This window comes from Flavobacterium sp. GSP27, from assembly GCF_003970395.1.
In the GTDB taxonomy this organism is placed as follows: Bacteria; Bacteroidota; Bacteroidia; order Flavobacteriales; family Flavobacteriaceae; genus Flavobacterium.
In genome coordinates this window covers 1-201,391 of the sequence record NZ_RYDP01000006.1, presented here as the reverse complement: position 1 = coordinate 201,391, position 201,391 = coordinate 1, and the positions used below count along the sequence as shown (strand labels likewise).

Annotated in this window: 170 protein-coding genes, 3 tRNA genes, 5 pseudogenes and 1 CRISPR repeat array; of the genes and pseudogenes, 99 read left to right on the top strand and 79 right to left on the bottom strand. The window is 34.6% G+C overall.

The window, feature by feature from the left end:
- Positions 1-158 precede the first annotated feature (158 nt).
- Positions 159-1,199, bottom strand: a complete 1,041-nt coding sequence (locus EKM05_RS07665) for an RluA family pseudouridine synthase (protein ID WP_126554455.1) — start codon at positions 1,197-1,199, stop codon at positions 159-161.
- Complete coding sequence (locus tag EKM05_RS07660) at positions 1,189-1,809, bottom strand: PASTA domain-containing protein (protein ID WP_126460585.1); 621 nt, start codon at positions 1,807-1,809, stop codon at positions 1,189-1,191. Before EKM05_RS07660 ends, EKM05_RS07665 begins: the two co-directional genes overlap by 11 nt.
- Before the next feature lie 119 nt (positions 1,810-1,928).
- Between EKM05_RS07660 and EKM05_RS07655 the strand changes: the two genes are divergently transcribed.
- The 3 genes from EKM05_RS07655 (at position 1,929) to EKM05_RS07645 (ending at position 4,185) form a co-directional block, all read left to right on the top strand.
- Entirely contained in the window at positions 1,929-2,897 is a 969-nt protein-coding gene (locus tag EKM05_RS07655; protein WP_126554453.1) for a D-alanine--D-alanine ligase, read from the top strand.
- 107 nt (positions 2,898-3,004) lie between these two features.
- On the top strand, positions 3,005-3,460 hold the full coding sequence (gene coaD, locus EKM05_RS07650; RefSeq protein ID WP_126554451.1) for a pantetheine-phosphate adenylyltransferase: 456 nt from the start codon (positions 3,005-3,007) through the stop codon (positions 3,458-3,460).
- Between the two features lie 146 nt (positions 3,461-3,606).
- Positions 3,607-4,185 carry an alkylphosphonate utilization protein gene (locus tag EKM05_RS07645; RefSeq protein WP_126460579.1) on the top strand — a complete coding sequence of 193 codons (579 nt, stop codon included), beginning with the start codon at positions 3,607-3,609 and terminating at the stop codon, positions 4,183-4,185.
- 219 nt (positions 4,186-4,404) lie between these two features.
- Here the strand turns inward: EKM05_RS07645 and EKM05_RS07640 are convergent, their stop codons facing one another.
- A complete protein-coding gene (locus EKM05_RS07640; RefSeq protein WP_126460577.1) occupies positions 4,405-5,751 on the bottom strand; it encodes a DEAD/DEAH box helicase in 1,347 nt (448 codons plus the stop codon).
- A gap of 150 nt (positions 5,752-5,901) precedes the next feature.
- On the opposite strand from EKM05_RS07640, the gene EKM05_RS07635 reads away from it, so the two are divergent.
- Positions 5,902-7,632: a M14 family metallopeptidase gene (locus EKM05_RS07635; protein ID WP_126460575.1), complete on the top strand. Its 1,731-nt coding sequence runs from the start codon at positions 5,902-5,904 to the stop codon at positions 7,630-7,632.
- A gap of 155 nt (positions 7,633-7,787) precedes the next feature.
- Here EKM05_RS07635 and EKM05_RS07630 read toward each other — a convergent pair whose 3' ends face one another.
- Positions 7,788-8,390, bottom strand: a complete 603-nt coding sequence (locus EKM05_RS07630; RefSeq protein WP_126460572.1) for an NUDIX hydrolase — start codon at positions 8,388-8,390, stop codon at positions 7,788-7,790.
- A gap of 7 nt (positions 8,391-8,397) precedes the next feature.
- On the opposite strand from EKM05_RS07630, the gene pyrE reads away from it, so the two are divergent.
- Together pyrE and EKM05_RS07620 are read left to right on the top strand one after the other, a co-directional pair.
- Entirely contained in the window at positions 8,398-9,039 is a 642-nt protein-coding gene (gene pyrE, locus EKM05_RS07625; RefSeq protein WP_126460569.1) for an orotate phosphoribosyltransferase, read from the top strand.
- Between the two features lie 33 nt (positions 9,040-9,072).
- On the top strand, positions 9,073-9,465 hold the full coding sequence (locus tag EKM05_RS07620; protein WP_126460566.1) for an SRPBCC family protein: 393 nt from the start codon (positions 9,073-9,075) through the stop codon (positions 9,463-9,465).
- Positions 9,466-10,314: 849 nt separating this feature from the next.
- Here the strand turns inward: EKM05_RS07620 and EKM05_RS07615 are convergent.
- Positions 10,315-11,064 carry a biotin--[acetyl-CoA-carboxylase] ligase gene (locus EKM05_RS07615; protein ID WP_126554449.1) on the bottom strand — a complete coding sequence of 250 codons (750 nt, stop codon included), beginning with the start codon at positions 11,062-11,064 and terminating at the stop codon, positions 10,315-10,317.
- Positions 11,065-11,139: 75 nt separating this feature from the next.
- On the opposite strand from EKM05_RS07615, the gene rsfS reads away from it, so the two are divergent.
- From rsfS to EKM05_RS07580, 7 genes are all read left to right on the top strand, one after another.
- The gene (gene rsfS / locus EKM05_RS07610; RefSeq protein ID WP_126455820.1) at positions 11,140-11,511 is read left to right on the top strand and encodes a ribosome silencing factor; all 372 of its coding nucleotides are present in this window, start codon (positions 11,140-11,142) and stop codon (positions 11,509-11,511) included.
- Between the two features lie 19 nt (positions 11,512-11,530).
- Positions 11,531-13,456: an ATP-dependent zinc metalloprotease FtsH gene (gene ftsH / locus EKM05_RS07605; protein ID WP_126455818.1), complete on the top strand. Its 1,926-nt coding sequence runs from the start codon at positions 11,531-11,533 to the stop codon at positions 13,454-13,456.
- A 114-nt stretch (positions 13,457-13,570) separates the two neighbouring features.
- Entirely contained in the window at positions 13,571-14,173 is a 603-nt protein-coding gene (locus EKM05_RS07600) for an LUD domain-containing protein (protein ID WP_126460560.1), read from the top strand.
- A gap of 1 nt (position 14,174) precedes the next feature.
- Complete coding sequence (locus EKM05_RS07595; protein WP_126554447.1) at positions 14,175-15,065, top strand: phosphatidate cytidylyltransferase; 891 nt, start codon at positions 14,175-14,177, stop codon at positions 15,063-15,065.
- Complete coding sequence (locus EKM05_RS07590; protein ID WP_126460552.1) at positions 15,055-15,708, top strand: phosphatidylserine decarboxylase family protein; 654 nt, start codon at positions 15,055-15,057, stop codon at positions 15,706-15,708. Before EKM05_RS07595 ends, EKM05_RS07590 begins: the two co-directional genes overlap by 11 nt.
- Complete coding sequence (locus EKM05_RS07585; RefSeq protein ID WP_126460549.1) at positions 15,708-15,977, top strand: acyl-CoA-binding protein; 270 nt, start codon at positions 15,708-15,710, stop codon at positions 15,975-15,977. Before EKM05_RS07590 ends, EKM05_RS07585 begins: the two co-directional genes overlap by 1 nt.
- A 7-nt stretch (positions 15,978-15,984) precedes the next feature.
- Positions 15,985-16,755 carry a superoxide dismutase gene (locus EKM05_RS07580; RefSeq protein WP_126460546.1) on the top strand — a complete coding sequence of 257 codons (771 nt, stop codon included), beginning with the start codon at positions 15,985-15,987 and terminating at the stop codon, positions 16,753-16,755.
- 76 nt (positions 16,756-16,831) lie between these two features.
- On the opposite strand, the gene EKM05_RS07575 is transcribed toward EKM05_RS07580, so the two are convergent.
- Positions 16,832-18,700 carry an alpha-amylase family protein gene (locus EKM05_RS07575; protein ID WP_126554445.1) on the bottom strand — a complete coding sequence of 623 codons (1,869 nt, stop codon included), beginning with the start codon at positions 18,698-18,700 and terminating at the stop codon, positions 16,832-16,834.
- A 276-nt stretch (positions 18,701-18,976) separates the two neighbouring features.
- On the opposite strand from EKM05_RS07575, the gene EKM05_RS07570 reads away from it, so the two are divergent.
- The 6 genes from EKM05_RS07570 to cas2 all read left to right on the top strand — a co-directional run bounded on the left by EKM05_RS07570 (position 18,977) and on the right by cas2 (position 25,788).
- Positions 18,977-20,611 (top strand): OstA-like protein, encoded by a 1,635-nt coding sequence (locus tag EKM05_RS07570; RefSeq protein ID WP_126554443.1) that lies wholly within the window; start codon positions 18,977-18,979, stop codon positions 20,609-20,611.
- Positions 20,612-20,698: 87 nt separating this feature from the next.
- Complete coding sequence (locus tag EKM05_RS07565) at positions 20,699-21,889, top strand: aspartate aminotransferase family protein (protein ID WP_126460537.1); 1,191 nt, start codon at positions 20,699-20,701, stop codon at positions 21,887-21,889.
- A 277-nt stretch (positions 21,890-22,166) separates the two neighbouring features.
- Complete coding sequence (locus EKM05_RS07560; RefSeq protein ID WP_126460534.1) at positions 22,167-23,564, top strand: tetratricopeptide repeat protein; 1,398 nt, start codon at positions 22,167-22,169, stop codon at positions 23,562-23,564.
- Positions 23,564-24,313, top strand: a complete 750-nt coding sequence (locus tag EKM05_RS07555; RefSeq protein WP_126554441.1) for a shikimate dehydrogenase — start codon at positions 23,564-23,566, stop codon at positions 24,311-24,313. The genes EKM05_RS07560 and EKM05_RS07555 overlap by 1 nt, the downstream gene beginning before the upstream one ends.
- Positions 24,314-24,568: 255 nt before the next feature.
- Entirely contained in the window at positions 24,569-25,483 is a 915-nt protein-coding gene (cas1, locus tag EKM05_RS07550; protein ID WP_126460527.1) for a type II CRISPR-associated endonuclease Cas1, read from the top strand.
- Entirely contained in the window at positions 25,459-25,788 is a 330-nt protein-coding gene (cas2, locus tag EKM05_RS07545; RefSeq protein ID WP_126455227.1) for a CRISPR-associated endonuclease Cas2, read from the top strand. The genes cas1 and cas2 overlap by 25 nt, the downstream gene beginning before the upstream one ends.
- A gap of 9 nt (positions 25,789-25,797) precedes the next feature.
- Here the strand turns inward: cas2 and EKM05_RS14630 are convergent, their stop codons facing one another.
- From EKM05_RS14630 to EKM05_RS14390, 4 genes are all read right to left on the bottom strand, one after another.
- On the bottom strand, positions 25,798-26,109 hold the full coding sequence (locus tag EKM05_RS14630; protein WP_233590890.1) for a transposase: 312 nt from the start codon (positions 26,107-26,109) through the stop codon (positions 25,798-25,800).
- A gap of 619 nt (positions 26,110-26,728) precedes the next feature.
- Positions 26,729-30,786: a CRISPR direct-repeat array (repeat unit 36 nt; unit sequence AATATCGTGTTTTCTAATCTTTAATCAAACCACAAC).
- A 359-nt stretch (positions 30,787-31,145) separates the two neighbouring features.
- Positions 31,146-31,385, bottom strand: coding sequence for a CopG family transcriptional regulator (locus tag EKM05_RS07535; RefSeq protein ID WP_126460518.1), 240 nt, complete (start codon positions 31,383-31,385; stop codon positions 31,146-31,148).
- A 48-nt stretch (positions 31,386-31,433) separates the two neighbouring features.
- Entirely contained in the window at positions 31,434-35,798 is a 4,365-nt protein-coding gene (gene cas9, locus EKM05_RS07530) for a type II CRISPR RNA-guided endonuclease Cas9 (RefSeq protein ID WP_126554438.1), read from the bottom strand.
- Positions 35,799-36,012: 214 nt separating this feature from the next.
- The gene (locus EKM05_RS14390) at positions 36,013-36,186 is read right to left on the bottom strand and encodes a hypothetical protein (protein ID WP_158614850.1); all 174 of its coding nucleotides are present in this window, start codon (positions 36,184-36,186) and stop codon (positions 36,013-36,015) included.
- A gap of 55 nt (positions 36,187-36,241) precedes the next feature.
- Here EKM05_RS14390 and EKM05_RS07525 point away from each other — a divergent pair, with 55 nt between their 5' ends.
- The 3 genes and pseudogenes from EKM05_RS07525 to EKM05_RS07515 all read left to right on the top strand — a co-directional run bounded on the left by EKM05_RS07525 (position 36,242) and on the right by EKM05_RS07515 (position 39,436).
- Entirely contained in the window at positions 36,242-38,230 is a 1,989-nt protein-coding gene (locus EKM05_RS07525) for a DUF349 domain-containing protein (RefSeq protein WP_126554436.1), read from the top strand.
- 148 nt (positions 38,231-38,378) lie between these two features.
- Positions 38,379-38,585, top strand: a complete 207-nt coding sequence (locus EKM05_RS07520) for a hypothetical protein (protein ID WP_126554434.1) — start codon at positions 38,379-38,381, stop codon at positions 38,583-38,585.
- Positions 38,586-38,898: 313 nt separating this feature from the next.
- A pseudogene (locus tag EKM05_RS07515) lies at positions 38,899-39,436 on the top strand (Crp/Fnr family transcriptional regulator).
- Between the two features lie 11 nt (positions 39,437-39,447).
- Here the strand turns inward: EKM05_RS07515 and EKM05_RS07510 are convergent.
- The 4 genes from EKM05_RS07510 to def all read right to left on the bottom strand — a co-directional run bounded on the left by EKM05_RS07510 (position 39,448) and on the right by def (position 43,024).
- Positions 39,448-40,896 (bottom strand): APC family permease, encoded by a 1,449-nt coding sequence (locus EKM05_RS07510; protein ID WP_126554432.1) that lies wholly within the window; start codon positions 40,894-40,896, stop codon positions 39,448-39,450.
- Positions 40,897-41,003: 107 nt separating this feature from the next.
- Positions 41,004-41,786, bottom strand: a complete 783-nt coding sequence (gene mazG / locus EKM05_RS07505; RefSeq protein ID WP_126515521.1) for a nucleoside triphosphate pyrophosphohydrolase — start codon at positions 41,784-41,786, stop codon at positions 41,004-41,006.
- An 81-nt stretch (positions 41,787-41,867) separates the two neighbouring features.
- Positions 41,868-42,350, bottom strand: coding sequence for a DUF5606 domain-containing protein (locus EKM05_RS07500; RefSeq protein WP_126460497.1), 483 nt, complete (start codon positions 42,348-42,350; stop codon positions 41,868-41,870).
- Positions 42,351-42,436: 86 nt separating this feature from the next.
- Positions 42,437-43,024, bottom strand: coding sequence for a peptide deformylase (gene def / locus EKM05_RS07495; RefSeq protein WP_126554430.1), 588 nt, complete (start codon positions 43,022-43,024; stop codon positions 42,437-42,439).
- A gap of 195 nt (positions 43,025-43,219) precedes the next feature.
- Between def and EKM05_RS07490 the strand changes: the two genes are divergently transcribed.
- Positions 43,220-45,433 (top strand): FUSC family membrane protein, encoded by a 2,214-nt coding sequence (locus EKM05_RS07490; RefSeq protein ID WP_126554428.1) that lies wholly within the window; start codon positions 43,220-43,222, stop codon positions 45,431-45,433.
- Between the two features lie 64 nt (positions 45,434-45,497).
- On the opposite strand, the gene EKM05_RS07485 is transcribed toward EKM05_RS07490, so the two are convergent.
- The 4 genes from EKM05_RS07485 to EKM05_RS07465 form a co-directional block, all read right to left on the bottom strand.
- Complete coding sequence (locus tag EKM05_RS07485) at positions 45,498-46,994, bottom strand: malate:quinone oxidoreductase (protein ID WP_126515525.1); 1,497 nt, start codon at positions 46,992-46,994, stop codon at positions 45,498-45,500.
- 118 nt (positions 46,995-47,112) lie between these two features.
- A complete protein-coding gene (gene ruvX, locus EKM05_RS07480; protein ID WP_126460485.1) occupies positions 47,113-47,529 on the bottom strand; it encodes a Holliday junction resolvase RuvX in 417 nt (138 codons plus the stop codon).
- A gap of 316 nt (positions 47,530-47,845) precedes the next feature.
- Complete coding sequence (locus EKM05_RS07470; RefSeq protein ID WP_126460482.1) at positions 47,846-48,127, bottom strand: type II toxin-antitoxin system RelE/ParE family toxin; 282 nt, start codon at positions 48,125-48,127, stop codon at positions 47,846-47,848.
- Positions 48,117-48,350 carry a hypothetical protein gene (locus EKM05_RS07465; protein WP_126460479.1) on the bottom strand — a complete coding sequence of 78 codons (234 nt, stop codon included), beginning with the start codon at positions 48,348-48,350 and terminating at the stop codon, positions 48,117-48,119. The genes EKM05_RS07470 and EKM05_RS07465 overlap by 11 nt, the downstream gene beginning before the upstream one ends.
- Positions 48,351-48,449: 99 nt before the next feature.
- On the opposite strand from EKM05_RS07465, the gene EKM05_RS07460 reads away from it, so the two are divergent.
- From EKM05_RS07460 to EKM05_RS07445, 4 genes are read left to right on the top strand one after another with little or no spacing between them, the layout of a single operon-like run.
- Positions 48,450-49,265, top strand: coding sequence for a 2,3,4,5-tetrahydropyridine-2,6-dicarboxylate N-succinyltransferase (locus EKM05_RS07460; protein WP_126460476.1), 816 nt, complete (start codon positions 48,450-48,452; stop codon positions 49,263-49,265).
- A 36-nt stretch (positions 49,266-49,301) separates the two neighbouring features.
- Positions 49,302-50,282, top strand: coding sequence for a glycosyltransferase (locus tag EKM05_RS07455; RefSeq protein WP_126460473.1), 981 nt, complete (start codon positions 49,302-49,304; stop codon positions 50,280-50,282).
- A gap of 19 nt (positions 50,283-50,301) precedes the next feature.
- On the top strand, positions 50,302-51,366 hold the full coding sequence (locus tag EKM05_RS07450) for a glycosyltransferase family 9 protein (protein WP_233579278.1): 1,065 nt from the start codon (positions 50,302-50,304) through the stop codon (positions 51,364-51,366).
- A 31-nt stretch (positions 51,367-51,397) separates the two neighbouring features.
- Positions 51,398-52,189, top strand: a complete 792-nt coding sequence (locus EKM05_RS07445) for a glycosyltransferase family 2 protein (RefSeq protein ID WP_126554426.1) — start codon at positions 51,398-51,400, stop codon at positions 52,187-52,189.
- On the opposite strand, the gene EKM05_RS07440 is transcribed toward EKM05_RS07445, so the two are convergent.
- Positions 52,172-52,909 (bottom strand): lipopolysaccharide kinase InaA family protein, encoded by a 738-nt coding sequence (locus EKM05_RS07440; protein WP_370275742.1) that lies wholly within the window; start codon positions 52,907-52,909, stop codon positions 52,172-52,174. The two genes, EKM05_RS07445 and EKM05_RS07440, sit on opposite strands and share 18 nt — an antisense overlap.
- Before the next feature lie 77 nt (positions 52,910-52,986).
- A complete protein-coding gene (locus EKM05_RS07435; protein WP_233584054.1) occupies positions 52,987-53,853 on the bottom strand; it encodes a hypothetical protein in 867 nt (288 codons plus the stop codon).
- A gap of 54 nt (positions 53,854-53,907) precedes the next feature.
- Between EKM05_RS07435 and glf the strand changes: the two genes are divergently transcribed.
- The 7 genes from glf to EKM05_RS07400 all read left to right on the top strand — a co-directional run bounded on the left by glf (position 53,908) and on the right by EKM05_RS07400 (position 60,177).
- Complete coding sequence (gene glf / locus EKM05_RS07430) at positions 53,908-55,020, top strand: UDP-galactopyranose mutase (protein ID WP_126554425.1); 1,113 nt, start codon at positions 53,908-53,910, stop codon at positions 55,018-55,020.
- Positions 55,013-55,777 carry a DUF4422 domain-containing protein gene (locus tag EKM05_RS07425; RefSeq protein WP_126460464.1) on the top strand — a complete coding sequence of 255 codons (765 nt, stop codon included), beginning with the start codon at positions 55,013-55,015 and terminating at the stop codon, positions 55,775-55,777. Before glf ends, EKM05_RS07425 begins: the two co-directional genes overlap by 8 nt.
- A 2-nt stretch (positions 55,778-55,779) precedes the next feature.
- A complete protein-coding gene (locus tag EKM05_RS07420) occupies positions 55,780-56,373 on the top strand; it encodes an L-threonylcarbamoyladenylate synthase (protein ID WP_126554423.1) in 594 nt (197 codons plus the stop codon).
- Between the two features lie 39 nt (positions 56,374-56,412).
- A complete protein-coding gene (locus tag EKM05_RS07415; protein WP_126554421.1) occupies positions 56,413-56,796 on the top strand; it encodes a GxxExxY protein in 384 nt (127 codons plus the stop codon).
- Positions 56,797-56,820: 24 nt separating this feature from the next.
- Positions 56,821-58,242 carry a CCA tRNA nucleotidyltransferase gene (locus EKM05_RS07410; RefSeq protein WP_126554419.1) on the top strand — a complete coding sequence of 474 codons (1,422 nt, stop codon included), beginning with the start codon at positions 56,821-56,823 and terminating at the stop codon, positions 58,240-58,242.
- A gap of 51 nt (positions 58,243-58,293) precedes the next feature.
- Positions 58,294-59,316, top strand: coding sequence for a COX15/CtaA family protein (locus tag EKM05_RS07405; protein WP_126554417.1), 1,023 nt, complete (start codon positions 58,294-58,296; stop codon positions 59,314-59,316).
- Between the two features lie 87 nt (positions 59,317-59,403).
- A complete protein-coding gene (locus EKM05_RS07400) occupies positions 59,404-60,177 on the top strand; it encodes a CDP-alcohol phosphatidyltransferase family protein (protein ID WP_126554415.1) in 774 nt (257 codons plus the stop codon).
- A gap of 93 nt (positions 60,178-60,270) precedes the next feature.
- Here EKM05_RS07400 and EKM05_RS07395 read toward each other — a convergent pair whose 3' ends face one another.
- The 6 genes from EKM05_RS07395 to EKM05_RS07370 form a co-directional block, all read right to left on the bottom strand.
- A complete protein-coding gene (locus tag EKM05_RS07395) occupies positions 60,271-61,026 on the bottom strand; it encodes a LytTR family DNA-binding domain-containing protein (RefSeq protein WP_126554413.1) in 756 nt (251 codons plus the stop codon).
- An 85-nt stretch (positions 61,027-61,111) separates the two neighbouring features.
- On the bottom strand, positions 61,112-61,426 hold the full coding sequence (locus EKM05_RS07390; protein ID WP_126554411.1) for a 2TM domain-containing protein: 315 nt from the start codon (positions 61,424-61,426) through the stop codon (positions 61,112-61,114).
- A 4-nt stretch (positions 61,427-61,430) separates the two neighbouring features.
- Complete coding sequence (locus EKM05_RS07385) at positions 61,431-61,715, bottom strand: 2TM domain-containing protein (RefSeq protein WP_126554409.1); 285 nt, start codon at positions 61,713-61,715, stop codon at positions 61,431-61,433.
- Positions 61,716-61,747: 32 nt separating this feature from the next.
- Positions 61,748-63,082: a histidine kinase gene (locus EKM05_RS07380; RefSeq protein WP_126554407.1), complete on the bottom strand. Its 1,335-nt coding sequence runs from the start codon at positions 63,080-63,082 to the stop codon at positions 61,748-61,750.
- A gap of 74 nt (positions 63,083-63,156) precedes the next feature.
- Entirely contained in the window at positions 63,157-63,777 is a 621-nt protein-coding gene (locus tag EKM05_RS07375; protein ID WP_126554405.1) for a hypothetical protein, read from the bottom strand.
- Between the two features lie 220 nt (positions 63,778-63,997).
- Complete coding sequence (locus tag EKM05_RS07370; RefSeq protein ID WP_126554403.1) at positions 63,998-66,202, bottom strand: TonB-dependent receptor; 2,205 nt, start codon at positions 66,200-66,202, stop codon at positions 63,998-64,000.
- Positions 66,203-66,483: 281 nt separating this feature from the next.
- Here EKM05_RS07370 and EKM05_RS07365 point away from each other — a divergent pair, with 281 nt between their 5' ends.
- From EKM05_RS07365 to EKM05_RS14385, 7 genes are all read left to right on the top strand, one after another.
- Positions 66,484-67,044, top strand: a complete 561-nt coding sequence (locus tag EKM05_RS07365; protein ID WP_126554457.1) for a sugar O-acetyltransferase — start codon at positions 66,484-66,486, stop codon at positions 67,042-67,044.
- A gap of 1 nt (position 67,045) precedes the next feature.
- Complete coding sequence (locus EKM05_RS07360) at positions 67,046-67,435, top strand: VOC family protein (RefSeq protein WP_126554401.1); 390 nt, start codon at positions 67,046-67,048, stop codon at positions 67,433-67,435.
- Positions 67,436-67,593: 158 nt separating this feature from the next.
- The gene (locus EKM05_RS07355; protein ID WP_126554399.1) at positions 67,594-68,874 is read left to right on the top strand and encodes a chloride channel protein; all 1,281 of its coding nucleotides are present in this window, start codon (positions 67,594-67,596) and stop codon (positions 68,872-68,874) included.
- Positions 68,875-68,880: 6 nt separating this feature from the next.
- Positions 68,881-69,486: an HPP family protein gene (locus EKM05_RS07350; protein WP_126460409.1), complete on the top strand. Its 606-nt coding sequence runs from the start codon at positions 68,881-68,883 to the stop codon at positions 69,484-69,486.
- 181 nt (positions 69,487-69,667) lie between these two features.
- The gene (locus EKM05_RS07345; protein WP_126554398.1) at positions 69,668-70,207 is read left to right on the top strand and encodes a hypothetical protein; all 540 of its coding nucleotides are present in this window, start codon (positions 69,668-69,670) and stop codon (positions 70,205-70,207) included.
- Positions 70,208-70,419: 212 nt separating this feature from the next.
- Positions 70,420-71,478, top strand: coding sequence for a nucleoid-associated protein (locus EKM05_RS07340; RefSeq protein WP_126460403.1), 1,059 nt, complete (start codon positions 70,420-70,422; stop codon positions 71,476-71,478).
- A 143-nt stretch (positions 71,479-71,621) separates the two neighbouring features.
- A complete protein-coding gene (locus EKM05_RS14385) occupies positions 71,622-71,777 on the top strand; it encodes a hypothetical protein (protein ID WP_158614916.1) in 156 nt (51 codons plus the stop codon).
- 58 nt (positions 71,778-71,835) lie between these two features.
- Here the strand turns inward: EKM05_RS14385 and EKM05_RS07335 are convergent, their stop codons facing one another.
- Complete coding sequence (locus tag EKM05_RS07335; RefSeq protein WP_126460400.1) at positions 71,836-72,900, bottom strand: hypothetical protein; 1,065 nt, start codon at positions 72,898-72,900, stop codon at positions 71,836-71,838.
- 233 nt (positions 72,901-73,133) lie between these two features.
- Between EKM05_RS07335 and EKM05_RS07330 the strand changes: the two genes are divergently transcribed.
- From EKM05_RS07330 to EKM05_RS07315, 4 genes and pseudogenes are all read left to right on the top strand, one after another.
- On the top strand, positions 73,134-74,963 hold the full coding sequence (locus EKM05_RS07330) for a PAS domain-containing sensor histidine kinase (protein WP_126554397.1): 1,830 nt from the start codon (positions 73,134-73,136) through the stop codon (positions 74,961-74,963).
- A complete protein-coding gene (locus EKM05_RS07325; RefSeq protein ID WP_126554396.1) occupies positions 74,953-75,354 on the top strand; it encodes a response regulator in 402 nt (133 codons plus the stop codon). Before EKM05_RS07330 ends, EKM05_RS07325 begins: the two co-directional genes overlap by 11 nt.
- Before the next feature lie 65 nt (positions 75,355-75,419).
- Positions 75,420-75,765: pseudogene (locus EKM05_RS07320) on the top strand (ATP-binding cassette domain-containing protein); the annotation flags it as partial.
- A gap of 72 nt (positions 75,766-75,837) precedes the next feature.
- Positions 75,838-80,775, top strand: coding sequence for a T9SS type B sorting domain-containing protein (locus EKM05_RS07315; RefSeq protein WP_126554395.1), 4,938 nt, complete (start codon positions 75,838-75,840; stop codon positions 80,773-80,775).
- A gap of 351 nt (positions 80,776-81,126) precedes the next feature.
- On the opposite strand, the gene typA is transcribed toward EKM05_RS07315, so the two are convergent.
- Complete coding sequence (gene typA / locus EKM05_RS07310; protein WP_126456299.1) at positions 81,127-82,923, bottom strand: translational GTPase TypA; 1,797 nt, start codon at positions 82,921-82,923, stop codon at positions 81,127-81,129.
- Positions 82,924-83,095: 172 nt separating this feature from the next.
- On the opposite strand from typA, the gene EKM05_RS07305 reads away from it, so the two are divergent.
- A complete protein-coding gene (locus EKM05_RS07305; RefSeq protein ID WP_126554394.1) occupies positions 83,096-84,808 on the top strand; it encodes a PAS domain S-box protein in 1,713 nt (570 codons plus the stop codon).
- A 1-nt stretch (position 84,809) separates the two neighbouring features.
- The gene (locus tag EKM05_RS07300) at positions 84,810-85,214 is read left to right on the top strand and encodes a response regulator (RefSeq protein ID WP_126460385.1); all 405 of its coding nucleotides are present in this window, start codon (positions 84,810-84,812) and stop codon (positions 85,212-85,214) included.
- A gap of 70 nt (positions 85,215-85,284) precedes the next feature.
- On the opposite strand, the gene rpsT is transcribed toward EKM05_RS07300, so the two are convergent.
- From rpsT to proS, 5 genes are all read right to left on the bottom strand, one after another.
- Positions 85,285-85,536, bottom strand: a complete 252-nt coding sequence (rpsT, locus tag EKM05_RS07295; RefSeq protein ID WP_091166799.1) for a 30S ribosomal protein S20 — start codon at positions 85,534-85,536, stop codon at positions 85,285-85,287.
- Between the two features lie 33 nt (positions 85,537-85,569).
- Positions 85,570-85,641: transfer RNA gene (locus EKM05_RS07290), tRNA-Glu, on the bottom strand.
- A 41-nt stretch (positions 85,642-85,682) separates the two neighbouring features.
- Positions 85,683-85,754, bottom strand: a tRNA-Glu gene (locus tag EKM05_RS07285).
- A gap of 46 nt (positions 85,755-85,800) precedes the next feature.
- Positions 85,801-85,872 (bottom strand) — tRNA-Glu (locus tag EKM05_RS07280).
- 78 nt (positions 85,873-85,950) lie between these two features.
- Complete coding sequence (proS, locus tag EKM05_RS07275) at positions 85,951-87,429, bottom strand: proline--tRNA ligase (protein ID WP_126554393.1); 1,479 nt, start codon at positions 87,427-87,429, stop codon at positions 85,951-85,953.
- 100 nt (positions 87,430-87,529) lie between these two features.
- Between proS and EKM05_RS07270 the strand changes: the two genes are divergently transcribed.
- The 5 genes from EKM05_RS07270 (at position 87,530) to EKM05_RS07250 (ending at position 93,246) form a co-directional block, all read left to right on the top strand.
- The gene (locus EKM05_RS07270; RefSeq protein WP_126554392.1) at positions 87,530-88,582 is read left to right on the top strand and encodes a hypothetical protein; all 1,053 of its coding nucleotides are present in this window, start codon (positions 87,530-87,532) and stop codon (positions 88,580-88,582) included.
- A 52-nt stretch (positions 88,583-88,634) separates the two neighbouring features.
- Positions 88,635-90,215 carry an OmpP1/FadL family transporter gene (locus EKM05_RS07265; protein ID WP_126460377.1) on the top strand — a complete coding sequence of 527 codons (1,581 nt, stop codon included), beginning with the start codon at positions 88,635-88,637 and terminating at the stop codon, positions 90,213-90,215.
- Positions 90,216-90,477: 262 nt separating this feature from the next.
- Positions 90,478-91,791 (top strand): 30S ribosomal protein S12 methylthiotransferase RimO, encoded by a 1,314-nt coding sequence (gene rimO / locus EKM05_RS07260; protein WP_126460374.1) that lies wholly within the window; start codon positions 90,478-90,480, stop codon positions 91,789-91,791.
- A gap of 37 nt (positions 91,792-91,828) precedes the next feature.
- On the top strand, positions 91,829-92,308 hold the full coding sequence (locus EKM05_RS07255; protein WP_126460371.1) for a hypothetical protein: 480 nt from the start codon (positions 91,829-91,831) through the stop codon (positions 92,306-92,308).
- 35 nt (positions 92,309-92,343) lie between these two features.
- Positions 92,344-93,246, top strand: coding sequence for an N-acetylmuramoyl-L-alanine amidase (locus tag EKM05_RS07250; protein ID WP_126554391.1), 903 nt, complete (start codon positions 92,344-92,346; stop codon positions 93,244-93,246).
- Between the two features lie 455 nt (positions 93,247-93,701).
- On the opposite strand, the gene EKM05_RS07245 is transcribed toward EKM05_RS07250, so the two are convergent.
- The gene (locus EKM05_RS07245) at positions 93,702-94,751 is read right to left on the bottom strand and encodes a porin (RefSeq protein ID WP_126554390.1); all 1,050 of its coding nucleotides are present in this window, start codon (positions 94,749-94,751) and stop codon (positions 93,702-93,704) included.
- A 608-nt stretch (positions 94,752-95,359) separates the two neighbouring features.
- Between EKM05_RS07245 and EKM05_RS07240 the strand changes: the two genes are divergently transcribed.
- Complete coding sequence (locus tag EKM05_RS07240; RefSeq protein ID WP_126554389.1) at positions 95,360-95,668, top strand: hypothetical protein; 309 nt, start codon at positions 95,360-95,362, stop codon at positions 95,666-95,668.
- Positions 95,669-95,867: 199 nt separating this feature from the next.
- Positions 95,868-96,347: a hypothetical protein gene (locus EKM05_RS07235; RefSeq protein ID WP_126554388.1), complete on the top strand. Its 480-nt coding sequence runs from the start codon at positions 95,868-95,870 to the stop codon at positions 96,345-96,347.
- Positions 96,348-96,486: 139 nt separating this feature from the next.
- Here the strand turns inward: EKM05_RS07235 and EKM05_RS07230 are convergent, their stop codons facing one another.
- From EKM05_RS07230 to EKM05_RS07200, 7 genes and pseudogenes are all read right to left on the bottom strand, one after another.
- A complete protein-coding gene (locus EKM05_RS07230; RefSeq protein ID WP_126554386.1) occupies positions 96,487-97,839 on the bottom strand; it encodes an NAD-dependent succinate-semialdehyde dehydrogenase in 1,353 nt (450 codons plus the stop codon).
- A gap of 231 nt (positions 97,840-98,070) precedes the next feature.
- Positions 98,071-100,182 (bottom strand): ATP-binding protein, encoded by a 2,112-nt coding sequence (locus EKM05_RS07225; RefSeq protein ID WP_126554384.1) that lies wholly within the window; start codon positions 100,180-100,182, stop codon positions 98,071-98,073.
- A 252-nt stretch (positions 100,183-100,434) separates the two neighbouring features.
- A pseudogene (locus tag EKM05_RS07220) lies at positions 100,435-100,761 on the bottom strand (aldo/keto reductase); the annotation flags it as partial.
- Positions 100,762-100,974: 213 nt separating this feature from the next.
- Positions 100,975-102,516 carry an acyl-CoA carboxylase subunit beta gene (locus EKM05_RS07215; protein WP_126554380.1) on the bottom strand — a complete coding sequence of 514 codons (1,542 nt, stop codon included), beginning with the start codon at positions 102,514-102,516 and terminating at the stop codon, positions 100,975-100,977.
- A 177-nt stretch (positions 102,517-102,693) separates the two neighbouring features.
- Positions 102,694-104,136, bottom strand: a complete 1,443-nt coding sequence (accC, locus tag EKM05_RS07210) for an acetyl-CoA carboxylase biotin carboxylase subunit (RefSeq protein WP_126460343.1) — start codon at positions 104,134-104,136, stop codon at positions 102,694-102,696.
- A gap of 93 nt (positions 104,137-104,229) precedes the next feature.
- Positions 104,230-104,715 carry an acetyl-CoA carboxylase biotin carboxyl carrier protein subunit gene (locus tag EKM05_RS07205; protein WP_126460338.1) on the bottom strand — a complete coding sequence of 162 codons (486 nt, stop codon included), beginning with the start codon at positions 104,713-104,715 and terminating at the stop codon, positions 104,230-104,232.
- A 101-nt stretch (positions 104,716-104,816) separates the two neighbouring features.
- Positions 104,817-107,021, bottom strand: a complete 2,205-nt coding sequence (locus tag EKM05_RS07200; protein ID WP_126554378.1) for a radical SAM protein — start codon at positions 107,019-107,021, stop codon at positions 104,817-104,819.
- A gap of 337 nt (positions 107,022-107,358) precedes the next feature.
- On the opposite strand from EKM05_RS07200, the pseudogene EKM05_RS14760 reads away from it, so the two are divergent.
- A pseudogene (locus tag EKM05_RS14760) lies at positions 107,359-107,463 on the top strand (T9SS type B sorting domain-containing protein); the annotation flags it as partial.
- Positions 107,464-107,470: 7 nt separating this feature from the next.
- On the opposite strand, the gene EKM05_RS07190 reads toward EKM05_RS14760, so the two are convergent.
- Positions 107,471-108,754, bottom strand: a complete 1,284-nt coding sequence (locus EKM05_RS07190; protein WP_126460332.1) for an MFS transporter — start codon at positions 108,752-108,754, stop codon at positions 107,471-107,473.
- A 103-nt stretch (positions 108,755-108,857) separates the two neighbouring features.
- Here EKM05_RS07190 and bshC point away from each other — a divergent pair, with 103 nt between their 5' ends.
- Together bshC and EKM05_RS07180 are read left to right on the top strand one after the other, a co-directional pair.
- A complete protein-coding gene (bshC, locus tag EKM05_RS07185; protein WP_126554376.1) occupies positions 108,858-110,501 on the top strand; it encodes a bacillithiol biosynthesis cysteine-adding enzyme BshC in 1,644 nt (547 codons plus the stop codon).
- Positions 110,502-110,586: 85 nt separating this feature from the next.
- Positions 110,587-111,006, top strand: a complete 420-nt coding sequence (locus tag EKM05_RS07180; protein WP_126554374.1) for a nucleoside-diphosphate kinase — start codon at positions 110,587-110,589, stop codon at positions 111,004-111,006.
- A 129-nt stretch (positions 111,007-111,135) separates the two neighbouring features.
- On the opposite strand, the gene EKM05_RS07175 is transcribed toward EKM05_RS07180, so the two are convergent.
- The 14 genes from EKM05_RS07175 to EKM05_RS07105 form a co-directional block, all read right to left on the bottom strand.
- Positions 111,136-111,432, bottom strand: coding sequence for a DUF721 domain-containing protein (locus EKM05_RS07175; RefSeq protein ID WP_126460325.1), 297 nt, complete (start codon positions 111,430-111,432; stop codon positions 111,136-111,138).
- A complete protein-coding gene (locus EKM05_RS07170; protein ID WP_126455073.1) occupies positions 111,413-111,856 on the bottom strand; it encodes a hypothetical protein in 444 nt (147 codons plus the stop codon). The genes EKM05_RS07175 and EKM05_RS07170 overlap by 20 nt, the downstream gene beginning before the upstream one ends.
- Before the next feature lie 833 nt (positions 111,857-112,689).
- Positions 112,690-113,670: a signal recognition particle-docking protein FtsY gene (gene ftsY, locus EKM05_RS07160; protein WP_126460322.1), complete on the bottom strand. Its 981-nt coding sequence runs from the start codon at positions 113,668-113,670 to the stop codon at positions 112,690-112,692.
- 127 nt (positions 113,671-113,797) lie between these two features.
- On the bottom strand, positions 113,798-113,950 hold the full coding sequence (locus tag EKM05_RS07155) for a DUF4295 domain-containing protein (protein WP_091205215.1): 153 nt from the start codon (positions 113,948-113,950) through the stop codon (positions 113,798-113,800).
- Positions 113,951-114,026: 76 nt separating this feature from the next.
- The gene (rpmG, locus tag EKM05_RS07150) at positions 114,027-114,209 is read right to left on the bottom strand and encodes a 50S ribosomal protein L33 (protein ID WP_017495179.1); all 183 of its coding nucleotides are present in this window, start codon (positions 114,207-114,209) and stop codon (positions 114,027-114,029) included.
- A 27-nt stretch (positions 114,210-114,236) separates the two neighbouring features.
- The gene (gene rpmB / locus EKM05_RS07145; RefSeq protein ID WP_126455077.1) at positions 114,237-114,473 is read right to left on the bottom strand and encodes a 50S ribosomal protein L28; all 237 of its coding nucleotides are present in this window, start codon (positions 114,471-114,473) and stop codon (positions 114,237-114,239) included.
- A gap of 72 nt (positions 114,474-114,545) precedes the next feature.
- Positions 114,546-115,799, bottom strand: a complete 1,254-nt coding sequence (locus tag EKM05_RS07140) for a CinA family nicotinamide mononucleotide deamidase-related protein (protein ID WP_126554372.1) — start codon at positions 115,797-115,799, stop codon at positions 114,546-114,548.
- A 222-nt stretch (positions 115,800-116,021) separates the two neighbouring features.
- A complete protein-coding gene (locus EKM05_RS07135) occupies positions 116,022-116,366 on the bottom strand; it encodes an Hpt domain-containing protein (RefSeq protein ID WP_126455081.1) in 345 nt (114 codons plus the stop codon).
- Positions 116,366-116,977 (bottom strand): fumarylacetoacetate hydrolase family protein, encoded by a 612-nt coding sequence (locus tag EKM05_RS07130; protein WP_126460317.1) that lies wholly within the window; start codon positions 116,975-116,977, stop codon positions 116,366-116,368. The genes EKM05_RS07135 and EKM05_RS07130 overlap by 1 nt, the downstream gene beginning before the upstream one ends.
- A gap of 42 nt (positions 116,978-117,019) precedes the next feature.
- A complete protein-coding gene (locus EKM05_RS07125) occupies positions 117,020-117,796 on the bottom strand; it encodes a 3'-5' exonuclease (protein ID WP_126554370.1) in 777 nt (258 codons plus the stop codon).
- A gap of 145 nt (positions 117,797-117,941) precedes the next feature.
- Complete coding sequence (locus tag EKM05_RS07120) at positions 117,942-119,267, bottom strand: dihydrolipoamide acetyltransferase family protein (RefSeq protein WP_126554368.1); 1,326 nt, start codon at positions 119,265-119,267, stop codon at positions 117,942-117,944.
- Positions 119,268-119,351: 84 nt separating this feature from the next.
- Positions 119,352-120,509 (bottom strand): glycosyltransferase family 2 protein, encoded by a 1,158-nt coding sequence (locus tag EKM05_RS07115; RefSeq protein WP_126554366.1) that lies wholly within the window; start codon positions 120,507-120,509, stop codon positions 119,352-119,354.
- Positions 120,510-120,512: 3 nt separating this feature from the next.
- Entirely contained in the window at positions 120,513-120,803 is a 291-nt protein-coding gene (locus EKM05_RS07110; protein WP_126455091.1) for a type II toxin-antitoxin system RelE/ParE family toxin, read from the bottom strand.
- Positions 120,803-121,045: a hypothetical protein gene (locus EKM05_RS07105; RefSeq protein WP_126455093.1), complete on the bottom strand. Its 243-nt coding sequence runs from the start codon at positions 121,043-121,045 to the stop codon at positions 120,803-120,805. The genes EKM05_RS07110 and EKM05_RS07105 overlap by 1 nt, the downstream gene beginning before the upstream one ends.
- Positions 121,046-121,407: 362 nt before the next feature.
- On the opposite strand from EKM05_RS07105, the gene EKM05_RS07100 reads away from it, so the two are divergent.
- Positions 121,408-123,270, top strand: coding sequence for an ABC-F family ATP-binding cassette domain-containing protein (locus EKM05_RS07100; protein WP_126554363.1), 1,863 nt, complete (start codon positions 121,408-121,410; stop codon positions 123,268-123,270).
- Between the two features lie 483 nt (positions 123,271-123,753).
- Here EKM05_RS07100 and EKM05_RS07095 read toward each other — a convergent pair whose 3' ends face one another.
- Positions 123,754-125,304 carry an SDR family NAD(P)-dependent oxidoreductase gene (locus EKM05_RS07095; RefSeq protein ID WP_126554361.1) on the bottom strand — a complete coding sequence of 517 codons (1,551 nt, stop codon included), beginning with the start codon at positions 125,302-125,304 and terminating at the stop codon, positions 123,754-123,756.
- A gap of 271 nt (positions 125,305-125,575) precedes the next feature.
- On the opposite strand from EKM05_RS07095, the gene EKM05_RS07090 reads away from it, so the two are divergent.
- On the top strand, positions 125,576-126,355 hold the full coding sequence (locus EKM05_RS07090; protein ID WP_126554359.1) for an O-methyltransferase: 780 nt from the start codon (positions 125,576-125,578) through the stop codon (positions 126,353-126,355).
- A 52-nt stretch (positions 126,356-126,407) separates the two neighbouring features.
- On the opposite strand, the gene EKM05_RS07085 is transcribed toward EKM05_RS07090, so the two are convergent.
- Entirely contained in the window at positions 126,408-127,082 is a 675-nt protein-coding gene (locus EKM05_RS07085) for a DUF6565 domain-containing protein (RefSeq protein WP_126554357.1), read from the bottom strand.
- A gap of 379 nt (positions 127,083-127,461) precedes the next feature.
- On the opposite strand from EKM05_RS07085, the gene EKM05_RS07080 reads away from it, so the two are divergent.
- The 5 genes from EKM05_RS07080 to secA all read left to right on the top strand — a co-directional run bounded on the left by EKM05_RS07080 (position 127,462) and on the right by secA (position 133,594).
- Positions 127,462-128,148 (top strand): ABC transporter ATP-binding protein, encoded by a 687-nt coding sequence (locus EKM05_RS07080; RefSeq protein ID WP_126455103.1) that lies wholly within the window; start codon positions 127,462-127,464, stop codon positions 128,146-128,148.
- A gap of 145 nt (positions 128,149-128,293) precedes the next feature.
- Complete coding sequence (locus EKM05_RS07075) at positions 128,294-129,151, top strand: RimK family alpha-L-glutamate ligase (protein WP_126554355.1); 858 nt, start codon at positions 128,294-128,296, stop codon at positions 129,149-129,151.
- Positions 129,152-129,194: 43 nt separating this feature from the next.
- Positions 129,195-129,764, top strand: coding sequence for a cob(I)yrinic acid a,c-diamide adenosyltransferase (locus tag EKM05_RS07070; RefSeq protein WP_126455107.1), 570 nt, complete (start codon positions 129,195-129,197; stop codon positions 129,762-129,764).
- Between the two features lie 173 nt (positions 129,765-129,937).
- On the top strand, positions 129,938-130,159 hold the full coding sequence (locus EKM05_RS07065) for a DUF2795 domain-containing protein (protein WP_007138072.1): 222 nt from the start codon (positions 129,938-129,940) through the stop codon (positions 130,157-130,159).
- Positions 130,160-130,243: 84 nt separating this feature from the next.
- Positions 130,244-133,594, top strand: a complete 3,351-nt coding sequence (gene secA, locus EKM05_RS07060) for a preprotein translocase subunit SecA (protein WP_126554353.1) — start codon at positions 130,244-130,246, stop codon at positions 133,592-133,594.
- 434 nt (positions 133,595-134,028) lie between these two features.
- Here secA and EKM05_RS07055 read toward each other — a convergent pair whose 3' ends face one another.
- The 3 genes from EKM05_RS07055 to EKM05_RS07045 are packed head-to-tail and all read right to left on the bottom strand — an operon-like array spanning position 134,029 to position 135,959.
- Positions 134,029-134,757 (bottom strand): hypothetical protein, encoded by a 729-nt coding sequence (locus tag EKM05_RS07055; RefSeq protein ID WP_126554351.1) that lies wholly within the window; start codon positions 134,755-134,757, stop codon positions 134,029-134,031.
- Positions 134,758-135,321, bottom strand: coding sequence for a hypothetical protein (locus EKM05_RS07050; RefSeq protein ID WP_126554349.1), 564 nt, complete (start codon positions 135,319-135,321; stop codon positions 134,758-134,760). It abuts the gene before it with no gap.
- A complete protein-coding gene (locus tag EKM05_RS07045; protein WP_126554347.1) occupies positions 135,318-135,959 on the bottom strand; it encodes a hypothetical protein in 642 nt (213 codons plus the stop codon). Before EKM05_RS07045 ends, EKM05_RS07050 begins: the two co-directional genes overlap by 4 nt.
- Positions 135,960-136,647: 688 nt before the next feature.
- Between EKM05_RS07045 and EKM05_RS07040 the strand changes: the two genes are divergently transcribed.
- Complete coding sequence (locus EKM05_RS07040) at positions 136,648-137,139, top strand: hypothetical protein (protein ID WP_126456316.1); 492 nt, start codon at positions 136,648-136,650, stop codon at positions 137,137-137,139.
- Positions 137,140-137,142: 3 nt separating this feature from the next.
- A complete protein-coding gene (locus EKM05_RS07035; RefSeq protein WP_126554345.1) occupies positions 137,143-137,871 on the top strand; it encodes a hypothetical protein in 729 nt (242 codons plus the stop codon).
- On the opposite strand, the gene EKM05_RS07030 is transcribed toward EKM05_RS07035, so the two are convergent.
- A complete protein-coding gene (locus EKM05_RS07030) occupies positions 137,868-138,524 on the bottom strand; it encodes an RNA methyltransferase (protein WP_126456320.1) in 657 nt (218 codons plus the stop codon). The genes EKM05_RS07035 and EKM05_RS07030 overlap by 4 nt on opposite strands.
- 217 nt (positions 138,525-138,741) lie before the next feature.
- Here EKM05_RS07030 and EKM05_RS07025 point away from each other — a divergent pair, with 217 nt between their 5' ends.
- The 5 genes from EKM05_RS07025 (at position 138,742) to EKM05_RS07005 (ending at position 146,030) form a co-directional block, all read left to right on the top strand.
- Positions 138,742-139,434: an NAD-dependent deacylase gene (locus EKM05_RS07025; RefSeq protein ID WP_126554343.1), complete on the top strand. Its 693-nt coding sequence runs from the start codon at positions 138,742-138,744 to the stop codon at positions 139,432-139,434.
- Positions 139,435-139,501: 67 nt separating this feature from the next.
- On the top strand, positions 139,502-140,851 hold the full coding sequence (purB, locus tag EKM05_RS07020) for an adenylosuccinate lyase (RefSeq protein WP_126456324.1): 1,350 nt from the start codon (positions 139,502-139,504) through the stop codon (positions 140,849-140,851).
- Between the two features lie 193 nt (positions 140,852-141,044).
- Entirely contained in the window at positions 141,045-143,285 is a 2,241-nt protein-coding gene (locus tag EKM05_RS07015; protein ID WP_126554341.1) for a cation:proton antiporter, read from the top strand.
- Between the two features lie 254 nt (positions 143,286-143,539).
- Entirely contained in the window at positions 143,540-144,145 is a 606-nt protein-coding gene (locus tag EKM05_RS07010) for an NAD(P)H-dependent oxidoreductase (RefSeq protein ID WP_126456328.1), read from the top strand.
- Between the two features lies 1 nt (position 144,146).
- Positions 144,147-146,030, top strand: coding sequence for a monovalent cation:proton antiporter-2 (CPA2) family protein (locus EKM05_RS07005; RefSeq protein WP_126460265.1), 1,884 nt, complete (start codon positions 144,147-144,149; stop codon positions 146,028-146,030).
- 87 nt (positions 146,031-146,117) lie between these two features.
- Here EKM05_RS07005 and guaB read toward each other — a convergent pair whose 3' ends face one another.
- Entirely contained in the window at positions 146,118-147,590 is a 1,473-nt protein-coding gene (guaB, locus tag EKM05_RS07000; RefSeq protein WP_126454571.1) for an IMP dehydrogenase, read from the bottom strand.
- Between the two features lie 85 nt (positions 147,591-147,675).
- On the opposite strand from guaB, the gene EKM05_RS06995 reads away from it, so the two are divergent.
- Positions 147,676-147,957, top strand: coding sequence for a cation-transporting P-type ATPase (locus EKM05_RS06995; protein WP_158614925.1), 282 nt, complete (start codon positions 147,676-147,678; stop codon positions 147,955-147,957).
- Between the two features lie 6 nt (positions 147,958-147,963).
- Positions 147,964-148,086 carry a hypothetical protein gene (locus tag EKM05_RS14755; protein WP_255416411.1) on the top strand — a complete coding sequence of 41 codons (123 nt, stop codon included), beginning with the start codon at positions 147,964-147,966 and terminating at the stop codon, positions 148,084-148,086.
- 139 nt (positions 148,087-148,225) lie between these two features.
- Here the strand turns inward: EKM05_RS14755 and EKM05_RS06990 are convergent, their stop codons facing one another.
- From EKM05_RS06990 to EKM05_RS06980, 3 genes are read right to left on the bottom strand one after another with little or no spacing between them, the layout of a single operon-like run.
- Complete coding sequence (locus EKM05_RS06990; protein WP_126554339.1) at positions 148,226-149,620, bottom strand: DUF5723 family protein; 1,395 nt, start codon at positions 149,618-149,620, stop codon at positions 148,226-148,228.
- Positions 149,617-150,312 (bottom strand): hypothetical protein, encoded by a 696-nt coding sequence (locus tag EKM05_RS06985; RefSeq protein WP_233579276.1) that lies wholly within the window; start codon positions 150,310-150,312, stop codon positions 149,617-149,619. Before EKM05_RS06985 ends, EKM05_RS06990 begins: the two co-directional genes overlap by 4 nt.
- The gene (locus tag EKM05_RS06980; protein WP_126460253.1) at positions 150,278-151,141 is read right to left on the bottom strand and encodes a hydroxymethylglutaryl-CoA lyase; all 864 of its coding nucleotides are present in this window, start codon (positions 151,139-151,141) and stop codon (positions 150,278-150,280) included. The genes EKM05_RS06985 and EKM05_RS06980 overlap by 35 nt, the downstream gene beginning before the upstream one ends.
- A gap of 198 nt (positions 151,142-151,339) precedes the next feature.
- Between EKM05_RS06980 and EKM05_RS06975 the strand changes: the two genes are divergently transcribed.
- The gene (locus EKM05_RS06975) at positions 151,340-151,951 is read left to right on the top strand and encodes a hypothetical protein (RefSeq protein WP_126460249.1); all 612 of its coding nucleotides are present in this window, start codon (positions 151,340-151,342) and stop codon (positions 151,949-151,951) included.
- Positions 151,948-152,658: pseudogene (locus EKM05_RS06970) on the top strand (DUF3307 domain-containing protein). The gene EKM05_RS06975 and the pseudogene EKM05_RS06970 overlap by 4 nt, the downstream one beginning before the upstream one ends.
- Here the strand turns inward: EKM05_RS06970 and EKM05_RS06965 are convergent.
- Entirely contained in the window at positions 152,644-153,663 is a 1,020-nt protein-coding gene (locus EKM05_RS06965; protein WP_126460246.1) for a quinone-dependent dihydroorotate dehydrogenase, read from the bottom strand. The pseudogene EKM05_RS06970 and the gene EKM05_RS06965 sit on opposite strands and share 15 nt — an antisense overlap.
- A 531-nt stretch (positions 153,664-154,194) precedes the next feature.
- On the opposite strand from EKM05_RS06965, the gene pepT reads away from it, so the two are divergent.
- The 3 genes from pepT to EKM05_RS06950 all read left to right on the top strand — a co-directional run bounded on the left by pepT (position 154,195) and on the right by EKM05_RS06950 (position 156,484).
- Entirely contained in the window at positions 154,195-155,448 is a 1,254-nt protein-coding gene (gene pepT / locus EKM05_RS06960; RefSeq protein WP_126460243.1) for a peptidase T, read from the top strand.
- A gap of 85 nt (positions 155,449-155,533) precedes the next feature.
- Positions 155,534-155,707, top strand: coding sequence for a YdeI/OmpD-associated family protein (locus tag EKM05_RS14830; protein ID WP_126460868.1), 174 nt, complete (start codon positions 155,534-155,536; stop codon positions 155,705-155,707).
- A 309-nt stretch (positions 155,708-156,016) separates the two neighbouring features.
- Positions 156,017-156,484, top strand: a complete 468-nt coding sequence (locus EKM05_RS06950) for a hypothetical protein (protein ID WP_126554337.1) — start codon at positions 156,017-156,019, stop codon at positions 156,482-156,484.
- A 73-nt stretch (positions 156,485-156,557) separates the two neighbouring features.
- On the opposite strand, the gene yajC is transcribed toward EKM05_RS06950, so the two are convergent.
- The 3 genes from yajC to EKM05_RS06935 form a co-directional block, all read right to left on the bottom strand.
- Complete coding sequence (gene yajC / locus EKM05_RS06945) at positions 156,558-156,830, bottom strand: preprotein translocase subunit YajC (RefSeq protein ID WP_126454584.1); 273 nt, start codon at positions 156,828-156,830, stop codon at positions 156,558-156,560.
- Between the two features lie 30 nt (positions 156,831-156,860).
- Complete coding sequence (gene nusB, locus EKM05_RS06940) at positions 156,861-157,772, bottom strand: transcription antitermination factor NusB (protein WP_126460862.1); 912 nt, start codon at positions 157,770-157,772, stop codon at positions 156,861-156,863.
- Positions 157,773-157,957: 185 nt separating this feature from the next.
- Positions 157,958-159,064 carry a Glu/Leu/Phe/Val dehydrogenase gene (locus tag EKM05_RS06935; protein ID WP_126460240.1) on the bottom strand — a complete coding sequence of 369 codons (1,107 nt, stop codon included), beginning with the start codon at positions 159,062-159,064 and terminating at the stop codon, positions 157,958-157,960.
- A 201-nt stretch (positions 159,065-159,265) separates the two neighbouring features.
- Between EKM05_RS06935 and EKM05_RS06930 the strand changes: the two genes are divergently transcribed.
- The gene (locus EKM05_RS06930) at positions 159,266-161,026 is read left to right on the top strand and encodes an ABC transporter ATP-binding protein (RefSeq protein WP_126454588.1); all 1,761 of its coding nucleotides are present in this window, start codon (positions 159,266-159,268) and stop codon (positions 161,024-161,026) included.
- Positions 161,027-161,097: 71 nt separating this feature from the next.
- Positions 161,098-161,478 (top strand): PUR family DNA/RNA-binding protein, encoded by a 381-nt coding sequence (locus EKM05_RS06925; protein ID WP_126460233.1) that lies wholly within the window; start codon positions 161,098-161,100, stop codon positions 161,476-161,478.
- 109 nt (positions 161,479-161,587) lie between these two features.
- On the opposite strand, the gene EKM05_RS06920 is transcribed toward EKM05_RS06925, so the two are convergent.
- Complete coding sequence (locus EKM05_RS06920; protein WP_126554335.1) at positions 161,588-161,923, bottom strand: tRNA-binding protein; 336 nt, start codon at positions 161,921-161,923, stop codon at positions 161,588-161,590.
- A gap of 279 nt (positions 161,924-162,202) precedes the next feature.
- On the opposite strand from EKM05_RS06920, the gene EKM05_RS06915 reads away from it, so the two are divergent.
- Positions 162,203-163,321, top strand: a complete 1,119-nt coding sequence (locus tag EKM05_RS06915) for a GTP cyclohydrolase (protein WP_126460228.1) — start codon at positions 162,203-162,205, stop codon at positions 163,319-163,321.
- Positions 163,322-163,419: 98 nt separating this feature from the next.
- Here the strand turns inward: EKM05_RS06915 and EKM05_RS06910 are convergent, their stop codons facing one another.
- Both EKM05_RS06910 and EKM05_RS06905 read right to left on the bottom strand, forming a co-directional pair.
- Positions 163,420-163,896 carry a hypothetical protein gene (locus EKM05_RS06910; protein ID WP_126554333.1) on the bottom strand — a complete coding sequence of 159 codons (477 nt, stop codon included), beginning with the start codon at positions 163,894-163,896 and terminating at the stop codon, positions 163,420-163,422.
- Positions 163,897-164,002: 106 nt separating this feature from the next.
- Positions 164,003-165,265 carry a pyridoxal phosphate-dependent aminotransferase family protein gene (locus EKM05_RS06905; RefSeq protein WP_126554331.1) on the bottom strand — a complete coding sequence of 421 codons (1,263 nt, stop codon included), beginning with the start codon at positions 165,263-165,265 and terminating at the stop codon, positions 164,003-164,005.
- A gap of 283 nt (positions 165,266-165,548) precedes the next feature.
- Here EKM05_RS06905 and EKM05_RS06900 point away from each other — a divergent pair, with 283 nt between their 5' ends.
- A complete protein-coding gene (locus tag EKM05_RS06900) occupies positions 165,549-166,313 on the top strand; it encodes an NYN domain-containing protein (protein WP_126454595.1) in 765 nt (254 codons plus the stop codon).
- Here the strand turns inward: EKM05_RS06900 and EKM05_RS06895 are convergent.
- The gene (locus tag EKM05_RS06895) at positions 166,306-168,681 is read right to left on the bottom strand and encodes a hybrid sensor histidine kinase/response regulator (RefSeq protein ID WP_126554329.1); all 2,376 of its coding nucleotides are present in this window, start codon (positions 168,679-168,681) and stop codon (positions 166,306-166,308) included. The two genes, EKM05_RS06900 and EKM05_RS06895, sit on opposite strands and share 8 nt — an antisense overlap.
- A gap of 479 nt (positions 168,682-169,160) precedes the next feature.
- Here EKM05_RS06895 and trmD point away from each other — a divergent pair, with 479 nt between their 5' ends.
- From trmD to EKM05_RS06865, 6 genes are all read left to right on the top strand, one after another.
- Entirely contained in the window at positions 169,161-169,838 is a 678-nt protein-coding gene (trmD, locus tag EKM05_RS06890) for a tRNA (guanosine(37)-N1)-methyltransferase TrmD (RefSeq protein WP_126460215.1), read from the top strand.
- A gap of 169 nt (positions 169,839-170,007) precedes the next feature.
- Positions 170,008-170,358 carry a 50S ribosomal protein L19 gene (rplS, locus tag EKM05_RS06885; RefSeq protein WP_126454599.1) on the top strand — a complete coding sequence of 117 codons (351 nt, stop codon included), beginning with the start codon at positions 170,008-170,010 and terminating at the stop codon, positions 170,356-170,358.
- Between the two features lie 290 nt (positions 170,359-170,648).
- Positions 170,649-171,872 carry an isocitrate dehydrogenase (NADP(+)) gene (locus EKM05_RS06880; RefSeq protein ID WP_126460212.1) on the top strand — a complete coding sequence of 408 codons (1,224 nt, stop codon included), beginning with the start codon at positions 170,649-170,651 and terminating at the stop codon, positions 171,870-171,872.
- A gap of 142 nt (positions 171,873-172,014) precedes the next feature.
- Entirely contained in the window at positions 172,015-174,396 is a 2,382-nt protein-coding gene (locus EKM05_RS06875; RefSeq protein ID WP_126554327.1) for a TonB-dependent receptor, read from the top strand.
- A 40-nt stretch (positions 174,397-174,436) separates the two neighbouring features.
- Positions 174,437-175,258 (top strand): DUF4249 domain-containing protein, encoded by an 822-nt coding sequence (locus EKM05_RS06870; RefSeq protein WP_126554325.1) that lies wholly within the window; start codon positions 174,437-174,439, stop codon positions 175,256-175,258.
- A gap of 214 nt (positions 175,259-175,472) precedes the next feature.
- On the top strand, positions 175,473-176,135 hold the full coding sequence (locus tag EKM05_RS06865) for a thiamine diphosphokinase (RefSeq protein ID WP_126460203.1): 663 nt from the start codon (positions 175,473-175,475) through the stop codon (positions 176,133-176,135).
- A gap of 5 nt (positions 176,136-176,140) precedes the next feature.
- On the opposite strand, the gene EKM05_RS06860 is transcribed toward EKM05_RS06865, so the two are convergent.
- The gene (locus EKM05_RS06860) at positions 176,141-177,004 is read right to left on the bottom strand and encodes an alpha/beta fold hydrolase (protein ID WP_126554323.1); all 864 of its coding nucleotides are present in this window, start codon (positions 177,002-177,004) and stop codon (positions 176,141-176,143) included.
- A 387-nt stretch (positions 177,005-177,391) separates the two neighbouring features.
- On the opposite strand from EKM05_RS06860, the gene rlmF reads away from it, so the two are divergent.
- From rlmF to uvrB, 3 genes are all read left to right on the top strand, one after another.
- Positions 177,392-178,378 carry a 23S rRNA (adenine(1618)-N(6))-methyltransferase RlmF gene (gene rlmF, locus EKM05_RS06855; RefSeq protein WP_126460196.1) on the top strand — a complete coding sequence of 329 codons (987 nt, stop codon included), beginning with the start codon at positions 177,392-177,394 and terminating at the stop codon, positions 178,376-178,378.
- Between the two features lie 215 nt (positions 178,379-178,593).
- On the top strand, positions 178,594-181,650 hold the full coding sequence (locus tag EKM05_RS06850; protein ID WP_126460193.1) for a TonB-dependent receptor domain-containing protein: 3,057 nt from the start codon (positions 178,594-178,596) through the stop codon (positions 181,648-181,650).
- A 125-nt stretch (positions 181,651-181,775) separates the two neighbouring features.
- Complete coding sequence (gene uvrB, locus EKM05_RS06845) at positions 181,776-183,767, top strand: excinuclease ABC subunit UvrB (RefSeq protein ID WP_126460190.1); 1,992 nt, start codon at positions 181,776-181,778, stop codon at positions 183,765-183,767.
- On the opposite strand, the gene EKM05_RS06840 is transcribed toward uvrB, so the two are convergent.
- Positions 183,764-184,165, bottom strand: coding sequence for an excinuclease ABC subunit B (locus EKM05_RS06840; RefSeq protein ID WP_126454617.1), 402 nt, complete (start codon positions 184,163-184,165; stop codon positions 183,764-183,766). The two genes, uvrB and EKM05_RS06840, sit on opposite strands and share 4 nt — an antisense overlap.
- Positions 184,166-184,221: 56 nt before the next feature.
- On the opposite strand from EKM05_RS06840, the gene EKM05_RS06835 reads away from it, so the two are divergent.
- From EKM05_RS06835 to EKM05_RS06815, 5 genes are all read left to right on the top strand, one after another.
- Positions 184,222-185,055: an alpha/beta hydrolase gene (locus EKM05_RS06835; protein ID WP_126454619.1), complete on the top strand. Its 834-nt coding sequence runs from the start codon at positions 184,222-184,224 to the stop codon at positions 185,053-185,055.
- Between the two features lie 48 nt (positions 185,056-185,103).
- A complete protein-coding gene (locus EKM05_RS06830; RefSeq protein WP_126554321.1) occupies positions 185,104-186,114 on the top strand; it encodes a dipeptide epimerase in 1,011 nt (336 codons plus the stop codon).
- Between the two features lie 6 nt (positions 186,115-186,120).
- The gene (locus EKM05_RS06825; RefSeq protein ID WP_126554319.1) at positions 186,121-187,152 is read left to right on the top strand and encodes an aminotransferase class I/II-fold pyridoxal phosphate-dependent enzyme; all 1,032 of its coding nucleotides are present in this window, start codon (positions 186,121-186,123) and stop codon (positions 187,150-187,152) included.
- A 58-nt stretch (positions 187,153-187,210) separates the two neighbouring features.
- A complete protein-coding gene (locus tag EKM05_RS06820) occupies positions 187,211-187,678 on the top strand; it encodes a DUF1456 family protein (RefSeq protein WP_126454659.1) in 468 nt (155 codons plus the stop codon).
- Between the two features lie 105 nt (positions 187,679-187,783).
- Positions 187,784-188,305: a hypothetical protein gene (locus EKM05_RS06815; protein WP_126554317.1), complete on the top strand. Its 522-nt coding sequence runs from the start codon at positions 187,784-187,786 to the stop codon at positions 188,303-188,305.
- 120 nt (positions 188,306-188,425) lie between these two features.
- Here the strand turns inward: EKM05_RS06815 and EKM05_RS06810 are convergent, their stop codons facing one another.
- Together EKM05_RS06810 and sucC are read right to left on the bottom strand one after the other, a co-directional pair.
- On the bottom strand, positions 188,426-189,994 hold the full coding sequence (locus EKM05_RS06810; protein WP_199749580.1) for a YdiU family protein: 1,569 nt from the start codon (positions 189,992-189,994) through the stop codon (positions 188,426-188,428).
- A gap of 160 nt (positions 189,995-190,154) precedes the next feature.
- Entirely contained in the window at positions 190,155-191,348 is a 1,194-nt protein-coding gene (gene sucC, locus EKM05_RS06805) for an ADP-forming succinate--CoA ligase subunit beta (RefSeq protein ID WP_126460171.1), read from the bottom strand.
- A 406-nt stretch (positions 191,349-191,754) separates the two neighbouring features.
- On the opposite strand from sucC, the gene gltB reads away from it, so the two are divergent.
- The 3 genes from gltB to lysA all read left to right on the top strand — a co-directional run bounded on the left by gltB (position 191,755) and on the right by lysA (position 199,116).
- A complete protein-coding gene (gltB, locus tag EKM05_RS06800) occupies positions 191,755-196,272 on the top strand; it encodes a glutamate synthase large subunit (RefSeq protein WP_126554313.1) in 4,518 nt (1,505 codons plus the stop codon).
- Between the two features lie 2 nt (positions 196,273-196,274).
- On the top strand, positions 196,275-197,729 hold the full coding sequence (locus EKM05_RS06795; RefSeq protein WP_126554311.1) for a glutamate synthase subunit beta: 1,455 nt from the start codon (positions 196,275-196,277) through the stop codon (positions 197,727-197,729).
- A gap of 169 nt (positions 197,730-197,898) precedes the next feature.
- Positions 197,899-199,116: a diaminopimelate decarboxylase gene (gene lysA, locus EKM05_RS06790; protein WP_126460160.1), complete on the top strand. Its 1,218-nt coding sequence runs from the start codon at positions 197,899-197,901 to the stop codon at positions 199,114-199,116.
- A gap of 339 nt (positions 199,117-199,455) precedes the next feature.
- On the opposite strand, the gene pafA is transcribed toward lysA, so the two are convergent.
- Entirely contained in the window at positions 199,456-201,075 is a 1,620-nt protein-coding gene (pafA, locus tag EKM05_RS06785; protein ID WP_126554309.1) for an alkaline phosphatase PafA, read from the bottom strand.
- Positions 201,076-201,391: the final 316 nt, after the last annotated feature.

The following is a 201,391-nucleotide window of genomic DNA, read 5'->3' as shown; positions in this document are numbered from 1 at the left end:
ATTACTTGTCAAAATTTCTTTTAACAGGATTCAAATCTTTGGAAAACAATCTGTTTTGCTTTTTGTCATGTACTTAAAATTAACTTATACAATTACTCTAAGTCCAGACTTTCAGACTAGAAACAAAAAAAGCCCCAATCTCTGGGGCTTTTCCTGTTTTATTCCTCTTCCTCCGTACTATGTGACTTTGAATAGCCTCTCCATTTCTCGATGCAGTCCTGCAAATCCTGCGGAAGTTCCGTATCAAAACGCAGCATCTCACCGGTTGTAGGATGAACAAAACCCAATGTTTTAGCGTGCAAAGCCTGTCTTGGCAATGCTTTGAAACAGTTGTCAATAAACTGTTTGTATTTTGTAAACGTAGTACCTTTTAAAATCAAATGACCGCCATACCGCTCATCATTAAATAAAGGATGTCCTATGTGCTTCAAGTGTGCCCGAATTTGGTGCGTTCTCCCGGTTTCCAGTTGGCATGAAATTAAAGTAACATAACCAAAACGCTCCAACACTTTGTAATGCGTCACGGCTGGCTTCCCTATTTCCGGATCAGCAAAAACCGCCATCTGCATGCGGTCTTTAAGGTGACGTGCCAAGTTTCCTTCAATCGTTCCTTTTTCTTCGACTACATTTCCCCAAACCAAAGCCACATACTCTCTTTCGGAAGTTTTAGCTTCAAATTGCTTGGCAAGATGTGTCATAGCCGCTTCGGTTTTAGCAATCACTAATAAACCAGAAGTGTCTTTGTCAATTCGATGCACTAATCCGGGACGTTCGCTGCTGTTCATTGGCAAATTATCAAAATGATACGCCAAAGCATGTACTAAAGTTCCGGTGTAATTCCCATGACCGGGATGCACTACCATTCCTGGCAATTTGTTGATCAATAACAAAGTATCGTCTTCATACACAATATCAAGCGGAATATTCTCCGGAATAATATGGTTTTCATAAGGAGGATGCGTAAGCATCACCCGAACTACATCATGGGCTTTTACCTTGTAATTCGACTTTACGGTGGCATCGTTTACAAAAATATTGCCATCGGTCGCCGCAATTTGTATTTTATTGCGAGTTGCATTTTGAATCAAACTCATCAAATATTTATCAATCCGCAAAGACGTTTGTCCTTTAGGAACTTCAAATCTAAAATGTTCAAATAACTCGTCTTCTAAATCTATTGTATCACTATTATTGTTCATCAACTGGTATTTCTTCTATTGGTGTTGCCAGTGTATCTGCAGCACTGGTCTCTTCATAACTCATTTTTCCGTCTCCTAAAACCAAGTCGATTTTGGAGGATTTTAAGACTCTGTCCCCTGCTTTCAGGTTTCTGCCTTTGAAACGCATTTCCAGCACCATGTCTTTTCCAAGATTGGGAACGTAGGTAATTTCTCCTTCTTCAAGTCCTAAAGCTTTCAATGTAGGTACTGCTTCGCGATACGTTTTATTGACTAAATCCGGAATACGAACCGATGAAAATCCCGAAGTATTTATTTTAATATATATTTTTCGTCCTACTTTTACTTTCGTACCGGGCGTTGGATCTTGCTTAACTACACTAAATTGCGGAAAATCACTTCTATAATCTACGCTGTCTAAAAGTACATAATCTAAATCCAGCTCATTCAGTTTTTCCTCGACTTGTTCTTCTGTCAACTTACGCAAATCCGGCACGGTAATTTCATGTCCATGATCTGTTGTAAAAGTCAACCAATGCATAAATAAATAACCCAAAGCGACAATAATGGCAAGTGCAATTAGTATTTGAACAAAGAAAACACGGCTGGTAAGATACTTACGTAAACTCATAAATTTATTTTTATATCTGGCAAAGATAAAGCTATTTCGTTTCAAAAAAAATGATAATTTTGTTTAGAATTCGTTTAGTCGGTCAATCGATTAAACGTTTAACCGATTAAACGTATATAATGAAAAACATTGCCATCATCATGGGCGGATATTCCAGCGAGTATAAAATCTCTCTTATCAGCGGAAACGTCGTATATCAATTTCTGGACAAAACAAAATACAACGGATTCCGAATCCATATTTTCAAAGAAAAATGGGTTTATGTTGATGCTGATGATGCCGAATTCACTATCGATAAAAATGATTTTTCAGTAACTGTTGATGGTAAAAAAATCACTTTTGACTGTGTGTTCAACGCCATCCATGGAACACCAGGCGAAGACGGATTAATGCAGGCCTATTTTGAATTATTGCATATTCCGCAAACTTCCTGCGATTATTACCAAGCAGCATTAACGTTCAACAAACGCGATTTATTATCAGTTTTAAAACCATACGGCATAAAAACAGCCACTTCCTATTACTTAAACAAAGGTGACCGTATCAATACGGACGAAATTGTAGCTAAAGTAGGTTTGCCCTGTTTTGTAAAACCCAACAAAGCCGGTTCTAGTTTTGGCATTTCCAAAGTAAAAACTGCTGCCGAATTGCCCATTGCAATAGAAGTTGCTTACAAAGAAGACAACGAAATTATCATAGAAAGCTTCTTGGATGGCACCGAAGTTTCTGTAGGAGTAATCAATTATAAAGGAAAAGTAACCGTATTACCAATAACTGAAATTGTTTCAGACAATGATTTCTTCGATTATGAAGCCAAATATTTGGGTAAATCACAGGAAATCACTCCAGCGAGAATCTCGGATGAAATGACTCAAAAAGTGAGTGAAATTGCTAAACGTGCATATGAAGTCCTGAAAATGAAAGGTTTTTCCCGAAGCGAATTTATATTGGTAAACGGAGAGCCACACATGTTGGAAATGAACACCATTCCGGGATTAACAACGGAAAGTTTGATTCCGCAACAAGCCAAAGCCGCCGGAATTTCATTGGAAGATTTGTTTACAAATACGATAGAACTGGCTTTGTAATAAATCACTTAATTCTTAAATACTAAACAAACGTGTCATTTAAACAAAGGAATACATTCAAATAATGTCATTCCTCCGCTGTCAGAATGACAAAACAGAAAAAATAAATGAGAAAAGCAATATTTCCAGGTTCATTTGACCCCATCACTTTAGGACATGAAGACATCATCAAAAGAAGCATTTCCTTATTTGATGAAATCGTTATTGCCATTGGTATCAATGCCGAAAAAAAATATATGTTTTCCCTCGAAGAAAGAAAACAATTCATTGAGGAAACCTTCAAAAACGAACCAAAAGTTTCCGTGATTACCTATGAAGGTTTGACGATTGATCTGTGCCACAAAATAAACGCTAATTTTATCCTTCGCGGTTTGCGCAATCCTGCTGATTTCGAATTTGAAAAAGCAATTGCGCACACGAATCGTCGGTTATCAAAAATTGAAACTGTGTTTTTATTGACCGCTGCAAAAACGTCGTACATCAGCTCCAGTATTGTACGAGATGTAATTCGCAACAACGGGCAATATGAAATGCTTGTTCCCGATGCAGTCCGAGTAAAATAATTTTAAAGCGATTTTGTCAAGTCGAGCGCAGTCGATACTAATGGATAGGTCTCGACTGCGCTCGACTTGACAAATAAACAGTCCCAATATAACTTGTAAAACGAGGCAATAATCCGTAATTTTGCCAAAAATAAAAGCCGTTAAACATGAGTATAGAAAGAGAATTAAGCAAACGCAGCGGGTCAAAATGTGAACTTTGTGGCGCAACTGAGAACCTGAAAGTGTACCAGGTATTGCCTACCAAAAAAGGAGGGATTGAGGAAAACATCATGGCTTGTAGCACCTGTATTGACCAAATTGAAAATCCGGATACCGTAGATTTAAATCATTGGAGATGTCTAAATGATAGCATGTGGAGTGAACATACTGCCGTACAAGTTGTCGCGTGGAGAATGTTAAGCCGTTTGCGTGGTTCTGGATGGCCTCAAGAATTATTAGACCAAATGTATTTAGACGAAGATACTTTGGCTTGGGCACAAGCAACAGGTGAAGGCGAAGAAGAGGAGAACAAAGTCATTCACCGTGACAGTAACGGCGTGATTCTTGAAATTGGAGATTCAGTAGTTTTAATCAAAGATTTGAAAGTAAAAGGTTCAAGCATGGTAGCTAAACAAGGAACTGCAGTGCGTAACATCAGACTGGATCATGAAAATGCCGAATATATTGAGGGTAAAGTAGACGGCCAGACTATTGTCATTATTACACAATACGTTAAGAAAATATAATGGTCAGTTGACAGTTTTTAATGATCAGTACCTGAGTTGATAAAAAAATTCAGTGGTCAGAAATAAGTGTAATCAGATACTTCATTAAAGCAAAAAATCGTTAACAGTAAATTTAATTTACCTTTAACGATTTTTTTATTGTCAATTATTTTACGGATAACTAACCCAGAAGCTTCAGGACTGAACACTGAACACTTTTCAAAACTGAACACTAAAAAACTACTCCTCTTCTTTCTTAATCACTTTTCGAGCGACTTCGATTTTGAATTTCTTGCCTTTCATTTTTTCGTCTTTGATGGCGTGAAGTAAATCTTTCACTTTATTGAATTTCACCGCTGCAAATGAGATAAAATCTTTCACTTCAATTAATCCTAAATCGTCTTTTTCTAATTTCCCTTTTTGGGAAAAGAAACCTACGATATCAATTTTATTCAATTTATTTTTCTTTCCACCACTGATGTAAATCGTTTGAAATTCAGGTGGTTTTGGCAATGAAGTGGAATTCTCCACTTTCAAAGCTTCCATTCCGTAATCGATGTAATCCATTTTTTTCTCACTTTCATGAGCAATAATATACGCCGTACCAGAAGCTAGCATACGTGCTGTACGCCCGTTTCTATGGGTAAATTCGTCTTCTTTAGATGGCAAATGATAATGAATAACATGATTCATTTCAGGGATATCGAGTCCACGAGCAGCCAAGTCAGTTGTGATTAGATAACTTACACTTCCGTTTCTAAACTGGATTAAGGCGCGTTCTCTTTCGTCCTGATCCATTCCGCCATGATAATACGTGGCATAAATTCCTTTTTCGTTCAACGTATCGCTGATGCGCTCTGCAGCATCACGATGATTACAAAAAACAATTGCCGATTGTGATTTCAACGAACAAATCAAGTTGAATAAACTTCCTATTTTATCTTTTTCTTTCGAAACGACCATTTTCATCGAAAGATTCGTTTCGGCCACGTTTTCTGGAATAAAGTCCAAAATAGTCGGGTTTACGACTCTTGTATATCGTGGAATTTCAATATCGGAAGTGGCCGAAACCAAAACGCGTTTATTGAGTTTCGTTAATTTTCCAATTATAAAAGACATTTGTTCATGGAAACCCAATTGCAACGATTTATCAAACTCATCCAAAATCAAGGTTTGAATTTTATCCACACGGAAAGTGCCTCTGTCGATATGATCCGCGATTCTTCCCGGAGTTCCTATTAAAACTGCTGGAGGATTACTTAAGTTTTTAATTTCGGTATCGATGGAGTGTCCGCCATAGCACACATTTACTTTATAATCGGTTCCCATTTTTTTCCAAACCTGCTCAATCTGCAATCCTAATTCGCGTGAAGGAACCAAAATTAAACATTGAACCGATTGAATTTCGGGTTGTAACATTTCTAAAATCGGCAACAAAAAAGCCAAAGTTTTTCCGGAACCTGTTGGCGAAAGTAATAAAATATTATTATCATTCAAGATTGCATCTTGTGCTACTTCCTGCATTTTGTTCAGGCTTTCGATGCCTAAATTCGAAAGTATATTATTGGAATGGTGTTTCTTATTCATTTTTTTTATTTGGACAAAGGTAATTTTTAATTCTCAGTTATGAATTTTGTATTTTCATTCTTTTTCAATCGGGTATTTCCTTTTCTTACATTCATATCTACAGCTGTCTAAAAAAAGCTACATTTGATATTCCATTTAAAAAACCGAAAAATGAGACTTTTCACATTCCTTTTTTTACTATTCTCCATCAGTGCTTTTGCACAAAAAAACAATAAATACGATACTTTTTTCGAAAAAGGTAATGGAAATCAATCGGCATCTTACCAAGAAACAATTGCGTACTTCAAACTTCTGGCGGATGATTTCCCTACTATCGAAATTCAAAAAATGGGTTTAACGGATAGTGGTGAGCCTTTGCACATGGTTATTTTTAATCCGGAACAGCAATTTGACTTTGGAACCATCCAAAAAAACAAAGCGGTAATTCTGCTTAATAACGGAATTCACGCGGGGGAACCGGACGGAATTGACGCTTCCATGCAACTGTTTAGAGATTTAGCGTTAGGCAAAATAAAAGTGCCAAAAAACACCATTATCGTTTGTATTCCGGTGTACAATATTGGCGGCGCTTTAAACAGAAACTCCACTTCAAGAGCCAATCAGGACGGACCTGAAATCTATGGTTTTCGTGGCAATGCCAGAAACTACGATTTGAATCGAGATTTTATCAAATCAGACACCCGTAACACGAAAAGCTTTGTAGAAATATTCCATAAAGTAAATGCAGATGTTTTTATTGACAATCACGTCAGCAATGGCGCGGATTACCAATACAAACTGACGTATATTATGACCCAACATAATAAACTAGGAACTATTTTAGGGAATTTTTTAAATACTGAAATGATGCCTGCTTTGGTCGAAGATTTACAAAAAAAGAATATCGAAACTACGCCTTATGTCAATGCTTTTCAGGACACACCAGACAAAGGTTTTGGTCAGTTTTTTGAGAGTCCACGATTTGCAACCGGTTATACTTCATTGTTCAACACCATTGGGTTTGTGGTAGAAACGCACATGCTAAAAAATTATGTGGATCGGGTGAAAGTAACTTACGAATACATGCGTTCCGCAATTGATTTTACAGATGCTAATTACAAAAAAATCAAACAACTGCGATTAAAAAATGAAGAGCAGTATAAACCACAACAATCGTACACGATAAAATGGGAAATTGACAGTACAAAAACGATTCCTTTTTCGTTTTTAGGCTATGAAGCCAGTTACAAAAAAAGCGACGTCACCTCCGGAAACCGTTTGTTTTATGACCAAACAAAACCGTACAAAAAAGATATTCCGTACAATAAGGAATTTAAATCGGTAAAAGAGATAATAATACCAGAAGCGTATATAATTCCGAGAGGATTTTGGCCTGTAATTGAATTATTAAAGAGCAATACGATCTCCTATCGCCAATTAAAAAAGGACACAATAATTGAAGTTGAAAGCTACAGGATTGCGGATTTCAAAACGGCAAGTTCCGCATACGAAGGTCATTATTTACACCGAAACACTTCGGTAACCGCTAAAATGGAGAAAGTGGCTTTCGCCAAAGGGGATTACGTTATTCCTACACAACAAAAGGGAATCAAATACCTATTGGAAACATTGGAACCAGAGGCCGTCGATTCTTTTTTCAATTGGAATTTTTTCGACACGCTGCTACAACAAAAAGAAGGGTATTCCGATTATGTTTTTGAAGATTCTGCAACACAAATTTTGAAAGATAATCCAAAATTAAAAGCCGAATTTGATTTAAAAAAACAAAGTGACGTTACCTTTATCAATAATCCGGAAGCGCAACTGGACTGGATCTACAAACATTCCGTTTATTATGAAAAGGCACATTTACGCTATCCTGTGTATCGTGTTTTAAAATAAAAAAACGCTCGTTAAAATGTTTATTACACACAAATTTCACGAATTCCCACAGATTAATTCGTGGAAATTAGTGAAATTAGTGTTTAACTTACTATGCCAATTTAAAAATCAGTTCAAAACTGTTCAATCAGCTTATCTTTTGACAAAATGAAGTACTATCTCAAGTGCTTTTCTTCTTCAAATAATAATTTTATATTTTCATAGGAATTTTTCAAAGCTTCCTTAATTTGCTCCGGATTCATCCAGGCTACTTTATCAATTCCTTCTTCTAATTGTCCATGAGGTGTTCCTTCAAAATCAGATTGCATTTCGAACCAATGTGTAATTTTTAGTTTGTACTTGCCGTTACGTCTAAAAACATGATACGTTTTTTGAAGTTTATGGGAAATTGTCAAGCCATTTACTCCGGTTTCCTCCTCTACTTCTCGCATAGCAGTATCCCCAATTTCCTCTCCTTTTTCGATTCCTCCTTTGGGTAAATCCCATTTTCCGTTTCTAAAAATGAATAAGACTTCTCCTTTTTTATTGTACACCAAGCCACCTCCTGCTTTAGTAACCGGGATTTTTGCTTTCAAAGTCTTCATAATCAAGCTTTCATCCGGATGGTATAAATAGGCTTTATTAATTTTATTTTGAAAGATTTTTACTATAAGTTGCTCTATATCAATGCTTTCTAGCAAAAATAATTGAAAATCGGTCTCCTTGGAGATATGATTTGTTAAAAAAAGTGGTTTGTCGTTAACAAAAACTTTATACATTTGTACTATGATTTTTAATAAAGATACAGCCGAAAAAACAGCCGAATTTCTTTTGCAAATAAATGCAATTAAATTGAATCCAAGAAATCCTTTTACATGGGCTTCTGGATGGAAATCGCCTATTTATTGTGACAACCGATTAATACTCTCATTTCCAGCGGTACGAAATTATGTCCGGGATGAATTTTCTAAGAATATTCAGAAACAATTTGGTAAACCAGATGTTATTGCCGGTGTAGCCACTGGAGCAATAGGAATTGGTATGCTGGTTGCTGAAAGTTTAGGAGTCCCGTTTGTATATGTGCGTCCGGAACCTAAAAAACACGGGAGACTAAATCAAGTCGAAGGTTTTTTACAAAAAGGGCAAAATGTAATAGTGGTGGAAGATTTGATCAGTACCGGAAACAGTAGTTTACTTGCTGTGGAAGCGTTGCGCGAAGCAGGAGCCAATGTCAAGGGCATGGCCGCGATATTTACGTATGGTTTTGATGTAGCTGAAACTAATTTCAAGAGCGCACATGTGGATTTATACACTTTAAGCAATTATCAAAATTTATTAAATTTGGCTGTAGCCAAAAGATACATTACTGAAGAAGAAGAACAAACTTTAAGAGAATGGAATGTAAATCCGTCTACCTGGAACATTTAAGTTTAAAAAAATAAAAACAAAATCCTACAAAACATGAACTTAGAAAGTCCAAAAGTTACTGTACCCAAATCCGCTCAAGAATTATTTGGTTTATTAAGCGATGTAAAAAATTTTGAAAAACTAATGCCTGAAAACATTGCTAAATTTGAGGTTATTGGTGATGATGCATTTATTTTTGGATTAAAAGGCATGCCCGAAATCAAACTTAAAATGAAAGAAAAAGTAGCGCCTGTAAAAATTGTTTTGGGAGCTGCAAGTGACAAACTTCCATTTACTCTTATAGCAAATATTGAGGCTATAACAGAGCAATCCAGTGCTGTAAAACTTGATTTTGAAGGAGAATTTAACCCTATGATGGCCATGATGATAAAAGGACCAATTGGAAAATTTATAGAAACTTTAGCAGCCAATATGAATAAATTGTAAAAACTGTTTAAGTAGTAACAATATAATAATATTTTAAAAGTCTTTCAGTATACACTAAGAGACTTTTTTTTTAATAAGAAATTGTCATTTTATCAAGTTTTTTTAGTTTGTTATGGGCGGAAAATATTAATATTAACATATATAAACTACTGATTATCATAACGTTATTTGTGTGTTTTAAATTTATATTATCGTTAACCAAAGACAAAAACCAACTGCCATGCCAATTACTGACCCCAATTAAAGAGTAACGATTGAGTCATTAGCGCAATTAAAACCATTTAAAATATTTACCGGAAAATATTTCTTGAAAATATATCGAGCAGTATATTTCATTAGAAGAAAAAGGATTACAATTTTCAGATCTTAGAATTTGAAAAAGGAAAAAAACAATTACCTTTTGATTCTCGTTGTAGAAGAGGAGGAAAAAAAGAATAAATCTAATAAGGTTATCTACAAAAGGAAACCAGCAGTTTGTATTGTCCATTATTCTATCAATTGGAGAGTATAAAAAACCTATGGTACATTTATATTTTTGCAGTTTCACTTTGCAGCAACCGCACAAATTGCCGTTTTTACAAATCAGATTATGATTGATAACGTGTTATCCTCCTATAATTTGAACATGCTTGTTCTGTTTGCAATTGGACTGAGAATTTATAAAGTTTTTGACATTTTTACCACGGTTCATAAAAATTTTGTCGGTATTCATGTCGGCAATGCCCTGGAGAAATATTTTTTATTTTCTTTCGATAAAAAAAGTAACTCATCTCTTTCCTACATTCATTCCTATAAAAAAGGAAATCTAAAGGAACGCTTCAGTAATTAATTGAAACTAAAATTACCCATTTAATACAACATTTGAATTTCTTTGATGTCAAATTCAACGACACGATCATCTTCCAGAAGAACCAGAAGTTTCCCAGATACCGAAACGCCCTGAATAATTCCCATAAAGTTACCGTTATTATGAGCTGAAAAGGCCATGGGAATACCTTTTTTGTATAATGTGTTTGTGTATTTGTTCCAAGAAGTACTGGATTGCTGATTCCATAATGCTCTATTTTTTTCTAAGGATGTAACAATAGAAGAAAGAAGTGCTTCTTTATCAAATTCAGTTGCACAAATCACGGCCAAAGAAGAAGCTTTTGCTAAATTTTCGAAATTAGTTTGATTTACATTGAGTCCCAAACCTACAATAGAAACAATTGTTCCGTCGCTTTTGATGCTATTCTCTATCAAAATGCCACCTATTTTTTTATTGTATGACATAATGTCGTTAGGCCATTTGATACTAAGATCAGGAATCCTAAGCGATTCTAAAACCTCAATTACAGTAAGTGAAACCAAAATATTTAAGCTGAAAATCTGACAAATATCTGCTAAAAAATCCTTGACCAAAATACTCATTATTAAGTTTTTACTTGGTTCAGAAACCCAAACAGCTCCCATTTGTCCTTTTCCTTTTGTTTGACTCTCAGCGGTAACAACAGTAAAGTTTTCGAGCTCTTGTTTGTTCGATAACCCTTTAAGGAATTCGTTTGTAGAATCTATGGCATCGAGTTTGATTACCTTACTATACGTTTTTTTGTGAAACATAATTTAATATTGTGTTAAGGTTCAAAAATAATCACAAAAAATGGTAACTTTACAAACTTATATTAAAAATAATTCATGGCGAAAAAGACTATAAATAATGACGTTCTATTAGCGAACATCATTAAAGGGATAGAAGAAGTAAAAGGGAATGATATCACTATCCTTGATTTAAGAGAAATAGACACTGCAGTTTGCGACTATTTTGTAATCTGTAATGGAAATTCAAACACGCAGGTAAATGCAATAGTCAACTCTATCCAAAAAACAGTTTCAAAAGAATTAAAAGACAAGCCTTGGCATGTTGAGGGAACTGATAATGCAGAATGGGTATTAATGGATTATGTGAATATAGTGGTTCATGTATTTCAAAAACATATTAGAGAGTACTACAACATCGAAAGTTTATGGGGCGATGCTAAAATAACAACTATAGAAAACAAATACTAAAGACACATAATCCGTAGTAATGGCTAAAGAAAATAATCCAAATCCGAATAAGTTTAAAGTAAGCCCTTGGCTAATTTACGCTGCAATATTATTAATTTTCTTATTTATAAGTTTTATAACTAATGGCTCCAGTCTTAATGAACCCGGACAATTAACCTCGTCTAAGTTTAACGACTACTTAGAGAAAGGTCAGATCGATAAAGTTGTTGTAAACAACAAAACCGAAGCTGAAGTTTTTCTGAATGCGGCAGCAATGAAAGATGCAGCACACAAAAAAGTTTCGAAAGATGTTTTTGACAGACCTAATAAAGGACCACATTACGTTTTTAACATTGGTAATGATCAAATATTTCAAAAAAAGCTGGAAGAAGCAGTTGCCAAAGGTAAATTAAACGATTTTAATTTCTTGGCAAAAAGTAATTGGTCAGATATCCTAATCAGTTTATTGCCAATTATAATTATTATAGCCGTTTGGATCTTTATCATGAGAAAAATGTCTGGTGGAGCCGGTGGTGGTGGTGGCCAAATTTTTAATATTGGAAAATCCAAAGCAAAACTATTTGACGAAAAAACAGATATTAAAACTACTTTCAAAGATGTTGCTGGTTTAGAAGGAGCGAAAGAAGAGATTCAAGAAATTGTTGAATTTTTGAAAAATCCTGAAAAATACACCAACCTGGGAGGAAAAATACCAAAAGGAGCTTTACTCGTAGGACCTCCAGGCACCGGTAAAACATTATTGGCTAAAGCCGTAGCTGGTGAAGCTCAAGTACCGTTCTTCTCTTTATCCGGTTCTGATTTTGTAGAAATGTTTGTAGGTGTGGGCGCATCACGTGTGCGTGATTTGTTCAAACAAGCCAAAGAAAAATCTCCTGCAATCATTTTCATTGATGAAATTGATGCCGTAGGTAGAGCCAGAGGAAAAAGCAACATGTCCGGAGGAAATGACGAACGTGAAAATACATTAAACCAATTACTGACAGAGATGGATGGTTTTGGAACAAATTCAAATGTAATAGTTCTAGCCGCTACAAACAGAGCAGATGTACTGGATAAAGCTTTAATGCGTGCCGGACGTTTTGACAGACAAATTTTTGTTGACTTACCCGATATTCGTGAACGTGCAGAAATATTCAAAGTACACCTACAGCCATTGAAAAAAGTGGAAGGACTAGACACTGACTTCTTAGCCAAACAAACTCCAGGATTTTCAGGCGCAGACATTGCTAATGTGTGCAATGAAGCCGCTTTGATTGCAGCGAGACATAACAAAACAGCAGTTGACAAACAAGATTTCCTTGATGCAGTTGATCGAATTGTAGGAGGTCTGGAAAAGAAAAATAAAATTGTAACACCTGATGAAAAAAGAGCAATCGCTATTCATGAAGCAGGTCACGCTACAGTTAGTTGGATGCTTGAGCACGCAGCACCACTAATAAAAGTAACAATTGTTCCTAGAGGACAAAGCTTAGGTGCCGCTTGGTATTTGCCGGAAGAACGCTTAATTGTACGTCCTGACCAAATGCTTGACGAAATGTGCGCTACTATGGGTGGAAGAGCTGCTGAAAAAGTAACTTTCAATAGAATTTCGACAGGAGCGCTAAGTGATTTAGAAAAAGTAACCAAACAAGCTCGTGCTATGGTAACGGTTTATGGTTTGAATGAAAAAATAGGAAATGTTACCTATTATGATTCAACTGGACAAAGCGAATATAATTTATCTAAACCGTATTCTGAAGAAACGGCTAAAGTTATTGATGAAGAAATATCATTACTAATTGAAGGCCAATACCAAAGAGCCATTCAGATTTTAGAGGATAACAAAGACAAACTGAATCAGCTCGCAAATATTTTGATCGAAAAAGAAGTTATTTTTAAAGATGATTTAGAAGCTATATTCGGAAAAAGAACATTTGATAAAAATCTTGAAGAAGTAGTGTCTTAGAAACATCTAAATATTTAATTATTTTTAAAATCTTAATTCAAAAACTACTTTTGAATTAAGATTTTTTTATCTTTGAACGTTTTCAAGTAATAAATTAAAGCAGTTGACAGCGATATGAGTCTTTTTAGAAAAATTTTTGGTTCAATTAATCCGGCTTCTGAGGAAGATAAAGAAAGTGAATTTAGTAAAACCAATGCTGATAGCACGATCTCTATAGATGAAAAATTTATCAGTAATTTTAAAAAAAATGGAGGTAAGTTTTTATACTGTGAAAATCCAGAGGAAGTAAAAGAACACTTTGAAAATATTCTTGAAGAGAATGACTGGTTCGAAAGTGAAGTTTTATGCTATGAACCAGAACTTTTCAGTATGCTTGAGGATAATAAATTAAGTTTCTCTAAACCAAAAAATCCTTCATTTTTACTGGCCAGTTGTGAAAATTTAATTTCTGAAGAAGGATCTATATTGTTTTCTTCAAAACAAATTAAGCAAGACAAACCAAACGAATTACCCACAAACATTATAATTTTAGCAAATACAAGTCAAATTCTTGAAGCCAAAAGCGATGGACTTAGCGCTATAAAAAAGAAATATGAAAGGGACTACCCTACTAATATTACTACTATAAAATATTTCGAAAAAGCCAAAGAAGAAGACTTCACGCAATACGGAAGTTCTGCAAAAAATCTTTATTTATTGCTTTTAGAAGATCTGTAAGATGAATGAAACTCTAAAACGAGGTATATCGGGAGCTGTTTATATCCTATTATTACTTGCTTCTATTTTATACTCTACTGAAAGCTTTTTTATTCTTTTTGGTATTTTTCTACTTATTGCCATTTATGAATTTTGTAATTTAATTCAAATACATAAAATTTTACCGGTTCTTTTTGGTGCAACCTTGTATACAGCTGTTACTTTAGTAAGCCATTATAATAAAATCACTACGGATACCCTCAATCAGCTATTTAATTCTAATTTAGAAATTTCAATAAACATACAGCAACTAGATGTTGTTTTATTGGTTATAGCGTTAGTTGTATCTATAAAATGTATCCTTTTCTTATTTTATGATAACATTCAAAAAATAAGCACTTCATCAAAATACTTGTATTTACTAGGTTACATCATATTACCTTTTGTATTTATTACTAAAATTTCATTTGGAATAAATGACTATAATCCCAAAATTATAATTGGATTATTCATCTTAATATGGACTAATGATACCTTTGCTTATATTGTTGGTAAATCAATAGGCCGAACCAAATTATTTGAAAAAATATCGCCCAAAAAAACAATTGAAGGGTTCTTAGGCGGAATCATTTTTGCTGTTTTAGCCGGTTATTTGATCTCAAAGTACTACATAAAAGCCAACCCTGAATTTAGTGAACGATCCATACTAATCTGGACTTCAATAGCTGTTATTGTTGGAATTGCAGGTACTATAGGAGACTTAATTGAATCTAAATTCAAACGAATTGCCGATGTCAAAGACAGCGGAAAAATAATGCCTGGTCACGGAGGCATCCTAGATCGACTAGATAGTGTTATATTTGTAGCACCAATTATATTTTTATTTTATCAAATTTTAAACTATGTTTCATAAAGAAGGAACCCAATCTATTTTATTAGGCACTATTTTTACTGCCGTTGTGCTCTTATTGTCTGATAATTTCATAGACACCATCTGGCTCAAAATGGCCATACAAATAGCAGCGCTGTTGCTTTTGATCATCATACTGCAATTTTTCAGAAATCCAAAAAGAACCGTAATCATCACTGAAAACCAAATTCTTGCGCCAGTAGACGGTAAAGTTGTGGTTATTGAAGAAGTGTATGAAAGCGAATATTTTAAAGACAAACGTTTACAAATATCCATCTTCATGTCGCCCATTAATGTGCATGTCACCCGTTATGGATTGAGCGGAATTGTAAAATTCAGCAAATACCATCCTGGGAAATTTTTAGTAGCATGGCACCCAAAAGCAAGCGAGGAAAACGAAAGAACTACAATTGTCATCGAAAATAAAACCTTTGGTGAAGTACTATACCGTCAAATTGCCGGAGCCTTAGCCCGAAGAATCGTAAATTACGCTGAAGAAGGAATGCAGGTTATTCAGGGAACTGATGCCGGTTTTATCAAATTTGGCTCACGAGTAGATCTCTTTTTACCATTAGGAACAGAAGTTAATGTTGAATTGAATCAAAAGGCAATTGGAGGTAAAACTATTATTGCTACCAAAAGATAATGAATGAAAAAGAATTAGAGCTACAATTTCTGGAAGCTGTAAAAATAGCTTCATCGATGACACAGGCATCTTTACCGCAAGATGTTCAATTGCGACTTTATGCCTTTTACAAACAAGCTACTTTTGGAACTTTAGATCTAAAACAAACTTCTACTTACCATTTGAGAGATGCTTTTAAAACCAATGCATGGATGCAAATCAGCCACCTTACCTCAGATGAGGCCAAAAAACAATACATAGAAACTATTTATTCTTTGTTAAAAAAATAGTATTATTATGAAAAAATTATATTTTTTAATTCCAGTTATACTGCTACTGATTGGCATAATTTCTTGTAATAAAAAAAAATTTACCGAAGTCGTTGAAGTTCCCTTACCTACGACCGAAGAGAAAGTGTTAACCGGAATTCCGGAGGACGTAAAGGCTAATGAAGGTTCTTTTCAACTGGAAAAACTTCCTTACGGGTACAATGCATTAGCCCCAAACATATCAGCTACTACCTTAGAAATCCATTATTCCAAACATTATTTGACTTACACTAACAATTTGAACAAGGCTATTTTAGGAACTCCACTTGAAAATCTGACAATTGAGGAAGTATTAAGTAAATTAGATCCAAATGACCCCACACTTCGCAACAATGCAGGAGGTTTTTACAATCATTCTTTGTATTGGAAATGCATGACGCCAAAAGGAGGAGGTCAACCATCAAATGCATTGGCTGAAGCAATTACCAGAGATTTTGGTTCATTTGAAAACTTTACCACAGCGTTCAAAGTTGAAGCGACAAAACAATTTGGCTCCGGTTGGGCATGGTTGATTCTAGATAAATCTGGAAAATTACAAGTAACCAGCACACCTAATCAGGATAATCCCTTGATGCGTAATGCAGTTGTTCCCGGAACTCCAATATTAGCTTTAGATGTATGGGAACACGCTTATTATTTAGACTACCAATACCGAAGAAAAAATTATATTGATGCTTTTTTTAATGTAATTAATTGGAAAAAAATAGAAGAAAATTATGATGCTGTAACAAAAAAATAGTATTCGTTTGAGCTAAAAAAAAGCTGATATAAATTTATATCAGCTTTTTTTTATCCTTTTGCTAACTAAAAATCCTTTACAATTGATAAATAAACGATTCTGAAGGTGCTATTGTAATTTTCGCGTTTCCTTCACCATTGAATACTTTCAGCTCAACATAACTTTTATGGTATAATTGATCCGTAAGTGTATAATTTCCGTCTTTCAAATTCCATTTTTGGATTACATCTGAAGGGATTTTTAACTCAAAATTGCTAGTAGTAAGCCAGGAAAAATTAGTGATAACGATTAATTTTTGCGTATCAGACCAGCGTGTGAATGCATAAATTCCAGAATCGTATCCTTGAGTCATATGGCGATTCACCGTTTGTATTTCTTGGTATTTCCCCATTAAAGCAGTACTATTCAAAGAGAAATTCAATAATTTTTTATAAAAATCTCGCAAGTCCTTTTCATCCTGCGTTAACTGACCACCATCAAATTTTCCTCCGTTCATCCAGCGTTGGTGATTGGGAACACCTATATAATCAAAGATTGACGTTCTGGAATGGGTACCAAATCCAGCATTTTCATTTCCAGCCTCTCCTACTTCCTGTCCAAAATAAACCATCGTAGGCGACGTACTTATGGTTGTAGAAACCACCATCAAAGGCTTCCCTTTTTGTGGCGTTCCCGCAAATTCCGGACTTGCTAAACGTTGTTCATCATGATTGTCCAGAAAATGCAACAGGTGATGCTCAATATCTGAAATTCCGTTTTGGATGTCAGATAATCCATCAGGCAATGCTTTTCCTTGAATGATATCTTTCAATTTATCATACGTTTCTACTTTATCATACAAATAATCCATTTTACCCAGATGAATATAATTTCTATATTCTTTAGGATTGTAGACTTCGGCTAATAAAAAAGCATTCGGATTATTTACTTTAATGGCTGAATTCATATAACTCCAAAATTCATACGGCACCATTTCGGCCATGTCAAATCGAAAACCATCGACTCCTTTTGCCGTCCAATACAAGGCAATGTCTTTGAATTTATCCCAAGAGTTTGGAACATCTTTTCCTTTCCAAAAATCGAAATGTTCCTGATAGGATTTGGAATCAAAACCAGTAGGAAGTTCCGGAAAATCTTTGGAACCATCCGGACGAATACCGTAATTTACTTTGATGGTTTCATACCAGTCATTTCGATCTGGTTTTGCCATACGAGAACCATTACCAGTCCATTTTGCTGGACTTTCTACAAATTTTCCATCAATTAACAGATTCTTTTCTCCATTTAATGGCTTGTCTGTGTCAGGGATTTCAAAGTGTGTATTTGGAATATAATAAAAATTATTGTCTCTTTTGTATTCAACGGTCGTGTCATCATCTGCACCAAAATCTTTGACACCAACCGGATTACTTTTTCCTTCATACTTTCGCGCAATGTGATTGGGAACAATATCGATAATCACCTTTAATCCAGCTTGGTGAGTTCGCACAACTAAAGCTTCAAATTCCTGCAAACGATTTTCAGGATTTACAGCCAAATCTGGATTCACATTGTAGTAATCTTTTACGGCATAAGGAGAACCGGCTCGTCCTTTGACCACTTCCGGATCATCATTAGAAATTCCAATAGCGGAATAATCCCGAATCACAGCATGATGCGGAACTCCGGTGTACCAAATATAAGTAACTCCCAAATCCTTTATTTCCTTTAAGGCCGTATTTGTAAAATCGTTGAACTTTCCTACTCCATTTTCTTCAATGGTTCCCCAAGGCTTGTTGTTCGTATTTTTATTCCCAAATAATCGGGTAAAAACCTGATACACCACTTCTTTTTTATGGGAAACTGACTCCTTTTGTTCCGTATTCATTTTTAACTCTTTCGTTTTACAGGCTGTCGCCAAAAGCACTACGCTTATACCGGCAACAATAGTTGTTTTTTTCATCATATAAAATTATTTATGCTGATTTTAATTCTTTTGATACTAAAATGAATATCAATTTTTAAATTTAATATTTTTTAAATATAAAGAACTCTATATTATTTGAAATTATATAATCATCTCTCCATTAGAACAAACTACAACGAAGGAGTTGCCGCATTTGTTGATAACTTTAAAAAGGAAAAATCATCGTTTATCATGCACTTTTGACTAATTATAAATAAATCCTAATATGGATTAGGATTGTATCCTTTTTCATAAATTTGACAAAAATTAAATCCATTGAAAAAATCGTTTTTTTTCCTTCGTTATTGTTTCATACTGTTCACTGCTAATTTAGTTTTGGCGCAAGCTCCAAAAAAAATTATTGTAGAAAACTCAGATTTTGCCGATGTAAATCAGGTAGAAATACCGGATGCATTATTGCTGATTGGGAACGTACGTGTCAATCATGATGGCGTGATAATGACTTGTAATAAAGCGTATTATTTTCAAAAAGAAAACTACATCAAGGCTTTTGGCAATGTTCAAATGGTGCAAGGTGACACTTTATTCCTAAACAGTAAATATGCGGAATACAATGGAAATGTAAAAAAAGCCTATGCTTCCGGAGATGCCGTAATGAGTTCCCCTGATGCGACTTTGGTAACAGAGATTATTAATTTTGACCGAAACACTCAAGAAGTATTTTACGATACGCCAGGAACAATTACCAATAAAGACAATACGCTAAAAAGCAATTCAGGAAGATATTATGTGAAACAAAAGAAATTCCAATTCCTTACAGCTGTTACTATTACTAATCCAACCTATGTAATTAAATCAAATCACTTGGATTATTTCAGTAATTCCGGGCATTCGTATCTTTTTGGACCATCCACAATTACCAGTAAAGCCAATTATATATATACCGAAAAAGGATTTTATGATACCAAAAAAAATCTGGCTCATTTCCTGAATAAATCGTACATCAAATACGATGATCGGGTGATTAAAGGCGACAGTTTGTACTATGATCGAAACCGGGAATTTGCATCGGCAACGCGAAACGTAAAAATAACGGATTCCATCAATCGCGGAATTATAAAAGGGCATTATGCTGAAGTGTATAAAAAACTGGATTCTATGTACGTAACCAAAAGAGCTGTTGCCGTGAATTTTGTCGAAAATGACTCGGTTTACATCCATGGAAAAAAATTAATGGTTACTGGAAAAGAAGGAAACCGAATTATCAGAGCGTTTAACAATGTCCGGTTTTTCAAAACTGATATGAGCGGAAAATGTGATTCGATTCATTCAAGTTCTAAAACAGCGTTGACCAAAATGATTGGAAATCCGATACTTTGGAACGCAGAAAACCAAATCACAGGAGATGTCATGCATCTCATAGGAGACAACAATACCCAAAAACTAGATTCGCTCAAAGTACTCAACAACACATTTATAGTCTCCAAAGACACGATCGGAACTGGATATAATCAAGTCAAGGGTCAAAATCTCTATGGGAAATTTAAAGACGGAAAACTCCATGATGTTGATATTATAAAGAATGCCGAAGTCATTTATTACATGCGCAACGAAGCTCAGGAACTCATTGGTATCAATAAGAATGTAAGCAGCAAAATCAATCTTATTTTAGAAGAAAATGCGATAGAAACTATTACGTTTTTCCAGCAGGTGGATGGCGATATTTATCCAGAGAAAGAGTTGCCAGAAAATGCACGTATTCTAAGAGGACTGCTTTGGCGAGGAGAGGAACGAATAAAATCCAAGGACGATATTTTTCCTGCCGAAGAAAATGAAGACAACGATAAAATAGATAAAGCAACTAAAGCGGCAGAGGCCAAAGAGGATATTCCTATGAAAATCCGAAAAGAAACCCTGAATTACGATAAGAAGAAGAAGAAGAAGAAGTAAGTCAGCAGTGAGCAGTCCCGACACTTCGGGAGCAGTATTCAATCACCGTTCTGTCAATTTAACAAATAAAAGATTAAACAAATAACCGTGAATCCAGATTTCTTAAAATACCAAGCGCAAACCTCACCATATCCATTGGGCATGGAAGTCTCACATGCTATAGGTTCTTATATTTACGATACGAACGCTAAGAAATACTTGGATTTTGTGGCGGGAGTTTCCGCATGCACATTGGGACACCAACATCCTAGAGTCAATCAAGCCATAAAGGATCAGTTAGACAAATATTCTCATGTTATGGTCTATGGCGAATATTCACAAAGTCCGGCGGTTCAGTATTGCAAATTGTTAGCCTCGCTCCTGCCCGCACCTTTAGATAAAACTTATTTGGTCAATTCAGGAACCGAAGCCATTGAAGGTGCTTTAAAACTAGCTAGAAGAACTACCGGAAGAAGCCAATTGATTTCGTGTCATAACGCATACCATGGCAATACAATGGGTGCTATGAGCGTCATGGGATTTGAAGAACGCAAACAAATTTTTCGTCCATTGATACCTGATGTTGATTTTATTACCTTCAACAACGAAGCCGATTTACAAAAAATAACCACTAAAACGGCTGGAATTATTCTGGAAACCATTCAAGGTGGTGCCGGATTTATTCAGCCAAACGATGATTATCTCAAAAAAGTACGCGAGCGTTGCACAGAAGTGGGCGCAATGATGATTCTCGATGAAATCCAACCAGGCTTTGGGAGAACCGGAAAACTCTTTGGATTCCAAAATTATGATGTTGTTCCTGATATCGTAGTTATGGGAAAAGGAATGGGAGGTGGCATGCCTGTAGGTGCTTTTACGGCTTCATCAGCAATGATGGATTTGTTGAGCGATAATCCAAAACTGGGTCATATCACGACTTTTGGAGGCCACCCTGTCATTGCGTCAGCCTGCTTGGCTACTTTGCAGGAAATTACCGAGACCAATCTCATGGATGAGGCGATGGAGAAAGAAAAGCTATTCAGATCACTTTTGGTACATCCTTTGATACAGGATATAAGAGGAAAAGGATTGATGCTGGCTGCAATGACCCAAAGTGCCGATATAACAAACGAAGTGATTCTTAAATGTCAAGACAAAGGACTCATTTTATTCTGGTTATTATTTGAAGATTGCGCCATAAGAATTACGCCACCGCTTACCATTTCTGAACAAGAGATACGAGAAGGTTGCAGCATCATATTAGAAGTAATGGATGGAATAATGATTGAAGAAAAATGATTAACGATTTTTGATAGCAGAAGTTGTACTATTGGATACATATTGAAATACCTATTCAAAACAATTAAAAAAATTGGGAGCTATTCCTGCTATCCGTTTTAATCTTTTACTTTTTGTCAGCAAAAAGCAAAAGGATTTCCACTCTTATCAGGGCTAGGGCATACGTTTAAACTACCCCTTTTTTTGTTAATTAAATTGTTCACAACAATTCCAACTTTCCCTCGCAGTACACGCACGATTCCCTAAATTTATTTAGGCCAAATTAAAAACACACAGTATGCAATTAAGCAACGAAGAAGAAGACTATAACTTATCATTGTCTAAATTTGAGTCCATGTTGAAAACCAACAAAGTACTCTTTTTTGACTCCGAAGAATTTGAAGAAATTATTCTTCATTACCTCGATATGGGTAAGGCCGCTTTAGCAAAAAAAGCACTCAAACTGGCATTAGAACAGCACCCAAAATCTACCGGACTAAAATTAGTTCAGGTGGAAATGCTAGTTTATGACGACAAACTCGAACTAGCCGAAAAGCTATTGAACGAGTTGTATGCCATTGAACCAACCAATGAAGAAATTTACATTCAAAAAGCCAATATCTGCTCCAAAAGAGACCAACACGAAAAGGCGGTTGAATTATTACAAACCGCGTTAAAATACACAGATGATTATGCTGATGTCTATAATTTAATAGGCATGGAATATCTTTTTATGGACAATCTTGAACTGGCAAAAGAAAGCTTCATCAAGTGTTTAGAAGAAGATCTGGAAGACCAATCCGCTTTGTATAACGTAGTGTATTGTTTTGAATTTTTAGATCAAAACCAAGAAGCGATTACTTATTTAAATAAATACATTGACAAAAATCCATACAGCGAAATTGCCTGGCACCAACTGGGCCGTTTGCATTATGGTGTAAAAGAATATGAAAATGCGATTCGTGCCTTTGATTACGCTACTTTAATTGATGATGAATTCCTTGGTGCTTTCATGGAAAAAGCAAAAGCTTTTGAACGATTAAAAAAATACGAGAAAGCCATAGAAAGTTATAGCAGAACTATTGAATTAGATGATGCAACTTCGTATGCGTTACTTCGAATGGGAAAATGTTATGAAAGATTAGGAAACAAAGCTTTAGCCTTAAAATATTTCAATCAAACAGTGCATGAAGATCCACTCTTAGATAAAGGTTGGATTGCCATCACGGATTTTTATGTACGTCAAAAAAATTACCAAAAAGCATTGTTTTATGTCAATAAAGCATTAGCGATTGACAACCAAAATCGCTTGTATTGGAAACGCTTTGCGACTATCAATAAGCAAATGAACTTCTTTGAAGAAGCTGAATTTGGATACAGGAAAGCAGTTGAATTTGGCGATACTGAACTTGACACCTGGTTATTCTGGGTGGATATTCTACAATTTTTAGGAGAATTCGAAAGTGCCATTCAAACCTTATTACAAGCTTCAGAATATTTTCCGGAAGAAAATGAAGTTGAATACCGCTTAGCAGGATTGTATTTTATGCTAACAGATAATACAAAAGCAAAATTCCATTTAAGCAATGCCTTACGATTAAATTTTGATAATTACATCCTTTTAGAAGATTTATTTCCAGTAGTTTGGGCCAAAAAAATGGTGCAAAACTACATTGCAAAACATAAAAAAAAATAATGACAGAAACAGTTAGAAAACGTTTTGGGTTACTGGGTCGCAATATTAGTTATTCTTTTTCTAAAGGATATTTTACCGATAAATTTAACAATGAAAATTTTACTGGTTGCACCTATGAAAATTTTGATATTCCAGAAATAACAGCACTTCCAGAGATACTAAAAAACACTTTAAATTTAAAAGGGTTAAGTATAACTATTCCATACAAGGAGACCGTCATTCCGTTTCTGGATAAATTATCTAAAAAAGCGGAATTAATTGGCGCTGTAAATACCATCAAAATTACCAAAAAAGGAACGTTGAAAGGGTATAATACCGATTATTATGGTTTCAAAAAATCATTAGAACCCCTGTTGCAACCGCACCACAAAAAAGCCTTGATTTTAGGCACAGGAGGAGCATCTAAAGGAGTCGCTTTTGCTTTGGATGAACTGGACATTCCTTATACTTTTGTGTCGAGAGAAGCTAAAGAAAATGCGATTGAGTATAACCGAATCAACGCAACAACATTCGACAATTACCAAATCATCATCAACTCGACTCCAGTAGGAACAAGTCCAAATGTGGATGCGTTTCCATTGATCCCGTATGAATTTTTCACAGAAAAGCACATTGCATTTGACTTGATTTACAATCCTGCAGAAACACAATTCCTAAAAAAAGCCAAACAGCAAGGAGCACAAATCAAAAATGGTTTGGATATGCTTATTTTTCAAGCAGAGAAAGCGTGGAAAATCTGGAATAAATAACTAAGAAGTTTATTTCTTGTCAAATCGAGCGTAATCAAGATTATTGTATTAGCTCTCGCTTAAATTAATTAATTAATTAAAATTTCTATCGGTCGTCTCGTTTTAAAACAGCCATTTTACTGTTTTAAAACGAGACGATTTTTTTATATCAGCAATTTAAAAGGCAGATTGAGGTTTCCCGTAAAATAACTGATTATTAAATATGTTAATTTGATTGATAATCAAATATTTGCAATTAATTTAACGGCTTAAATTATGATCAAAAGAACAATTCTTATCGAAAATAAATCCTCAATCACGACAAAAAACCAACAGCTAATACTAAAATCAGAAATAAGAGAAAGTACCATTCCAATAGAAGACATTGGTTTTCTGGTACTCGATCATGCTGAAATTTATCTGAGTATTCCTGCTATGAACTTAATTGTAGAAAATAATACTGCTATTATTATTTGTGGTAGCAACCACTTACCCAATGGAATGTTACTCAACCTCAACAGCCATCACATTCAGCAGGAAATATTCAAAAATCAAATCGAAGCTTCAATTCCTCTGAAAAAACAACTATGGCAACAAACTATTATTGAAAAAATTAAAAATCAAGGGGAATTGTTAGCAAAAATAACTGAAAATAAAAATACGTTTGAGTTTCTGGCTAGCAAAGTATTAAGCGGTGACACCACAAATATGGAAGGAGTTGCTGCACAACAATATTGGAAAAATTTTCCGTTACCTAATCATGAAAAAAATGGCATAAAAAGAGAACGTTATGGTGATTATCCCAACAATTTTTTAAACTACGGGTATGCTATTTTAAGAGCCGCTACAGCTAGAGCACTTTCCGGAAGCGGATTATTGAATACACTTGGTATTCATCATAAAAGTAAATACAATGCTTTTGCACTTGCTGATGATATTATGGAACCTTTTCGTCCCATTGTTGACGAAAAAGTTTTTGATATTATGAACCGGTATCAAGAACAAGAACTAAACACCGCAATAAAAGCGGAACTATTACAAATGCTGACACAAACTGTTTATTTCAAAGAAGAAAAAAGCCCTTTAATGGTAGGATTGCAAAAAACGGCTAGTTCGCTCCAGCACTGTTTTACAGGTCACCGAAAAAAAATTAAATATCCTAAATTATGGAACTTAACGGATACCGAATAATGTGGCTGTTCGTGTTTTTCGATTTGCCTACAGAAACTAAAAAAGACAAAAGGAATGCCTCTCAGTTTCGAGGAAATCTCTTAAAAGATGGCTTTAGCATGATGCAATTTTCAGTTTATATTAGGCATTGTGCGAGTGGAGAAAGTGCTGATGTTCATGAAAAACGCATTAACCGACTCGTTCCTTCGTTAGGAAAAGTTAGTGTTTTACGTATTACCGACAAACAATTTGGAATGATTATCAACTATTTAGGAAAAGCCAAACAGGAAAATAGTAATGCCCCAACACAGTTGGAATTGTTTTAAACAATAATTTTATTTTTCAAAAAGCGCATCTGTATTCCACCTCTCAGGATTTGTTTCGATATAATTATAAATTCTTTCATAAGACCCATCGTTTCTAATTATATGATCATGAAAAGAACGCTGCCAGGCAAAATCAGACAAACCGGCTAAATGAATTTGTTTTGATGAGGTCGTTTTATAAGCACCAATTAGTTCCGATACTGATTTTATTTTTATTTCACAATCAGATATCAAATTACTATCAATTTCCAAAATTGCGTGGACATGATTCGGCATTACTATAAAAGAATGTAAAATAACATACGCATACTGATTATCCAACCAATTCCATTGTTTTTGTGCAATAGAACCATATTCATTCCATATACGGATTCATTGGCTCGTGTACGGACAGGTCGCGACCTGTTCCTGCCGTATTAACATTCCCAAAACAACATTTTCTATCTTGCACACAAATCGTAACGAAATATAAATTATTTTGCGAATAATCTCTAACGTACGGACAGGTCGCGACCTGTCCCTGCCCTATTCCTGCCCTAAACAACATTTCCTATCCTACACACAAATCGTAAAAAAATATAAATTATTTCGCGACTAATCTCTAACGTACGGACAGGTCGCGACCTGTCCCTGCCCTATTCCTGCCCTATTCACATTCCCTAAACAACATTTCCTATCTTGCGCACAAATCGTAAAAAATATAAATTATTTTGCGACTAATCTCTAACGTACGGACAGGTCGCGACCTGTCCCTGCAGATTGCACTAAAAATTAATCATTGAATCTTGCCTCTTACTATGATTCTACTACCATTTATCGAATTTTTATTGATAGAAATAAAAAAATGCCTCAATATTGGGATATCAATCCAAAAAAGAGGCATTTTTTTATACGACATTCACCCATATTCCTTTGATAATTAGAAGGTAACAAGCCAACTAATATCGTGTTTTCTAATCTTTAATCAAACCACAACGCTCACGGCCACGATGATGAAAACAGGAAGAATATCGTGTTTTCTAATCTTTAATCAAACCACAACGTTACTTCCGAAGCTGATAGGGCAGCCGATAATATCGTGTTTTCTAATCTTTAATCAAACCACAACTCTAAAGACGCTTCGTAAACGTTTTGTTCTAATATCGTGTTTTCTAATCTTTAATCAAACCACAACTTATGGTCTGCTAAATCAAATTGGCTTAGTAATATCGTGTTTTCTAATCTTTAATCAAACCACAACTACCGCTTCATAAACTCTGAGCAGGTATCTAATATCGTGTTTTCTAATCTTTAATCAAACCACAACCGATCAATGTCTTTACTTCTTTTTTCTGCAAATATCGTGTTTTCTAATCTTTAATCAAACCACAACCTTTTTGAAATTGTTTATATTTATCAATCCAATATCGTGTTTTCTAATCTTTAATCAAACCACAACCCCTCTTCGTCCTCTGTGCAATATTGATAAAATATCGTGTTTTCTAATCTTTAATCAAACCACAACTTACTTTTCTTAAGTGAATGTGTTTGTAGAAATATCGTGTTTTCTAATCTTTAATCAAACCACAACAATACACAGTCAACAGGCTCTGATTTAAAAATATCGTGTTTTCTAATCTTTAATCAAACCACAACTACATGGAAAGAATTTATCACAGATACGAAAATATCGTGTTTTCTAATCTTTAATCAAACCACAACATATTTAGATTTTCAATCAACAACATTTCAAATATCGTGTTTTCTAATCTTTAATCAAACCACAACTATAAGGATTAGTTATAATGTTTTTTTTGCAATATCGTGTTTTCTAATCTTTAATCAAACCACAACCATTACTTTACGAGCCTTATCAACTGTAAAAATATCGTGTTTTCTAATCTTTAATCAAACCACAACATCACGTTGGTTCACTACTTCAATACCTAAAATATCGTGTTTTCTAATCTTTAATCAAACCACAACTACTAGGTCTTTTAAATTCAATATTACAAAATATCGTGTTTTCTAATCTTTAATCAAACCACAACCTTAATTAAATAATCATTAGCATCTTTACAAATATCGTGTTTTCTAATCTTTAATCAAACCACAACCATTCGTAATTAACAACCGCATTGGTTAAGAATATCGTGTTTTCTAATCTTTAATCAAACCACAACCCTAGCGGGGCTCGGACTTGTTTAGCGTTCAATATCGTGTTTTCTAATCTTTAATCAAACCACAACGCCGAGATGTTAAAAGTCAAAACAAACACTAATATCGTGTTTTCTAATCTTTAATCAAACCACAACCGTCGTATCAATATTTGATGCAATGCCTTTAATATCGTGTTTTCTAATCTTTAATCAAACCACAACAGTATTCCTTTGCACACAAAGATTCTAAATAATATCGTGTTTTCTAATCTTTAATCAAACCACAACAATGCCGCTAATATAAAAAACAAACAAAGAAATATCGTGTTTTCTAATCTTTAATCAAACCACAACACGGCCAGTTGGTAAGTAGAAAAAGATTAGAATATCGTGTTTTCTAATCTTTAATCAAACCACAACGTGCTTTAGCGTTATTCCTAATATCATAAAATATCGTGTTTTCTAATCTTTAATCAAACCACAACTTTAAATCTACACCTTCGCAAAAAACTTCAAAATATCGTGTTTTCTAATCTTTAATCAAACCACAACCTGAGGCGTTACGTCTTCGGATTTCTCAACAATATCGTGTTTTCTAATCTTTAATCAAACCACAACAGCGCAAGTAGAATGGGATTTACACGAAAAAATATCGTGTTTTCTAATCTTTAATCAAACCACAACACTTAATTCTCTTTGTTCTTTTTTTAATTTAATATCGTGTTTTCTAATCTTTAATCAAACCACAACTCTAGTCCAAAAGTTTCCGGATTGATTTCCAATATCGTGTTTTCTAATCTTTAATCAAACCACAACCCGAATTCCGTTAACGGCGGTGGTGAACAAATATCGTGTTTTCTAATCTTTAATCAAACCACAACACCTCTTTCATGTATAGTTCTGTTAGTTCAAATATCGTGTTTTCTAATCTTTAATCAAACCACAACCATTACTTTACGAGCCTTATCAACTGTAAAAATATCGTGTTTTCTAATCTTTAATCAAACCACAACAAGTGGTTCATTATCGACATATAATTTATGAATATCGTGTTTTCTAATCTTTAATCAAACCACAACCCTAAATAAAGTGAATCGGTTGCGGTTGCGAAATATCGTGTTTTCTAATCTTTAATCAAACCACAACTAATTCGTTGGCTTCTTCAACAACTCTTTGAATATCGTGTTTTCTAATCTTTAATCAAACCACAACTATCAGTGATACGGTTTTTAATCTGAATCTAATATCGTGTTTTCTAATCTTTAATCAAACCACAACCGCTAATGCAACACAAGGCGAGAGCAATATAATATCGTGTTTTCTAATCTTTAATCAAACCACAACTGCCTTTTCATTAATAGCATCGTTTGCACTAATATCGTGTTTTCTAATCTTTAATCAAACCACAACTATTATAACAGGTATTTGGATTGATAAATAATATCGTGTTTTCTAATCTTTAATCAAACCACAACCTGAGGCGTGACGTCTTCGGATTTCTCAAAATATCGTGTTTTCTAATCTTTAATCAAACCACAACTAGATTCTATTCAACATGAAAAAGAATGCAATATCGTGTTTTCTAATCTTTAATCAAACCACAACGAAGGTCCGCTGGAAGAATCAAATTTATATAAATATCGTGTTTTCTAATCTTTAATCAAACCACAACTCAGAGTGAGGTTTGCGCTTTTTACAAAGTAAATATCGTGTTTTCTAATCTTTAATCAAACCACAACCTTCTTCTTCAAATTTTGCATTATCAAAAGAAATATCGTGTTTTCTAATCTTTAATCAAACCACAACTTAAAATAGGATATATTACATATATGTAATAATATCGTGTTTTCTAATCTTTAATCAAACCACAACCAATACATTTTTATATTGATATTCTAATTCAATATCGTGTTTTCTAATCTTTAATCAAACCACAACGTATTGTTTAAAATACCCAATGGTTGTCCTAATATCGTGTTTTCTAATCTTTAATCAAACCACAACTCAAAACCCGTTACGGTAATTCCTAAACTAAATATCGTGTTTTCTAATCTTTAATCAAACCACAACACTTATCAGTTCCATTTCGTACGGACAAGCAATATCGTGTTTTCTAATCTTTAATCAAACCACAACTATACTTTTCCGGCAGGATCAAATATAACAAATATCGTGTTTTCTAATCTTTAATCAAACCACAACCTTATTGTCTCGCTCAAACGCTACACGTTCAATATCGTGTTTTCTAATCTTTAATCAAACCACAACGGGCATTGGTGTACAGCCAGCGTGTTTACAATATCGTGTTTTCTAATCTTTAATCAAACCACAACGTTAACTACACTGACAATGAAGCGTGCCCGAATATCGTGTTTTCTAATCTTTAATCAAACCACAACCTAATCCAGTATCTTTTGCTAATTGCTTATAATATCGTGTTTTCTAATCTTTAATCAAACCACAACTTATCTCTTTTCTTACAATCATTAGAAAACAATATCGTGTTTTCTAATCTTTAATCAAACCACAACTATTCCAATGCTTTTATTGTGGTCAATACAATATCGTGTTTTCTAATCTTTAATCAAACCACAACGTAATCGTAATTTCATTATAAGGCGGTATAAATATCGTGTTTTCTAATCTTTAATCAAACCACAACTTAAATTTTAGATTAAATTAAGTATCTCTGAATATCGTGTTTTCTAATCTTTAATCAAACCACAACATATGGACAGCCAGTATTACTATCCACTATAATATCGTGTTTTCTAATCTTTAATCAAACCACAACGTGATGGTTTCGGGCCCTGCTAAATGCACAAATATCGTGTTTTCTAATCTTTAATCAAACCACAACTGAAAGCTACTGCATCCCTGCTGGGCGGATGCCATACCTTTCAGTTGTGGTTTGGCTGTTTAAGACAATGAAAAACTGTATGTCAAAGAACCTTTAAAAATCTTGTCTTCCTATAATTGCCATTATTTCTATTTCATTGGCATTAATTTTATAAAAATAGTATCCACTCCACAAATACAATATCTATAACCTTGACGAAAACGAATAGCTTCAGGAAATAGATATGGATTTGATCCGATTTTTGAAAAGCAATCAAAAAACATTTCATAATATTTATTAACTTGAAGAAATCCGAAACGACCAATTCCATATTCAAAAATTCGAGTCAAATCTTCCCTGCTTGTATATTAAGTTTATAACTAAACATTTAGTTTTTTCTTAATTTCTGCTAATAATTCCTCTTTTGTTTTGGTGCTAAATCCGCTTTTTTCAGCTCTATCTAACTTCATTCGAACAAATTCAACATACTCATCTCGATCACGAGCTTGCTTGATTAAATAATTTACCGCTTCACTTTTGCTGGTAAATTCTTCGTTGGCAACTTGTTGTTTTAACCATTCATCGTTTTGATTGGCTAATGTGATACTTTGTCTTGACATAATAAAAACATTTAGTGGTATAAATTCACACCGAACTTTTAAATAAAACTATATCTTTTCAATTTTACCAGATGACATTACTTTAAAATCAATTCCTTCAACAAAAGCATTAAACTGATTGTGATTCATTTTTCTGGTTGGCTTTGTTTCTTCCAATTTAAAAACACCATCTGGTTTGTATTTATCATTCTTTAAATCCTCTAATTTTCTTGCCTCTTTAAAATATCGAAACATAATTACCCCAAAATCGTACTGCTTACCTGATGAATTAATCCTTTGAATAGACAATCCTTCTATGATATAAATTCTTCCTTTTAAATCAACTAAGTCATATACATCATTAGGATTTTCAACTTCTTTATCATAAAAAATCACCTGTTGCCCTCTCTTTAAAACCAAATCACGTTTGTTTCTTTTGGCGATAGGTATTTGTACTGTTTTACCATTAACATTTTTTTCTTTAAACAAAGGATAATATCCTTCTCCTTGTTTTTGTAACTTGGCTAAATTAAAATTATTAATTAATTCAAAATCTCTCTTTCCATCTATTTCATAAATTGCCATGCAAAAATTCTCGTCATTTTGAGCATAAACCTTTTGTTTGTGCTTATGGCGTGATTGCGACAGCACGGCATGATCTTTTATTTCCAAAGGATTTTTGACAGAGTTGGCATACAAACGAACTTTATTAATGGCTACTCCTTTTTCCTCGTTCATCCAAACCTTTTGATTTTCAGCAAGTTTGTTTTTTTGTTGTGGATTTGAAGATAGCAGTAAAACCTTAGCGGCAATTGCTTGTTTTACCTTTTCTTTTACAACCTCATCCACAATATTTTCCACATCAGAAGCTTTAATACTTTCTAAATCTTTCCGGATTACATAGCGTATTTCTTCTTGATGCAATGGGTTTTTAATTGCCCCATAAATACTGTCTTGATGCAAAGAACCTCGAATAGTGTCACCTTGGTGAAACCTCGCCATTTTCTCTCCGTTGCTATCTTTCTTAAAAATTATTTTGTTATTGATGTCCGTTCTCGGAACATTTTTTCCGTTTGTATCAATTTCCATTTCGGCAACAAATTGTTTTTTCCCTCGTATTCTGATAATTTTTTTAGATTGTTTCTTTACATTATCTGGTGTATGATGGGAAACCAAAATTTCGTCCTCAATCTTTTTTAAATCTTCTGTAAAGGTTTTCCAAGGTTTTGATTGTTCTAAAACGGATTTCATCAATTTGTATTGATTTTTTTCCAAGTCATCTTCTAAATCCCAAGCATGCGCCATTACATCATATTTGTCTTTGGTCATACAGGCAATTGTAATCGCATCAATACAATGGTGTGTGTGCTTGCTGCGGTCTTTAATTTTATAATATTTCTTGCCGTCTTTAATATAACTTTCCTGAATTCCCCAGGCTTTTCTAAATTCAGCAACCATTCCGCCTTTTACGGCTTCTACTCTACCAAAATATGATTTTAAATACGCACTGGCATATTTGGTTATAATTCCCGTATCTGGAATTTGGCTGTTTTTGAAACCTACTTTCGGTTCTTTATAAGTAAACCGTTCGTATTTTCCTTTGAAATATTCCTTCTGTAAATTCAATTTATGGCGCAATCTGATTTTTCGGTCTTTTTGTTCCTTTGTGGTTGCCGCTTTAATTGCTCTTGAAATCCCAATTATATCATATTCCAATGCCAAATATTTTTTTTGCCAAGGCGCAACTCGATCTAAAATATCGCTATGATTACTCAACTCAATAGGCATTTTATTTTTTTTAATCTCCCGATTATATCGCTTGCTGCACAGCGTTTTATTCATTTGTGAATTGTCCTGTGACCTGCTTCTTGGAATAGTATGTTCTATATCATAATCAGGGTCACTACCTATAATTTGGCATATACTAATATTAGTATATTGTTCTTCATAAATTGTTTTTCTGTCTTGCTCAATCCATAACTGATAGCGTAAAATATCGTCTTCTGTTGGTTCAATGTCTATTCCAGTTTCCGCTTTATAGTCTTTTTTAATCTCCTCAATGTATGCTTTTCTGCTGTTTTCTATATCTCTTTGATAATCCTGAATTCCTTTTCGTTTATTGGCATCGTTTAATTCTCTGGCCATTTCAATATGAATTCTAGTTTTTTCATCAATTAGACCTTCAATAATTAAAGCATTCAACACTTTCCGTAATTGGTGCAAGGCTCGCATCGCCATCGGATTTTTTATTGAAGAAATTAACGGACTTCCTAAAACTAATTTTTCGTTTCCATTTCCATCTTTTAAAATTTGCTTTCTAAAAACATCAATATCCGATGGATGATATAGTTTATTAAGTTTATTCTTGGCGTTACAAAAAACCTGTCCGTCATCATTTTGACCATCTAAAAAATCAAATACTTTTTCGTCTAATCGTTTTATTGTTAAAAATTCGTATTTTTTTAATTGCTCAATGTAAATAGGAAATAACTTTTTTACAATAACCTCATTCTGGTCATCAATTTTATTTGATTTCACAAAATAACTTACCTTTTTTTCTAAATCTGATTTATAGGTTCCTTCGGCTTCTTTTGAATAATAAAAACCTCCAACTTTACATTCTTTAATGAGCCCGTTTACAATTTCCAATAAATTATTATCAAAAGTGTTTGTAGCTATTAATTCGGCAATTTTAGTTTGGATGTGTTTTCTATCCTCAAGATTTTTCCAAATGTCGACATCTACAATATTTTTAATATTGGCCATAAAAACAGCGTGAGAATACAACAATCCTTCTCTCAAAAAAAGATTTATTTTATTAATTGCTGTTACACTCAAACTGGCAAAGTCTTTCTTTAGCTTTATTTTACTGAATAAAATAGCTTTTTTATCATCCAATTTCAATTTATATTTTGCAAATTCCTGTAAGTACAAATCAGAAGTAGATACGGAAATCAAATGCCATAAATCATTATAATCTACATTTCGTGTTACTATTTCACCGCTTTTATTAAGAGTTTCATAGCTATAGATTTTAGTCTTCCAATCTTCACCCAAAGCATTTTTTAATGAAGTAGATACTACACATCCACTCACAGAAGAATTCATATTATAATTAAACAGGTAATTAACATTTGGAGCAGCAGATGATTTATAAAAAGCATATTTACCGCCACTTGGAACCAATTCTTTGGCTAAATCCTCAAAATTAAAATTGTCCTTTTTTCGCAAAAACTTGGGAGTGATTTTCAATCTTTCTTCGTTAGTAAGAAATCTTAGAGTTTCATCATCGGGAGTTTTTATCTTTATGGTATTAATAAAACACAACATTCTGTATTCCTCAAAATTGGGATGTGAAATGGCACATCTTGACTTACTTTTTTCAAAAGTACATTTGCCTATTAAGCCTTTTTGAGATTTTAAAGGTCTTTGAAAAAAGATAGCTTTATACAATTCTTTAGCTAGTCCAAAATATCTTTTTTCAGGCAATTTTTCAGTTGCTATTATTCCGTCTATTCCTTGAACCAAACAAATGACTTCAAATTCAGAAAGATAGTGTTCTTCCCGTGCCGTATATTGATTTCTAATTTTACCTATATTGTATAAACTGAAAAAATATTGTCCTAAAGTTGCATAATTGCCTAATTTCATTGCTTGAGAAATCTCTCCAATCTTTTGTTTGACAGCGCCTAAGTCTTCTTTTTTATTCAACCGTTCAAGAAGTATGGTTTTAGTTCTCTCAAAGTCTTTTGGATTATCTTTAATCGTTTTAAAGAATGAATTATATAAGGTTTTCAGTTTCTTTTCTCCATCGTCTAAATCCGTTGCTTTGCGTTCAATTAAATCACGATTTTGAAAATAGTCCGTTAATTCCATTTGAAGTTCCGTAATAGTTGCTACGTTTTCAAGAATATCTTCTAGATCGGGTTTATGTTGCTCGATAACACCTTCCGCAGAAGGATCTAATCTATTGCTCAAAAAACCTCTTCGTTGTGCAATATGATAGAAAGCCCTTCCTAACGATAACAATGAAGTCTTTTGTTTACTTGATTTATCTCTAAAATAATAAGGATTTAAGTTTTTGTCATCATCGGTACGTAACCAAGCAATGAATTCCGGATTAAGTGGATATTTTTTAAAACCAGATTTTCTCCATTCTATAACTTCTTCTACAGATAATGGACACATATTATTTTCAGATAGAACTTTTAGAGTTTCATACTTTCTCAATTTTCTGCGAAACTTTATTTTTCTAGCACTTCTAAAACCTGTACGTTCTGCCGCACGAGAACTTTCAATTCCTTTTTCAGATTTAACCCCTTCGGAAAATATCCTGACTCCCTTATCTACAAGTGAAAAATCTGTTCCATCTTTATCCACAATTGCCCACCCAATGCTATTTGTCCCTAAATCCAATCCTAATATTTTTGCCATAACAATCTGTATTTTGTAAGAATTTTTAAAGCTACGGAGAAAATAATTAACCGCTTTACGGTTTCCCTCATTGCAACCTAATTATTTTATATGTATATTTACAACTGATTAAAATTTCTAATCTTTAATCTTATCACAATAAGGCTATATGCCGTAGATGAAAATCTTTAGTCCTGCTTCGGTGGGACTTTTTTTTTGAAAACAATTCATAATTTTAACCCAAATCCCTAGCCCTGATGGAAGCGGCATCTCCCGATTTAGAAAAACAAGGCTTTTCAGCCGTAGTTTTTATTAATTGGGAATACAGCGGACAGCAGGAAATAGCTCCAAAAAAAAAGCCATTTAACCTAAAATGACTATAAATTAAGTTTTTGTTTTGTATTTTCATACTGCTTTAGTATCTTTCGAGTTGAATCTATTTAGAAACCTTACACATTGAAAAAATGTTAGAAGAAAAGAATGATAACCTGCCTGAAGCAGACGGAAAATTAGACAAAAATACTATTGAATCTAATTCATTAGAATCAAACGTTTTAGCAACTCACGCCACTGATCCAACAAATGAACCCGAAGCTGCTGTTCCCGCCGAAGAGAATGTAATAGCGCCAGAAACAGCAAATACAACTGCGCTTCATGCCATTACACAAACAAATGCAGCTGAAAGTGAAGACGAAACACTCAAAGAAAGTTACGATATTCCGATGCAGGATTATGATACCTTATCACTTGAAGTATTGGTCAACGAACTGAAAAATTTAGTTTCCAGCGACAAAATTTTGACTTTTAAGCAGCATATTGAAGAAATTAAAAAAGCATTTTTAGCTAAATACAACCACCTCCTCGAAGAGAAAAAAGAAGAATTTCTAACAGAAAATCAAGACCCTAACGAAGAATTTCAATATCATTCTTCGTTGAAATCTCAATTTGATACTTATTACTCTCTTTTTAGAGATACTAAAAATACCCATTTCAAGAGCTTGCAAACGAATCTAAAAACAAATTTAGAAAATCGTTTGGCAATTGTTGAGGAATTAAAAGAGTTGATTAACCCTCAGGAAAACATCAAAGACACCTTAAAACATTTTAATGATTTAAGAGAACGATGGAAAACTGCCGGGCCAATTCCTAAGGACAAATACAACCACGTGTGGAATAACTTCCATTTTCATGTGGAAAATTTCTATGATTATCTGCATTTAGACCGGGAAGCGAGAGATTTGGATTTCAAACACAACTTAGAACAAAAACAAAAAATTGTAGCGCGTGTTGAAGAATTGGTTACTGAAGCTGATATTAACAAAGCCTTCAGAGAACTACAGGATTTACATCGAATCTGGAAGGAGGATATTGGACCGGTATCTAGAGAACATCGAGATGATATTTGGAATAAATTCAGTGATTTGACCAAGCAAATGCATGATAAACGGGAAGTTTTATTCGAAAATCAAAGAGGAACTGAACAAGAGAATTTAGAAAAGAAAAAAGAAATTATTGCTCAAATTGAAGTTTTGGCGACCGAGAAAGTGAATGCACATTCTCAATGGCTGGCTCAAATAGAAAAGGTAGAAGCCTTGAGAACTGCTTTCTTCTCTGCCGGAAAAGTGCCATCGGAGGTAAATGAGGATACTTGGGCCAGTTTTAAAACTGCTGTAAGAAATTTCAATTCTTTCAAAAATTCATTTTATAAAGACATTAAGAAAGACCAAAACGACAATTTAAGCAAGAAAACAGCTCTTGTAGCTAAAGCCAAAGAATTGCAGGAAAGCACTGATTTTGATGCTACAACTCCTATCATGAAACAAATTCAGGATGAATGGAAACAAATAGGGCATGTACCAAGAAAATATTCGGATAAAATATGGAAAGAGTTTAAGGATGCCTGCAATCATTATTTTGACAAATTAAAAGAGCAAAAAAATGAGGAAAATGGGGAAGAAGTAGCCGCTTTTGATGCTAAAAAAACCTACCTGGAAACCTTAAGAGAGTTCCAATTGATCGGAGACCATAAAACAGATTTAGACTCCATAAAATTGCATATTGAAACCTGGAAAAACTTTGGTAAAGTACCGTTCACAAGAAGACATATTGAGGGAAAATTCAACAAAATACTGGATGCCCTTTTTGAAAAATTAAGTTTGAGTAAAAAAGATACTGATATGTTGCGTTTCTCAAACAGAATGGATCATTTGTCAGAAAGCCATGATACGCGCAAATTAGATAATGAAAAGATTTTTGTAATGCGTAAAATTGATGAAGTTCAAAATGAAATTTTTCAATTGGAAAATAACATTCAGTTTTTTGCCAATACCAGAAATGCAAAAAAAGAAAATTCCATCGTATTAGAAGTTCGTAAAAACATTGCTATTCATAAAGAGAGTCTTGATGTTTGGAAAGAAAAACTCAAACAATTACGAAACTTAAAAACCGAATAAATTTCAGCACATACTGGTGATCAAAACCTCGAGAATAAACTGCTCGAGGTTTTTTTATGGGGAGACACGACTTAGCTGATTTTAACATTTAACGATCATTTATTAAAAAAAATTTCATAAAGTCAGTCTCCTTTTTTATGTTTACAAAATGAAATGGATTCAGAAAACTGTTGTTTTTATTGGCTTTTCAATAGCTCTGTTATTTGCTTTTAATGCAAATGCTATTTCATTGGATTCAATTCAAACAGAAAAGTCACATTCATTCTTTTCTGCTGACAGCATTCATTCTTCAGCTTTTATTCAACCACAGGTACATCCTGTATTTGCTTTACATGATCGTTCTATTACTATTTAAAGAACAAATTTCTTTGTGAAGAGGCTTTTGAAGCCTCTTTTTTTTGTAAAAGTTTTTTTTCAATATGATAATTGTCATTTTAATATGTGAGCAGTCGCTTTACTTTTGACTAACTATAAATGATTTTGCCATGAAAAATTCCTTAATACAAAAATACAATGTTTCGGAACCAAAATACACCAGTTATCCTAATTAGGATGAAATGGATTTTTCAGAAGAAATTTTGAAGAAATTTTGAAGAAATCTTTCACAGAGAGCAATCGTTCTGAAGGTATCAGTTTGTATATCCATTTGCCTTTTAACACCAAAGAATATGAGCAAATGCGAACAATGTATCGTCAGAGAATTTAGCTCTTTAAAAACCTTAACAAAAGACGAATTACTAAAACTTTCTTATTGTAAAACCTCCCATAGTATTAAAAAAGAAGCGGTTACATTTGAAGAGGGAGATAATGTAAATGGTATTTACTATCTAAAAGATGGTATTTGTATTCCAAAATCAGAAGTGATGGGATGCTTTGGCAAGAACAATCAGTTTTCGATGAATGTGATGAAAAGCATTTGCGGTGATCTAAAAGAAGCCGACGATCACATGGTGCATTTAGCCAAAAAAACAGTCAAGAGAAGATTAGCCGGGACGCTTCTCTATTTGCATGACACCTTTGGGAAAAACGAAGATAACTCCTTAAAAGTACAACTTTAGAGAAATGAACTAGCCAGCATGATTGGAACAGCCATTGAAAGCTGTATCCGTTTACTTTCGGATTTAAAAAAACTAGGATTGATTGAATTAACCGGTAAAAAAATCGTTTTAAAAAGACATCAATTCACTCAAAAAATTAGCTAATTAATTCCATTTGCTTTACTCTTTCTTGTTCATTACAAAATAATACACCGGAATTCCTAACGCCACAATGCACAATCCCAATCCCGTATTGAAGGTATCATAAATCAGTAAAGTCAGACAAATGGCTGATGTCACCACAATATAAAGTGCGGGTACAACCGGATATCCAAACGCTTTATAAGGCCTATCGGCATTGGGTTCTTTTTTTCTAAGAATGAAAACTCCCAGAATAGTCAGGATATAAAACAACAATGACGCAAAAGTAGCATAGGTTAATAAGTCCCCGAATTTTCCTGAAACACAAAGCATACAAGCCCAAATGCACTGCACCCACAATGCTTGGGCCGGAACCTGATTTTTATTCAGTTCTGTAGCCTGTTTAAAAAAAAGTCCATCCTTTGCCATAGCAAAAAATAATCGTCCTCCCGAAAGAATCAATCCGCTGTTGCATCCAAAAGTAGAAACCATGATCAACCCAGCCATCACAAATACACCTATATTACCCATAATTATACTTGCTGCGGCCGCTCCTACTCGATCATTGCTGGCAAACATGATTCCGTTACTGGCAATATCAGCAGCGTTTGGAGTTCCCTGCATTGGCAATAAAGCCAAGTACGCCAGATTTGCTAAAACATAAATAACAGTAACAATTAAAGTTCCAAGAAACAAACTACGGGGGATATTCTTTTTAGGTTCTTTAATTTCCCCTGCAATGAAAGTGACATTATTCCAAGCATCACTAGAAAACAAGGAATTAATAATGGTAGCTCCTGCTGCTCCCAAAATAGCCATTCCTGCTAATTTTGTTACTGTAATTGTTCCGTCAGGATTGACTACCGTTTTGCTGGCTTCCCACATAGTTGCGAAATTATTGGACAAAACATCCGTTTGCAGACCCACGTATAATCCTAAAATTATTAAGGCAAAAAGCGCTATTAATTTTGCCGAAGTAAAGAGCAACTGAACTGTTTTTCCGCTTTCTACTCCTTTGGTATTTATGTAGGTTAACAGGATTATACTAAAAATAGCCAATACTTTTTGATACGAAAAAATAAAATCAGTACCGACTGTAAAAAGAGTTTGATCTAAAACAGGAAAGAATATAGCGGCATAATTCGCAAAAGTAACCGCTATAGCCGCAATAACTCCCGTTTGAATTACTGTAAAAACAGTCCAACCATACAGGAAAGAAACCAATCGCCCATAAGCGCGTTGAATATACACAAATTGTCCGCCCGCATTAGGCATCATTCCTGCCAATTCTCCATAACTCAATGCCGCGGCAACCGTGATTAATCCCGTTACCAACCAAATAACTAATAACCAGGCAGCAGAACCAATATCTCTTGCCATGGCTGATGTTACAATGAAAATTCCGGATCCTATCATGGAACCGGCAACTAAACTCGTGGCATCGATTAATCCTAAAGAACGTTTTAACTCGGTTTTATTTTCTGGCATTGGATAATTTTATAAGTGATCCTAATTTAATTATTTAATAATAAACACTATAGTTTCTTCGCTTCTTCCCAAAATTGAGGTGTTTGGAAATCATAGATTTCCAATTCCTATTTGTTAGGAAGACGCTTCGCTTCTTCCCAAAAAACATCCATTTCAGCAAGTGTCATATCCATTAAAGGTTTTCCCAATTCTCCTGCTTTACTTTCCAAATATTGAAAGCGCTTGATAAATTTTTTATTGGTTCGTTCCAAAGCATCTTCTGGATTTACATTTAAAAATCGGGCATAATTGATCATTGAAAATAAAACATCCCCAAATTCGGCTTCAATTTTATCCTGATCTCCTGCTTCAACCTCAACGTGTAATTCGTCTAATTCTTCTTGAACCTTATCCCAAACCTGATGCGATTCTTCCCAATCAAAACCCACTCCTTTTACTTTCTCCTGGATTCGGCTTGCTTTTACTAATGCGGGTAAACTTCTTGGAACACCTTCCAGAACGGACTTTCTGCCTTCTTTGAGTTTTAGTTTTTCCCAGTTTTGTTTCACTTCTTCCTCGTCTTTTACCACCACATCACTGTAAATATGGGGATGACGGTGAATTAGCTTTTCACAAATTTCATTACACACATCAGCAATGTCAAAATCGTTCGTCTCGCTTCCTATTTTGGCATAAAAAACAATATGCAACAACAAATCACCCAATTCTTTTTTGACTTCGTTCAAATCATTGTCTAAAATAGCATCGCCTAATTCATAGGTTTCTTCAATGGTAAGATGGCGCAAGGTTTGCATAGTTTGTTTTTTGTCCCAAGGACATCTTTCACGCAAATCATCCATAATATCTAATACTCGTTCGAAAGCTTGCAGTTGGTTTTGTCTTGAATTCATTAGGGATAGTTTTTGGTAAAAATAAAAAAATCCTGTTCAGAAAAACAACTGAACAGGATTAAATAGTATTTTAAAATATGATTATTCTTTTTTAGCTTTTGCTTTTTTAGCAGGAGCGTTAACTTCCGCTACTGGAGTTTCTTCGGCTGCAACCTCTTCTGTCACTGCAGCAGCAGGAGCTTCATCAGTAACAAGTCCTTTTGCTTGAAGCATATTATACCAGTTCAGCACTTTTTTGATATCAGAAGGATATACTCTTTCTTCATCATAATCAGGTAAAACTTCTTTGAAATAAGCCATCAATGTAGTGTTGTCTTCTTTATGGGATATTGCCGCACCTTTGCTTTCTTTATCAGCAATTTTTTGCATGATTTCAGCTAAAGGTTTTTCGCCTTCATAGGTATAAATTGAAATTTCCGATAGTAAGCTTACATTGCTTTTCAAGTTTACGGTGATTTTTTTTCCATCCGCTAATGATTCTGCTACAAATCCGGTTCTTGTTTGCACTTTCAATACATATAAACCTGGTTTCCCAGAAATGGCTAATATTTTTTCTAAATTCATGTTATTGTGGAATTATTATTAAGAATTTGACTTATTTATTTTTATTTGAAACCAAAAATCATACCAAGCGAAGTTAAAAAGCTGTTTTATCTTCCTTTTTTGGCAAAGAATTTCATTCGGTAGTCTTGGAATGTTTTTCCCTCTAAAATGTTTTTCAGTTTCTTTTGAATCAATCGTTTTTTTAATGACGAAATTTTATCGGTGAATAAAATTCCTTCAATATGATCGTATTCATGTTGGATTACTCTGGCGATTAATCCGTCAAAAACTTCGGTTTTCATTACAAAATCCTCTTCGCAATACTCAATTGTTATGGTTGGATTTCTATAAACATCCTCTCTGACATCCGGAATACTCAGACAGCCTTCATTAAAACTCCATTCTTCACCTTCTTCTTGTATCATTTTTGCATTGATAAAGGTTTTTTTGAATCCTTTTAATTCTTTTTGTTCTGCATCTTCTAATTCCTCATCGTCGCTAAAAGGAGTCGTGTCGACTACAAATAAACGAAGCGCTAATCCTACTTGTGGCGCAGCAAGACCCACACCATAGGCATTATACATCGTTTCATACATATTGGCAATCGTTTCTTTCAAGTTTGGATGTTCTGGTGAAAGAACTTCCCCTGTTTTTCTTAAAACTGGATCACCATATCCTATAATTGGTAAAATCATTCGTGTTGTATTAAATATTAGCTATTAAAATCGAAATAAGTTCTCTTTTAATTCGGTCTGCAAAAATAGTAAAAAAATAGCCAATGAATAATGCTCTAATGATAATTCATCACTATTTAAAATTTAGGTTAAAAGACCGATAGTATTCCTTTGAAAAATTCCTACAATCCTTACCTTTGCAAGCAATACAATTGTATGATTCATAAAATCCAAAAATTTACCGATACGACGTATTTCACTAATGCCCTAAAAGTAACTATCGCCACTGTGATTCCGGTGATGCTGTTTTCTTTTTTTGGCAAATTCGAAGTAGGCTTTACAATAGCTCTTGGAGCCTTTTTTACTTATCCCAGTGACATTCCAAGTAGTCTGAAACATAAAGTCAACGGGATTCTTGTTGCCACCATTCTTGTTGCTAGTGTGAATTTGCTAGTAAATATAATTTATCCGTATTCTTGGATTTTTTATCCTTTTTTAGCCTTATTAGTTTTCCTGACATCCATGTTATCCGTTTACGGACAACGAGCTACAATGGTTTCTTTCTCCGCCCTGATTTCACTCTCCTTGACATTTTCTGATATAAATACCGGTTGGGCTATGGTACAACATTCCGGTTTGATTCTAGCAGGAGGATTATTCTATCTCGTTGTTTCACTTACTTTTCACTACATCAGACCACATCGCTACATCGAATTACAAATTGCTGAATGCATCAAACTTACGGCTAAATATTTGAAGCTAAGAGGAGATTTATGGACCATAGATGCAGATAAAAAAGCAATTATTGAAAAGCAGTTAAACCTTCAGGTCGAGTTGAACACAATTCATCAAAACATAAGAGAAGTATTGATTAACAGCCATATCAGCGCAGGTTCTTCTAATCAAAATCGAAAAATGTTGCTTGTTTTTATAGCAATGGTAGAAATCCTTGAAGTGGCATTGTCTACGTCATTTGACCATGATAAATTGCACCGAAAATTCGACAATCATCCAAGGGTCTTGCTGACGTATCAAAACTTAGCCTACAATCTGGCCGCAAGTTTAAAACAATTATCTGAAAGTGTAAAAAAACGAACGAATTATATTCCAAAACACACATTGCTAAACGATTTGAACGCCTTACAGCTGGCAATCACTGATTATGAAAAAGATTTAGGGAAAAATTCTGCCTCAGAAGGCGTTTTTATGCTTACCACTATGCTGGAATATGCGGAAAAGCAAGTCGAGAAAATAAAAATTGTAGAACGTGCTTTTACCTCAATTGTTAATTTACAGGATTTTACAGGAATCGATACCGATTTAGAAAAATTCTTAACGCCGCAGTATTATCCGTGGCGTACTTTGACAGAGAATCTGAGTTTTTCCTCCACTATTTTCAGGCATTCCTTACGATTAACAATAGCGCTATTAGTTGGTTTTATTATTGGAAAAATACTGCCTTTTCATAATGTATACTGGATTTTATTGACTATTATCGTTATCATGCGACCCGGTTACGGCTTGACTAAACAACGTTCTTTTCATAGAATTCTAGGTACTGTTTTAGGTGGATTAATTGCCTTTGGAATTCTTTTCTTTGTCAAAGACAACATTATAATCAGTATTCTTTCTATTCTTTGCTTGCTTTTAGGATTCTCTTTTACCCAAACAAATTACAAAGTCAGTGCCACATTTGTAACCATGTATGTTGTTTTTATTTATGGAATTGTGACTCCTAACATAGGGGATCTTGTTCAATTTAGAATACTGGACACCATTGTAGGTGCCGGTCTTGCTTTTTTGGCCAATCATTTTTTATGGCCTTCTTGGGAATTTTTAAACATGCCCATGCATTTAGAAAAATCCATCAATGCCAATCAAAATTACCTGAAGGAAATTTCAATTTTTTATAATAAAAAAGGAACCGTTTCTACATCGTACCGCTTGGCTCGTAAAAATGCTTTCATCGAGATTGGGAATTTAATGGCTTCTTTTCAGAGAATGGCACAAGAGCCTAAATCAAAACAAAAACAGCTGCCTAAAGTCTATAAACTAACGGTATTAAATCACTCTCTTCTCTCCTCATTAGCGTCTTTAGGAACTTACATTCAATCCCATAAAACAACCTCCGCATCTGAAGCATTCAATGTGGTGGTGGATACTGTGATTAGAAATCTGGATGAGGCTATTGCACTTTTGAAGGAAAATGATTTCAAGCTAAAAGAAAACCTTCCCAAAGAGGATTTAGCGCTACGTTTTACCGAATTGAAAAATATACGTGCCCGAGAATTGAAAGCAGGAATTCCTATTGATGAAAAGGCTTTTCAATTGAAAATGCAAGAAGCACAATTGGTAATCGAACAATTAATCTGGCTGACCAGTTTATCCGAAACTATTTTAAAAACCACAACAGCATTAAAGGAATCTTAACAAGAAAAGCGCTTGAACCAGATTCCTATCTAATTCAAACTCTTTTTATTTTTGTGCTGACTTTCTAATTATTCAGTTTTAGGACGGCAGCCGTTTCTTTTCTGATTTTCTCTAATAAAATTGGATCTTCATTGAGATTTTGACCATAAGAAGGAATCATGATTTTTAATTTCTCCTGCCACTCCGCCGTTTTAATTTCCTCTTTGAAACATCTTCCTATCAAATCTATCATAATAGAAACTGCTGTTGAAGCACCTGGAGAAGCCCCCAGCAAAACGGATAAAGATCCATCTGCAGTGGTAATTACTTCGGTACCAAACTCCAGTATGCCTCCTTCTTTTTCGTCTTTTTTTATCACTTGTACCCGTTGTCCGGCACGTTCAATTTTCCAGTCTTTGGATCGTGCCTTGGGAACATATTCTCTTAACGCATTAATTCGGTCTTTAGGGGATTGGCGCACTTGCTCAATTAAATATTTGGTAAGGGGTATATTCTTAATACCTGCGGCTAACATTGGAATAATATTATCTGATTTTATCGATAAAGGTAAATCTGAATAGGAGCCATTTTTTAAAAACCTAGTCGAAAAACCCGCAAAAGGACCAAAAAGCAATTGCTTTTCTCCATTTATCATTCGGGAATCAATATGTGGTACAGACATTGGTGGTGCTCCCACGCTTGCCTTACCATATACTTTAGCCTGGTGTTTTGCAATCACTTCCGGATTTGTGCATTTTAGCCATTGTCCGCTCACTGGGAAGCCGCCATAGCCTTTGCCTTCGGGCACATTTGCTTTTTCTAATAATGGCAAGGAACCACCCCCAGCACCAATGAAAACAAATTTAGAGTATGTTTTTCTCTTTTGACCGGAAGCTAAATCAGTGATTTTTATGCGCCATAACTTATCTTCTCGTTGTTTTAATTTTTGAACTTCGTGGTTATAATGAATGGTAACCCCATCTAGTTTTGCTAAATAACCAAAAATACTTCGGGTCAATTCTCCAAAATTTACATCTGTCCCAATTGCCATTGAACTGGCGGCCACTTTTTCGGTTTCTGATCTCCCTTCCATAACCAGCGGCATCCATTCTTTTAATTGTGCAAAATCAGTACTAAAAACCATTTGCTTAAAAAGAGGATTCAAATGCAACGCGTCAAATCTTTTTTTAAGATAAGCAACATTTTTTTCTCCCCATACAAAACTTATGTGGGGAATGCTTTTAATAAAATTTTCAGGAGAAGGAACTCTGTTTTCTTGAACGAGATATGCCCAGAACTGTCTGGAAACTTCGAAAGACTCCGCGATACTGATCGCTTTTTTTGGGCTGATGCTTCCATCAGGTCCTACGGGAGTGTAATTGAGTTCACAAAAAGCAGCATGTCCAGTTCCTGCATTATTCCATGCATCAGAGCTTTCAGCCGCCGCTCTATCTAATCGTTCGTAAATTTCAATTTTTATATCCGGTTGCAGTTCTTTTAGGATTAAGCCCAGCGTGGCGCTCATAATTCCAGCTCCAATAAGAACTACTTCACTATTTGTACGTATGGTTGTGTCAGGCATAACTAGATTTTAAAGTGCAAAGGTAAATGATATATTCACAAAAAAAAGCATAAATTTTACCTCAAAAGTTACATTTATCAAACCGTTTTAGCAAAAAAATAGCTTTTTTACACTGATTTTAAAATTTTTTCCTGGTCAAATAGTCCTGAAGCATAATCGTGGCCGATATTTCGTCAATAAGTGCTTTGTTTTGACGCTGTTTCTTACTCATGCCGCTATCTATCATGGATTGAAAAGCCATTTTTGAAGTAAACCGTTCATCAACCCGAATGACTTTCATCTCCGGAAAATGATTGGTAAAGTGCGTGACAAATCCTTTAATGATCGATGCACTTTCTGAGGGTTCGCCATTCATTTGTTTGGGTTCACCAATAAGAACGGCTTCTACTTTTTCTTTAGCAAAATAATCCTTCAAAAAAGCAATTGCAGTTGCCGATGGGATTGTGGTTAAACCCGAAGCTATAATTTGCATTTCATCAGTAACCGCTATTCCGGTTCGTTTTTGACCGTAGTCTATGGAGAGAATTCTAGGCATTTATAAGAAGTTTTACAAACATATTGAGCTTAATCGGCTAAATCCATAAAAAAAATCAGAATAATTAATTTTCATATTTTGAAATCACTTTATCAAGATAGGCATCAACTTAGTATATTGTATAAAGTTTTGCAGTACCATTATGATTTTTTTCTAGTGAAGCGTCTAATTTTTTTTTATTTCTAGTAAACGCCTCATCTTCCTGTACTATTTACTATTGTAAGTTCATCTGATGAAAAGAAACTCAATAACTCCAGAATTTTGGCTTTGATTTCGGGTTGAAATTCTAATCTAATGGTTTCCATACTATTTTTACTTAAAACGAATTCCTATGTTTCAAAATTGCCACAACTAAAACAGTTTCGTGTGCAACATCAACTTTAAAAACGATTGTATAACCTTTAAAAACATAATCTCTTGTGTTTTCATTATCAAAATAAATTGATTTTTTGAAAAGAAAAGGCTGCTGCATATCTTTTTTTATGTTTTTTATCAATGCAATTTTAAATTTTCTTGCAGTAAGCGGTTTGTCTTTTGAAATGAAATCAATTATAACATCTAAATCATGATTAAATTCGATAGTTAATTTAATCCTCATATTTTGATATCGTTTTTTCCAGCAAAATATCCAATTCCTCAAAAGTAGAATATACAGCAGTACCATTATCAATCTTATCAATCCTGGACTGAAGCATTCTTTTTTCTTCTTCAAAAATTGACCTTTCCTGAACTATTGTAAGTTCATCTGATGAAAAGGAACTCAATAACTCCAGAATTTTGGCTTTGATTTCGGGTTGAAATTCTAATCTAATGGTTTCCATAGTACCTACAATTTAAAGTACAAATATATAACATTTTCAAATTAATTTGACTTTTTGCTTTTAGTTAAAAACCCTATCTTTGTCAAAAATCTATCAAAAATGAATCCATTACAGCCGATTATAGAACAAGCTTGGGAAAACCGTGCTTTGTTACAAGAAACTACAACAACTGATGCTATCAGAGCAGTTATTGAATTATTAGATACCGGAAAATTACGTGTTGCTGAACCAGTTGGAGAGGGATGGCAAGTAAACGAATGGGTAAAAAAAGCAGTAGTAATGTATTTCCCTATTCAAAAAATGGAAACATTAGAGTCTGGAATTTTCGAATACCATGACAAAATGTTATTGAAAAGAGGCTATGCCGAGAAAGGAATTCGTGTTGTTCCTAACGCAGTAGCGCGTTACGGTGCTTATATTTCCAGTGGTGTTATCTTGATGCCAAGTTATGTAAACATTGGTGCTTATGTAGACGAAGGAACTATGGTAGACACATGGGCAACCGTAGGTAGTTGTGCTCAAATAGGTAAAAACGTACACTTAAGCGGTGGTGTAGGTATTGGTGGCGTACTTGAACCTTTGCAAGCGGCTCCTGTAATTATTGAAGACGGCGCTTTCATTGGTTCCCGATGTATCGTAGTTGAAGGGGTACATGTTGGGAAAGAAGCGGTACTTGGTGCCAATGTTTGCCTGACTGCCTCCACAAAAATTATTGATGTAACCGGAGAAACTCCCGTTGAAATGAAGGGATATGTTCCTGCCCGTTCCGTTGTGATTCCAGGAAGTTACACTAAGAAATTTCCAGCAGGAGACTTCCAGGTTCCTTGTGCTTTAATCATTGGAACTCGTAAACCTTCAACTGATTTAAAAACATCATTGAATAATGCTTTACGTGAATATGACGTAGCGGTTTAATCCGTATTCGTTTAAAAATCTTTATAAAAAGACCTATTGGATATTTCAATAATTATTGTCAATTACCGTGGTTGGAAAGCCTTAGACGAATGTTTAGAATCCATTGATACAATTATTTCGAAAACATTCTCATTCGAAGTCATCATTGTTGATAATTTTTCGAATGACGGACAATTCAACATTTTTAAACAAAAATATTCCAAGTTTACATTTATAGAAAACACTGGTAATAATGGTTTCTCAAATGGTTGCAACTTTGGTGCAAGCATTGCTACGGGAAACCATTTCCTTTTTTTAAATCCAGATACAAAACTTACTCTTGAAGCCCTTGAAACTCTTTTAGAAACGGCTGTTTCCCATCCAGAAATTGGAATTTTATCCTGTTTACAAATAAACGAAAACGAAGTTTTTTACAAACAAAACAATTTATTTCCGGCTTTAGGACGATTTTTCGGAGTGTCAAGATCTATTTTTAGAAAACTGAATAAGGCAAAATTAGAAAAACGTTTTAATAACAACAATGAGTTGTTTTACCCAGATTGGGTTACCGGAGCGGTCATTTTCATAAGCCGAGAATGGTTTAACAAAATTCAAGGCTGGAATGAAGATTTTTGGCTTTATTTTGAAGATGTTGCACTTTGTAAAAAAATTTCTGATACGGATGGAAAAGTTGCCGTTACCCGAAAAGCTACTATTTTCCATCAACATGGTGGTGCATCCCGATTAAACGTAAAGACAAAAGCACTCACGAAAACAGAAGTGATCATCTCAAAACACGTGTACATCAGCAGTCAATTTTCAACAGGAATACAACTCTATTTACATACATTATTAATTTTAGGAGTTCTTAGTGAGAAACTATTTTTGTCGCTTTTAAGCGTGTTTTTATTTTTTATTCCAAAATTGAAAGTGAATCGATTGATGCTTAAAAATTTATCCATTTATTATTTAAATGTCCTACGAAAACAAACCTGGATTAGTCCTCGTGCAATGAATTACTTGAAAACAAAAGCATAACTTTTCAAATTTACTTCAAATGAAAATACTTGTAATTCAACAAAAAATGATTGGAGATGTTTTAGTAAGCTCCATATTATGCAATAATTTGCGCAAAGCCTACCCAAAAGCGCAAATTGATTATATGGTTTACGAATCTACCATTGCTGTTTTACAAGGAAATACAAGTTTCGATAATCTCATCCTTTTCCAGGAAAAACATCAAAAAAGCAAATGGGAATATTTTAAATTATTGAAATCCATTCGAACTGAAAAATATGATATTATTATAGATGCGTATTCCAAATTAGAAAGCTGGCTTGTCGTATTGTTATCGGGTGCAAAACAAAAAATATCGTATTGGAAAAAAGGAAGAGACTTTCTTTATACGGATACGGTGATTAGAAAAAAAACGACCAATACCAATTTAGGTTTAATAATTGAACAGCGATTAGCATTGCTAAATCCTTTGCATCTGGATATTGAATTAGAAACATTTCCCAGAATTTATGTCACAAAAGTAGAGAATGATTTTGCTAGTTCACTTTTTGAATCTCACGGTATAGACCAATCTAAAAAAACAGTTATGGTCAGCATAATTGGAAGCAGTCCAGACAAAACCTATTCGTTGGAATATATGTCTCAATTAGTCGATTTTATTGCAGATAAGGAAGATGTGAATATTCTTTTTAATTATTTTCCAAAGCAAATTGAAGATGCAAAAACAATTTACAATGGGTGTAAAGAAAGTACTAGACAAAAAATTTATTTCTCCCTCTTAGGAAAAAACATTCGAGAGTTTATCGCCATCATGAATCATTGTGATATGATAATTGGCAACGATGGCGGGGCAATAAATATGGCAAAAGCATTAGAAAAACCCTCTTTTATTATTTTTTCGCCTTGGATTGACAAAAAAGGATGGGCCACATTTGAAGATGGAATTAATCATGTTTCTCTGCATTTACAAGAGTTTAAACCTGATTTATTTGAAGGCAAAACGGCTAAAATCATAAAAAAAGAAACCATTGCGTTTTACAAAGAGTTTACTCCCGAGTTGATTATTCCTGCTTTACATACTTTCTTGGAAACACATTTAGAATAATATTCTATTTTTGTAAAACATTCAAAAATTAATGAAATACAATCACAACACGAACATTTCAGTTTTAATAATTACATTAAACGAGGAAAATCAAATTAAGCCACTTTTGGTTGATTTAGATTTTGCTGATGAAATTATTGTTGTCGATTCATTCAGTACCGATAAAACAGAAGCTATTTGTAAATCATTTGAAAAAGTCACTTTCATTCAAAATAAATTCAAAAACTATTCTTCTCAAAGGAACTTTGCTATTTTACATGCAAAAAATGACTGGATTTTATTTTTGGATGCAGATGAAAGACTGACTCCTGCATTAAAGAATGAAATTATAGCCACAATAAAAACCAATGAAACCTTTTCGGCTTTTCTTTTCTACAGAACTTTTATGTTTGAAGGCAAAGTATTGCATTTCAGCGGGAATCAGAATGATAAAATATTTAGGCTTTTTAATAAAAATCAAGCTGAATATACCACAGACCGGCTTGTTCATGAAAAATTAAAAGTGAATGGAAAAATAGGTGTTCTAAAAAACAAACTGATTCATTATTCCTATGCTAATTTTCAAGCGTATAAATCGAAAACGATTCGGTACGGAGAATTCAAAGCACAGGAGAAGTTTTTAAAAAAGCAAAAGCCTTCGGTTTTATTACATTTTTTACATCCTGCTTATAATTTTTTGTTCAATTACATTATCCGATTAGGATTTCTTGACGGAAAAAAAGGTTTGATTATTTGCTATTTAAACGCCAATTCAATTCACATCCGATATCAAGAATTAGAACAACTTTGGAAAAGACAACAACAGTTATCTCCAAAACAATAATTTCTTTTTACGAGCAATTTTTCTATGAAATTTCATTTGAAAATCATTGGTATAAAAGCACATTTTTACAAAAACTTCATCGTATTTCTTATTGTAAAGTTTGGCATATTCATCACTCATTATTGCCAGCATTTCTTTTTTTGGCGTAAGCCTGTTGAAATTTTTCATGCGTAGCTCGAAGTCCATAAACTGATGGAAATTCATTCTATTTAAATCAACTAGGTAGAAACTATAGCTTCCATCATCTGCTTTTTTAATCAAAGTATTTCCTGGAGAATGATCTAAAAACTCAATTCCTTTTTGATGTAAATCAAATGTAAATCGGGTAAACTGCCGCAAGATATTCTCATGATCCGGATAATCAGGTTGCAGCACTAATTCTCTGAAAGTTAACTCTGCCTGAAGATGCTCACTGATATAAAAACTTTCTTGTAATCCCAACAAAGTGAAATTTTCAGCACAAGCTATAGGTTGTGGCGTACCAATTCCCTTTTCTAATAAAATAGCTGCATATTCGAAAGAACGTCTGGCTTTAGATTTTCTGAAATATTTATAGGCAATTTTATTGATCAGATTTGGGGTTTTGAAAGATTTGATATTTATCGTTTTCCCTTCTAATTCAAAAAGTTTTATTTTGTTTCGCACTCCGTCGCCAAAAAGAATTCCTTTTGAATTGAAGCTTTCAATGATATCAATTAACACCTTTTGATTGGTTATCAATGACGTATTAAAAATTATAGTTCTTTTCAATTGTTTTATTATAAGATTAGTCGATTGTTTTAATAAAAGCAAAAATATTATTTAGCTAAATACTTAAACCATTGTCCGAAATTTTTAAAAAAAAGATAAAGTGATGAAATTCTAAGTACTTTATTATTACTAACATAGTTTTTAATTTCATCTATATTTTTTGTAGGAAAATAACCTAAAGTCTTCCATGTATCAGCTTCTATATAATAAAAATCTTTAAATGTTTTATAATTTTCTTGATTTACTAATTTCCATTTTTCAAAGAAAGAGTTATTAATTTGTACATTATGTCCCCAATTTTTTAATTTGAAAGCTAATTGGTCTTCGGTTCTTGATAAACATTCATGCAAAAGAATTTTATCCGTGTAAATTACCCTTGCTTTTGTCTTTCTGCCTACTTTGTAATTTGGATAGTTTGTAGCAAGTAAAACTCTTGTAAGATTTTCAACATACAATATTCCTTCATTAGTGTATTTGTACAAGTGAGTTAAAAAACAACCTATTTGAACAGGATTTTCTTTTGGGTTTTTCAAAAAAGAATCATACTTCCTAAGATCATTTATAAAACCTGAAAAATCTAAAAAGTATTCATCTGCATCAATTTGAATTAACCAATTTCCTATTCCCATTTTATCAGAAAGCATTTTTCTTTCTCTAACCTCGCATTCCATTGTAGTTAAACTTGACACGTAAAAATCATCTTCATATATAACAATTTTATTTTCAACATCAAATGCATCAATCCATTCAAAAAAAGTATCATCAATAGTAAAAAATTCACCGTTCCATGTTTTTCGTTCCTTATCAATAGCTAAAAAAATAGTATTAGATTCTTTGTATATTGTTGGTATCGAATTTTTTAATAGTTCATAATCGTACGAGACTAAATAACCTACTTGTATTTTTCCTAACATAAACATCAATTTGAAATTTGTTGCAATTTAGTATTAAATATCTATTTTTGTTGAATGAAAAAAGAATATGATTATTTAATAGTAGGATCAGGTCTTTTCGGTAGTGTTTTTGCGCATGAGGCAACAAAAGCGGGTAAAAAGTGTTTGATTTTAGATAAAAGAAAACACACCGGAGGAAATATTTATTGTGAAAATATTGAAGGGATAAATGTCCACAAATATGGCCCGCATATTTTTCATACCAATGACAAGAAAATATGGGATTATGTAAATCAATTCGTGAATTTTAATCATTTCGTATATTCGCCTCTATCGCTTTCAAAGGGTAAACTTTATAATCTACCTTTTAACATGAATACCTTTTATCAGCTATGGGGAACCAAAACGCCGGCTGAAGCAAAAAATAAAATTGAGCATCAAATTAAGGAATTTGGAAGCGACAACCCTAAAAACCTCGAAGAACAAGCACTTTCATTGGTGGGAAAAGACATATACGAAACCTTGATCAAAGGGTATACTGAAAAGCAATGGGGCAGAAAGGCCACCGAACTGCCTGCTTTCATTATTAAAAGACTTCCCGTTAGATTTACTTTTGACAATAATTATTTTAACGATCGCTACCAAGGAATCCCCATTGGAGGTTACAATAAAATTATAGAAAATTTATTGGAAAACATTGAAGTGAAACTTGATACAGATTATTTCGAAAACAAAGAGTACTTTGAAAATATCGCAACAAAAATTGTTTTCACGGGGAAAATTGACGAATATTTTGATTACCGGTTTGGAAAACTAGAATATCGCTCGTTGCGATTTGAAACACAAATTCTGGATACCGAGAATTTTCAAGGAAATGCAGGCATTAACTATAATGACATTGAATATCAACATACGAGGATCGTAGAGCATAAACATTTTGAATTTGGCAACCAAAAGAAAACTGTAGTGACAAAAGAATATCCTGAAAATTGGACGTCCGAAAAAGAGGCTTATTATCCTATTAATGACGAAAAAAATCAAGCGATATATCTCAATTATAAAAAGCTTTCCGAAACCCTTAATAATGTAATTTTCGGAGGCAGATTGGCAGAATACAAATATTACGACATGCACCAAATAATTGCATCCGCATTAATAAAATCTAAAAAAGAACTAGAAAATGGTTAAAATTTTTACAGTTACACATAAAGAGACCCCTATTTTATTTAACGAATTGCATATCCCGATACAAGTCGGCGAAAATGTAGACATTGCAACAAATATTTTGCGAGACAACACGCTCGATAACATTGCTAATAAAAACAAAAACTACTGTGAATTAACTGCTTCTTATTGGATTTGGAAAAATATTACGGATGTTGAATACGTTGGAATCTGTCATTACAGGAGGTATTTTAATTTTTTCAATCCCTTTTATAATTTCCAACCTTCCGCTCAAAAAAAAATTAAGATTGATGATTTTAAAAAAACAAAATTAGTTAAAACTGATGGAGAAATTTTAGAAAAAAAAATCATTAAAATACTCTCGGAGTACGATGTAATTCTTTGTAAACCATATAAATTTAAAAATACTACACTGACTCAAAACTACTGTGAAGATCACCGAAAAGAAGATTGGGATTTAACAAAAAAAATAATTAGTGAGAAGTACCCGCAATACAAAGAAAGTATTGTAACCCATTTAGACGAAGGTCGACTGTTTCATGTAGCAAATATGATGATTTGTTCCAAGAAAATTTGGGATGATTATTACACCTGGCTTTTTTCTATTCTATTTGAATTGGAATCTAAAGTCAGTATTCCCAAGGATGACTATCAAGCACGAATTTTCGGGTTTATATCTGAAAGATTAATTAATCTTTATGTTTATCATAATAAATTAAAAATCAAAGCAATTCCCACTTATAAAATAATCGACCTATAATCATGGATATCAATCAAGAAATTCACAATGCTTACGAAGTCATAAAAAATGGAGGAATCATCCTCTACCCCACTGATACCGTATGGGGAATTGGTTGTGACGCCACAAATCCAGAGGCTGTCGCTAAAATTTACAAACTCAAGAAAAGAGCCGAAACCCAAAGCATGATTGTTTTGATGAATGGCGATAAAATGATTTACAATGTATTCAAAGACATTCCGGAAGTAGCCTGGCAAATTATGGATTTCTCTGACCTGACCGATAGTGAACTGGCAAATCAAAACCCAACCACTTTAATTCTGGACAAACCACGAAACGTAGCACCCAATTTAATCGCAGCTGACAACTCACTAGGAATTAGACTTGTAAAGGAACCTTTTTGTTTTAAATTGATGGAAAAAATGAAAAAACCGTTGGTTTCCACATCAGCAAATATCTCTGGACAACCTACTCCAAAAAGTTTCAAAGAAATCAGTCCTGAAATTATAAAAGGCGTGGACTATGTTGTAAATTTGCATCGCGAAAAAATTGCCGGAAAACCATCTACAATTATAAAATTGACAAGTGATTCTCAGGTAAAAGTGATTCGGAAATAATTGTTTTTTTACCGCTAATTCGCTAATTCAATTTTAAAAATGGATGATTTAATTTATAAAGATGAATGTTATAAAATTGTTGGACTCCTGTATGAAGTACACAAAAATCTTGGTAAAGGTTTCTCTGAAATAGTTTATAAAGATGCCTTAGAATTTGAATTTAACGAAAATAATATTCACTATGAGAGGGAAAAAGAATATTCTGTTAGTTATAAAAATTCCATTTTAAAACATAAATTTTATGCAGATTTTATTATCCATGACAAAATAATTCTTGAAATAAAAACTGTCGAATGTTTTAACAATAGTCATTACAATCAGTGTTTAAATTATTTAAAAATTTCTGGAAACAAACTTGCAATATTGGTTAATTTTAACTTGACCTCTTTAGAATACAAACGTATCGTTGATACCAAAAAATAATTAGCGAATTTGCGGTAATAAAAAATGAACTACAAAACAGCCTTACATAACAAAATATTCGAAGTAATTTCTCAAGCTTCTCAAGAACTTAGCGTTGACAGTTATGTGATTGGTGGTTTCGTAAGAGATTTACTTTTGAAGAGAGACTTTAAAAAAGACATTGATATTGTTGCCGTGGGCAGCGGAATTGAATTGGCTTTAAAAGTGTCACAACTGCTTCCTAACAAACCAAAAGTTCAGATTTTCAAAACTTACGGAACAGCGATGCTGCGTTTTGAAGACACCGAAATTGAATTTGTTGGAGCCAGAAAAGAATCCTATAATTTTGAAAGCAGGAATCCAGTTGTAGAAAACGGCACCTTAGAAGACGACCAAAACCGTCGTGATTTCACCATAAATGCACTGGCTTTATCTTTGAACACCGCTAATTTTGGAGAACTCTCCGATCCTTTTAACGGATTGGAAGATTTAAAAAACAAAATAATCAGAACCCCTTTGGATCCGAATATTACTTTTTCTGACGATCCTTTGCGCATGTTGAGAGGGATTCGTTTTGCAAACCAATTGGGATTTGAAATCGAAGAAGATTCGCTGAATTCGATAACCAAAAATGCGGAACGAATCAAAATTATTTCCGGAGAACGCATTGTCGATGAATTGAATAAAATACTTTCGACAGACAAACCCTCCGTAGGATTCTTGCTATTGTTCAAAACTGGACTTTTAGATATTATTCTTCCAGAATTGACTGCTCTGAATCAAGTGGAAGAAATTGAAGGCCATACCCATAAAAATAACTTTTATCACACGCTGGAAGTTGTCGATAATATTTGTCCGCATACTGATGATGTTTGGTTGCGCTGGTCAGCATTATTGCACGACATAGGTAAAGCACCAACGAAACGTTTTACTAAAAAACAAGGCTGGACCTTTCACGGACATGAATTTCTTGGTGGCAAAATGGCAAAAAAGATTTTTGAACGTTTGCACATGCCGTTGAATCAAAAAATGAAATTTGTGCAAAAAATGGTCATGATGAGTTCACGACCGATTGTTTTATCCCAAGATACGGTAACGGATTCTGCAGTGCGCCGTTTGGTTTTTGACGCTGGCGAAGACGTTGAGAATTTAATGACACTATGCGAAGCGGATATCACAACGAAGAATCCAAATAAATTCAAGAAATACCACAATAATTTTGAAATCGTCCGCCAGAAAATTGTAGAAGTCGAAGAACGGGATCAGGTACGTAATTTCCAGCCACCAATATCAGGTGAAGAAATTATGGAAAAATTTAACTTAAAGCCTTCAAAAGAAATCGGAATGCTGAAAGAAGCCATAAAAGAAGCCATTTTAGAAGGAGAAATTCCAAATGAATATGAAGCTGCTTTTCAATTTATGCTAAAAAGAGCCGCAAAAATCGGATTAAAGATTAACGCTTGTTGAGTTAACAATTAATTACATTTCAAATATCTTTGCAAAAATTAATTTCAAACAATGAAAAAAGAGAATAATTACGTTATCATTTGGTTGTTATCAGGATGCTTATTATTGTTTATGATGGTTGTAGTGGGAGGAATTACCCGATTGACCAATTCCGGTTTATCAATGACCGACTGGCATTTAGTAACTGATACTTTTCCTCCTTTAACAGCAGAAAAATGGTCATACGCTTTTGAAGAATATAAAAAATTTCCGGAGTACCAAAAAATAAACATCCACAATGATTTTACATTAAGTGATTACAAATTCATTTATTTCTGGGAATGGTTTCACCGTTTTATAGGGAGAATAATAGGTTTAGCGTTTATCCTTCCTTTTATATACTTCTTGTTCAAGAAACGTCTTTCGACAGAGACTATAAAAAAATGTGTTGTTCTACTATTCATGGGTGCTTTTCAAGGATTTCTGGGTTGGTTTATGGTACGTAGCGGATTAATCGACAATCCGGATGTAAGTCATTTTAGATTGGCATTACACCTTACATTTGCCTTTATAACGTTTGCTTACACACTCTGGGTAGCTTTGGATTTAATCTACCCAAACAAAGCGACAGCTATACCTCCATTACGAAATCTCGCGCGTGTCGCATTAATTTTTCTAGTTATCCAAATCATTTATGGCGGGTTTGTTGCGGGTTTAAATGCGGGTTTGATTCACAATCATTGGCCGCTGATGAGTGATGGTCAATTCATTCACGAGAGTGTCTTTATAGAAAAAAGCACCTTGTTTTTAAATCTTATCGAAGGAAAAAGCGGCGTTCAGTTCGTACATCGAACTATGGCGTATGTCGTGGTAGGATTAATTCTTGCTCTTTATTTTACAAGCAGAAAATACACTCTTTCCTCACTTCAGAAAAAAGGAATCAATATATTGGTGTTGATTGTCTTCTTGCAATTTGCATTAGGTATCCTTACTCTGCTTTACAGTGTCCCACTTTGGTTGGGATTACTACATCAAGTGATGGCTTTCTTTTTATTAACGGCAATGACATTCACTTTACACCGATTATCAAAATAAGAAATAAACATAACCCACGGTTTAAACCGTGTTCAATTCAAAATAATACCTGACTATATTGTCGCATTTCTTTGTTTACCAACATAAATGTCTAAACTTGCCGCTCAAGATAAATTTTTAGATTTATCAGATTATGGAAGACCATTTGGAAAATTTCTTGCCAATCAATTAAAAAACACTCGGTTTACTCCTATTCATGTCACCTTACTTTTTGGTGTTTCGGGCTTGATAGCTATTTACTGTATTCTGCAAGGAAGTTACTATTTCGCAAGTTTTTTTATCATTTTGAAATCAATGATTGATGCAGCAGATGGTGAACTAGCACGCTTAAAAAACACGCCTTCTTATACTGGAAGATACTTGGACAGTGTATTTGATATCGTCTTAAATTTTCTGCTTTTAATGACTATTTGTTATGTTTCAAAAACATCATTTTGGGTTACTATTTTGGCTTTTATCGGCATCCAATTGCAGGGCACTTTATACAATTACTACTATGTGATTTTAAGAAATAAATCCGTTGGCGGAGACACTACCAGTAAAATTTTCGAGTACAAATCACCCAGAGCTTTACCCGGCGAAACCCAAAAATCTGTCGATATTCTGTTCCGTGTTTACACCCTCGTTTATGGAACATTCGACAAAATCATTCACTCTCTTGATAAAGAAGCTTACAAAGTAAAAACGTTTCCTAATTGGTTTATGACGATACTTTCTATCTACGGTTTGGGCTTCCAACTATTGATAATTGCGGTAATGTTACCTATGAATTTAATTGAATATATCATTCCGTTTTTTATACTTTACACGGCACTCATTTTTGTTCTAATTGGAATCCGAAAAACATTTTTAAAGGTATAAAAGCACTATAGACATATTCTATACTGAATACCTAATTCACTAAAAAAGAGTTATTTAATACCCATTATATACTTTATCTGTTTAATACCATTATCAGCCTATCCAACTCTTGAAATCAGAAACCTTTTCTCTACTCACAATTACTTCTTCGTCTTTGTAAGAAGGTAAAATAACTTTCAAACGGGAGTTGCTGTAGACTACAATTTCTTTAATTGCTTTAAGAGGAACTATGAATTTTCGGCTTACCCGATAAAAATCCTTTGGATCTAATTCCTGTTCCAAAAGTTCTAAAGTTGTTTCTATTAAATAATTCCTATTGTCAAAAGTATGCAAATAGGTTCCTTTATTTTCACTAAAAAAACACTCAATTTCATCGGCAGAAATCACCTTTAAATGTTGGCCTATTTTTACAGAAAATCTTTTTTTGTAATTTTTTTCAAATGGATTAGACAACATTTTTTTGATTTGTTCAAAATCCAATTGTACTGTTTCCAGTTTAGGTAAACGCGCCTTAAATTTTGTAACGGAAACCTCTAAATCATCTTCGTCAATAGGCTTCAAAAGATAATCAACACTGTTCAATTTGAAAGCCCGTAAAGCATATTTATCATAAGCCGTGGTGAAAATTACTGCACTTTTAATAGATACTTTTTCGAATATTTCAAACGATAATCCATCTGACAATTGAATGTCCAGAAAGATCAAATCCGGATGTTCATTATTAGAAAACCAAGCAATAGCTTCTTCCACGGAATGCAATAGCACTCCAACTTTAATATTTAGTTTTTCCAGTTTTCGTTGGAGCAACCTCGCCGCTGGTTTTTCATCTTCGATGATTATTGTTGTCATGTTTTAAGTTAGAGGTTAGAAAATAGAGAATAGAAGTTAGAGGTTTTACTGAATACTAAAAAAACTGAACACTGAACATTTATCCTTATTGCCATTTTTCGCTTTTCTCTTTTTCCATCAATTCCTTAATTTTTTTCTCTTCCCAGTTTTTTCCAAAAATCCAATTGGGCAAAAAAGTAGAAAAAGCGTGAGTTGTTAATCCAATTCCCCAGAAGAAAGCCGTAAAGAAATTCTCCATTTTAAAATAGCTTTCACCAACATCTAAATCTTGAATATTGACAAACACAATCATTAAATTCACTACTAGATAAACAATCAAATGTATGTAAAATCCTTTTATTTTTTTTACACGTGCGAGCGCTTCATTATACTGTAACTCTGTAATTGCATCTGTTTTCATGATATTAGCGGTTTTGATTTTTATCTTTATCCATCAACTCATTAATCTTTTTTTCTTCCCAATTAGTTCCCAAAAACGGCATATAATTAAAGACTTTCATACCATGAAAAAACAATCCAATTCCCCACCAAAATAACGGCCAAAAAAACCATAAGTATTGAGGGGATGTGGTCAAATTAATAGTTGCCAAAGAAATAATCACAATACTATAAACTGTTAAATGTCTGTAAAAATCTTTTATTTTTCCTACCTGCTTTTTTGCTTGAAAATATTTTTCTGAGTTGTCCATATTAGTTTGTATTTTTTAAAATTCAGGGAATCTCAATTCCATTTATTATTCTGATTGTCTTTTTTCAAAATCTCATTAATCTTTCGCTCTTCCCATGATTTTCCGTATCCAAAAACTTCAAAACCATGAAAAGTAAGTCCCATTCCCCAACCCAATAACGGAAACCAAAACCATTGAAAATTTGCACTATAACTTAAATTAATAAAAATCAAAAACGAGATTACTAAACAATATGAAATTAAATTTCCGTAGAATCCTTTTAGTTTTTTTACGTGTTCTGATGCTCTCAAATATGCTCCAGTTTCATCGTTACTATATTGTGTTTCCATACCTGTAATTTGTTTAGTTAAAATGGGGATTTTGACCGTAAAGGTTTGTTCGTTTTGAGCAATCAGGACTTTTCTAATAGTAATAATTCTATATCTGTTGACAATATTTTGTAAACCAACACCTTGCCGATCTTGCAACACTTCTTTCTTTTGATAATCGTTTTGAACAGCCAGATAATCACCCTCCACATAAATCCTGATATATAACGGTCTTTGTTCGCTAACCACATTGTGCTTTACCGTATTTTCGAGCAAAAGCTGTAAAGAAAGTGGCACCACTTTGGCTTCTGGATTTATAGCTGTTGTTGGTACTTCATAAAACAAGCTGTTCTCAAAACGCATTTTTAATAAATTCATATAGGTTTTGGCAAAAGCCAGTTCTTCTTCCACTGGAACCAATTCCTTGTCTTTTTGTTCTAAAACATACCGGTAAATTTTAGATAATGAAGTCGTAAATCGTTGCGCATTTTCTGGATTTTCTTCAATAAGAGCACTTAAAACATTCAAACTATTGAAAAGAAAATGGGGATCTATTTGATTTTTTAAACTTTCAAACTTAGCATTTGCGGTTCCTGCGATGATTTTCTGTTCTTTGACTTTATTTTCATTGTAAGCTTTATAAAAATGCAAAGCGTGAACGCCTAACAGTACAATAAAAGTAATAATTGATGATTCTATATAAGCCTGAGGAGTTTCATTGGACAAAAATTCTGAAAATGAGTTTCTTTCTATAATTACTTTTATAAAAATTCGCAACAAAAAAATCACAAATAAGGTGAGAAAAAAAGAACTTACAAATCCAATTAGTATCCGTTTTGGAGCGTAAATATTATCTTTAAAAACTTTGTCCAAAAATACGAACAAAGCAGCATTTACAAGATACAAAGTAACACTATAAAGCATACAATATAAAAAGTAAACGTACAATCTAGGACTAAACACCTCACTCCCAACAGTAATAAATTCAATAAGAAACGACACTAAAAAAATTATAACCCCAATAAATAAAGCTTTTAGTAATTGTGGTTTTATATACATTATTCTCTTTTTTTCAATAGTTTTTATTCTCTATTTTTTTCATTAAAATGACTAATTCGAAACAATCAACTGAATTATTTACAATTTTTCTGTGCTGCTAATGCTCTGTCCAATCCCCATTTTGGAGAAAAAGGTGTTTCAGGTTTAAAAGTAGCAAAAAGTCCGATAGCTTTTTCAATTTGCGCACACATTGGTTTGGTGTCTGTTCCCCAAAATTGAGCGCTATCAATTTCAAATTCGGCTTTACCAAAAACAACTCTTGGGTTTTCCGGAGCAATTGCTTGTGCTTTTCCGTACAATTCCATAACCGTTCCGGATAATTTTTGTCCGTTTGTCATTGGGTCAAAAGCAATCCAAGCCGTATGAATCATTGCTTGCATAACCAATAATTCGGCATTATTTGGATTTTTATCCATTTCTAAATCTAATGATTTTTGCGCTTTCGAAAGTAATAAATTCATTTGATCTTTATCTTTTGTTCTAAAAGCAGTTGTGGGATTCACCAATGCAACATAATAATTTGGCAACCAGCTTGTTTTTTCAGCACCGGAAATTCTTTCGAACAAATCAGAAGCTTCCGTGTTTTTTCCTTCGCCCCATAATTGGAATGCTTTTCCCATACCTTGTTCAAATTGCCCTTGAGCCGATAATAAACTACAGATAAAAAATACGATTGTGGTGATAATTTTGGTCATGATTTCTTATTTTTAATGGTTGTTTTTTTGATGATTGAAACATTGTGTTATTTATACTTCAAAAGTATCTCGGTTTTCATTGGATTAAAATTTATAAATACTGAACTGTCAATTTTGATGGATGAATTGTGATTCAGTCAAAGGTCTTAAAGCCGAAAGTCATAAAGTGGAATGAATTTACGTTTATTAGGATTTTATACCTTTGACATTATGACTCGTTTTAAAGATTTTTCAACTGATTGTCTTTTTTATCGTTGCTAATCGTCCAAAAGAATCCTACGAAGAAAAAACGATCGGCCGTAGGAATAATTGCTTTTCTGTTATAAAAGCCCGCATTATCCGGATTGTTCACATATTCGTATCCAAAAACATTTTGACTTCCTAAAACATTAGAAACTGAGAAGTATAAAATCTTTTGTTGTGAGAGCAAATACGCCCAATTGAAGCTCAAACTGTTGTACGATTTGGTTTTTCCATTCATAAATTTCGTTTCATTTGGATTGTTGTAGGGTCGTCCGGAACTGTATGAATTCGTGAAACCTATTTGCGATTTCCAATCGTTTATCCAGTATTTAGTAACGATTGATAAACTGTGATCCGCAACAAAACTTGGTGTAACTTGAGAACTGAAGTTTTTATAATCTCTTTCGGTATTGATGTAGGAATAAGAAACCCAATATTCTAAATTTTTGATTGATTTTCCATCTCTCCAAAACAAATCCAAACCTTTAGCATAACCAGAACCGGTATTATTGTAAACCGAATTATATGCGGCCATTTGGGTGTCGAATTTTACTAAATTACTGTAGTCTTTATAATAGGTTTCGGCACGAAATGTTTTCCCGTTTTTATGGTATTGAAAATTCAAAATGTAATGCGAGGCTTTTTCGCTTTCAAACTGATTGTTGTTGGAATATTTAATGTATTCAGCACTTGGAGTTTGAGTAAAATCGCCATAAGCAAATGAAAACTGACTGTTCTTTGTCATTTTATACGCAAATGAAATTCGGGGGGAAATAGCGGTTTCGTTCAGCAAATTGTTATTCGAAGCTCTTAAGCCTACTTTTGCAGCCCATTTTTTAGAGAAGAAAATATCAGCTTCCGTGTAAACAGCCGCAATGTTCGCATTGTAGCCATTGGTAAAAACCGACCCTGAATTTTCGTTGAAATTTTCATTGAACTGGGTAATAAAATAATCGGCTCCAAAGGAAATTTTTACTCTTTCAGAAAAACTTTTTTTCAATTTTAATTTCAAATGAGCCGCATTTTCATCATTTGCCACTTTATCTGAATCAATGTTTATTTTATTATTACTGTAGCCATAACTCAACCCGGAAGTAATTTGCCAATTGTTCCCAAAAACGCCTTTGTAAGACGAATTTAAATAGAAATTATTGTTATTTAAATCAACTCTGATTTTCTCCGGCGAATTGATATTTTCCTGATTAATATCAAATTTTGAAGAGTCAAAAGCAGCGTATACTTTCAAAATCCCATTATTAAAATTATAACGGTACACCGTTTCTCCAGACAACGATTGAAAAGGACTGTTCCAATCCACATTTTGTGGAATCAAAGCCTGATAAGGCGCTAAATTGATGTAATTCGCATTTACGCTCAACGAACTTTTTTTCCATTTTTGGGTATTTCCAATTCCTAAACCCACAGTCATCAGTGCTATTTCAGTTTTATTTTGGTCTGGGTCATCTTGTGTATTCAAAAGTAAAACACTGGATAATGCTTCGCCAAATTCCGCTGAGTATCCGCCAGTAGAAAATGATATTCCGCTGAACAGAAAAGGAGAAAACCTTCCTCGTGTAGGCAGATTATTCGTGGTTGCGCCATAGGGTTGCGCCACCCGAATCCCATCAACGAAAGTTTGTGTTTCATTAGCCTCGCCGCCACGAACAAACAATCGCCCGTCCTCACCTACCGTCTGTGTTCCTGGCAACGTTTGCAAAGCCGCAATAATATTTCCCGCGGAACCCGCTGTAGTTACGATGTCTAATGGTTTCAAAACCGAAACTCTAGCTTTATCGCCCGCTTCTAAAGTTCCAGCCGTAATCACAACTGCATCTAGCGACGTAACGCTTTCTCGTAATTTGATGGTTTTATTTTTAAAATTAGCGACATCAATTATGGTTTTTAAAGTTTCATAAATCAGGAAACTCACCACCAAACTCTGATTTCCAGTTGTTGTAGTCGTAAAACTAAAATCACCCGTTTCACTGCTGGAAGTACCATCATACGTTCCTTCGATAAAAATATTAGCTCCAGAAACCGGTTTTCCTTTTTCATCTACCACTTTCCCGGAAACTGTATTTTGTGAAAAAACAGTCAAGCTGAATAATAAAAAGGCAAATAAAAAAATCGAATTAAGACTTTTCTTGGAATGATTTGGCTGTTTAATACATGTTAGTTTCATCGTATTTAATTTTTTTATGAATCAAATATATTTTAGAAAAGAAGGTCGAAAAACAATACAATACTGAACTGTTGAAATACGAGGATGAGTTGTAATAATTTTAATTTTAGATTATATTTACAACGTACTATTGCGCTTCAAAAGCAGGATCAGCATGAGGGATAGTAGTGAAAATCCTTTCTTGGCTCGATGTTAAAGCGAGACAAGAAAGATTGTAACGAATAGCCCGACCGGAGCTTTTGCGCAGGGCATGCCCAAAAACAAAAAAACTAAGTATGGAAATAAAAACCGAAAAAGAGAAAATGATTGCCGGAGAATATTATTTAGCAGGCGATCCTGTTTTAGTAAAAGACAGGCGAAAATCTAAAAATTTGCTCCACCGATTAAATGTTGTGGAATACAGAATAACTAAAAAAGCACGGGAAATTCTAAAAGAACTAATTCCTAATGCAGGAGCAAATCTTTACATTGAACCTCCATTCTTTTGCGATTACGGCTACAATATCAGTTGTGGGAAAAATGTGTATTTTAATGTAAACTGTGTTGTTTTAGACTGTGCCAAGGTCACTATTGGTTCCAATGTGTTTTTTGCACCAGGAGTTCAATTGTACACCGCCACACATCCGCTGGATGCTGAACTGAGAAAAACGCTGGAAAATGCCTTACCAATAACCATTGGTGATGATTGCTGGATTGGAGGAAATTCCGTTATTTGTCCTGGAATCACTATTGGAAATGGCTGTGTTATTGGTGCAGGTTCAGTGGTTACTAAAGACATTCCTGACAATTCTTTGGCGGTAGGAAATCCGGCAAAAGTGATCCGGCAATTAAATCAACAATAATATGATCCAACTTAACAAAATTCATCATATTGCCATTATTTGTGCCAATTATCAAAAATCTAAAACGTTCTATACAACTGTTTTAGGACTTACCATTATTCAGGAAATTTACCGTGAGGAAAGACGATCGTATAAACTTGATTTGGCACTTAACGGAGAATATGTAATAGAATTATTTTCTTTTCCAAATCCGCCAAAACGTTCTTCCGCTCCTGAAGCGGCAGGAATGCGTCATTTAGCTTTTGAAGTAGATGATATTCAGAAAACACGCGAGTATTTTGTGAATCAAAACATCCCTTCCGAAGAAATACGCATCGATGAATTTACCCAAAAAAAGTTCTTCTTTATTGCCGATCCGGATGAATTACCTTTAGAATTTTATGAAAAATAAGATACTTCCTAAATTTAAAAGAATAAAATAATACCAGAATCGCAAAAGAAAACCATGCCTTTCTTTTTTTAATTCTAATCTGGCTTTGTTTCTTTATCTTTGCAACATTGAGTTAAATTCTTTTTATTACACTAATAAAGATTCCATCCCCCTTTTAAATGAACACTACTGCAAGAATAAAAAAAAATTATCGCTTCATTAAATTCCGAAAATTAGTTATTGTCTCTGTTTTGATTGGTTTTCTTTCTGCTTTTTTAGGTGTTATTTTAAAAAATGCTACAGAATATTATGAGGAAATATTTTTTCATCAAGCGACTATCAATCCACTATTCTTAGTTATTTTCCCCGTATTTGGATTGTCGATTATTTATTTTCTTAGGGAATATTTATTTAAGAAAAAGGAAAACAAAGGCATAAAAGAAATCTTTGAAAGCACCAATTCTAAATCTAAAAATTTACCCAGTTATAAAATCCCTTCTCATTTCATTAACGGATTATTGACCGTCGTTTTTGGCGGTTCCACCGGGATAGAAGTCTCAACTGTTGTGGCTTCGGCAACCATTGGCTCCGTTGCTCAAAGAAAGCAAAATGTGTTTAGACAATACAAAACTGAATTGATATGTGCCGGAATTGCCGCTGGAATTACAGCTATATTCAGCAGCCCGATCGCTGGAATTCTTTTTGCGATAGAGGTTATTTCTAGAAAAGTCACTCGAGCATTCTTACTTAGTAACTTGATTGCGGTAGCCATTGCTTTTGGGCTGGTATTTTTATTGGACGAAAAACCACTGTTTGCAGTAAATATTACAACTTGGCATCTTAAAGCCATTCCCTATTTTATTCTTTTAGGCATTTTGTCAGGATTGAATTCTGTGTATCTAACGCGCAGTGTATTGTTTTTCAAAGCCCAATTTACGAGAATAAAAATTCCATATTTCAAAATTATAATAGGATCGCTGATTTTAAGTTCCTCTTTATTCCTGTTTCCACAGCTTTATGGCGAAGGCTATCATGCTATTAAAACTATTTTTGTTAGTTCGAATGAAATGTCATTGACTTTCCCTCTGGCACTAACAATCATTGGCATCATCATCCTGAAACCCATTGTAACATCAGCCACACTTGCTTCAGGAGGAGATGGAGGCGTTTTTGCACCCAGTCTTTTCATGGGTGCTTTTTTAGGATTGCTTCTTGCTTTAGTTACAAACACTTATTTTAATGCTCATGTAATTCCGATAAACTTTATTATCATGGGGATGGCTGCCGTTTTAAGCGCCAGTATTCATGCCCCTTTTACTTCTATTTTCTTAGTTTGTGGGCTAACGAATGATTACACTTTGTTTATTCCTATTTTGTTGGTTTGCTTAATATCAAAATATACGGCAAAAATGATTTACCCTTTTACCGTTTATTCCTATTCGCCAAGTTTAATAAAATAATCTCCTATGCACGTTCAAAAAATAAAAAGGAGTTATCGCAAAACCAAATACATCCTCTACAAGGAGACTTTGGTTGATTTCAAAGAACATTCCTGGGCTTTTTTGGGTTCTTTTATTGGCATTGGAATAATAGCCTATTTGCAATCAAAAGCTTTACCAGAATCTGATGTTATATATTTAATTGGATCCTTTGGCGCATCGAGTGTATTGGTATATGGTGTGATTCAAAGTCCATTAGCACAGCCTAGAAACCTTATTGGCGGCCACCTGGTTTCAGCAATTATAGGTGTAACAATTGCTAAATTTGTCCCTGATATTCTATGGTTATCCGCACCGCTTGCAGTTTCCTTGTCTATAGTTTTGATGCAAATGACAAAGACGCTTCACCCGCCGGGAGGTGCCACAGCATTGATAGCCATAATTGGCTCCCCAAAAATTAAAGAACTGGGATACTGGTATGTGCTGTATCCTGTGCTAACTGGCTCACTCATACTCCTTGTTATTGCATTGATTGTAAATAACATGACATCAAAAAGACAATACCCAAATCATAAAAAATACCACCAGTACCGAAAAAGAGTAGCCCGTGTATTTAAAATAAAAAAACTGTAACTTTTTATTCAAATAAGTGATTTGAAAACAAAATACACTTTCCTTCTTTTCTTCAAAAAGACTTTGACATTGATGTATTCCTTTCTCGTGCATACGCAAAAATCTTATTAACAAATCTGAAATCTGAAATCTAAATCTAAAATTATATTTTACCTTTGGACTTTTAATATAAATAAAGATTATGGTTTATAAATTTAGAGTGATTCTAGACGCGGAAGAAGATGTTTTTAGAGACATTGCAATACTTGAAGACGATACTTTAGAAGATTTACACAATGCTATTTTCAATTCTTTTGGTTTTGACGGGATGGAAGTAGCTTCTTTTTATACTTGTGATGAGACTTGGAACCAAGAAGAGGAAATTTCACTTTTTGATACCGGTGATGTTCCCGGTGAGCAAAAAATCATGAGTGACTATCAATTATCTGATATTTTAGACAAACAAAATACCAAAATTCTTTATGTCTATGACTTTATCAATATGTGGACATTCCTTGTAGAACTTGCTGCTGTAGAAGACCAAGTGCTGGGTAATTTATATCCGGAAACTATTTTTTCTCATGGGGAAATGCCGGATGAAGCGATGGAGAAAAACTTTGAATCTGACAATGCCGATAACTATAATGATGAATTTGAAGATGGCTTGGACGAAGATGATCTGGACATGTTTGAAGGCGATGATAGTTTTGAAGACTATGGATTTGAGGAGAATTGGAATTAGCCCTCTCCCCAACCTGCTCCAAAGGTGAGGGGAGACTAACCATATAAAAATAAAATGAATGTCCGTATTGATACCCAATGAACATTTTTTTACGTGGCTTTCTTTGTTAGGTATGATTCCAGACAATTATAAAAAAAATCAACAAATACAAAATTACGTCTCATCTACCCCTCCTTAGGAAGGGACTGAGGGGAGGAAATCTTATAAAAAACATGATCAACTTATATAACACACACATCGAGAACTTATCCATTCATAGAGTGGGTAATAAAAGCAGAAACGAAGCCATTTTTTTATCAGAGCAGCCTTTTAATTTAAATGATGAAATTGTTCCCTTGATGAAAGAATTTTTCTTTAAACCCTTTAGAGAAAAAGAAGAAAACTATTTTCAGTTTGCCCATGAAATTGATTTGGATTACAATGATATGTTCAAGTTTGCAACAGAAGTTTTTGACAATCCAAGTAGCGTTCATGAGATTTCTAAAAAAATCACAACCCACTTATTTGAGCAATCCAATCATCCGCATATCAAGAATGGCGAAGTGTACGTTACATATTTATCTAACGTAAGTATTGATAATAATGTCGTGGATGCGATAGGGATTTTCAAAAGTGAAATACAAGCAGATTTCTTGCAGTTTGAAGAAAAAGCAACCCATTTAGAGATGATTTTGCAACAAGGTGTGAGTTTAAACAAGTTAGATAAAGGCTGCATCATTTTTAATTATAAAAAAGAGGAAGGATACAAAATCCTGACTGTTGACAGCAACCGCTACGATGCCAGATACTGGCTAGAGCATTTCTTATCAGTAGATGCTTTTGAGGATGAAAACTTTATCACTAAAAAGTATTTAAAATTTTGTCAGAACTTTGCTAAGGATGTTGTTTTCCCAGCCGAGGACAAGAAAGAAGAAGTAATGTTCATGAACCGTTCCGTGAACTATTTTGCCAAAAATGATCAGTTTGAAGAAACTAATTTCCTGAACGAAGTTTTAGACAATCCAGACCTTATTCCTGAATTCAAGAACTACAAAATGGACAAAGGAGAAAAATACAGTATTGAAGATGTTACTTCTTTTCCTATTGCAAATGCAGCAGTTTCTGATGCTAGAAAATCAATCAAAAACATCATTAATTTAGACACACACATCCAAATTAAAATGGATTTTATCAATCCTGAAAGTGCTGAAAAATATGTTGAAAAAGGATGGGACGAGGAAAAACAAATGTACTACTATCTCGTTTATTTCAACAAAGAAGAGAAGAGCTAGTTTAAGTTTACAGTGTTCTATTGCCGTTTAAAGCACCAATAATGATATCAATCTCCAATTACGAAAGTGTAATTGGAGATTTTTTTTAGAAATAAATGCAAAAACCAACCTTGTAAATTTACGGTTCTTAAAAACTACCAAAAATGGCGCATCCATTTTTCAAAGAAAGTCCGTTCAAAACCTTGATTTCATTTCATAAGCTTATCGAAGCCTTAGAAGAAATTGCGGGTGCCAATGTAGATTGTCACGTAAATTATGCCAAAGCATTACTCCTAAAAATCGAGCGTTTTCCAGTTTAAACTAGGTAATTTTTTTAAAACACAGCAATACCGTGATTCAACTGAAAAACAAGGAAATTTATACTTTTGTTTTGAATAAAGTACTGGTTTTGAAATTTCTGGTAATAAAATGAAAAGCTGCACTCATGATACCGCCCATTGATTTTGCACTTTTAAAATTCAAATCATTGGTGTACCGATAAAGCTCTAATCGCAATTGTTCAATATGTGCCTCGGGAGCAATTACGTCCTCGCGCATAATTTTCAACAACCGCTTGATCCTGTTTTCGGCAGAAAGGATTCTTTTGGCTAAAACGGCTCTTTCTTCATCCTTATATTGCTCTATGGAACTGTTTTGAAGCTTTTCTTTAACTAATTTTACCATGGGGTAATTTTCTTTAAAAAACTGAGGGCGGTACACTTTGAAATTTCCTTCGTAGCATTGCTGATCAAAATCAATAGCACGTATTTTATAGACCACTTGATCAAAATCATGGGTGGGCACAATTACATAATTATAGGAACGCATATCCCCTAATAATCGAATCATACAGCGTTCATTGAACTTGACAAATTCTTTGGCTATTTGCGCTTTTTCGGTTTCGGTGCAATCAATGAGCAGTGTTTTCATAAACACATCACCAGGAATCCCCATAATATGCTCTTCTATTAAAGTGTCTTCATATACTAAAAAATTTATTTTGTCCGGAGAAAGAATATGCTCTAACTCCAGTCCGTAAATACGAGAAGCATCTGCTTTTTTAATATAAAAATGGGTGTAATTATCATTTAGTATGTTCCTGACTTTTATTCGAAAAGGTTTTGAATTTCCAAAAGTGCAGTAATCAATGGAATCCACATTCAAGAATTTGATAATCCCCAGATTACCGTCAGAATGGAGTAGTGAATAGATTTTTTTTAGATTCAAATCAATTTCTTCTCGCTCAAAATCATTGTAGTATACCCGTATCCATAACGTATCCTGGTCATTTTTATCATAGACCGTTATTGATCCGGAAAAACGCAATAAGTCATCGTAAAAAATAGAAACTTTTGACAAGCGATCAAACCGTCCCAAGTATTCTAAAAGTGATTTATTTACAGGATAGGATGGTTTTTTAAAAAGCATTACTGGCTCACTCATTGAAAAAAAAATTTAATACAAAATTACGATAAATTAAGGCGTTGCTTGCGATTAGTTTCTAAAAGATATTTTAATAAATTCTCATTTTTTTTCATAAAATAAATACTGACTAGACAATAAAATAAGATATAAATAGCAAAACCATCATTTTATGTTAAAAATATTTGATACAAAAAAAAATAACCTTTATATTTGGTAGTCTCCAAGACTCTTTAACTATTTAAAACCTACTGATGAAGAACAAACTAGAACTTTATTTCAGGGCGGCTCAATCAGCTAAGATTGGAATATGGAAAATGGACCTGCAAACGAATCACATTTTTTGGGATGCGGTTACAAAATGTATTCTGGAAGTTCCTGAAAATTATGAACCCATAATTGGGAATGGAATTAATTTTTACACCATGGGTGAGAATAGAGACCGAATCAAAGTTCTTATTAATAGTGCAATAAATCACGGGATTCCATTTAGTGATAAATTTGAGATTACGACCGCAAAAAACAATATCAAATATGTAGAATGCATTTGTCAAGTCGATGTGATTGATGGAAAAGCAGTATCTCTACTAGGTACTTTTCAAGACATTACAAAGGAGCAAAATCTAATCAATGAACTTCAGCTCAGTGTTGAAAAATTCTCTTCTGTTTTTTCCAGTGCCAATGATGCCATCCTAATTATAGATACCTCTAATGGTATTATTACAGACTGTAATTCCAGATCCACCGAACTTACCGGATATTATGATTCGGAAATCAAAGGAATACACCATTCGAAACTGTTTCCTATGACATTTAGAAAAGAGCTTCGTTTTTTCTTGAAATACAATTTAACAAAGAATGAATATACTGTCAACGAAACATCCTTAAGGACCAAATCTGGAAAATCAATTGCTGTTGAAATTGCTTCAGGCAAAAAATTCATGGTGGACAACATTACCTATTTAGTCTGTTTTGTCAGAGATATCAGCGAAAGAAAAAATGTTGAAGCAAAAATGAGTTTGCTTTCCCTAGCAGCCTCCGAAACTACAGACACCATTGTAATTGCAAATCCTAACGGTGAAGCAGTATGGGCAAATCAGGCTTATTTAGACCTTACAGGGTTGAAAATGGAAGAAGTAATAGGCCAAAAACCCGGCTATGCCTCTAAAGGTCCAGAAACGGATGAACAAGCCAGCGAATTCCTGCGAAAGGCAATTCAGAATCAGGAAAGTATAAAAATCACCATTCTTAATTACACTAAAAACAAAGAAAAATATTGGTTTGAACTTAATATAACAACGGTATTTGACAGCCATAATACCTTTATTCATTTCATAGGCGTAGGCCGAAATGTAACCTCAAGAATTGAAAAAGAAATAGAGTTAAAAAAATTATTGGATATTACCAACATTCAAAATAATAAATTATACAATTTCACGCATATTGTTTCCCACAACATCCGCTCCCACACCAGCAATCTATCTATGGTAATTGATGTGATAGATCATACCGATGATATTACTGAAAAACTATCTTATTTTGATTTATTCAAAGAAGGCACCCAAAAACTCTCTGAAACAATTGAATATTTGAATGAGATTATAACCATTCAGCAAAAAATAAATATTGAAAAGAAAGGAATTCGCTTAAGGCAAGAAATTGAAAAAACAAGAATGGCTTTGAGTCAGGCCATCAAAGAGAGTCAAATAGTAATTACTCACACCATTCCTGACCATTTGATTGTAAATGCTATCCCCGCTTATTTAGACAGCATATTACTTAACTTATTTACCAATGCAATTAAATATAAATCCCCCCATAGAACTGCAACTTTAGAAATTAGCTACGAAGCTAAAGACAATTACAGCATTATCAATTTCAAAGATAATGGTTTGGGATTAGATTTAGAAAAAAATGGTCACAAGCTTTTTGGTATGTACAAAACGTTTCACGGCAATGAAGACGCGAAAGGAATTGGATTATTCTTAACCAAAAACCAGCTGGAAGCCATGGGTGGAAAAATTGAAGTAGAAAGTGAAGTGGGGCAAGGTTCTAATTTTAAAATTTATTTATATGAAGAATAAATTAACATACATCATTGACGATGATAAATTAAATGTAAAATTGATGAGCATTCTCATTTCTAAAAATAAGTTTTGTGACGAAATTGAATCTTTTCATAATCCCCAATTAGCCTTAGATAAATTAAAACATTGTTTTGTTACTAATGAAAACCTGCCGGACACTATTTTATTAGATTTAAATATGCCGGTCATGGATGGTTGGCAATTTTTAGATGAATTTTTGCTGATAGCCTTAGAAAAAAAAATTATAATTTTCATCATGACATCCTCAATTGACCCTAATGATATTGAAAAGACAAAAAAATACCGTGTAGTAAAAGACTATATCGACAAACCTATTACGGCACAAAAATTAGATTTATTACGTAAATTAATCGAAGAAATAAACTAATATGAATTTTAGAGTACCAAAATCATACCTTATTCGTCCTATATAAAATTATAAAGATGACCCCTTTGGAAACGATACTCTTTATTAAAAATCTCCACAAACGTTATGGCACACTTCAAGCTTTAAAAAACGTTTCTTTCGAAATACAAAAAGGTACTGTATACGGGATTCTAGGTCCTAACGGCAGCGGGAAATCAACTACTTTAGGAATTGCGCTGAATGTGGTCAATAAAACCTCCAGTGTATACCGCTGGTTTGGCGGGACAATGAAAACCTCATTAAGCCTTGAAAAAAGTAGGAGCCATTATTGAAAGACCTAACTTTTATCCCTACATGACGGCTAAAGAAAACTTAAAGTTGGTTTGCAAAATCAAAGGAATCCAATCTGCAAAAGTCAGTGAAAAGCTGGAATTTGATACTGGCAAAGTAATAAAAGGCGATTTTTCAGTAAGAAGATAATATAAATTTTGTTATTTTTAACACATGAAAAAAACTTTACTTATTTTCTTCACTTTTTTATCAATAAGTTGCTTTGCTCAATTTAGCAAAACACATTATATACCGCCTTTATCCGGCTCTGATCAAATAGCAGCCCAAGATCAATTTTTATATATTTCAACTCCAAGTAGTACGCCGGTAAAAGTAAAAATTAACGCTATTGGCGTTGGTATTACCGAAGTTACAGTCTCCAAAAGTGCACCCGGTGAGTACAATATAGGATTTGACACCAGCAGTCAATTGCATGTAGATCCAAGTTTACTAAACATCCCGTTAAATAATAAAGGATTTATTATTGAAGCTGAAAGCTTAATATATGTTGCTGCGAGGGTACTAGCGGGAGGATACAATCAGTCAGGGTCGTTGGTTTCTAAAGGAATTTCTGCCATTGGTCAGGAATTTAGAGTTGGTGCTTTCGTGAACACTGCCACTACAAATAGTGCTACATTTAGATATACTTTCTTGTCTATATTAGCAACTGAGAACAATACTGTAGTTGATTTTAGCAGTATCAAACCAGGAGTAACTTTAGTTGGAAATATTGGAGTTGGAAACACTCCTCCAAGCGTAACATTAAACAGAGGTCAGAGTTATGTTTTAGCCACAGAAGACAACAGTATTGCCAACAAAGACGGATTAATTGGCGCATTAGTAAAATCGAATAAGCCAATTGTAATGAATTGTGGTTCTTATGGAGGCACAAATGGTAATATAAATGGAAATTTAGATTTGGGTTTTGATCAAATAGTTCCCGCGAATATTATCGGAAATGAATATATTTTTGTTCGTGGATTTGGTTTAAGTATTACAGAACGGCCCTTATTAGTTATTCATGAGGACAACACTAATGTCTATATTAACGGGAATACTACCCCATTTAATACAACACCTTTAAATGCCGGACAATATATTATTCTGGATGGCAACGATTATTCTGCCAACGGAAGCTTGTATGTTAATACCTCCAAAAAAGTGTTTGCTTACCAAAGTGTTGGCGGTTTTAGTCAAGCAAATCAAGAAATGTTTTTTGTACCACCTTTAAACTGTTCAACACCAAATATTGTAGATAATATTCCATCAATTGAACGGATTGGGACAAGAACTTTTACAACAAATAGTGGTTTAAACATCGTCACTGAAAAAGGTGCAACAGTTGAAATTGCAATAAACGGTGTTAGGCAACCTATAGGAGTTAGCCCAAAGGACGTAATTGGAAACGTACTTTATGAAACCTATACTGTAACAGGCTTAACAGGTCATATTAGTGTGTTTTCAACTAAACAAGTTTATGTTTCTTACTTTGGTTCTAATAGCGCAGCAACTTATGGTGGGTACTATTCAGGCTTTGATACAAAACCTGAAATTGTAAGTGATAATATTGCAATAACAAGCTCGAATTGTATTCCAAATGTTGTTCTAAAAGTAAGTTCTATTTCCTCTTATGATAGCTTTGAATGGTATTTTAATAACGAGGCTATACCCAATACGAACAGCAATTCATATACACCTACACAACCAGGTTACTATCAAGTTCGCGGAAGCATTTCAGGATGTAGTGCCCCTCCCGTTTTATCTGATTTAATTCCTGTTAGTACTTGCGAAACAGATACAGATCTTGACACCGTAAATGACAATATTGATCTTGATAATGACAAAGACGGTATTACAAATTGTACTGAATCTTATGGAAATCAAGTTATAGACATCTCCAATTCTTCTAGTGGATCAGTAGCAGTTGGTCTTTACTCCAATTCATTTACTGGAACAATTACCACGTCAACAACTGCAAGTACAACGCCATTTATTGGAAGCAGTGACGGAAGTTTTATTTCCAATGTACCAGCAGGAAAAGGAAACTTTGTTAGTTATAAAATGACTTTTTCTAATCCAATCAGTTTGGAAATGAAATATGTAAATATAGCTAGTGCAACTGATTTATTGAATGCTGATGCTGAATATATAGTAAATTCAGATGTAAACAAAACCATTACTGTACTTAATCCAAATGATCAATTGTTAATTGATACTAATTATGATGGCATCTATGAAAGTGGGGTAAAACAGCATTCTTCATTTGAAATCAGATTTAGATTAAACAGCATCACTCCATTGGCAGCAGGTACAGGGACATTTCAGTTTTTAACCTATTTATCGAACTCAATTAGTTTCACTCATAAAAATTTATCGGATACTAATTCCAATAAATCCACATTAACAGTAAACGCTGTTTGCGTTCCTAAAAACTCCGATAATGACGGAATTGCGGATCAATTAGACAGTGATAGCGATAATGATGGAATTGCAGATACCATTGAAGCACAAATAAATGCTACTGTAGTACCAACAAATACCGATACCAATAAAAACGGAATTGATAATGCGTTTGAGCCAGGACTTACTCCTATTGATACCGATCTCGATAGTGTCCCTGATTATTTGGATTTAGATAGTGATAACGATGGGATTTTAGATTCAATAGAAACGGGAAATGACCTTGATTCTGATGGAATCAGAAATTATCGTGATTTAGATGCTGATGGTGATTTATGCAATGATGTTATTGAAGCCGGATTCTTAGACCCAAACAATGACGGAGTATTGGGCAATAATCCAGTTTCAGTAAATACAAATGGTCAAGTAATAAGCGGCTTAGGATATACTACACCAAATAGTAATTACACTACCGCTGCTCCTATAACTATAACAACACAACCAACAGTTTCGCCAACTTGTGAACTACAAAATGCAGTAATTACGCTAGCTGATAATGGTGGAAACACCTATCAATGGCAAGTATCCACTAATGGAACTATTTGGAATAATATTACAAACAACGCAACATATTCTGGAGTAACTACAAATTCCTTGACTGTTACCAGTGTAAAAACCACAATGAATGGATATAAATATCGTGTAAAATTAGATAAAATTGGAAACAGTTGTGGCTTACTTTCAAATGACACTACTTTAATTGTATATACGTTACCAACAGTAAATAATGCAACGATTATTCAATGTGACGATGATTTAGATGAGGTAACCACATTTAATCTAACGGTTAAAAATGATGAGATTTCAAGCAATTTTGCAAATGAAACCTTTTCTTACTACACTTCATTTTTAGGTGCTACAACGGCAAACGCTTCAGAGTTAATTAGTACGCCTAAGGCTTTTACGAATACAACACCTAGAATTATGAAAGTATATGCAAGAGTACTTAATTCTAATGGTTGTTTTAGTGTAGCTGAATTGACCCTAAAAGTTTTAGCAACACAAATTCCAAGTACATTCAAAAGAAAGTTCGTGCAATGTGATGATTTATTAGACATAAACGGCAATAACAATGCAAACAATGATAAAAGAGATGGTGTAAGTACTTTTGACTTTAGCAGTGCAGAAACAGATATAAAAAATTTATTACCCGCGGGAAATTATACAATAACATTTTATCGCAATCAAGCCGATGCATTAGCAGAAATAAATGCAATCACCAATATATCTAATTACAGAAATATTGGTTACATAAACACTCAAGAAATTTGGGGCCGCGTAGACAGTGATACAGATAATGCTTGTTATGGCTTGGGACATTACGTAACACTTACAGTTGAAAAACTTCCGTTTGCTTACGCTGTGTCTATCCCAAGACAATGTGATGACAACCAAGATGGAAAATATACTTTTAATACATCTACATTAGAATCTGATTTAAAACAAGGACAAACTAATGTTACTGTTACTTATTTTGATCAAAACAACAATTCGATATCAAGCCCATTTCCTTCAACCTATACTACAGGCACACAAACGATAAAAGCAATTGTTACTAATAATTCAACTTTAAAATGTTTTGACGAAACATTGATAACATTCACAGTAGATGATCTTCCAGAAGCTTTCCAAGTAACTGTAAATTTAACAACCGTATGTGATGATGAAATAGATCCTTTGTTACAAGATGGTAAGTTTGGTTTTGATACGAGTACTTTTCAGAATACGATTTTAGGAAATCAAACAGGAATGGTTGTCAAATATTTTGATGTAAATGGAGCTTCATTATATAGTCCGTTGCCAAATCCTTTCATTAGCAGCACCCAAAACATTACAGCCGTTGTGGAGAATACTGCTAACTCAACCTGTAAAGCTTCAATTATTTTACCTTTCATTGTAAATAGTTTACCACCTATAAACTTAAATTCTGATGGATCAGAAAACGAATTGGTATGCTCTAATCTTCCTACTTTTTTTGTAACACTAAATGCAGGGATTCAAGATGGATCCTCAACTACTAACTACACCTATAAATGGTTTAAAGATAATGTTCTTCTACCAAATGAGAACAACTACACGCTAGATGTAAATCAAGAAGGAAACTATACTGTAGAAGTAAAAACAGTTTCAGGATGTTCTAGAATTCGAACTATAAAAGTTACAGCTTCTGATATTGCTAGTATTACCAGCATTGATGTAATTGATTTAGCAAATACAAATACGGTAACCGTTAATGTATCCGGAAAAGGAATTTATGAATACAGTCTTGACGAACCATTTGGACCTTTTCAAGATTCAAATTTCTTTGATTATGTACCAGCTGGAATTCATGAAGTATACATCAATGACAAAAATGGTTGTGGAACAGTGAGCCAAAAAATAGCCTTAATTGGCGTACCTAAATTTTTCACTCCAAATGGAGACGGCCAAAATGATTATTGGAATGTAAAAGGAGTAAATGCTGATTTTAATGCAAATTCTACCATCTATATTTATGATAGATACGGCAAATTACTAAAACAAATTACAGCTTCCAGTCAAGGCTGGGACGGTACTTTTACAGGGCAGCCATTACCCTCTGATGATTATTGGTATACCATAAAATTAGCTGATGGAAGAGAAGCTAAAGGTCATTTTAGTTTGAAACGATAAAACAATTAATAGGGCATGCCACCATAAATAGAAAAGGCCTACTTATCAATATGCGGAATTAGCCCTTTCTATGTATGCTGTCGGGCTATCCGCGCTACTTCGGTAGCTTGCTGCTATCCCTCATGCAAATCCCGGATAATATTATTTATGAATATCAATTAATCTAAATTTTATGGTACAATACCGTCATAGTTAAAATGTGTCGCAAAAAAATAACTGATATTTACACCTCACAAGAGGCCATTAAAATTGTGTAGCAAACAGCGAATTAAAACCAATAAAAGGGATCTAAACACCAAAAAAAAAGCCATTCGAATCAACGAATGGCTTTTCAGTTTTATAAAAATAAAATTAGATTTTAAATCTTTTTCTATCCGTTTCTGTCAAATATATTTTTCTCAAACGAATCGATTTTGGAGTTACCTCAACATATTCATCTTTTTGAATGTACTCTAAAGCTTCTTCAAGAGAGAAAATAACTGGAGGAATAATTCTAGCCTTATCATCATTTCCTGATGAACGAACGTTAGATTGTTTTTTCTCTTTAGTTACGTTGACACACATATCATCGCTACGGGAGTTTTCTCCAATTACTTGACCTTCGTAAATTTCATCATTAGGATTAACGAAGAATCTACCACGATCTTGCAATTTATCGATAGAGTAAGGAATCGCTTTTCCTTTTTCCATAGAAATCAATGACCCTTTGTTACGTCCAGAAATTTCTCCTTTGTAAGGCTCATATCCTATAAAACGGTGTGCCATAATAGCCTCACCAGCTGTAGCAGTAAGCAATAGGTTACGCAATCCAATGATTCCACGAGACGGGATATTGAATTTTATGATCATACGCTCCCCTTTAGTTTCCATACTCAACATTTCTCCTTTACGGAAAGAAACAAACTCTACCGCTCTTCCAGACAAATTCTCTGGTAAGTCGATTGTCAATTCCTCAATTGGCTCACATTTTTTACCGTCAATTTCTTTGATGATAACTTGTGGTTGCCCAATTTGTAACTCATACCCTTCTCTTCTCATTGTTTCAATAAGAACAGACAAGTGAAGTACTCCACGACCAAAAACCATGAACTTATCCGCTGAATCAGTTTCACCCAATTTCATCGCTAAGTTTTTTTCCAATTCTTTATTCAACCTGTCTCTGATATGACGAGAAGTTACAAATTTACCTTCTTTCCCAAAGAAAGGAGAGTCATTGATGGTAAATAACATACTCATCGTTGGCTCATCAATAGTAATTGTTTGTAAGGCTTCCGGATTTTCAAAATCAGCGATAGTATCCCCAATTTCAAAACCTTCAACTCCAATAATTGCACAAATATCTCCAGCAATTACTTCTTGCACTTTTTTACGACCTAATCCTTCAAAAGTATGTAATTCTTTAATACGTGATTTCATGATTACACCATCTCTTTTGCACAAAGAAATCTGCATTCCTTCTTTCAAAACACCTCTTTCTAAACGACCAATAGCGATACGACCTGTAAAAGCAGAGAAGTCTAATGAAGTAATCAACATTTGAGGAGTTCCTTCTGATACTTTAGGAGCCGGTACATTAGCAATAACCATATCTAATAATGCTTCCACATTATCAGTTACGTTTTCCCAATGATCAGACATCCAATTGTTCTTAGCTGATCCGTAAACTGTTGGAAAATCCAACTGCCACTCTTCTGCTCCTAATTCGAACATTAAGTCAAAAACTTTTTCATGCACTTCTTCAGGAGTACAGTTTTCTTTATCTACTTTATTAATAACAACGCATGGTTTCAAACCAAGGTCTAGTGCTTTCTGTAATACAAAACGAGTTTGTGGCATAGGCCCTTCAAATGCATCTACTAGTAGACAAACACCATCAGCCATATTCAATACACGCTCTACCTCTCCACCAAAATCGGCGTGACCAGGAGTATCAATAATGTTGATTTTTGTTCCTTTGTATACTACAGAAACATTCTTTGAAGTAATGGTAATACCTCTTTCACGCTCTAAGTCGTTGTTGTCAAGGATTAAGTCACCTGTATTTTCGTTATCGCGAAATAACTGACAGTGATACATAATTTTATCAACCAAAGTTGTTTTACCGTGATCGACGTGGGCAATAATTGCAATGTTTCTAATAGATTCCATCTGTGATTTTTAATGGGTGCAAAGGTACACTTTATTTTGATATAAAAAATATTTATGTAATAGTTTACATATTCTTAACGCATTAGACACAGAAATAGGTCTTTAAAAAAATCACGAAAAATAAGTTATTATGTTGTTTAATAATTCACAAATAATTATTTATATTTGAGTAATGAAAAGTAAAACCAATCAAATAATTATCATTTACATTGTAATTTCAATGTTTGTAGCAACCATTAGTCATAAATTATTACAACCTTTTATTTCTGATTCAAACCACCAATTTTACACTTTCACAAAAGACATCTTATTCATCTTTTTAACCGGAATAATTTTCAAACTCATTTTATCAAAAAATGACACTCGAAACATATCCATTTTTGAAAAGCTGAAAAACACAAATGATGAAATAAAGGAATCGAATGAACAATACCATATTGTAGCAAAAGCGACAAGTGATACTATTTGGGATTGGAAAATACAAGAAGACAGCTTTTCTTGGAACAAAGGTATTGAAACTGTTTTTGGCTATAAAGAATACGAAGTTGGTAATAGTTCAAAATGGTGGTTTGATAAAATTCACCCCGAGGACAGTATTAAAATGTCTGTCAAACTCTACTCCTTTATCGAACAAAAAACCGAAAACTGGCAAGATCAATACCGTTTTAAATGCGCTAACGATTCCTATAAGTATGTTCTTGACAGAGGTTTTCTCTTGAAAGATGAAAATGGGAAAGCCGTTAGAATGATTGGAGCCATTCAAGACATCACAAAACAAAAAGAAGAAGAACAAAGACTAAAATTGCTAGAGACTGTTATTATTCAATCAAAAGATTCCATCATCATCACCGAAGCCAATTCGATCGACGGAAATATCCCAAATATCACCTACGTAAACCCGGCTTTTTCAATCATGTCAGGATACAATTCCGAAGAAAGTATAGGAAAATCCCCAGAACTTTTTAATAGTCCCAATTCAGATTACGAGGAATTAAAAAAACTGATAGCCGCTATACAAAATAAAGAAGAGTGCATTATTGAAACCATCAGCTATACAAAAAACAAAAAAGAATACTGGGTACGCTTCTCCATGATACCAATATACAATACTGATAACGAACTTTCACATTGGATCTCCATCCAGAGAGACATCACTGATGAAAAAAAACAAGAAAAGGAAAAAGAACAGCTTATTCGAGAGCTAACACAAAACAACAAAGATCTAAAACAGTTTTCGTACATTACTTCACACAACCTTAGGGCTCCATTATCAAATTTGACAGGACTTTTGAACTTAATCGAAGACATTCCTATTGACAATCCAGAGTTAAAAGAAATTTTATATGGCTTCAATAAATCTACGCATTTATTAAACGAAACCATTAATGACTTAGTCAAAGTAATCATTATCAAAGACAATCCATCAATCAAAAAAGAAGCAGTACTTCTTCAAGATATTTTTGAAAATGTGTTCAATCAACTCAACTTTCAAATTGAATTATACAAACCCATTATAAAAATTAATTTTGAAAAAGTTTCAATTATCAACATCAATAAAGCGTATATAGAAAGCATTTTACTAAACCTATTAACAAACGCTATAAAATACAAATCCGAAAATAGAAAACTAAAAATAACAATCACAACCAGCGAAATTGACGACACAATTGTATTAATTTTCAAAGACAACGGAATAGGCATCGATCTGGAAAGAAACAGAGATAAAGTTTTTGGCCTTTACCAGAGATTTCATAATTATCCGGACAGCAAAGGATTAGGGCTCTATTTAGTAAAATCTCAAGTTGAAACTATGGGAGGAACAATTAATATTGAAAGTGAAGTCAATAAAGGAACTATATTTACATTAACTTTTAAAAATAAATAATATGTTAGATACAATTTTATGTGTTGATGATGACCCAATAACACTTATGCTATGCAAAAAAGTAATCAACAAATCATCCTTTTCTAACGAAATAATTACTTCTCAAAATGGCGAAGAAGCGCTGAAATACTTCAATACTATCAGACAAAATAATGATGACAAACACCACCATCCGCAATTAATTTTTTTGGATCTAAATATGCCCGTAATGGGAGGATGGGAATTTCTGGATTATTTTAACAGCCCGGAGTTTTCAGATTTTAGTGCTATTAAGGTAATTGTACTTTCTTCTACAATTGATCCGGAAGACTTAGAAAAAGCAAAAAAATACCCCATGGTAATTGACTTTTTATCAAAACCAATAACCCTATCTATGCTTGAATATTTAAAAAATAAGATTAGCTAATATTACCCATAAAAAAAACTCCCATCCTAAGAATGAGAGCTCTTTATTTATATAAAATAAATTGTTTTAATTACAATTTAGCAACAAGCTTCGTTAATTTAGATTTTAAATTAGACGCTTTGTTATCATGAATGATATTCTTTTTAGCTAATTTATCAATCATAGAAATCACGTTTGATAATTTAGAAGTAGCATCTACTTTATCAGTCGCTATTCTTAATGCTTTTATAGCATTACGAGTAGTTTTATGTTGGTATCTATTTAATACTCTTCTCTTTTCGTTACTTCTAATTCTTTTTAGAGCTGATTTATGATTTGCCATTTTATTATGTTTTTATCTTTTACTATATTTTTGTAGTCCGTAAGGGAATCGAACCCCTGTTACCAAGACGAAATCTTGGCGTCCTAACCCCTAGACGAACGGACCATTATCCCCTAAGTTTTATCAATTAATCAAAATTGAATTTGTAGCCCGTAGCGGAATCGAACCGCTCTTACATGGATGAAAACCATGCGTCCTAACCGATAGACGAACGGGCCATTTTCCCTCTGAGTTCGGGATCACTTTAACCTGCAAAAAAAATAGTAGCCCGTAGCGGAATCGAACCGCTCTTACATGGATGAAAACCATGCGTCCTAACCGATAGACGAACGGGCCCTGCTTCTCTAATGCGGATGCAAAAATACAACTATTTTTGAAACGTACAATAGTACATGCAAAAAAAATTATTTTTTTTTAATATGCCTTCGCAAACAGTACTCGGCCTACTGAGTTTTCACCAGTAAAAACGCAGCTTCCCGCTTCTTCTATTCGGTCTAAAGGGATGCATCTGATGGTTGCTTTCGTTAAGTCTTTAATCTTTTCCTCAGTTGCTGCAGTTCCATCCCAATGTGCTGATACAAAACCTCCTTTCGCATCTAAAACCGCTTTGAACTCTTCAAAACTGTTTACCTCAGTAACATGTGTATTTCTATATTGCAATGCTTTTTCAAATAATTCTTTTTGAATTTGCGCTAGTAAATCGTTGATATACGTTTCAATTCCATCTTTAGAAACGACTTCTTTAGTCAATGTATCTCTTCTTGCAACCTCAAAAGTTCCATTTTCTAAATCTTTAGGACCTACAGCAATCCTAACCGGCACCCCTTTTAATTCCCATTCTGCAAATTTAAAACCAGGCTTTTGAGTGGTTCTGTTATCATATTTGACAGCGATTTGTAATTTTCGCAAAGCCACAGTCAAAACAGTTACTGCTTCAGTTATTGCCGCTAATTGTTCCTCTGTTTTATAAATAGGAACAATCACGACCTGAATAGGCGCTAAACTAGGAGGCAATACCAGGCCTTGGTCGTCTGAATGCGTCATCACTAATGCCCCCATCAAACGAGTAGAAACACCCCACGAAGTTCCCCAAACGTACTCTTGCTTTCCTTCGGCTGTAGCAAATTTGACATCAAATGCTTTAGCAAAGTTTTGCCCTAAAAAATGTGAAGTCCCCGCTTGTAATGCTTTACCATCCTGCATCAACGCTTCGATACAATAGGTTTCTTCTGCTCCGGCAAAACGCTCGGTTTCAGTTTTTATTCCTTTTATAACTGGAATTGCCATAAAATTCTCGGCAAAATCAGCATACACATGCATCATTTTTTCTGATTCTTCTACCGCTTCTGTTTTAGTAGCGTGAGCGGTATGCCCTTCTTGCCATAAAAATTCTGCGGTACGCAAAAACAATCTCGTTCTCATTTCCCAGCGCACCACATTTGCCCATTGGTTAATCAGTAATGGCAAATCTCTATACGATTGTACCCATCCTTTATAAGTAGACCAAATAATAGCTTCACTTGTAGGACGTACAATTAATTCTTCTTCTAATTTTGCATTGGGATCCACCATTAGTTTACCAGGTCTGTCAGGATCGTTTTTTAATCGATAATGGGTAACAATAGCACATTCCTTAGCAAAACCTTCTGCATTTTTTTCTTCGGCTTCAAACATGCTTTTAGGAACAAATAGAGGGAAATATGCATTTTGATGTCCGGTTTCTTTAAACATTCGATCCAACTCCGCTTGCATTTTTTCCCAAATTGCATATCCGTAAGGCTTGATAACCATACACCCCCTCACCCCTGAATTTTCGGCTAAATCGGCTTTGACAACCAACTCGTTATACCATTTTGAATAATCTTCCGCTCTTGTAGTTAAGTTCTTACCCATGTTTTATATTTTGGCACAAATTTTGTTTAATATTTATTTAACTAATAATTACGCAAAACTAACTATTTTTGTATTGTCCAACAATAAAAACTCCACATATATGAAAACTACCCCTTTTTCCGCCCCGAACACATCAATATATTATACGATCAGTTTTTTAACACTATTGTTGGCCTCTTGCAGCTCTTATCAAAACAGTTCGTACTATGATTCTGACGGAATATATGGTAACACTTCCTACAAAATTACTGAACGAGAACCACAAAATGATCCAAATAACCAATATACTGCGTATTTCAATTCACTTCAAAACAACTACCAATCCAATGAAATTTTTACAGATGTAGATACTTACAGTGATTATGATTTAGAAAATGACACTCTTCAGGAAAACTACACTACTTATCCTGGATGGGGAGGTAATGCGCAATCCGTAAATGTCTATGACAACGGATGGGGTATGAATAACTGGTACGGAAACAATTGGGGTATGAACAATTGGGGCATGAATAACTGGTACGGAAACAACTGGGGATTTAACGGTGGTTTTGGATGGGGAATGAACATGGGATTTGGGTGGAATAACTGGTATGGCAACAATTGGGGATGGAACAACTGGTATGGAAACAATTGGGGATGGAACAATTGGTACGGTAACGGCTGGAGAAACTATGGAGATGGTCAAAACAATGTCAATTATTCTTCTAATGCAGGCCGAAGAGGGTCTTCGTATTCCAATTCAAATACGATAAACAACACCAATCAAACAAGCAGAGAATATTCCCGAAACCAAACCAATACCACTATTGGCAGACGAACTAATAACGCCAACTTTAGAAACAACACCACTGATTTGCGACGAAACGCAACGAATAGCATCAACCGAACAAGTCCTACATTCTCTAGGAATCAAGGTCAACCACAAAACAGTTCGTACAATACTCCCAGAAGAAGATCCGATATAAACAATGTGCGCAATCAAAACAATGCGCCTTCACGATCTTTCACACCAACAAGAAATGACAACAACAGCCCGTCGTCTTATAGCCCTAGTTCAAACATGTCCAGATCTAATAATTCAGGTGGCGGAAGATCTAGTGGTAGTGGTGGTGGTAGATCATCTGGCGGTGGTGGAAGAGGTGGAAGAGGATAAAAAATAGTGCGGAACCATCCTTTTTGATAAAAATTAAATATCCCAACAAAAAATGAAAAAACACCTATATTTATTACTCGCTGGCTTATCGTTTACCGTAGCCCAATCACAAGAAATTTCTGATGCACTTCGGTATTCACAGGACAATTTAAATGGAACAGCCCGTTTCAGAGCCATGAGCGGTGCTTTTGGAGCGCTTGGGGGCGACCTGTCATCTATCAATGTAAACCCTGCTGGTTCAGCGGTGTTTACCAATAATCAAATGGCTGTTACATTGACTAACTTCGATACTAAAAATAATTCAAATTACTTTGGCGGGACAGCAACAGAGAAAGAAAACTCCTTTGATTTGAATCAAGCAGGAATTGTATTTGTTTTTAATACCAGAAACCCAAACAGCAAGTGGAGAAAAATTTCCTTAGCCATAAATTATGAAAACGCCAATAATTTTGATAATGGGCTGTTTTCCGCAGGAACCAATCCAAACAATTCTATAGCTAATTATTTTTTGAGTTATGCCAATAATGGGAACGGTGGTGCTCCAGTTCCTCAAGATTTTGTAAACACAAATCCGGGAGAATCTATATCCCAATTGTATTCTTTCTTGGGTAGCAATCTTCCAAATGGTCAATATCCTAATTTAAGTGGCTTCGCAGCTCAACAAGCATTTTTGGGGTATCAAGGTTATGTTTTAAATGCCGCAGACGAGTCCAATAACAACTCTACTTTTTTATCCAACGTTCCTGCTGGAGGAAATTATTATCAAGAAAATTCCGTTTACAGTACGGGATACAACGGAAAATTATCTTTTAATGCAGCAACCTCTTATAATGACCAATTTTATTTTGGACTAAATTTAAATTCTCACTTTACTGATTTCAATAAATCGTCTAGCTTTTACGAAGACAATAGCAACCCATTAGGCACTAATGATCAAATCACAAGAGTACAATTTGACAATGATCTTTATACTTACGGATCGGGATTTTCATTTCAAGTAGGTGCTATTGCAAAAATTACTAACGAAATTCGAGTAGGTATGGCATATCAATCTTCTACATGGTATACTTTGAACGACGAGCTTTCACAAAAGTTAATTACGGTAAGCGGCAATTCAACCGGTGAATTACCGCAAGATGTGGTAGACCCGCAAGTGGTTAATGTTTACGAGCCCTATAAATTGCAAACGCCAAGTAAGTTGACCGGGAGTTTTGCCTACGTATTTGGAAAATCTGGATTAATCAGTATCGATTACGCTTTTAAAGATTACAGCGACACCAAATTTAAACCTGAAAACGATCCCTTATTCAGAACCTTAAATAATGACATGAATGAATTGCTCAACGTTACCGGAGAGTTAAGAATAGGTGCCGAATATAAAATTAAGGCATTAAGTCTAAGAGCAGGATACCGGTACGAACAAAGTCCGTATAAAAATGCCGTAACCGTGGGTGATTTAACTGGGTATTCCGCAGGTTTAGGATATAATTTTGGATCTACCAAACTGGATTTAGCCTATTCCTATGCCAAAAGAAATTCCCAACAAGGTTTTTTTAACCAAGGATTCACTGATGGAGCAAGTATAGATGCTATTAACAACAATGTTTCTTTGACACTATTGTTTGAGTTGTAACGTCCTGAAAAATGAATTAGAAAAATCCGTTTCGTGATTGTGAAACGGATTTTTTTTAGCCCTGATGGCAGTGAAAATCCTCCCGATTATTTTCGGGAGATTACTTCCTCTAGTAGTCATTTTTATAGGAGTTCAGTGAACTTTGTTTGTAGCGTACAGCAGGAATAGCTCCTTAAAAAGTGTAAAAGAAACAGAAACAAGTTCCGTTTGAATAAAAAAGTGTAATTTTGCAAAATTCCCAAATTATCGGGATTCTAATGTTATGAGAACGAAGTCTTTAAAAAAGAATAAAATAAACGTGATCACTCTTGGGTGTTCAAAAAATGTATATGATAGTGAAGTGCTTATGGGTCAGCTACGCGCAAGCGGCAAAGACGTTACGCATGAAGCTCCGGAAGCCGAGGAAGGAAATATCATTGTAATAAATACCTGCGGATTTATTGATAATGCCAAGGCCGAATCTGTCAACATGATTCTGGAATATGCGGACAAAAAAGAAAGAGGATTAGTTGATAAAGTATTTGTTACTGGATGTCTGTCCGAGCGTTACCGACCTGATTTAGAAAAAGAGATTCCAAATGTGGATCAATTTTTTGGAACTACAGAGCTACCACAATTATTAAAAGCCTTGGGAGCGGACTACAAGCACGAGTTGCTTGGAGAACGACTGACTACAACTCCAAAAAATTATGCCTATCTAAAAATTTCCGAAGGTTGTGACAGACCATGCAGTTTTTGTGCAATACCCTTAATGCGAGGAAAAAACGTTTCACAAACAATTGAAAAACTGGTAAAAGAATCCGAAGGTCTAGCAAAAAATGGCGTTAAAGAATTGATCTTGATTGCTCAGGATTTGACGTATTACGGATTAGATATCTACAAAAAAAGAGCGCTTGGAGAACTACTGGAAGCTTTAGTTAAAGTAGAAGGAATTGAGTGGATTCGTTTGCATTATGCTTTTCCAACCGGTTTTCCTATGGATGTACTGGAAATCATGAAACGCGAACCTAAGATTTGTAATTACATTGATATTCCGTTGCAACACATTTCAGATTCAATTTTGAAATCCATGCGTCGCGGAACAACGCAAGCAAAAACAACAAAATTATTAAAAGAGTTTCGCGAAGCAGTACCTGGAATTGCAATACGCACCACTTTGATCGTAGGATATCCCGGAGAAACACAAGAAGATTTCAATATATTGAAAGACTGGGTTCAGGAAATGAAATTTGATAGAATGGGCTGTTTTGCTTATTCTCATGAAGAAAACACACATGCCTATTTACTGGAAGATGATGTTCCAGATACTGTAAAACAAGAGCGCGCCAATGAGATTATGGAGTTACAATCACAAATTTCATGGGATTTAAATCAGGAAAAAGTAGGTCAAACGTTCCGATGCATCATCGACAGAAAAGAAGGTGGCCATTTTGTAGGCCGAACTGAGTTTGACAGTCCAGACGTAGACAATGAGGTTTTAATAGATGCATCAAAACATTATGTAAAAACAGGAGAGTTTGTGATGATCAAAATTATCGAAGCAACGGAATTTGATTTGTACGGAGAACCGGTATAATTTTTTAAACGATTTTTTAATATTTTAAATGCTACACATGAAAACAATTCAATCAGTACTAGTGATCACATTTGTATTATTATCAGTCCACACCATTTCAGCACAATACGGAAACGGCGGTTATAATAATGGATATGGAAACGGGAACGGTTACGGAGGAAATCGTAGGATGAATAGCGGAATGGATCAAACCAGAACTCCTGAAAAACCTAAAGAAATTCCTGTTGAAGTTTCAGTTGCTAAAATAATGGAAACTATAAAACCGGAACTTAATCTGGATGAACTCCAAGTGGTAGCAATGTCTAATATCTTCATTGAAAGCTTCAGAACTCAAGGAATGCTTCTAAAGGCAGAAACCAGTCAGGAAGATAAAATTAAAAACATCGAGGCACTATCTGAAGTTACCGATAGAAAATTAATGGCATTATTAAATGAAGATCAGAAGGAAAAATTCATTATTTTAAAAAAAGAGCAGAAAAATCCAAAAAAATCAAAGTCTAAAAAGAAATCGAAATAATCGTTTTTTTATTTCATTATAAAACTCAAATCCTAATGAGAAATATTTTTTATACCCTATTTTTCGCCCTTGCTATTGCTGCTTGCTCCACAAATCCATACAAGAAAACTGAAAAGGTATATGACACCAAACTCAAAACATTAAAAAAAACGATTTCTAATAAGGATCCTAAACCCCTTCCGGTTGTTCCTCCGGTTGAATTAAACAGAGATACATTATACACGCAGCAATTACATACCTATAAGGATACTATTTTCAAAATGGGATCTACGTTTTTGGAGAATGGAATCAATACAAAATGGATTGGTACCGTCAATTTTAATTTACGCAAGCCTAATTTCATCATTATTCATCATACAGCGCAAGATTCATTGCAACAAACCATAAATACATTTACAAAAACAGAAACTCAGGTAAGTTCCCATTATGTAATTTCAGATGATGGTAAAGTCGTGCAAATGCTGAATGACTACCTAAGAGCCTGGCATGCCGGAAATGGTTCTTGGGGAAAAAATACGGATATTAATTCAGCTTCTATAGGAATTGAACTCGACAATAACGGATCCGAAGTGTTTTCAGAATCACAAATCAATAGCTTATTAGCCCTTCTAACTAAGTTAAAAAAAGATTATAACATTCCTGCTCAAAACATTTTAGGTCATGCGGATATTGCCCCAACCAGAAAAAAAGATCCCAGCGCCTTATTTCCCTGGAAAATATTAGCCGAAAAAGGTTTTGGAATTTGGCCTGATGAATTTCTACAAACAGCTCCTTTTGATTTTAATGTCGATCAGGGATTACGAATTATTGGGTATGACACTAAAAACATATCTGCTGCTATTATTGCTTTTAAACTTCATTATATTCAAGATGAAGTTACTGATGTTTTAGATGAGAAAACAAGAAATACCATTTATTCTATTTACAAACAACAATAGCAAAAGCCCCTAAAACAATCCTAAACGGTTTTTTGAATTTTCAAAGAGCCGTTTTTTGTGTCCAAAATTGAATAATTAATATTTCTCCAAACCACTGCCGAAATTATTAATGAGTACTGAAGTACAACCAAAATCGGCATTAGTTTTTAGTCATACATTGGCACTCGTTGGATGCAATTGTTCAAAATGTCAGTCCGAGTGTTTTTTGTGGAGTAAAACGGAACAAAGCTTCTCGATATCCTTCGCACTTGAAGTGACGTGTATCGAGAACCGTTTTTAATACTAATTTTCTAGTTCTTGATATAATCCCGCCCAAAAGCGGGATCATTCGAACTGACGAAAATTTCCATCAAAAACTAATTACACCCAACGGGTACTTTAGGAAATTTTAAACAAAAAAAACTGCCAAAATACAAAAGAGTATCCTGGCAGCAAAAAAAATATTGTTTTAAATACTAGAATGAATAGGTTGTAGCGAGCAGTGCAAATGCGGTCAAGACTTTTGGAGCAGCATCATTATTTGAAAAAATAGCTTCAGAGGCGGAGTCAAGTCTGAATTCCGGAATGATAGTCAAGTTACCAACCTTGTAGTTTAATGACAATGTATTCCCTATAACACTAGTTCCAGCAAGCAATCCCAGCGCAGGAGCTGCCTCTTTTGCATCTAAATATTCCAATCTGTATGTCAGACTTAGAGATTCTTTTATAGCAACATTTGCATAGCCTACTAATGCAAACCACTCTCCATCCAATGAACTGTCAAAGTCGTTATCAGTCATTGCATACGTACCATTAAACCCTAAGGAAAATGCGTCACTAAGTTTCTTTGTTCCAACGAAATCAAACTGCGTCTTATTTTCATCAGAAGCTGGATTACTACTACCAGATGTTACATTAAAAAAGGCGCTACCTGTGTCGCCCAGAAACGCAAGTTGCCCTATAAACGTTTTTTGAGTTGAGCCTGCATCAATAGTAGATTTAAAATCTGTAGGATTAGTAACTCCCGCCATAAAACTGAATTTTCCAGTAGTATATTGTGCTTTTACCCCTGTATTAAAAAAGGGTCCGTAAGTAAAGGCATAGGACATACTGTAGTTTTTATTATCGACAGCATCCAATAATTCATATCCCAGATGAGTTCCAAAACTACCAGCAGTAACTTTGAACTTATCTGAAAATTCATATGTGAAATTTAATTGCTTAATCATAAAAGTTGCATTGGTATCATTATAAGTAAACTGAGCGGCTCTGTTACCAAAACCTAAATCTACAAAAACAGAACCTTTACCCCTTTTATGTGATGCTTCAATAGAAACCATTCCTAGTTCAAACGAGTTATGAGAATTAGTAAAACTTGTCAAACTGTTGTCTATTCCGGAAAAATCATATTTGTAATATGCATCTGCAGATCCTGCAAAAGTTGTTGCTGGAACCTCAGAGCTTTCTTGTGCAAATATAAAAGTTGTGGTTAGCAATACTGCTAAGATAGTTACTGTTTTTTTCATCTTTAAGGTGTTTTAATTAATAATACAGCTTGGTAATTATTTGGTTTTGGTTACTATTTAAAAAAATCAGAACTAAAATAATTGCTAAAAACATTATTTTATGCTGCTTTTGGTGTGAATTTTTCCCTAATCCTAAAGCGAATTTATTAACTTTTACTCCACTTAAATTACTATTTCCCACTTTTTTATCTTGTTTAGAAAAGAATTATCAATAACGAAAAATCAATAAAAAAAAATCATTATTCCATATTTTTACGAAAGTATTTTAAAAATTCAATAATTAAATCTTACAACACACCCCACTTTTTTTTGATTAAAATAAATTTAAAGTACAAAAAAATAGAATATTATCAATAAATAAACACTGTAAATAACAACAACCCCTATAAAAAAGACAGTTAAAAAAAAATTAAATTTTTTATACAAAATTTAAATAATTTTGTTTTTTATAGTTTTGCGTTGTGTAACACAAAAAATTATCCTTTTTTTTTAAGTCTAAGAAACGAGTTTCAATGAAAATTAAAACAGTAACAAAAACCGTTTTTTCTATTTTTTCTTTTATGAAAATTTTAATGGTAACTCCCATTCAATTGTATTAAATTTATACCATGATTCGTAGCCTAATTAAATTAAATCTTCAAGTCCTTTTTGTTGCTTTTTCCGTTACATGGATTAGTGAGGCAGTTGCTGTTCTTGTCAATGATAGGAAATACGAATTATACGAAGTATCTGAAAATAATACGGAAGAAAGCAATTTCGAGAATAAACTAAAAACGCTTTTCATAGGTACCGTAGCCCTCCCAAATGCATTAGCATACGATTCCATTGTTCCAAACAGAATAAACGCTTTGGATTTATTCAAAGCAAAAGAGTCGCATTTAAAAAATTCAACTCCACCTCCGGAGTGTATTGCTTGATTCTATTATATGTTTCCTAATACACCAATTGGGGCTAAACCTATTTATAGCCACAACGTACTTGAGATATGATTTGCTATCAATAGTAATCACAGCCATACGCAAGTATTTTTTTTATTAGCTGATAGGAAAGCGCTGTAATTAAATCAAAGAAGCTGGCAAAACAGCAAAAACAAACAATCCCTTAATATCTGAACACATGAAAAATCTATTTATATTATTCACAATTTTATTCAATGTTGCATTAGTTGCACAAACTCACGAAATCATTACGCATGACAACAAAAAAATGGATGTAAACTTCATCAAAATGGAGAATAATCTGGTTTATTTTGCAGTACCAGGCAGTAGTGAAGAAAAAAAAATCAGCCAATATGCCGTTGCTCAATTAAATGAAAAATCAGCTGCCGATTCAAAACTAGTTTCGGAAAAAATCAATGTCCTTGCAAAATCAGATTATAAAAAAGTAATCGTCTTAAAAGACTCTCAGACAATTGGTCTAAAAAAATCCGGGGTTATCACTAGTTTTTATGGAAAATCAAAAGGAGAAACTAATGCCTCCTTTATACATGGAGGAGAAAAGCGATTAAAAGAGAATGCTGCTCGCAAAGGATATCCATTTATTGTTATTCTATCCAATACACCTAACGATATAAAAGCAGCAGTCTATACCTACTAGTCCAAAAAACTAGGACAAAAAGGTTTTACGAAACAAAAAAACTAAATAAAAAAAACGAGAACTGGTTTTGTACTTACAATTCCGGTTCTCGTTTTCTTTTTTTTATCCACACCAACTGAATACTAGTAGCTGAACAAAACTATTCTATAACCAATGATTTCATATTCATAAATTCTTTGATCCCTACGGCTCCTAATTCCCTGCCATAGCCTGATTTTTTTATGCCTCCAAAAGGGACTCTGGAATCAGAACGCACTAATGAATTTACAAATACATTTCCTGCTTCTATTCTCCTCGCCAAGGTGTATGCCTTTTCACGGTCTTCAGTCCACAGGGCAGAAGCCAAGCCATAACGATGATTATTGGCAATGGCAATAGCATCATTTTCATCTTTAGCCCGGATAATTGTTGCTAACGGACCAAAAGTTTCTTCCTGAAAAGCAATACTATCTACAGTTACAAAATCAATCAATGTGGGTTGAAAATTACAATTTTCCCGCTCCCCGCCCACAATTAACTTGGCACCCTGTTCCAATGCTTTATGCAATTGGCGGGACAATTGCTTCGCTAAGTCCAATCGAGCCAAAGGCCCCATATCAATCCCTTGCTGGAGCGGATTCCCTTGCTGCAACAACTGTATTTTTTGAGCAAAAAGAGCAGAGAATTCATCCGCCACTTTCTCAGTAACGATAAAACGTTTTGCACAAATACAAGCCTGACCTGCATTGAGCATTCTGGATTGTGTTGCAATACTGGCGGCTCTCTCTAGATTAGCATCATTCAAAACGATAAATGCATCTGAACCACCCAATTCCATCACTGATTTCTTGATGTGCTTTCCAGTCAAGGAAGCCACTGAGGAGCCAGCCTTTTCGCTTCCGGTCAAAGTCACTCCCTGCACAATATTTGAAGCAATAACACTTTCAACCTGGGGAATATCAATAGTAATTTGCAGAAAAACACCTTCAGGAAAACCCGATTCCAAAAAGGCATTTTCAATAGCTTTGGCACAACCTATAACATTAGGAGCATGTTTCAAAAGCGTCACATTCCCCGCCATAATTGCCGGAGCGGCATAGCGTAATACCTGCCAAAAAGGATAGTTCCAAGGCATAATGGCAAAAACAGCTCCCAAAGGATCGTAAACGGAAAGGCTCTTGAAAGACGTATCATAATATTCATCTTTCAACATTTGTTCCGCATGCTCCGCATAAAAATCGCAGTTTGCTGCTGATTTTTCGACTTCAGAAATACTTTCGGACACAATTTTACCCATTTCATTGGTAATAAGCAATCCTAATTTTTCTTTATTTGCTCTTAAAACGTGAGCTAATTTTTTCATTTTATCCACCCTTTCCTGAAAAGTGGTATTCCTCCACTTTTTAAAGGCCCGCTCAGACAGTTGCAGTTTTTGATTTAATTCCCCATTCGTAAGCACTTCATGTTCAGCGATAATTTCTTGCGAGAATGGATTTATCGATTTAAATATCATTTTTTATGTTTTAATTTTTTTGAAAATGTAGTTTTGAAACAGGAAATTTATCGTCTTACTGTATAAAAAGCGACACTATTTCTTCTTGAAAATTGTATATAACCAAAGACACTCCTTAAAACTTTAGTAAAAATCCAAAAAAAGCCGACAAAAGAATTTGGCTTATGCCTTTCATTAGAGGTTGAGAATAAAAAACCAAAAAGTGTTACAAGAGGAACTCCTCAGATATTTCTAGGAATTAATTTCCATAAAAATAACATCCAATAGCGCAAAGACTTTTTCCTTGTCCAAAGGTTTTGTAATGTAGTCATTAAAGCCGCACTGAACTATTTTTTCTCTCTCTTCTGCGGATGAATACGCTGTCTGGGCTATGACCGGAAGTCCCGGTTTAATTAACTTTATTTTTTCAAAAGCCTCATAACCACTCAAAATAGGCATTTTTATATCCATAAAAACCAAACTGATATCCGGATTTTCGGTACAAATAGTAACTGCTTCCTGACCATTAAAAGCACGCAAAACTGTATGGTTTTTTGACTCAATAATTTTCTTTAACAACAAGAAATTGATAGTATCATCTTCAGCAATTAAAATTATTTCATTCTCCTGGTTTCCTGAAAAAGATATCGTCTTACTTGACACAATGTCTTTTTCAGTCTGATCAAATTTTAATGGAAACGAAAATGTAAAAACAGATCCTACTCCAATTGTAGATGTCACTGTTATTTCCCCACCCAGCATCTCTACATACGCCTTCGAGATGGACAAACCAAGACCTAATCCCGTTAATTCAGTAGTGCCGTCCCCTTCAATTCTTCGGAAACGATCAAATATTACTTTCAGATGATTTGTACTCATACCGATCCCTGAATCTTCAATAGTAAACGCTAAAATTCCTTTTTCTTTGTGGACTGTGTATCCAAAAGCAACAAATCCATTATCGGTAAATTTTACCGCATTTGTAATTAAATTCACAATAATCTGTTTCAGTTTCGTTTCATCAGTAAGAATATTTTCTGTAATTTTAGCTGAATTTTCAAGAATATAAAATTGAATATTTTTATCTTTAGGAATCGTAACTTTGATGGAATCATACAACTCTGTCATACATTTTTCAATGTCTAATCCTTTATAATTAGGTGTAATTTGCTTGGCGTCAATTTTAGACATTTCAATAAGATCTTCAATTATTGAAACCAGGTTGTTCCCACTGTTTTTTATTATTTTTAAATATTCCAATTTCTCACTTTCTGTCAAATTTGCATCCGTTAGCAAATCACTAAATCCCATTATGGCATTCATAGGAGTTCTGATTTCATGCGATAAATTAGCCAAAAAAGAAGATTTTAAGGTATCGCTTTCCTCCGCCTTTTGTTTGGATATCTCTAATTGTCTCCTTTGATTGCTGTTCTCTTCAAAAAGATTCCCTATATACCCAAACTCTCCTTTGAATTTTCTTAAAGAAGCTATCGCTTTAATATTACCTGTTTCTAGAATACTTTTGACTAATTTTAGTGGGTTATAAACCCATCGTTTTGTATAATACACAAAAATAAAAATGTTCAATAAAGAAACCAGCACCACAATAAAAAGAATTTCTTTTGAATTTTTATAATTCAAATTGAACGGCCTTTTGAAAAGCAATGTAGCCACAACGTCATCTTTCCAGTCTTTCAGATCTAAACTTACAATTACAAAATCACTTTCTTCAAGAACCGTACGATGCGCCGGAACTAAATTAACTTTTGAACTGCTTATATTTCCTAAAGAATTCAAAAAAGGCTTATCTAAAAGTCTAGCTATAAAAAAGTAACCGGACGGCGCTGTTTTATTCTTTTTGGGATCTATTGAAGGATGAATCGTTGCACCAAAAACCTCGACAATTCCTTCTGGAATTTTAATATAGAATTTTTTTAGTTTCGATTTATAAAGCACTGTCATCATCTCTTTTGGGATAAAGTCAAGGCTTTTAATCTTAGGGGAAGCTGTTTTATTTATTATTTTTTGATCTAAACCATAAACACCAATGTAATCAGCAGAATAGGTTTCAAATTCGCTTAGAATATATTTATCATACCATTTTTTATCTTTTGTTATAGTATAACTAACCAAATTATCCCAATGGGTAACATCAATAATGGTGGCGGTAGTGGTTTTAGAATTGAGTCTAAACAAAGATCTCACTTCTTTATCGTATTGATTGTAAGTGGTTTTATAAAAATTCCGTTCTTCCTGAATAGTATAAAAATATAAGGTGATGTAAATTACAAAAAAGAAAATACTTGCCGAAAGTATCAACATCAGTAGTTTATAGTACGTATTTAATCTAATCAATCTTTTCATGGAATCACTCGAATAAAACTAAAACACAGCCTACTTTTGTAAGACATATCAGTTTTTTTCTATGCCGCAAGTTAACCATTTTTATCAGTAAAAAAAATAAGCCACTTCAAACTAAGTATTTTTTTTATAATAAAACCTTATTTATCAGCGGTATACTTTTAAAAAAGCATTCTAATCTTTCTTAAATCCCTTTTAAATGGCAACTTTTCATTTTTTTTCAGAATTAAAAAAAGATTGTTTTTTTTTCCTTGTCAAAACAGAAGTGATTCGGTTCTCTTTTAGCAACCAAGCCAAGGCCATTTGTGCCAAAGGAGAAAAAGCAACACAACCCACTCCTTTGTCTTCGAGAACATCTAATAATCCCGCTTCTGGTTGCCACGCAAACATGGAATATTTCACTTGATGAATAAAGCAGGGTGTCTCCAATTGTTTCAGTATTTCAGTAGTTTCCTTAGTTTGCGCTGCTGTATAATTAGAAATTTCCACATACAATGCTTTTCCGCTTCGTACGGCGTAATCCAGCGCCATCATGGTTTCCTCCAATAGCGTTTCCGGATCAAAACGATTCGAATAAAAAAGAAATTTGTGGCAGTAACAAACCACTTTTTCCACATCTGTCCTATTTCATCTAGTTGTTTTTTTAACCAAATTCTAATTTAATTTTTATAGTCCGATTGAAAGATACTAAAACGTCAAATGATCCCCCAAAACACCAACTAGTTTTTGATATTAAATGTAAAACTAAAAACCACCTAAAATAATCAGGTGGTTTTTTCATTTCTTAAAAAAATACTACAACGGAATATTCCCGTGTTTTCTATCTGGAGTAACACTAACTTTATTTTCTAGCATGCTAAAGGCTTTTATCAGTTTGCGTCTGGTGTCTTCCGGTAAGATTACCTCATCCACAAAACCACGTTGAGCAGCGGTATACGGATTTGCGAACAAATCCGCATATTCCGCCTCTTTTTCTAAAAGTTTAGCTGCAGGATCTTCGGCCTCATTGATTTCTTTCTTGAAAATAATTTCAGAGGCCCCTTTGGCTCCCATTACAGCTATCTCGGCACTGGGCCAAGCAAAATTCATGTCGGCACCAATGTGTTTCGAGTTCATCACATCATACGCACCACCGTAGGCTTTACGTGTAATTACCGTAACTCGTGGCACGGTCGCTTCGCTTAAAGCGTACAATAATTTCGCTCCGTGAACGATAATTCCATTCCATTCTTGGTCCGTTCCCGGCAAAAAACCCGGCACATCCACTACAACCAATAACGGAATATTAAAACAATCACAAAAACGAGTAAATCGAGCTGCTTTTTTCGAGCTGTTCACATCCAGACAACCCGCTAAAATCATCGGTTGGTTGGCTATAATCCCAATGCTTTTTCCTCCCAATCGAGCAAAACCCACCAAGATATTTTCGGCATAGTTTTTATGAATTTCATAAAACGAATCTTCGTCAATAATGCCGCTAATTACCTCGTGCATATCGTACGGTTTATTGGGATTATCCGGAATAATAGTCGCTAATTTGGGACGAACCTCATCATTGAGTTCATACCGTAAATTGTGTGCTTTTTCTTTGTTGCTTTGTGGTAAATAACTCAACAAGCGTTTCAAATCTTCCAGACATTCCACATCATTAGCAGAAGTAATGTGCGCCACACCGGATTTCGTAGAATGCGTGCTTGCCCCTCCCAATTCCTCTGAAGTCACCGTTTCATTGGTTACTGTTTTCACGACATTCGGGCCTGTTACAAACATATAACTGGTATCTTCAACCATCATCGTAAAATCAGTCATGGCTGGTGAATATACCGCTCCACCAGCGCAGGGACCCATAATTGCAGAGATTTGCGGAATTACGCCACTGGCTTGTACGTTTCTATAAAAAATATCAGCATAACCACCCAACGAACGAACACCTTCCTGAATACGTGCCCCACCAGAATCATTCAGGCCAATCATGGGTGCGCCCATTTTGACTGCCATATCCATAATTTTACAAATTTTTTCGGCATGAGTTTCAGATAATGATCCCCCAAAAACGGTAAAATCCTGCGCAAAAATATAGACCAATCGACCGTTTATAGTTCCGTATCCGGTAATGACACCATCTCCAAAAAACAGTTCTTTTTGCATTCCAAAATCAGACGTTCGATGGGTAACTAACATCCCGATTTCTTCAAAAGAGCCTTCATCCATCAAATAATTGACGCGCTCTCTTGCCGATAGTTTTTTATTGGAATGTTGTTTTTCGATACGTTTTTTACCGCCGCCCAAATGAGCTTCAGCAATTTTATCGTTTAATGTTTTTATTTTAGATTCCATACTTTATTTAATTGGATACTATTGTTTTTTAAAATTTCGTCACTTCGAGTGGTTTTGAACAGTAATGCGATAGCTTTAATGTTTAAAATTGTATCGAGAAGCCTTGTTAAATGTAAAGTTCTCGATACTTCCCAAAGGTTTTTTGTTTAAAACCTTTGCTCAACTCGAACTGACGTTTTAAGAGTTTAGTAAGCGTACGATTTTTTGATCTTCAAAATACTGTTTCAACGCCACCAAAGCAGCGATTTCGGCTTCTTGCTCCATTTGATTTTTCAATACATCCATATTGTAATAGTTCTTTACAAAATGCGTGTCAAATTTCCCGGAACGAAATGCCTCGTGTTCAAAAACAAATTTCCCAAAAGGCAACGTTGTTTGTACGCCTTCCACATGATAATCTTCAATGGCTTTGAGCATAATTTGAATGGCCTCTTCACGGGTTTCGCCGTACGTAATTAATTTGGCTAACATAGGATCGTAATAAATAGGAATGTCCATGCCTTGTTCAAAACCATTGTCCACACGAATACCCTGGCCAACTGGCAATTGATACACCTCCAAATTCCCCACACTCGGCAAGAAATCATTCATCGGATCTTCGGCATACACACGTAATTCCATTGCATGCCCTTTTATTTTCAAATCTTCTTGTTTTATTGCTAATGCTTCTCCCCTGGCCACTCTGATTTGAAGTTCAACCAAATCAGTTCCTGTAATCCATTCCGTAACAGGATGTTCTACCTGCAAACGAGTATTCATTTCAAGAAAGTAGAAATTATTATTTTCATCCAATAAAAATTCGACAGTTCCTGCTCCTAAATAATCACATGATTTAGCTACCAAAACAGCAGCTTCTCCCATTTTTTTACGCAATTCAGGTGTTAAAACCGAAGAAGGCGCTTCTTCTATTACTTTTTGGTGACGACGCTGGATACTGCACTCTCTTTCGAATAAATACAACACATTCCCGTGGCTGTCTGCCATAACTTGAATTTCGATATGCCTTGGCGAACCCACATATTTTTCGATAAAAACAGAACCATCACCAAAAGCGGAAATCGCTTCACTGATGGCGCGATCCATTTGAGATTCGAAATCAGCTTCACTCTCTACCACACGCATTCCTTTTCCGCCACCACCTGCAGAGGCTTTAATCAGAATTGGAAAACCAATTTTTTTGGCAACCACTTTCGCTTTTTCGACATCCGTAATGGCTTCGTCAAAGCCCGGAACCATTGGAATGTTGTATTGCTTAACAGCCTCTTTCGCCGCTAATTTACTTCCCATGATTTTGATCGCTTTCGACTTTGGACCAATAAAAATGATGTTATTTTTCTCTGCTTCTTCGGCAAAATCAGCATTTTCACTCAGGAATCCGTACCCGGGATGAATTGCATCTACGTTTAATGATTTCGCAACCTCTATGATTTTACTTCCCAATAAATAGGATTGATTAGAAGGAGCTTCGCCAATCCAAACGGCTTCATCAGCAAATTTTACGTGCGGTGCATTTCTGTCGGCAGTAGAATATACTGCTACAGTTTTAATGCCCATTTTTTGTGCGGTTTTCATCACTCTTATGGCGATTTCACCTCTATTGGCAACTAATAATTTTTTCATTTTATATTTTTTAACCGCAGATTCGCTAATTTTAATTCTCTCACAATCAATTTCGTTGTATAATTTAAAATTTTCTTTTAAATTAGTGGTGTTTTATTCGAATTCAATTAACAACTGTCCTTTATCTACGGCATCGCCCATCATTACTGATATGGTTTTGATAACGCCATCACGCGGAGAAAGAAAGCTATTTTCCATTTTCATGGCCCCTAAAATAATAAGGTTATCATTCTCTTTGACGGTTTGTCCTACTACCACACTGATTTCGAGAATTAAACCTGGCATGGGTGCTTTGATAAAATTGACTTGTTTGGTAAGCCCTACTTCGAATCCCATTTCCTTAATCAAAACATCCAAAGGATTTGAAATGGCAACGGTGTAGGTGTTATTGTTTACCTTTACGGTGTAGCTTTTTTGAAGAAAATCAGAAGTGATGATTTCCGCTTGATAAGGAGTGTTTGAGTGCAAAACATGAAACTTATTCGTTTCCACACTTACTGCATCCAGTTGTGAAATACTTTTCTTTTCTAAATCAAAATGAAAAGTGTCATTTACATTAACTTTATAACCAATACTCATTTGCTTTTATTTTATGGTCGTAAAAATAGGCAAAAGAAAACGTTTTCGTAAACCAATGAAGAAAGTTTTATGCTAATTTAGTATAGGTGTCAAAAATAAAATTATAATACTAATAACCCATATTCCCGCAGCGTTTTAATTGGTTTGGAGTACCAAAACAATTCAAAGTCCTCCAGATATGATTCGAAATCTATTTTTATTTCTTGAAAGCTGTGAGTTTTAGAATTCGAAACAGCGATTTTCTGTAGCATTTCTACCAGCCATTCTCCCTCCCTTTTATTCGTTTGAATACTGAAACTTTCTTTTTTATCATGAAATATCAAAGTCATTAGTTCCCAAGAATTTCCTTTTTTAGATTTGGTAAAATGTTCCACAAATGGTTTGCCGCCTAACCAAACGATTTTAGCAGTGGGTTTGACGCTAAAATCATTGTCTTCTTGTAGAGCATCAAAAATAAAATCAGGTGAAATTTTAGTTTTTGGAATTTTAAATTCAAACCAATCCTGCAATTCGTAATCAAAACAGATTCCGTGCATGAAATTGAACAACGATTTCTTAAGTCCAAAACTGAATTTATCATGGTCGATTCCTGTTGCATCGGTATAATTAATATCGTTATTGGCAAAAGTTCCAATGATTTCGGTTTCTTTTGTCACACCAAATTTCTCTGGATACAAGCCTACTGGACTGTGCGCCGTCATAGCAAATTGATGCCAAAATCCCGATTGTAATACCCCAACTTCAAATAACTGACGCACCATTTCGAGACTATCTATCGTTTCCTGAATGGTTTGCGTAGGATAGCCGTACATCAAATAGGAATGAACCATGACTCCTGCTTCGGTAAAATTTCTGGTGACTTTAGCCACTTGCTCCACCGTAACGCCTTTGTCAATCAATTTTAATAATCGATCAGAAGCTACTTCGAGACCACCAGAAACCGCAATGCAACCGGAAGCTTTAAGTAGCAAACACAAGTCTTTGGTAAAACTTTTTTCGAATCGAATGTTCGTCCACCACGTCACGGCTATTTTCCTACGAAGAATTTCGAGAGCTAGAGCCCGCATCAAAGCCGGTGGCGCCGCTTCATCTACAAAATGAAATCCGTTCTCACCTGTTTGGGCAATCATTTCCTCCATTCGGTCGCACAATAAATTGGCCGCCACGGGTTCGTAAATTTTGATGTAATCCAAAGAAATATCGCAAAACGTACATTTCCCCCAGTAACAACCATGTGCCATGGTAAGTTTATTCCATCTCCCATCACTCCACATGCGGTGCATGGGATTCACAATTTCGATAACCGAAATGTATTTATCCAAAAATAAATCCGAATAATCCGGAGTTCCTACTTGTGATTGTTTGTAATCGTGTTTCAGGGAATTATTTTTATAAACTACTTTTCCGTCTTCCAACAGAAAGGTTCGTTTATAAGAATTGTAATCTGTCCCGAAATTTCGGGATTCAATATTAGAGATTAATTCTTCTATTGGCATTTCCCCATCGTCCAAAGTAATAAAATCGAAAAACTCAAACACACGAGCGTCAGAAAGTGAACGCAATTCTGTATTTGGAAAACCACCACCCATCGAAATCTTGATATTGGGATAATGCTTTTTAACCCATTGTGCCGAACGAAAAGCCGCGTACAAATTTCCTGGAAACGGAACTGAAATCAAGAATAATGTAGGTTTTATAGTTTCTATTTTTTCTTTTAAAATAGAAAGAAGAACGGTATCAATATAAGTTGGTTCCTGTTGCAAGGCTTCATACAATTCGTCAAAAGAATTCGCACTTCGTCCCAAACGTTCTGCATAACGGCTGAAACCAAAATTAGCATCAACACATTCCACAATAAAATCTGAAATATCTTCGAGATACAAAGTCGCTAAATGCTTGGCTTTGTCCTGTGTTCCCATCGTTCCGAAAGCCCAATCAAGTTCTTCCAATTGTGCAAAACGGGACGCTTCCGGCAAGAAATCTTCCTGACAAATTTGAAGCGCCAATGTTGGATTTTTTCCTTGCAGAAAAGCAATCACGGGATCAATCGTCTTTACATATTCATCTTGCAAAGCTTGAATTCTTTGGGAGTTGGGTGTTAGCTTTTGGGTCCTAGCTGTGGCAATAGCAAACACATTTTGCAAACCTTCTTTAGAAAACAATTCCAAAATCACCTCAATACCCAAATCCGCCTGAACAGACTCAATGTTTTTGGTATTCAGAAACCCTTTAATATAAGCGGTCGCCGGATACGGTGTGTTGAGTTGGGTAAACGGAGGCGTGATGATGAATAATTTGGTTTTCAAAAGAAATAAGTTTTGTGCAAAAATAAGGGATAATTCTGTTCTTATCACCAAAGTAAAAGTCCATATTATTATTTATTCTTTGGATTCAAATATAAAACAAAGCTATTTTTAGTTTCAACGTAATATATAGGTATTTAATTATATTTATCTTGCTGTAAATCTTACTTCTGAAGCGAATTTTTCCTTTTTCATTTACAATGCAAAGTCAATGTTTTGATTGTGCCAAAAACCTACGTGGTTGCAATGATGATGATGATGATGCTGCCGATTTAAAGAAAGCAAGCGATGGTATATACATAGCAAAGAATTAAACAATTAACTCAAAAATAGTTCATGTGACGGAAGTCTTAATGGTCATCAACTTCCATCAGGTGATTATTGGTATACAGCAACCAGAACTGATGAAAATGAATACAAAGGTCATTTTAGTTTGAAGCGATAGCAAATTATCAAAACTTATGCTCTTTTTTGCTGACCATCAACAATGAAAATAAAGAGACACAGGCTGCCGTACTTAAGTAAAACCCAACGTAGGTCAGGCTATACTGTGTAGCTAACCAAATCGCAATCATAGGGGCAAAAGCGGCTCCGATAATTCCTGCCATGTTAAATGCCAAAGAGGTCCCTGAATAACGCACCGTTGTAGGAAACAGTTCCGATAAAAAAGTCCCCAATGGGCCATATGTGAATCCCATCAGCGCCATTCCAACACATAAAAACAAAGTCACAAGAACCGAACTGGCAGAATTTAAGAAAAATGAAAATGCAAAACCAAAAACAGCTATTGCTATCGTTGCATAAATAAGCATTTTTCTACGCCCAATACAATCCGCAATTAAAGCAGATACAGGAATAAAAAGCGCAAAAAACAATACCGAAAACAATTGCATCAATAGAAAATCCCTTTTGGAATAACCTAAATCTGACGTTGCCCAGCTAAGCGTGAACACCGTCATGAGATAAAAAACCAAGAAAGTTGTAATCGACGCAAATGTGCCAAAAATCAATTGGTTTTTATAAAATTTTAATAAAGTAAAAAAGGGAATTTTAACCTCTTGTTGTTCTTTTTTAGAGTTTTTGAAAGCAGGAGTTTCATCAATTTTTAATCGGATATAGAAACCTACAACAACCAATAACGAACTCCCTATAAACGGAATTCTCCACCCGTAGTCCAGAAAAGCTTCGGCACTCATTGTGTCTGTCAAAATCAAGAAAGTACCACCTGAAAGCAACAAGCCTATTGGAGCTCCCAATTGCGGGAACATACCATACCAAGCACGCTTATTAGGCGGAGCATTTTCGATTGCCAATAAAACCGCTCCACCCCATTCGCCACCTAAACCAACTCCTTGACCAAAGCGACACAACATAAGTAATAAAGGAGCTGTAATTCCAATACTGGCATAACTTGGTAAAAAACCAATACAAACAGTTGAAATCCCCATTGTTAATAATGCAATTACTAAGGTGGTTTTACGTCCAATTTTATCACCATAATGGCCAAAGACTGCGGAACCTAAAGGTCGGGAAAGAAAAGCAATCGAAAAAGTTGCAAGAGATAATAAAACAGAATTAGTATTATCTGTTGAAGGAAAAAACAATTGAGGAAAAACTAAAACTGCTGCATTAGCATAAATATAAAAATCAAAAAACTCTATAGTTGTACCAATTAAACTGCCAAAAAGAACATGTTTTAAAGAATTTTTATTCGTAAGCTTTAAATTATCTTTCATAAAATTGTTAATTTTTTTTGATAAAATTGATACTATTTTTCGAAAGTAACAAATATTATAGTTCCAATATTTTTCGGTAATTTAGCCTCAAATAAAATTCCATATGCCAACCGACTGTATCAGCTATCAAAATTCAGGATATTTCTCTTCTTTGATGAACGATTATTTAGATCAAAAAAATAATTTACATTCTCTATACAATAGATTTCCAACGCTGGAAAACTTTGAAAAGCAAATCCTTGAAAAGCAAAATAACTTCCCCTCCCCAGCCCTCCCCGAAGGAGAGGGAGTCGAAATGGATAAAAAAATTGTCAATGACAATAAAAGAAATATTTTAGTTTCAGTCTTAAAAAAACAATATTCGGCTATTTCAACTTCTGTTTTAACAAAACAAAATATTGAAACTTTAGCCCTTCCAAATACATTTACTGTAACCACTGGCCATCAGCTAAATTTATTCAGTGGACCTTTATATTTTTTATACAAGATTATTTCGACAATTAATTTGACAACCGAATTAAAAGCGAAATATCCCACCTATAATTTTGTCCCCATTTACTGGATGGCTACCGAAGACCATGATTTTGAAGAAATCAATTATTTTAATTTTAAAGGCAAAAAATTCCGTTGGAACAAAGAAAGTACAGGTCCTGTTGGACGATTGTCTACTAAAGGTTTATCCGATTTTCTAGAAGTATATGCGCTGGAATTAGGTTCCGGTACGAATGCAGATACTCTAAAAAAATTATTCAAAGATTCTTATCTGAATCACGATAATTTAGCCGATGCCACACGATTTTTGGCAAATGCATTATTTGGTGCAAATGGTTTAGTCATTTTAGATGCGGATAATTCAGACTTAAAAAGAGCTTTTATTCCTTTTGCAAAAGAAGAATTACTACACCAATCCTCGCATAAATTAGTACTAGAAACTGCCGAAAAATTAAAAGAGTATACGATTCAAGTGAATCCTCGTGAAATCAATTTGTTTTATATTGAAGATAGTATCAGAGAACGCATCATCTTTGAAAATGATCGATACAAAGTAAACCATACTAAAATTGAGTTTTCTGAAACAGAAATTCTATCCCTTTTAGAAAATCATCCAGAGAAATTCAGTCCTAACGTGATTATGCGTCCGTTATATCAAGAAGTGATTCTCCCCAACTTATGCTACATTGGCGGAGGAGGAGAGATTGCCTATTGGCTAGAACTACAATCGTTTTTTGCCGCTGCAAAAGTAACTTTTCCAATACTTTTGCTTAGAAATTCCGTACTATTAGCAACCGAAAAGCAAGCTAAAAAAGCAGACAAATTAGAATTGAATTGGGGAAATTTATTTTCGAAACAGGCAAATTTAGTACCTACTAAAACCAAAGAATTATCAGATTTCCCAGTTGATTTAACGCATCTCAAAATCCAATTGGAAAAACAATTTCAGGAGCTTTATGATGTTGCGACCAAAACCGATAAATCTTTTATTGGAGCGGTAAAAGCCCAGGAAACAAAACAAAACAAAGGATTAGAAAATCTGGAAAAACGATTGCTAAAAGCACAAAAAAGAAAACTAAGTGACGTTTTACAACGCATCACCTACTTGCAAAATGAGCTGTTTCCCAACCAAAGTTTACAGGAACGACAAACTAATTTTTCCGAATTTTATTTGGAATACGGAGACAATCTGATTCCTACATTAGTCAAACAACTCCAACCGCTGGATAATAAATTTGAAATTATTGTACTTTAATCAGATTACGATTATTTGAATGTCTTAATTGTAAAAATATTCAATAAAAAAATGCTAATTTTGCATAAAATTAAAAAAAATAAAAATGGCTACTAATAGAACTTTTACAATGATCAAGCCTGATGCTGTTGCTAACGGACACATCGGAAACATACTTGCAATGATTACTACGGCAGGTTTCAAAATCGTTTCTTTAAAATTGACACAATTAACTGTTGCTGATGCAAAAGCTTTTTACGAAGTACATGCTGCAAGACCTTTTTATGGTGAATTAGTTGAGTTTATGTCAAGAGGACCAATTGTTGCTGCTATTTTAGAAAAAGACAACGCTGTTGAAGATTTCAGAACTCTAATTGGAGCTACAAACCCAGCTGACGCTGCTGAAGGAACTATCCGTAAAGCATACGCAACCTCTATTGGAGAAAATGCAGTTCACGGTTCTGATAGCGATGAAAATGCAGCTATCGAAGGTGCGTTCCATTTTGCCGGAAGAGAGCAGTTCTAGTATCGGTTTTCAGTCGCAATTGACAGTTACGAATTATAATAAAATAGAAATCCCGTTTCAAAATTGAAACGGGATTTTTTTATATCAAAAATCTGAAATCTAAATTCGTTAATCAACAATCTAAAATCATTACCTTAAAACCACATCCTTCACCACATCTCGTCTTAGTTCCTCATTAATCATAGCCACAATTTTTGATTTACCATGACTTAATTCCTCTCGTAAAACGGACGAGGTCAACTCTACATACAACGTACTTCCTTTCAAAACTACATTATTGGTATAACTGTTCACACCGTTACCCATCAAGTTTTTCCAAGCGTATTTTACGTCCATTTGATCCATTCCGGGCTGCAGCTTATTTACTTGGATAATTTGTTTCAAAACATCCCCTATCGTACTTTGATTATTTAGTCTCTTTGCCATCGCCCAGTAAATTTATTGGTGTTGCTTTCTTGTAATGATATGCTGTTTTTTCTTTGTTCAGTAATACTAATTCTTCCGCTGACACTGCAATTATTTCCTCACTCCATTTCATATAAGGTGTTGAATAATCCACAAACGCCTTGTCATCTGCAAATCGAATTGAAACCTTTTCATACGCATCATTCACCATAAAAGTACCGTCCAGTTGTGGCATGACTTTCTTTCGAAACCCTTTATTCTTTTTGTCAACTTCAAAATAATCATACACTTCATTCATCTTATACTCCTTGTTTTCCCCCTTATCAAAAACAACCTTTTTAATTTCCCAATAGCCGTTTATGTTGGCAATATCAGCAGGTATAATTTCTTGCTGGCATCCCACAAAAAGGAATGCAATAAAAAGAAAGCTAAATGTATTTTTCATATAATTAATATTTTTAGGAGCTATTTCCTGCTTTTCACTTCAATCTTTTTATCCGCCGAAAAAACGGCTAAAAAAGGATTTCCGCTTCAATCAGGGCTAGGTATTTTGAAGTAACCATACTTAAATTGCATACAACAAAGTTACTCTTATTAAATTCACAGAAAACAAAAAAAGTAGAACACATTAAACTATTTTATATATTACTAACCATAAGGTAATTAGAACTAAATCAGAGCAAAATGTAAAAAATAATCTACCGTATCGTCCTCACAATATTTTGCATAAGCTACAGTTCTGAAACTTCAGAACCAACGCCTACTCCAACAGATACACTCTATTTCCTTCCACTAACCGGCGCCACTTGGGTAACAAAATCTAGTATCATTCTTGTCAACGGCCGAATTGTTATGGAAAATCATTTCAATGGTCATCACGCCAATTGGAATTCAACGGTAGTTTAATACCAACAGCTCCTGCCGACATGTTTATGGCCTTAGGCAAAACGATCAAAAAATTTATGTCATTCCGAGCAAGAAAATGGTCGTTATCAGAATGGGAGAGGTGGTAAACCTTGACAATCCAACTTTAGCTTTATCTGATTTTGATGAAATATTACAGCAGAAAACTAGTGTTTTATATCAGTAAATCTATTTGGTTTTCAAACGTTTAAGAAACCCTAAAACAAAGAAAACCAATCCCATAAGTATCAAAAAATAATACAGACTGATACTTATATCTCGAATAAGATTAGCCGTTATAAAAGAAACTATACTCCCAAAATAAAGGTATAGTGGTGGTACATTTTTTAAAGAAGAAAAATCCATAATTGTCTTTTATTTAAAGAATGAATCTACAAATTCATATTTATTAAAAACCTGAAGATCCTCAATTCCTTCTCCAACACCAATATATTTTACAGGAATTTTAAACTGATCTGAAATTCCTATCACCACACCGCCTTTAGCAGTGCCGTCAAGTTTTGTAACCGCTAAACAAGTAACCTCAGTAGCGGCAGTGAATTGTTTGGCTTGTTCAAAAGCATTCTGACCCGTTGAACCATCCAAAACTAACAGTACATCATGTGGCGCATCTCCAACAATTTTTTGCATCACTCGTTTTACTTTGGTCAATTCGTTCATTAAATTAATTTTATTATGCAAACGACCTGCGGTATCAATGATAACGATATCCGCATTTTGCGCCACCGCGGATTGCAAGGTATCAAAAGCCACCGAAGCCGGATCACTTCCCATATCCTGACGAACAATAGGAACTCCTACTCGATCCGCCCAAATTTGCAACTGGTCAATGGCAGCGGCCCGAAAAGTATCAGCTGCGCCCAGCACAACGTTGTATCCTTGTTTTTTAAACTGAAAGGCTAATTTACCAATAGTAGTAGTTTTACCAACTCCATTTACACCCACTACCATCAAAACATACGGCTTAGTCTGAGTTGGAATTACAAACTCAGTGGCTTCACCGGAGTTAGTCTCTGATAATAAAGCCGCAATTTCTTCTCTAAGGATCAGATTGAGTTCTTCAATTCCCAGATATTTATCTGCTGCTACCCGACTTTCTATTCTTTCAATGATTTTCAAAGTCGTATTGACACCAACATCGGAAGCAACCAGAATTTCTTCTAAATTATCCAGGACTTCCTCATCCACTTTTGACTTTCCGGCAACCGCTTTGGTTAACTTAGAAAAGAAATTTGTTTTTGATTTTTCAAGACCTTTATCTAATGTTTGCTTCGCCTGTTCGGTTAGGCTCGGGTCTTTTTTGTCTGCTGAAAATATTCTTTTGAAAAAACTCATTGTGTAAATAGTATTAAGAATGAAGTATTTAAGTCCAAAGAACAAATACAATTTCTAATGGTAAATATAGAAAATAAAAAAGCTACTTCCGAATGAAAGTAGCTTTTCTATATACTGCTGTTGTAAATTATTTCTTTTTCAAGAATTCATCAACTGATTCTGGAGTCATAATAGATTCTACGAATGTATATGCACCTGTTTTTGGAGATTTCACCATTTTGATGGCTTTTGATAATCTCTTAGAAGATGTCTGTAACGATGCTACGGTTTTCTTTGCCATGATTCAAATGTTATTTAAATTTAAATAAAATCTCTAAATGTGACCATTTCTAGATTTCTATTAAAATCTCTAATTATTATTTAATTTCTTTGTGAACAGTTACTCTTTTCAAGATTGGATTAAATTTTTTAATCTCTAATCTGTCTGGAGTATTTTTTTTGTTCTTTGTTGTTATGTATCTTGAAGTCCCTGCAACACCTGATGTTTTGTGTTCAGTACATTCTAAAATTACCTGGATTCTATTACCTTTCTTTGCCATCTTGCTATTTTTTTATTTTGGAAGGGATTATTTAATAAATCCTTCTGCTTTTGCTTTTTTCAAAACTGCAGCGATTCCATTTTTATTAATTGTTTTTACCGTAGATGCAGCTACTCGTAGAGTAATCCATCTATCTTCTTCTGGAAGATAAAAACGCTTTTTAACTAAGTTTACAGAAAATTTTCTCTTAGTTTTGTTCATAGCGTGAGAAACGTTATTTCCTACCATCGCTCTTTTACCTGTAAGGTCACAAACTCTTGACATTATACTTATCTTTTATCGTTATTCAAAATCAGGGTGCAAAGAAAAGAAAAATAAACCTATTAAGCAACATATTTACTGCACATTTTTTAAAATTTCTTTCTGTACTAGTTCTAAACTTTTTATTACCGCTCTATCTATCACTTTTTCACGGGGTTGACCAAAATTGAATTCTTCAACAATTACTTCCTTTGGTGTTGCTATTGCAATAAAAACAGTGCCAATTTCTGCATCTGAGTCGCCTTTTGTTGGTCCGGCATTTCCTGTTGTCGCAATTGCATAATCCGTATTCATTCTCTTTTTTATACTCAAAGCCATTGCAGAAGCTACCTCCTTACTGACTACGGAATATTCCTTTATCAGACTTTCCGGAATACCCAAAACATCTATTTTAGCCTGGGTTGAGTACGAAACTACACTTCCTGCAAAATAATTGGAAGCACCGGCAACAGCACTTAAAAGCGTTGCTATTTTACCTCCTGTACAACTCTCGGCTGTAGCTATTGTTTTGTTTTGTTGGGTCAAAAGTTTACCTACTGCAACTTCAATCGTTTCGTCTTCATCATAACCAACGATGATATCATGAATAATTGCGTCCAACAAGTTTACATTTTCAAGTAGCGCAGCCTCTAATTTATCTTTATCTGTACCACGTGCCGAAAGACGCAATCGTACGCGTCCCGGAGCAGGCAAATAAGCCAGCTTAATAAATTCAGGAAGGTTATTTTCCCAATCCTCTATTCGTTCCGCCACCAGACTCTCGCCCTGACCATAGGTCAGAATTGTTTTATGAATTATATAAGGGCGCTCATATTCCCGAACTACTTTCGGGATGATTTCATGCTCCATTAAATACTTCATTTCATAAGGAACTCCAGGGAGCGAAATAAAAACAGTGTTTTCCTTTTTCATCCACATTCCTGGTGCCGTACCTACCTGATTGTGAAGTACCGTACATTTCGAAGGAACCAGCGCCTGATCTTTATTGATTTGCGTAATGGTTCGCTTATAAAAACCTTCTATAAGTTGCGTGACATGAGCTAACACTTTTTGATCAACAACTAATTCATCTTCAAAGTAATCACAAAATGTTTTCTTGGTAATATCATCTTTTGTTGGCCCTAGACCTCCAGTTATAATAACCAAATCGACTTTGTTTTGAAGTGCTGTAAACGTATCAAAAATGTGTTTTTTATCATCACTAATCGAAATCATTTCGTTGATTTCAACACCAATTTTATCTAACGATTTGGCTATAAAACCAGAATTTGTATCGACAATTTGGCCTATTAAAATTTCGTCACCTATGGTAACTATGGTTGCTTTCATTTTTTTTGGTGCTGCTTATTTTGTAAAACTGTATTTAAAAAAGGAAAGTGTAAATTGGCAGATTCCTTTTTTTGCGTGAGGGATAACAGTGAAAATCCTTCCGTTTTTTCGGAAGATTACTTCACCTAAACAATTATTTCAATAGGGGTTCAGTGAACTTCGTTTGCAACGGATAGCCCGACCACGCTGTAACGTAAGTGAAAGCGTGGTCACGCCCAAATTTTACAAATCAAAGTCTTTTTTAATTTCTTTAATGGCTTCTTTCACCTGATTTTTTACACTCTTAAACGTTTCTTTGATTTCTTTCTTTTTACCTTCAGTCTTTGTCCAGGCTTCAACTTGAAGAATTTCTTCAAAAGCAACATTAAGTCCCATCAAATCCAGGGTTGGCTTTATTTTGTGTGCATAAGCATAGGCATGCTTGTGGTCTTTCTTTTTTATTCCTTCTTTAATTTGCTCTAGATCTGCCGGAACTTCAGTCACAAACAAAGTCAGAATTTCATTTACAAATTCAGGGTCGTTGTCCGACAGTGCGTACACTTTTGACAGGTTGTAGTTTATTGCCATTATTTTACTTGTATTCTAAATAGTTGTTGCCCTTCTAAAAATCCTTCTAAAACGTCCTCCGGCTTTACTGCTGCCACTCCTTCCGGGGTTCCTGTAAAAATGATATCGCCAATTTTTAATGTGAAAAACTGAGAAACGTATGAAATCAGCTCATCAATTTTCCAGAGCATCAAACTCGAATTACTCATTTGAACCGTTTCATTATTTTTCTTTAATTCAAAAGTAATATTTTCTACGGAACTAAATTCATTTTTTGATACAAATTCACCTATAACTGCCGAGCCATCAAATGCTTTGGCTTTTTCCCAAGGCAGCCCTTTTGCTTTTAATTTGTCTTGTAAATCCCGAGCGGTAAAATCGATTCCCACACTAATTTCGTCATAATATTTATGAGCAAACTTAGGCTCGATGTATTTCCCTACTTTACTTATCTTGACTATAATTTCGATTTCGTGGTGCACCTCTTCCGAAAATTCCGGGATTACAAACGGATGTTGTTTTAATAAAACGGCTGAATCCGGTTTCATGAAAACCACAGGTTCCGTGGGCCGCTCGTTTTGTAATTCCTCTATGTGATTGGTATAATTCCTACCGATACAGATTATTTTCATTTTTTATTAATTAAAAAATTTAATGATTGAAAAATTCAAAAATTAACTTAATTTATTATTCAGTTTTCGTAGTTTAATTGCCGTTAAAACTTTCTTGGTGTACAACGGAAAATCGGCATTTTGAATCCAACTGAAATAACCGGGCTCTGTTTCCAGAATTTTACCCACTTTGACTCCTTTGTGTTTTCCAAAAGTAAAAATCTCCTCCTCATCCTTATCAAAAGCAATCATTCCTGCGAAATCAGCAATTTTTTTTCTTGTTGTAAACTCGGACAATAATTTCATATCGTTTTCAAGTTCCGGATAGCGATCCAGTTGCGCTTTCAGAATCTCGTAAGTTGCCATGGTATCTGCTGCTGCAGAGTGTGCATTTTCAAGTGTTTTTCCACAATAAAATTTGTGAGCTGCGCTCAATGTACGCTCTTCCATTTTATGAAAAACGGTTTGCACATCAACAGAAACCCTTCCTTTCATATCAAAATCTACTCCGGCACGTAGCATTTCTTCAGCCAATAACGGAATATCAAAACGATCCGAATTAAATCCAGCCAAATCACTGTCTTTAATCATATTATACACTTGAGTCGCCAGTTCTTTGAATGTAGGTTCATTTGCTACTTTTTCATCTGTGATCCCATGAACAGCAGTTGTTTGCGGTGGAATTGGGATTGTTGGATTGACCAACCACGTTTTACTTTCTTTATTTCCGTTCGGAAAAACTTTTAAAACTGAGATTTCTACAATTCTATCTTTTCCGATATCAATCCCTGTGGTTTCTAGATCGAAAAAACAAATTGGTTTATTGAGTTTGAGTTCCATTTTTAATTTTTGTGTGGTTACAAATATAGAAATTTGGGTTTAATTTCATTTAAAGTTCACCGTTTAAAGTTTCATAAAATCTTAAAAAAAGAAAACCCGATTGATTTTTAAAAATCAATCGGGTTTTTATTCTAAATATTAGCTTTTAAACATCTCTGTTTACATCAAATGCTTCTAAGTATTCAGCGACTCTTTTTACAAAACTACCGCCTAAAGCTCCATCTACCACTCTATGATCATAGCTGTGTGATAAGAACATTTTTTGGCGAATCCCGATAAAATCTCCTTCAGGGGTTTCAATTACAGCGGGCATTTTACGGATTGCTCCAAGGGCTAAAATACCCACTTGAGGCTGATTTAAAATTGGCGTGCCAAAAACACTTCCAAAAGTTCCCACATTAGTAACTGTATAGGTTCCGCCTTGAGTATCGTCCGGTTTTAGTTTTCCAGCTTTTGCACGACCTCCTAAATCATTGACCGCTTTAGCCATTCCAACTAAATTCAACTGATCCGCATTTTTAATAACGGGAACAATTAAATTTCCGTTTGGTAACGAAGCAGCCATTCCTAAGTTGATGTTTTTCTTCTTGATAATATAATCGCCATCCACAGAAATATTCATTCCTGGAAAATCTTTTATCGCTTTAGCAACCGCTTCCATGAAAATTGGCGTATACGTCAACTTCTCCCCTTCTCTTTTTTCGAAAGCAACTTTATTTTTCTCTCTCCATTTCACAATATTCGTCACATCGACTTCGATAAACGATTGTACGTGAGCCGAAGTTTGTACCGAAGCGACCATGTATCCCGCAATTAGCTTGCGCATTCTGTCCATTTCTATAATTTCATCACCACCGCTTACGGATACCGGAGCTGCTTTTTGAGCTGCTGGCACTGCAACCGGTTTTTGAACTGCTGCCACCGGAACTGCAACTACAGGCTGACTAGTTCTGTTTTTTACATACTCTAAAATATCATTTTTAGTCACTCTTCCCTCTTTTCCTGTTCCCGAAATTGCTGCTAATTCAGCCACAGAAACCCCTTCTTCTTTAGCAATATTTTTTACCAAAGGCGATAAGAATTTTTCAGATTCCGAGTAATCGGAAGACAAATCTACCGGAGTCGCAACACTTTCGTTGGATCCTAAAGCTTCGGGATTAACCATTTTTGTTACTTCAGCAATAACCTCAGGAGCTACAGCTTCTTTAACAATTGGAACAAGCGCTCCATCTTCAGTCTCAATAATAGCAATAGTTTGCCCTACCTGAACTAAATCATCTTTACCAAACAGTTGTTCTACTAAAATTCCCGAAACTTCGCTTGGCACTTCACTGTCTACTTTATCAGTAGCGATTTCAAGTACTGCTTCATCCGCTTCAATTTTGTCGCCAACTTCTTTTAACCAGTTTGTAATGGTTGCTTCTGCAACGCTTTCTCCCATTTTTGGAAGTTTTAATTCAAATCTTGCCATATTGTTAACCTAAAAGGTGATATTGATTTTCAGTTTGCGAAATTACTAAATATTTCAAACATAAATTACATTAAATGTAATTTTCTACTCTATTTCTATAATCTCACCTCTCTCATTACTATTATTACTTCCTATTAAAAAATTAGCGTTTTTTGGTATAATTTTAAAGGTAAATCCTTTATTCCTTGAAGATTCGAGAATTGCGATACATTTTTTGAAAGAAATGAATTCGTTATCTAAAATAATTTCTGTACCTATTTTACTTTTAACAGAAGACGAAATTACTATTTTTTCTGTTTTCAAATCGTGAAACAGGACTTTTTTTTGCAAAACCAAATGGAGCTTATCTGCTAATTTTTGGTTAGCTGAATACAAAAGATATGATTTTGGAATGATTTTTATTCCTGGTTTCCCTTGAAACATTTTCGCCAAAGAAAAAAAGACAATCCCAATTTTCATAAAAAGGGAGAAAAATAAAACACTTTTAAAATGCTTTTTGTAGAAGAAATTCATCGCTTCCTGAAACCGTTTCATATACGTTTCATCCTTAACCGTGCTTTCTCCTTTGTAGTGAATTGCGGTCGTTTCATGGAAATAATAATTGAATCTTCCTTCTTTCAGGACTCGATACGACAAATCAATATCGTCAGAATACATAAAACAATCTTCATCAAATCCGGCTACTTCAAGATACAAATCTCTTTTCATAACCATAAAAGCACCCACAAGAATGGCTACTTTTCCGGTTTGGTTTTCACTTAAATGTTGCGCATAATATTTCCCGAATGTTCCAGGAAATAATTTGTATAAACCTGTGATTTTGGTAAAAGCGACCCAAGGTGTCGGAACGCCACGTTTACTTTCGGGCAGAAATCTTCCGGTTCCATCGATGAGTTTACAACCCACAATTCCTAAATCCGATTGTTTTTGGGCGAAAGCCAATACTTTCATAAACGTATCTTCGGCAACAACAGTATCGGGATTCAGAACGCAAATGTATTCGCCTTGCGCTTGGGCTACCCCAATGTTATTGCCTTTGGGAAAGCCAATATTTTCTTTGTTTTGAATGAGTTTTACGTTAGGAAAAAGCTTTTGCATCATTGCACAACTGTCATCCGAAGAATTGTTATCAATTACAATAATTTCGCCGTCAATGGTTTCTAATGCGTTTTGAACGCTTAAAACACAGAGCTCCAGAAAATAGCGAACGTTGTAATTGAGAATAATGACGGATAGTTGCAAAGCTTATTGTTTTAGTTTTTTGGGATTTTGTTTCGTGTTGAAAATTCTCAAAACTACAACACTTTCTTTCTCTACGGAATAGATAATTTTAAAACTCCAAATGGCCACAAATCTAACTTTTTGGATATTAATTATTGGCTCAACCGGAAATTTATAAGGAAAATTCGGCAGAGAATTTGCCAAATCATAAATTTCATTAAATACTAAAATAGCATTTTGAGGACTTTCTTTTTTTATGTACTTATAAATAGCTTCTAGTTCATTTGATGCTTTTTTACTCCAAAGCACCCTCATTAACCTAGAATTTTTTTTCTGACATCTTCACTAGAATAGGTTTCTAACTTTCCTTCATTCAATTGATGTAAAGCCTCATGAATGTCTTTAGTATATTCTTTTTCAGAAATTGGATTTCCATCTGCGTCATAACCAACTATATTTTCTTCATCAAGAAGTTTTGCTATTTTACTAAGAATCTTATTGTCGTTAATACTTAAGATTCTTTGCGTGATGCTGATTTTTAAAGTCTCCGTTTTCATGATACAAATTTTTAACCACTCAAATTTACGTCATTTTATTGAAAATTAAAAAAAAACATGTTTCTCCACTAGCCCCGAAGGAAGGGAAAAATTTTTTTTGTTCTTTCTTTAAGGACTAAAAGAGTACTTCACCAAGTTAATATTTTCATCGGTGTTCAGTGAATTTCATTTAGAATGAAAGCTGGACCTTTAGTTCCAACTAAAACCAAGTCATTCGCTCCTAAAAAACAGGTTATCATGTTTAGTTTTAACATTACTTAAACGATAAAACTTGAAACCTAATATAAATGAATTACTTTTGCAAAAAAGTTATGTTTAGTAATGCATGCATCTCTTATAATTTATAACTCATACCCTACAAAGTGAATTACTTATCAGTCGAAAATATCTCTAAATCTTTTGGAGAAAGAACACTTTTTGAAAACATTTCTTTTGGAATTAGTAAAGACCAAAAAATCGCCTTCATTGCCAAAAATGGCTCTGGAAAAACGACTATCATGAGCATCATTAACGGTTTGGAAGAATCAGATACCGGACAAGTTGTACTCAGAAAAGGTATCAAAATGGCCTTCCTTTCGCAAAATAACAATTTGCAGGAAGAATTGACGATTGAAGAAAGCATTTTCGCATCGGATAATGAGACTTTGAAAGTGATTGAAGCGTATGAAAAAGCATTAGAAAATCCGGAAGACGAAGAAGCCTACCAAAAAGCTTTTGACGGAATGGATCAGCACAATGCGTGGGACTTTGAAACACAATACAAGCAAATTCTGTTCAAACTGAAGTTGGAAGATTTCAAACTGAAAGTAAAAAATCTTTCTGGTGGACAGAAAAAAAGACTTTCATTAGCTATTATTTTGATCAATCGTCCCGATTTATTAATTCTGGATGAGCCTACCAACCACTTGGATTTAGAGATGATTGAATGGCTGGAAAGCTATTTTACTAAAGAAAATATTACGTTGTTTATGGTGACGCACGACCGTTTCTTCTTGGAGCGTGTTTGTAACGAAATCATCGAACTGGATAACGGAAAATTATACCAATACAAAGGAAATTACTCGTATTATTTAGAGAAAAAAGAGGAACGCATTGCATCAGAAAATTCGAGTGTGGATAAAGCGCAAAACCTTTTTGTAAAAGAACTGGAATGGATGCGTCGTCAGCCAAAAGCGAGAACGACCAAATCTAAATCCCGTCAGGATGACTTCTATGACATCAAAGAAAAAGCACAAAGTCGCCGTCGTGAAAATAAAGTGGAGCTTGAAATTAACATGGAACGCATGGGAAGCAAGATTATCGAGCTTCACAAAATTTCCAAGAAATTCAAGGATCATGTCATTATGGATAATTTCAGTTTTGATTTTCAACGTGGCGAACGCATTGGAATCATTGGGAAAAACGGAACTGGTAAATCTACTTTCTTGAATTTATTGACCGGAAACGTTTCGCTTGATAGCGGTAAAGTGGTGATTGGCGAAACGATAAAAGTGGGTTACTACACGCAAAGCGGAATAAACCCAAAACCGGGTCAACGTGTGATTGATGTAATTAAGGAATACGGAGAATTCATTCCATTGATGAAAGGGAAATTGATTTCAGCTTCGCAGTTGTTAGAGCGTTTCTTGTTTGATGCCAAAAAACAATACGATTTTGTGGATCGATTGAGCGGTGGAGAATTGAAACGGTTATATTTGTGTACGGTTTTGATTCAGAATCCGAATTTCTTGATTCTAGATGAGCCTACGAATGATTTGGATATTGTGACACTGAATGTTTTGGAAAGTTTCCTTTTGGACTATCCAGGTTGTCTTTTAGTGGTTTCTCACGACAGGTATTTTATGGATAAAATTGTGGATCACTTATTCATTTTTAGAGGACAAGGTGTAGTGGAAGATTTTCCTGGAAACTATTCTGATTTTAGAGCTTATGAAGACAGTGCTGATGTTGCTCAAAAAGAGGAAAACAAAGCGGATAAGAAAGACTGGAAACAAAATAATCCAACCGGAAACCTGACGTTCAACGAGCAAAAAGAATTCCAGAAAACAGAGAAAGAAATCAAAGATTTAGAGCTTCAGAAAGTAGCTATTGAGCAATTATTCTCAGATGGGAAAATTGCTGACACTGATATTGAAAAAAAAGCGAACGAATTGAAAAACATCATCAATAAAATTGAAGAGAAAGAGGAGAGATGGTTTGAACTGAGCGCGAAGATAGAAGGATAAAATCCCCCTAACCCCCGAAGGGGGAATAGAAGTGAACATAGCATACTATTTACAACCCCAACACTTTTAGCGGTAACGCTAGAAATGTTGGGGTTTTGTTTTTTAGGAAAAACAGTGATTACAAATTAGTAAGAAATATTAGAATTAATAAAAAGTCCATTTGATGCTTTGTAGTTTTATTTTCACAGCTATCCGAAAGTTTTAATAAAAATCAAAAGTTCCCGTCCTAGCTCATATAAACAGGCTCTAAGTATTTTATTACCCTGAAAAAAAGTCTGGTTTAAATATAATTTCAGATTTTTTCCTTATTTTTTTAGCAGCCCGCTCTTCAAAGCATACAATAGTTCTTGATTATGCTGCGCAAATGTCTCCGACTTTGCGCTCACAATAGTAATCACAAAAAAACCACAACAAATTTAATTCTGTTGTGGTTCTTTTATTTTTAACCATTTTTAATTCCTCCTTCGGGGGTTAGGGGGATTTCTACCAAGGAATCGGATTGTAATCTTTCAAAAACTTCCCGCACCAATGTTTTCCTGTATTAATACCGTCAAACAACGGATCCATCACTCGTGCTGCTCCATCCACAATATCCAATGGCGGTTGAAAATCCTCTTCTTCCTGTTTTCTTTTGGCTAATTCTGCAGGATCTTCGTCGGTTACCCAGCCGGTATCAACCGCATTCATAAAAATGCCGTCTTTTGCTAAAGTTCCTGAGGAAGTATGTGTCAGCATATTCAAAGCAGCTTTGGCCATATTGGTATGTGGATGACGGTCTTCTTTGAAAAAGCGATGAAACTTCCCTTCCATCGCCGACACATTAATGATGTGTTTTTTTCCAGTGTTCTCTTTCTTCATCACTTCCGAAAGGCGGTTACATAATACAAAAGGCGCCACGGAATTTACCAGTTGCACTTCGATCATTTCTGTGGTTTCTATTTGTCCCAAACGTAAACGCCAGCTGTTGGTTTTTCTTAAATCGACTTGCTGTAAATCGGCATCAAGTTCCCCTTCCGGGAAAACTTCATTTGCCACCAAAGCATTATCAAACGAATACGGAATTTGAGACAATTTAGCGGAAGCCCGCAACCCAATTCCAGGTTCTGGTCCGTGCCAAGTCACCGGCATATTCTGATTGGAGGAAGCCCCTGCTGTCAACACTTTTAATTCATCCAGACAATTCGTATGATCCAGTAATAATTCTTGTGCCTGTTGCGGCAAAGAAGCAATGAAACGCTCCTCATTTTCCATTAGATGCGTATAAAATCCCGCAGGACGCCTCACCGTTTGCGCTGCATTATTAATCAGAATATCCAAACGCTCATACTTTTGCTCTATAAAATTGCAAAAAATCTCTACACTTGGAATGTGTCGCAAATCCAATCCGTGAATTTTCAAACGATGTCCCCAATCCATGAAATCGTCTTCCTTAGAAAAACGCAATGCGGAATCCACCGGAAAGCGAGTTGTTGCAATAACGGTTGCTCCACCACGCAACAACATCAATGTAATGTGATATCCAATTTTTAGACGAGAACCTGTGATAACGGCAACTTGCCCATTTACATCTGCGGTTTGAAAACGTTTGGCATAATTAAAATCGCCACAATCGGTACACATTGTATCGTAAAAATGGTGCATTTTAGTAAACTCCGTTTTACACACGTAACAGTTTCGTGGAGTTTCCAGTTCCAATTGTTCTTTGTTCACAAGATCATTGTAAGCCAAAAGTTTTGGCGCCATAAAAACACTTGCTTCACGCGCATGGCGGATTCCGGTTACCTTACGGGCGGTTCTGTCACGCTTTTCCATTTTACGTTTAGCAGCCACTTTACCGTCTTTTTTTCTCCGGGAAAGCTCGTCACGATCGGGTCTGGAAAACATACCTGCCGCTTTGATTAAAGCGGTGCGTTGCTCTTTTGGAATATCAAATATTTGATCCGTATCCGTATTCAATTGTGCTAAAATAGCGATGCAGCGGTCAATTTCTTCAGAGCTTATCGTAGTTTTATGTTCTATTTGTTCAATCATCATCGTAAAAAAATGGATATTATTCTTGTGTAAATTCCAAGGCTGCAAATATAGCCTTTTTAAAGTCGTAATGTTTCGAAGCAATACAGTCGGAAGTCGAAGCGCAAAGATGATAGAATTGTATTTTGACTTTCGACTATTATCTTACTATCTTCGCACCCACAATGTTCTTTCACCAAGATGCACGATGCAACCGCAAAGATTCACAAAGTTGAAAAACTCAGTGTATCTTCGTGTTTTCTCTTTGAGAATCTCTGTGTAACAAAAAAGTTCCATGCTGTTTCAAATCAAATCGTATTTACAATTCCTTTGGCACTCAAAAAATGAGCATGCGGTGCATTCGCCATTTGTGTTTACTTTATTGACGAGATGCTTTTATGATAAAAAATCAAAACCGGAATATACGATTTTAAGAGAATATAGAAACTCGCTTTTAGCAAACAATAATACCATTGAAGTCACTGATTTTGGTGCGGGTTCCAAAGTGTTTAAATCGAATTCCAGAGTTATTGCCAAGATTGCCAAAACAGCAGGGATTTCTCCCAAGCGAGCTGAATTACTTTTTAGAATCACCAATTATTTTCAACCGGACTCTATTTTAGAAATTGGAACTTCATTGGGATTGGCGACTTCTGCCCTAGCTTTAGGGAATTTAAAAGCCCAAATAATCACTTTAGAAGGTTGTCCTGAAACCGCTAAACAAGCTCAATTGCAATTTAAAAAATTCAATTTCAATACTATATGTTCCGAAATAACAGAGTTCAGTACTTATTTACAAACCGAAAGCCTAAAGCCTAAAACCCATAACCTAATTTACTTCGACGGCAATCACTCCAAGAAAGCAACATTAGACTATTTTGAAGTATTACTTCCTACCATTACGAACGAAACCCTTTGGATATTCGATGACATTCACTGGTCGCCAGAAATGGAACAAGCTTGGGAAATTATAAAAAACCATCCCAAAGTAACGGTAACAATTGACACATTTCAGTGGGGATTGGTATTTTTTAGGAGAGAACAACCAAAAGAACATTTTGTGATTCGAACCTAAAAAAAGTGACAGCCATTGCTGACTGCCATTTTCAATATCGAATAACTACTTTTTATTCTTTAGCTTTTTTCATTTCTCCAGATTTTGCTCCCATTCTGTTTAGCGTATAAATTGGTGCAAATTTTAATTTTAAACCCGAAATTTTTCTGTTATCATCCACTGAAAGTCCTTCTTTTTCAACTGTATTTTTTCTACTGTCCAATGCTTCATACATCAATTTGATTTCGTCCCAGTCTTCACGAGAATACTTATCTTTATTCGTTTCAACTGCATCTACAAATTGCTGGTACACGCTAAGAATATTATCTTTATCCACCCAGGCAAAACTCATATCCTCACCCACTTTCCCTTCACCAAATAAAGTATTTCTCATTTGTTGTTTTGGGTTTGCAGCAGCGGCGGCTTTATCTTGAGCCTCTATTTTGGCTTCGTATTTTGCTTTCAAAGCCTCGTATTTAGCATTTGCTTCATCAAGGTATTTCTGCGCCTCCGCATTGTCTTTCATATTTGCCAATGCTGCCTTTGCATTACCACTTTTTAATTGATACGTAGCTTCAATTCCTTGCCAGTTTGCTTTAGCATTCTCGGAAGAAACATTCCCTAATGAATCCACATACATCACATAAGAATCCACTATTTTCTCCGCTTGCTCTGTTTTTTCATCTTTACAGGAGGCAAATCCTAAAGCGACTACCGCTATTCCTAACACCATTTTTGTACTTTTCATAACTTCTTGATTTGATTAATACTTTTAACAAAAATAAGTAATATTATTATATTATCAATTATAACCAAAAAATGTTATAAATAATTAAAATAATTATGAAATAAATACCAATAAAGTGTGAATTACACAAATTTATACTATAATAACATAAAATTTAATAGAATGATTTAACGTATTAAAAAATACATTTACCAAGAAAATAGAAAAAAACGCAAGTACTTCATTAATAAAAAATTATCTGACCGCATAAACCTAAGCTCAAAATGTAACAAATTTAAAAAACATCTACTTATTAATAATTCAAAAGTCTTTTGTACTTTTAAAATCTAATTTAATAGCACCCTACGCACCGTCGAAGGTCAAAAAATCATACATTCTAATGGCAAACCCGCTAATCAAAATAACCAATATCAAACGAGATTTTGTGCTTGGAAATGAAATTGTATATGTTCTCAAAGGCATTGATTTAGAAATAAACAAAGGCGAATACGTAGCATTAATGGGACCTTCAGGATCCGGAAAATCTACCTTAATGAATTTATTAGGTTGCTTAGACACGCCAACTTCTGGTAGTTACATCCTGAATGGGAAGGATGTCAGCCAGATGAAAGATGATGAATTAGCCGAAATTCGCAATAAAGAAATAGGATTTGTTTTCCAAACTTTCAATCTTTTACCCAGAACAACCGCACTAGACAATGTAGCTTTACCCATGATTTATGCCGGTTTCTCTAAATCTGATAGAAATAAACGCGCCACGGAAGTTTTAGAACAAGTAAATCTTGCTGACAGAATGGATCACCAACCCAACCAACTTTCAGGAGGTCAACGCCAGCGGGTGGCAATTGCACGTGCCCTAGTCAATAAGCCGTCCATCATTTTAGCGGATGAACCTACAGGAAATTTAGACAGCAAAACCTCTCTTGAAATCATGAAACTTTTTGGAGACATCCATACCAATGGGAACACCGTTATTTTAGTAACGCACGAAGAAGAAATTGCCGCGTATGCGCATCGAATTATACGATTGCGTGACGGAATTATTGAAAGCGATACGACCAAATAATTTTTTTTAGGAGCTTTTTCCGGCTATACGCTTGTATCTCTTTCTTTTTTAAAAAGAAAAAAGAAACAGGATACCGCTTCTATCCGGGCTAAAAAATCCCACTCACAAATATCTTTTAAACCCCAAATAAAAACTAGTACCTAAAATGAATATCGCCATACTAACCTGCCAAAAACTTCCCGATTTAAATCCTGAAGATCAAAAAATAATTCCTGCACTAGCCAAACATAATATTAACGCCAAAGCGGTGATTTGGAGTGACAAAACCATTAACTGGGCTGATTTTGATTTCCTGATTTTTCGCAATACTTGGGATTATTTCGAAAAAGAAACCGAATTTAATATTTGGCTCCACCAAATAGAAAAACTGGGTATCAAAACACTTAACCCGATTGAAATAATCAAACAAAACATACACAAGTTTTATTTGCGTGAAATGCAAAAGCAAGGAATCACAATATTACCAACCGTATTTATTGACAAAACAGACACTCTGAATCTAGCTGAACACCTACCTTCCCATTGGAAAAAAGCAGTCATAAAACCTGCATTTTCGGCAGGATCGTATCTCACTGAAGTTTTTGAAACATCAGATAGTGAAGAAATAAACCAGAAATATGCGACCATAGCTGCAGAGAAAGAATTGCTGTTACAGGAATTTATGCCGGAGATTCAAACTCTAGGTGAAACTTCATTTATCTTTTTCAATAAAAAATTCTCTCATGCGGTAAACAAAAAGCCGGTAGATGGAGATTTTAGAGTACAGTCCCTATTTGGTGGTATCTATAATTTGGTACATCCCAGTTCAGAATTGATTGAAAAAGCACAAAAAGTTGTTGATACTTTTCAAGAGAACTTACTGTACGCCAGGGTAGATGGGATACTGATTGATAATGAACTTTATTTAATGGAAATTGAATGCATTGAACCTGATTTATATTTCAATTTAAGTGAAGGTTCACTGGAACGATTTGTTACGGCAATAGTGGAATTAATACAGTAAATTTGTTTCCATCAAACAAATTACAAATTAACACAAACCTTGGATGAAAGTATATACAAAGACTGGTGATAAAGGAACCACGGCACTTTTTGGAGGAACCAGAGTCCCAAAAGATCACGCACGAATAGAAAGTTATGGTACGGTAGACGAATTGAATTCTCACATTGGACTAATCCGAGATCAGGAGATGAATTCCCATTACAAAGAAATTCTAATCGAGATTCAGGATCGTTTGTTTACAGTAGGCGCTATATTAGCAACGCCACCGGAAAAAGAAGTACTGAAAAACGGCGAACTTCGTTTGAAAAAACTCGGAATAATTGAATCAGATATTGAACTGTTGGAAAATGAAATTGACAGCATGGAAGAAGCCTTACCACCCATGACTCATTTCGTACTTCCTGGCGGACATACAACCGTGTCATATTGTCATATAGCACGTTGCGTATGCCGTAGAGCGGAGCGTTTAGCAGTTCATTTAAGCCACAACGAACCGGTTGCAGAAATCGCAATAAAGTACCTGAACCGACTTTCTGACTACCTTTTTGTGTTGGCACGAAAGTTGTCTCATGATCTGAAAGCTACGGAAGTTCAATGGATTCCTAGAAAATAATTTGCAGCATTTAAGGTTTTTTCAGTTGTATTTATAGTGAAAAAATGCAAACTTTTTAACCGCAAAATTTAAATCAAAAAAAACGTTCTTAACTTTTTATTAAAATAAATGATTTTTTACTTGTCTTTTTCAGTAAAAAATTTATTTTTGCACAAAACTAAACAGACAACAAGATGTATTGGACATTAGAATTAGCATCCTATCTAAGTGATGCACCGTGGCCTGCTAACAAAGACGAACTTATTGACTACGCTATTAGAGCAGGAGCTCCATTAGAAGTAGTAGAAAACCTTCAGTCTATAGAAGATGAAGGCGAGATATATGAATCAATGGAAGAAATTTGGCCAGATTATCCTACAGACGAAGATTATCTTTGGAATGAGGATGAATATTAAAAAGTAAACCAAGAAAAAGTCTCTAAAGAGGCTTTTTTTTTGTTTAAATTTACAGAATTACACAAACAGAAATAAAAACATATTATGAGTTTTATAAATAGTATTATCAAAGTCTTTGTTGGGGATAAATCTCAAAAAGATGTGAAAGCTTTACAGCCGTATCTTAACAAAATTAAAACTTTTGAAACTCCTCTAATGGCATTATCTAATGATGAGCTTAGAGCGCGTACTGCATTTTTCAAAGAAAAAATAAAACAAGACCGTTCTGAAAAAGATGCTAAAATTAGTGCTCTGAAAGTAGAAGTTGAAAGTATTGAAGATATCGACAAACGAGAAGATATTTACGTCGCTATTGATGCGCTGGAAAAAGAGGCTTATGATATTTCGGAAAAAACATTGTTAGAAATTCTTCCGGAAGCTTTTGCTGTAGTCAAAGAAACGGCTAGACGTTTCAAAGACAGTACACAAGTAATTGTAACTGCCACTGCAAAAGACCGTGAAATTTCGGCAACAAAAAGCTATATAACTCTAGATGGAGACACTGCGATCTGGGCAAATTCTTGGAGTGCTGCGGGTAAAGAAATTACTTGGGACATGATTCACTATGACGTACAATTAATTGGCGGAATGGTTTTACATGAAGGAAAAGTAGCTGAAATGCAAACAGGTGAAGGAAAAACATTAGTGGCAACTTTGCCGCTTTACTTAAATGCATTGACAGGAAACGGAGTACATCTAGTGACTGTCAACGATTATTTGGCAAAAAGAGATAGTACATGGAAAGCACCTTTATTTGAATTTCATGGTATGTCAGTAGAATGTATTGACAATTATCAGCCAAGCTCAGAAGGACGAAAAAAAGCATACGATGCTGATATCACGTACGGAACCAATAATGAGTTTGGTTTTGACTACTTGAGAGATAATATGGCACATTCTCCAGAAGATTTAGTGCAAAGAAAACACAATTATGCGATTGTCGATGAAGTCGATTCTGTTTTGATTGATGATGCAAGAACACCATTAATTATCTCAGGTCCAGTTCCTCAGGGAGATCGCCATGAGTTTAATGAATTGAAACCAAAAATTGAAAATTTGGTTAGTTTACAACGTCAATTGGCAAACGGCTTCCTATCTGAAGCTAAAAAATTAATAAAAGAAGGAAATACCAAAGATGGTGGATTCCAATTGTTAAGAGCCTACCGAGCATTACCAAAAAATAAAGCATTGATTAAATTTTTGAGTGAAGAAGGAATTAGACAATTGCTTCAAAAAACCGAAAATCAATACATGCAGGATAACAAAAGAGAAATGCACAAGATTGATGAGGCTTTGTATTTTGTTATTGAAGAAAAAAACAATCAGGTAGAACTGTCTGACAATGGTATCCAATTCCTTTCCGGAGATACTGATTCTGACTTTTTTGTACTTCCGGACATTGGAACCGAAATTGCCGCTATCGAAAAAAGAAAACTTGATAAAGATGCAGAAGCGGAAGAGAAGGAAAAATTATTTCAAGATTTCGGAATCAAAAGTGAGCGCATCCACACCCTGACACAACTTTTGAAAGCTTACGCTTTATTCGAAAAAGATGTAGAATATGTAATCATGGACAACAAAATCATGATTGTTGATGAGCAAACGGGACGTATAATGGACGGTCGTCGGTATTCTGACGGTTTACACCAAGCCATTGAAGCCAAAGAAAATGTAAAAATTGAAGCAGCAACACAAACATTTGCAACAGTTACATTACAGAATTACTTCAGAATGTACAACAAACTGGGAGGAATGACAGGAACAGCCTCTACTGAAGCAGGTGAGTTGTGGCAAATATACAAACTGGACGTGGTAGAGATTCCTACGAACAGACCAATGGCCAGAAAAGATAAAGAAGATTTTATTTATAAAACTACTCGTGAAAAATTCAATGCCGTAATCGAAGACGTTTCAGAATTATCTAAAGCAGGTAGACCGGTTCTTATTGGCACAACTTCAGTAGAGATTTCAGAATTGTTAAGTCGAATGTTGAAAATGAGAGGTGTTGCACACAATGTCTTGAATGCAAAAATGCACAAACAAGAAGCGCAAATTGTTGAAGAAGCTGGAAAACCGGGTGTGGTAACTATTGCAACAAACATGGCGGGTCGTGGTACCGATATTAAATTATCTGCCGAAGTAAAAGCCGCAGGTGGATTAGCAATTGTAGGAACAGAACGTCATGATTCGCGTCGTGTAGACCGTCAGTTGCGTGGTCGTGCAGGACGTCAGGGTGATCCTGGAAGTTCTCAGTTTTATGTTTCTCTTGAAGACAACCTCATGCGTTTGTTTGGTTCTGAAAGAGTGGCAAAAGTAATGGACCGAATGGGATTGCAGGAAGGCGAAGTGATTCAGCATTCCATGATGACTAAATCGATCGAACGTGCCCAGAAAAAAGTAGAAGAAAATAACTTTGGTGTTCGTAAGCGTTTACTAGAATATGATGATGTCATGAATGCGCAACGTGAAGTAGTGTACAAACGCCGTCGTCATGCCTTGTTTGGAGAGCGATTGAAATTGGATATTGCCAACATGCTGTATGACACCTGCGAACTAATTATTGATCAAAACAAAGCGACTAACAATTTCAAAAACTTTGAGTTTGAGTTAATTCGTTATTTCTCTATCACATCACCGGTTACTGAAAGTGAGTTCATAAAACTCAGCGAAATGGAATTAACAGGTAAAGTGTACAAAGCTACATTAGAATATTACACCGAAAAAACAGTACGAAGCGCCAGAGAAGCTTTTCCTATTATAAAAAATGTTTACGAAGACAAAAACAACCAATTTGAACGTATTGTTGTTCCATTTACAGATGGAATCAAATCGTTGAATGTAGTTACTGATTTGAAAAAAGCCTACGAAACTGAGGGAGCTCAACTTGTTGCTGATTTTGAAAAAAATATTACATTATCTATTGTTGATGAAGCTTGGAAGAAACACTTGCGCAAAATGGATGAGTTGAAACAATCGGTACAACTTGCGGTTCACGAACAAAAAGATCCATTGCTAATTTACAAACTCGAGGCTTTCAATTTGTTTAGAGCTATGATTGACAATGTAAATAAAGAAGTAATTTCGTTCTTGTTCAAAGGTGATTTACCGGCTCAAGAAAACCAACAAATTCAAGAGGCAAAAGAAGTACGTCAGAAAGAAGACTTTCAATTGAGCAAAGACGAGGTGCTGAATTCTGATGAATTAGCAACACAAAATCGTGAAGCGGGACAAACGCAACAACGTCAAGTTACCGAAACTATCGTGAGAGATATGCCAAAAATTAATCGCAATGATACTGTTACGATTCAGAACGTGGCCAACGGACAAACGCAGGAAATGAAATACAAAAAAGCCGAGAGCTTAATCGCTTCAGGACAATGGGTTATCGTTAACTAATAACCGTTTCGATACCTTAAATTAAATTCCTCAATTACGAAAGTAGTTGGGGAATTTTTTTTATCCTGAATTTATTTCAGGATCTAATTTCAGGAGCCATTCCCGCCCTACGCTGCAAGCTATTTGGTTTCAAACCCTTTTTCTAGGTGCTGTCAGGAGCTTCCTCTGGTCGCTCTGCCACCACCAGAAAAAAGTGGTTTTCAACCGGCATAGGCTTTCCGCTGCAGTCGGGGCTAGGGATTTTGCGGTACATAAAAGAGTAGCGATCAAATACACGTTTACAAAAAAACGTACAATAAATAAAAAACGCGTTTGATGATTTGTAAAGAATTATTTATATATTTGGAAATTAATAAAGCGAAAGAAACCTTCGCCAATCTACCCATATATGGGTGTATATGCTAAAGTTTGTATCGCCTATAGACAAGTTATGGCTAATTGTTTCGCAACAACGGAAATTTGTGATTATATGACTCTTTACCGTTTTTAAGAGCAAATATTAATCTATTACCATATTCACTACAATAATCAAAATTTGACGGAAATGTATTGTTTGCTGTTGCAGATGCAACTTCTTCTGGTCTAAATCTGAAACATCCTGCATTATTTTGAAAATGCTTTAAAATTTTATCAGGATATTTTTTTGAATCCTCTTTGTTTTTAGCGATAAAAAAATCTAAAACATTTTGATGCCACAATAAATCATCTTCTCTTTGCTTCCAACTCCCAAACTCAATAAGTGAAATACCAACTGTTTGAAAAATTGAAATTATAAAAGTGGAACAAGTTAATCCAAAATCATCTCCCAATAAAATTAAATTATCTTGTTCATCGAAATCAAATGACGAACTATTATATGTAATACCAAAATTTATTAAACTATTTTTTTCAACAATAAGTTCACATAAAGATGGTATTTGAATTGCAAAATCATCTGGGATAAAATCACGATTATATTTCACGAAAATATAATCTGAATTACCTAAATCACCATACGATAGATGATTCCTGATTTTTCCCAAATAAAAATCTAGTGTTTTTATTTTATCATCCCATTTGTAGATAATTGAACTGTGGGTAAATCCATCTTGATCAATACCAACTGCAATGGCAAAAAAGAAATCTTTTTCTAAATGAATATCAATTACATCTTCAATTTCCATTTATTTCAATCTAAAGTACAATGATTTATCAAAGTTTTCTTTTCCAATTTTGTTAATCATTGTCTTTTTAACTTTATTAAAAACTAATTCTCTATTTTTTAGGTTGCCTTTAAATTTTGAAGTCGAGTTTAGTATTGATATTAAAACAGAAATTGGCAAATCATCCGTATTTTCGTTTAACAATATTCTATCGGCAAGTGCAATGTTATTCACTCTAAATATGTTGTCAAAAGTCTTGTATGACTCTTTTATCGATTCATTAATTTTTCCAATATTATTCAACTTAATCACTTTATTAAAAAATTCATTAACAATATCATTTTTGACAATATCGTTATTAATAATAAAAGATTTACTTGAAATCATTGACACTGTAATGTTAATATCAGCAGAAAAATTAGTTAAAACATTAGATATAACTATATGACTATTTGAAAAACTATTAATATTCTGTCTAAAGGAGCCACAAGAAACAAAATCACATACAGAGATATCAGTACTTATTCTAGATTCATTTAGTGTACTTAATGATATTGTTCTATGCTCTGCAACTTCTGTTTTCATAACAATTTTTTAATTATTTTTTCAGATTCTAATTTATAACTATTATAGTTTTTAATCAAATTATTTAATTCTGACAAAGAATCATCATTAATATCGTAATCTCTATGGAAGTTAAATTCAAATTGAACTGACTTTTTATTTATATCAATATTATTTATTAATATTGGTTTAACATCTAACTTCAATCTAGTGTTTTTAAAATCTTTACTACAATAAAATCCAAATGAAGAAGTTTCAGAATTAAAAAAGTTAGACTGTATTGAATTGCTTGGATTATAAAATTGAGTTTTTACAAAAGCATCTATTTCTGCATCTTCATAAATTGGTTCAATAAAATATCTAAAATTAAATCCACTTGCATTTAAGTTTATTTTATCAATACTCTTTAATACTTTTATTAAAACACCTGATATATCATTGTTGCTGTCAACTTTAGAACTTATTATTAATTGATTATTATTTAAAATAACATTAAACATATCTGTTTCAATATTTACCAATTCAGGTAAAAAAACTGATGTATCAGAAATATCATTTTCTTTAAAAATTTTATTCTTAATAAAAGTATATCTATCAAATTTAGAAGGATTAAACAATCCTATTAATACAATATCTTGAATTTTTAAACCAATTTCCATCTTATCTGTTTGTAATTTAAAACAAAAGTATTGATTTTTAAAGATAAACAATAAACTTTATGCAAAAATTACAACTAGCCATAACAGCGGTTTTGCAAGATTGCGAATTTTCTGGTAAATTCACGTTTACGTTTCGCAAGAAATTTTATCTTTAACGGAAAATAATCGGTTACGAAGTTCGCAACCTTGCAAAGCCACATAACGTCAAACTGTCTAAAAACCTCCATTTTGAGTTTTTGTTCTCGGACTCCTATCTTTAAAAAATCTCAAATATGGGATTCTCAGAGACTTGTTTTAGGTTTTTAGACAGACTGACGTTAGGCGATATTTTACAGAAAAACAGAAAAAACTATGAAAAACATTAAATTAAACCAGATAGCGCGGATTTGCAATCCGTGCCCACAACGATAAGAATTCAATCAAAAGAAAATACTAAATATGATTGCTTCGTTCCTCGCAATGACAAAGTACACGGTTAAAATCCGATAGCGGATTTGCAATCCGTGCCCACAACGATAAAAACTCAATCAAAAGAAAACACTAAATATGATTGCTTCGTTCCTCGCAATGACAAAGTACACGGTTAAAATCTGATAGCTAATGTCTCATCATATATGCAACGCAAAAAATAACAGTGTCATAACGCAACCAAATACACTTTTTGCTATCTTTATAAAAACATTTCGGAATGAAAAAAATAGTACTTCTCCTTCTGGTTTCATTTCTATTTATTTCCTGTTGGCCTACAACAGATAACGGTGAATTTGCTCGTCAAGAATACAAACCTGTTATTATTGCCCGCAGCGCTCTGGAAACATCTATTGCGTTTCAAAATGCACAACCTATTATCAAATCAGGGAAAATTTATATCAAGGACGATTTAATGTTTATCAATGATGTCAATAAAGGTTTTCATGTTTATGATTACACGGATCCTAAGAAACCAATCCGAATCCATTTTATAAAAGCTCCAGGCGCAACTGACTTAGCCATCAAAGGAAATACGGTGTACATCAATCAAGCAGTTGATTTGGTCACTGCCACATTCAACCCTACTACCAAAATTTTTACGGTAACCAACAGAAACAAAAATGTATTTCCGCAAAAGCAAGCTCCAAATGGCTTACAAGGCTACACTAAAGAAAATGAAATAATAATCGATTGGACTTTAATCAAGTAACACATGAAAAAAATTATATCCTTAGTATTATTAATATTTTTAATGGGTTGTTCAGACAGTGACAGCGCACAAAACAGTGAAATAGGACAAGGTGGTTCGCTTGCTGTTTTTGCCATAAAAGGGAACTATTTATACGGTGTTGACCAAATGAAATTAAATGTATTCTCGCTAATCGATTCCGAAAAACCCGTAAAAGTCAATGAGATTTCGATAGGTTTTGACATTGAAACCCTGTTTTCATTCGGAGATAATTTGTTTATTGGATCTCGAAACGGAATGTTTATCTATTCAATCAGCAATCCTGAAAATCCAACAAAATTGTCAAGCGTGCAGCACTTTACCGCCTGTGATCCTGTCATTGCCAATAGCACACACTCCTATGTAACCTTGAACTCGAACACCACCTGTGGCAACAACACTAACGTTTTGCAAGTTTATGATACCAAAGATTTAACGAATCCAAAATTAATTCACAGCAGAACACTCTCGCAACCTAAAGGCATCAGTTTTTACACCGCTGATTATTTACTGGTTTGCGATGATGTTATCAAAATATTCAACATTCAAAATCCTGCTGAACCAGTTTTAGTACATGCCATTAACAAAAATTGTTTTGATTTAATTGTACGAGACAACACCTTATTTGCCATTGGAAATAACGGCGTCTATCGCTATAAAATGAATCCGAACAATATAAAAGACATACAACTAGAAAGTGAAACAACGTTTTAATGCTCCTCAAAATACCGTTCTTCAATTCGCTTAATGTCTTTTATTGAATTTTTAGCCCAAGCCAATCGCTTTTCTAAAATTTCATTTTCGGATAAATGCCAATCAATATTTGAATTGCGCAATCGATTCGTCAGGTTTTGAATGATGATTGCAGCTGAGACTGAAATGTTCAAACTCTCAGTAAAACCCACCATGGGAATTTTTAGAAAACCATCGGCGCGCTTCAAAATTTCCTCGGATAATCCATCTCTCTCTGTTCCAAAAAATAAGGCACTGGGTTTCGAAATGTCAAAATCTTCCATCAAACAATCATTCTCATGTGGCGTGGTAGCGATTATTTGATATCCTTTACTTTTTAACGCGTCCACACAGTTTGTAATGCTGTCGAAGGTATTGATATCGACCCATTTTTGGGCGCCCATGGCAATTTCCTTGTCGATACTTTTTCCGTAGCGTTGCTCGATAACGTTCAACTCCTGAATTCCAAAAATCTCGCAGCTTCGCATCACTGCACTGGTATTGTGCATTTGAAAAATATCTTCTACAGCAATGGTAAAATGATTGGTTCTGTTTTCTAATATTTTCAGGAATTTTTCTTTGCGGTTATCCGTTAGGATATTTTCAAGAAAATTAAGGTAATCAATGTCGACCATTAGAATATTTATTTATGCAAAAATAGTAAAAAAGACTAGCTTTATAGCTTCAAAAGTAGATTCTGACAGCTGCTTTTGGGATTGTTCCATAAAAGCTGAATTATAAATGATTGCGGAATTTGCGTGAGGGATAGAGGCGGTATCCTTTTTGGGCTTTTTAGCCAAAAAGATAAAGCTGAAAGCCCGACCCTTGTGGTCACGCCCAAATTGATATAAAATGAAAAAGAAATTAGTGGTTTTGACAGGAGCAGGGATTAGTGCCGAAAGTGGCATCAAAACCTTTCGGGATAGCGACGGACTATGGGAAGGGCATAATGTGCTGGATGTGGCCACTCCAGAAGGTTGGCATAAAAACCCGGCTTTGGTGCTGGATTTTTATAATCAAAGACGAAAACAACTCAAGGAAGTACACCCTAATTTAGGCCACCAAATTCTGGCTGAATTAGAAAATGAATTTGATGTTTTCATCATCACACAAAATGTAGATGATTTACACGAACGCGCCGGAAGCACGAATGTGTTGCATTTACACGGCGAATTGTTGAAAGTAAGAAGCACCAAAAACCCAAATTACATTCTGGATTGGCAGGACGATTTGAATTTTGGCGATTTCGATGAAAATAAAAATCAATTGCGTCCGCATATTGTTTGGTTTGGCGAGGAAGTTCCAGCACTTGATCAAGCCATTAGAATTAGTGAAGGTGCAGATTATTTTGCGGTGATTGGGACATCTTTGCAAGTGTATCCTGCAGCCGGATTAATCGATTTTACAGCCCGCGAAATACCTATTTTTTATATTGATCCAAAACCCATAAAAATTCCAAATCTCCGAAATCCATTAGATGTGATTCCTGAAGTGGCATCAGAAGGAATGAAAACACTAAAAAAGAAGCTAATCGGCTTTATTTAAAAACCATTCGTTTTCTATTTTGTCACGAAAGGGTTATATTTGCGCCTTTCGAACAAACAACAAAACAATGACTACTTTAAACGAATTGAATGCTATTTCTCCTATTGATGGAAGATATAGAAACAAGACTATTTCGCTGGCTCCATTTTTCTCTGAAGAAGCCTTAATCAAATACCGTGTATTGGTTGAAATTGAATATTTCATTGCTTTGTGCGAAGTACCTTTACCTCAACTTGCAACCGTAAACCCAGATGTATTCGACAGTTTACGTAATATTTATAAAAATTTCTCTACTGAAGATGCCCTTTGGATCAAAGAGACGGAGAAAGTAACCAACCACGACGTAAAAGCGGTAGAATATTTCATCAAAGATGCTTTTGAAAAACTAGGCTTATCCCAATATAAAGAGTTTATTCACTTTGGATTAACATCTCAAGATATTAATAACACGGCGATTCCGCTTTCGACAAAAGAAGCTTTCGAGAAAGTATACATGCCTTCCTTGATCACTTTGACATCAAAATTAAAAGATCTAAGTGTCGAATGGCACGATATTCCAATGCTTGCCCGTACCCACGGACAACCGGCTTCACCTACTCGTTTGGGTAAAGAAATTGGTGTTTTTGTAGAACGTCTGGAAGAACAAATGCGTTTGTTGTTTAATATTCCTTTTGCAGCTAAATTTGGCGGAGCAACTGGAAATTACAATGCGCATCATGTGGCGTATCCTCAAATTGACTGGAGAAAATTTGGAGGGAAATTTGTGGAGGACAACCTTGGTTTACACCACTCCTTCCCTACTACTCAAATTGAACATTACGATCATTTTGCTGCATTTTTTGATGCGTTGAAAAGAATAAATACAATCATCATTGATTTGGACCGAGACATTTGGACGTATGTTTCGATGGAATATTTTAAGCAAAAAATCAAAGCGGGAGAAATAGGTTCTTCAGCTATGCCACATAAAGTTAATCCTATTGATTTTGAAAATTCAGAAGGAAATTTAGGAATGGCCAATGCGATTTTCGAACATTTATCAGCTAAATTACCTTTGTCTAGATTGCAACGTGATTTAACGGACAGTACCGTTTTGAGAAATATTGGTGTACCCATAGGACATACGTTAATCGCTTTTGAAGCTACTTTGAAAGGCTTGAACAAATTGTTATTGAACGAGCCAAAATTCCACGAAGATTTAGAAAAAAACTGGGCTGTAGTTGCCGAGGCAATTCAAACAATTTTGCGTCGTGAAGGATATCCTAATCCGTATGAAGCATTAAAAGGATTGACCAGAACCAATGAAGCTATTGATAAAAAAGCGATTCACGGTTTTATAGCAACACTTGAAGTTTCGGATGCCATTAAAGCAGAATTAATGCAAATAACTCCTAGTAATTTTTTGGGAATCAGCTAAAAAAAATAACCCGTCTTCTTATTAAATTCTGCTTCTATAAAATTTTAACGTTTTATGGGAGCAGAATTTTCTTTTAAGACTAAAATTATCATAAAAAAAAGTTATCCTTTAACGTTTTTTTTGATAAATAATAATAAAATTATATATTACAACAATACCAAAAAACATTTAATACAAATCAGTACATCCATCAATGAATCCCATAGAAGCAACATCACAAATAACACAACATTTACATCCCCTGATCAGTGATTTAGGATTAATATTAATGACCGCTGCAGTTGCGGTACTTTTATTCAAAAAAATAAGACAACCTTTAGTCCTAGGATATTTAATCGCTGGTTTTTTAGCGGGGCCAAATTTTATTTTTTTTCCATCAGTACAAGAAATAAACAGTATCGAAGTCTGGGCTGAGATTGGTGTTATTTTCCTTTTATTTAGTTTAGGCCTGGAATTTAGTTTTAAAAAACTGATGAAAGTTGGAGGTACAGCCGCTATTACGGCGCTGTTTCAAATAACCACTATGATCGTTTTAGGGTATCTCGTCGGACAATGGATGGGATGGTCCTTGATGGATAGTATTTTTTTAGGCGCTATTTTATCGATGTCTTCAACAACAATTATTCTTCGTGCTTTTGATGAGCTGAATGTAAAGGGGAAAAAATTTGCTGGAATTGTTTTTGGAACCTTGATAATAGAGGATATTGTAGCCATTTTGCTGATGGTCTTACTTTCAACAATAGCTGTCAGTAAACAATTTTCAGGAATGGAGTTATTCGAATCTGTTTTAAAACTCTTTTTCTTCTTAATATTATGGTTTGTAGGTGGTATCTTTTTCATACCCACCCTTCTTAAAAAAGCAAAAAATTTATTCAATGAGGAAACCCTATTGATAATATCAATCGCACTCTGTTTAATGATGGTTATCTTAGCTACAAAAGCAGGTTTTTCCCCAGCACTAGGTGCCTTTATAATGGGCTCTATCATTGCTGAAACCATTCATTCAGAAAGAATTGAGCATTTAATTAAACCCGTAAAAGATTTATTTGGAGCTGTTTTCTTTGTATCCGTAGGAATGTTAATCAACCCAAATACTTTAGTAGAATATGCAGTCCCTGTTGTAGTAATCACGTTAATTACAATTTTTGGAAAATCGATAAGTACGATGTTTGGAGCGCTAATTGCCGGTCAGCCCCTAAAGCAATCAGTCCAGTCAGGGATGAGTTTAGCACAAATTGGCGAGTTTTCTTTTATCATTGCCACCTTGGGAATGACATTAAAAGTGACAAGTGATTTTGTGTATCCAATTATTGTTGCAGTTTCAGCAGTAACGACTTTCACTACCCCATTTATGATCAAAATAGCGTTGCCAGTTTATGAACGCTTAATAAAAATACTGCCTAAAAAATTGATAGATGCTATAGATCGATATAGTGTGAATTCACAATCTGTAAAAACGACCAGTAATTGGCAGATTGTTTTGAAAGCAAAGTTGTCACAAATTGTGGTTCATTCTGTAATTATTATTGCCATAATTATTTTATCTGACCGCTATATTATTCCAATGACAGAAAGTTCTAAATTTGGAAACGCAGCAGCAGCCTTGGTAACATCCATAATAATAGCTCCTTTTTTATGGGCGTTATCCTTCAGAAAAGTGGCGGTAGAGCAGATTGAAGCTTTACAAAAAGCAGGCAAACATCGTGGTCCAATAATGGTATTGATTCTAATCCGAATTAGTTTAGGAATCTTTTTTATTGGCTTCTTATTAAATAATTTTTTGTCGCCTTGGATAGCCTTCGTCGCTTTGATCGCTGCAATATCTGTTTATTTATTGTTCCCAAAAAAATTAAACACTTTGTACAATAAAATTGAACTTCACTTTTTTCGAAATTTCAATGATAGAGAAATTTCTCAAGCACAGAAGAAACGAAGTGATTTAACTCCTTGGGACGGGCATATGGCATTTTTCGAAATTACCAAAGAATCAAATCTGGCAGGTAAAGCATTGAATGAACTTGAAATCCGAGAAAACATGGGTATTAATATTGCTTTTATAAAACGTGGAGGCATTACTATAAATATTCCTGATGGCAATGAACGTGTATTTCCCGGTGATGAAATTTGCGTCATTGGAACCGATGACCAAGTTCAAATATTTAAATCTTATCTGGATCAGAATGAAATTGAAGTTCCTGAATTAGTACAAGAAACCGCTATAATATTAAAACAAGTAGAACTAGAAAATGAAGAATTTATCGGAAAAAGCATTCGGAAATCACAGCTAAGAGAAAAAACGAATGGTCTGATCGTCGGGATTGAAAGAAATGAAAAACGGATTCTTAACCCGAATTCGGATATTATCTTAGAGAAAAATGATATTCTTTGGATTGTAGGAAACGAAAAATTACTCACTGCCTTTTTTGAAAAGTAAAACAAGGTCTTTTGTTGTACTCCAAGTTTGATAAAATTATAATTCAACAGGGTCCTCTTTTATTTGAGATGTATTTTACCATCGTCTAAAATAAATTATTATCTTTATTAAGAGACGTTCTCAATAAATCTATCGATTTTTTTGCCAGGATTTCTTGTTTTATTTTTAGTAGTACTGTAGCAATTAATATCATTATTAAATTTTAAATGCGAAAAAAAAATATAATTCAATAAGCTAATCACCTTATCAATTTTATGTCAAAAAACAAAATATTAATCCTATTTTCCCATCCACTTTACGAGAAATCGCACGCAAATAAAGCCTTGGTGGAAAATATTCCAGAATCAGAAAACATAACTTTCCATGATTTATACGAAGAGTATCCGGATTTTGATATTGATGTAAAACACGAACAGGTTTTGTTAAGTCAGCATGACATCATCATTTGGCATCATCCCATGTACTGGTATAGTTGTCCGCCATTGATGAAACAATGGATTGATATGGTACTGGAACACAACTGGGCATACGGAAAAAAAGGAAAAGCCTTGCAAGATAAAATTATTTTTCAAGTAATTACTACCGGCGGAGACAAAGAAAATTATTGCAAAACCGGCAGTGAACGGTACAGTATTCCCGAATTGCTCGAGCCGTTTAACCAAACCGCAAAAGTATGCAACATGATTTACTTACCCCCTTTTGTTGTGCATGGCACACACAATATGTCCAAAGATGATTATAAACAAAACGGTTTAATGTATGGCCATTTTCTAGATTACATAAACAACAATAATTTAGATACGGAAGTACTTTTGCAGTACCATTATTTGAACGAATGGTTTGCCACAATACAACAATAACATGGATACCAATTTTTTACTTCAGGCTATTATTTATTTATCAGCTGCCGTTATTTGTGTTCCTATTGCTAAAAAATTAGGATTAAGTTCTATTTTAGGCTATTTATTTGCCGGCATAATAATAGGGCCTTATGTAATGGGGTTTATTGGTCAGGAAGGCCAGGATATTATGCATTTTGCTGAATTTGGCGTTGTGATGATGTTGTTTTTAATTGGTTTAGAACTGGAACCCAGTAAGTTTTGGAAAATGAGGAAATTTATTATTGGAATGGGTTCCGCACAATTAGTAGGAACAACGCTTCTTTTATTTTTTGGATGTCTTTATTTTATGGATTGGAAATGGGAAACCACACTGGCCGTTTCCTTAGCGCTCGCATTATCCTCTACGGCCATTGTATTGCAAACTTTAAAAGAAAAAGGATTATCTAATACTTCCGTGGGACGTTCGTCATTTGCTGTTCTTCTTTTTCAGGACATCGCCGTAATTCCGATTTTAGCATTTTTGCCGCTTTTATCTACCGTAAATCTAGAAACTACAAATGAAATTCAACAATCCCTAATTACAGGTTTCTCCAGCTGGTTGCAAACTTTAATAGTCATCGGATGTATATCAACAATATATTTTGCAGGCCGCTTTTTATTTGTTCCGCTATTGCATATTATCGCCAAAACTCGGTTGCAGGAATTGTTCACCGCATCGGCATTGTTATTAGTTGTAGGCGTTTCTTATTTGATGCAGCTGGTTGGGTTAAGTCCCGCTCTAGGAGCATTTATGGCTGGAGTCGTACTGGCCAACTCTGAATTTCGTCATGAGCTGGAAGGGGATATTGCTCCGTTTAAAGGATTACTGCTTGGTCTTTTTTTTCTTGGAGTAGGCGCATCGATAAACTTTAAACTGATTCTTGACAATCCCCTTTTCATATTTGTTTTTGGAGCTATTCTTACTTTGGTTAAGTTTTTCGTTTTATTTATAATCAGCCGCTTTCATAAAAAGAAAATAGACCAAAACCTATTATTTGCTTTTGGGTTAAGTCAGGCAGGAGAATTTGGTTTTGTAATCATGAGCTTCTCTATGCAGCTAAACATCATTCCTAACATTTTGGCCAATCAAATCATGGCTGTTATTGCTATGAGTATGATAGCAACACCTTTTTTACTGTTAATAAATGAACGCTTAATTTATCCTAATTCAAAATTTCAAGAAAAGGAAACAAAAAAAGACAGTGATTATATTGATGAAGACAATCCTGTAATCATAGCTGGTTTTGGTCATTTTGGGAGTACAGTTGGACGCCTATTAAGAGCCAATAACGTAAAATCAACGATCCTAGATTATGATTCTGATCGAATAGATGTATTACGAAAAATGGGATTCAAAGTATATTATGGAGATGCCACTCGTTTAGAATTATTGAAAGCTGCAGGTTGTGATACTGCCAAACTTTTTATTGCTGCCATTGATAATCCTACGGTAAATTTGCAAGTAATTGAAACCTTAAAAAAACACTTCCCAAATTTAAAGATCTTAACTCGTGCCCGAAACCGGATTGATGCCTATGAATTAATTGACCATAAAGTAGAACACATTTATCGGGAAACGTTATACAGTGCGGTCAATATGGGGGTAGATGCCTTAGTAGAATTAGGTCACAGGAAATATACCGCTACCAGACAAGGGCAGCAATTTATAAAATATGATGAAATTACCACCCGAAAATTGGCGGAAAAACGTCATGATAAAATGGCCTATCTGATCACCGTAAAAGAAGAAATTGAATTACAGGAACAATTGTTGAAAAGTGATATTTATTCCCAAGTTGCTGCCACCAATCACAGTTGGGACAGCGAGCATTTGAAAAACAACTTAGCAGATACTACAGAATAACGATTTTCCGAAAACTGAAAAAAGACATAATTAAAACCTTAAGCGGAATTAATTATGCCTTTTTTTATTGTTTAAAAAAACTAAAAATTATCTTGAATAATTAGGCGCTTCTTTTGTAATGGTTACATTATGAGGATGACTTTCATTGATTCCGCTAGCTGTTATGCGAACAAAACGACCGGTTTCCTGTAAAGTTGGAATGTCTTTAGAGCCACAATACCCCATTCCGGCACGAAGACCACCAATAAATTGTTGCATGCTTTCGTTCAATTCCCCTTTGTAAGGAACCCTTCCTACAATTCCTTCCGGAACCAGCTTTTTTACATCATCTTCTACATCTTGAAAATAACGGTCTTTAGAACCTTCTTGCATTGCTTCAACAGAACCCATTCCACGGTACGACTTAAATTTTCTGCCTTCGAAAATAATAGTTTCTCCTGGAGATTCCATGGTACCTGCTAATAATGATCCTAACATTACACAATCAGCTCCTGCAGCAATAGCTTTTGGAATATCTCCAGTGTAACGAATTCCACCATCAGCAATAACTGGAACTCCAGAACCTTTGATCGCCGCAGCTACTTCAAGAACAGCTGAAAACTGAGGAAAACCAACGCCTGCTACAATACGAGTCGTACAAATAGACCCTGGACCAATCCCTACTTTTACTCCATCTGCACCATTCTCAACTAGATATTTAGCTGCTTCAGCAGTGGCAATATTACCAACAATAACGTCTAAGTTAGGGAATTTCGCTTTAACTAATTTTAGTACATCGACAACTCCTTTCGTATGTCCATGAGCAGTATCGATAATAACTGCATCTACTCCGGCATTAACCAAAGCAGTAGCCCTTTCAACAGCATCGGCAGTTACACCTAACGCTGCAGCTACACGTAAACGTCCGTATTTGTCTTTGTTTGCATTTGGTTTTTGAGTCAATTTAGTGATGTCTCTAAAGGTAATCAGGCCCACTAATTTATAATCAGCATTTACTACTGGAAGTTTTTCAATTTTATGACCTTGCAAAACTACTTCTGCTTGTTCCAGAGAGGTACCTTCGGCAACAGTTACTAAGTTTTCACTGGTCATAACCTCAACAATAGGTCTTGAACTATTTTTTTCAAAACGTAAATCTCTATTGGTAACGATTCCTTTTAATATTTGATTTTCATCTACAATTGGAATACCTCCAATACCAAATTCTTTCATGGCATTTTTGGCATCTGCTACTGTTGAAGTTAATGGCAAAGTAACGGGATCGATAATCATACCGGATTCGGCTCGTTTTACTTTTCTAACTTTCGCAGCTTGCTGTTCGATGGTCATATTTTTATGCAAAACGCCTATTCCACCTTCTTGAGCCATCGCAATTGCCATCGCGCTTTCGGTTACGGTATCCATAGCAGCGGATACAATAGGAACATTTAACGTTATATTTCTTGAAAATTTGGATTGAATACTCACTTCGCGAGGAAGCACATTTGAGTAGTTGGGAACTAATAGAACATCATCGTAAGTTAATCCTTCACCGATAATCTTAGAGTTGTGTGCGATCATTGCAATTGTAGTTGGAGTTTAATTGCGTGCAAATATAGATAATTTTAAGCAAAAAATCGCTATCATTTTCCAATAAATAATTAAATTGCCGTTCAAAGTCAATTCTTTGGTTCTAAAATACACCTTGGTTTCCAATCCAGAAAATCGGTTTAATTTATTTTGCTATGACAGAAACCCACACCAATTAAAAGGACTTTCTAATGAAGCCGTTTTTCTTTCGAGAACAAAATTTGGCTCGAATGCAATAGTCAATCAAGATAAAAATCAGTTCTTGAAATCCCTATTCGAAATGGTAAAGGAACTAATGTTCTTACTATTACTCTCCGCAACTAGTGCTTATTTCATTATTAGTGATTATGGAAACTGAATTTTGATGAGTGTAGCAATTGTATTGGTTTCCGCTATTTCACTGTATCCGGAATCCAAAAGCAGAACAGTAATTGAAGCCTTAAAAAAATTATTCCGATACAAAAGCAAAGTCATCTGCAACGGCTAAATCATTGAAATTTCAAGCGAGGAAATAGTTGTTGGCAACAAAACTCAACTAGGCATAAAAATAGGGCAATCATTCGGGAACTCTTGAATTATGGAAAAATAGCAGCTTAAAAACTAACGAAGTATTGTTAGATAGTACTTTATTTTTTATTGTTTTTGAAAATAACATTTAACCCCAGTTGAAAAGAAAGACTATTTGCCTTGGTAACATCGCGGTATTCCAAAAGATTATCAGCAAGAATATAGAAATTTACTGGTCCAAAATGACTGGACAATCCCAATCCTATATTCTTATACGAATACGAATCTATGGTGTACGTGGCTTTCATTTGCAATGCCTTGAAGAGTTTTCGCCTGTAATAGGTGGTAAAAGCGACTAGTGGAGTTCGTGGTGTAGACATAACAAATAATTGAGCGCCAACTGCACTTTTATAAATAGTTTCCGGATCATAATTAAGACAATTGCAATCTTCTGGTCTTTCTTCGTCAAACGAATACTGAACCGAAGTATTAAATTTTGCCGGTCGCCAAGTTGTATAATCCGCATATAAGGTGTCCAAAGGAATGGCATCATTGAATTCCTTGTATCCGTTTCCTGGTGAATTACCGGAGCTGAAATTCGGAATCACACCTTCATACTTATAGGTTCCTTTGTATGTTAAACTCTCTACTTCTTTGCTGTGTTTAATAAAACCCACATCAATAACACTGGCCGTAAGCTGTATGTTTTTCTTTGGATAATAGGTAAAACCAGCATCAAATCCCAGTCCTAAATTACCTCCTAAAAAAGCTCTTTTAGTAATGTCTTTCGCCACATTAGGTTCGTAATTCTCATCATTATATTGAGCAATTCCAGACGTATTGAGTTGTAATTGTGAATAAATTATCTGTTCATAGACTCCTGTAGTGGAAGGAATAGTGTAAATGTAGCCTGAGTTATTGGTAGAATTAGCATTGTAAATACTCGAATAAATTTTCCCTCGTACTCCTAAAATAAACTTTTCATTGATGTTTTTATGAAATCCAACATGAAATACCGTTAGCAATTCTGCTTTGACATTCAGATCTCCCAAATTAAAAACTTTTCCCAGATAACCTTCATTTCCGTCTAAAGCTAAAATGGCAATGTCTTTAGGAACATAACTTAACATATCAAATTCCTGATACATCCCAAACGAAATATAAGAATCATTTTGTTCTCCTTTGATTTTAAAACCTCCGTTAAAAAGTTCTATTTGTTCATTGATTGCTACCCTGTCTTTTCTAGAAGATGAGAATACTGCATTGCGTAATTTTACATTAAAATCGACTCCGTTATCCGCAAATAAATCATACGCCGAAAATCCGCTTGAGCCTACATTTGCAGAAATTCCGGACAATAAAGGAACTCCAAAATACCAATTATATTTGAAATCTGCTCCCGGATTAGTCATCAAAGACTGAGGAACTGAGGTGAAATTATATAAAATTTGTTTGTTTTGCGAAAAGCAATCTACAGCTAGAAATAAAATAAAAATTAAGATTACTTTTCTCATTCCAGCACTAAATAAGCGGTTGCACCTGAACGCAGTTTCAAACTCCCAGCACTATCCTCGTTCAATGGTGCACCAGGCGACATTGTCAGTGTAAAAGCAATTCTGGTAGTTCTTTTTAATAAATCAAGCTGGGAGTTTTCGAAAGTTTCTGTCTTAGTCATTTTGTTTTCCGAACCGGTATAAGCCGGAACAGTAAAATTTATAGCGTGAACGCGTTGGTAATTTTTGTCCAAAAACACTAGATCCACTGAATATGCTCTACTAATGGTATTTTCCATTTCAAATGAAAGTTCCACTTTTTTTAATCGCTGTCTAAAAAAATCATCATTAAACACATCCAATACGGGTGCATCAAAGATCACGCTTTGCTCTACTCCATTAGTGACAAAATCTTTTGCCAGAATGTCAAAATGTGCTAAATTAGATACAAAAACAGGCTCTAACTTTAAAGTGTCCACCTGATCATAATCTAAATCACTCGCGCATGAAAAAGAAAACAACAACAATATTAGTATTCCTATAACTCTATTGAAAGCCAGTAGTCTCATGGTATGATTCGTTAAAGAAAAAAATTTGATTCGTATGATTAACGCATCAATGATAAACTTATTATTGCCAAAATAAAAGAGTTCCACTCCAGTTTCCTTTCTTTTATTTCTAATGAAACTCTCCAAACAACTTAGAAGCCTCATTATAAGCACTTTCAAAACTCATTGGACTGCTATTTGTATATTCTTTTTGGGCAGTAAAATATGATAATAATTTCTCCGTGGGCATGTTCCCAGTCAGATCATCAGTAGCCATTGGACAACCACCAAAACCCTGAATGGCTCCATCAAAACGACGACATCCTGCTTTATAAGCGGCATCAATTTTTTCAAACCATTTATCAGGTGTGGTATGGAGGTGAGCACCAAATTCTATTTCTGGATATTGTGGAATTAAATTTGAAAACAAATACGAGATTACATCAGGGGCAGAACTTCCTACTGTGTCCGAAAGCGACAGGATTTTGACTCCCATACTGGCTAATTTTTGAGTCCATTCGCCAACAATTTCAACATTCCATGGATCACCATAAGGATTTCCAAAACCCATTGATAAATACGCCACGACTTCTTTGTTGCTTTTAGCTGCAATTTCAAGAATTTCCTGTAAGGTAATTAACGATTCAGCTATGGTTTTGTGGGTATTCCGCATTTGAAAATTCTCAGAAATCGAAAATGGGAAGCCCAAATAGCGTATTTCAGGATGAACAGCCGCAAGAGTTGCTCCTTGTGTATTGGCAATAATAGCCAATAATTTGCTTTTGGTTTGAGATAAATCAAGTTGTGCCAGAACTTCTGCTGTATCCTGCATTTGCGGAATTGCTTTTGGTGAAACAAAGCTTCCAAAATCTATAGTATCAAAACCCACACGCAACAAAGACTGAATATAAGTCACTTTTCTTGCCGTAGGAATAAAAGGTTTGATGCCTTGCATGGCATCCCGTGGACATTCTATAATTTTTATTGGTTCCATAGAAAGCCAAAGATAGAAAAACAATTAAGATTATTAAATTATGATTTTTAAAATTTCTAAAATTGATATTATTACCTATTTTGGTAATAAATTAAAATATTACGTAATTTGGTAATAACAAATATTATTACGTAATTTGGTAATAATTTAATTCTAATCTTTTGAAATTGAATTTGATTTTTTAATTACAGTTGAAATATGATAAGTATAATCACAGGAGACATTATTAATTCGAAACAACTACCTTCTGCAATATGGATTGACGGCTTGAAAGAGCTATTGAATACCAAAGGTAAAAATCCGAGTGAATGGGAAATTTATCGGGGTGACGAATTTCAAATAGAAATTACAAATCCTGAAGAAGCACTACTCACAGCTTTGCAAATTAAAGCGTATCTAAAAACGCTGAAACTCGATGCGAGAATGAGTATTGGTTTTGGTGATAAAACCTATTCTGGAGCAACAATTTCCGAAAGTAACGGAACTGCATTCGTTCGATCCGGGGAACTTTTTGAAACTTTAAAAAAACTAAAAACGACCTTAGCCATTAATTCCGGCACTAGCGATTTAGATACTGAAATAAATTTAATGCTGCGTTTAGGATTGACCTTTATGGATAATTGGCTGGCGCAATCGGCTGAATTTATTGTGGTTTCTATGGCAAACAAAATGCTTTCTCAAGAAGAAATAGGCACAAAATTAGGTATCAATCAAGCCGCTGTAAGTCGGAGACGAAAACGAGCACAATTTGATTTGGTATTAGAATTAGACAATCATTTTCGGAAAAAAATTAAAAACCTCCGTGTATGATTATTTTTGTAAAACTACTATTGGCCCATTTACTTGGTGATTTTTTGTTGCAACTCACATCTTGGGTTTTAGATTAAGAAAACAGGAAACATAAAAGTATTTATCTTTATATCCACACGTTTATTCACTTTTTTCTGGCTTGGATTTTAATTGGTAAGACTAATTTTGTTTAGTTTGCGACTGTACTAGCGGTAACACATGGAGGAATTGATTTTATGACATTACACGTTCAAAAAGACAAAACAAAACGCAATTGGTTCCTAATTGACCAACTTTTACATCTTATCGTACTCATAGCAATTACACTATTTTACAATAACGACCGTATCGATTTTGCATCATTTGACAATCAATTTTGGATCTTTGCAACCGGAATACTTTTACTGACACAACCTACATCGATACTGATAAAAAATATCATTTCGATTTGGACTCCAGAAAACAAAAAAAACGATGATTCTCTAACCAATGCTGGAAATTACATCGGAATATTAGAACGCTTATTTGTCTTTTACTTTGTAATTAGTACCCATTTTGAAGCCATCGGTTTTCTATTGGCTGCAAAATCTATCTTCTGTTTTGGAGATTTAAAAGAAGCCAAGGACCGAAAACTTACTGAATATGTTCTTATCGGAACCTTATTAAGTTTTGGAATTGCTTTATTGACAGGGCTTTTAATACAATATGGGATATTAGAATTTTTCTAAAATTTTCATATTTATGGCTTTCACTAAAGCTGGTCCTTCATAAATAAAACCGGTATACAACTGAATTAAACTTGCACCAGCGTCTAATTTTTCTATTGCATCTTCGGCAGAATGAATTCCCCCTACTCCAATAATCGGGAAGGCTTTATTGCTTTTCTCAGCTAAAAAACGGATTACTTCAGTAGACCGTTTTGATAATGGTTTTCCTGACAAACCCCCTAATTCGGCTTTATTTTCGGATTGCAATCCTTCACGGGAAATTGTAGTATTAGTAGCAATAACGCCCGCGATTTTAGTTTCCTTTATAATAGCAATAATGTCAAGTAACTGCTCATCTGTCAAATCAGGAGCAATTTTCAGCAGAATTGGCTTTTGCTTTGGCTTTGCCAAATTCTTATTCTGCAACGTTTGCAACAGTTGCGCCAATGGCTCTTTGTCTTGCAAAGCACGGAGATTTGGCGTGTTTGGCGAACTCACATTCACTACAAAATAGTCCACATAATCATATAAAGCGTCAAAACATATTTCATAATCTGAAGTCGCTTCTTCGTTTGGTGTCAACTTATTTTTTCCAATGTTTCCACCTATCAAAATACCTTTATTTTTTTTTAATCGTTCCACCGCTTCTTGAACTCCACTGTTGTTGAAACCCATTCGGTTAATAATGGCGCTGTCTTCTTTCAAACGAAACAAGCGTTTTTTAGGGTTTCCTTCCTGCCCTTTTGGGGTAAGTGTTCCTATTTCGATAAAACCAAAACCAAAGCTGGACAATTCTTTATACAACTTGGCGTCTTTATCAAACCCAGCCGCAAGTCCTACGGGATTTTTAAATTTTAGTCCAAAAACTTCTGTTTCTAATCGGGGATCCTTGACTTCATAAAGCAATTTAAAAAGAGAAGAAAACCCTGGGATTTTAGACAAAAAGTGAATTAATGAAAAAGTAAAATAGTGCACTTTTTCAGGATCAAACCAAAAAAGTATGGGACGTAAAAGTAATTTGTACATGGGTGCGTTGTTATGGAGTACAAAAATAGAATTATCTAACCGATAAATAAATATTTAGAAAATAATTTATATAAATCATTTTGATTACTAAAAATATCCGGGAGTACAACGCGTATTAGAGTTACTGATCCGTAAAAATGGTGACTCGGCAGGAATTACAAATTGTAATGCTTTTAATTCATGATGCCCAACAGTAAAGCAATAGTAGTCCGAAAAAATCTAATTCCTATTTTTAGTGGTTTAATAAAAGACGGAATCACCAACTTTTATATAAAAATAGTACCTATATTGATAGAGGAAAATCACTGGGACTTTGGACAAAAAAAATGGAAAATGGAAACTTTTCCGCGATTGTTTTAACGCTGATATACCAATGGCAAAAATGTAATCGTTAATTATTTGCCTATACCGACACAAAAATAATAGTGCAGGCATTGTTATTTCAAAAGATTAAAATAAACAAAATTCACACCAACATTTACTTAAAAATGCTCCTTAAAAAATGATTATATTTGCATAAAACAAAGAAAAATGCAACATATCATAGACCGTTTTATCAGTTATGTAATTATTGATACCGAATCTGATTCAAACTCAGAAACTACTCCAAGTACCACAAAACAATGGACTTTAGCCCATAAACTGGTTGACGAATTAAAAGCTATAGGAATGCAAGACGTAACAATAGATGACAAATCATATATTATGGCTACTTTGCCCAGTAATGTGGCTCATGAAGTGCCAATCATAGGATTTATTTCTCATTTTGACACTTCTCCGGATTTTTGTGGAGCCAATGTAAAACCTCAAATTGTGCGCAATTATGATGGAAAAGATATTGTATTAAATGCAGATAAAAACATTGTATTATCCCCGAGTTATTTCAAAGATTTACTGCAGTATAAAGGACAAACACTAATCACTACAGATGGCACAACATTACTAGGAGCTGATGACAAAGCCGGAATTACAGAGATTGTTACCGCAATGGAGTTTCTGATCAATAACCCGGAAATCAAACACGGAAAAATACGAATTGGCTTCACACCAGACGAAGAAATTGGTCGTGGTGCCCACCATTTTGATGTAGATAAATTTGGAGCTGAATGGGCGTATACTATGGATGGTAGCCAGGTAGGCGAATTAGAGTATGAAAATTTTAATGCAGCTGGTGCCAAAATCACTTTCAAAGGCAAAAGCGTACATCCTGGTTATGCCAAAGGGAAAATGATCAACTCTATGCTGATTGCCAATGATTTTATCAATGAACTCCCCTCCGGAGAAACACCTGAAGAAACTAAAGGATACGAAGGTTTCTTTCACGTACATCACATAACAGGAAGCATCGAAGAAACCGTTTTAGAACTTATTATTCGGGATCATAACAAGAAAAAGTTCGAAAGGCGTAAAGAATTAATCGAGAAAATTGTTCGAAAAATCAATAAGAAATTTGCAAAACAATTTGGTGAAGACATAGTTATCACTGAGATTAAAGATCAATATTACAATATGAAAGAAAAGGTTCTGCCTGTAAAACACATTGTAGATATTGCTGAAAAAGCAATGAAAGAAATAGGAATCAAACCGCTTATTAAGCCTATTCGTGGTGGAACAGACGGTTCACAATTATCCTATAAAGGATTACCATGTCCTAATATATTTGCAGGAGGACACAACTTTCACGGAAAATACGAATACGTTCCTGCTGAAAGCATGCAAAAAGCAGTTGAAGTAATCGTGAAAATTGCTGAGCTAACAGCATTAGGAGATTCAATTATAAAATAAGCCTAATTTAGAATATTCAAAAATCAATACCTATTCTTGGGATAAAAATAATAATTGGTATGCCTAATTATAATTTCTCAAATTAATTATTGCCACAACAGAATTAGCAGCAGTATTTCAGAAATTCTATCCTTGCAAACAATACGAATTCTTAGCATATCTTGAAACAGCAAAACGAGACGAAATTAAACGTTCCGGTATTGAAAAAAGAATACGAATACTATCAGAAAATATTAGTCTTAATGACAAATATGGATGACATTAAGTCCCATTTCTAAGAACTCAGAGTGGGACTTTTTAATTTAAAAAACACTAAGAAAAGAACATTCACTACAAATCATTCAGAGTAAATCTCCCTAAAATCTTACTTATAGTCTTTCATCAACAATTGTCTCCTACCTCTATTTCTGGTATACTTGAAACTTCCAATTTAGAATATTGAAAAGCTTAACATTCGAAAATAAATTAAATCACTATATTTGCTAACAATTACTTAACCATTTATTAACATTGAGCCATTTTTTTTAAGTTTTTAATAAAATCAAAAACGACACTAATAATACACACTATGATACAAAAAAAAGAAAATCCTACAGTACCTACTTCCGTAAAACCTGAAATTGATAAACCCGTAAGGGCACCCAAAAACAAAGTTATCCAACCTTCTGAAGAAACTATAGTCCCACTTAATGAAGTAGTAATAACTGAAACAATAGAAGAAACCATAGAAATTTCAGTAGAAGACAAAGACGATACAACTGTGGAAGTTCTAAATAAAAAGGACGATACAAAAGATCTTAAAAAGAAGTTAAAAATAAAAGACAAAGACATGAAAGACAAAGACAAGAAAAAGGCTAAAAAAGCTGACGCAAAAGAGAAAGCAAAGCAAAAAGCGAAAGCGAAAGCGAAAGCAAAAAAGGCAAAAAAAGCAAAAAAGGATAAAGCAAAAAAAGCAAAAGTAAAAGCCAAGATAAAAGCCAAGAAAGCCAAAGCAAAATCTAAAAAAGCAAAGAAAGCAAAGAAAAGCAAAAAATAATCCGATTATTTTTTATCCAAAAAAGTCCCAATCCGAAACCGGATGGGACTTTTTTAATTTCTCAAACCAAAAATTATTTTTTGTTCAATACTGCACTCATTTCCATAGAAATAGCAGAACGCTCCATTTTTAATTTTCCTGACATCGTCTCTACAACAACCGTTGTATCCGCTAGTTCAGAAACTTTTCCGTGAAGACCACTTTTTGTAATGATTTTATCACCTACTTTAAGTGTGCTTTCAAATTCTTTTTCATTTTTCGCTCTTTTTTGTTGTGGTCTGATCATGAAGAAATAGATCACCACAAACATTAATATAAACGGTGCAAATTGAGTTAATTGTTCCATAATTTTAATTCTCTTTTTATTTGTTAATTATTACATTAAGCCGCGACCGGCTTTTATAATTCTTTTGCTGGCTTGAAGCTCTTTTACGAGACTATCTAAAATTCCGTTGATAAAAATACTACTTTTTGGTGTAGAATATTCTTTGGCAACCTCTAAATATTCGTTAAGAGTTACTTTGACGGGAATTGATGGGAATTTTAAGAACTCACAAATTGCCATTTTTAGAATGATAGTATCTATTTCGGCAATCCTATCACTGTCCCAATTGGGCGTTTTATCCACGTACTCCTTAGCTAATTCCGTTTCATTCAAGACTGTTTTTCGGAACAAGTCTTTCACGAAATCCTTATCTTCATTGTCTTTATATAACTTTGGCACTCTGAAATTATCATCTTCACCAGATTTGATTACCTTCAATTGCTTGATAATATGTGTGTTTACTAACGGAATATCATCCACCCAAGTCAATTTGTCATCTTCCAGATACTCATACAATTTCTCGTTAGGAACAATTACATCCATGAATAAATCAACAATAAACTGTCGGTCTTCCTCAAAGGTGTTCACCGCATTACTCATGTATTGCGCATACAATGTGCTGGCTTTAATATCATTCAAAAGCAATAAAATATAATCGTCGTTTAACGTCCAATTATTGATTTTACGGTTTTCCAGCGCGATACTTAATGAATTATTTTCGGAAAGAATTTGAAAAATTCTATTTTTGATGAATTTTTCGTTTGGTTTACGTTCCTCAGGAGTTGCAAGATGTTTCAAACTGGATTTATGCAAAAAGATAGTTTCTGTTTTGCAAATTTCAATCAGCGAAGAAAGCATTATAAGATATAAATCTTGAATATTGTCGATACTGTAAAAAAGGAATTTTTCTTCTTTTTCCAGATTATCTGAACCGCTTTGATGCATCGCATAAATGGATTGCATAACCTTGACGCGAATGTGTCTTCTATTTACCACCTTGTAAGAACTTTTATTAATTAGGGTGCAAAAATAAGTATTTCATTTTTTAAAATAAAATATATAATCGGTTATTTTATTGCATTCAATCAACAGTATTCAGTGAATGGTACAAAAATGTTCGCTGAATACTGAAAACTGAGCCTTGAAAACTACTTTTTATTGTTTTCTATTTTTCTTTGATAGATGCGATTTTGAGCAATCGTCAAAGCCGCATGATGCGTTGTCATGTTGTTTGCAAGGGCAAAATCAAATATTTCTAAGGTTGTGTTGTAAATATTTTCTGTTTTACGCATGATCTCCGCTTTGTCATAATGTGCTAATTCAGCATACACATTGATAATTCCTCCGGCATTAATCAAAAAATCAGGCGCATATAAAATGCCTCTTTCTTGCAGAATTGCTCCGTGAACATTCTCATCCGCTAATTGATTATTAGCAGCTCCAGCAATAACTTTGGCTTTAATTTTATAAACAGTATTGTCATTTAAAGTTGCTCCCATGGCACAAGGCGCGTAAATATCAACATCAGCACTGTACAAATCGTCTCCTCTGAAAATTGCTGCATGGTACTTCGCTCCTACTTCATTCAGTTTTTCTTCATTGATATCAGCAATGGTGACAATAGCTCCTTCTTTAGTCAAATAATCAACTAATGTTTCGCCAACATGACCAATTCCTTGTACCAATACTTTCTTACCACTCAAAACATCCGACCCAAATTGTTGTTTTGCAGCCGCTTTCATGCCTAAATATACTCCGTAAGCCGTAACAGGTGATGGGTTTCCGGAACCACCTCTTGATTCAGAAATTCCAGTAACATACGGCGTTACATCTCTTACGGTATCCATATCTTTAGTTTCCATTCCCACATCTTCAGCAGTAATATATCGTCCGCTTAAAGAATGCACGAATTCACCAAATTTACGCATCAACTCTGGTGTTTTTTGTGTTTTGGCATCGCCAATAATCACCGCTTTACCGCCACCAATATTCAATCCTGTAATTGCTGCTTTAAAAGTCATTCCGCGTGAAAGTCGCAGTACGTCGTTTAGGGCTTCCCATTCATTCGCGTAATTATACATCCGCGTACCACCCAAAGCAGGACCCATAACCGAATTATGAATACCAATAATTGCTTTTAAACCTGTATCTTTGTCGTTGCAAAATACAATTTGTTCATGATCATCAAATGATAATTGACCAAAAACGGGATCCATTTTTTGAAGTTCCTTTACAGTAGTGAAAGCTGCATTCATAGTGTGAAATTTTTATAATGATAAAATTATGAATTTGTCAAAAAGACGATCCAAAATTACACAAAAAATAAATATGCGGTAACATCTTATATAAAAATTGTTTATTCAGCAATTTACACAATCGAAAAATTATTATTAAAATTACTAAAAGAAAAATTTTACACCATCAATAAAACTATTTCAACATAGAATATCATAAAAATGAAAGAATTACGTTATTTAAATAAATATTTCGTCAAATACAAATACAGTTTTTTACTGGGGATTGTTTTTACCATTATTGCACAGATCTTTATGCTTTTTACACCCAAGCTGATCAGCAAGTCTTTTAAGGTAATTGAGGCTTTCGCCAAAGATAAAACCGTAGCCAAATCAGTCATTCACGAGGAATTAGTTGCGAATATTTTACTAATTATTGCCACAACAATCATTGCTGGTTTTCTTACTTTTTTGATGAGACAAACCCTAATCGTGATGTCGCGCCACATCGAATTTGATCTAAAAAACGAAGTGTTTCGGCAATATGAGAATTTATCTCAAAATTTTTACAAACAAAATCGTACCGGCGATTTGATGAACCGAATCAGCGAAGATGTATCCAAGGTCCGAATGTATGTAGGTCCTGCGGTGATGTATACTATAAATACCGTAATTCGTTTTGCTATTGTAATTGTGTATATGTATAACGTATCGCCAAGATTGACTCTGTATACCTTGCTGCCTTTGCCGCTATTGTCCTATGCCATTTTTAAACTTAGTTCCGAAATCAACGTAAGAAGCACCATTTTTCAACAATATTTATCTAAAGTTTCTAGTTTTTCGCAGGAAATATTTTCAGGAATCCGAGTGATCAAAGCATATTCATTAGAAGATCAACACCAAAAAAACATGGTGAATTTAGCCCATGAGAGCAAAAGCAAAAGCTTGAATTTAGCCAAAGTACAATCTTTATTTGGACCATTAATGCTTGCCCTTATAGGAATCAGTAACTTAGTGGTCATCTATTTTGGAGGTCTGATGTACATTGATGGAACGATCAAAAGCATTGGAACCATCGCTGAATTCATCCTATATGTCAACATGCTGACCTGGCCCGTGGCTTCACTAGGTTGGGTTTCGTCAATGGTTCAGGAGGCCGAAGCCTCTCAAAAAAGGTTAAATGAATTTTTAAAAATTGAACCCGAGATAAAAAACAAAAACGAAAACAAATCCATAATTGAAGGTTCTATTTCTTTTGAAAACGTAAGTTATACCTACGAGGACACTAACATCAAAGCGTTACAAAATATTTCGTTCACAGTAAAAAAAGGAGAAACCTTAGCCATTTTAGGAAAAACAGGTTCCGGAAAATCGACTATTTTATCGTTGATTTCCAGAATGTATGATGTTACAGCCGGGAAAATAAATATTGACGGAAATGAAATAAGCGCCATTAATCTGTTTGATTTACGCAACAGCATTGGTATTGTGCCACAAGATGCCTTTTTGTTTTCGGACAGTATCAAGAATAATATTATGTTTGGGAAAGAAAATGCTTCAGAAGAGGAAGTGAAATCTGCTGCCAAAAGTGCTGTGGTACATGACAACATTATGGGCTTCAACAAACAATACGAAACGGTTCTGGGCGAAAGAGGAATTACACTTTCCGGAGGTCAAAAACAAAGAGTTTCCATTGCCAGAGCAATTATTAAGAATCCCCCTATTTTACTTTTGGACGATTGCTTGTCAGCAGTGGATACTGAGACCGAAGAAGCGATATTAAACAATTTGCAAGAAATCTGCAAGGACAAAACAACTATTATAGTGAGTCACCGCGTATCATCAGCTAAAAATGCCGATCGAATTATCATTATCGAAAAAGGACAAATTATCCAACAAGGCTCTCATAATCAATTGATAAATCAAGAAGGGTATTATGCTGCTTTGTATTTGAAACAACTTTCAGAAAAAGAAATGCTATAATTGTTGTATAATACATATTTTTTATAGATTTTTGGATACTAGTTAACAACCATAAATTGACAGAAAGGATTATGAGAGAACATGACATGTTAGAAAAAGAAGAGATATTTTCTAAAGTTTTAAGAGCTGGAAGAAGAACGTATTTCTTTGATGTGAGAGCGACAAAAGCAGATGATTATTACATTACCATTACTGAGAGCAAGAAATTTACGGAAGAAGATGGATCTTTCCATTTCAAAAAACATAAAATCTATTTATACAAAGAAGATTTTGCTGCTTTTGCAGAAATTCTTGGCGAAATGACTTCTTATGTTTTGAACCACAAAGGCGACGAAGTAATATCAGAAAGACACCAAAAAGATTTCAAAAAAGAATATGCCTCTGAGAAATCAGAAGATGAAATCATACCGCAAACATCAACTTTTACCGATATAGAATTTGATGATATTTAATATTTAGTTCCTTACTTACCAATAAAAAAGTCCAAAAATCATCTGATTTTTGGACTTTTTTGTTATAGAAAATTAATTTACAGTTGATTGCAAGAATTCCTTTCACAAATTAGCCAATTCGCAATCCGTTTTGAATTTTGAAATCCGGCGCCAGTAAAATCACGTCCCCTTCCTGACCAACTGCTCCTAAAATTAAACATTCACTACTAAATTTTCCAATTTGTTTTTTAGGAAAATTGACTACGGCAACAATCTGTCGGTCTAGCAAATCCTCTTTCCGGTACCGTTTCGTTATTTGTGCGGATGTTTTTCGGATTCCAATTTCGGAACCAAAATCTATTGTGAGCTGATACGCTGGTTTTCTCGCTTCGGGGTAATCATTCACTGCCAGAATTGTTCCTATACGCATCTCTACTTTTTCGAATTCAGTCCAGGATAATTCCATAAAATCTTAGTTTTAGTTTTGAGTTATAAATATACTATTTTAACTATTTATACAACGCCAATCCGCAAGGAAAAACCAGCTCTTCATCGACAAACTCAAATACAGCAATAGTGATAGAAATATCCGTGACATATTCCTTACCAATAAAAACCTAAAACACGAGTTCTTCACACAAAGGAATAATATGGCCTTTTTTTACTTTTTCATGTATAAGTTAATTATATTCGTAGTTTTGTGCCTCAATAAAACAGTAACTATACATTGAATCAATCCTACGCAATGATCACCATACAAGAAGCAAAAACAAAAAGCGAATTAACTGATTTTATCAAATTCCCTTTTTCTTTATACAAAAACAATAAGAACTGGGTTCCGCCATTAATTGCTGAAGAACTGGAAGGATTTGATAAAACAAAAAATCCCGCTTTTGAAACTGCCGAAGCCTATTTTTATGTTGCTAAAAGAAATACCGAAATAGTAGGCAGAATTACGGCAATTATCAATTGGAGTGAGGTAAATGATCAGCAAAAAAAGAAAGTGCGTTTTGGCTGGTTTGACGTCATTGATGACATCGAGGTAACTAAAGCCCTTTTAGAAAAAGTATATGAATTAGGACGGAAAAACAATTTAGAACATGTTGAAGGCCCGATGGGATTTTCAAATCTAGACAAAGTAGGTATTCTGACCGAAGGTTTTGACCAAATAGGAACCATGATTACTTGGTACAACCATGAATATTATGCACGTCATTTTGAGCAATTGGGCTATGTAAAAGAGAAAGAATATATTGAGAGTAAATTTCCTTTTGAAAACGTAAAACTACAATTTTTTGAAAAAGCAAATGATTTAGTCAAAAAAAGATACCAGTTAAGTCCGCTTAATTTCAAAACAACTAAAGAGGTCATGCCTCATGTGGATAAAATGTTTGATTTATTTAATAAATCCTACGCTTCCCTATCGTCATTTGTGGCTATTTCCGACACTCAAAAAGAGTATTTCAAGAAAAAATACATCAGCTTTATCAATCCTGAATTTATAAAATTTGTAGAAGACAAAGATCATAACATCGTGGCCTTTAGCATTGTGATGCCTTCTTTTGCAAAGGCAGTACAAAAATCCAAAGGGAAATTATTCCCGTTTGGATTTCTACATTTACTATTGGCAAAAAAATACAGCAAAGATGTCATTTTCTATCTGATAGGCGTATTGCCGGAATATCAAAACAAAGCCGTTACCGCAATTATTTTTAAAGAATACTATGAAACTTTCCGAAAAAAAGGGATTGTTAATTGTTTTAGAACCCCTGAATTAGCTGATAATGCTCCCAGTCTAAACTTGTGGAAACATTTTAATCCATTAATTCACAAACGAAGATGCACGTATCGGTTAGAATTGTAGTATTTGACAAGTATTGAATTAAAAAAATTCATCAGTTTTGCTGATGAATTTTTAGTTTTAAATGCCTGCATGCTAAATTCTTAAAAGGAAATTATAAATCAAAGGATACAATTTACTTTAGACAACACCACACTTACATTAAATTTTAATTGCTTTCTATCTTTAAACGTTACTTTCCCTTTATTATCAACCACATCACCATAACCTTCCACATAAGTATTCCCTTTTTTTAAGAAAACAACTTGCCGTACAGTCACAAGCCCTTCGGACATGAAGGTATACGCTGCATAAAGCGTATCTCCTTTTATTTCTCCAACTAATGTCCCATTATTTTTATCTTTTTCATAGAAATTATACCTTAATTTTCCTGAAACATATTGCTCATTTTCTATTTTCAAAATCATAGAAATGCTATCATTCTTTATAACGCCGGTGTAACATTCTTCCAGAATAGACTCTTTAACATCCTTTTCTATAGAAACATTTGGACTTGCGGCTTCTTCCAGCTGTTTACTTTTATGACATGAAATTAAAAAACTAAAAAAAATGACACCCAATACAATCCCTTTTTTCATACCCTTTGTTTTTTGTTGTATAAAGATATCACTTCTTTTTAAGTATAAAAAAAAATCCATCCTGCTAAAGAAAGCAGGATGGATTAGAATAACTTATTTTATAAGACTAAGCGTCTAAATCAACTTTTGTTTTACTTGCAATCTCTTTATAGGTTCCATTTTCTAATTTTTCACGAATGGCTTCAAAAGCAACTAGTGTTTCCTCAATATCTGATAATTCATGTGAGGTTGTAGGTATCATTCTCAATAAGATAATTCCTTTTGGAATAACAGGATAAATTACAATCGAAAGGAAAATTCCGTAATTCTCTCTCAAATCGTTCACCATAACCATAGCTTCCGGAACACTGCCTTCTAAATAAACAGGAGTAACACATGTGTTTGTGTCTCCAATATTAAAGTTTCTGGTTCGTAATCCGTTTTGTAATGCATTAACATTCTCCCAAAGTTTGTCTTTCAATTCTGGGTGATTACGCAACAATTCCAATCGTTTCAAAGAACCAATTGTTTGAATCATTGGCAAGGACTTAGCGAACATTTGAGAACGCATGTTGTATTTAAGATAATCGATAATGTCTTTATCCGCAGCTACAAAAGCACCAATATTAGCCATTGATTTAGCAAAAGTGGAAAAATAAACATCAATATCATCCTGAACTCCTTGCTCTTCACCTGCTCCGGCACCTGTTTTTCCAAGTGTTCCAAATCCATGTGCATCATCAACAAGCAAACGGAAATTATATTTTTGTTTCATGTCCACAATCTCTCTCAATTTTCCTTGCTGTCCACGCATTCCAAAAACGCCTTCCGTTATAAAAAGGATTCCTCCTCCAGTTACTTTAGCTAATTTTGTGGCGCGTTGCAGGTTTTTTTCCATACTTGCAAGATCGTTATGACGGTATGTAAAACGTTTTCCCATGTGCAAACGAACACCATCAATAATACAAGCATGTGCATCAACATCATACACAATTACATCATTTTTAGTTACTAATGCATCAATTGTAGACATAATTCCTTGGTAGCCAAAATTCAATAAATATGCTGACTCTTTGCTTACAAAAGCAGCTAATTCATTTTCTAATTGCTCATGATATTTGGTATGTCCACTCATCATTCGGGCGCCCATAGGATAAGCTGCTCCATATTGTGCAGCCGCATCAGCATCTGCCTTCCGTACTTCCGGGTGATTAGCAAGACCCAAGTAGTCATTTAAACTCCAATTCAAAATATCTTTCCCATCAAACCGCATTCTTGGACCTAACTCACCTTCTAATTTAGGAAAAACGAAATAACCTTCCGCTTGTGAAGCCCATTTTCCTAATGGTCCTTTATTGTTTTGAATCCTTTCGAATAAATCTTTTACCATAATATATTAAGTAATAATTTTAATTTTTAAGAAGTTGCAAAAATAATTATTTATATTTTATAAAGGACTTGAAAACAAATTTATTTTTAGTTTATTACAACGATAATCCCTGACAATTTCCTACTATATGCGATATCTGTTACATTATCTAAAAAAAAATGCTTCATTCCTGCTAATAACACAACAAAAAGTATATCTCACAAAACTTTGAAACGATTTTGATTCAAAATCGTTTTATCAATAAACATTGTATCTTTGAATAAATATTTCAATACTAAAGTTTATGGCACAGGACACAAAAGAGTTAAAATTAGCGGTTCTAATTGATGCTGATAATGTTCCCTACAGCAATGTAAAAGGAATGATGGAAGAAATTGCTAAATTTGGCACACCAACCACCAAACGTATTTATGCTGATTGGACGAAACCTAATGCTGGTGGATGGAAAAGTGTTTTATTAGAGCATGCCATTACGCCTATTCAACAATACAGCTATACTGTAGGAAAAAACTCCTCAGATTCAGCGATGATTATTGACGCAATGGATCTATTATATTCTGACAAAGTGGATGGTTTTTGTATTGTATCCAGTGATTCTGATTTTACCCGTTTAGCAATTAGGCTTAGAGAATCCGGTATGAAAGTAATTGGTATTGGAGAACAAAAAACACCCAATTCATTTATTGTTGCCTGTGATCGCTTCATCTATATTGAGGTTCTGGATGGCGCAATCAAGAAAAAAACAAAAAAACCAACGGCCACTGATCCTAAAAAAGTTGCCCCAAAAACGTTGAACAAAATTGATTTGCACACCATTGAATTAATAGAATCAACCATTGAAGACATAGGTGATGACAGTGGATGGGCATTTCTCGGTGACGTAGGAAATCTTATTGTGAAGAAAAAACCAGAGTTTGATCCTAGAAATTATGGCTTTTCTAAATTAACTCCAATGTTGAAATCATTGACCGATATTCTGGAAATTGACGAAAGAGACTCCGATAAAAAAGGAATCAAACACGTTTATGTACGATTGCGATTTAGTTAACTAATTTTTTGATTGCCTCATATAGCACTTCTTTTTTGATTGGTTTAGACAAATAATCATTCATTCCTATTTCCTTAACCCGCTGTTTTGTGGCCTCCATGACATCCGCTGTTACAGCAATAATAGGAATATGACTATTGTGTATACCTGCTGCTCCATTTCTTATTGCAATTGTAGCTTCATAACCATCCATCACTGGCATTTGAAGGTCCATCAGTACAATATCAAATTGATTTTTAATCAATGCCATTATCCCTTCCTGACCATTATTAGCAAACATAACTGTGGTATTCAACCATTTTTTAGTAATCATTTTGATCACCATCTGGTTTATAGGATTGTCTTCAACTACTAAAATGGATTTCCCTTCTAAATCATTTTCAATTCCCATTTTAGCAGTTGTTCCTATGCCTTTTTTTTGTTCAGAGACCTCAAAATCAATCGTCATGACACAGGTGGTTCCCACATTAATCACGCTATCCATTTTAATACTTCCGTTTTGCATATCTACCAATGTTTTCACGATATAAAGTCCTAATCCAAGTCCGCTGAATTTTTTCTTATTATCACTACTCTTTTGATAAAAAGAATCAAAAATACGTTCCCTTTTATCAGGAGAAATCCCCACCCCGGAATCTGAAATGGTCAATATCAAGCTCGCCCTGTTGCCGGGCAATAATTCCGCATCAATAGTAAACTTCACACACCCTTTTAAGGTGAATTTAATGGCATTACTTAATACATTATTAACGATCTGAACCAATCGATTAGCATCTCCAATCAAAAAATCAGGAATATTCTTTGATTTCGAAAATTGAAACTCAAGTCCCTTTTCATTCGCTATATTGATCGCATTATTATTTAAATACTCTAAAACCTGTACGGGATCAAATGGATTGTTTTCCAGTTTTAATTCCTCTTTTTCAATTTTAGAAAAATCAAGAATATCATTGACCGAACTCAATAAACTATACGAAGAATACTTTATGATTTTGCATTTATGTTTGATCGTATCATCTTCAACTTCATTAGAAATTGACTCAATCAAATTCATAATAGCATTCAATGGAGTACGTAATTCATGACTAATATTGGATAAAAAATAAGATTTCAAATCATTCATTTCTTCAGAACGAATCAAAGCAAGACGATTGAGGTTGTCTTTTTCATTTTTAAGATTCCGAATCAAATTAGCCATAGAAAGGGAAAGAAAAATAACTTCCAAACCAGTACCTAATTTAGAGCTGTTATCTGTTAGAAACGAATTGGGAATTTGACTGAAGTTATTGAGAATAAAAATGCCAAAGCCGAGCACCAAAAAGAAAATACCCATTGTAAAAAAACCATCTACATGTATTTTTTTACAATACAGATACACGACAGAACTTATAATCAAGATAAGAATCAGCAATCCCAGCACGTTTGCCAATGGATAACACAAAGCTAAAGCCTTAGGAACAAATAAAATACATACAATTAAAACAAAAGCTAAAAAATAAAGAACAGTAAACAAAAAGTAAATTATTTTATTATGTTTTTTGATATTCAAAAAAACTTCACTGTATTTGCCCAGCAAAAAACCTGCAATCATCGCAAAAAGCAACACTGCACGAAGCGAAAACCAACCGCCTTTAGGGGTAATTAACTCATAAAAATAACCATCTAAAGAGAACTGCATTAAGCCGATAAAAACAACATATAAACTATAATATAAAAATGCTTTTTGGCGTAAGGCAAAATAGAAGAATAAATAAATAATAGAAACAATGGCCAGAATACCATAGAATATACCAAAAAACAACTGCTCGTTTGAAATCAACTTTATAAAGTTTTCTGAAGAGTACAACATGACCGGCATGTTGACAACTTCACCATCACTTTTTAGATGCAAAAATAATTGCTGCCTCGAATTTGGCAAAATTTTAATCTTAAAAATAGTTTTACGATTATCAAAACTTCGCTCAGAAAAGGGCATATTATCACCGCTTACCATTTTGGTGATTTTCCCCGAAGTGCTATCAATAAAATACAATTCTACTAAATCCGTTATAGGTCTGGCCGTTTCTAAATAATAATTCAAAGTCCGATCACTAGCGTTTATAAGCTCCGTTTTTGACCAAAAATTATTTTGAGAAAAACCTAAATCATCATTTTCAGTTTGAAGTTTTTTAGGATTAAATGAATTAAAGTTGGCAAGAACATAGTGAATATCTAGATTTCTTTGACCAACATCTGCAACTGTAGTGTAATTGTGCAATGAAACTTCTTTGGGTATAGTTCCATTACTGAATTCATATTGAGAAAATGATTTAGTAAAAAACAATACAACTAAAGAAACATAAATCCATTTATCTATTTTTTTACCCATCGCCGCAAACTGTATAATTAAATATTAGTTTATATACGTTGAAAGATAAAGTTTGGTTTTATAACAGGTTTTAAAATTGCTAGCGTTTGATACAAAGAAGTAACTCGTTGGGTTTACTAATTCAAAGCATAATAACCCCCTTCAAATAGAGCTTACAACACACGAATTAAAACGTTCATTTTCAAATTTTTAAATGCAATGTTTAACAAATATTTCCTTTATGATAGCGTTTAGAAAGCACCATAAAAAAATACTGCTGCTTTATTTGATACAATTATTAATTAAAACATCCTATTTTGACAAACACCTAGCCCAGATTGAAACGGCATCCTTTTCTTGCTTTCTTTAAGCAAGGAAAGATACAGTGTAAAGCTGGAAATAGCTCCTGAAGAAAAGTTTAATCGCTGAATTGGTAAATGGTTATTTGAAAACCTTGGCATCTTTGTACCTTTGCCCTTTTCAAACTAAGATTTAAAATTATGCGCATTGATATTGTTACTGTTCTGCCAGAATTATTGCGAAGTCCGTTTGAGGCTTCGATCATGAAACGAGCTATTGACAAAGGTCTGGTGGAAGTTCATTTTCATAATCTGCGGGATTACACGACCAACAGACAAAAAAGCGTAGATGATTATCCCTATGGCGGTGGCGCCGGAATGGTGATGACCGTACAGCCTATCGACGCCTGTATTACGCATTTGAAAAGCGAGAGAGCCTACGATGAAATCATTTACATGTCGCCGGACGGGGAAACCCTAAACCAGAAAATGGCCAATACGATGTCAATGTATGAAAATATTATTATCCTTTGCGGACATTATAAAGGAGTAGATCAGCGAGTACGCGATCATTTTATTACCAAGGAAATCTCTATTGGTGATTACGTTTTGAGTGGTGGTGAATTAGGCGCATTAGTATTATCAGATGCATTGATCCGATTGATTCCTGGTGTTTTGAGTGATGAAACCTCCGCATTGACGGATAGTTTTCAGGACGGATTATTATCAGGTCCTATATACACTCGTCCGGCAGATTACAACGGATGGAAAGTTCCGGAGGTTTTGACCAGCGGGAATTTTGCCAAAATTGACAAATGGCGCGAGGATATGGCCTACGAACACACGAAGAACAGACGACCGGATTTGTTGGAAGATTAAAATTTGTTTGAAGTTTAAGGTTTAAAGGTGGTATTCAAGAACTTCTAAACTTTAAACAAGAAAAACTTTAAACTTTAAACTTTTTTATTTACTTTTGCACCCACATTAGTTCAACCTCTGGCGAGATCCGTGAATGTTGACTTAATACAAACCATAATTAAAAAATATCATGGCAGATTTAATGAAATTCGTTCAAGACGAATTTGTAACAAGAAAAGATTTCCCAGTTTTTGCAGCTGGAGATACTATCACTGTTTACTACGAGATTAGAGAGGGTGAAAAAACAAGAACTCAGTTTTTTAAAGGAGTTGTTATTCAAAGAAGAGGTTCTGCTAATACAGAAACGTTCACGATTCGCAAAATGTCAGGTGCTATTGGTGTAGAGCGTATCTTCCCAGTAAACTTACCAGCTTTACAAAAAGTGGAAATCAACAAAAAAGGTGCAGTTCGTAGAGCTAGAATTTTCTACTTCAGAGAACTTACTGGTAAAAAAGCTAAAATTAAAGACAAAAGAAGATAGTCAAATATCTCTTTATTATAAAAGTCCTGACGTTGTCAGGATTTTTTTTTGGTTTAAAGTCAAGCTATTCAATACTATTCTACCAATTTTATTAAAATTGAATGCATTTGAAGCACTTATTTTTTGACAAGAAATAAGGAATATATTTTCCATATTCTTATTTTGACCATCCTAAAGTAATAATTTGACAATTCATTTTAAACAAATGAAAACGCATTTTCTTTTACGATAACGTTTTATTACATTTGTAGCTACATTTAAAAAATAAGAATTACATATATCAATACATTATGACAAAAATTAAAGTAGCTAATCCGGTAGTTGAATTGGATGGTGACGAAATGACACGAATTATTTGGTCCTTTATCAAGGAAAAATTAATTCTTCCTTATTTAGATTTAGATATTAAATATTACGATTTAGGAATGGAAAGCAGAGATGCTAGTAATGACCAAATCACTATTGACTCTGCTGAGGCAATAAAAAAATACAATGTTGGTATTAAATGTGCCACAATTACTCCTGATGAAGACCGTGTTACCGAATTTGGTTTAAAAAAAATGTGGAAATCTCCAAACGGAACCATCCGTAATATTGTAGGTGGAACCGTTTTCCGTGAACCAATTATCATGAAAAACGTACCTCGTTTAGTACCGGGTTGGACACAGCCTATCGTTATTGGTCGTCATGCTTTTGGAGACCAATACAAAGCTACAGATACTGTTATCAAAGGAAAAGGGAAACTAACAATGACTTTTGTTCCTGAAGAAGGAGAAACTCAAACTTGGGAAGTATACGATTATAAAGGAGACGGAGTCGCAATGGCAATGTACAATACGGATGAAAGTATTTACGGTTTTGCACATTCCTCTTTCCAAATGGCTTTGACAAAAAAATGGCCTTTGTATCTTTCTACAAAAAATACTATTTTGAAAGCCTATGACGGACGTTTCAAAGATATTTTTGAAGAAGTATATCAATCTACCTACAAAGCACAATTCGTTGAAGCAGGAATTGCTTACGAACACCGTTTGATCGATGACATGGTTGCCTCTGCAATGAAATGGAGTGGTGGTTTTGTTTGGGCGTGTAAAAACTATGACGGTGATGTTCAATCTGACACTGTTGCACAAGGTTTTGGTTCGTTAGGATTAATGACTTCAGTATTAGTTACTCCTGATGGAAAAACTCTAGAAGCAGAAGCGGCTCACGGAACAGTTACACGTCACTACAGACAACACCAACAAGGAAAAGCAACATCAACAAACCCAATCGCCTCTATTTTTGCATGGACAAGAGGATTGGAACACAGAGGTAAACTGGACGAAAATCAAGCTTTAATTGATTTTTGTCATACTCTAGAACAAGTATGCATTGATACTGTTGAAAGCGGAAAAATGACTAAAGACTTAGCAATGTTAGTAAAACCAGAAGGGTTGACTGCTGCAGATTACTTGACTACCGAGGCTTTCTTAGCAGCGATACAAGAAAATTTAGATGCTAAACTAGCTTAATTTTTTAACTACATAATATTAAAAAGACAACTGGAAACAGTTGTCTTTTTTTTTACCTTAGCAATACCTTAACGGTTGTTATATGTCAAATGCTGTTCTATTTAATGTAATTTACATTTTTGTATTTAGAAAAATTTAAACAATGACTCCAAAGAAAATTATTCCCTTTTTAGTGGTATTATTAAGCTCCTTTTCATGCTTCGCTCAAGAGAAATTTACGCTAAGCGGAACTATTATTGACGCCAACAGCAACGAAACTTTAATAGGCGTCAACATTGTAATCCTTGAACTCAAAACCGGAGTAACTACCAATGAATATGGATTTTACTCCATCACAGTTCCAAAAGGAATCTATAACGTACAAATTAGCTATTTAGGATTTCAAACCAAGGAAGAGCTAATCGACTTGAGTCAAAACCTAAAAAATAATTTTAATTTATTCAGTGATGAAACCGCCTTGAAAGAAGTTGTTATTACGGATAATGAAACCAAAATAGACATCAAAAAACCCGAAATGAGCGTCAATAAACTCTCCATTTCAGCGATCAAGAAAATGCCCGTTGTGCTGGGCGAAGTCGATGTTTTAAAATCTATTTTATTACTGCCCGGTGTTACAAATGCTGGTGAAGGCGCTTCAGGATTTAATGTTCGTGGTGGCGGTGCCGACCAGAATTTAATTCTGCTCGATGAAGCTACCATATTCAATTCTTCACACGTTTTTGGTTTTTTCTCTGTTTTTAATCCGGATGCCATCAAAGATTTGAAGTTGTACAAAGGCGGAATTCCAGCTCGTTATGGTGGAAGAGCCTCTTCTGTGTTGGATATTTATCAAAAAGACGGCAACAGCAAAAATTTTCATATCAATGGAGGAATCGGATTGATTTCCAGTCGCATTTTGGCTGAAGGACCATTGGTAAAAGACAAAGGTTCCTTCCTGATTGGTGGCAGAAGTTCCTATGCGCATTTATTCCTGAAGCTATCCGAAAAACAAAAAAACAACTCCGCTTATTTTTATGACCTAAATACCAAGTTGAGTTATAAATTAGATGCAAATAACAGTCTGTATTTATCGGGTTATTTTGGCCGAGATGTCTTCAGCCTGAACAAAAGTTTTACCAATATTTATGGAAACACCACTTTAAACTTGCGCTGGAATCACTTGTTTTCTGAAAAATTATTTTCTAATTTATCGCTCATTTACAGCGATTATTATTACGGTTTGGATTTGGATTTTGTAGGGTTCAAATGGGATTCCGGCATCAAAAATTACAATATCAAATACGATTTCAAGAATTACATTTCAGATATATTCAAATTGAATTACGGAGTAAACGGAATTTATTACGAATTCAATCCGGGAACCATCAAGCCATCTGATACGGACTCCGGAATAAATTTTGCTCAATTGGATAAAAAATATGCTTTTGAACCCGCAGTTTACATCAACGCTGATCACGAAATATCCGACAGAATAGCCCTTTCCTACGGACTTCGATACAGTATATTTTACCGTTTAGGGCAATCTACCGTGAATATTTATGAAAATGACAATCCGGTTATCTTCAATTCGGAATTACAGATTTATGAAAAAGCGACTCCAATTAACACTAAATTTTACGACAAAAATAAAGTCATCCAAAGCTATAATTATCTGGAACCTCGTTTTTCATTGGCGTACAAAATCAATGACAACCAATCCATAAAAGCAAGTTACAACAGGATGGTACAGTATTTACAATTAATTTCGAACACCACATCGCCAACTCCACTTGATGTCTGGACGCCAAGCGATAATTTCATTAAACCCCAAATTGCAGATCAGGTGGCTTTGGGTTATTTTAAAAACTTTCAAGAAGGAATGTATTCCCTTGAAGTAGAAACGTATTATAAAGAAGTGCAAAACCGCTTGGATTATATTGATGGTGCTAATTTGATTGCCAATAAAGCCATTGAACAAATAATCCTGAACGGGCAATTACGATCATACGGTTTAGAAATCATGTTCCGAAAAAACGAAGGGAAATTTAATGGCTGGATATCGTATACATTATCCAAATCCGAGCAACAAACTCCGGGAAGAACCTCAATCGAAACCGGAATCAACAACGGCCAATGGTACAATTCCGTATATGACAAACTGCACAATATTGCAATAACCAGTTCCTACAATCTAAATGAAAAATGGTCTTTTGGAGCTAATTTTGCCCTGCAAACTGGGCAACCGGTAACATATCCTGTTGGACAATATGAATACTTAGGCATCAATCTACCCAGTTATGGATTGAGAAATAGAAATCGGCTCCCCGCTTACCACCACCTGGATATTGCCGCTACTTTGACTCCTAAAAGCAACAAAGACCGCCAATGGAAAGGCGAATGGGTTTTTAGCATTTACAATTTGTACAATCGGAAAAATGCCGCTTCTATTAATTTTAGACAAAATACAGATACAGGAATCAATGAAGCTGTAAAAACTTCGATATTTGGTGTAGTTCCAGCGGTGAGCTATAACTTTAAATTTTAAGCTTAGCATTCTACAAGGCAACTAAATAAAAAATAAAATCATGAAAAAAACAACACTATATCTGGTACTTCTCATCGCTATTTTTTCGGCAAGTTGTGAAGATGTTGTCGAAGTAGATTTAGATAATGCTCCACCAAAACTGGTAATTGAAGCAGCAATTAATTGGAAAAAAAGAACTTCGGGAAATCAACAAAAAATAAAACTGACTACAACAACTGGATTTTACGGTACAACTATTCCAAAAGTTTCCGGAGCAACAGTGTCTATAAAAAATAGTGCTAATGTGGTTTTTACTTTTTCGGAAATTGCAAATACCGGCGAATATACTTGCGCTACTTTTATACCGGTAATCAACGAAACCTATACACTGACAGTTATCAGCAATGGCAATACGTATACCGCAACCGATACACTAAAACCCGTTACGCCAATCACAAAAATTGTTCAAAACAATCAAGGCGGTTTTACAGGGACTGACATTGAAATTAAAACATTCTACCAAGATCCAGCGGGTGAAACCAATTATTACCTATACAAATATGTGTATTCAAACCAAGCAAAATCAAATTTTTATGTTGACCAAGATGAGTTTTTCAACGGAAACGAATTTTTCAGTATGTCACAAAATGATGATTTAAAAAAAGACGATAAAATTGAAATAATCCACTTCGGAATTTCAAAAGCATACTACAATTACATGAGTGTATTAGTGAGTATTGCAGGAAATAATGGTGGCGGACCGTTTCAATCTCCGCCTGCTACCGTAAGAGGAAACATCATCAACACCACGGATTCGGTTAATTATCCTTTGGGTTATTTCTCCCTTAGCGAAGTTGATGTTAGAAGTTACACGATTGAATAATCAGGAGCTAATCCGGCTGTTCATTACAACCAAAAACAGGCTCTAAACAGTTTTCCAGACCGTATAAGGAGCTTCCTTTGGTCGCTCTTCTACTGCCGGAAAACTAAAGTTTACAACCTGTTTTGGTTTTCATTGCCATCCGGGCTAGTACGTGAGAGATAAAACGAGAACTTTTATTTACTTTTACACCATAATTCATAATTCATAATTCACAATGTCTTCACACCATATCGTTCGCGACGACCAAGAACCTGCTTTAATCATTGCCAATGGCGCTTCCTGTAACCCGGAACTATTGGGTCAATTACTGGAATGGTCACCACTCGTGGTCGTATTAGATTCGGCTATGGTTCGCGTTATGGAACTAGACATCAAAGTCGATGTGCTTTTAGGAGATTTTGACCGAGGATTTGACCCAGAAATTTATAAAACGTCTCAATATCCCATCGAAATTATTCATACTCCGGATCAGAATAAAACCGATTTAGAAAAAGCTTTTGACTATTTAATCGAAAGAAAAATTCCTGCTGTAAACGTCGTTTGGGCCACCGGACGAAGAGCTGATCATACCATAACCAATATTACCAACATTACGAGATATAGAAATTTATTGAAAATTGTCATTCTGGACGATCACTCAAAAGTATTCCTTTTGCCTAAAAAATTCGAAAAATGGTATACGGCAAACACTCCTATTTCATTAATCCCTGTAGGTCACGTCACTGGAATTCATTCTGATAATTTATTTTATCCGCTGAAAGATGATAGTTTGACTATTGGTTACAGAACCGGCAGCAGCAACCACGTCCTCAAAGACGGAATCGTAACAATAGAACATAATGAAGGTGATCTATTAATGATGGAATGCCTGGATTAGTTTTATTACATTTTTAACAATATATTTCTTATAATTTCATAGTAACTCCAAGGAATAAAACGATTCGCTTTTTTGATCGTTATTGCATCGATTGATTTAGCATTGGTAAACTTTTTTTGCATAAAGGCAACATTGCTGTACGGCACCAAAACATCTTTTGTTCCATGAATAATCGTAACCGCACAAGTAATTTTTTTTAGTTCTGGCTCTAAAGCTACCAAATCCTGTTTCAGCCACCACAACTCATCATTAGAAGGACGCAATGCTCCGGGAATCAAATACCGCAAAGGCTTTGCCTTGATAACCGTTCTCCATTTCTCTGGGTTTTCAGCTTTCGGGTCCAATGATCCTGCCAGTATCACCAATCTTTTGTACCAAGAAGGATTATCCGCAGCCAATTGAGCCACAACTGGTCCGCCTACAGAATGCCCAACCAAAATTAGCGGCTTTTTATTATCGGTTTTTTTTATAAACTCAGATATTCTTTGAGATTGCTCCCTTAAATTTTGAGCATCACCAAAATCACTGTATCCAAAACCCGGTCGATCAATCGCAATCATTCGGTATTTTTTCAGCAATAAAGTATCTTTAAGATATTCTTTGAAGGCATTCCAGCTTCCGGGCGAACCGTGTACAAAAAACAATGTCGGATTTTGCGCATTACCCGTTTCTACATAATGTATTTTATAGCCTTCAAAAGCAATTGTTTTATCCTGAAATTCTATTTTTGATGGAGCAAAAAATTTTGATGTCTCTTTATTCGAAAATCGCATCGTCATACAAGACTGACACATTACGATATACAAAAAAATTAAACTGTAAACTATGTATCTCTTTTTGAAATGAAAAGTAGCGGGTATAAAAGTCATACTATTTGTGTGTTTTATAAAAGTAACCGTTTTTATGGTTCTAAAAAACGGCAATATTCTAATTTTATGATTTATTTTCGATCTGTTTAATGGGTCATAGTCAGATCAAACGCATTAAAACAAATTGAAGTTTAAACCACATAGAAACATAGTGTTTATTCCTGTAAAAATAAATTTTGACAGTGATAAGAGTTCACAATAGAAAAAAAAGCATTGGCTTTTTTTCTATGTCACCTAAATTTTGACTGTTCGGAACAGATTTAAATCAAAAATTAAATTAAATTCTATGTTTCTATGTGGTTCATTTTTTCATCTGTTTAATGAGTCAAAGTCGTCTTTGTACTTTTACAAAATAGTTATGCCTATATTTGCATCGAAATAAAAAAAATGAAAGCGAAAACGATTACCGAAAAGACTAATTTACATCCCAGAAATCTGGATAGATTTGGATATGATTTTGAGGAACTAATTCAAAAATCCCCTGAATTAAAGCCTTTTGTTTCCGCCAATAAGCACAATCCAGACGCTTTGGAAGAAACAATTGATTTTAGTAATCCCGATGCGGTAAAGTCGCTTAACAAAGCATTATTGTTGTCCCATTACGACATTCAAAACTGGGATATTCCTAAAAATTATCTTTGTCCGCCCATTCCCGGAAGAGCGGATTACATCCATTATATAGCAGATTTATTAGCTTCAAGCAACAACGGAATCATTCCTGAAGGAGAAACCGTTCAAGGCTTAGATATAGGCGTAGGTGCGAATTGCATTTATCCTATAATTGGTAATTCAGCGTACGGATGGAGTTTTGTAGGTACAGATACCGATTTAAAAGCAATTGAAAATTGCAGTGCCATTATTGAAGAAAATCCAAAATTGATTGACGCTATCAGCTTACAACAACAAACGGAATCGCGCTTTATTTTTAAAAATATAATCACTCCCGAAGACAAATTTACGTTTACCATTTGTAACCCACCTTTTCATGCCTCGCAAGATGAAGCCACGAAAAGCACGATTCGAAAAATCAACAATTTAGAAAATGCTAAAACTACAACCCGAGGTACAGCCGAACGAAGTGACGCTAAACCTGTTTTAAATTTTGGTGGTCACAATGCAGAATTGTGGTGTGAAGGCGGTGAATTAGGTTTTGTAACCCAGATGATTTACGAAAGTGCAAAATATCCGATGCAGTGCTTGTGGTTTACAACTTTGGTATCTAAAAAAGAGAATCTTTCCAGTCTTTACAAAACATTAAACAAAGTAAGTGTGGTCGAAATTAAAACCATCGATATGGCTCAAGGCCAAAAAACTAGCCGAATTATTGCTTGGACTTTCCTCAGTGAAGCACAACAAAAAGCTTGGAAATTTTAAAAAATCAGCCTAATTACTCCTCATTCTGGTTAGAAATGAAAGATCTTTATCAATAAAAATAGTACATGTTCAATAAGAAGAACTCAAACTAGTTTTTTCATAAAAAAAAATGTAAATAATAATTATTTGCCATTTAACAAATATCTTGATTGTTTTTATTCTAATTAACGCCATTTAAGTAGTATTTTTACGGTTCTAACATTAAATTACCAAAAATGAAAAAACTTTTCTTTATTCTAACTTTAATTTTTTCAGCAGTAATAACTGCCCAAGAAATTAGAGTCTCCGGTGTTGTTACTGACGACTCCAACGCCACCTTACCTGGAACAACCATTATGATCAAAGGAATTGCAAAGGGCACTACTTCAGATATAGATGGTAAATACACCATTACTGCAAAAATTGGAGATATTTTACAATTCTCCTATGTAGGTTTAGAAACAAAATCAGTTAAAATCACAGGAAGTACACTAAACATTACTTTAACGGGAAGTGGCGAAACATTACAAAATATAGTTATAATGGGCTCCCGTAATCCTACAAGAACCGTAACGGAATCTGCAGTACCTATTGATGTTATTTCTATGAAAGAGATCGCTTCACAAGGTGCTCAAACGAATTTGAATCAGATTTTAAATATGGTTGCGCCATCATTTACCTCAAATACAACCACTGTAGCTGATGGAACGGATCACATTGACCCTGCACAATTAAGAGGTTTAGGACCAGACCAAGTATTGGTTTTAATAAACGGAAAAAGAAGACACACTTCTTCTTTGGTAAATATTAATGGATCACCTGGTAGAGGAGCTGTAGGTACCGACTTGAATTCCATTCCCGCTTTTGCTATCGAAAAAATTGAGGTATTAAGAGATGGAGCTTCAGCTCAATATGGCTCAGATGCTATTGCTGGTGTAATCAACATCAACATGAAAAAAGATACTAAAAAATTAGAAATAAACCTTTTTGGAGGAAGTCATTTTTCTAAAAATGCTAACGACCATACCGGTGGAAATGATGGAAACAACATTCAAATTGACTTGAACTACGGAACAAATTTAGGAAAGGAAAAAAGTTTCATTAATATTACGGCAAGTGCTCAATTGCGAGGTCAAACAAGTCGTGCTAAAGAAGTTAAAGGAAATTTATTTAACCGATACAATGCTGTTGAAGAAAGAGCTAGAATAGCAGGTATTAACATTAATAGTTTGTATGCGAATACGTTAAACACTACCCCTGGTTTTTATAACGGTTTGCTGAACACAATTAATACGTATGCGCAACAAGTAAGTTATTTTGATGCAACAACAAAAACTGCTATTCAAACTGCCGCATCGAATGGAAATTTATCCGGGATGAGAGCTTTATTAGGAGTTGACGTAACTTCGGAGGAACTTGGTGCTAGAGGTTTAGTACGAAATGATTTTAATATGCGAGTAGGTCAATCATCACTTCAAAGCTCACAATTCTTTGTAAATGCTGCCTATCCTTTAACTGATAAATTAGAATTGTATGCTTTTGGAGGAAACAGCAACAGAACTGGTGAAGCCGCCGGTTTTTACAGAAGACCAAATCAATCTAGATCGTATACCGGTTTGTATCCAAATGGTTTTTTACCAGAAATACATTCAACAATCAACGATATCTCAGCAGCAGCGGGTCTTAGAGGTATAATTTTCGAAAATTGGAATTTTGACTTAAGCAATACTTTTGGAAGAAATGCATTTGATTATGGCGTTGAAAATACCGTCAATTCTTCCATGAGAGAAAACTCTCCTACTGAATTTGACGCTGGTGGATTAGCCTTTAGCCAAAACACAACCAATTTCGACATGAACCGAAAATTTGGTGATTTGAACGTTGCTTTTGGAGCTGAATACCGAAATGAAAACTATAGTATTAGTGCAGGACAACCAGAATCATATAATTTATATGATATAAATGGTGATGTCGCTTTACCAGGAGTAACCCCCGCTAATCTGATCGTAACTGATTTCTTTGGATCTATTAGAGGGAATGGCTCCCAAGTATTTCCGGGTTTCAGGCCAACAAATGCTATTGACAAAGGTCGTAACAGTACCGCTATTTATGGAGATCTTGAATATGATGTTACAGAAAAATGGTTATTGAACGGAGCCGTTCGTTTTGAAAACTATTCTGATTTCGGAAACACTACTAATTTTAAAGTTGCCAGTCGTTATAAACTAACAGACAACATTAATTTGCGTGGTGCTGTTTCCACAGGTTTTCGCGCTCCTTCTTTACATCAAATCAATTTTAATGCTACAGCGACTCAATTTGTTGGTGGTGTACCATTTGAAGTAAGCACATTTAGTAATGATTCCCCGGCAGCACAAGCCCTTGGAATCCCACAATTGAAACAAGAAGAATCTAAAAGTGCCAGTATTGGTTTTACCGCTAAGATTCCAGAAGGAAACATTACTTTGACTGCCGATGCTTATATTGTAAGAATAGATGACAGAGTAACTTTGACGGATCAATTTTCTCGTCCATCGGGAACGTTTGCTGACGGAACGCCACAGAGAGAGCTTCAATTACAATTTGATCTCGCTGGAGCAAATGCGGCAACCTTTTTTGCCAATGCTATTAGTACAGAGTCTAAAGGAATTGATATCATTATAACACATAAGCTAAATTTAGGAGCTATAGTAATCAAATCTGATTTAGCTACTACTTTTTCTCAAACAAGACAAGTGGGCGCGATTAAAGGTTCACCTACTTTAGTTGCTAATGGTCAAATCAACCGCTATTTTTCTGAAATGAGCAGAGTCTATCTAGAAGAAGCCATTCCAAGAGTTAAAGGAAATTTAACCAACTCCTTTACTTATAAAAAATTCGATTTCTTTTTGAGAAATGTTTACTTCGGCCAGGTTACTGATCCAAATACGGCTGATGTAAATGGAGATGGAAGAGTTGAAGGAGCAATAATAAATGGTCTAGCAGTCGAAATTGAGCATCCAATCTGGGGCGCAAAAATAATCACTGATTTATCTGTTGGTTTCAAAATTACGGAAACTACAAAAGTTGTAATTGGGGCTAACAATATTTTTGATATCTATCCTGATGTAAATCTTGGTACACAAACTGCAAAAAGAGCAAATGGTGTTGACACAAATGGCAATGTAACTTATGCTGCCAATGCAACAACAATTGACTTGTCAAATGCAAATCAATTTGCATATTCAAGAAACACCTCTCAATTTGGTCAAAACGGAAGATTTCTTTTCGCTCGATTAAGCTTGAGTTTCTAGAACTCCCTGTTTTACACTAAAAACCATTCGCCCACGCGAATGGTTTTTTTTTGGCTCATCCTTTGGTAAAAAAAAGAATCCAAACTTGTATCTTTACAGCTCTAAAACTTTGCCACTTAACACCAATGAATTTTCAAGTAGTATCCGATTACCAGCCCAAAGGCGACCAACCACAAGCGATTGACAAATTAGTTCAGGGGATTATTGATGGTGATAAATTCCAAACTTTATTGGGTGTTACCGGATCCGGAAAAACATTTACGGTAGCCAATGTAATTCAGGAAGTACAAAGACCCACTTTGGTTTTGGCACACAACAAAACGTTGGCGGCACAATTATACTCGGAATTCAAGCAATTCTTCCCGAACAATGCCGTGGAATATTTCGTTTCCTATTACGATTATTACCAACCCGAAGCTTTTATGCCTGTAACCGGCGTTTTCATCGAAAAGGATTTATCCATCAATGAAGAACTGGAAAAAATGCGAATGTCAACCACTGCATCCTTGCTTTCTGGACGAAGAGACATTTTAGTTGTGGCCTCCGTTTCGTGTTTGTACGGTATTGGAAATCCTGTCGAATTTCAGAAAAACTTGATACCAATTGAGAAAGGACAAATTATTTCCCGCACCAAATTATTACATCAACTGGTGCAAAGTTTATATTCCAGAACGGAAGCCGACTTTAATCCTGGAAGTTTTAGAATAAAAGGAGACACCGTTGATGTGTATCCTAGTTATGCTGACGAAGCCTACCGAATCCATTTCTTTGGTGATGAAATCGAGGAAATCGAAAGTTTTGACACCAAGAACTCTCAAGTACTTGAAAAATTTGATAAACTGACGATTTATCCGGCCAATATGTTCGTGACTTCACCGGATGTTTTACAAGGTGCGATTTGGGAAATCCAACAGGATTTAGTAAAACAAGTCGATTATTTTAAGGAAATTGGAAAACATCTGGAAGCTAAACGACTGGAAGAACGTACCAATTTTGATTTGGAAATGATTCGGGAACTGGGTTATTGCTCCGGAATTGAAAATTATTCTCGTTATCTGGATGGTCGTTTACCTGGAACAAGACCTTTTTGCCTGCTGGATTATTTTCCAAGTGACTTCTTAATGGTTGTTGATGAAAGTCACGTAACACTTTCACAAGTCAGTGCTATGTATGGCGGGGATAGAAGCCGAAAAGAGAACTTAGTGGAATATGGTTTCCGACTTCCTGCAGCAATGGACAATCGCCCTTTGAAGTTTGAAGAATTTGAAGCCATGCAAAATCAGGTAATTTATGTTTCAGCAACACCTGCTGATTATGAATTGCAAAAAACGGAAGGTGTCGTTGTGGAACAGGTAATTCGTCCGACAGGATTATTGGATCCCATTATCGAAATCCGACCAAGTTTAAACCAGATTGATGATTTAATCGAAGAAATTCAGGTTCGGGCAGAAATTGACGAACGCGTTTTAGTGACAACTTTAACCAAAAGAATGGCAGAAGAACTCGCAAAATATTTAACGAAAGTCAATATTCGCTGTCGCTATATTCATTCTGAAGTCGACACTTTGGAACGAATAGAAATCATGCAAGATTTACGAAAAGGAATTTTTGATGTATTAATTGGTGTCAATTTACTTCGTGAAGGTCTGGATTTACCGGAAGTTTCTTTGGTGGCCATTTTAGATGCAGACAAAGAAGGTTTTTTACGAAGTCACCGCTCACTTACGCAAACAATTGGTCGCGCAGCAAGAAACCTGAACGGTAAAGCAATTATGTATGCGGATAAAATAACCGCCAGCATGCAAAAAACCATTGATGAAACAAATTATCGCAGAACCAAACAAATCAATTATAACACTGAAAACAATCAGACACCACAGGCATTAAACAAAAAAATAGAAAGTGCATTTACCAAAAATCCTTTGGTAGACTATGAATTGGGTCTCACTTTGAATGCCGCAGCAGAACCGGAAACTACATATCTATCAAAAACGGAAATCGAGAAACTTATCCGGGAAAAACGGAAATCGATGGAAAAAGCCGCAAAAGATCTGGACTTTATGCAGGCGGCAAAATTACGGGATGACATCAAGAGATTGCAGCAACAATTAACTTAATTATGTTGCTCTTGAAAAACAGTCAATAAGACTTCAGAATTAATAATTGCGTTTGGCGCTTCATCCATCAGCTTCAGAATTCGTTTTGTTGCAGCAGGATTAAGTCCCATTTCAATTGCTATTTGTTGGATGTTAACAGCTTCTTTCTTGTGCAAAATTCCGTCGCTATGCATCAGTAAAGCCAATCTATAAAATTGCTGTATCCGCTGAAATTCGGATTTAATGGGCAACTGTGGCAATTCTAAATGAAACAAATCATTGAAACCTCCTTTTTCTATATTCAATTCATTGGCTACAATAAACAAAAAATCATATTCTTTCTTGTGTAAATGACCATCAACTGTAGAAAAAGCAATCATCTCCAAAAGTAAACTTCTCTTTTCTTCGAATGTATCCATCAAATTATTATTTTTAGCTAAAATATTGTTTTTAAATTGAATTACAAAACGAACTAATGATTCAACGATACCTATTATTGCTGTTTATCCTTTTTTTGATACCAGAAATCAACGCTCAAGAGCCAAGACCTTCAGTTAGAACTTCGAAGCAGCGTACGGCATCAAAACAAGTTTCCACTTTTACTATCGAGGCTCCACAGCTTCAATCGACAAAGAAAATTTGGGTGTATTTACCCCAAAATTATGCCACATCCAAAAGAAAATTATCCGTAATTTACATGCATGATGCTCAAAATTTATTTGACGCTACAACTTCTTATTCAGGTGAATGGAATATAGACGAAAAATTGGATAGCCTAAAAGCACCCGTTATTGTTATAGGAGTTGAACATGGAAATGAAAAACGCATTGATGAACTGACGCCTTTTAAAAACGAGAAATATGGAGGAGGAAAAGCAGACCGTTATTTAGAATTTATCGTAAAAACCTTAAAACCGCACATCGATAAAACGTTCAGAACCAAAACCGACAAGAAAAACACTATCATCATGGGAAGTTCCCTTGGCGGTCTTACTTCGTATTACGCTGTTTTAAAATACCCAGAGATATTTGGAAAAGCGGGAGTATTTTCCCCTTCCTTTTGGTTTACCAAAGATATTTATGATCTGACTGAAAAGTCTAAAAAAATAAAGTCTAAAATCTATTTTCTATGTGGAGACAATGAAAGTGAAGATATGGTGACCGATTTGAATAAAATGGAATATTTACTGAATTCCAATAGATGTTCCTGCCTTAATTTGAATGAAAAGAAAATTGTAAAAGGCGGACAACACAATGAAAAATTATGGCGTGATGGTTTTGTAAAAGCTGTTTTATGGCTTGGTTACTAAATTATTCTGCTGCAAGTAAACACAACAAACATTAAAATCACATTCCTTATGGAACTAATCTTAAGAGCATACAACCTTAAACTGAAACATACATTCACGATTTCGAGAGAATCTATAGACTTTCAGCCTTCTTTGATTGTGGAATTACAAAGTGATGGTTATTCAGGTTTTGGCGAGGCAACTTCTAATCCGTACTACAAGACAACTGTTCCGGTGATGATGCAGGACTTGGAAAAAATTCGATCTGTAATTGAAACTAAAACAAATGAAACCCCTGAAGAATTTTGGGCTGCGATTCATCCGTATTTAAAAAACAATATGTTTGCCTTATGCGCTTTGGATATGGCCTTTACGGATTTGTATGCTCGTAAAAAAGAAAAAAAACTGTACCAATTGTGGAATTACACTACCGATAAAAATCCATTGACAGATTACACAATAGGAATTGCATCGATAGAAAAAATGGTGGCTAAAATGAAAGAATTACCTTGGCCAATTTATAAAATAAAATTAGGTACAAAGGAAGATATTGCCATTGTTACTGAACTTAGGAAACATACTGACGCTGTTTTTAGAATTGATGCCAACTGCGGCTGGGGTGTAGCAGAAACCATAAACAATGCCGTTGAACTAAAAAAATTAGGTGTCGAGTTTTTAGAACAACCCATGAAGGCAAACAATTGGGAAGAACACAAGGAAGTTTTCAAACATTCTGTTTTACCAATTATAGCCGACGAAAGTTGTATTATAGAAGAAGATGTAGCCAAATGTCACAATCATTTTCATGGGATAAATGTCAAATTAGTAAAATGTGGCGGACTAACTCCCGGAAGACGAATGATTCAGGAAGCCAAGAAATTAGGGTTAAAAACCATGGTGGGCTGCATGACCGAATCAACAGTTGGAATATCCGCAATTGCGCATTTATTACCGCAACTGGATTATGTAGATATGGATGGCGCACTATTATTATCCGAGGATATTGCCACAGGTATTACCATTGATTTCGGCAAAATAAGCTATTCTGACTTGAACGGAACCGGTGTAACTTTAATGTAGTTTTAAATGAAAGTCAATCAATTTCCAGATCGAATAATTGAAGTAGAAAATGAAGAATATCTTTATTTTGGCGGAACAGCTTATTTGGGTTTGCCTACACATTCCGAATTTCAAAACTTAATTATCAAAAATATTTTGCAATGGGGAACGGCGTACGGAAGTTCCAGAAGTGCCAATATTCAACTGACTGCCTACGAAAACGGAGAACGCTTTATAGCCCATTTTATCAAAGCAGATGCTGCACTTACTCTTTCATCCGGTATGCTGGCAGGGAAAATAGTTATTGAAATACTCGAGTCGCAAACCAATTGTTTTTTTCATTTTCCAGGCACACACGCCGCCATCAAAGCTCCTAACAGCTTACCTGTTTTTACTGAAAATGAATTAAATCCTCGTTTACTAGATACCGCAACTGAAAAAATTACGATTCTAACGGATTCTGTTCCATCCTTTCAGATAAGACCAATCGATCTTTCGATTTTAAATTCGATTCCGTCCAATAAAGAAATCACTTTGGTTATTGACGAATCGCATTCGCTTGGAATTTTGGGAACAAATGGTTGCGGAATTTATTCGACCATAAATCTTCCTAACATCAAAAGAAAAATCATGGTGGCCTCTTTAGGGAAAGCCTTTGGATTAACGGGTGGCGTAATTGCCAGTGATTCTGAATTTATTAATCAGATAAAAACTTACGATACTTATATTTCCAGTGCCGGAATGAATGCCGCATTTGTACAAACTATGGCAGATGCAGCAGCAATTTATTTGCAACAGCATCAAAAACTAAAAGAAAACATTCAGTATATAGATGCTCATTTAATTAAAAACAAAACCATTCATTTTGACCCTAAGTATCCGCTTATTTATCCGGAAATCATTGGACTTACTGAAATTTTGACTGCAAATAAGATCATAGTGACCAATTTTAAATACTTGACAGATACTCAGAATTTAAATAGAATTGTAATTACTGCCAATCATAGGAAAGAAGATTTAGATACTCTAATTCAGATTTTGAATTGCAACCAATTCTAAATCTAAAATTGTGTTGCAATTGCTTTTAAACCGTACCTTTGTAAAAAATTAGAATATGATGACAAACAACGATATCTTTAAAAAACTTCGCGTCGCTTTAATGCTGCGTGACGATCAAATAGTTGAAATATTGGAATTGGTAGATTTTAGAATCACTAAATCCGAATTGGGTGCATTTTTTCGCGATGAAAAACATGAAAATTACATAGAATGTGGTGATCAGGTGTTGCGTAATTTTCTAAATGCATTGGTTATTCACTTGCGTGGAACCAAAGAAAATCCAAAAAACCCAAATGATGTTTTAGCCAAGCACAAAGCTCAAATTCCTGCAAAAGAAGGAGCTAAAGATAGACCCGAGTTTAAGGCAAAACCAAGAGACGAAGAAAAATCAAGAGGTGATGAAGCACCTTCAAAATCAAGACCTGCTACAAAAAACACTTCTAAAAAACAGTATCCAAAAGGAAATTCAAAAGTCCAAATAGTGGAGAAAGTGAAATTTAATTTCGGAAAAAATAAAAAATCATAAGTAGTAAAGATTTATATCCTCTACTATATTAAATTATAAAATCCTGAACGAGAATTCAGGATTTTTTGTATATTTAGTTCATCTTAATGAATTTACGTCATCAAAATGAAACAGCTCCTAACCTTTTCTATATTATTTATTACAACATTATTTTTTGGACAAAACACTAAAAATCCAGATGCAGCTATGTTTTTTGATTCAATTTTAATGCCTGTAAATATGATGGAATATTTTGACCCAAATGAAATTGAATCTGTGAATGTAATCAAAAAAGACACTACAATAAATGCTGTTTTGTATCATGGCCAACTTTATATTGCTTCTAAAAACCCCAAGAAATATGATTTTATAGGTTTAGACCAAATTAAATCTGAATTCACAAAAATCAAAAGTAATGATGTCATTTATATGGTAAACGGAACACTAATAAAAGACAATATTGAGACTTTCAAATTAGACCGAAACTATATTTTAGAAGTTGAAGTCACCAATACAGAAGCACATTACAATCTAAGAAAAAGTGACACCAAATTTGACATTATAAACATTTTGGGAAAAACCAAAGAAAATTTAGATAATAAAAATAATATTTTAATAAGAGGTCAAGAGATAATTGGTGTTAAATAGATTTTAAAAAAAAATATTAAATGACTGTGCTTTGTGAATACCAATGTAATTAATTTTATTCATAAAATGTAGCTTGATGCAACGAACGGACAGAACTAATTTAATATTTTTTAAACCATTTTAAGAACTACAGCTTAACATAGAACACCCCACTTTATCTCTGGCCCAATCGGGTCTTTTGGCAAACCACTTTTGAAAATTTGGTTGTTCATCATACGGCTTTTTAAGCATTTCGAATAATTCGTTTAGCAACGAATAATCTCCTTTATCCGCGTCATCAATACACAATTGTGCCATATAATTCCGCAATACATATTTTGGGTTCACGGCATTCATTTGATTTTTTCTTTCTGTATCCAAAAGTATTTCTTCATTGATTCGAATACTGTATTTCTCCAACCAATCGTACCAATCTTTCAAGACCGTTTCATTTAAATCATTTTCATTGTAAAAAGCGTCATTTATTGAACCGAAAGCGGTAATTGCAAGATCAGCTTTAGTAACATCACTCAGATTTCTAAAGAAAATCGTCATATCTGTTTCTACCCGTTCCAGCAATTGGGTCAAACTCTGAATCAAAACAATATCGGATTCTTTTTTAATTTGGAAACCGAGTTTATTTCGCATCATATCCAAATACTCCTTTTCGTATTCCGTACTAAAAGCGTCCAAAATAGTTTCAAGTGGTTTTGCATCTTTAATCAAAGGATACAACGCATTCGCCAATTGATACAAATTCCAGAGTGCAATTTCAGGTTGATTGCCAAAACGGTATCTTTTATGTTGACTGTCCGTTGTATTAGGTGTCCAGCCGGAATTATAATCTTCCAACCAACCGTAAGGCCCATAATCAATCGTGATCCCGTGAATAGACATATTATCAGTATTCATAACGCCATGAACGAAACCAACGCGTTGCCAGTGTACAATCATTTTAAGTGTAGTTCGGGTTACTTCCTGAAAAAAGGCGAGATATTTTTCGATACCTTCCCCTTGAATGTGAGGAAAATGATGTTTGATCGTAAAATCAGCCAGTAATTTGAGATTAACATAATCTTCTCGAGAAGCAAACATTTCGAAACTACCAAAACGGATAAATGACGGAGCCACTCTGCAAACGATAGCGCCTTTTTCATAGGCAGGATTTCCATTATACATTACATCGCGCAATACCTGATCACCAGAAAGCATAAGCGATAGCGAACGTGTTGTGGGAACACCTAAATAATGCATGGCTTCAGCGCATAAATGTTCCCGTATGGAAGAACGCAATACCGCAAAACCATCTGCAGTTCTGGAATATGGAGTTGGACCTGCTCCTTTTAGTTGTAAAGTATATATCTTATTTTCATGAATAACTTCGGTGAGATTGATGGCGCGACCATCTCCCAATTGTCCGGCCCAATTCCCAAATTGATGTCCGGCATAACACAAGGCAAAAGGATTTGTTTCCGGATAAACGGTGCTTCCTGAAAAAATGTGCAAAAAATCAGCTGAAAGTAGGTCTTCATCAGAAATGCCAATGGCATGAGCCACTTCATTAGAAGCATGAATTAGTGATGGGTTGGATGGTTTTTTGGGCAACACATACGAATATGCCGATTGCTGAACCTGTCTTGGTGTATTGATTTCAATGGGGTCAGCAGGCAATTCAGAAGTGAAATTATTTTTTATGTGGAGTTTCATAATACTAAAAAACATTAAAAACAAAGATAATTGTTATAAGCCAGAAAACTTTGCACTTTCGATTATTATTATGATTTGTTCGGTCAAAATAATTAAAAATTAATCCAAAAAAAATCCTGTTTGCCGCAGCAAACAGGATTTCAAATTTATAACAATTTTCTAATTAAGAAAGTGCAGCTTTTACTTGATCTGCAGCCTCTTGAAATTCAACAGCAGATAAAATTGGCATTCCTGAATTATCAATTAATTCTTTTGCAATAGCTGCATTGGTACCTTGTAAACGAACAATGATAGGCACTTTAATGGCATCTCCCATATTTTTGTATGCATCAACAACTCCTTGCGCCACACGGTCACAACGAACGATTCCACCAAAAATATTAATCAAAATAGCTTTTACATTTGGATCTTTTAAGATAATACGGAAAGCAGTTTCAACACGTTTTGCATCAGCAGTTCCACCTACGTCAAGGAAATTAGCAGGTTCAAAACCAGCATATTTAATTAAATCCATAGTTGCCATCGCTAATCCAGCTCCGTTCACCATACATCCTACTGTACCGTCAAGATCTACATAGTTCAAACCTACTTCTTTTGCTTCCACTTCGATTGGGTTTTCCTCACGAACGTCACGCATATCAGCATATTTCTTTTGTCTGTATAAAGCATTATCATCGATATTTACTTTAGCATCTACAGCCATAATTTTATTGTCAGATGTTTTCAAAACCGGATTGATTTCAAACATCGACGCATCAGAACCTATGTACGCATTGTACAAAGAATCGATGAATTTAACCATTTCTTTGAAAGCATTTCCAGAAAGACCTAAGTTAAAAGCAATTCTTCTGGCTTGAAAACCTTGCAGTCCAACAGAAGGATCCACTTCTTCGGTAAAAATTAAATGTGGGGTGTGCTCCGCAACTTCTTCAATATCCATTCCACCTTCAGTAGAATACATAATCATGTTACGACCTGTAGCTCTATTCAATAAAACAGAAACATAAAACTCAGAAGTTTCACTTTCACCAGGATAATAAACATCTTCAGCGATTAAAACTTTATGTACTTTCTTACCTTCCGCAGAAGTTTGAGGTGTAATCAATTGCATCCCGATGATTTGTTCTGCAATTTCTTCTACTTGTTGTAAGTTTTTTGCTAGTTTAACTCCACCACCTTTTCCGCGTCCACCTGCATGAACTTGGGCTTTTACAACATACCAACTTGTACCAGTTTCGGTAGTTAATTGTTTAGCAGCAGCAACCGCTTCTACTGGACTATTAGCAACGATTCCGCGTTGAATGCGAACCCCGTAACTAGCTAAAATCTCTTTTCCTTGATATTCGTGTATGTTCATAATATAGAATTTGTCTGGATTCTGAATTTATTCCAGAATAAAAGTGCCACAAAAATAGCAAAATTAAACGTAACTGTTATTTTTTTTTTGATTTAAATGGTGTCTAAATTTCAATAGTCCAAACGAAACTACAACTCCTTTCAAAATAAAAAAATATAAAGATTAACTCCAAATTTGTTATAAATTCAAAAGCAAAATGATCAGTAAAATATTTCTTTCAAAACTATCAATCCATCGGCTTCTATTTGGTTTTCTCGTTGTAGAAAAATCAAATCGAATGCGTTAAAATCCTATTATTATGTTTTATTTAACCTTTTTCTACTATAACTGTAAAAACAAGCCGTTTTTAACTTTTACACCTATTATATGTTACTAAATCTTTAATTTTGTATAAAAAATATTAAGCATGAAAGTTAAAGAACAAGGCCTTTATTTGCCCGAATTTGAACACGACAATTGCGGAGCAGGATTCATTTGTAATCTAAATGGAATCAAATCAAATGATATCATACACAAAGCATTGGATATTCTAATCAAATTAGAACATCGAGGTGCGGTGAGTTCAGATGGCAGAACGGGAGATGGAGCGGGAATATTATTTGATATCCCTCATGATTTTTTTAAGAAAGTTTGTGATTTTGAAATCCCCGAGACAAAACAATATGCCGTAGGAATGGTCTTTATGCCCAAAAGTAAAAACCAAGTTGTTTTTTGTAAAACGACTTTCGAAACTTCGATACGCGATCAAAATTTAGAAATATTAGGATGGAGAGACGTACCGGTTGACGCCACTAATTTGGGACGAATTGCCGGTGAGAAAGAACCAACCGTGAAACAAGTGTTTGTGGGTAAAAAAGGCTTAGACCTAACGGAACAACAATTTAATGCTAAATTATTTGCAGCGAGAAAAATTGCAGAACATGCGATCCAAAATTCAAGGATTTCAGAAAGCCACATGTTCTATTTTTCCAGTTGTTCCACCACCACAATCATCTATAAAGGATTATTGATGCCGGAAGACATCAGTAGGTATTATACGGATTTATTAGATGACGATTTGGTAACCCGATTAGCTTTGGTTCATCAACGTTTTTCTACCAACACATTCCCATCTTGGGAATTAGCGCAACCGTTCCGTTACATGTGCCACAATGGTGAGATCAATACACTACGTGGTAATATTAGTCGCATGCGTGCTCGTGAGGAATTGATGAAGAGTGATGTTTTTGGTGACGATATCAAAAAATTATTTCCAATCATTTTAGAAGGAAAATCAGATTCTGCTTCAATGGATATGGTAATTGAACTGTTATTGATGACGGGCCGCTCCTTGCCGGAAGCTATGATGATGGTTGTCCCTGAGGCGTGGGAAAAACACCAGACGATGTCCGCCGATAAAAAAGCTTTTTACGAATACAATGCTTGCATCATGGAACCTTGGGATGGCCCAGCCTCTATTCCTTTTACTGATGGTAATGTTATTGGTGCTTTGTTAGATAGAAATGGATTGCGTCCATCTCGTTATACATTGACTAAAAGTGGTTTCGTAATTATGTCTTCAGAAATTGGTGTTCTTGATATTAAACCCGAAGATGTAGTGCAACATGGTCGTTTAGAACCCGGAAAAATGTTTCTCGTGGACATGAATGAAGGCCGGATTATAGAAGATGACGAGATCAAAAATGCAATTGTCACAAAACGTCCTTATCAGCAATGGCTGGATGAAAATTTAGTACAATTATCTCAAATACCGTATACTCATAATCAAATTCCTGTAGAAAATATTGATTTTGAGACCAGACAAAGACTCTTTGGATATACACTGGAAGACTTAAAGACCATCATAAATCCTATGGGAATCCAAGGGGCAGAGGCATTAAGTTCTATGGGAAATGATACTCCTTTAGCGGTTTTGTCAGATCAGCCACAGCTTTTGTACAACTATTTCAAACAGTTATTTGCTCAGGTTACCAATCCACCATTAGATGGTATTCGCGAAGAAATCATTACTGATATTAGCCTGGCTATTGGGGGAGATTATAACATATTTGACATTGTTCCAAAACATTGTAAGAAACTAAAAATTCAAAATCCAGTAATCTCAAATGAGGATTTAGATAAAGTAAAAAATATTGATCATGCTGATTTCAAATCAGTAACAATTACAACTTTATACGACATCGAAAAAGGAGTAAATGGTTTAGAACGCGCTTTAGAAAGAGCAGTTCAAGCTACTTTCAAAGCCGTTTCTGAAGGGTGTAATATTGTAATCATTTCGGATAGAGGAGTAAGCGAAAAAATGGCTCCAATCCCAATGCTATTGGCTTGTTCCTATATTCATCATTCGATGAACATCCTGAAATCTCGTTCTAAGTTTGGAATCATCATTGAATCTGCAGAACCACGAGAGCCGCATCATTTTGCCTTATTATTTGGTTATGGTGCCAGTGCAATCAATCCTTATATGGTGAATGAAATTATTCACAACCAGGTAAATGAAGGTTTCATTACTGGTATTAAAGCAGATTACGCCATTAAAAACTATAATAAAGCGATTGCAAAAGGGATCCTGAAAATCATGAATAAAATTGGTATCTCTACGCTACATTCGTACAGAGCAGCACAGATATTTGAAATTTTGGGATTAAATAAAACATTCACTTCTAAATATTTTCCCTACACTCCTTCCAGAATTGAAGGAATTGGTCTAATGGAAATCGAAAAAGAAATCAAAAAAAGATACCAGAAAGCTTTTCCAAATTCGAAAGTGAGTAATTTACTGCCTCTGGAAATTGGCGGAATTTACAGATGGAGAAGATCAGGAGAAAAACACATGTTTAATCCAACAACGATTTCTAAATTACAACAAGCGGTACGTTTAAATAGTCCTGAAAGTTATAAGGAATACTCTGATATGGTTAATGACCAAAGTGAAAATCTAATGACAATTAGAGGTTTGTTTGAGTTCAATAATCTGGATCCTATTTCAATTGATGAAGTCGAACCTTGGACCGAAATTGTAAAAAAATTCAAAACTGGAGCCATGTCCTATGGTTCAATCAGTCAGGAAGCCCATGAAAATCTAGCAATTGCTATGAATAGAATTGGTGGAAAAAGCAACTCTGGAGAAGGTGGAGAAGATCCAAAACGATTCCAAAAAGACTTAAATGGAGATTCAAGAAATAGTGCTATCAAGCAAGTCGCTTCCGGAAGATTTGGAGTTTCTATTAATTATCTGACCAATGCCAAAGAGATTCAAATAAAAATGGCTCAAGGTGCAAAACCCGGAGAAGGTGGACAATTACCCGGCGAAAAAGTAGTGCCTTGGATTGCCGAAGTACGAAATTCTACGCCTTATGTTGGATTAATTTCGCCTCCACCCCACCATGACATTTACTCTATTGAAGATTTATCCCAATTAATTTTTGATCTAAAAAATGCCAATCGTGAAGCCAGAATTAATGTAAAATTAGTTTCAGAAGTGGGCGTTGGAACGATCGCTGCCGGTGTTGCCAAAGCAAAAGCCGATGTGATTTTGATTTCAGGATACGATGGAGGAACTGGAGCTGCACCATTAACTTCACTACAACACACCGGTATTCCATGGGAACTTGGCCTTGCCGAAGCGCAACAGACTTTAATCTTGAATGATTTAAGAAGCCGTGTCGTATTAGAATGTGACGGACAATTGAAAACAGGACGTGATGTAGCTATTGCAGCTTTACTTGGAGCTGAAGAATTTGGATTTGCGACTGCTCCTTTAGTCGCATCCGGTTGTATTATGATGAGAGCCTGTCACTTGAACACCTGCCCCGTAGGTATTGCGACACAAGATCCAGAACTGAGAAAAAATTTCAAAGGAACACCGGAACATATTATTAACTTTATGTATTTTATTGCTGAGGAGTTAAGAGAAATCATGGCACAACTTGGATACAGGACCTTAAAAGAAATGGTGGGACAATCTCAAAAATTAAATGTCAATAAAGCCATCAAGCATTATAAAGCCAGCGGATTAGATTTATCGGCTATTTTGTATAAACCTGAAAAAGCAAAAGAGGTTCCAAACCACAATACTACAACACAAGATCACGCACTAGAACACGTGCTTGACTTTGACATCATAAAAGCCGCTATTCCATCCATTTACAGGAAAGAGAAAACGAGAGTTACATTTGATATTAAAAATACAGATCGTTCCGTTGGCGCTATATTGAGTAATGAAATTTCAAAAATATATGGTGCACAAGGATTACCAGATGATACCATATTGGTAGATTTCACAGGTTCAGCAGGTCAAAGTTTTGGTGCTTTTGCAACTAATGGCTTGTCCTTTAAAATACATGGAAACTGTAATGATTATTTAGGAAAAGGACTTTCTGGTGCAAAATTAATTATTAAAGTTCCTCCTACTGCTACTTTTAAACCAGAAGAAAACATCATTATTGGTAATGTAGCACTGTATGGCGCTATTAGTGGCGAAGCCTATATTAACGGTATGGCGGGAGAACGTTTTTGTGTTCGAAACTCGGGAGCAACAGCTGTTGTTGAAGGAATTGGAGATCATGGATGTGAGTATATGACAGGTGGAACAGTGGTGATCCTTGGCAAAACAGGAAGAAATTTTGCAGCAGGAATGAGCGGTGGCATTGCGTATGTTTTTGATCCAAATAAAAAATTCGACGCTACTCTTTGTAATATGGAAATGGTCGCTTTTGAAACATTAGAAGATGATGACTTTACTAAACTGAGACGTTTAATAAAAAATCATTCATTATACACCAATAGTCCACTTGCAAAAAGAATTTTAGAAGATTGGGAAAACCAACGCAACCATTTTGTCAAAGTGATGCCTACTGATTACAAAAAGGCATTAGAAAGATTAGCCGAAGAAAAAAAAATTGAAGAACTACTAGCACTATAGTTATGGGAAAGATAGGAGGATTTAAAGAATATAATAGAACAGATGAAAGCACTGTACTAGTTGAAGAGCGTGTATCAAATTACAATGAGTTTACAATTCAGTTAGAAAAAGATAAAATTAAAGAACAAGGATCCAGGTGCATGGATTGTGGGATTCCTTTTTGCCACAGCGCCTGTCCGTTGGGAAATTTAATTCCTGATTTTAACGATATGGTGCATCAGGAAGAATGGGAAGGTGCCTTGAAAATATTACAATCAACCAATAATTTTCCTGAATTTACGGGTCGTTTATGCCCCGCTCCATGTGAAAAGTCATGTGTTTTAGGAATTATAAGTGAGCCAGTAGCAATTGAAAATATTGAAAAAAATATTATCGAAAGAGGTTTTGCTGAAGGTTGGATCAAACCACAACCACCAGAAATTAGAACAGGAAAAATAGTCGCCGTTATTGGCTCCGGTCCTGCTGGATTAGCAGCAGCACAACAGTTAAATCGTGCAGGACACACCGTTACCGTTTTTGAAAGAGACAACGCCATTGGTGGATTACTACGTTACGGAATTCCAAATTTCAAATTAGAAAAAGGAATTATCGACAGACGTGTTGCTGTTTTAGAAGCTGAAGGAATCACTTTTAAAACGAATATAAATGTTGGCGTAAACTATAGTGTTGAAGAATTGAACGCTTTTGATTCAATCGTATTATGCGGTGGCGCCACAGAAAGAAGAAGTTTACCTACCAAAGGAATAGAAAGTCAAGGAGTGGTGCAGGCAATGACTTTCTTGACACAACAAACTAAATCACTATATGGTGAAGTAATTCCAGGTCAAATAATGGCTACCGGTAAGGATGTGATCGTTATAGGTGGCGGAGATACTGGTTCTGATTGTGTGGGAACATCAAACAGACACGGAGCTAAATCAGTGACTAATTTTGAGATTTTACCCAAACCACCCGTTGGAAGAAGTGAAACTACCCCTTGGCCGTTTTGGCCATTGCAATTAAAAACGTCCTCTTCACATGAAGAAGGGTGTAATAGAAACTGGTTGATCAATACCAAAGAATTCATTTCTAATGAAAGCGGCCAACTTGTAGGTTTAAAAACCGTTGAAGTGGCTTGGAAAATGACAGCGGGACAAAGACCTGAATTGATAGAAAAAGAAGGTTCAGAAAAAATTTGGCCATGTGATTTAGCTTTATTGGCACTCGGATTTACGGGTCCTGAAAAAACATTAAGTGATCAATTAGGATTAGAAACTGATATGAGAAGCAATTATAAAGCAACAAATTATCAAACGAATGTTCCTCATATATTTACTGCAGGTGACATGCGAAGAGGACAATCTTTAATTGTATGGGCAATATCTGAAGGTCGTGAGGCAGCCAGAGAAGTTGATAAATACTTGATGGGGTATACCAATTTACCTACCAAAGGAAATGGTGATTTACCCAACTTATAATTCTTGCTACCATTTTGTAACCCTTGACAGAAAAATTTGTCAAGGGTTATTTTTTTTTAAATCAACAATAGATGTTCAAATTATAACTTTTTGTTATAATTTGTTAGAATTCAGTTATTAGCTTGTAGGACTAAATAAAGAGTAATAAATTTGCTGAAAATTAATAACCATGCAATCAAAAGACTTACTACAATTAGCAGAACAATTTGGCAGTCCAATATACGTTTATGATGCCGAAAAAATACAATCTCAATACAATAGATTAACTAAAGCTTTTTCTAAAGTAGATACGTTACGCATCAATTATGCCATGAAAGCATTGTCAAATGTTGCAATACTCCAATTATTAAAGGATATGGGAGCTGGTCTAGATACCGTTTCTATTCAAGAAGTACTATTAGGCCTTCATGCCGGTTATGCACCCGAAAAAATATTTTATACTCCAAACGGAGTTTCTCTCGAAGAAATTGAAGAAGTAAACGCGATGGGAGTTCAAATAAATATTGATAATTTATCAATATTAGAACAATTTGGGACTAAACATCCTAACGTACCTGTTTGCATTCGAATCAATCCACACGTAATGGCTGGTGGAAATACGAATATTTCTGTAGGACATATCGATAGTAAATTTGGAATCTCGATTCATCAATTGCCACACCTTGTTCGTATTGTAGAAAACACCAAAATGAATATTGTAGGCATTCACATGCACACTGGTTCTGATATTTTAGACATCGAAGTCTTTTTATATGCTGCCGAAATATTATTTGATGCGGCTAAAAACTTCAAAAATCTTGAATTCCTAGACTTTGGAAGTGGATTTAAAGTGCCATATAAAAAAGACGATATCGAAACGGACATCGAAGAATTAGGCAAAAAACTATCCAAAAGATTCAATGCGTTTTGTACTGAATATGGAAAAGAATTAACCTTGATATTTGAGCCCGGCAAATTTTTAGTTAGCGAGGCTGGCTTCTTTTTAGCTAAAGTTAATGTAGTAAAACAAACCACTTCGACTGTTTTTGCTGGAATAGACAGTGGTTTTAATCACCTTATCAGACCAATGTTGTACGGATCGCAACATCATATCGAAAACATCTCTAACCCCAAAGGAAAAGAACGTTTTTACTCCGTAGTAGGATACATTTGTGAAACGGATACTTTTGCAAACAACAGAAGGATTTCAGAAATCAAAGAAGGGGATATTTTATGTTTTAGAAACGCCGGAGCCTACTGCTTCTCAATGGCATCAAATTACAACTCCAGATACAAGCCTGCAGAGGTTTTATGGCTAAATGGAGAAGGCCATTTAATCCGTGCCCGCGAAAGTTTTGAAGATTTACTTAAAAACCAGATTCCGTTACCCATAGCAGCGACAGTCTAAAATAGGAATCCCATTTGTCCATGCAAATGGGATTTTTTTATTATTAAACCCATAGCAATTTGAAACCTGTTTCATTCCAAAAAAATAATCAATCCTTAACATACTGCGTGAAGTAGTTTCTTTACATTTGGAATTCTTACAAAAAAAAGAAACAATGAATAGACGGAAATTTTTCAAGAATGGCTCTTTATTTGCAATTGGCGCAACTGTACTAAATACTTTTGAAGGCAATGCACAAAATAAATTTTAGCCTAAACAAGACTCTGAAAATCCTGTAAAATAAAAAACGCCCGTCTTTATCGTAAAGACGGGCGTTTTATTATTAAACTCGACTTAGGTTTATTTATCGTCATCTAAAAGTGTGTCTAACACTTCAGACTCCGTACCATTTGGAAAAGGAATTTTTAGCATTTGTGAAAGTGTAGGAGCAATTTGCGTAATATACTTTTTAGCATGCAACTCCCCTTTAGGAACTTTCCAACCATAAAAAAGCAACGGTACATGAGTATCATAGCTATTAAGTGTTCCGTGCGTAGTTCCGGTAGCTTGATACTGCATGTAACCCGCCTTATCTAACACCACAATTTCACCATTTTGTCTCGGATCATATCCCTTAGAAATAAAACTCAAAAAATAATCATCTCCGGAAGAAGCTAAAATTTCTTCCTCAGTATACACTCTTTTAACTTGCTCCTGTGTCATCAAAAACGTCTTAAAACTTTGTTTTACAACATTCATATCCAATCCTTTATTCTTAATAATTTCTGTATTAAAAAACAGATTAAAATTAGAATAATCCAAAACTAAATCAGCACCGAAACTTTCGTTAGAAAACTTTTTCAATGCTGCAACAATATCTTTAGAAGGTATATTTTTTACATTGTATTTATTATCTTTTAAAAAATTTGGATTTTCGGCGCCTGCATGATCAGCAGTCAAAAAAAGCAAATAATTATCTTTTCCAACCGTTTTATCTAAGTAGGTTAAAAACTGAGCAATAGTCTCATCTAAACGTAAATAAGTATCTTGCAACTCCATAGAACGAGGCCCAAAAGTGTGACCAACATAATCAGTAGAAGAGAAACTAACAGTCAAAAAATCTGTTATATCATCTTTTCCGAGGGATTCATTTTCTATAGCTTTCATCGCCAAGTCAGCTAAAATATCATTGCCAAAAGGAGTAGAACGTAAAATATCAGCCCCTTTTTCTTTAAAAATTTCTTTCAAATCATAAGGAAAAACAGGTCTTTTAGTTTTATCCAATTTCCCTTCATATGGATTATCATCTGCAAGACTTTCATTATAAGTAGCAACCGGCTTAAATAAATCCCAGCCTCTATTGATATAATTCATATATCGTTTTTCTTCATTGAATTCTGTAACCCAATCCGGTAATGCTAAACCATAAAAAGTACTTGAAATAAAGGCTCCTGTTTTACTGTACCAAAAAGCCCAATTGGCAAAGTGACCTGCTGGTAAAATGGCACCACGATCTTTGATACTCAACCCGATTACTTTGCCTTCAAAATTTGTTGCCATTCTTAACTCATCAGTGATGGTGGTGCTTAAAAGGTTTTTTGGAGACATAGCCCCCTCATTTTCTAAACCATCCCCAACTGTTTTCACAGAGGCATCGTCAGTGCAATACAAATCCTTTCCTGTCGCTTTATTAAACCAATCATTCCCTACAATGCCATGAGTAGATGGTGTAGCTCCAGTAAAAATACTGGCATGACCAGGGGCAGTATAGGTGGGTACAAAATTATAATGCATGTTATGAAAAGTGTACCCCTTATCCATTAATCTTTTAAATCCATTTGATGAAAAATCATCCGAAAAACGATATAAATATTCCATTTTCATTTGATCCACAACGATACCAACTACTAATTTGGGTCTTTGTTGCGCTTGCAAATTTGACATAAGAATAAAGACACAAAACAAAAATATTTTTTTCATAATAAAAATTTTAATGTTACAAAAGTACATTTTTGATTTCGAAAAAACTTAACTATGGAAAATCTACAGATAAATTTAACGGTAACATAACCATTACAATCCTAGTAGCATGAAAACAAGTCAATAAAACTCTCAAACTATTAAAAAACTAATTTAATTAAAAAAATCTCGTTAAAAAAACTGCACCATAATAATAGAAATGGACATTAACAAAGAAAGGCGACGAACCGAGCCCGCATGGCGAACACGTGGTATCTATAAACAAAAGAACCCCAGTCTTTTCAGACTGGGGTTCAAATAAAGAAAGGCGACGAAC

Coding starts and splice junctions, on each gene's coding strand:
- EKM05_RS07665 (WP_126554455.1), bottom strand. CDS start 1,199: ATGAACAATAATAGTGATACAATAGATTTAGAAGACGAGTTATTTGAA.
- EKM05_RS07660 (WP_126460585.1), bottom strand. CDS start 1,809: ATGAGTTTACGTAAGTATCTTACCAGCCGTGTTTTCTTTGTTCAAATA.
- EKM05_RS07655 (WP_126554453.1), top strand. CDS start 1,929: ATGAAAAACATTGCCATCATCATGGGCGGATATTCCAGCGAGTATAAA.
- coaD (WP_126554451.1), top strand. CDS start 3,005: ATGAGAAAAGCAATATTTCCAGGTTCATTTGACCCCATCACTTTAGGA.
- EKM05_RS07645 (WP_126460579.1), top strand. CDS start 3,607: ATGAGTATAGAAAGAGAATTAAGCAAACGCAGCGGGTCAAAATGTGAA.
- EKM05_RS07640 (WP_126460577.1), bottom strand. CDS start 5,751: ATGAATAAGAAACACCATTCCAATAATATACTTTCGAATTTAGGCATC.
- EKM05_RS07635 (WP_126460575.1), top strand. CDS start 5,902: ATGAGACTTTTCACATTCCTTTTTTTACTATTCTCCATCAGTGCTTTT.
- EKM05_RS07630 (WP_126460572.1), bottom strand. CDS start 8,390: ATGTATAAAGTTTTTGTTAACGACAAACCACTTTTTTTAACAAATCAT.
- pyrE (WP_126460569.1), top strand. CDS start 8,398: ATGATTTTTAATAAAGATACAGCCGAAAAAACAGCCGAATTTCTTTTG.
- EKM05_RS07620 (WP_126460566.1), top strand. CDS start 9,073: ATGAACTTAGAAAGTCCAAAAGTTACTGTACCCAAATCCGCTCAAGAA.
- EKM05_RS07615 (WP_126554449.1), bottom strand. CDS start 11,064: ATGTTTCACAAAAAAACGTATAGTAAGGTAATCAAACTCGATGCCATA.
- rsfS (WP_126455820.1), top strand. CDS start 11,140: ATGGCGAAAAAGACTATAAATAATGACGTTCTATTAGCGAACATCATT.
- ftsH (WP_126455818.1), top strand. CDS start 11,531: ATGGCTAAAGAAAATAATCCAAATCCGAATAAGTTTAAAGTAAGCCCT.
- EKM05_RS07600 (WP_126460560.1), top strand. CDS start 13,571: ATGAGTCTTTTTAGAAAAATTTTTGGTTCAATTAATCCGGCTTCTGAG.
- EKM05_RS07595 (WP_126554447.1), top strand. CDS start 14,175: ATGAATGAAACTCTAAAACGAGGTATATCGGGAGCTGTTTATATCCTA.
- EKM05_RS07590 (WP_126460552.1), top strand. CDS start 15,055: ATGTTTCATAAAGAAGGAACCCAATCTATTTTATTAGGCACTATTTTT.
- EKM05_RS07585 (WP_126460549.1), top strand. CDS start 15,708: ATGAATGAAAAAGAATTAGAGCTACAATTTCTGGAAGCTGTAAAAATA.
- EKM05_RS07580 (WP_126460546.1), top strand. CDS start 15,985: ATGAAAAAATTATATTTTTTAATTCCAGTTATACTGCTACTGATTGGC.
- EKM05_RS07575 (WP_126554445.1), bottom strand. CDS start 18,700: ATGATGAAAAAAACAACTATTGTTGCCGGTATAAGCGTAGTGCTTTTG.
- EKM05_RS07560 (WP_126460534.1), top strand. CDS start 22,167: ATGCAATTAAGCAACGAAGAAGAAGACTATAACTTATCATTGTCTAAA.
- EKM05_RS07555 (WP_126554441.1), top strand. CDS start 23,564: ATGACAGAAACAGTTAGAAAACGTTTTGGGTTACTGGGTCGCAATATT.
- cas1 (WP_126460527.1), top strand. CDS start 24,569: ATGATCAAAAGAACAATTCTTATCGAAAATAAATCCTCAATCACGACA.
- cas2 (WP_126455227.1), top strand. CDS start 25,459: ATGGAACTTAACGGATACCGAATAATGTGGCTGTTCGTGTTTTTCGAT.
- EKM05_RS07535 (WP_126460518.1), bottom strand. CDS start 31,385: ATGTCAAGACAAAGTATCACATTAGCCAATCAAAACGATGAATGGTTA.
- cas9 (WP_126554438.1), bottom strand. CDS start 35,798: ATGGCAAAAATATTAGGATTGGATTTAGGGACAAATAGCATTGGGTGG.
- EKM05_RS14390 (WP_158614850.1), bottom strand. CDS start 36,186: ATGAAAATACAAAACAAAAACTTAATTTATAGTCATTTTAGGTTAAAT.
- EKM05_RS07525 (WP_126554436.1), top strand. CDS start 36,242: ATGTTAGAAGAAAAGAATGATAACCTGCCTGAAGCAGACGGAAAATTA.
- EKM05_RS07520 (WP_126554434.1), top strand. CDS start 38,379: ATGAAATGGATTCAGAAAACTGTTGTTTTTATTGGCTTTTCAATAGCT.
- EKM05_RS07510 (WP_126554432.1), bottom strand. CDS start 40,896: ATGCCAGAAAATAAAACCGAGTTAAAACGTTCTTTAGGATTAATCGAT.
- mazG (WP_126515521.1), bottom strand. CDS start 41,786: ATGAATTCAAGACAAAACCAACTGCAAGCTTTCGAACGAGTATTAGAT.
- EKM05_RS07500 (WP_126460497.1), bottom strand. CDS start 42,350: ATGAATTTAGAAAAAATATTAGCCATTTCTGGGAAACCAGGTTTATAT.
- def (WP_126554430.1), bottom strand. CDS start 43,024: ATGATTTTACCAATTATAGGATATGGTGATCCAGTTTTAAGAAAAACA.
- EKM05_RS07490 (WP_126554428.1), top strand. CDS start 43,220: ATGATTCATAAAATCCAAAAATTTACCGATACGACGTATTTCACTAAT.
- EKM05_RS07485 (WP_126515525.1), bottom strand. CDS start 46,994: ATGCCTGACACAACCATACGTACAAATAGTGAAGTAGTTCTTATTGGA.
- ruvX (WP_126460485.1), bottom strand. CDS start 47,529: ATGCCTAGAATTCTCTCCATAGACTACGGTCAAAAACGAACCGGAATA.
- EKM05_RS07470 (WP_126460482.1), bottom strand. CDS start 48,127: ATGAGGATTAAATTAACTATCGAATTTAATCATGATTTAGATGTTATA.
- EKM05_RS07465 (WP_126460479.1), bottom strand. CDS start 48,350: ATGGAAACCATTAGATTAGAATTTCAACCCGAAATCAAAGCCAAAATT.
- EKM05_RS07460 (WP_126460476.1), top strand. CDS start 48,450: ATGAATCCATTACAGCCGATTATAGAACAAGCTTGGGAAAACCGTGCT.
- EKM05_RS07450 (WP_233579278.1), top strand. CDS start 50,302: ATGAAAATACTTGTAATTCAACAAAAAATGATTGGAGATGTTTTAGTA.
- EKM05_RS07445 (WP_126554426.1), top strand. CDS start 51,398: ATGAAATACAATCACAACACGAACATTTCAGTTTTAATAATTACATTA.
- EKM05_RS07435 (WP_233584054.1), bottom strand. CDS start 53,853: ATGTTAGGAAAAATACAAGTAGGTTATTTAGTCTCGTACGATTATGAA.
- glf (WP_126554425.1), top strand. CDS start 53,908: ATGAAAAAAGAATATGATTATTTAATAGTAGGATCAGGTCTTTTCGGT.
- EKM05_RS07425 (WP_126460464.1), top strand. CDS start 55,013: ATGGTTAAAATTTTTACAGTTACACATAAAGAGACCCCTATTTTATTT.
- EKM05_RS07420 (WP_126554423.1), top strand. CDS start 55,780: ATGGATATCAATCAAGAAATTCACAATGCTTACGAAGTCATAAAAAAT.
- EKM05_RS07415 (WP_126554421.1), top strand. CDS start 56,413: ATGGATGATTTAATTTATAAAGATGAATGTTATAAAATTGTTGGACTC.
- EKM05_RS07410 (WP_126554419.1), top strand. CDS start 56,821: ATGAACTACAAAACAGCCTTACATAACAAAATATTCGAAGTAATTTCT.
- EKM05_RS07405 (WP_126554417.1), top strand. CDS start 58,294: ATGAAAAAAGAGAATAATTACGTTATCATTTGGTTGTTATCAGGATGC.
- EKM05_RS07400 (WP_126554415.1), top strand. CDS start 59,404: ATGTCTAAACTTGCCGCTCAAGATAAATTTTTAGATTTATCAGATTAT.
- EKM05_RS07395 (WP_126554413.1), bottom strand. CDS start 61,026: ATGACAACAATAATCATCGAAGATGAAAAACCAGCGGCGAGGTTGCTC.
- EKM05_RS07390 (WP_126554411.1), bottom strand. CDS start 61,426: ATGAAAACAGATGCAATTACAGAGTTACAGTATAATGAAGCGCTCGCA.
- EKM05_RS07385 (WP_126554409.1), bottom strand. CDS start 61,715: ATGGACAACTCAGAAAAATATTTTCAAGCAAAAAAGCAGGTAGGAAAA.
- EKM05_RS07380 (WP_126554407.1), bottom strand. CDS start 63,082: ATGTATATAAAACCACAATTACTAAAAGCTTTATTTATTGGGGTTATA.
- EKM05_RS07375 (WP_126554405.1), bottom strand. CDS start 63,777: ATGACCAAAATTATCACCACAATCGTATTTTTTATCTGTAGTTTATTA.
- EKM05_RS07370 (WP_126554403.1), bottom strand. CDS start 66,202: ATGAAACTAACATGTATTAAACAGCCAAATCATTCCAAGAAAAGTCTT.
- EKM05_RS07360 (WP_126554401.1), top strand. CDS start 67,046: ATGATCCAACTTAACAAAATTCATCATATTGCCATTATTTGTGCCAAT.
- EKM05_RS07355 (WP_126554399.1), top strand. CDS start 67,594: ATGAACACTACTGCAAGAATAAAAAAAAATTATCGCTTCATTAAATTC.
- EKM05_RS07350 (WP_126460409.1), top strand. CDS start 68,881: ATGCACGTTCAAAAAATAAAAAGGAGTTATCGCAAAACCAAATACATC.
- EKM05_RS07345 (WP_126554398.1), top strand. CDS start 69,668: ATGGTTTATAAATTTAGAGTGATTCTAGACGCGGAAGAAGATGTTTTT.
- EKM05_RS07340 (WP_126460403.1), top strand. CDS start 70,420: ATGATCAACTTATATAACACACACATCGAGAACTTATCCATTCATAGA.
- EKM05_RS14385 (WP_158614916.1), top strand. CDS start 71,622: ATGGCGCATCCATTTTTCAAAGAAAGTCCGTTCAAAACCTTGATTTCA.
- EKM05_RS07335 (WP_126460400.1), bottom strand. CDS start 72,900: ATGAGTGAGCCAGTAATGCTTTTTAAAAAACCATCCTATCCTGTAAAT.
- EKM05_RS07330 (WP_126554397.1), top strand. CDS start 73,134: ATGAAGAACAAACTAGAACTTTATTTCAGGGCGGCTCAATCAGCTAAG.
- EKM05_RS07325 (WP_126554396.1), top strand. CDS start 74,953: ATGAAGAATAAATTAACATACATCATTGACGATGATAAATTAAATGTA.
- EKM05_RS07315 (WP_126554395.1), top strand. CDS start 75,838: ATGAAAAAAACTTTACTTATTTTCTTCACTTTTTTATCAATAAGTTGC.
- typA (WP_126456299.1), bottom strand. CDS start 82,923: ATGGAATCTATTAGAAACATTGCAATTATTGCCCACGTCGATCACGGT.
- EKM05_RS07305 (WP_126554394.1), top strand. CDS start 83,096: ATGAAAAGTAAAACCAATCAAATAATTATCATTTACATTGTAATTTCA.
- EKM05_RS07300 (WP_126460385.1), top strand. CDS start 84,810: ATGTTAGATACAATTTTATGTGTTGATGATGACCCAATAACACTTATG.
- rpsT (WP_091166799.1), bottom strand. CDS start 85,536: ATGGCAAATCATAAATCAGCTCTAAAAAGAATTAGAAGTAACGAAAAG.
- proS (WP_126554393.1), bottom strand. CDS start 87,429: ATGGGTAAGAACTTAACTACAAGAGCGGAAGATTATTCAAAATGGTAT.
- EKM05_RS07270 (WP_126554392.1), top strand. CDS start 87,530: ATGAAAACTACCCCTTTTTCCGCCCCGAACACATCAATATATTATACG.
- EKM05_RS07265 (WP_126460377.1), top strand. CDS start 88,635: ATGAAAAAACACCTATATTTATTACTCGCTGGCTTATCGTTTACCGTA.
- rimO (WP_126460374.1), top strand. CDS start 90,478: ATGAGAACGAAGTCTTTAAAAAAGAATAAAATAAACGTGATCACTCTT.
- EKM05_RS07255 (WP_126460371.1), top strand. CDS start 91,829: ATGAAAACAATTCAATCAGTACTAGTGATCACATTTGTATTATTATCA.
- EKM05_RS07250 (WP_126554391.1), top strand. CDS start 92,344: ATGAGAAATATTTTTTATACCCTATTTTTCGCCCTTGCTATTGCTGCT.
- EKM05_RS07245 (WP_126554390.1), bottom strand. CDS start 94,751: ATGAAAAAAACAGTAACTATCTTAGCAGTATTGCTAACCACAACTTTT.
- EKM05_RS07240 (WP_126554389.1), top strand. CDS start 95,360: ATGATTCGTAGCCTAATTAAATTAAATCTTCAAGTCCTTTTTGTTGCT.
- EKM05_RS07235 (WP_126554388.1), top strand. CDS start 95,868: ATGAAAAATCTATTTATATTATTCACAATTTTATTCAATGTTGCATTA.
- EKM05_RS07230 (WP_126554386.1), bottom strand. CDS start 97,839: ATGATATTTAAATCGATAAATCCATTCTCGCAAGAAATTATCGCTGAA.
- EKM05_RS07225 (WP_126554384.1), bottom strand. CDS start 100,182: ATGAAAAGATTGATTAGATTAAATACGTACTATAAACTACTGATGTTG.
- EKM05_RS07215 (WP_126554380.1), bottom strand. CDS start 102,516: ATGGAATCTAAAATAAAAACATTAAACGATAAAATTGCTGAAGCTCAT.
- accC (WP_126460343.1), bottom strand. CDS start 104,136: ATGAAAAAATTATTAGTTGCCAATAGAGGTGAAATCGCCATAAGAGTG.
- EKM05_RS07205 (WP_126460338.1), bottom strand. CDS start 104,715: ATGAGTATTGGTTATAAAGTTAATGTAAATGACACTTTTCATTTTGAT.
- EKM05_RS07190 (WP_126460332.1), bottom strand. CDS start 108,754: ATGAAAGATAATTTAAAGCTTACGAATAAAAATTCTTTAAAACATGTT.
- bshC (WP_126554376.1), top strand. CDS start 108,858: ATGCCAACCGACTGTATCAGCTATCAAAATTCAGGATATTTCTCTTCT.
- EKM05_RS07180 (WP_126554374.1), top strand. CDS start 110,587: ATGGCTACTAATAGAACTTTTACAATGATCAAGCCTGATGCTGTTGCT.
- EKM05_RS07175 (WP_126460325.1), bottom strand. CDS start 111,432: ATGGCAAAGAGACTAAATAATCAAAGTACGATAGGGGATGTTTTGAAA.
- EKM05_RS07170 (WP_126455073.1), bottom strand. CDS start 111,856: ATGAAAAATACATTTAGCTTTCTTTTTATTGCATTCCTTTTTGTGGGA.
- ftsY (WP_126460322.1), bottom strand. CDS start 113,670: ATGAGTTTTTTCAAAAGAATATTTTCAGCAGACAAAAAAGACCCGAGC.
- EKM05_RS07155 (WP_091205215.1), bottom strand. CDS start 113,950: ATGGCAAAGAAAACCGTAGCATCGTTACAGACATCTTCTAAGAGATTA.
- rpmG (WP_017495179.1), bottom strand. CDS start 114,209: ATGGCAAAGAAAGGTAATAGAATCCAGGTAATTTTAGAATGTACTGAA.
- rpmB (WP_126455077.1), bottom strand. CDS start 114,473: ATGTCAAGAGTTTGTGACCTTACAGGTAAAAGAGCGATGGTAGGAAAT.
- EKM05_RS07140 (WP_126554372.1), bottom strand. CDS start 115,799: ATGAAAGCAACCATAGTTACCATAGGTGACGAAATTTTAATAGGCCAA.
- EKM05_RS07135 (WP_126455081.1), bottom strand. CDS start 116,366: ATGGCAATAAACTACAACCTGTCAAAAGTGTACGCACTGTCGGACAAC.
- EKM05_RS07130 (WP_126460317.1), bottom strand. CDS start 116,977: ATGAAAATAATCTGTATCGGTAGGAATTATACCAATCACATAGAGGAA.
- EKM05_RS07125 (WP_126554370.1), bottom strand. CDS start 117,796: ATGGAACTCAAACTCAATAAACCAATTTGTTTTTTCGATCTAGAAACC.
- EKM05_RS07120 (WP_126554368.1), bottom strand. CDS start 119,267: ATGGCAAGATTTGAATTAAAACTTCCAAAAATGGGAGAAAGCGTTGCA.
- EKM05_RS07110 (WP_126455091.1), bottom strand. CDS start 120,803: ATGAGGGTGCTTTGGAGTAAAAAAGCATCAAATGAACTAGAAGCTATT.
- EKM05_RS07105 (WP_126455093.1), bottom strand. CDS start 121,045: ATGAAAACGGAGACTTTAAAAATCAGCATCACGCAAAGAATCTTAAGT.
- EKM05_RS07095 (WP_126554361.1), bottom strand. CDS start 125,304: ATGATGATTGAACAAATAGAACATAAAACTACGATAAGCTCTGAAGAA.
- EKM05_RS07090 (WP_126554359.1), top strand. CDS start 125,576: ATGCTGTTTCAAATCAAATCGTATTTACAATTCCTTTGGCACTCAAAA.
- EKM05_RS07085 (WP_126554357.1), bottom strand. CDS start 127,082: ATGAAAAGTACAAAAATGGTGTTAGGAATAGCGGTAGTCGCTTTAGGA.
- EKM05_RS07080 (WP_126455103.1), top strand. CDS start 127,462: ATGGCAAACCCGCTAATCAAAATAACCAATATCAAACGAGATTTTGTG.
- EKM05_RS07075 (WP_126554355.1), top strand. CDS start 128,294: ATGAATATCGCCATACTAACCTGCCAAAAACTTCCCGATTTAAATCCT.
- EKM05_RS07070 (WP_126455107.1), top strand. CDS start 129,195: ATGAAAGTATATACAAAGACTGGTGATAAAGGAACCACGGCACTTTTT.
- EKM05_RS07065 (WP_007138072.1), top strand. CDS start 129,938: ATGTATTGGACATTAGAATTAGCATCCTATCTAAGTGATGCACCGTGG.
- secA (WP_126554353.1), top strand. CDS start 130,244: ATGAGTTTTATAAATAGTATTATCAAAGTCTTTGTTGGGGATAAATCT.
- EKM05_RS07055 (WP_126554351.1), bottom strand. CDS start 134,757: ATGGAAATTGAAGATGTAATTGATATTCATTTAGAAAAAGATTTCTTT.
- EKM05_RS07050 (WP_126554349.1), bottom strand. CDS start 135,321: ATGAAAACAGAAGTTGCAGAGCATAGAACAATATCATTAAGTACACTA.
- EKM05_RS07045 (WP_126554347.1), bottom strand. CDS start 135,959: ATGGAAATTGGTTTAAAAATTCAAGATATTGTATTAATAGGATTGTTT.
- EKM05_RS07040 (WP_126456316.1), top strand. CDS start 136,648: ATGAAAAAAATAGTACTTCTCCTTCTGGTTTCATTTCTATTTATTTCC.
- EKM05_RS07035 (WP_126554345.1), top strand. CDS start 137,143: ATGAAAAAAATTATATCCTTAGTATTATTAATATTTTTAATGGGTTGT.
- EKM05_RS07030 (WP_126456320.1), bottom strand. CDS start 138,524: ATGGTCGACATTGATTACCTTAATTTTCTTGAAAATATCCTAACGGAT.
- EKM05_RS07025 (WP_126554343.1), top strand. CDS start 138,742: ATGAAAAAGAAATTAGTGGTTTTGACAGGAGCAGGGATTAGTGCCGAA.
- purB (WP_126456324.1), top strand. CDS start 139,502: ATGACTACTTTAAACGAATTGAATGCTATTTCTCCTATTGATGGAAGA.
- EKM05_RS07015 (WP_126554341.1), top strand. CDS start 141,045: ATGAATCCCATAGAAGCAACATCACAAATAACACAACATTTACATCCC.
- EKM05_RS07010 (WP_126456328.1), top strand. CDS start 143,540: ATGTCAAAAAACAAAATATTAATCCTATTTTCCCATCCACTTTACGAG.
- EKM05_RS07005 (WP_126460265.1), top strand. CDS start 144,147: ATGGATACCAATTTTTTACTTCAGGCTATTATTTATTTATCAGCTGCC.
- guaB (WP_126454571.1), bottom strand. CDS start 147,590: ATGATCGCACACAACTCTAAGATTATCGGTGAAGGATTAACTTACGAT.
- EKM05_RS14755 (WP_255416411.1), top strand. CDS start 147,964: ATGAGTGTAGCAATTGTATTGGTTTCCGCTATTTCACTGTATCCGGAA.
- EKM05_RS06990 (WP_126554339.1), bottom strand. CDS start 149,620: ATGAGAAAAGTAATCTTAATTTTTATTTTATTTCTAGCTGTAGATTGC.
- EKM05_RS06985 (WP_233579276.1), bottom strand. CDS start 150,312: ATGAGGCTTCTAAGTTGTTTGGAGAGTTTCATTAGAAATAAAAGAAAG.
- EKM05_RS06980 (WP_126460253.1), bottom strand. CDS start 151,141: ATGGAACCAATAAAAATTATAGAATGTCCACGGGATGCCATGCAAGGC.
- EKM05_RS06975 (WP_126460249.1), top strand. CDS start 151,340: ATGATAAGTATAATCACAGGAGACATTATTAATTCGAAACAACTACCT.
- EKM05_RS06965 (WP_126460246.1), bottom strand. CDS start 153,663: ATGTACAAATTACTTTTACGTCCCATACTTTTTTGGTTTGATCCTGAA.
- pepT (WP_126460243.1), top strand. CDS start 154,195: ATGCAACATATCATAGACCGTTTTATCAGTTATGTAATTATTGATACC.
- EKM05_RS06950 (WP_126554337.1), top strand. CDS start 156,017: ATGATACAAAAAAAAGAAAATCCTACAGTACCTACTTCCGTAAAACCT.
- yajC (WP_126454584.1), bottom strand. CDS start 156,830: ATGGAACAATTAACTCAATTTGCACCGTTTATATTAATGTTTGTGGTG.
- nusB (WP_126460862.1), bottom strand. CDS start 157,772: ATGCAATCCATTTATGCGATGCATCAAAGCGGTTCAGATAATCTGGAA.
- EKM05_RS06935 (WP_126460240.1), bottom strand. CDS start 159,064: ATGAATGCAGCTTTCACTACTGTAAAGGAACTTCAAAAAATGGATCCC.
- EKM05_RS06930 (WP_126454588.1), top strand. CDS start 159,266: ATGAAAGAATTACGTTATTTAAATAAATATTTCGTCAAATACAAATAC.
- EKM05_RS06925 (WP_126460233.1), top strand. CDS start 161,098: ATGAGAGAACATGACATGTTAGAAAAAGAAGAGATATTTTCTAAAGTT.
- EKM05_RS06920 (WP_126554335.1), bottom strand. CDS start 161,923: ATGGAATTATCCTGGACTGAATTCGAAAAAGTAGAGATGCGTATAGGA.
- EKM05_RS06915 (WP_126460228.1), top strand. CDS start 162,203: ATGATCACCATACAAGAAGCAAAAACAAAAAGCGAATTAACTGATTTT.
- EKM05_RS06910 (WP_126554333.1), bottom strand. CDS start 163,896: ATGAAAAAAGGGATTGTATTGGGTGTCATTTTTTTTAGTTTTTTAATT.
- EKM05_RS06905 (WP_126554331.1), bottom strand. CDS start 165,265: ATGGTAAAAGATTTATTCGAAAGGATTCAAAACAATAAAGGACCATTA.
- EKM05_RS06900 (WP_126454595.1), top strand. CDS start 165,549: ATGGCACAGGACACAAAAGAGTTAAAATTAGCGGTTCTAATTGATGCT.
- EKM05_RS06895 (WP_126554329.1), bottom strand. CDS start 168,681: ATGGGTAAAAAAATAGATAAATGGATTTATGTTTCTTTAGTTGTATTG.
- trmD (WP_126460215.1), top strand. CDS start 169,161: ATGCGCATTGATATTGTTACTGTTCTGCCAGAATTATTGCGAAGTCCG.
- rplS (WP_126454599.1), top strand. CDS start 170,008: ATGGCAGATTTAATGAAATTCGTTCAAGACGAATTTGTAACAAGAAAA.
- EKM05_RS06880 (WP_126460212.1), top strand. CDS start 170,649: ATGACAAAAATTAAAGTAGCTAATCCGGTAGTTGAATTGGATGGTGAC.
- EKM05_RS06875 (WP_126554327.1), top strand. CDS start 172,015: ATGACTCCAAAGAAAATTATTCCCTTTTTAGTGGTATTATTAAGCTCC.
- EKM05_RS06870 (WP_126554325.1), top strand. CDS start 174,437: ATGAAAAAAACAACACTATATCTGGTACTTCTCATCGCTATTTTTTCG.
- EKM05_RS06865 (WP_126460203.1), top strand. CDS start 175,473: ATGTCTTCACACCATATCGTTCGCGACGACCAAGAACCTGCTTTAATC.
- EKM05_RS06860 (WP_126554323.1), bottom strand. CDS start 177,004: ATGACTTTTATACCCGCTACTTTTCATTTCAAAAAGAGATACATAGTT.
- rlmF (WP_126460196.1), top strand. CDS start 177,392: ATGAAAGCGAAAACGATTACCGAAAAGACTAATTTACATCCCAGAAAT.
- EKM05_RS06850 (WP_126460193.1), top strand. CDS start 178,594: ATGAAAAAACTTTTCTTTATTCTAACTTTAATTTTTTCAGCAGTAATA.
- uvrB (WP_126460190.1), top strand. CDS start 181,776: ATGAATTTTCAAGTAGTATCCGATTACCAGCCCAAAGGCGACCAACCA.
- EKM05_RS06840 (WP_126454617.1), bottom strand. CDS start 184,165: ATGGATACATTCGAAGAAAAGAGAAGTTTACTTTTGGAGATGATTGCT.
- EKM05_RS06835 (WP_126454619.1), top strand. CDS start 184,222: ATGATTCAACGATACCTATTATTGCTGTTTATCCTTTTTTTGATACCA.
- EKM05_RS06830 (WP_126554321.1), top strand. CDS start 185,104: ATGGAACTAATCTTAAGAGCATACAACCTTAAACTGAAACATACATTC.
- EKM05_RS06825 (WP_126554319.1), top strand. CDS start 186,121: ATGAAAGTCAATCAATTTCCAGATCGAATAATTGAAGTAGAAAATGAA.
- EKM05_RS06820 (WP_126454659.1), top strand. CDS start 187,211: ATGACAAACAACGATATCTTTAAAAAACTTCGCGTCGCTTTAATGCTG.
- EKM05_RS06815 (WP_126554317.1), top strand. CDS start 187,784: ATGAAACAGCTCCTAACCTTTTCTATATTATTTATTACAACATTATTT.
- sucC (WP_126460171.1), bottom strand. CDS start 191,348: ATGAACATACACGAATATCAAGGAAAAGAGATTTTAGCTAGTTACGGG.
- gltB (WP_126554313.1), top strand. CDS start 191,755: ATGAAAGTTAAAGAACAAGGCCTTTATTTGCCCGAATTTGAACACGAC.
- EKM05_RS06795 (WP_126554311.1), top strand. CDS start 196,275: ATGGGAAAGATAGGAGGATTTAAAGAATATAATAGAACAGATGAAAGC.
- lysA (WP_126460160.1), top strand. CDS start 197,899: ATGCAATCAAAAGACTTACTACAATTAGCAGAACAATTTGGCAGTCCA.
- pafA (WP_126554309.1), bottom strand. CDS start 201,075: ATGAAAAAAATATTTTTGTTTTGTGTCTTTATTCTTATGTCAAATTTG.